Raw genomic sequence first — 200,895 nt, 5'->3', positions numbered from 1 at the left:
ATATACGAAATTTTCGTATTATGAGTAACCTTTTTTATAATGCACTACGGGTTCTTTTATTATAAAATTAATGCGCTTTTTTATCACCAAGTGCTGTGATCACGATGGTTTTGAGGATAATAACAATATCCATACTAAAACTCCAATTTCTTACATAAAAAGTATCTGCAAGAATTCTTTTTTTCATTTCAATATTCATATCGCCCTCATCGCCTCTTAGTCCATTAACCTGTGCAAGCCCTGTGATACCCGGTTTTACTGTGCTTCTTAAACTGTATCGGCTAATTTTTGGTTTGTAGTAATCATCTACCAAAAGCATATGTGGCCTAGGCCCAACCACAGACATATCGCCGAGGAAAACATTAATAAACTGCGGCATCTCATCCAGGCTGGTTTTGCGAAGGAACCGGCCCACTTTGGTAATGCGGCTGTCGTTTTTAGAAGTGGTTTTATTGGTAGATTCTTCGTTAGTTTTCATTGTACGAAACTTGATACAGTCAAAAATTTCATCGTGGAAACCATATCTTTTTTGGTAAAAAAAAACATTGCCTTTTGGATCATCCATCTTTATAAATAAAGCAATGATTGGAAATAGCCAGGAGCAGATACCAATTAATATAATACTTGAAAATACGATATCAAAAAGCCTCTTGATGGTGTAATTAGTATAAAAATCAAGTGGATTCTTAGCTTGCGAAAGAATAGGCACAGTTTCTACATAGTTAAACTCATACTCAGAAAAAGTATTCTTAATAATATCCGGAACCAGAGAAATTTTGATTTTATTCTGTTCAGCATTCCGGAACAGTTCATTTTCGAACTTTTTTTCTAAAGCAATTTCAGAAGGTAAAAAAACAGTGTGGATGCCATTACGTTTCCAAAAAGTGGTTAATTCTTCAAAATTATAATGAACTCGGCTATAGTCAAAAACTTTATAGCCATAGTCTTTTCTTTGGCTAATAATATCCCTCAAAACATTGGTGGAAGGGCTCTCTCCAATGAACATAATGTTCCGGTGATTGATCCCAACAGAGCGCAGATACTTTAGCAAGAAAAATATTAATGACTTTATGGGCAGAATAACCACTAAAATTGCCAGAGCCAGATAAAACCGCTCGGTCTTCAAAAAATTATTGTTACTCACTTTCCCTAATAAGATAACACCAAGCAAAAAGAAAAATACATGAATAAGAATCCGCTCAAGGTATATGGTGTAAGTGACATGTCTTGGGACATAATATAGTCTGGTTCTGCCACTTAACAGGATCCAAAAAAAGCATAACAATAAAATTGATAACACATTCTGCTCCAACGATTCAGAATCATATTTTACTTCGAAATTTCTCCAATAGCACAATATAAACACAGATGATACCAGAATCATGTCCAGTAAAATCACAAATGCCTTAAAGTATCTAGAATATCGAAGTCGTTGCATCAGAAATCAAATTTAAGGGATATTAAGATACTTATGCGTTTGGATAGAAGACCTCCATCTTGGGTGTTCCAGGATAAAATCCGTTATTTTTGGATACATCGCATCGCGTCTGCTCCATTCGCTCTGAAGGTAAAGTTCGCAAGCTTCTGATACTTTTGCGGCTTGTTCCTGAGCAAATTTAAAATCATTATTGTTAAAGATAATCACCTTCAGCTCACTGGCCTTTTGATAAATATCATCCAAAGGAAGACCTGTTTTTTTTGGGGAAAGGGTAATCCAGTCCAAGTGTCCACTCATGGGATAAGCACCAGACGTTTCGATATGGATGGTGCAGCCTAATTCCTTTAATTTGGAAGTCAGGATTTCCAAGTTCCACATGAGCGGTTCCCCTCCGGTCAGAACGATCGTTTTGCAATATTTTGCAGCCGTTTCTGCAATTTCTACAGCATTCATCAGCGGATGCAGCTTGGGATCCCAACTTTCCTTTACATCACACCAGTGGCAGCCAACATCGCAGCCACCCAAACGGATAAAATAAGCCGCTTTCCCGGCGTGGAATCCCTCGCCCTGAATGGTGTAAAAATGCTCCATCACCGGGAGCATTTTTCCTTCTTTTAATAATTGATTTTCTTGTTCTTTAGTCATTATTCTGTCCTAAATTCCGCTTCAAAAGGAGAAGGGTTTTTAGTAAATTTAATTTGTGATTTAGTCGTTATAGACAGACGTTTTGTAAGCAATAATGGTATTTTTCATCAGCATAGCGCGGGTCATTGGGCCTACGCCTCCCGGCACAGGCGTTATCCAGCTTGCCTTCTCGGCACAGCTGTCAAAATCGACATCCCCTGCCAAATGATAACCTTTCTCAGAATTATCATCTACCCTTGTGATGCCAACATCTACAATCACAGCACCGTCTTTTATCATTTCGGCTTTCAGGAAGTGTGGGTCGCCAAGGGCTGTTATCACAATGTCTGCCTGTTTTGTATATTCTTCTATATGCTCTGTGTAAGAGTGCGTTAGCGTTACGGTAGAATTCCCCGGGAAATCTTTTCTTCCCATCAGGATGCTCATTGGTTTCCCAACAATACGGCTTCTGCCGATGATAACGCAGTTTTTTCCTTTGGTCTCAATATTATAACGCTCCAGCAAAGTTAAAATCCCGAAAGGCGTTGCCGGTAAAAAAGTGTCCATTTCCAGGGCCATTTTCCCAAAATTTTCCGGGTGGAAACCGTCTACATCTTTTCTTGGGTCAATTGCCATAATAATTTTTTCCTGGTCAATCTGTTTTGGCAAAGGCAGTTGTACGATGAATCCGTCCACATCTTTGGATTTGTTGAGCTCATCAATCTTTTCCAACAATTCCGCTTCCGAAACCGTGCTTGGAAATTTGATTAATGATGAGCTGAAACCCACTTCTTCACAATCCTTCACTTTGCTGTTTACATAAGCCTTGCTGGCGCCATTGTTTCCAACGAGAATCGCTACCAGATGTGGAGCGCGCCTTTTGTTGGACTGGATTTTCTGAACTTCATCTTTAATTTCAGCCTTTACTTCTTTTGAGACCTTCAGTCCGTCTAAGATTTGTGCCATTTTTCTTTCTTTTTACTTTTTAGATTTATTATTAAGGATACTTTTCAGGGTTTTGATTGGTATTGAAAACGGAAAGTATATAGATTGTTTTTATTTCCTCATCGACTTCATATAAAACAATGAATGGAAATTTTTTCAATGTCAAAAAACGAACATCTCCATATTTCCTTTGAAAAAATGGATTGATTGAGATTTTTAATAATGCCTCATCCAATCTTTTATTAAAGCTTTTTAAAACTCTTACTGAAATGTTTGCGTAATAATCTGTAGCATTCTCGATATCTAATTCTGCCGAAAGCAAAAATTTCATATCATAATCCATACTTTGCTCGGATTTTTCTTAAAGATTCTCCTGCATCAACGGCTTTACTTTTATCTTCTTTCAATCGCTCATCAATCACTCTTTTCATCTCATCCGTCAATTCAAAATCATCCTCTTCGTTCTTTTCAAAACGGATTTTCATCTTTTTGAGGAAGGTTTCTACAAATGTTTGCTCTTCTTTATCTTTCAGTTGGATGGTAATCTGTGTCATCGCATTTAAGTTTTAATCAAAATTAATGAAAAAATCCTATCTGTTTGATTTATAATAATTAATAAGGCCATTGGTAGAACTGTCGTGGGTCTCCACCTTACCTTCGGATTCCAATTCCGGAAGTATGGCGCCGGCCAAAACTTTTCCTAATTCTACACCAAACTGGTCAAAACTGAAAATATTCCAGATCACGCCTTGCACAAATATTTTATGCTCATAAAGCGCAATTAGTTGCCCTAATGAAAACGGTGTCAGTTCTTTAAATAGAAGTGAATTGGTTGGCGTATCTCCGGCGAAAATTTTATAACTGATAAGTTTTTCAATTTCTTCTTCGGATTTGCCTGTGGACATCAGCTCTGCAAACACTTCTTCTTTTGTTTTTCCGAAGGCCAATGCTTCGGTCTGCGCAAAAAAGTTCGCCAATAACTTATCTTGATGGTCAGAAACTGCATTGTTGGATTTGGCATAGGCAATAAAATCTGCCGGTATCAATTCCGTGCCTTGGTGGATCAATTGATAAAATGCGTGCTGCCCGTTGGTGCCAGGTTCTCCCCAGATTATCGGTCCTGTTTCGTATTCTACAAATTCACCATTCCTGTCCACAGATTTCCCGTTACTTTCCATATCGCCCTGTTGCAAGTAAGCCGCAAAACGATCCAAATACTGAGAGTATGGTAAGATAGCATAAGTTCCTGCCGCATAAAAATTGCGGTACCAGATTCCCAATAACGCCATCAAAACTGGAACATTTTCCTTAAAATCCTTGGTTTGGAAATGGACATCTGTATCATAAGCACCTTTTAATAATTGTTCAAAATTCTCATAGCCAACAGCCAAGACAATGCTTAATCCAATGGCACTCCACAGCGAGTAACGGCCACCAACCCAATCCCAGAATTCGAAAATGTTTTCTTCTGCAATCCCAAAAGCTTTAACGGCTTCTATATTGGTCGACAAAGCCACAAAGTGTTTCGCAACATCTTCATTGTTAGCACCAGATTTCAAAAACCAGTCTTTTGCCGAATTGGCATTGGTCATCGTTTCCTGAGTGGTAAAAGTCTTGGAAGCTACGATGAACAAAGTGGTTTCAGGATCCAGATTTTTGACGACTTCTGCGATATGATTGCCATCCACATTAGAGACAAAATGCACATTAAGCCTTGTTTTGAAATGCTTGAGGGCAGAGCAGACCATCACCGGTCCAAGATCAGATCCCCCAATTCCTATATTGACAACATCGGTAATTTCTTTCCCTGTAAAACCTTTGTGCGAACCGGAAATAACAGACTCCGAAAATGCTTTCATATGATCCATCACTTTCTTGATCCCGGGTTTGATGTTTTCGCCATCTACAAAAATTTCTTTATCAGAAAAATCCCTCAAAGCGGTATGTAAAACAGCCCTTCCTTCGGTTTCGTTGATTTTATCACCGGAAAACATTTTTCCAATGGCTTCCTTCAGCTGCGTTTCCTCTGCCAGATTTAGCAGTAATTCCATGGTTTTGGCATCCACAAGATTCTTCGAATAATCAAAAAGATAAGAATCATTCTGGATAGAAAACTCCTGAAAACGATTGGGATTGTACTGGAACAAAGTCCTCAATTCGAAATTATTATTGGCAAAATGTTGGTCAAGGGCCTTCCAGGATGCAGTTTGTATAGGATTTATTTTTGGTAACATTCGTTAGGTTTTAATGAAATTAATCTTACAGAAAGAATCTATAAGACCAGCAAATTTAAGAAAAATCAACGATTTGATTTCAATTAGTTTTTGGGATACAAACGTTCTTTTAATGTTACTAGATGTTTTTTTTGAGTTTAAAACCCTAACTTTACGATCAAAATTGAGATTATGGATGATTTCCTAGCGGCCCGGTCTCAGATGGCAATGTCTTTGGGCTTCCACATTATATTTTCCTGTGTTGGGATGGTGATGCCTTTTCTGATGGCTTTTTCCCATTACAAGTACCTAACAACTAGAGACGAAGTTTACAAAGGCGTTACAAAAGCCTGGAGCAAGGGTGTGGCAATTCTTTTTGCAACTGGAGCCGTTTCCGGGACAATGCTTTCCTTTGAACTGGGCCTACTTTGGCCAAAATTTATGGAACACGCCGGACCAATTTTCGGAATGCCGTTTTCATTGGAGGGAACCGCATTTTTTATAGAAGCTATTGCGATTGGCTTTTTCCTCTATGGATGGGAAAGGTTTAACAAATGGTTCCATTGGTTTTGTGGTGTTGTAGTGGGTGTCAGCGGATTAGCTTCGGGGATTCTTGTGGTAGCAGCCAATGCGTGGATGAACAGCCCGGCAGGTTTTGATTACATCAATGGAAAATACGTCAACATAGATCCTATAAAAGCAATGTTCAACGAAGCTTGGTTTCCGCAATCATTTCATATGACGGTGGCCGCATTTGCAGCAACGGGTTTTGCGGTAGCAGGCGTTCATGCCTTTATGATCATGAAGAAAAAGAATGTCAGTTTCCATACAAAAGCTTTCAGGATTTCTGCTGGCTTTGCTGTTATAGGGGCTTTGCTAGCTCCCATAAGCGGCGATGTGGCGGCAAAATCCGTAGCCGAAAGGCAGCCCATAAAACTGGCCGCTATGGAAGCACATTTTGAAACGGAGAAAGAAGCAAGTTTTGTGATTGGTGGTGTTCCTGACGAGCAGAATGAGCAAATAAAATATGCGATAAAAGTCCCGAAAGTTCTCAGTTTTCTGGCTTTTGGTGATTTTGATGCGGAGGTAAAAGGACTTAAGGATTTTCCTAAGGATCATTGGCCTCCGGTAGCGGTTGTCCATTATGCTTTTCAGATCATGATTTTCTTTGGCGTTGTGATGATGATTATTGGGATCCTTTTCTTAATAGCCAATTTTTGGAAAAAAGAATGGCTTGGTAAACACTGGTTTCTCAAGATGTTTGTGATTGCTATTCCATTCGGGTATATTGCCCTGGAGGCTGGCTGGACAGTGACCGAAGTTGGCCGGCAACCGTGGATTATTTACGGGATTATGAAAACGGTGGATGCGGTAACGCCAATGCCTGGGATCCAATATTCGTTTTACTTTTTCACATTGGTATTCATTTCATTATCATTAATTATCATATTCTTATTGCTGCGCCAAATCAAAATGGTTCCGAAATTATATGATCCTACCGATCCCAATTTTAATCCTAAAAACAAGAAATTATGATTTACGTTGTTATTGCATTTCTTTGGGTCTCCATCTGCCTTTATGTCATAATGGGTGGTGCAGATTTTGGTGTTGGGATTGTAGAACTGTTTTCCAGAAAGTCTTACCGGAGCAAAACCGAGAAAATTATGTCGAAATCTATTGCTCCAATTTGGGAAGCTAACCATATGTGGCTGATTATTGCTGTGGTGATTCTTTTTGTAGGTTTCCCCACCATCTATACTACCGTTTCCACTTATCTTCATATTCCGCTGGTCCTAATGCTGATTGGGATTATTGCTAGAGGAACCGCATTTACATTCCGCAATTATGACGCTGTAGATGACAGTTGGCAAAAAATCTACGCCAGGATTTTTTACTATTCCAGCCTGTTTACACCGTTTTTCTTGGGGATTTTGGCCGCAGCCACCATTTCGCGAGCCATTGATACAGAAGCCAAGGATTTCCTGAGTCTGTATATTTTCAGTTGGTTTAATCTTTTTGGAGTTTGCGTGGGGCTTTTTACAGTTGCCTTGTGCGCATATCTGGCCTCTTTGTTTTCTCTTTACGAAGCGCGCATGAGCGATGCTTTACCCATTATGATCCGCAAAGCAAGGCAAACTGCAGTTTATGTAGTACTTACCGGAATTTTGGTTTTTCTGAGTGCTTATTATTCCAGTATTCCCTTAATGCATTGGGTTTTTTCCAAAGCGTTAGGAATCATTGTAATTACAGTGGCAACCATCAGTCTTTTGTTTACAAACGAAGCAATCAAGAAGAAAAATTTCCTTTTGGTTCGTTTTTTAGGAGGTTTCCAGGTGGTGATGATTTTGGTGGCTGCTACTTATCAGCACAATCCAGATATTATATTGTTTGCAGATGGATCATCCCTCTCTCTCTTTGACGAGAGTGCAGCACCAAAAGCTATTGCGTCTTTAGCTTGGGCATTGTTGTTGGGAAGCATTTTTATTTTACCGTTTCTTTTTTATCTGCTGTTTTCCTTTGGAGATCAGAGTAAAAAAACGTCAAATCAAAATCTATAAGCCTGTTTTCTCCTATTGGTGTTCTCTTGGTCTTATTTTTGATACTGAGTTTTTCATACGAATAAAATAAACTTATCTTTTATGAAAAAACTATTATTAACAATCGGGCTTTTTGCCGGCGTTTTGTCTTATGCACAGGCATGGACAGGTAAAGGTGACCAAAAACTTCAGGTAGGTCTTAATGCTTGGGGAAATGGTACGGGAATTACAGGAACCTATGATTATGGTTTATCAAAAATTGTATCACTAGGTGGTGGTGCCAATATTTATTTCAGCGGTTACAAAGACGATAATAAGGATAATAATTTTTTCATCTTTGGTCGTGTGAATTTCCACTTGCAAGATCCTTTGAATTTACCTAGCCAATGGGATATTTATCCAGGTGTGGATCTAGGTGTATTGGGTAGAGATTTTGGTCTTGGCGTTCACTTAGGTGTAAGATACTTCTTCAACGATAATATCGGTGCTTATATCGAGGCTGGGAACAACGGTAGTATCGGGGTTTCTTTCAACTTCTAGTTTCTGCACCATATCACAACATACAAAAGCATCCCTAATTTTCAGGGATGCTTTTTTTTTCTTGCTTTTGATATGATATCAATTCTGTCATAAAGGAGTTATTTAAATTAGATTTCAACTGCATTACTGTAGTGCGCAAGCTTTACTTTTTCCTCGGCTTCCAATTCTTTCAACTTTTTCATCAAGTCTGCGTCTTTTTCATCAAACATTTGCATCATCTGCCCCATTGGATTATTACGATATTGATAACGTTTTTTTTCAAAAACTTCTTTACTTATTTTCTTTGCCTCTCCCATTTGAGCTTCAAGATAGTTCAGTTTATTGATGTCAATGTTTTGGTTAATTTTTTTGTTTCCATCCAATATCCAACTATAGTTTTGTCCATCATCTTCAATTTTGACAATCAATCCTGGCAAGCCAGAAAACTTATACGGTCCATCCTGAATCGGAATTTCTGATGTAAACCAAGCGGTCCATTTTCTGCCTCCAAATTCTGTGGTCGCTCTTTGGGATTGATAAATTCCTATTTTTTCTTTCTCGGGAGTAATGTTCCACTTTAGAGCAGGTTTCTCCTCATAGAAATAATATTCTGACTGACCGATATAATCCTTGTATTGAAGTGTTCCATTTTTCAACTTACTGATTCTGTAACTCAAAACTGGTGGTTTCCTTGTCATCAGCGTTTCGTCAACATTTGCTCCAAATTCTCGTGCTTTCGTAATTGCGGCTGTCAAAGTAGAATCATAATCCAATTGTTTGTAAGGCATAAAAAGCGATTCATCTTTCCCAACGTCCAGAAGCATAATTTCTTTTTCGGTTTTTGCCGAGTCTTTAGTAGGTTTATAGGTTAATTCATAATAGAATCTGTGAACTTGGGAATTGGCTAATGTCAATATGAATACCAGGTTAAAAGCAATTAGTTTTTTCATTCCTTCAATTTCAGGTTTTTATTCTGTGGCGGAAGCGGAACATATCCGTCATCATTTTTTACTTTTGGAAACTCGTGGTTCGCCCATTTGGTTTTGGCCTCTTCGATGGTTTTTGTTTCTGATGAAACAAAATTCCAGTAGATGTGCCTTGGCTCCGGAAAAGCTTCTCCGCCGAAGATATAAACGGTGGAATTTGGCTTGAGTGTAAAATGACACAACTTGGTGTCTTTTGCAATCAGGATATGTTTGGGATTGTAAAGGTTGCCTTTACTTTCGATGTTGCCTTCTAGAATATAAAGCGACGATTCTCCGAAAAGATAATCTCCCAAAATGATTTCTTTATCTTCTTGCAGTATATTCTTAACCTCGAGAAAGTACAATGGCGAATAGACCGGCACCGGCGATTTTCGGCCAAGGATTTCGCCTGCAATCAATTTATAATCGATACCATTATCTTTCCAGCTTGGGATATCTTCTTTATTAATATGGAAAAATTCAGGTTCCATATCTTCCAATTCCTTGGGCAGAGCGACCCAAATCTGCAACCCATGAAGGCTTTTATCTGTGGTTCTAAGGTATTCCGGCGTTCTCTCTGAGTGTGCTACGCCTTTACCAGCAGTCATCCAGTTCACGGCACCTTCTTGGATTTCGATCTCGTTTCCTAGAGAATCTCGGTGCATAATGCTTCCTTCGAACAGGAAAGTGAGTGTGGACAGGCCAATGTGGGGATGAGGTGGCACATCCAGGTTTTCAAAATCTCTAAGCGCGGCAGGTCCCATGTGGTCTATGAATACAAACGGCCCCACACTTCTCTTCTGCGAGAACGGTAATAGCCTACCAACTAGAAAGTTTCCAATATCGGCAGCGCGCTCTTCTATAATCATCTGAATATTTGACATAATCCCAATTATTTTGACATAAAAATAATGAATAATAAGTTAACGACAAGCCTTAATAAGTGGACTTGTATTGTGGGAGTAACAATTAATAAGATTAATGTTGTTCTACCGCCCCAACTGCAGCCCGACCTGAACGGAGCTCTTTTTGCGAGGAGGCAAGACGACCAAAAAAGCGGGAGTGGAGGGCGGAAATAGCTGCCCAAATCATTGCGCTTTATGAAGGGACTAATGACTTTTTGACAAAGATTCTGCAATGGTATAGTTTCTGAGTAAATGACTACCTTTGCATACCTTTAATATTAACATTAATCAATGACACTTACACAATTATTTCAATTTATATTAAGTATCTCTATACTTGTAACTTTACACGAGATTGGCCACTTTTTACCGGCCAGATGGTTCAAGACCAAAGTAGACAAATTCTTTCTGTTTTTCGATCCTTATTTTTCCATTTTCTCTATGAAGAAAATCAATGGGAAATGGCAATACAAATTCTTTTCGCCCAACCAGCCTACCGAAGAAGAGGTTGTGGTAGATGGTAAAAAAGTAAGCCAACCGATTGATATTAGCCAGCTGCCAGACAACGACTGGAGGAAACATGACGGCGTGAAGTACGGTATTGGCTGGTTGCCATTTGGTGGTTATGTGAAAATTGCCGGAATGGTAGACGAAAGTATGGATACCGAGCAGCTTAAAAAACCGGCTCAACCATGGGAGTTCCGAGCAAAACCGGCTTGGCAGAGACTGATTATAATGATGGGCGGCGTAACGGTTAATTTCTTTTTGGCGTGGCTGATCTACTCAAGTTTGTCTTATTTTAAAGGGGAAACGTTTCATGATAATTCAAAATTCCAAGATGGTATTTCGGTTTCCGATGCGGGTCAAAAAATGGGATTGAAAACCGGAGATAAAATTTTGAAAATTGATGGCAAACCAGCGGAAAGAATGGAAACATCTACCGTTAATATGCTATTTGCGGATAATGTAACGGTTCTAAGAGATGGTAAAGAAGTAACGTTCCCCGTGAATGAAGACGGTGTGGCAGAAGTTTTACATGCCAATCAGGCCAAATTATATTTCATGAACCGCTTTCCAACAGTCGTAGATAGTTTGTTAGCTAACCAACCTGCGATAAAAGCAGGATTGAAGAAAGGTGATGAAATAGTGGGCGTAAATGGTAAAACAACACCTTATTTCGACCAAGTGAGTGATATTTTGAAGCAGAATAAAGGCAAATCGGTAGAGTTGTCTATCATTAGAAATCAGCAACCACAGACGGTTTCTGTACAAGTTAATGATGAAGGAAAGTTAGGGTTTGCTTTTGATAGTAAGATTGCTCAAAAATACCTTGACAATAGCCAGACTACAAAAAATTACAGCTTTTTGGAAGCTATTCCCAGAGGTTTTACGAGAACCATTGATGTCTTGACGATGCAGATTAAGCAGTTCAAGATTATTTTTAACAACAAAACCAAGGGTTATAAAAAAGTGGGTGGCCCTATCGCTATTATCAAACAAATGCCGGAAACCATCAACTGGGAGTTTTTCTGGGGTTTTACCGCGATGTTTTCTGTTTGGTTGGCTTTCCTTAACCTGATCCCAATCCCAGGATTGGACGGTGGTCATGTTCTGTTTACCCTATGGGAAATTGTTACTGGCAAGCCGGTTCCGCAAAAAGTTTTGGAAAATGCACAGATGATAGGCGTTATTTTTCTTTTAGGCCTTATGGTGTTAATATTTGGAAATGACATCGTTAAGTGGATTACCGGAAAATTCTAAAGAAAAAATTGAAAAAACTTCCTGAAAAAGTTTTGGAAGAATAAAAAAAGTTTCTATATTTGCACACGCTTAAAGCAAAAAGAAACATTCCTCCTTAGCTCAGTTGGTTAGAGCATCTGACTGTTAATCAGAGGGTCGCTGGTTCGAGCCCAGCAGGAGGAGCAAACCATCACAGAAATGTGGTGGTTTTTTTGTTGTAGGGTTTTGGGAATGTTTAAGGACAAGACTGAATTGTCAACATAATATGTATTTATGATTTCCAGGCTTAATTTTCGGTTCTTATTTAAATTGATGACTAAGTTTTTTAAATTGTGGGAAAAACAAATACATCAAGATCACATACATGACATTTATCCAAAATTCCCATATTAATTAGAGTTGCCGTATATTCGCAAAATCGAACAAGTGTTTGATTTTCGATTGGAATCATTCATAATATCTTTTAAAAATTATTTATAGTTATTCCAAATAATCCCATCTTTGTAAATGATCTGATCTTATCAGTAAGTTTTTAAAGTTTGAAATAAATTACGATCCAAATGAACATTGAGCAAATATATACCGGATGCCTAGCCCAAGGTGCTTACTACATCGTTTCAGAAAACGAAGCGGCTATAATTGATCCTCTGAGAGAAATTAAACCTTATCTTGATAGGCTGGAAAAAGATCACGTAAAGCTCAAATATATTTTTGAAACCCATTTTCATGCAGATTTTGTTTCGGGACACCTGGATCTTTCTGCTAAGACAGGTGCTCCAATCGTTTATGGGCCTACCGCTCAGCCGGACTTTAAGGCTGTTATAGCAGAAGACGGGCAGGTTTTTGTGATAGGGAAAATAAAAATCAAAGTTCTTCACACGCCAGGCCATACGCTGGAAAGTTCTACGTTTCTTCTAATTGACGAGGATGGCAGAGAGAAGGCTATATTTTCTGGTGATACCTTGTTTTTGGGAGATGTAGGCCGACCGGATTTGGCACAAAAAGCAGGAGAAATTGGTGAGAAAGATCTTGCGGGAATGCTTTATGACAGTTTAATGAATAAGATTATGCCTTTGGATGATTCGGTGATTGTTTATCCGGCACATGGCGCTGGATCTGCTTGTGGAAAGAATATGCAAAAGGAAACGGTAGATACACTAGGCAATCAGAAAAAGACTAATTATGCGCTTAATCAGCCGGATAAAGCATCTTTTATTAAAGAAGTTTTAGACGGATTGACGGCTCCTCCAAAATATTTTGGGATGAATGTTGCCATGAACAAATTTGGTTACGAAAGTTTTGACCAGGTTCTCAAAAAGGGAAAGCAACCATTGTCTATAGATGATTTTGAAACCGTTGCAGAAGAAACTGGCGCGTTAATTTTAGATACTAGATCAGCTGCCGATTTTCACAAAGGTTTTGTTCCTAATTCTATAAACATTGGTATAAAAGGCGATTTTGCCCCTTGGGTAGGTGCCATGATTGTGGATGTAAAACATCCTATTTTGTTAATTACCGAAAATGGAATGGAGGAAGAGGCTATTACAAGACTCAGCCGTGTGGGTTTTGACAATGTTGTCGGTTATCTCGACGGAGGTTATGATGCTTGGAGAAATTCTGGGAAGGAGAGTGATGCCATACAACGGATCTCTGCGGATGAATTTGCTAAACAATATAATCATCAGGCAAAAGTGATCGATGTTAGAAAAGAGTCAGAATACGAATCGGAGCACATCAACGATGCCTATAGCAAACCGTTGTCTTATATCAATGATTGGGCAAAAACGTTGGATCATGCAGAGCACTTCTATATTCATTGCGCGGGTGGTTACCGAAGCATGATTGCGGCAAGCATTTTGCAGTCCAGAGGTTACAGGAATTTTACGGAAATTGATGGTGGTTTCAATGCTATCAAAAAGACCGAAATAGTACCGCTCAGCAATTTTGTTTGCCAAAGTAAAACTCTTTAGAATTTGTAAAGGCTTCGAGAACCTCGTTCTGACAGTGGCTTAATTATCAGTATTATAAATGTCATTCTGAGATTTTTCGGAGAGTTTATTTTCTAAACTTAATATTTAATTTCCATTATCATGTCACAGAAATTTCAGGAATTGATACAGTCCGAACGTCCGGTTTTAATCGATTTTTTCGCCACTTGGTGCCAGCCTTGTAAAGTGCAGTCTTCCGTTCTCACAAGTGTGAAAGAACAGGTGGGCGATAAAGCTAGAATTGTTAAAATCGACATCGATCAGTTTCCATCCATTGCTAATGAATATAGCGTGAGAGGCGTTCCTACGCTAGCAATTTTTAAGAATGGCCAGATGCTGTGGAAGGAAAGCGGCGTGCATGATGTTAACTCGCTGGTTGGGCTTCTTAATCAGTATTCCAATTAATCAATTATTTCAGTTCAAAATCATCATGCTCTTTCAAAAAAGGAAATTTTGTGCGAAATTCCTTTAATTCATCAAGATTCCATTCTGTGATGATGATGTAGTTTTGTCTTTTAGATAATTCTCGCCCGTCGGGGAAATAGACCTGTGAACTTTCTTCATAATCAAGATTATAGCCATCAGTTCCAATTCTGTTAAGACCAAAAAGGAAAGCTTGGTTCTCAATCGAACGTGCTTTTAAAAGAGTTTTCCAGGCATCAACCCTAGATTTTGGCCAGTTGGCAACATACAGCACGGCGTCATAATCATCCTGATTTCTAGAAAAAACCGGGAAACGCAAGTCAAAACAAACCTGAAGCAGAATCCGGAAACCCTTATAGTCAACAATTTTTCTTTCGGTTCCGGCATTGTAAATCTTATCTTCTCCAGAGTAGGAGAATAGATGCTTTTTGTCGTAATATTCAAAACTTCCGTCTGGCAAAACAAAGTAAAAACGGTTATAGAATTTCCCATTATCTTCTACGGACGCGCTTCCTGCAACTGCTGAGTTTTTATGATTTGCAAAGGATTTCATCCATGTGAGAGATTCCTGCTTTCTGTCTGCCACTTCGGCTGCTTCCATGCAAAAGCCTGTTGAGAACATTTCGGGCAAGAGAAAAAGGTCTGCTTCTGTGGAGGCAAATTCGGATTCAATAATTTTGAAATTGTCTGTCTTATTTTTCCAAACAATATCCAGATTTAAACCGGCAATTTTAAGTGTTGACATTCTCAAAAAAAGTTTAATGCAATTTATCACTTTAAAATTCGTTTTCATTACAAGTTCTTAATAAAAATCATGTTCAATAATTCTTTTAAAGTTAAAGTGTGCTAAAAAAAAGTTAAAAAAAAGAGTTATAACAATCTGAAAATGATTTATATATACTTTTGCCTGACTAAAATAAAAACTTAATATTATTAATTAATGAAGAAATTCCCATTATTGTTAGGCTTGGTTTATTTGGTTACAACATCTTTTTATCTTGCAAAAATTGAATTCAAGAACGAAGAGAAAAAGACGGTTGCCAAAGAAGTTAAACTAAGTCCCAAAAAGAATTTCTCATCAATGAGCTCTGCAGAACAATTGTACAATGAGATTCAGTTTACGGATGAAAAATTGAATTTTGAAGTCTTCGAAAAAGCGTTTCTAGGATTCCAAAATTTAAAAAAATCTGGTAAATTGGATGCTTCGGCACATTTGCTGTCTGTTTGCGATTTCAGTTTGTCTTCTTGCAAAAAGAGGCTTTGGGTGTTTGACCTTGATGAGAAAAAAGTATTGTTTAATTCGCTTGTAGCCCATGGTAAAGGGACTGGCGATGAGTATGCAACCAGTTTTTCCAATACAGAGGATTCTCACCAGTCAAGCCTTGGCTTTTACATTACGGAGCAGACCTATAATGGTGATAATGGCTATTCCCTCAGATTATTTGGTATGGATAAAGGTTATAATGATGCTGCATTGGAACGGTGTATTGTGATGCATGGTGCCAATTATGTGAGCGAAGATTTTATCAAATCTGAAAAAAGATTGGGCAGAAGCTGGGGTTGCCCTGCGGTTCCGCGAGAACTGGCAAAGCCTATTATTGATAAAATAAAAGACCGCACATGTCTGTTTATCTATTATCCGGATCAGAACTATATGGCCAGCTCAGAATGGCTGAAAAACGCAGAGGTTAAAGACCAAATCCTGAATAATGCCGCAGCCAAAATGGCCACCAACTAAGCTTAATTATAAAAACCCATTCAAATCATGAATGGGTTTTTATTTTTGTCAATCTTAAGGATTTTTGACCAAAAGTCTGAAGCCTTCTCCGTGAACATTGATGATTTCTAAACCATCGTCGTCTTTCAAAAGTTTTCTCAATTTGGCGATATAAACGTCCATACTTCTCGCCGTGAAATAATTTTCTTTTTTCCAGATTTTTCTAAGTGCCAGATCTCTCGGCATAAAGTCGTTTCTGTGCAAGCATAGCAATTTAAGAAGTTCGTTTTCTTTTGGTGAAAGTTTGTATTCGTTCTCGCCAACTCTTAGCTGTCTCAGCATAGAATCAAAGAAAATATTGCTGATTTTGAACTGCTCCTGATCTTCGTTTTCCAAAACGGCACTTCTCTGTAAAATAGCTTTAATTTTATATAAAAGAAGTTCGGTATCAAATGGTTTTGTAATGTAATCGTCTGCGCCAATCTGATAACCTTTCAGGATGTCTTCGCGCATGTTTCTCGCAGTCAGGAAGATGATTGGCGTATTTTTATCGATTTTTTTTACGTCCTCTGCTAGAGAAAAACCGTCTTTTTTCGGCATCATCACATCAAAAATGCAGATGTCAAATTCTTTTTCTGTAAACTCCTTCAGTCCCATTTCTCCGTCGGTAGCCAATGTCACCTCGAAGTTATTAATGGTTAGGTAATCTTTGAGAACGGCTCCAAAACTTTGGTCGTCTTCTACTAATAATATTCTGTTGCTCATAGCTTTATAATTGATGGTTGATATTTATAATTGATTAATTGTTGTATACTTATTTACTTTAATTTTTTGTTTACGGCAAGGGATTAATTAGTTAATTGATTATCATTCGTCAGCGATGGTTTTTATTACACCATGGGGAGTTTGATGGTAAACGTGCTGCCCTTTCCTTTGTGCGAATCTACATGAATCTGGCCTTTATGAATTTCCACTATTTTCTTAACATAAGACAATCCTAGCCCTTGCCCTTTTACATTGTGGATGTTTCCTGTTTCCTCGCGGAAGAATTTTTCAAATATTTTATTTTTATTCACCGCATCCATTCCCATGCCTTTATCAGATATTTCGATGACATACCAATTGCCTTCATTCCTAGTTGTCAATTTGATTTCGGGTGTTTCGGGTGAATATTTATTGGCATTGTCCAAAAGGTTGATTAATGCATTGGAAATATGAAACTCATCAATCCTGAAGTTGTATTTGGTAGCGTCAAACTGCGTGGTCAAACTGCCTTTGCGTTCGTCCACAATCAGTCGGAAGGATTCAGCAATTTTTTTAATAAGTTCCCGTACATTGGTTTCTTTCAGGTATAGAGGCATTTCGTTCCGTTCCAGTTTAGACATATTAAGGACCGTCTCTACTTGTTTTTTCATTCTCAGGTTTTCCTGCTTTATCAAACCCGAATAATACTTCACCTTGTCGGGATCTGTAGCAATTTTATCGTTGGCTAAAGAATCCGTTGCTACGGAAATGGTTGCCAGTGGTGTCTTGAATTCATGCGACATATTATTGATAAAGTCGGTCTTAATCTCTGCAATTTTTTTCTGACGCATCATATAGTTAATTGAAATAATATAGATGCCCAATATAGTAAGCAACGATATAAAAGTGCCCAGAAGCATAGGCAAATTATGCTTGACAAGGGAATAATCTTTCCTTGGGAAAACCAGAGCTAATGTGTAAAGCGTAGCATCTTTACTATCTGTAAAAATAGGATAGGTGTAATTAGTCTTATCCTTTTGATCCAGATAGATATTGTTAGCAATCGGTGTAAGCTTGTTGTGTTTATCTATAATACCAAAACCAAATTTTGTATCAATACCTTTTAATTTAAGTTCTTTGGTAATTACAGAGTCCAGCATTTTGTTGTTCGTTCTTTTGTTAATGGGCAAATTGGACGCATTAAGACGAACAAAAGCCTTCATCTGGTAACTGTTGTTATCCAAATCTTTGCTGAGAACTGTCGTTAAAGGTTCTGGCGTTGCTCTTTTGACATTCAATTGGCCTTCGTCTTTGTAAAGTGTGGTTACGTTGAGCGAATCGCCTTTTGATGAAATGGGTAGACTCTGTTTTTCAACAATACTTGTCTGAAACAGGATGTTGGACTTTTTACCAGACTCCGTATTTTGTTGTATGTAAGTCTTATTGGGCTGTTTGCTGTTTGCTGCAATCTCTTTACCCAAATTTTTATAATTCTCATTCCAGAATTTGTTAGCTTCCAGCGTATTGATTTTTTCGGTAGAGGTTTCCAAAGCGGTATAAACTTTATTAGAAAAATCCTGTTGCAATGCGCTGTATAATTCCTTTATCCAGTATAACTGAAGTGAGACGAAAACTACCAGAGAGATCGTCATAAAAATTGAGATAATAGGAATGAATTTATTATTCATTTTAAATTTTAGTTTTGAAAAGTTAAAATTACTCTTTTTAAGAATATAACAATAAAAATAACCCTTTGTAATTATTAAATATTTCTTAAAACAAACTTTTTTAACATTTTATTGTGAATATCAAAAATGTTGCCATAGGAATATTTGGTGTGATTTTTATTATTAATTTTATAATGCACTTGATTAAAATTATCTTCAGTTCAGACTCTTTATAATTTTGGGACAAACTCAATCAGATGCAGTTAATCTAGCTCATTGTAATTGGAAGGATGTTTTTTTGAAAAAATAGGTCATTAATCACAAATCTATAGGAACTATATAAAATTGAATGGTATGAATTCAGAAATTACATTTAACAAGGATTCAGAAAACGGAATTTTTGTTATGAAAGTTTATAAAGCCGATGTCTCAACACTTTGGGATTATTTTACAAAATCCGAGCTATTAGACCAATGGTGGGCACCGAAACCATGGCAGTGCGAAACCGATAAAATGGATTTTCGGGAAAACGGAACCTGGCTGTATGCGATGAAAGGACCAACTGGGGAAAAACATTTTGGTGTTGTAGGTTATGGCGAAATAACGCCTCACCGCAGCATTGCATCTACCGATGCTTTTGCAGATGACAAAGGTATGGTCCGCACAGATCTACCACAAACATCCTGGCTGATTGGGTTTACCGGAATTGATGAAGGCACCAAAATGACCTTTAACCTCAGTTTTAATTCTGCCGAAGAGATGAAGCGGATTATCGAAATGGGTTTTGAAGAAGGTTTCAAAATGGGACTTAACCAGCTTGAAGATCTCGTACAAGAGAAATAACTAATTAAGGTTAATTTCCTCATCTTCAAAATATTGGATGATTGCTTTTTTCATTAGAAGCGACTGCTCGTTGGGTTTTAGTTCGGGCAAATCTTCCAGTTTTTCAAACTCCGGCCAGCCTTCGTTATAATGGCTGAATTTATAATAACCAAAAGGCTCTAGCAGTCGGCAAACCGCGATATGAATGAGGTTAACTTTGTCATCCTTAGTAAATTTTTGCTGACCACTTCCTAATTCTTGAATGCCAATTAAAAACAAAATCGTTTCGATGGGCGGATTCTTCTCCGTTTGGAAGTTGTCCTCAAAAAAGAGTTCTATTTTTTTCCAGATTTCTGCTTCGCTCATAGTTTTAGATAGTAATTGATAGATGATGAATGATAAGAAAGTTCTACTTTCTCATTATCCATTCATCAAGCAATCATTTAATTTCATTATTTTTTTACTCGTTTTGTTCTTTGCCAGATTATCCATCCGTTTCCCTCAGATTTATTGTTAATCTCCTATGATTGACTATCTATTTTCAAAAGAAAAGCATACTCCAAAGCGATTTCTTTCAGGCTTTCAAATCTTCCGCTTGCACCTCCGTGACCAGAACTCATATCCGTTTTGAAAATCAGGATGTTGTTGTCCGTTTTCAAATCTCTCAGTTTTGCAGTCCATTTTGCTGGCTCCCAATATTGTACCTGAGAATCATGGAACCCTGTCGTAATCAATGTATTTGGATAATCTTTAGCTTCGATATTATCATAAGGCGAATAGGATTTCATATACTCATAATATGCCTTATCATTAGGGTTTCCCCATTCGTCATATTCCCCGGTTGTCAAAGGAATGGTCTCATCCAGCATTGTAGTAACCACATCTACAAAAGGAACCTGTGCCACAATACCGTGGAAGAGTTCGGGATTATAATTCATCACCGCGCCCATCAACAAACCTCCTGCACTGCCGCCCATGGCGTATAGGTGTTTTGGGGATGTGTAATTGATTGAAATCAAATGTTTTGCTGCATCTATAAAATCAAAAAATGTATTCTTTTTTTGCAACATTTTTCCATCTTCATACCATTCTCTGCCAAGATATTCTCCACCACGGATGTGGGCAATGGCATAGATAAAACCTCTGTCTAAAAGAGATAACCTTACGCTTGAAAAACTCGCATCCACGGTGTGACCATAACTTCCGTAACCGTAAAGTAAAAGGGGGGTGTCTGCGGATTTTTTGGTGTCTTTATGATAAACCAAAGAAATAGCCACGTGTTGTCCGTCTCTTGCAGTGGCCCAGATTCTTTCGGAGGTATAATTTTCGGGGAAAAAGTGTCCACCCAAGACTTCCTGTTGTTTGAGAAGTGTTGTGGTTTTTTCCTTCATATTATACTCATATGTAGAAGATGGTTTGGTTAAAGAGGTGTATCCAAATCGCAAGATACTGGTGTCAAACTCCATATTAATACCAATATATGCTGTGTAAGTCGGGTCGGAGAATGGAAGGTAATAAGAGATATTGTTCTGATTATCAATGATATTAATTTGTAAAAGACCTTTTTCGCGCTCTTCGGTTACAAAATGATTTTTGAAGATTTCAAAACCCTCCAGCAATACATTTTCCCTGTGTGGGATAAAATCCACCCAGTTTTCCAAAGAAGGATTTTGGACTTTGGTTTTCACAATTTTGAAATTGGTGGCGCCGTCAGCATTGGTAATGATGTACAAATCCTCCCCGTAATGTTCTACAGAATATTCCAAGTCTTCAGTTCTTGGCTGCACAATTGTCCACTCGGCAAAAACATCATTGGAAGGGATAAACCGCATTTCGTCTTCGTTTGTAGATGATGTAGCAATGAAAATGTATTCTAATGATTTGGTTTTGAATAAACTAACATCAAATGTTTCATCTTCTTCGTGAAAGATCAAAACATCATCTTTGGGGTCGGTTCCCAGTTGGTGCCTGTAAATCTGGAACGCCCGCAAACTTTCATCTTTTCTAATATAGAAAACGTGTTGGTTGTCATTGGCCCAAACGGCTTTCCCTGTCGTATTCTCTATAAAATCTGGATAGATCTCCCCAGTTTTGATATTCTTAAAATAGATATTGTAAATCCTTCTGCCCACATTGTCTGTAGAATAGGCGAGAAGGTCATTCTTCACGCTTACAGAGATGCTGCCGGTGTCAAAAAAAGATTCGCCCTCTGCCAGTTGGTTCACATCCAACAGCATCTCTTCCTCACTTTCCAAAGATTGAAATTTCCTTGAAAATATGGGATATTCTTTCCCCGATTCGTAGCGAACGATGTACCAATATCCATTAAAGAAATACGGCAAAGATTCATCATCTTTTTTATAACGAGCCTTCATTTCTTCGTAAAGTTCATTTTGAAGATCTTCGGTATCCTTCATTACAAAATCGGCGTAGGCGTTTTCTTCTTCCAGATATTGAACGACCTCGGGTTTGTCCCGCTCGTTCATCCAGAAATAAGGATCGATTCTTTTGTCGCCGTGATTATCAAGGATCTTTTCTATTTTTTTTGCTTGTGGAGCATTCATTATTTCAATCAAAATATTATTCTGAAGTTATTTCAGATTAAACAAATGTAAACAAAAAACCATCTTCTGCAGGAGAAGACGGTTTAGGAGGATGTCAACAATTAATTACTTATTAACTGTTTTGATATATTTTTCTATAGCCATCGTCATAGATGGGTTTTCCTTTGTAGGTGCCATTACATTGACTTTTAATCCGGCTTCTTCTGCCGCGGCTTGTGTTGTGGTTCCAAAAACTGCAATTTTTGTATCACCTTGTTTAAAATCAGGGAAATTAACGCCCAAAGATTTGATGCCTGGGTGGCTAAAGAATACAAGCATATCGTACTCTTTGATATCAATATCGGTCAAATCACTAGAAACTGTTTTGTACATTATGGCTCTTGTCCAGTCTATGTTGGCTGCATCCAGAACTTTTGGGATCTCGGGACTTAAAATATCAGAAGATGGCAAAAGATATTTTTCGGTGGGATGTTTTTTAAACAATGGAGTCAAATCTGAAAAATGTTTCTCCCCAAAACTGATTTTCCTTTTCCTGTAAACAATATGTTTCTGCAGGTAGTTGGCGATAGCTTCGGACTGGCAAATGTACCTCATGGTATCTGGCACTGTGAAACGCATCTCTTCTGCAAGTCGGAAATAATGATCTATGGCATTTTTGCTGGTGAAAATGATACCTGTGAACTGTGATAGGTCTATTTTTTGAGTCCTTAAGTCTTTGGCATCTACGCCTTCTACCTGTATAAATGGCCGGAAATCAATTTTGATTTTCTCTTTTTTGGCCAATTCCAGATATGGAGAAGACTCATTAGGCGCGGGCTGTGAAACTAAAATAGATTTGATTTTCATCTTAAAATGAGACTATTACATTTAAAAAAACAGAAACTTCCAGAGTACTAAAACGGGTACTATTTGGAGCGTGCAAATATACAAAAATTTATAATACCATTTTTCCGGCAATACAGGCTGATTGTGAAACAGGTATATCAGATTTTTTAGGACAAATGATCCCAGAATAGTCAAAATAATGATATAGAAGTAACTCACAAGATCTATCGGGTAATAAAATAAAACAAAGCCTCCTACAAAAAATCCGATCGATTCTAAAAAATAATACTTACTAGAAACCAAAGTAAGACCTTTAAGGTTTTTGGCACTTCCTGTGCCAGCATAAAAGAGATAAGTCAAGATATTACGGATAAGGTCAAATATTAAAAGCGCAAGAAAGGTAAAACCAAATTTGTTGAGCTGTAAGTCTGCCACCTGTATGTCAGAAAATATCTTGGGAACAATAGGGACAAACTGTGAAAGCAACAAGGCAAGCACGATGTTTCTGACGATGGATATCAGTAACCAAGATGGCAAGAGATTGCTGGAGTCATCCACCTTCTGCGTAAGAAAATCCTTGATATTAGCGTCGCGCTGAAAAACAGACATCAGGATAATGTATGCAAAAATACTTCCCACGATACAGTATATCACCCAATCATTATGTTCAGCAATCCGAATCAACTTTTATATTTTTTGCAAAAATAAGAATAACACTTGTCTTTATAGTTAAATAATACGTTAAAATCTTTGGGTTAAAAATAGTTAATTTCCAAACACACAAAAAAAAATTAAAGGTTAAAAGATTATCTTTGCGAATTATTTGCCGAATGAAGAAACTTGTCATCATCCCAACGTATAACGAAAAAGAAAACATCGAGAGAATTATTTCGGCAGTTTTTGCTTTGCAGCAGGATTTTCATGTGTTGGTTGTGGACGATTCTTCTCCAGACGGAACCGCTGATATTGTGAAAAACCTCCGGGAAAGATATCCAGTTCAGCTTCATCTGACGGTAAGGAAGGTTAAAGATGGTCTCGGCAAAGCCTATATCCACGGTTTCCAGTGGGCGATTGCGAACGGATATGATTATATTTTTGAGATGGATGCGGATTTTTCCCACAATCCCAAAGATTTGATAAAATTATTTGAAGCCTGTAAAAATGCAGACATGTCTGTAGGATCCAGATACTCGCAGGGTGTAAATGTGGTTAACTGGCCTATGGGACGTGTTTTGTTATCTTACTTTGCGTCCAAATATGTGAGGTTTGTTTTAGGATTACCAATCCACGATACTACGGCAGGATTTGTATGTTTTAAAAAAGAAACGCTGGTTGCCATTGGCTTGGATAAAATTAAACTGAAAGGATACGGTTTCCAAGTGGAGATGAAATACCGTGCATTTTGTAAAAATCTAAAGATTGTAGAAGTGCCAATTATTTTTACCGACAGGACAGAAGGTGTAAGTAAAATGAATGGTGGGATTATTAAAGAAGCCGTTTTTGGTGTTTTAAATTTGAAATGGAAAAACCTGATTGGTCAACTTTAACATGAAGAATTTTATACTTTCATTAATCCTAATTCCTCTTGCTTTATCCTGTGGTAAAGCCATTGCAAAACCAGATCATCTGCTGGACAAAGATAAGATGGCCGCCATGATTGCTGATTTTGCAATTAACGAGCAGAGTTATACTATAGGAGCCAATATAAATGCAGAAAATGCCACACGGTTTATTCTCAAAAAATATAATGTAAAAGCAGAACTTTTTACAGAAAGTTATCAATATTATATGAGCAAGCCTGCCGTGATGCAGGATATTTTTAATGATGCAGAAGATATTATTAAATCAAAAGATCCGAAGGCAGAATCATATATTAATAAAAAACTGAAAGAGTCGGGTAATATACCACCTCAAGTAAGACAATAATAAAATAATAAGATCAGTTTATGACATGCGGTTGTAGACAGAAATCATATAGACGAATGAATTTTTTTGAAATCGAAAAGACGACGGAATCCAAAGCCAGAGCCGGCGTTATAACGACCGATCACGGGCAGATACAAACCCCAATTTTTATGCCGGTGGGCACAGTAGCCTCAGTTAAAACAGTTCATCAGCGTGAGTTGAGGGATGACATAAAGGCACAGATAATCTTGGGGAACACCTATCACCTGATGTTGCGACCTACCATGGATGTCATGCAGCAGGCCGGCGGGCTTCATAAGTTCATGAACTGGGAAAAGCCAATTCTTACAGATTCTGGCGGTTATCAGGTTTTCTCATTGGCAAAAAGCAGAAAAATTACTGAAGAAGGTGTAAAATTCAAGTCGCATATTGATGGAAGTTTGCGCTTTATGTCGCCAGAAGTTTCTATGCAGATCCAAAGACAAATTGGTGCCGATATTTTTATGGCTTTTGATGAATGCATTGCTTATCCTAGTGATTATAATGCAGTGAAAACATCAATGGAATTGACGCATCGTTGGTTAAAAAGATGTATCGATTGGACTGGGCAAAATAAAGAATTATATAGTCACAAACAACGATTGTTCCCTATCGTTCAAGGTTCTTGTTTTTCAGATCTAAGGAAAATCTCAGCAGAAGTTATTTCGGAAGCGGGCGCTGAAGGGAATGCCATTGGTGGTCTTTCTGTGGGCGAGCCCGAAGATGAAATGTATCGCATCACCGATGAAGTTACCGATATTTTACCCAAAGAAAAACCTCGTTACCTGATGGGTGTTGGTACGCCTTGGAACATCCTTGAAAGTATAGGGTTTGGCATCGATATGATGGATTGTGTAATGCCAACCAGGAATGCCAGAAATGCCATGCTCTTCACTTGGCAAGGCATCATGAATATGAAAAACGAAAAGTGGAAAACCGATTTTTCACCATTGGATGAGTTTGGGACAAGTTTTGTGGATCAGGAGTACAGCAAGGCTTATGTGAGGCATCTTTTCGTAGCCAAAGAATATCTGGCTAAACAGATTGCATCTATTCATAATCTTGCTTTTTATTTGGATCTGGTAAAAGTAGCGAGAGAGCATATTGTGGCTGGAGATTTTTACCAATGGAAAGATCAAATTGTTCCTCAGTTGAAAAAGAGATTGTAAAAGAAATTAACGATATTACATTGGCTCAAAAAAAATAGTCAGATCCAGATGATGAAAATAATAGACCTTTATGTTCTTAAAAAATACCTCGGAACCCTCATATTTATGTTGGCTTTGTTGTCTATTATTGTATTGGTGGTAGATGTCCAGTCCAAAACGCCCAGAATAGAAAGTAATGGTTTTACAGTTGGATATTTTTTACTTAATTTTTATCCCTTCTGGATTCTCAATCTTATATTGACTTTTATGTCGATTTTGGTTTTCATTACGGTTATATTTTTTACTTCCAAGATGGCCAATAATACCGAGATTGTCGCAATTATAAGTAGTGGAGCCAGTTTTCATCGGTTTGCACGCCCTTATCTTACTACATCTCTACTGATTGCGATTGCCACTTTGGCGCTTAATCATTTTATTCTGCCTTGGGCCAATATTAAGAAGAACGTGCTGGAGCCCTACACTTATAACTCTATTAATAGGGAGAAGTTGCTTGGGAATGTTACCATAGCGTCTAATCTTAATCCCAGCGAATATATTTTTGTCAACAGTTATAACAAGAAAGATAATCGGGGCTCTGGTTATATGTATCAGAAATTTGATAACAACAAGAAATTAATACATCAGATTACGGCCTCGGATATCCAATGGGATCAGAAAAAAAAAGTTTTTAATCTCAATAATTATTCTGAGAGAAGGGCCGGTAAAAATGATACTGAGATTCTTTCCAACGGATCTACCAAAACACAGGATTTCAAATTGCCACCTTCAGAACTTTTCCCCGATGTATTGGTTGCTCAAAATAAAACAACACCCGAACTTCTTGAACTAATAAGGCGTGAAAAGATAAAAGGAAACACCAACGTAACGTCTTTTTATAACGAGCTCTACCAGCGCACATCAATGCCATTTTCCATTATTATTTTGACATTCTTGGGATTGTCTTTGTCATCACAGAAAAAGCGCGGCGGCCTCGGTCTTAACCTCGCATTGGGAATTGCACTAGCGTTTTTGTTTGTGTTCTCTTTTCAGGTGCTTAATGTGGTATCCGAGAACAAGACATTGCCACCATTGTTAGCCATGTGGCTGCCAAATATCGTGTTTGCCCCTGTGGCTGCTTACCTCTACTTCAAACGTGCCAACGAGTAATCGCAAGGGTTAGTAGAGCATTTCTATTTCTTTGTGAAAGAATTTTTTAAGGCCTTCATTTTCCAAGTCAATCCAAAGAAAGCCATTTGCATCAGCTTTTTTAATAATGCCATTTTGTCTTATTTTTTCTTTATAAAATACAGAGATTTGGTCTTTGTGAAAGAGAAACTTATTATAAGTCTCCAGGATAAAATCTTCAGAAATGTTTTGGATAATTTGTGAGCTAAAATATTTATGGAACTGCTCTGCAAAAATTGGGAGATCCATTAATTGTCCTGTTGTCGTATAGATGGAGCCTGCTTTGGGTAAGTTCGAGAAATCTTTCTGCAATACATTAATGCCAATGCCAATGATAAAAAACTCTGCATCCACGACCTTCTTTTTCTCAATGAGGATACCGCAGACCTTTTTTCCATTCATAATAATATCATTGGGCCATTTTATTTTAACCTCTGCTTTGGTCATATTGGCCAGAAAATCCCGAATAACTATTGCGGTATAATAGTTGAGCAGCGTATTGGGAATACTGATATTTGTGCAGTTGACAGCAATGGAGTAGGCTAGGTTTTGATTGGTGTTGGCATCCCATACATTCCCATACTGCCCACGACCTCTGGTCTGATTAAAGGTAAATACGGCAGTTGATTCGTCTTTATGAGTGTGAATTAGTATTTCGTCATTTGTAGAGAAACATTTTTCCAGATATAGCAGCGGGGTCATTTATGAAAACTTTATGAGATTATCGGTGAGGAAACAAAAGATAAATAGATAAAAATCAATAAATTTGCAATTACACAATTTTTTTGAATGAGTAAAAGTACAGAAAAACAATTATTAATAGACAAAATCATAGAGTCTATACAGGATACAAAAGGAGAAGATATTCAGATTTTTGATCTTTCGGGCATAGAAAATTCGGTAGCAGAGACATTTATCATCTGCAGCGGAAACTCCAATACGCAGGTTTCTGCTATTGCCGGCAATATAGAAAAAAAAGTGAGAAACGATCTTAAGGAAAGACCTTGGCATGTAGAAGGTACAGAAAATGCCATGTGGGTTTTGGTAGATTACGTTTCTGTAGTGGTGCATGTTTTCCAAAAACAGATCCGCGAATATTACGATATAGAGGAACTGTGGGGCGATGCGAAGATCACATCCGTAGAAAGCTAAAAGATGCCAATTCTGCATCATAATAATTTTAAAAAGTAAGAATGAATAATAAAGGATTCAATTGGTTTATCCCCGTTTTGTTAGGGATTATTTTACTCATATTTCTGCCAGGTCTTCTGGGAGATTCTATGGTGAAAAATATTGACGAAAAAGAATTTTACAGTCTTGTACAGCAAGGTAAAGTGAGCGAAGTAATGGTCTACAGAGACAATTACAAAGCAGATGTTTACCTAACCAAAGAAGCGAAAACGCAGCTGGCTGGCAACGAAAAGAAAAACGATCCGCTGTCTATGATCAATATCAAGCCAAGCCCGGATTTTGTGCTCACTTACGGTGACCTGAGATATTTCCAAGAAAAGTTTGACGAGATCAACTCTCTTCAGGCCAAACAGGCCAGGATGGAGTTTGGGAAAAGCCAAGGGTTTTTCTCAGACCTGCTATTTACAGCACTTTTCTGGATTGGGATCATGGCTTTGTTCTATTTTGTTCTATTCAGAAAAATGGGCGGTGGTGCCGGAGGCCCTGGCGGACAGATTTTCAGTATTGGGAAATCCAGAGCCAAGCTGTTTGACGAAAAGGATAAAATCCAGGTGACTTTCAAAGATGTAGCTGGATTAGAAGGTGCTAAAGAAGAAGTTCAGGAGGTGGTAGATTTCCTGAAAAATTCAGACAAATATACCAAACTGGGTGGTAAAATTCCTAAAGGTGTTCTTTTGGTAGGGCCTCCAGGAACAGGGAAGACTCTTTTAGCCAAGGCAGTTGCCGGTGAAGCAAAAGTTCCTTTCTTCTCTTTGTCCGGGTCGGATTTTGTAGAGATGTTTGTAGGTGTGGGTGCCTCTAGGGTGAGAGATCTTTTTGCTCAGGCCAAGGCAAAATCTCCTGCCATTATCTTCATCGATGAAATTGATGCTATTGGTAGGGCAAGAGGAAAAGGCGGTTTTCAAGGAGGAAATGATGAGCGTGAAAATACACTCAATCAATTACTGACAGAGATGGACGGTTTTGGAACCGATACCAATGTTATAGTAATGGCTGCCACCAACCGTGCTGATATTCTTGATAAAGCTCTGATGAGAGCCGGTCGTTTTGACAGGTCAATCTACGTGGATCTTCCGGAATTGCATGAGAGACAACAGATTTTTGATGTCCATTTGAAAAAAATCAAATTGGATGATTCTATAGACCGTGAATTTTTAGCTAAGCAAACGCCAGGTTTTAGTGGGGCAGATATTGCCAATGTTTGTAACGAAGCGGCACTTATTGCTGCAAGAAATGCGCATGAAGCGGTTAACAAGCAGGACTTTTTGGATGCTGTAGATAGGATTATTGGAGGTCTCGAGAAGAAAAATAAAGCGATCAAACCATCTGAGAAAAAAAGAGTGGCTTTTCACGAAGCTGGTCATGCCACTATTTCTTGGTTGGTAGAGCATGCTGCGCCATTGCTAAAGGTAACGATTGTTCCTAGAGGACGTTCACTTGGTGCTGCATGGTATTTGCCGGAAGAGCGGCAGTTGACCACTACAGAACAGATGTTGGACGAGATTTGTGCAACATTAGGCGGTAGGGCTGCAGAACAGGTCACTTTTGGCAATATTTCAACAGGAGCTTTATCGGATCTAGAAAGGGTTACAAAACAAGCGCAAGCCATGGTTACCATCTACGGTCTTAATGACAAAGTAGGTAATATCTCTTATTATGACAGCTCTGGCCAATCTGAATACAGTTTCGGAAAACCTTATTCTGAGGAAACAGCCAAGTTAATTGATGAAGAGATTTCCAAACTGGTGGAGACCCAATATCAGCGAGCAATTACGATACTGTCACAAAATAGTGATAAATTGCAAGCCTTGGCCCATAAATTGTTGGAGAAAGAAGTGATCTTCCGCGAAGATTTGGAAGAAATATTCGGAAAACGCGCTTGGGATCCGGAACTTACGGAGCAACCAGTCTCTAGCGTAGATAATCCTGCAGATGCTGGAAATGTCTTAAATACAGAGAGTTAAAACCAGTAAGTGAAAACAAATAATAAAAATCCTAAATTTTATTTAGGATTTTTTTATTAAAATAAAGTTTTGGTTTTTAGAGTATTATAATATTCTTTACATTTGTACTAATTAACAAAAAATACACAGAAATTGAGTCTGTTCAAGAGAATCGTAAATAAAATAATGAATCAGCCAGAAGAAGAGCAGCCGGATGTTACCAAACTGGCAGATCAGCTTCGGGATGCTGATCTTGATTATAAATTTGCACAGCTTTTTACGCACTCAGGTGGTTTTTTTAATTATTGTGCCGATGAGTCGGAGGCTTTGCAGACGCTTAACCAGATTATCAAGATAGAGCATATCCACGATGTGTTCTGCTATGATCCGGATCTCAAAAACTTTTTGGATGTTATCAAAACGCCTTACACAGAGCAATTGACAGAGAATAACGACGCGGCCTTTATCACCTGCGAATATCTTATTGCTTTTGACGGGCGCATTATGTTGTCCCACAATAATATCCTGCATTACCATTCCTCACGGCTGCCTTCAAAAATTATCATAATGGCCAATGTTTCGCAAATTGCAAGCAACCTGAACGAGGCTATGATGAAGGTAAAACGTGCCGGCAATCTCAAAAACCTCACTTCAATAAGTGGCAGCCATTCCAAATTGGACACGCCTAATAAGGATAATACCAAACTTTTCTTACTTTTGCTGGAAGATTAAAATTCGGTTTTGGATAAAAATTTCATTCAGCGTTCTTTGTCGGGGCTCGTTTATGTCCTGATTATCACAGTTTGTACAACGCCATTGGGCGAATATCTTTTCAGCAGTTTTCTGCCGGAGGTTAAGCAGCAATACCTTTTTTATGGATTGATCACATTTCTTTTGGCGGTTGGCCTTTATGAATGCATCCGTGTGATGAAGTTTGACAACAGCTTTTACAAATGGCTGGTTTTCCCCATTGCTGCGATTGTTTACTATAGGTTTAGCAAACGTTTTTTCTACCACGGCTTCTTCTTCGATGTCAATTTTAGTGAGTTGATGGCTTTGGCCCTAATTCCCATTGCCGTCATTACGCTTTTCAAATATCCGCGCGAACTTTATTTCGAAAACGGAAAATTGATTTTTACCGTTGCTTATCTTGCGCTTCCTTTTGGATTTGCGCTGGGATTGCCAAAATTCAGTACGCTAGATCCTGACAAGCCTTTTACGCTGGAGGTGTTTATGCTGTTTGTTCTCATCTGGAGCAGTGACACCTTTGCATATCTTACCGGGAAATTCTTTGGTAAGCATAAAATGGCACCCAAAATTTCACCTAAAAAAACATGGGAAGGTTTTGCAGGCGGTGTTGTTTTAACATTGATACTGGGTTTTTTTGTAGAACAATATTTCCCGGATTTACGAGGGAACTGGATGATTGTGGGACTTTTGACGTCTATCTTTGCGCCATTGGGTGATTTGGTAGAAAGTCAGTTAAAACGTAGTTTTGCAGTCAAAGACAGTGGGAATATTATTCCAGGGCATGGTGGCGTTTTAGACAGGCTGGACAGCTTTATCATCTGCGCACCGGTAATTTACCTGTATTTTATTTTAGAAAAATTATTTTAGACTGTATATATGAAACTTCATAAAGAATCGAAGGGAACATTAGTAGTTGCCATCCTGTTTATAGCATTTATTGCTGCCATCTCTATTTATTATTTGGGGATTGGGTCATTGCTTATTCTATTGCCGCTATTGGTAATGTTAGGATTGATATTTTGGTTTTTCAGGGTTCCCAAAAGAGCCATCCTGGATCATACCGAAAATGTTGTGGCTCCCGTAGATGGAAAAGTGGTGATGATCAAAGAGGTTTTTGAAGATGAATTTCTAAAAGAAAAATGCATCCAGGTTTCAATTTTTATGTCACCGCTTAACGTGCATATCTGTCGGTATCCGGTAAGTGGCGATGTTATTTATAAAAAGTACCATCCCGGCAAATATCTTGTGGCTTGGCATGAGAAATCTTCCACAGAAAATGAGAGAACTACCGTAGCTGTGAAAAGTATGACCAACCATAATGTGGTGTTCCGCCAGATTGCGGGTTATGTTGCCAGAAGGATCGTTTTCTACTGTAATATAGAGGACAAAGCCAAAGCAGGACATGAGTTTGGATTTATCAAGTTCGGTTCCCGAATGGATGTTTTTCTGCCTCTGGATACGGAGATCCTTTGTAAGATTGGAGACAAAACAAAAGGCGGTATTGATGTAATTGCCAGACTAAAAGATTAATGATTGAGAGAACTTTTTGGGTTCTCTTTTTAATTAAGGCTAATTCAGAAATAATATCTAAGATGTTTTTACTTTTAGCTTCCGCCAGATTTTTTGGCCAAAAATGATCACGGCAATCAGCAGTACAATTGCGATCAAAAATGCAATAACGGGTAAAAATAAAGACAATGCCGACATTACCCCAGCTCCTGCCGTTTCTGTTGTGGTAATGACATTGTTGCCGATGCCCGCCGTAGAGGCAGAAGACGCTGCCCTGGTTCCTGCAAATCCCGTGGCAATAGTGGCCGCAGTTCCGCCGCCGGCGATTAAAGCCAAAGCCCATTGCGAAAAGCTTCCCAATTCTATAAACTGGCTTGCAAACAATACAGATCCGGCAATGGTTGCCAAAGGGATTGCGAGGCTGTCCAGTATATTGTCCACAAAAGGGATGTAGTAAGCCAATATTTCTATAACCGTAGCAACTCCGGTTGTGATAAGTGCCAGCAATCCGGAAAGCCATTCAAATTGATCGGAGATTGGGATCCAGCCGAGATAGGATGCAAGGCTTACAAAAAAGAAAGGTAAAAACACCCGGAATCCCGAAGCTGCTGCCAGGCCAATGCCAATAAAACCACTGATCAGATAGGGTAGGAAATCGCTCATTTGTAATGTTTTAAGAACTAAAGTTACAAATTAACTGCTGATGATGGATTTTTTTTTGAACAAAGTTTAACAAACTGATTTTCCACAACAGAAAAATTTTCGGGCAAATCTTTGGAAACCCAAAATAACATCGCCAGCGATTTTTCACCAAAAGCATCTTTATACAGCTGTTTATTCAGCCGGTAAGATTCCCGCAAAAGGCGTTTGATACGGTTTCTGTCAACCGCCCGTTTAAAATATTTTTTAGAAACCGACACGCCTATTTTCTGAGTTTCAGTTTCTGGAATGTTGAGGTGGATAATCCTGATTTGATCCACAGAAATCCATTTGCCTTTTTTAAATAAAAGATCAATATCCGCCTTTTTTTTCAGCTTTTCTGCGGTAGGATAACTGTTTGTTTTGGGCATTATTTTCTTCCGGTTAGGTAATTGATAACTTCGGCGGCAGCGTACAGACCAAATAATGCCGGGATAAAACTGATGGTGCCATAGAAAGACCGTTTAAAATTCTTTCCATCAGTCATTTTCAGGCTGTTTTCGTCCTGCAGTTCGGTAGAAAATACACAACGGAAACCCTTGTTGATTTTCTCTTTTTTCAAACGTTTTCTTACCTGTCTTGCCAATAGGCAGTTGTTGGTTTTGCTGATGTCGCGTACCATAACTTTGCTGGGATCTGTTTTGCCACCGGCACCCATAGAAGATACCAGTTTTATTTTGTGTCTTCTGCAGGTTCTTATAAGAGCCAATTTTGGCGTTAGAGAATCGATACAATCCAAGACGTAATCAAACTTCTCAGATTTGATTAGGGCTTCCATCCTTTCGGGTTCCAAAAATTCATTGATTTTCAAAAGCTGAAGATCTGGATTGATATCCAATAATCTCTGGCCTACCAGTTCTACTTTATGTTGCCCAATGGTAGAATGCAGCGCAGGAAGTTGCCGATTGATATTGGTAATGTCCACGGTATCGCCATCTACAATAATCATGTGGCCTACGCCGGCTCTGGCCAAAAACTCTGCCGCAAAAGATCCTACACCGCCAAGTCCTATAACCAGAATCTTAGCATTTTTCAACGTTTCTATTCCATCGTCTTTTATCAGCAGCTCGGTGCGCTCTAACCAAAATTTATCCATAATTAGTTACCGTTTCCAGATTTTCCCACATTTGATTTTTCAAATCTTCGATGCCAATCGATTTGATGGCCGAAACTTTTTCATATAGTTGCGCGATGTCAAAATCTGCATCATCGGTTTCAAGAAACATTTTCTCGATGGGAAATCCTTCAATCAATTTTTGCAAAGATACATGTTCTAACACTGCTTTTCCAAAACTCAGGTAAAAGCCGGTGTCCAGAAGTTCTTCGGCAATATTGGATTTTTTGTTAAATCCATGAATGATTTTAGGAATCGGCTTGTTCTTGTAATGTAAAAGTTGCGAAAACCGGCGTACACAGTGAATGATTACTGGTTTATTGATTTCCTCTGCCCAGGAAAGATGCTGAGAGAAAACCGTATTCTGAATTTTTTCATCAATGTCGATTAAGCCATCCAGCCCACATTCGCCTATGGCAATGCAACTGGGAAACAGGGAAATTTCTTTAATCATTTCAAGATCAGATTCCCAATCGTCTGAAATATCTTTGGGATGCAATCCTGCGGAAAATGGGACATCAGGTGCTTTTTCTCCATAATTAAGGTTATAAATGCCTTTTTTTGATGGTGAGTGGTGATGAAAATCCAGAAAATCCATTGGATAAATATAATTAATTCTTGTCGATAATGGTGAATGTATTTAGAATTAATTTGGGTTAAAACCGAGTTCAGATTAATAATGCCACACATGTTTTATACGTCAAAATCTGTTGGAGTTGTTGAAAAATAATTATAATTTTACATGAAATCTTTGAAAAGAGGATGAGGAAAAAATTTACAGAAAAACAAACGAAAATCTTGGATGTTGCAGAGGAACTTATTGCTAAAAAAGGCTATGACGGAACATCCGTAAGGGATATTTGCACCAAAGCCAATATCAATGTGGCAATGATTTCTTACTACTTTGGGTCCAAAGAAAAAATGATGTCGTATCTCTATCAATACCGCGTACAGCGCACGAAGGAGAGTTTTTCTGAATTTGCCCAAACCATCAAAGAGGGCAAACCCGAGATGCAGATGAAGGAGATTATCAATTATATCATTTCTTTGCTTTACAAATACAGCTATTTTCACGGGTTTGTAACCCAGGAAATGAGGACGCTGGATAATGTAAAAGATGACCTTTTGGAATTTTACCAGACTTGTGTGGCAAGACTGGATGAGATTATCAAAAGAGGGATTATTTCCGGGGTTTTTCATAATGCGCCCAAGTCCGAAGATATACTGACCATGATTATTGGGTCAACATTATTTGTCTTGAGGAATAAAAATTTCTACGAAATCTATGTTCCTGCCCATAACGAAGCGCAATACACCAAAGAATCTGAGCAAAAGCTGAAAAACAGCACGCTGCTAAGTGTTTTCGCCTTGTTGGATTATGATGCCGATTGATTTTTATCGGCCATCTTTAAGACTTCATTGATATAAAACTCGACTTCAGTAGGCCGGTTTTTTTGGTCTTTTTTAGGATCTTCTAGGTTACCCATTCTTACAATTACGAGATCGTACTGGGGCACAACAATCACATATTGCCCATAAAGCCCGTGGAGATAATAATGTTTAACTTTAGTATCATTATTAATCCAAAGCCCCATGCCGTAAGTCCCATTAGAATGTTCTGCAGGTGTAATCATTTGGCTGATAAAAGACGCGCTGATGATTGGGATCTCATCTACTTTACCATCATTAAGTAAAAGTTGCCCAATTTTTCCCCAATCTCTGGCATTGGATTGTATACAGCAAAAACTCTTCTCTATAGAAAGGTTATCGGTAGTCCACTGCGCATTTTGCTCCATACCCAAAGGCTTCCACAACTTTGAAGAAGCGTAGGATGCAAGCGGTTCGCCAAGACTTTTCCCAATTGCAAAACCCAATAATTGTGTAGCACCGCTCTGATATTCGAAATGGGTACCAGGGTTCTCTTTTAATGAGGTACTAAAAACAACATCGGCAAGAGAAGATCCATAGTAAGCTTTAGCATTCGGGAGGAACGGGTTTTTATAATCCTCTTTCCAATCTAGCCCGGCCTCCATAGATGCCAGTTGTTGTAAAGTCAGGTTTTTCCCCCATTTTTTTTGCGTAAACTCGGGGTAAAAATCGGAAAATCGGGAGTTAATGCCAGTGATTCGACCGTCATCAATAGCTTTGCCCAACAATAGGACAGTAATCGTTTTTGCCATAGAAAAAGAATTGCTTGCGGTGCTGCGCGTATAATTTTCCCAATAATGTTCCTGAAAGATTTTCCCGTGCTGTATCGCCACAAAAGACACGGTTCCAGTTTCTTCCAAATGTTGCTGAAGCGCGGGCGATAATTTTTTCTGATTATAATCTGAAGCCAGTGGCCATGGTTTTGGATTTCCTTTTAGGATGAGGTTCGATGCAAAATATTTGCCGTCATCTATGCTGGAGCTGTTTTTTCCTCGGAGGTAAGTCAGGCGGATGCCCGTAAAAAGATAATTGTAGCCGCTGATGTAAATTGCTAAAATAATTGCAGCAATGATTAACAGAACGATATTGAATGTCTTTTTCAGCATGGCAGATCCTTTGTGTAAAAATAGATTTAATTTAGTCAATTATCAATAAATTTGTTTGGAATGATTTTCTAATTTTAATAATCATGAACGACTTACAGAAAAAAAAGCAACTCAGAAATTATAAAACACTGGCTACGGGATTATTTATCCTAATGGCAGCCATTTTTATCAGCATGACGGTTTTGCAGAAAGAGCATGATTCTCATTGGATTGGTTACATCAGGGCTTTTTCCGAGGCGGCTATGGTTGGGGCACTGGCAGATTGGTTTGCTGTGACGGCACTTTTTAATTATCCTATGGGCATCAAGATTCCGCATACCAATTTGATCCAGAATTCTAAAGATAAAATCGGGGACAATCTTGGCAATTTTGTAGTAGAGAATTTTCTGTCGCCTCAAAACATACGGCCATATATCCAAAACCTAAAAGTTTCGGTTTATGTCGGAGATTGGTTGTCAAAGGATAGAAATCAATCGATTTTGATTAACGAATTATCTTCTGTTCTCAAAGATATTCTGATAAAACTGGACGATAAAAGTGTCGAATCATTTATCACAGCCAAAGCAACGGAAATGGCTGACTCTGTTAAAATAAATGATGTGATTGCCAATGGAATTAGTTACTTGCTAAATAGGAACGACCATCAGGAAATCATTACCAACCTCAGTTCTCAGATTAAAAATTATATATTGGCGAATGAAAGCCTAGTGTCGGAAAGGGTAGAGAAGGAGAGTTTTTTCTTCATCCCAAAATCTGTGGATCATAAGATTGCAGAGAAGATTACCGAAGGCCTCAGTCATTATTTTCAGGAGGTAGAAGAGAATCCCAACCATCCACTGAGGGCTAAGATTACGGATAAAATTCTTGATTTTGCTAAAGGTTTAAAAACGGATGCCAAATGGGAAACGGAATTTAATGATATCAAAACCGAGTTCCTTAAAGCAGAGAAACTTCAAAAATATGCTGCTGACATCTGGCAGTCGCTCAAGACATCATTGTTAAAAGAGTTGACGGAAGATCATTCTAACCTGAAAATCTATATCAAAAAAAGTCTTACAGATTTTGTTCATAACCTTCAGAATGATGTAGTTTTCCAACATCGGATAGATCATTGGGTTCGTGTTACAGCTTATAAATACATTTTGAAAAACACCAAGAATTTTGGCAATCTTATCAGCAATACAGTGGGTAATTGGGAAGGCCGGGAACTCAGCAGAAAATTGGAGCTGGAAGTGGGCAAGGATCTTCAGTTTATCAGGATCAATGGGACAATTGTTGGCGGATTGGTAGGATTGCTTATCTACACAATAGCCAATTTTATCTGATTGAAATTATAAATAAAATAATGACCGACAAAATTGCCGGTCATTGCTTTTTAAAGATCTTTATTCGAAAATATTTTCTCGAGGATCTTGTGTGTAATCATATATGTTGGTTTCACTCCGGTGAGGCCTAATCCTCCAGAAGATAAAGTGCTTCCTGTTTCCAATGGGTTGTCAGATGCGTAATAAGCGTACATTACAAATAAATCCGGCGAAATGTGGTGGCGTATATTACTTGCTACTTGGATGGCTTTTTGATAATGGGCGCCTTCCATTTCCAATCCAATCGCTTTCCAAGAAGTGGTCATGAAGTAAGATAAAATATCTTTATTCTGAAGAGATGTTCCTAATACGGTAACCATTGGTCCTTCGTAAGCTTTTATCTCGTCATCTACAAAGTCTGTTGCTTTCAACGCATTATCAAAAACGTAGTTATCAGCAGTCCCTTCAAAGATATGAGAGGTCGGAATCATGATATCGCCTTTTTTCCCGGTTAGGATCCCGGCTTTTCCCATGATGGATATTGATTTAACCTTCATCATATAGACTTCGCCATTCACCTCGTAAGGTCTTAGCAATTCATCCATTACCTCAAACGCCTGCTCTCCAAAGGCATAATCAAATACAAGAATAATGTCGTCGCCAGAAAATTTTTGACCTGCAAAGACCGTGTTCTTAAGTTCAGTTTTTGAAAGATCTATAATCTGAACATCAATATTGCTACCGCTATTATCATCAATATAAATCATTCCCTCACTTAATGCATGGTCAAGAATTTTATTCTGCAAATCTTTTTGGTTGCTGATATCTGCAAACAATTTATAATCGACTTCCTTCGTACCTTTTTTACCAAGTGCATCGTTTGCAAAAATCATGTTCTTTACCGAGTGCATGTTGGCACTGATGATGTGTAGCGGCCGCATTTGAAGATTATTATCTACCAGCACTTTTTTGATTTTGTTGGCCCATCGTTCCCCAAAAAGGTGGTGTCCCACTCTTTCCTGTAGTATAGATGAAAAATAAATTTCTCTTTCACGGCTTTCTCTCCAATCATCCAAGCTGTTTTGACCTAGCCAATAGATGATTTTGAATAGGCGATCTGGGTTTTTATCATCACCAAAGTTGTTGTAAGAATTAAGCGTTTCATCAAAAGTCCTGCCCAGGAACGAAGAAAGATGGATTAAAGCAACCTCTTTTTCTTTGCGGCTGTATTTTTTTTCACCTTTCGCAACTTCCTCAATGATCTTCCAAACCCTTCTTGGACGGCCCTCAGATTCAAGGTCAAAACCAATATTTCTAATCTTATCTGCTTCCAGATAAAGAAAAGTAAGGTGGGTAAGGATATCATAGATTTCAGATCTTCCCAGCAAAACCTCAATGTTCATTTGGTGCTCATCAATCCGGTAACAGTTTCGGCGTCTTTTTTTAGGAACAATAGGCTCAAAGCTGCCTTTATCAAAACCTTCATCAGACGTTAGGTGGATGAATGAACATTCCTCTATTCCTTCTGGCAGACGGTCAAGAACATAAAGTAAACCATCCAGTTCTATCTTGTTGGGGATGCTCATACTGCCGTAGATCTCTGGGTTGATCACCATTAAGAGTTTTCTTAACGACGCACCCGAAACTCCCGAAGGTTTGAAGAATCCTCTGTAAAACAAATGTCTCATAGAGACGTAAAGTCTTTCGATAGCTTCTGTGGTTTCTCTTGCTCTTGAATTTGCCATATAATAAATTTTTGTAAAAGTCTGCAAAGTTACATAATTTTATTTAAATCAATTTTAATTGAACTAAGATGTTTTTTTACAGGCTGTTACGCTGGTGATGTCTTATTTTTTTTGAGATTTAAATTTAATATTTATACTTTATATTGGATAAAAAAGAATGATAATTTTATGTAACGATATTGTGAATGTAGCAAAATGTTTGTTTGGTCTGTTTTCTTTGGGGTTTATTTGTGAAATAGATATTAAATTTCATAAGCCATATTAATTTTATAGGGTCTTAATTATTTGGATGTCTATTTTTTGTAAATTTGACCTGTTTAAATATGAAACACCTATGTCAACATTAAGATTCAAGGCTCTGGCTGAGCTACCTTTTAAGAGCTACAGAAAAGACAATTTTGTAGATGTACCTGCAAAATTATCAGAATTATTCTGTCAGAATGTTTTCTCCGAAGAAACTATGAGAGAATACCTGACCAAAGAAGCATTTACATCAATACTAGATGCCATTAGAAAAGGGACCAAAATCCAGAGGCATATTGCGGATCAGGTGGCAGTTGCTATGAAGGACTGGGCAATGTCCAAAGGTGTTACCCATTATACGCACTGGTTTCAACCTTTAACGGGGGCAACAGCTGAGAAGCATGATTCTTTTTTCACGCCTATCGGTGGTGGTCGTGCCATCGAGAGGTTTAGTGGTGCTTTATTGATTCAGCAAGAACCAGATGCCTCTTCTTTCCCAAATGGTGGAATCCGTAATACATTCGAGGCTAGAGGTTATACGGCTTGGGATCCAACTTCGCCAGCTTTTATTATGGGAACTACGCTTTGTATTCCTTCAATTTTCATATCATATACCGGCGAAACACTGGATTATAAAACACCATTGTTAAGAGCGCTGAACGCTGTAGACGAGGCTGCTACAGATGTGATGAAGGCTTATTTCGACAAAAATGTCGGTAAGGTTTCAGCTACATTAGGCTGGGAGCAAGAATATTTTCTTGTAGATACCGCATTGTACCAGTCTAGGCCAGATCTTGTGATGACCGGAAAAACACTTTTAGGACATTCACCAGCAAAGGGTCAACAATTGGATGACCATTATTTTGGTTCTATCCCTACCAGGGTGATGAACTTTATGAAAGAGTTGGAAATTGAATGTATGAAACTGGGGATTCCTGTAACAACCCGTCACAACGAGGTGGCGCCTAACCAGTTTGAGTTGGCTCCTATGTTTGAAGAAGCTAACGTAGCGGTGGATCACAACTCATTATTAATGGATGTGATGGCCAGAGTGGCTCACAAGCACCATTTCCATATTTTATTTCATGAAAAACCATTTGCGGGCGTAAACGGTAGTGGTAAACATAACAACTGGTCCTTGAGTACCGACACTGGCGAAAATCTTTTGAGCCCAGGGAAAAACCCAAAGAAAAACCTACAGTTTTTGACATTCTTTGTAAATACTTTGAAGGCGGTTCATGATTATGCGGACTTATTAAGAGCGTCCATCGCATCTGCCAGCAATGACCACAGGTTAGGCGCTAATGAGGCACCACCGGCTATTATTTCTGCCTTCATCGGAAGTCAGTTGTTTGGCGTTTTGGAAGAATTGGAAAAAGTAACCGACGGTAAATTGTCACCCGAAGAAAAGACAGAGCTTAAGCTGAACGTTGTAGGTAAGATCCCTGAAATCCTTTTGGACAATACCGATAGAAACAGAACATCCCCGTTTGCCTTTACGGGTAACAAATTTGAAATTAGGGCAGTTGGTTCGTCTGCAAACTGTGCAGAGCCGATGACGGTGATGAATGTGATTATGGCTAAGCAGCTTAAAGTTTTCAAAGCAGAAGTTGATGCATTAATCGAAACTAAAGGCCTTAAGAAAGATGAGGCTATCTTCAATGTGTTGAGAGAATACATCAAAGAATCTAAAAACATTATGTTCGAAGGCGATGGTTACTCCGATGACTGGGCCAAAGAGGCTAAAAAAAGAGGTCTTCACAACTTGAAAACGACGCCGGAAGCTCTTAAAAAAGAGATGGACAAAAAGTTTGTTGATCTTTATGACGAGTTAGGAATCTATTCTCACCGCGAGTTTGAAGCCAGAAACGAAATTAAACTGGAGAAATATTCTACAGTCATTGATATTGAAGCCAGAGTGTTGGCAGATATTGCAAGGAACCACATCATTCCTGCAGCTCTTAATTATCAAAACAGATTAATAGAGAACGTAAAAGGCCTTAAAGAAATTTTTGGTGACAAGGAGTTCAAAACATTGGCAAAAGAACAGCTAAGTCTGATTGCTGATATTTCAGGTAATGTCTCCTTGATCAAGTTAGGCGTTGATGAGCTATTGGCAGCAAAAGAAAAAGCCAAAAACACGGCAGGAGGACAAAAGCAGGCAGAGGAGTATTGTAATAAGGTTAAACCTCTTTTCGACAATATTAGATCTGGTGCTGATGCGTTGGAAATGATGGTGGATGATGAGCTGTGGCCACTGACAAAATATAGAGAGATGTTGTTTACTAGATAAATATCTACAAAACGTTAAAAAATCTTAACTAAAAATTAAACCGCAAAGCCTAAAATTAAGCTTTGCGGTTTGTTTTTTTTTAACATTCCCAAAGAGATTGTTAAAATGTGTTAAAATGAAAGTCTGTTCCTTTCATCAGGAATAGCCTTTAAACTCGATTGGCTACATTTGCTATGCATTCACAAAAAACCAACTCAATTTAACACAGGTAATTAAATATATATGAAGAAAAGAGTTCTTATTTATGCTTTATTTGTGGCCACATTTTTTTCTATGCAATCTTGCGTGTCTAACTATGTGGTTTCTAACAACCAAACATACAAAACCGATGCCAAATTTGCATCGTTAGATATTAACCCAGTTTCTAATAAATCTGATGATAACAAAGGTCAAAAAGTTTTGGCGTCTATTGCCAATACCAACGAGGTTATCAAAAGATCTGCGATAGAAAATGCGATCAAGCATAGCAATACAATAGACAACATCCTATCCGAAGCTGAAAGTTATTTGGGAACGCCTTACCGTTTCGGAGGAACTTCCAGAAGTGGAATAGACTGCTCAGCATTTGTACTGTCCGTATTTGGAGCAGCCGCAGGGATGAACCTGCCAAGAGTTGCAGCAGAGCAATCTCAGGAAGGTGATTCTGTAGAACGCACACAATTGCAAAAAGGCGATCTTGTTTTCTTTTCGCACGGTGGCAGAAGAATCTCCCATGTCGGGATAGTAGAAAGTGTAACCGCTGATGGTGAGGTTAAGTTTATCCACGCAGCGACATCCAAAGGTGTTATGGTTTCCTCATTAGACGATAATTATTGGGGACCAAAATTTAAATTCGCCAAGCGAATTGTAAGAGAAGGATTGAATTTGTATTAAATAATTAGAGAGACTGAAGATATTCAGAAAAAACCTCAGAATTCATTCTGAGGTTTTTTGTTTTGTTAATATTTTATTGATTAATCAACTCCTTTATTTTATTGCTGATATCTTTATCCTGTAGTTTTTGGATAATCTTATAGAGCTCCGGAAAATCATCTCCTATAACATCCCAATCATGGCTTAGATTGACGATGTTTTGTATGCCTAATGTTAAACTGCTCAAAAAATGCGCTTTTCTTTGAATCAACCCACGGAAACCATAAGCGCCCAAAACCTGTAAAAAACGCATCATCCTGATCCAGTTAAAAGATTCGGAGAGATCAGCCTTATCCCTGCTGCTTTGCCAGAACGAAGAATAATATTGGAGCATTTCGTTTTTAAAATCCTCCGGGAAATTGGCTTTAGCCTGATAAAGAAAAGAAATAACGTCATAACTGGCTGGGCCATACATCGCCGCCTGATAATCAATAAAAAAGACATCGCCATGCTTATCAACTAAAATATTCCTGGACTGGAAATCCCTAATCATTAATGTTTTGGGTTCCAAAGACTCAATTTTAGTAGCAATTGCTTTGAATTCTTTAAGCAAAGTAGATTTGTGGTATTCGATTTCCAAAATATCTACCAAAAAATTTTTGAAATAATATAAGTCGTGTGTAATAGGCAGATCATCATAATATTCGTATTCAAAGCTTTTGCTGTAATCTACTTTTCCGGCAGTTTTCGTCTGTAATTCATACAGTTTCTCCAGACTTTTCTTAACTAAATTTTTAACACGATCCGATAATCCTTCGTCAGAAATAATTTCGGAAAGTGTTTGGCTGCCCAAGAATTCCTGAACATAAATATTTTCGGATGCATTGATTTTGAGGACAGAAGGTGTATTAAGCCCTAGTTCTGAAAATAATTTTGAAAAATAAAAGAAAGCTTCATTTTCCCGAATATTATCATTGTAAGTAATGACAAATTGTTGGTTGCCGGAGCTGCCGATATAATTGATTCTAGAAGATCCACTTTGAGGCAGCGCAATGAACTCGTCAGCCCTATGACCCAAAAAATCCTCGAAAAATTCTCTATGCATAAAACAAAGTTAAAAAATTATCAAACTAATTACGCTATTGCGTATTTTTATCACATGAAAGATTTTCTGCCAGTCCTCAAAATTCTCCTGCGCTTTGTAGTGATTTACATCATCTTGGTTTTGCTTTACCAGTTTTACCTTAATAATTATGCTAATGATGTAGTAGATCCTTTTACAAGGGTAGTGGCGGAGCAAGTGGCGTATTTGCAGAAAATCTTTGGTTTCCCTACTAAGTTAGTAGATAGCATGCCTCTTCACAGTGTATATTTTCTCACAGCAGGAAAATATACAACCAGAATGGTAGAAGGCTGCAACGTTATTTCCGTAGCGGTTCTGTTTGCGGCATTTATTTTTGCATTTTACAAAGGTGCCAAAACATTTCTGTTTGTCTTGGGCGGTCTAATTTTGCTTCATATCCTTAATGTCTTCAGGATTGCCCTTCTTAATATTATTTATCTTAAATATCCGCAGTACGAGAAAGTGGGGCACGATTACCTTTTCCCGGCTATCATCTATGGCGGCGTGGTTGTTCTTTGGCTGGTATGGATTCAGTTTTTTGCATTAAAAATTGTGAAGGATGCTTAGGTGGCTATTGGTTTTACTCGGGTTTTTGGGACTAGTTGCTGTCCGCGGATTAGAAGACCGGATTTTCTATGACCCTTTCTTGGGCTATTTTAAATCTGCAGACCATGCGGCAGTATTTCCAAATTTTGTATGGGGGAAATTGATCGTAAGTTACTTGTTCCGATTTGTTCTCAATACGTTTTTTTCACTTTTGATTATTCAGTTTTTATTTAGGAATACAACGTGGACCAAACAGGCTTTTGTCCTGATATTGCTCGTTTTTGTTATTGTTTTCCCGATTTATTTAGTCTGTATCAATGACCAGTTCCGCTTTGGTTATTTGTTTTCTTTTTATGTAAGAAGGTTTGTTATTCAGCCATTGACAGTAATCCTGATTATTCCGATTTTTTTTTACAGGAAGAAACTCTTGAGTGGAACCAAGGCTTAACAGTCAATTGATCAATTAATTCTCAATTGTATGCTTGTCCGGCTGAGAAATATTTTCGCCGTTCCATTCTACTTTTTTGATAAAGTCGTGTTGTCTAACTGGGCAATTTTCAATCTGGCATACAGCGCAGGAAGTCGGTTTGCAATCATCCATATGAAAATTAAATTCTACCTGGCGGTCTGTGTTTTTTGCAATCATTTTGATAACTTCTTCCATCTCCTGATGTGCAGATCTTAGCTCAAAGTACCAAGGCAATGTAATGTGCGCATCAATATGAAGTCTGCTACCAAATTGCTGAATCTTCATGTTGTGGATATCAATCCATTCTTTTTTGCGGTTTTTGTTGAGGAATGCAGCCAGCCTGTTGAGCATCTCAGGATCGGCCTCATCCATAATTCCGCTGAGTGAACGGCGAATAATCTTGTATCCAACCACAATTATGTAAATCCCAAACAACAGCGCCACTACCGAATCTATCCAATAAATTTTGGTAAAATAAACCAACACCAAACTGACAACAACGCCCAGAGTCGTTATGGTGTCTGACTGCAGATGTTTCCCCGAAGATACCAGCACAATAGAGTTTTCTTTCTTGCCTAGCTGGATAGAAATGTAGCCTAAAACATAATTGACAATGGCTGTAGCGGCGACAATCCATATCCCCCAATCTAGTTTGTTGAGGGTTTTTCCCATGATGAGGCTGTTGACCCCTTCATAGATAATCATTACCCCGGCAATGCTTATTAGTGAGCCTTCTATGGCTGAGGTTACAAACTCTACTTTACCGTGCCCATAAGGATGGTTCTCATCTCTTGGTTTTGCAGCCAGATAAAGCGAATAAAGGCCCAAAAATGCGCTGATAACATTCACAATACTTTCCATGGCATCAGAGAATACCGCATCGGAATTGGTAAGTTTCCAGGCTACCAGTTTTCCGACGAACAGGATGATCCCTACCGCAGCAATCCATTTTTGGAAGGCAATGTTTGAGTTTTTTACGTTGTCTGTTTTCATTAATAAAAAAATCTTCGATTTTGTTTCGAAGATTCTTTGGTATTTGTTAGTTTAAACTAAGTTGTTTTCTGTAAGATATTCTGCTATCTGAACGGCGTTGGTCGCCGCGCCTTTCCGCAGGTTGTCTGCCACAATCCAGAGATTAAGTGTCTTGGGTTGCGAAAGGTCCCGCCTGATTCTTCCCACAAAAACCTCGTCTTTCCCTTCAGAATAAAGCGGCATTGGGTATTGGTTGTTTTTGACATCATCCTGAAGAACAACACCCGGCGTTTCTGCAAGGATTTTTTTGACTTCATCGAGGTCAAATTCATTTTCGAATTCGATGTTGACGCTTTCGGAATGGCCGCCCTGTACTGGAACTCTCACCGCAGTTGCTGTTAAACTGAAAGTGTCGTCGCCCAGGATTTTTTTTGGCTCTTTCATCAGTTTGATTTCTTCTTTGGTGTAGTCATCATCGGCAAAAACATCGCAATGTGGCAGTGCATTTTTGAAGATCTGGTAAGGATACACTTTTGCAGGATCTTCACCTTTGATTTCAGAATTTAACTGGTCTACAGCTGCTTTTCCTGTTCCGGTAACGGATTGGTAAGTAGAAACTACAACACGCTTGATATCATATTTTTGATTCAGCGGATGCAGAACCATTACCAGCTGGATGGTAGAACAGTTGGGATTGGCAATAATTTTATCTTCTTTGGTTAAAACATTGGCATTAATCTCGGGAACCACCAATTTCTTGGTAGGATCCATTCTCCAGGCAGAAGAGTTGTCTATAACCACGGTTCCCACTTCTGCAAACTTAGGAGCAAATTCTAATGAAGTATCTCCACCCGCAGAGAAAATAGCAATCTCGGGTTTGGCTGCAATAGCATCGTTCATGCTCACGATCGTGAATTCCTTGTCTTTGTATTTGACCTTGTTACCAACAGATTTTTCTGATGCTACAGGAATTAACTCGGTGATGGGAAGGTTTCTCTCTTCCAAAACTTTTAGCATTACTTGTCCAACCATTCCGGTTGCGCCTACTACAGCTACTTTCATTGTTTTTGATTAGTTTAAGATTGTTAAAATTTATCCGAAAACCCTTGTCCACGGAAATGCGAATGCAAATAATGCAATGGCAACCAAGCCTAACGATACGAGGGGAATCGTCAGTTTGTCGTTAGCTTTCACCTTTTTGTTAATGATTGTCATTAGAACAGCTGCAATCAGCATAGAACATGGATGCTCTACGTAGGTGAAGCGCAGGTCTGCATTTTTCATCACTGCTGCCATGTCAAGACCTCTATTAACATTGGTTAATAGCATGATAATCCCGATAAGAAACTGGATGTGGAAAAAGATCATCGTGAACAAAGTCACTTTTCTAAAAACTTTTGAAATGTTCCCACTATAGCCGAACATTGTTACAAGCAAAAGGATAAAAAATACGGCAACTAGCAAAAGCTCTAGATAAGCAAAGCCTTTGTGCGCGTGTAAAAGAATGTTGTAAAACTCCATATTCTGATTTTATGAAAAGCAAAGATAAAAAAATCCCGACAGATTGCCGGGATTTGGTTTATAATTAAATTACTAATTATGTTAGAAATTGAAAGATAAAGTAGTTGACCATGTTCTTCCGAATCCAAAGTAAACTCTGTTGGAAGGGTCTAAACCTTTGTAAAGAGTAGATTGGTAAGCGTCATACTTCTGTTGAGCAGTAGTAGTTACACCATTTGTGGTGCTGCTGGTAAAATCCTTCAATTCTTTCGTTTTAATATTGGTGGAACCATCCTGAATGTATGTTGTATCAAATAAATTGTAAACATTTGCACCAATAGTAAAGTATTGCTTGTTGTTTAGTTTTAATTTGTAAGAAGCACCGACATTAAACAAATTGAAATTCGGCAGTTGTAAAGCGTCGTTTCCTGCTTTTAAGAAATCTGCAACGTTTAATGAAGAATAGATTCTTCCTACATATTGCCATGTTCCGTAGATCCTAAGATCTTGCACAGGGATAACAGTTGCTCCCAATGATGCTGTCGTTTGAGGAATACTGTTGTTAGTACCTCCCACTTTTACTTTATCAAGATATAATACAGAAGAATTAGATCCATTGGTAGCTACAGGAGTATTGTCATCCAAGAAGTTAGATCCTTGTGCATTTCCTTTGTATTTATAGTCGCCATAAGAAAACATACCTTCAAATTCGAAATATTTACTCAATTTATAAGTGGCTTCGAATTCTGCACCTTGGTGAAGTTGTGTAATTCCACTGATCTCTGAGTAACCTGTATTTCCATTGCCATCAATGTTAGCGATATTAGTTCTTCTAAACCATCTATCTTTCCATTCTGTTCTATAAAGGTTAACTTTTGCATTAAAGTTGGCTGATTTAAAGCCATATCCTATCTCTGTTCCAAAAATCTTTTCGTTTGTTAAAGTAGGATTCAACACTTGAAAGTTACTTGCATATACAGAGTTCATAAAAGGTTGTTTGCTATAATAACCAATGTTTCCAAATACATTGTGGTGGTTATCGATGTTATAGTTAACACCTCCTTTAACTGTATAACCGAATAGGTTTTTAAATCCAGTTTTTCTATTAACGATTTGCCCAGTTGTTGGGTTAGGCTGTCTGGTCACACCATCTACCACAAATTCATCAATTCTCTGATAGCCCTGATTTGATACAGACCCTTGTAAGAAAGCTGATAATTTGTCATTAGAATACTCCAATTGTCCAAATCCACTGTACCACAATACTTCACCATCATTACTATATGCAATTCTGTCTGAAAGAGGTGCTAAAGAACCTCCAAAAGGATTCCAAGATAGTTTTTTATAATCATAGCTATTGCTTACAACATTTGCAGCAATGTTTTTGTTTGAAGAGTCTTTGTAACCAGAAGCTCCATACAAGTCAGAAACGACCTGGTAATGATAACCGTAGTAATATCTATCATCTGTACCAACTGAGAAATTCCAGTTGTCATTAATTTTATGTTGGAAATTCGCCAAGATACCATACCAGTTATGAGAGTTGATACTTGACCTCCTGATTAGTGTGCTTCCCGCAGCTGCGCTGTTTACATTAACGGCAGCATTGGCAGCAAATATTTTATCATAGTCAAAGTGTCCATAAGCATCATAAAAAGTGCCTATTCCTTTTCCTCCAACTTTTCCAAGATCTCCGGTACCACCTCCACGTCCATTGGACATGTATGCAACTGTACTTAATGTTGATTTTTCATCGATATTCCAATCCCAATTCAACATCATTACTGGCTTGCTGTAATAATTGGTTCTATTAGCTAAAGAAACTTTTCTACCATTTTTATCTGTATAATAACCAAAATCAGAATTATACTGTCTAAATGGTGTTCCGTCATTGTCCGGATTATATTTGATATAGTTAGAAATGGTTGATGCATATGTTCTTTGATCGTGCCATTGCGGAGCAGAAGTCATCATAAACTGTAGATTATGCTTCTTATTAGGCTGAAAACCTAAAGCAAAGTAATAAGCATAAGATTCATAATCAGTATTTTCAATGTAAGTAGCTCCAGCTTGTCTTGACATCAAAAATGAAGAAGACCATCCTGTATTAGATTTTCCTGTATTATAAGCAAACGAAGTTTTCAAATAATCATTATTTCCAATGCCTAGTCTTACTACACCGCCCTGTTTCATATCGGCAGAACGAGTAAGGAAGTTCATTGTTCCTCCTACAGAGGCAATTGCCAATTTAGAAGAACCTAGACCTCTTTGAACCTGCATTGTGCTGGTAACATCTGCCAAACCTGTCCAATTGGACATATATACCGTACCACCTTCCATGTCGTTTACTGGCATACCGTTAACCATTACAGCAACGTTCCTAGATTCAAAACCACGTAATGTAATTCCCGAATCTCCAAATCCACCACCTCCTTTGGTAGCGTATACAGATGGTGTTGTGTTAAGTACTTCAACAAGTTCTTGATTTCCAACCCTCTCTATAATTTGAGCAGACTTGATTGTTGAAACTGCAACAGGGGTTTTTCTGTCTTTGGCGATATCAGTTACCCCTTTAAGAATAACTTCCTCAATTTGAGTGTCCTTCGTTAAAGTGTCCTTGCTCGACTGTGCAAAATAAAAACTTGCTGTCGACATAGTCAGCATCAATGCTAATGCCGGTTTTTTTGGAAACATTTTCATCTATTTTAGAATTATTCCGCAAAAGTGAACAAAAAATCTAAAATAACTGTTAATTAAACGTTAATTCTTTAACGCCTTGAGACTCAGGTCAATATTGTTGTAAGAATGGGTTAATGCGCCCGCTGAGATAAAATTAACGCCAGTTTTGGCCACCGAATTTAACACATCGCGTGTAATTCCGCCCGAGGCTTCGGTTTCAGTCTTTCCATTGACGAGCTTTACTGCTTTGGTCATAGTTTCCACATCCATATTGTCAAACATAATGCGGTCTGCACCGGATTTTAGTGCTTCTTCCACTTCGTCTAGGTTGCGGGTTTCCACTTCGATTTTCAGTTTCAGTTTATTTTTTTTAATGTAATCTTTGGCGGCTTTTACAGCGTTGGTAATACTACCGTTATAATCGATGTGGTTGTCTTTCAGCATAATCATATCGTACAAACCGTATCTGTGATTAGTTCCACCACCGATGGCAACTGCCCATTTTTCACAAATCCGGAAGTTGGGCGTTGTTTTTCTGGTGTCCAGCAATTTTGCCTTGGTTCCCACCAATCGGGAATCCCAATCGTGGGTCATCGTTGCAATGCCACTCATTCTTTGCATACAATTTAAAACCAATCTTTCGGTTGAAAGAATAGATCGTGCTTTTCCAGAAACTATAAAGGCTATATCTCCCTTTTTTGCCGGTTCACCGTCTTTGATGAAAATTTCGACTTTAAGATTTTTATCAAAAGTTTTGAAAATAATCTCAGCTAATTCAACACCCGCCAGAATGCAGTTTTCTTTTACGAGAAGCTGTGCTTTCTGCTCCAAGTCTTTCGGAATAGTAGAAAGTGTAGAATGGTCACCGTCTTTGATGTCTTCCTGCAGAGCGGTTTTGATGAATTCTTTTAAAACTTTATCGCTGGCATAGGATGGTCTTTTCATATTTTATTTTTTATCACTGTATTTATTAAGAATCAAAGAAAGGTTTTCATAATCTTTTCCTTGACCAAAATTCTTAGTATCAGCATTTGTACCAATTATTTTATAATCATTACAGCCAAAACAGATTTTGGCTGCTCCAATCACCTTTTCATTTTTTTTAAATACTAATATATCTCTAAATTTTGGAATACAAGCAAAATCAAGTCCTTCACGTTCTGGTTGTTCAGAAAATAGGTTCGTAATTTGTTGAAAATCTAAAGAATTGATTTTTGTTTATTTATATCCTGCCTTTGTAAGGTTATTTATAAAATATTCGTCACTAAGGTTTTCCGAAGTTTTATCGATGATTAAATTATATTTAATTGAGTCCAAGGTGGTACTTTGATTATTTAAAAGATTCGTAGCAGTATTTTCATCAATATTATTCTTATAATAATCAACAGCATCAAAATGGAAGAACGGTTTCCCAGGCTTAAGATTTTTATTGATGAAATTTTCTACTTCTTCCGAATTGTCATTAGTTTCTTTTTTCGAATAACTGCAAGAAAAAAAGTTGAGAGCTCCAATTAGAAAGATGTATTTAGTAATTTTCATTTTTCATTAATCAAAAGCGGTTTCGTTGCCAAATCTTTATTATAGAAAGCACCCTTGTTTTCCGTCATTGTTAGTGAATGTTTTATGATTAAGTAAGAAACATTGACAAGATTTCTCAGTTCAGAAAGCTGTGGCGAAAGTAGGGAATAATTATAAAGTTCCGTCACGGCTTCGTAGATTTCGCGTTGCTTTTTCTTGGCCAGTTCCAGTCGCGCATTACTTCTTACGATGGCAACCAGGTCGCTCATCATCTCTTGGAGTTGTTTTCGGAGATAAGTCACAATCACCATTTCGTCCATCATTTTCATTCCGTCTTCATTCCATTCCGGGACAGCTTTTAAATCATCGAAATTGAAATCGTTTTCTTTCAGGAGTTCAACTGTTTTCATTGCCGCATTGTGACCAAAAACCAAGCCTTCTAAAAGTGAATTCGAAGCTAGTCTATTCGCACCGTGCAATCCCGAGTTGGTACATTCTCCAACGGCGAAGAGGTTTTTGATGGAGGATTGCCCATCTTTATCAATGTCGATGCCACCCATCAGATAATGACAAGCCGGAACTACGGGAATCAGTTCTTTGAAAGGATCAATTCCTTCTTCGATACATTTTTGATAGATGTTCGGGAAATGATTGATGAATTTTTCGTGATCCATCTCTCTGCAATCCAAACCAACATAATCATCGCCGCTGATTTTCAGTTCGTTGTCAATCGCGCGGGCTACAATATCACGGGAAGCAAGTTCTTCGCGCTCATCGTACTTATACATAAAAGGTTTTCCGTTTTTGGTGCGGAGTTTGGCACCATCACCACGCACGGCTTCAGAAATCAGGAACAGCATCCCGTCTCTTTTAGAATACATCGCCGTGGGATGAAACTGATAATATTGCATATTAGAAACTTTCCCTTGAGCTCTATGAACAAAGGCAATTCCATCTCCTGTCGCAATGATTGGGTTGGTGGTATTTTTATAAACGTGACCCGCGCCGCCCGTGGCAACCAATGTTATTTTCGATGTGATTTTTTTGATTTTTTTATTCTGCTCATCCAGGATGTATGCGCCATAAGCATTGATGTTGCCCTTATCCAATTCTTTTCCGGGAACGTGGTGTTGGGTAATCAAGTCGATGACATAATGATGTGGAAGGATCTCAATATTCGGAGAGTTTCTGACGGTTTCCAAAAGCGCCCTTTCAATCTCGAAACCTGTGATGTCTTTGTGATGGACAATGCGGTTTTCGGTATGGCCACCTTCGCGCCCAAGTGCATATTTGCCTTTTTCTTGGTCAAATTTGGCACCCCATTCCACAATCTCGTTAAAACGAAGCGGTGCTTCTTCCACCACCATTTTTACAATGTCGGGGTTGTTGATATAATCTCCGGCACGCAGCGTGTCATCAATATGTTTTTGGAAATTATCTTTGGAAAAATCAGTAACAACGGCCAATCCGCCCTGCGCATATTTGGTGTTGCTCTCGTCCTCATTGGATTTGGTGACGATAATGATTTTGGTTTCCGGTAACTGTTCCGAAATTTTGATGGCATAAGACAAGCCCGAAATTCCGGAGCCAATGACGAGAACATCTGTTTTTATCATAAATAAGAATTATTGATCCTCAATTACAGAGGAAATTCAAGAGAATAAAGTTAAATGAATTTAATAAACTTATCCGCAGGTTTCCGCACTTTTTTGAAGTCCTTGAAAATATCATCTTCGGCTCGGTGTCCCAATGCAAGAACAACACTGATTTTTTCATGATTTTTATCAATGTTCAAAACATCTTCTATAATATCCTGTTTAAAGCCTTCCATCGGGCAGGTGTCCACATTTTCCTGTGCCGCCGCCATTATCATAGAACCTAGCACAATGTAGCTTTGTTTTTCTGACCAGTTTTCCAGTTCTTTCTGCGTATAGTGCTCCAAAAACTGGTTGATATTATTCCTGAAAGAAGATAGATGTTCCAATGTTACGCCACGTTCATTAATAATATGACTAAAATAATGGTCTACATAATCTTTATTAATATTGGTTTTGGACACCAGTACAATCAGGTGCGAACAGGTCGTAATCTGCGAAGGATTGTAAAATGCGGGGATTAATTTCTGAATGGTGTCATCATTTTGGACTACCAAAATATGATAGGGTTGTAATCCCAATGAGCTTACAGATAATCTCCCGGCTTCCAAAATGTTATTGAGTTCATCGGAAGAGATTTTTTTTCCGTCAAATTTTTTCACAGAATAGCGCCAGTTAAGGGCTTCTAAATAATTCATTTATAACTATTTATTGTTTTTAAAAGTCGCTGTACACCGCTTGTGGCATTTCGGTTTTTGTCCGATAGCGATTTCACATAACAAATATAGCAATTTGATTTTTGGTTTAGAATCATTTTAAATAAGAAGGTCAAAATATAAGCTATTAAAACAAAACGCCTTACCAATGGGCTTTTTGCGGTATTTTGACTTTAAAATATTTGTAATCAAACTATTAGCCTGATAGATTGGATAGTCTGAAAAGTTATAAACAATAAGTAAAAATGTGGGAGAAAGTGGTAAAATGTGGTAGAATTTTATATAAATTTGCTCCAAATGAAAAATTTCATTGGAACATACGAGTGCAAGATAGATGACAAGGGGCGCATCAAACTGCCTGCTTCGCTTACGAAGCAGATGGAACATTTTGCAGATGAGCCATTTGTGATCAAGCGGTCGGTGTTTCAGAAGTGTTTGGAGGTTTATCCAATGAAGCCTTGGGAAAAGCTGATGACAAAGATAAACAGCCTGAACCGGTTTGTGAAGAAAAATGCTGATTTTATCAGGATGTTCACGGCAGGGGTAAAAACCGTAGAGTTGGATAACGTGGGACGTTTGCAGGTGAGCAAAGACCTGACGCTATTTGCAAATCTTGAGAAGGAAATTGTGATTACCAGTGCTGGGGAACTGTTCGAGATTTGGGATAAAAATTCTTACGAACAGGTTATCGCCGTCAGCGAGTCGGATTTTGCAAGCCTTGCCGAGGATGTTATGGGGAATTTCGGTTCCGAAGAAACAAATCAATAATAAGAAACAATAATTAAGAGGTTTTGAAACCGAATTATTAAATCATTTATCAATCATCAATTATAAAACAATGTACCACAATCCTGTCTTATTAAAACAAAGTGTAGACGCTCTGGTAACCAATCCGGACGGGATCTATGTGGATTGCACTTTTGGTGGCGGTGGTCACTCAAGAGAGATTCTTAGCAAGCTTTCTGATAAAGGCAAGTTGTTTTCTTTTGACCAGGATCTGGATGCGCTGAAGAATGCGATAGATGACCCGAGATTTACTTTGGTTAATCAGAATTTTCGGTTTTTAGAAAATTCAATGTTGGCTTATGGGGTTTCTCAGGTAGATGGAATTTTGGCGGATTTGGGCGTCTCTTCTCATCAGTTTGATGAGGCGGAAAGAGGGTTTTCCACAAGAAGCAATGCGCCATTGGATATGCGGATGAATGTAATGCAAGGTTTGGATGCCAAAAAAATTATTAATGATTATGAAGAGGAAGATTTAGCCGACATCTTTTACCATTATGGCGAATTAAGGGAAGCTAGAAAGTTGGCGAGGGAAATTGTTCATCATAGAAAATCGAAGAAAATCGAAACAACTGAGGATTTGAAAAGCCTCTTCAGTTATATCCCGGCTTTTAAGCAGAATAAGTTTTTTGCGCAGGTTTTCCAAGCAATCAGGATCGAAGTGAACCAAGAGCTTGAAGTATTAAAAGAAATGCTGGTGCAGTCTTACAAAATTTTGAAACCAGGCGGCAGATTAGTGGTGATTTCTTATCATTCTTTAGAAGACAGATTGGTGAAACGCTTTCTGAAAAATGGAATGTTCGAAGGGGAACCGCAACGCGACATCTATGGTAATTATGAAAAAGCATTCGAATTGTTGCAGACCAAAGCGATAATCCCGGATAATAATGAGATAGAAGAAAACTCACGGGCACGAAGTGCGAAAATGAGAATAGGAACGAAGTTATAAATGATAGAAGATAGGGCGATAAATGATTGTCAATGATCATTCATTACTCTTATCGATTATAAAAAGTGGCAAAGCAGACAACATATAACAAACAGAAAAAGAGACTCACCTTTATGGATATCGTAAAGGGGAATTTCCTAAACCGGGATGAGGTAAAGGCTCATTACAAATATTTTCTCTTTGTATTTGGTTTGCTGCTGGTAATGATTTATTGCAACCACCTGGTGAGCAAAAAGATAGAACAGGTAAATAAATTAAAAGAAGAAACGGAAGAATACAAATCGCGTAATGCATATGCGCAGAGCCGGTTGATAAAAATAAGAATGGAATCGGAGTTAGGGAAAGAGATGGTGCAAGACTCACTGGTGAGCCTGGAGAGCCACCCGATGAAATTATTGATAAAAGTTGACAGTACAAATGATAAAGCAGCCCAATAACAACTACGAAAAAAAGCGTTCCAATGCACTCAAGTGGGGCTACCTTTTTGTGTTGGGGGCACTTGTGCTGTTTATTACTTTTTTGGCAAGGATTCTCATTCTTCAGAATACCAATGTAGAGGAGTTTGAGAATAATTACATCAGTAAAAACTACCGAGAAGCGACGCTGAAAGCTGCCCGAGGAAATCTTTTTGCATCAGACGGTTCCATCCTGGCGACAACGGTGATGCGCTACGATGTTTATGTAGATTTCAAATCTATGCGGGATACTATTTACAGTAAAAATATTGGGGCTTTAACAGATTCCCTCGGTAAAATGTTCGATAAGCCGCGTAGTTACTTCAGGGCTAAATTAGATGCTCAGAATCAGAAGAATAATCAATATTATCTTTTAGCGAGAGGTTTGGATTTCGATGAGTATGACCGCATCCGAAACTTCCCGATTTTTAACAAAGGTAAAAACAAAGGGGGCTTCATCGTAGAAAGAAATTTTCGCAGAGAATTGGCAACCACACAAATTGGTGCCGGAACCATCGGTACAGATAATGGCGATTCAAAATCCGGTTTGGAAGGTGCTTTCAGCAAGTATCTTACCGGGATAGACGGGAAACGGCTTGAGCAAAGAATTAACTCCACACAATGGAAACCTATTGATTACTGGAAAGTTCAAGAGCCTGTAGATGGTCAGGATGTTTATACAACATTGGATCTCAGGATTCAGGATATTGCCCATTCGGCATTGGAAAACCAGTTAATCAAATTCAATGCAGATCATGGTTGTGTTGTTGTAATGGAGACCGCAACAGGTAAAATCCGGGCCATGGTCAACCTGAGAAGAACAGAACCTGGGATTTATGTTGATGCTTATAACTATGTGGTTAAAGATGCTCAAGAACCTGGATCTATTATAAAAACAATGTCTATTTTGGCAGCAATGGATGATGGCTTTGTAGATGAAAATACCAAAGTCAATATTGGAAATGGGAATTGGAATTATGCAGGACAGTTAATTACCGATGGCCACGGTGGTGGAACTTACGATGTGAGTGATGTTTTGGCGAAATCAAGTAATGTAGGCGCAGCAAAAATAATTACGTCTCATTATGCTGATAAACCTGAAGTATTTTTGGACCATTGGAGAAGGTGGAAAATGTTTGATAAAATGAAAATCGAATTACCAGGAATTGCTAGACCTTTAATTCAAAATCCGAAAAGTCCAAAATGGAATAAAGCAACTCTAGCGTCTTTAGCTTATGGCTACTCTTCCAGTTTTCCGCTGTTGCAATTGGTAACTTTTTATAATGGTGTAGCCAATCGTGGAAAAATGGTAAAACCGCTTTTCATTGATAAAATAATGAAGGATGGTAAAATGCTTTATGAAGCAAAACCAGAAGTAATGGTGAATAAAATGGCCTCTGACAAGGCGATACGGATGATGACCGACGCGCTCACAAAAGCGGTGGAAAAAGGAACGGCTAAAAGTATCTATACACCTAATCTGAAAATAGCAGGTAAAACCGGTACCGCAAGATTTGAGTACTGGAAACCAGGACCAAGAAAATATCAAGCATCATTTGCCGGGTTTTATCCGGCAGATAATCCAAAATATACGTGTATTGTTATGATTAATCAGCCAGACACATCCAAAGGTTTTTATGGAGGATCAGTCTCCGCCCCCGTTTTTAAAGAGATTGCCGGAAAAACTTTTCTTAAAACACCATTGAATGTTGAGAAAGAATTTTTAGTTGAGCATAAAGTGGACCTCAATAAAATGACGGCGCCGAATGTGAAAGTGAATGTTACAAGAGATTCGATGCCAAATCTCGTTGGGATGATTGGTAAAAATGTGATCCCGCAGCTTGAGAATTTGGGTTATCGAGTCGATTATAAAGGGGTTGGTAAAATAACTGGCCAGTTCCCGGCAGAAGGGGCGACAATTGGGAAAAACCAAAAAATTTATCTCAATCTTCAAAACTAAAATTAGAGCGAAAGCTTAGCTATATGATTTTAAAAAATTTATTACAAAGAATCCAGGTTTTGGAGACTGTAGGAACTCTGGAAAGAGAAGTCCCGGAATTGGTTTTCGATAGCAGAAAAGTTGTTGAAAATTCTTTGTATGTGGCATTGCGAGGCACTGTTTCCGATGGGCATTCTTACATCGGTCAAAGCATTGAGAAGGGTGCAAAAGTGATTGTCTGTGAAGAATTACCTGCTGACTTGAATGCTGAGGTGACTTATATCAAAGTTGAAGATTCCTCAAAAGCCTTGGGGCATCTGGCTTCCAATTTTTATGGCAATCCGTCCAAAAAACTCAATTTGATTGGCGTTACAGGAACCAACGGAAAAACCACTGTAACCACACTTTTGTACGATATTTTTAGAAACCTTGGGCATCAGTCCGCATTGATTTCTACAGTAGAATACAGGATTGGGGACGAAATCATTCCGTCAACACACACCACGCCGGATGTCATCAGACTCAATCAAATGTTGGCAAAAGCGGTAGAGATCGGTTGCGAATATGCTTTTATGGAAGTGAGCTCTCACGGGATTGTGCAGAACAGGATAGAAGGTTTGCATTTTAAAATCGCTGGTTTTACGAATATCACACACGATCATCTCGATTTTCATAAGACGTTCCAGAATTATCTCTATGCCAAAAAGCGGTTTTTTGATGAGTTGGAAGATTCTGCCATTGCCATTACCAATGCCGATGACAAAAACGGAATGGTTATGCTGCAAAATACAAAAGCTAAAAAGAAAACTTTTGCTTTGAAAACAATGGCCGATTTTCACGGTAAAGTCCTGGAGCTGGATTTCAACGGGATGCTGCTGAATTTTAATAATAGAGAATTTTGGACAGCGCTGACGGGAAAATTCAATGCTTACAACTTGCTTTTAGCCTACGGTATAGCGCTGGAATTGGGAATGGACGAAACCGAAGTTCTTCAGTCAATTTCAAAACTTCACAGAGTTAACGGACGTTTTGAAACTATAAAATCCCCGAGCGGAATTTTCTTCGTGGTAGATTATTCGCACACGCCGGATGCGCTAGAAAATGTGTTGGACAGCATCAACGAAATCAGAACTAAAAACGAAAGGCTGATTTGTGTTTTCGGTTGTGGTGGTGATCGTGATAAGACCAAACGTCCCGAGATGGGCGACATAGCGACCAAAAAGTCAACCTTAGCAATCATCACTTCGGACAACCCAAGAACTGAAGATCCTCTGGAAATTATCAAGGAAATAGAGGCTGGTGTACAACCACAGAATTACAGCAAATATACCTCGATCCCAGACAGGAGAGAGGCGATAAAAATGGCTATCAAATTTGCTGAGCCAAAAGATATTGTGCTGGTAGCAGGAAAAGGCCACGAAACTTATCAGGATATTGGCGGTGTTAAGCACCATTTTGATGATAAAGAAACGATTAGGGAACTTTTACAATTAATGGGAAAATAAACAAGTATGTTATACTACCTCTACGAATATCTTACCGCTCACGGCATTCACATTCCGGGAATGAACCTGTTCAAATACATCTCATTCCGGGCAGCGATGGCGGTTTTGTTTTCGCTGATTATTGCGATGGCTTACGGGAAAAAGATTATCAAATATCTCCGAAAAAAACAAATGGGGGAACTGGTAAGGGATCTCGGTCTGGAAGGGCAAAAGCAAAAAGAAGGAACACCTACGATGGGGGGCTTAATCATTATCCTGGCCACATTAATCCCCGTTTTGCTTTTTACGAGGATTACCAATGTGTATATCGTTCTTTTGATTATCTCGGTATTGTGGATGGGCGCCATTGGTTTTTTGGATGATTATCTTAAGAAAGTTAAAAAAAATAAAGACGGGCTTAGCGGCAAATTCAAGGTTATTGGGCAGGTCGGCCTCGGATTGATTGTGGGGATCACAATGTATTTCCATCCCGATATTACAGTGAAGAGGAAATATGCAGATGCTACCATTATTAACCGGAACAATGTAGAAAAAAACTTTATGCCGGAGGAAAAAATACCGGTTTCTACAGTACCATTCACCAAGAATAATGAGTTTGATTACAGTGGCATTTTATTTTGGATGGACAACGATAAAGCGCACGAATGGGCTTGGGTCGTGTTTATCCCGATTGTGATTTTCATCGTAACAGCGGTGTCAAACGGAGCCAATATTGCCGACGGAATTGATGGTTTGGCGGCCGGCACAAGCGTGGTGATATTACTGACACTGGCGTTTTTTGCCTACGTATCGGGGAACATCATTTTTGCGGACTACCTCAATATTATGTTCCTGCCGCATATGGGTGAAACTACCATTTTTGCGCTGGCATTGGTAGGAGCCGTTATCGGTTTTTTCTGGTACAATACTTATCCGGCTCAGGTTTTTATGGGCGATACGGGAAGTCTGATGTTGGGTGGTGTGATTGCTGTTTTGGCGATTATACTTCGTAAAGAACTTTTGATTCCGGTATTGTGTGGTGTGTTTTTGATAGAACTCGTCTCTGTAATCCTTCAGGTTTGGGTATTCAAATACAGGAAAAGGAAATATGGGCTGGAATATGCCCAGAACCATAGGTTATTCAAAATGTCTCCTTTGCATCACCATTATCAGAAAGAAGGATTCCACGAGAGCAAAATTGTGAACAGGATGATCATTTTAGGCGTAATGCTGGCGATTATTTGTCTTATTACATTGAAAGTTAGATAGGAAATTGTGAAAGTATTATGTACAAAGTAAAACGTACTTAATACAAATTACATAATACATTATAAAAAAATATGAGAGTAGTAATACTTGGTGGCGGAGAGAGCGGTGTAGGCGCGGCATATTTGGCAAAAGCCAAAGGCTTTGATGTCTTTCTTTCTGATATGGGAACTATCCGTGAGAATTACAAAAAAGAATTGGACGATTTGGGTGTGGCTTATGAAGACGGACAACATTCCGAGGAAAAAATCCTGAATGCCGATTGGGTTATCAAAAGCCCGGGTATCCCGAAGAAAGCTGACATGGTTCTTAAAATTCAGGAAAAAGGAATCCGTTTGTCTTCTGAGATTGAGTTTGCTTCTGAGTTTACCAATGCAAAAATTATTGCGATTACAGGTAGTAATGGTAAAACTACCACCACGTCTTTGATCTATTACATTCTGAAAGAAGACGGTTTCAACGTTGGGTTGGGTGGTAATATAGGTAAAAGCTTTGCAAAACAGGTTGCCGAAGAAAATTTTGATTATTATGTATTGGAAGTGAGTAGCTTTCAGTTGGATGATATTCAGAACTTCCGCCCATATATTTCTTTGTTACTGAATTTGTCCAAGGATCATTTGGATCAGTACAATTACAATTACGAAGAATACGCGTTGGCAAAATTCCGGATTGCGGAAAATCAGGATGCTTATAATTTTTTCATCTATAACAAGGATGATCAAATGAGCAAATCAATCCTTGAAAAATTAGATTTAAAAGTGACCAAAGTTCCATTTTCCCTCACCGAAAAACTTGAAAAAGGAGCTTACTCCATAGACGACAATTTTGTAGTGAATATCAACGATGGATTCACAATGAAGGTGGAAGACCTCGCCTTGGTAGGGAAACATAATGTAGCCAACAGTCTGGCGGCAAGTATCGCTGGTAAATTGTTGGAAATCAGTAATGAAAGCATCAGGCATTCGTTGATGACGTTTCAGGCAGTGGAGCACAGGCTGGAACCTGTTGCGGAGATTGACGGTATAAAATTCATCAACGACAGCAAAGCTACCAATGTAAATGCCACCTATTTTGCTCTGGAAAGTATGAAGCAACCTGTAGTGTGGATTGTTGGCGGGAAAGATAAAGGAAACGACTATACCGAAATCGAAGAGCTGGTTAAGAAAAAAGTAAAAGCTATTGTTTGCTTAGGGATTGATAATAAGAAGATTATTGATTTTTTCAAAGATAAGAAAACCCAGATTTATGATACTTCCAGTATGGAAAAAGCGGTGGAAGTTTCTAAATCCATTGCCGAGAAGGGCGATGTAGTTTTGTTATCACCTTGCTGCGCAAGTTTTGACCTGTTCAATGGTTACGAAGACCGTGGGAACCAGTTTAAAAAAGAAGTATTAAAAGAATTGACAATTAAGAATTAGAATTGTACAAAGTAATAAGTAGAAAGTACACTGTACATCATACTTTTTACATCATACAAATAAAATAGATGGAAAACCAAACCACAGAAAACAAATTCGAGCTGCTGAAAGGCGATAAGGTCCTTTGGTCGGTTATCATTTTGATATCCTTCCTTTCCGTATTTCCTGTTTATTCTGCAAGTTCGAATCTGGAATATATTGTGAACAACGGGACCACAACAGGTCACGTGATTAAGCATATCATTTTCGTGCTGATAGGTTTGGGCATTATGCGTTTTGTAGGAACCATCAAGTACGAATATATCGGGAAACTCAGTTCCATCCTTTTGCTGATTACAATAGGATTGCTGTTAATCACCACATTTACAGGGCAAAAGATAGAAGGAGCCAGTGCATCACGTTGGTTGAAAATCCCGGGAACACCTATTTCCTTTCAGCCATCTTCGTTCGCTTATTTGATGTTGATTATCTATCTGTGCCGGTACCTTACCAAGAAAATCAAACGCGAGCGACTGCCTTTGGAGAATATTATCTACATCTTTGGTCCTATTCTCGTGGTTTTTGGCTTAGTTGCCAAGGATAATGGTTCAACTGCGTTGATGATACTAATGGTTTCCATTATGGTTTTGATTATCGGGCAGTTAGCGTGGCAGTATGTTGCCGGGTTCATATCTATTTCGGTGGTATTTGTGATTATGTTTTTGGTAATTGCGCTGAATACCAATATGCTGGGAGGCAACCGTGTCCATACTTGGATGAGCCGTATCGAAACCTTCACCAGTTCGAAGAAAAATGCCGATGTGGAGGACGAAAGTATTAAGGCTAAAAATTATCAGGTGATGCAGGCCAAAGCTGCTATCGTCCACGGCGGATTTAATGGTATTGGACCAGGAAAAAGTGCACTGAAGCAGACTTTGCCGCAGTCGGTATCCGATTTTATTTTTGCCATTATTGTAGAAGAATACGGCTGGATTGGCGCCTTTGTGCTCATCGGGCTTTATATGATAATGATTATCAGGATTGTGATTATTGCCAGTAAAATGCCCGCATTTTTTGGGTCGTTGCTGGTGCTGGCGATTGGGCTGATGATTTTTATACAATTATCGGTGAACATTGCAGTGGCCGTCAACCTGATTCCCGTAACTGGTCAGCCTTTGCCACTGATAAGTTACGGAGGAACATCGATGCTAGTAACCTATATTCAGTTGGGAATTATCCTGAATGTAAGTTCCAGAATTCAGGTTTTTGATGAAGAAGGTTTGGGCAAAAAACAAAGTTTGGAAGAGATCAATGATATTGCGTAAGATAAAGATATGAGCAAAAAACTTAAAATATTAATGAGCGGCGGCGGAACAGGTGGGCACATCTTTCCGGCGGTTGCGATTGCTCAGGAAATCAAGAAAAGATTTCCCGATGCTGAGTTTTTGTTCATTGGCGCCAACGGCAAAATGGAAATGGAGAAGATTCCGCAAGCCGGATTCAAAATCGAAGGATTGAATATCGCCGGATTTGACAGAGGTAATCTTCTGAAGAATATTGGGCTTCCTTTTAAAATCATTTCCAGTTTGATGAAAGCTAAAAAAATCATCAAAGATTTCCAACCGGATTTTGCGGTGGGAACGGGTGGTTTTGCAAGCGGGCCGGCTTTGTATATTGCTGCGAAAATGGAAATTCCGACTTTTATCCAAGAGCAGAATTCTTTGCCGGGAAAGACCAATATTTTCAATGCGAAAAAAGCAAGAGCGGTTTTTACGGCTTATCCGGATATGGAAAAATATTTCTCGGGAACAAAAACTTATTTCTTAGGCAATCCGATTCGTCAGAATATCATTACAGATTTGATTGATAAAGATTCAGCTAAAGAAAAATTAGGCTTAGATAAAAATAAATTAACGATTCTTTCAGTCGGTGGATCGCTTGGTTCCAGAACTCTGAACAACGGCTGGAAGGATAATTTTGATAAACTGAAAGAGAAGGATTACCAATTAATCTGGCAGACAGGAAAGACGGATTTTGCTGAAATAACTAATAGCATCCATCCTCCAAAATCCATCCAAATTAAGGAATTCATCTCTGATATGGCTTTGGCTTATTCGGCGGCGGATGTGATTGTTTCCAGAGCTGGTGCGATTGCGATTTCCGAATTGGCAGTGGCCAAAAAACCGGTTTTGTTGGTTCCGTTTCCATTTGCGGCAGAAGACCATCAAACCAAAAATGCTTTGACTTTGGTGGAGAAAAATGCCGCGAGAATGGTAAAAGATTCTGAAATGAGAGAAAAGTTTTGGAACACGCTTTCAGAAATCTGTGAAAGCGAAAATTTGAGGAAAGAAATGTCAGCCAATCTGGAGTTTTTTGCAAAGCCAAAAGCGGCGGAAGGGATTGTGGAAGAGATTTTTAAAACACTTAATATAACTATATGAAAACTAAATTATTCGGACTTTTTATTTTGATTTCCGCATCATTTTCTGCTCAAAAAGTTGATCCCAAAATGGTTGGATGTTGGAAGGGAACAGAAACAGACCAACAGGTTGAAGGAATGACAAAATATTGGATTTCTTGTCGCCAGGAAGATGGAAAAAGTATTTTATTATTCATTGCCTTGAAAGATGGAGAAGTAATTGAGCAATCTACGGAAAATGGAAAGTGGTGGACAAAGGATGGGAAATATTATGAACTTCACGATTATGATGGCATTACAGATGTTTATAATTATAAGTTGATAGGAGATAATAAAGTTGAATACAGGTCTATTGAACTATTTGGTAAGCCGGATAATTCTTATGTTTTCAGTGATGAAAGGATAATAGAAAAAACTAAAAAATAAAGTTTACAAGTTATAATGAGCATCTTAAATAAATATCAAAACTTCTATTTCATCGGCATCGGTGGGATTGGGATGAGTGCGCTGGCGCGGTATTTTCACGCCAATGGCAAAAATGTTTTGGGTTATGATAAAACACCTACAAAACTAACAGCTCAGCTTGGTTTTGAAGGTCTTGATATTACATTTGAAGATGTCATCGATGAAAAAATTGTAGCGCTGGATAAAGAATCAACATTGGTGATTTATACGCCGGCTATCAAAAAACTCGGAATTCTGGATTACTTCGCGAGCGAAGGTTTTGAAATCCTAAAGCGTGCTAAGGTTTTGGGGCTAATTACAGAACATACCGATTGTATTGCGGTGGCAGGAACGCACGGGAAGACGACAACTTCTACATTGATAGCGCATTTGTGTAAAGAAGCCAACCTTCCGTCATCTGCATTTTTAGGGGGAATTTCGGAGAATTTCAAGTCCAATTTTGATTACAACGGCAATCAGTTTTCGGTAGTTGAAGCGGATGAATACGACAGAAGTTTCCTAAACCTTTCCCCGGATTGGGCGGTTGTAACCTCCATTGATGCCGACCATTTGGATATCTATGGAGACCGGCTTCATATTGAGGAAGGTTTTCGCCAGTTTGCTGCTTTGGTTCCGGATGACAATCAATTGTTTGTGAGAAAAGGGATTGCAATTGGCAGAGCGCACAAGACGTATGCAGTGAACGAGGAAGCGGATTATTATTCGGATAACCTAAGAATGGACCACGACAAAATGTATTTTGATTTTCATACACAGGAAGGAGATACAGAAGAGTTTGTTTGGGAAATTCCGGGGATTCACAATGTTGAAAATGCAACGGCGGCATTGGCAATTCTCAGAAATCTAGGTGTAGGTTTCGATATTTTGAAAAAGGCAATCGCAAGTTTTAGAGGCATCAAAAGACGATATACTAAGCATATTTTTGACAACGGAAAAATTTATATCGACGATTATGCACATCATCCAACAGAGTTGAATGCGGTTATAGGATCGGTAAAAACATTCTATCCGAACAAAAAACTGCTAGTGGTTTTCCAGCCGCACCTGTTCAGTCGCACGAGGGATTTTGCAGAAGATTTTGCGCGCAGTTTGGAGCAAGCCGATGAATTGCTATTGTTGGATATTTATCCGGCAAGAGAACTTCAGGAGAATTTCCCCGGAATTACATCGGCATGGTTAGCGGATAAAATCAATTTGGATAACAAAGAAGTTTGCCCGCTGAATGAGGCGTTTGATAAAATTAAAGAAAAAGATTTTGATATTGTATTAACGGTTGGCGCTGGCAATATAGATACACTTTATGACCCGATTATGGAGTGGCTGCCAACTTTGGAATTAAGAATTAAAAATTAAGAAATACTTTGTATACAATACATTGTACTTTATACAAAAAAGAATGAAGAATAAGTGGAGAATATTGAAGATACTCGTAACAGTGATCCTTTTTGGGTTTCTGCTCAGTTTCTCGTTGAAGCGTTTCAACAACGCCAAGATGGAAAATGTATCTATCAATATGAACCAGACCAAAACGCCGGTTTATTTTGTGGATGAGAATGATATCAAAGATCTTGTGAAGCAGTATAATCCCACCAAAAGGATTGGCGATGTCAAAATACCGGAACTGGAAAAAAAGATTAATGCAAACCCTTTTGTTGACAGTGCCAATGTATTTATGAACCTAAACGGAAACCTGAATATTGACATCAAACAGCGCATTCCGGTTTTCCGGCTGAGCAAAAATGGGAAGGATTTTTATGTGGACGAAAAAGGTGTAGAATTCCCGATTTCGAAAAACTTTTCTTACCCGTGTATGTTGGTAATGGGCGATGTGGATGCTTCGGAATATCAGGAATTGGGAGCACTGGTTGACAAGATTGACAAAGATGATTTTTGCAAAAAGTATTTTATCGGGATCAAAAAGGAAAAAGGAGGCTACAACCTGTTGACCAGCGATGGCCATTTTAAGGTAGAATTGGGAGATCTGGAAAATATCGATTTTAAAGTAAGAGGCTTTAAAACTTTTGTGGAAAAATACTTGGTATATCAAAATCCACAGAAGTATAAAAAAGTGTCTGTTAAGTACAATAATCAGATCGTAACAACACTGAATCCTTATTTCAAAGAAAATGACAGCATGTTGCGCAATGCCCCAAAAATTGAAGTTGTAAAGACGGAAGAGAAACCATTACAACTGTTGGCAAGCACACCGGCAAAAACAGAAACTAAAAAACTGGAACCTAAGCCGGAGTCCAAAAAAGAAATAAAAAAGCCAGAGCCCAAAAAGGAAACTTCAAAACCGAAAAAAGTAGAGAAGAAACCCGAACCGAAAAAATCTCCTGAAAAGAAGAAGCAAAACACTTCCCAATCATCGTCGGAGAAAAAGAAAAAGGCAAAAGTAATAGTAGAATAAAAAAATCAAATCGAGCATATAATGGAAAATCAAGAGTATTCAGTAGGTCTGGACATTGGGACAACTAAGATTGTCGCCATTGTCGGCAGGCGTAACGCTCACGGGAAAATCGAAATCCTGGGCGTTGGGAAGGCTAAAAGTCTTGGTGTTCACAAAGGTATTGTGAACAACATTTCCCAAACTATTAATTCCATCAAAACTGCAGTGGCAGAGGCGCAGTCCAGCGCCGGAGTGCCTATCCGCAAGGTAACTGTCGGGATTGCAGGGAAACACATCCGTTCTCTCCAGCATTCGGATTACATTATGCGGGAGCACCCGGATCAATACATTACCGAGGATGATATCGAAAAACTAAAAGACCAGGTGAAGAAACTGGTGATGTTGCCTGGTGAAGAAATTATCCACGTTTTGCCTCAGGAATACAAAGTAGATTCCGAAGGCGAAATTCAGGAACCGGTTGGGATGCACGGCAAAAGGCTGGAAGCCAATTTCCACGTGGTAGTGGGACAGATGGGTTCTATCCGAAACATTGCAAGATGCGTTCGTGAGGCTGGTCTGGAGATGGAAGCTTTGACACTGGAACCTTTGGCATCATCTGAAGCGGTTTTGACCAAAGAAGAAAAAGAAGCGGGTGTTGCAATTGTTGATATTGGTGGTGGTACTACAGATATCGCTATTTTCAAAGACAACATCATCCGTCATACCTGCGTGATTCCTTACGGAGGCGGTATTATCACCGATGATATTAAGGAAGGATGTTCCATCATCGAGAAACACGCAGAACAACTGAAAGTAAAGTTCGGTTCATCTGTTCCAGAATTAGAAAAAGACAGCACGTATGTCACAATCCCAGGATTGCACGGCCGTCCGGACAAAGAGATTTCTCTTAAAATTTTGGCTCAGATTATCAATGCCAGAGTTGAGGAGATTCTTGAAATGGTCAATACTGAATTAAAAGCTTATGGTGCATTTGAGCAAAAGAAAAAACTCATCGCCGGCATCGTTTTGACGGGAGGTGGTTCCAACTTGAGAAACCTTCGTCAATTGGCGAATTACACCACCGGTTTTGATAGCAGAATTGGTTTTGCCAACGAGTATGTGGCGAACGATAAAAATCAGTATCTTAAAGGACCGGAATTTGCAACCTCCATCGGTTTGCTGATGGAAAGCCTTAAGATACGGGACAAAAAAAATCTTCCGGCAGAAGAGGAGGTGATAGAGCAGGCCGTTGCCAAAGCAGAAAAGGCAGAAAAAGCTGTTGTAGAAGCAGTGCAGACTCAGCCTGTAGAAGAAGTGGTTAAGCCAAAAGAAATTGCCAAAAGGAACAAACCAACCTTTGGGCAGTCGATTTTAGATAAAGTGAAGAAATTTTTTGAAGAAGTAGAAGAGTAACAAATTGTAAAATCGCCAAATCGGGGAATCGTAAAAGCAGGCAAAAAGACAAATTTGTAAATCAACGGTTTAACGATTTAACAAAATTGAAAAAAATAAAATACTATGGACAATATAACTAATACACAAGGATTTTCATTTGATTTACCAAAGGGCAATTCTGCTATTATTAAAGTGATTGGTGTAGGTGGCGGCGGAAACAATGCGCTGAAACACATGTACGAAAAAGGGATTTATGGTGTAGATTTCGTGATTTGTAATACCGATGCACAGACATTGGACAACAATCCGGTTTCCAATAAAGTTCAGCTGGGAATCTCCATGACCGAAGGTTTGGGCGCAGGTGCAGATCCTGAAGTGGGAGAAAAGGCAGCCATCGAAAGTATTGATGACATCAAGGCTTCTATGGGACAAAACACCAAGATGGTTTTCATTACTGCCGGAATGGGCGGTGGAACCGGGACTGGTGCCGCTCCTGTGATTGCAAAAGTGGCCAAGGAAATGGGCATCCTTACTGTGGGCATCGTAACCGTACCTTTTAGTTTTGAAGGAAAAAGAAGATTGGACCAGGCCGAATTAGGGTTGGAAAAATTAAGAAATAATGTTGACTCTCTCATCGTCATTAATAATGATAAATTGAGGCAGCAATTCGGAAACCTTGGGTTCAAACAAGGGTTCTCAAAAGCCGATGAAGTATTGACCAATGCTGCAAAAGGAATGGCAGAGGTAATTACCGGTTATTTCGATGTTAATATTGACTTCCGTGATGCCAAGTCCGTTCTTCAAAATTCCGGGACTGCATTGATGTCAACTGGTGTGGCAAGCGGCGAAAACAAAGCGGAAGAGGCGGTTAAAAAAGCCCTCGATTCCCCATTGTTGAATGATAACAAAATCACGGGTGCCAAAAATGTTCTATTGCTCATCAGAAGCGGTGTTACCGAAGTTACAATGGATGAGATCGGCGTTATTATGGACCACATCCAGAAAGAAGCTGGCAATACAGCAGACATTATCTTTGGTGTAGGTTCTGATGAAGAATTGGGCGAGGCGGTTAGCGTTTTGGTGATTGCAACAGGCTTTTCAAACGATGACAGAAAGAATGTGGGCATTACAGAAACCATCAAATATTCTCTAGATGACAGACCGGATCCGGTTTCAAAACACAGGGAGTCGCCGTTCAAAACAAGGGCTCAGAGTGATGCCAAACCAGAAATCCAAAGTGGGAAAAATTTTTTCCGTCTGGATGATGACGAGGATTTTGGAAACTCAGGGTTTCCTAAAAATTCTGCCGCCGAAAGCCTTGTAGAAGAAGCAGAAACCAAAATTGAAATTATAGAGCAGGAAGAGATCCGTGATTTTTCCGATGACCGCGAGAGTCAAAAAGCTCAAGAATATAATTTGTTCAATTTTGATGAGGATATCTATGAAGAAGTTGACCTAGAGGCTCAGTCTTTCAGTTTCGAGGTAGAGGACAAACCAACGTTTTCATCCAATATTGATGAAGACAAACCGGTAGAAGTTACTTTTACGATTAACGAGCCCGAAACTGAAGAAGAATTTCCCGTGATCGAGAAACAGGTGATCGCCGAAGTTCCTCAGGAAAAACCTGAAGAAATTATCGAAAACAAACCCGAAGAGAAACAGGCCGGTGGATTTTCGTTCGCCGCTGCAGCAAAAGAAGTGGTAAGAGAAGAGCCGAAAGCCGAACCTGTGCAGGAATCTCATAAGGAGTTTACCTTTTTCAATAAAACACCAGATGCTTCAAAAGCTGTTGAAAGACGTAACAAACTGAAAGAATTCAACTCCCGTTACCAGCAATTGGACAATGATAATGTTTTTGAGACAGTGCCGGCTTTCAAAAGGAAGAATATCAATATTGACGGCAGCAATGCGTCGGATCAGAACATCAATACTTATTTGTCTGATAACAACGGCAGCATGCAGCTTAGGGAAAACCGTTTCCTGAATAAAGATGTAGATTAATCTGCGTGAGGCAGTTGGCAAATGGTTTTTAACATTCCAATTATGAAAGCCATTAGCCAAAAGCTAATCGCAAAAAGCAAAATAAAATGAGTTTAGAAAACACAATTAGCGAAGCGATTAAAACCGCCATGAGAGAAAAAGACAGAGTAGCTCTGGACTCTCTGAGAGCGGTAAAATCACAAATCCTTTTGCTTAAAACCGAGGCAAAAGGTGCAGAAGTTTCTGCAGAGCAGGAGATTGCCATTTTGCAAAGAATGATCAAACAAAGAAAAGACTCTTTTGAACAGTTCACAGCGCAGGGTAGGGAAGATCTTGCTGAGGTGGAAGAAGCTCAGATGAAAGTCATAGAGCAATTTTTGCCAAAACAGCTTTCTGCCGAAGAATTGGAATCTGAGATCAAAACAATCATCTCCGAAACCAAGGCAGAAACCATCAAGGATCTTGGAAAAGTAATGGGCGTTGCCTCTAAGGCATTAGCCGGAAAATCAGACGGGAAGAGCATTTCCGAAATGGTGAAAAAGTTACTTTCTTAAGATCATTGAGAGTTGATAAGCACTAAGTGATAATCATTTATCATTTATATTTTATCAATTAAAAAAAAGGATATACTCCATTTGCATATCGATTTGATTAAGGCTCCGGATCTTGGGATTCGGAGCTTTTTTTATGATCTTGCCTCATAGATTTTTGGAATGATTTTAATAGAATGATTTGCAACCGAAAACAAATTTTATTTGATTAAATTTGCCAAATAATTTCAAATATCTAATCTCAAATTTTAAATAATAAAAATATGTATCCAGCAGATTTAGTATTGCCAATGAAGGCAGAACTTACAGATAAAGGCTTCGAAGATCTTACAACACCGGCACAGGTGGATGAAGCTCTTAAACAAAATGGCACAACATTATTAGTAATCAATTCCGTTTGCGGGTGCGCCGCAGGAGCTGCAAGGCCAGGCGTAGTGTACTCTTTGACAGGAGATAAGAAACCGGATCATCTGGTGACGGCTTTCGCTGGTTTCGATACCGATGCCGTAGCAGAAGCAAGAAGATTGTTGGCACCATTCCCGCCAAGCTCACCATGTGTGGCACTTTTCAAGGACGGAGAATTGGTTCACATGCTAGAGAGACACCATATAGAAGGTAACCCGGCTGGTGCCATCGCTGCAAACCTACAAGCCGCTTATGACGAATACTGTTAATAACAGATGAAAACCAAAATATATTTATTTTGGTTTTTTTTTATTTATAAACCTGAAAATCAATTTTCAGATTTTTCATTATTTTTTAAATTTGCAAAAAAGTAAAAATGTCAGATCAAGCAAGTTATTTGTTTTCTACCAGAACCAGCCACGAGTTGGCCGAGAAAATTGCCAAGCATTATGGGCAGCCATTAGGTAAGATTAATTTCCAACACTTCAGCGACGGTGAGTTTGAACCCGTTTTGGAACAGTCGGTAAGAGGTGCCAGGGTTTTCCTGATTGCTTCCACTTTTCCGCCGGCGGACAACCTTTTGGAGCTTCTCCTCATGATTGATGCGGCCAAAAGAGCATCTGCCAAAAATATTACTGTGGTTATCCCTTACTACGGATTAGCAAGACAGGACAGAAAGGATAAACCGAGAGCGCCAATAGGAGCCAAATTGGTTGCCAACCTTCTTACTGCGGCTGGCGCTACTAGGATTATGACTATGGATTTGCACGCAGATCAGATTCAGGGCTTCTTCGAGATTCCTGTGGATCACCTTTATGCGTCTTCTATTTTTATAGACTATATCCGCTCATTACATCTGGACAACCTAACCATTGCTTCCCCGGATATGGGAGGAGCCAAAAGGGCAAAGAATTATGCAGGGCATTTGGGAGCCGATGTTGTAATTGCTTATAAAGAAAGGAAAAAAGCCAATGTTGTAGAGGAAATGTTCCTTATTGGTGATGTGAAAGACAAAAATGTGATCTTAATCGATGACATGATCGATACGGCAGGAACGCTTTGCAAAGCTGCAGATATCCTGATGGAGAAAGGTGCTAAGTCTGTAAGAGCCATGGCTACGCACGGTGTACTGTCAGGCAAGGCTTATGAGAACATAGAAAATTCCCAGCTTTTGGAAGTCATCGTTACAGATTCTATCCCTGTAAAAGAAGGATTATCTTCTAAAATTAAAGTATTGTCTTGTGCCAAACTCTTTTCTGATGTGATGAAGATGGTACACGAGCACAAATCTATCAGCGAGAAGTTTATTATTTAAAAAAAATTAATATCTTTGCAGCCTCAAATTTATATTTTATAATAAAATGAAATCTATTACAATTCAAGGTACAAAAAGAGAAAACGTGGGCAAAAAGTCTACAAAAGCTTTACGTGATGCTGAATTAGTTCCTTGTGTTGTTTACGGAGGTACAGAACCATTGAATTTTTCTACTGAAGAAAAATCTTTCAAAGGTTTGGTATATACTCCTGAAGCACACACGGTATCTATTGAGGTTGACGGACAAACCATTCCTGCTGTTCTTCAGGATATCCAATTCCACCCAATTACAGACAGGATCCTACATGTGGATTTTTACCAATTATCTGCTGATAAGCCGGTAATTATGGAAGTTCCTGTAAGAATCACGGGACGTGCAAGAGGTGTTGTTGCGGGTGGTGTTCTTAGACAATCATTCAGAAAACTGAAAGTGAAAGCAATTCCTGCAAACTTGCCGGATGAGATCGTTGTGGATGTAACGCCGTTAAGAATCGGAAACAAACTTTATGTAGAGGCTATTAAAAATGATGCTTACACATTTATGCATCCAGATAATGCTGTAGTTGCAGCTGTTAAGATGTCTAGAAATGCAATGAAAGGTGCTGCTGCGGCAGATGAGGAAGATGAAGAGTTGGCAGAAGAGGTGAAAGATCAATCACCATTGGTTCCTACTACTGAAGAGAAATCTTTTGAAGGATAAAATAATCCCTTTATTAAAATAATGAGCCGTAGAAATTTTCTGCGGCTTTTTTATTGATTGTAAATGTGTGATAAGTTTGCCATTTACTTAAGTAAAAAAGTTTCATGAGTCTTTACGCCATTTGCATATGCAAAAATTATTATATTTGTGATGCATGGCAACAAAAGCACTCTTCAATACAGTCGTCAATTGGTTCATTCGCCAAAGGATTGATCAGATCGAACATTTTATAAAGTATCCTGTAGAGACTCAGGAAGGACTTTTGTTTTCTCAGCTCTTTCATGCCGAAGAAACAGAATATGGGCAGAAATACGGCTTCAGTTCGATTTCCAATTACCGCGATTTTCAAAAGAAAATCCCCATTGTCTGTTACGAGGATTTTGAACCCTACATAGAAAAAGCCAGACAAGGACAAAAGGATGTTTTTTGGCCTGGCGTTATCAAACAATTTGCAAAGTCTTCCGGGACTACCAATGCTAAAAGTAAATTTATCCCTATCAGTGCGGAGAGTTTGGAAGATTGCCATTATAAAGCCGGAAAAGATATGGTTTCTATCTATGTCAACAATCATCCGGAGAGTGAGCTCTTTCAGCATAAAAATCTGAGATTGGGCGGCAGTGCTGAGATGTATCAGGACTTTAATACCAAGTTTGGTGATCTTTCCGCAATTTTGATAGAAAATTTACCATTTTGGGTAGAGATCATCAATACTCCCAGCAAAAAAATATCGCTGATGTCTGAGTGGGAAAGTAAAATGAAAGCGATTATAACCGAGGTAAGAAATGATGATGTAGGTAGTCTTACAGGTGTTCCCAGCTGGATGATGGTGCTTTTGCAAAGGACGCTGCATGAAACTGGCAAAGCTAATATTGCAGAACTTTGGCCTAACCTTGAAGTGTTTTTCCATGGCGGGATTAGCTTCAAACCTTATAAAAACCAATACAAAGAACTTATCGGTAAAAACATTCGTTATTACGAGATTTATAACGCCTCCGAAGGGTTTTTTGGCATTCAGGATCAGTCTGGTAGTGATGAGATGCTGCTCATGCTGGATTACGGTATTTTCTACGAATTTATCCCCATGGATAAGTTCTTTAACGGATGCCGAGAAGCCATTCCTATCTCCGAGGTGGAGCTGGATAAAAATTATGCCGTTGTCATCACTACAAATGGTGGCTTATGGCGCTATCTTGTTGGCGACACAGTGAAATTTACGTCCATCAATCCTTTCAGGATCAAGGTAACGGGCAGAACCAAACATTACATCAATGCTTTTGGAGAAGAGCTGATGATCGATAATGTGGAGACCGCACTTAAACAGACCTGTGAAAAACTGGATGCGAGTATCTCGGACTATACCGGCGCGCCTGTTTTTATGACCAGTGATAAAAAGGGCTGTCACGAGTGGATTTTTGAATTTACAAGAAAACCATCCAATTTGGATGAATTTACAGATGCATTTGACAACACGCTCAAATGCCTTAATTCAGATTACGAGGCAAAACGGTACAATGATATTACGCTGCGGCGGCCGGTGGTGCATGCTGCAAAGCCAAATTTGTTTTACGAATGGATGGCAAGACGCGGAAAACTCGGTGGACAAAACAAAGTTCCTCGACTAAGTAATGATCGCCAATATATTGATCCTTTACTTGAACTTAATAAAAATTAAACTTAATTACCCAAATATTGATAATGAAAAAAATCCTTCCTGCGCTGTTCCTTTTGTTTTCAGCATTGTCTTTTTCCCAAGGAATTACCTTCGAAAATTCTGATTTTAAAACGATTCTTGCCAAAGCAAAAGCTGAAAAAAAAATGATTTTTCTAGATGCTTTTACTTCTTGGTGTGGGCCATGTAAATTGATGGCTAAAAATATTTTTACCAAACCTGCCGTTGGCGAATTTTATAACAGTCACTTTATCAACGCGAAAATTGATATGGAGAAGGGTGAAGGTATAGAACTTGCTAAGAAATGGAATGTGAAAGTTTACCCTACTTACCTGTTTATTGACGACAATGGGGAAGTAGTCCACAGGACAATTGGTTATGTAGAAGAAAAAGATTTCCTTCAGTTTGCAAAGGATGCAGAAGATCCAAACAGAAGATTGGGAGCTCTCAAGAAACAATTTGAAGACGGAGAAAAGAACCCCGATTTTCTGAAAAACCTGGCAACCCTTACTGTTTACACGGAGCCTGATTACGCAGCCCGCATTTTGGATCGTTATTTTACAGGTAAAACGGCTTTGGATAGGGAAGATGTAGGGTTATTATTACAATCACTTAAAAATTCTGATTCGCCTCTGTATCCGGTTTTTGTTAATAAGAAAAATGATATTGCTGCAGTGGTAACAGAAGCCAGCTATGAGAAAATCGGTAAAGGGCTAAAGCTGAATAGTATTGCTGCTAAGGCTTATAACAAGGATACCAAAACATATAATGATAATTATTTTCTTACCGAAGCCGAAAAAGTTTTAGGTAAGGAAGAAGCACAGAAATACCTTCTTTCACAAAAAGTTAGTGCCGCGTTCAAGAGTAAGGATATGGCGACTTATGAGAAATTGATGTTGCAACTTTATAAAGATTATCAGTCTGCATCATCTAACAGTCTCAATTCCGCGGCATGGAACTTCTTCGAAAATGTCAACACAAAATCTTCTTTGGAAACGGCTGCACTTTGGGCACAGGAATCTGTGAAAAAGGACGAAAGTTATGCTAATACCGATACATTGGCCAATCTTTATAATAAGTTGGGGAAGAAGAGTGAAGCTAAATTGTGGGCACAAAAATCAATCGAACTGGCTAAAAAATCCGGGGAAGATTATGAAGATACCCAGAAACTGCTTAACAGCCTGAAGTAATATAAAGGTTTTAAAGATTAATAGAAACGGGCTTTAGCCCGTTTTTTATTTGAAGTTGTCAGAATAACAACAGGTTATCCAATCAATTCCTTTGCCTGCGAAATGGCGGCATCTGTAATTTTAGAGCCGGAAATCAACTGGGCAATTTCGTTGAGCTTTTCAGATTCAGACAATTGTACAATTGTGGTTTTTGTAACGGCATTTTCGTCGTATTTCACCACTTTGTAATTGTCGTTGCCTTTGGCTGCAACCTGTGCCAGATGTGTGATAACAATCAATTGCAGGTCGTGTGACATCTCCTGCATCAGTTTACCCATTTCTTCGGCTATCCTGCCCGATACACCAGTGTCGATCTCATCAAGAATCAGCGTTGGCAAAGCATTATTCTCCGCCATTATTTTTTTGATGGCCAGCATAACGCGCGATCTTTCACCTCCAGATACGGCACTCTGGATTGGCTTGAGCGGAAACCCGGAATTGGCCTGAAAAAGAATCTGAATATGGTTTTTTCCAAAAGTATTATAAGACGAGGAGTCCGATAGGTCAATTTTAAGAATGGCTTTTTCCAATCCCAGTTTCTGAAAAATTTCTTGGGCTTTGCTTTCCAGATTTTCAGAAAATTGCGATCGGCTTTTTGTCAGTTTTTCGCTGTTGATTTTCAGTTCAGACTCCAGAGTGGTCACCTGTTTTTCTTTGTCTGCTATCTGATTTTCTATATCTTCTAAAGAATGTTGGCTTGCAGATAATTCATCCCGTATTGCAATCAAAGAAGAGACATCGTCTGCCTGATGTTTCAGGAATAATGCATTGATCCGGTTGACCGTTGTTAACAATTGTTGAAGTAAAGCCGGGTTGATCTCTATATTTTCAGATTTCGCTTCCAGGTCTGTGCTGATGTCTTTGATCTCCAGATAAGCAGTTTCCAGCCGGGTGCTGAGTTCTTCATACTCCGGGGAAAGTTCTTTTAAACGGGCTATTTTACTTTTAATATCCGTTAAATTGGTTAGGATCCCAAAGTCCTCTGCTGATAATTTTGAAAGCGATTGGGATAATAGTTCACTGATTTGGTCCGCGTTCTCCTGCGTTTGAAGCTGCTGCTGCAGGTTTTCGAAATCGACATAATCCAGATCAGCTTCTTCCAGCTCGGCTAGTAAAAAATTCTTGTAATCAGCTTCCCTGTTAACCTCCAAAAGCGCATTATGCAGCTCTGCAATTTCTTTTTTGGTCCGCTGATAATCTGCAAAAGTAGTCTGATAGTTTTTGAGGATGTTGTTGTTGTTGGCCATGCCATCCAAAATGCCAAACTGAAATTCCTCAGTAAAAAGGTTAGACGTTTCAAATTGGGAATGGATATCAATCAGCTGAGATGATAATTGCTTAAGGATATCCAGTGTTACCGGCACATCATTGATAAAAGCCCGTGATTTCCCACCAGGAAGTATCTCGCGCCGGATGATGGTTTGTGTTTCAAAATCCAGATCATTGTCGTCAAAAAAGGGACGGAGGCTCTCATTGATGGTAAACTCACTTTCTACAACGCTTTTTGCTTCTGTCTTGGCAAAAGATTTAGAATCTGCCCGCTCACCCATAATCAGACGCAAAGCTCCCAAAATGATAGATTTTCCGGCTCCGGTTTCTCCGGTAATCACCTGAAGTCCATTTTTGAGATCGATTTCCAGTTTATCGATAAGGGCAAAATTCTGTATAAATATTCTTGAAAGCATAGAGGGTTACGAAGCAAATATTTTTTTAAGTAAAAACGGTTTAAACTTTGGTTTACAGTATTTTATGAACATTTTTTAAGGCTTGGCATTATTTCCATTTATCCCACTTGGTATCAATGTCTTTTGGCGAAAAGATGCTCATCATGCTTTTAAGATCACTGATGTTAACCGAAGCATTATTTCCAGTGTTAAAAATATTGAAGATCTCGTTACTTTTGGTCTCGATAAAAACATTGAAAGGGTAATTCATCTGGAAATTATTTTCATAGAATTTCAGCTGTAGCAGAGATTCTGCGATGATTTTCTTGGCCGGGTTCTGATCCTGTTTTGAGAGGTTATCCAGCCCGGATCTGTGGTAGCTGTAATAGACATTACGCAGTGTGGATGCATTTTCGTTTTGAAGACCATTAATCAATGCGCCTCTGTTTCTTTGACTTTCTATCTGGTTCCAGCCGCTGTAATTTTGGTTTTGGGCATTCTGGGCAATTTTAAGAGCCTTATCAAACCATGGCTGGCCGCCACGCAACTGGAAACTGTCACCATCATAACCCAAAATCACATAGATATAAAAACTGATAACGTCAATCAGGTTTTTGCCGGAAAACTGTCGCTCGTTGAATACAAGATTCTCATTTTCATTATATTCGAAGGAGAAACTGGTGTCATTAATATTCATGAGAGGCGACTCGTATTGTGAGTTGAAAACAGGTCTTGTGGCCTGAACAACCAGAGTTCCTTTGAAACTGTTATTGCTGCTACGCTCCGAAATGACGATCGCGAAATTGGATTTAATTTTTTCAAAATTCTGCAATTTTTTGCCTGTCCAGCTGGTGTTATTGATGAAATCCCTTAGCGATTTCTCCAGCGTACGAAAGACCTGGTTGTTACTTCCGGCAATCTGCTGGCTGTTGATCTGCACATTGGCCAATAACTCCTGTGCAAGAACTGCCTGGCTAAAAAATACGGCGCAGATGATATAGAGTAGTTTTTTCATTAGCATAAATAAGGGCTGTAAAATTAGTTAAACCGAACTGCCAACAACATCTTTATGACTGCCAACAGGTAGTTTTTAAACGTAAAAATCAAAGATTTGTTACAATTTTTCCGCTATAAAATTAAGAATATCTTTGGCAACTTCCTCTTTTGATTTCAGAGAAAAGGACAGTTCCTCGGTTGGGGTAAAGATTTTGACTTTATTGGTGTCGTTGGCAAAGCCGGCACCTTCGTCCCGGAGGGAATTGAGGATGATCATATCCAGATTTTTCTTTTTGAGTTTTAGCTTGGCATTTTCCTCCTCATTCTGGGTTTCCAGGGCAAAACCAACTAGGAACTGGTGGGTTTTCTTTTCACCCATTGTTCTCAGGATGTCTTTATTTTTTACCAACTCAATCACCAGCTCGTTGTCGTTTTTCTTTATTTTTTCAGTCGCTTTCACCTTTGGTGTGTAGTCTGCGACGGCGGCACTCATAATGGCGATGTCAGTCTTGTCATAATGTTTGAAAACTTCATCGTACATTTCCTGAGCAGAACTTACCCGGAAAACCCGAATGCTGTTATCATTAACCTGTTGCGATGACGGCCCAGAAATCAAAATCACTTCTGCCCCTCTTTTTGCAGCCTCCTTTGCAAGATCAAACCCCATTTTCCCAGAAGAATGGTTACCGATAAACCTTACAGGATCAATATTTTCATAAGTTGGGCCTGCGGTGATTAGAATTTTTTTTCCGGCAAATTCTTGATTAGCATCAGATAGTTTTTCTGTTAATACTTTGAAGATTGTTTCCGGCTCTGCCAATCTGCCTTGGCCAATCAGTCCGCTGGCCAGTTCTCCTGATTCTGCAGGGATGATGTGATGACCAAAGTCTGCGATGGTTTTTAGATTTCTTACAACCGCGGGATGTTGGTACATATCTAGATCCATTGCTGGCGCAATAACAACGGGGCATTTTGACGACATATAAACGGCCATCAGGAAGTTGTCACAGATGCCGTTGGCGATTTTTGCGAGCGTGTTAGCTGTGCAAGGCGCTACCAGGATGAGATCTGCCCAAAGTGCCAACTCCACGTGGTTGTTCCATGATTTTTGATCATCAGAAAAATAGGTAAAGACTGGGTTTTTGGAGAGAACGGAAAAGGTGAGGGGCGATACAAAATCTTCTGCGGCCTTTGTAAGAATCACTTTCACTTCAGCCCCAGATTTTACAAGATCTCGCACGAGATAGTTGATTTTATATGCAGCAATTCCACCGGTAACCGCAATGATTAACTTTTTGCCTTGCAAGCTCATTTATTATGGTTTTTTATCAACTAAAGTATTAATAATTTCAGGAATAAAAAAACCGTCTCAGTGGTAACATGAGACGGTTGTATATTTTACAAACCAAAGATTAGTTTCTGTCTTCTGTTTTTCTAAAATAGATTTCATCATCCAGCCATTCGCGCAATGCAATAGAGGTTGGCTTAGGAAGTTTCTCATAATGCTTGGAGATCTCGATCTGTTCTCTGTTCTCAAAAACTTCTTCTAAAGTAGAGTTGTGAACGGCAAATTCATCCAGCTTGCCATGCAGCTCAGAGCGTATCTCAGCGTTAATTTGCTCAGCCCTTTTACCAATGATGACAATGGCTTCGTAGATGCTGGCTACTTTGTCCTCGATTTTATCTTTGTCGTAAGTAATTGTACTTACTTCTGCTTTTGTATCTTTAACACTCATTGCGTGAAATTTATTTGAGAATGCAAATATAGGAATTATCTTTTAAACTTGAAAGTTGCCTGAGGCTCTGGCGAATTGATCTTGGCGCTGTCGCGTTTGGTCTGCTCTGCGGCATTTTGGAGATTCAACTGGTTTTTCTCCTGTATAATTTCTTTTTTCTCGTTTTCTTTAGCTTCGGCATTTTTAACTTTGGCTTCGTACTCAGCCTTTCTCTTCTCTACTTCTGCCTGAACTTTAGCAAATTTAATTTTATCTTCTTCCAACTTAGCATATAGGTCATCGGCGGTTTTAGATAATGCCGTGTTGGGCATTTCTCCAGACACACGTTTGGCGTATGCTGCCGCAGCGTCTAACCTTTCTTTTTTCAAATCATAAATAGAGTTGACAGCCAATTCATACTTAGATTTAAGAATTATGTCGTAGATCTGAGGTTTAAGTTTTGTCGCAGGGAAATCTTCTAAGACATTTTCGAAAGCTACAGAAGCGGCTTTGTATTCGCCCATTTTATAATACTGCTTAGCATTTTCAAAGGCTTTAAATTCCAGCTTATAACTCAACTCATCAATAAGTTGGGTGATGTTTTTTGATCTTTCCGAATTGGGGTAATCATTTAAGAAGTTTTGTAGCTCTGTTATCGCGGATTGTGTATTGCTTTGATCCAGGTTATAATCCAAAGAACCTTCGTAGAAACACAGTGCAGAAAGATATGCCGCCTCTTCTTTTCTTGGGTCTTGAGGGAAACTTACTGCAAAATTTCTGAACTGATTAGCTGCCAAACGGTAGTTTTTGTCGTAATAATTGGAGTAAGCCGAATTGAAAACAACATTGGGGGCATCATCTGTCCCGGCAACCAGATTGGGCAACCTGTCATATAGCGCTAATGCATCACTCCACTTCTTATTGGCAAATTTTTCATTAGCCACTTTCAGGATAAAATCCTTGTCCGCACTCTTCATTGCTCTGTCCATCTCTGTTTTGCAGGAAAGTAAAACAACGGACAGCATTAGCAAACTGATATATTTCTTCATAACGGTTGTCAGAAAAATTCTGATTATTATTAATAATTTGCAAAAATAAAACTTTTTTACTCAATCTGTTACTTTTATGAAAGATTAACGTTTTGAAAACTATTATATAATGATAATTGGTAATTGGGCTATCAATTTTTCAATCCAAAATAGCCAGCAACAATCTTCAATAATCAAAAGCCTAAATTGAAGCTCTTGATTACAACTTCTGACAAAAAAATGTATTTTTGCAAATTACAAGAATTATCAATGAAGAATATCAGGAATTTCTGCATCATTGCCCATATCGATCACGGTAAGAGTACATTGGCAGATCGTCTTTTAGAATATACAAACACCGTTACACAAAGGGAACTCCAATCTCAGACGCTGGATGATATGGACCTTGAGAAAGAACGGGGGATTACCATCAAATCTCATGCGATCCAAATGGATTACGAGTACCAAGGAGAAAAATTTGTACTTAACCTTATCGATACACCGGGACACGTGGATTTTTCTTACGAAGTTTCCCGTTCCATCGCCGCTTGCGAAGGGGCATTGCTAATTGTAGATGCGGCACAAAGCATTCAGGCACAGACAATTTCTAACCTGTATCTGGCTTTGGAAAATGATTTAACGATTATTCCTATTCTTAACAAGATAGACCTACCTTCTGCCAATCCGGAAGAAGTAACCGATGAAATTATGAATCTCATCGGTTGCGAATACGAAGATGTTCTAAGAGTTTCAGGAAAAACTGGTGAAGGCGTTCATCATCTGTTGGAGCAAATTGTGGAAAGAATTCCAGCTCCTGTTGGAGATCCTAATGCGCCGCTTCAAGCATTGATTTTTGATTCGGTTTACAATCCTTTCAGAGGAATTGAAGCATATTTTAAAGTCGTGAACGGGAGTATTTCAAAAAATGAGAAAATTAAATTCTTCGCGACCGGAAAAGAGTATGGTGCCGATGAAGTAGGAACTTTGAAACTAAAACAAGTTCCGAAAACCACCATTAATTGTGGCGATGTTGGGTATTTGATTTCGGGGATCAAAGATGCACGAGAAGTCAAAGTAGGGGATACGATTACTTCTTTTGAGAGACCGGCTGCAGCACCTATCGAGGGGTTTGAAGAAGTAAAGCCAATGGTTTTTGCAGGTATTTATCCTATTGAATCCGAGGATTTTGAAGAGTTGAGGTTTTCTTTGGAAAAACTGAGACTGAATGACGCTTCCCTGGTTTTTGAACCGGAAAGTTCTGCTGCTCTTGGTTTCGGTTTCCGTTGCGGATTCCTTGGGATGCTGCATATGGAAATCGTTCAAGAACGTCTGGACCGGGAATTCAATATGAATGTGATTACCACAGTTCCCAACGTGTCTTACCACGGATTTACCAAAAAAGAGCCGGAAACAGCCATTTTGATCAATAATCCGTCAGAGATGATGGATCCCACCACAATGGATCGCGTGGAGGAACCTTTTATCAAGGCTTCTATCATTACAAAATCTGATTTTGTGGGAGCGGTGATGACGCTTTGTATCGAGAAGCGTGGCGAGATTGTCAACCAAAGTTACCTGACATCCGAGAGGGTGGAATTGATCTTCAATATGCCTTTGGCAGAAGTGGTTTTCGATTTCTATGACAGGCTGAAATCCATTTCTAAAGGTTATGCGTCTTTTGACTATCACCCAATTGGTTTCAGGGCTTCTAAGTTGGTAAAAATGGATATTTTGATCAATGGCGATATGGTAGATGCTTTATCTTCATTGATCCACGATTCCAACGCTTATTATATTGGTAAGAAGATGTGTGAAAAACTCCGCGAACTTATCCCAAGACAACAGTTTGATATTGCAGTTCAGGCCGCATTGGGAACCAAAGTTATCGCGAGAGAAACCATCAAAGCCTTGAGAAAAGACGTTACCGCAAAATGTTACGGTGGTGATATTTCCAGAAAACGTAAACTTTTGGAGAAACAGAAAGAAGGTAAGAAAAAGATGAAACAAATTGGTAGGGTAGAAGTCCCTCAATCCGCTTTTATGGCTGTTTTGAAGTTGAATGACTAATTATCATTAATTCAATTTAGAAATATAATCCACAGAATTTTCTGTGGATTTTTTTATTTATTAACTTCGTTCAAATATTCTTTAGAATGAAAAACCTCTCCATCCTTTTCCTCCTCATTTCCATCTTCGGTTATTCCCAAATCCTAACACCTTACGAAAAGGGTAATGGCAACCAAACTACAACATTCGCCGAGATGCGAAAATTCTATCAGGATTTATCAAAGCAATATCCATCCATCAGTTATGAAACAAAAGGCGAAGACGATAATGGCGCCCCGATTGATGTGGTAATTTTTAACCCATCAGGAAAAAGTTTTGATGAAGCAAGAAAAGGAAAGTCGGTTTTGTTGGTTAATAACGGAATTCATCCCGGTGAGCCGGACGGTATTGATGCGACCATGATGCTGATGCGGGATTTAGCAGCAGGAAAAGTCAAAGCGCCTAAAAATGTTATTTTTGCAGCCATTGCAAGTTACAACGTTAGTGGAATGCTGAACCGGGAAAGTTTTTCCAGAGCCAATCAAAATGGTCCGGAAGAATACGGTTTCCGAGGAAATGCTCGGAATTATGATTTGAACCGGGATTTTATCAAGACAGATTCCAAGAATTCCAGAAGTTTCCAGCAGATTTTTCAGTGGCTTAAACCAGATGTTTTTATTGATAATCACGTCAGCAATGGTGCAGATTATCAATACACATTCACTTATATTTCAACTAACAAAGAACGATTGGGAACTGTTCTCGGTAATTATTTCAGTGACGGAATGCAGAGAACGCTTCTCAAGGACATGGAAAAAAAAGGCGTGATTTCGGTGCCTTATGTCAACATTCACGGCGATGTTCCGGATGGCGGTTTTCCTGCTTTTGTAGATTCGCCAAGATATGCCACGGGCTACACGACGTTGTTCAATACCATCGGGACGGTTGTGGAAACGCATATGCTGAAACCTTACAAAGACCGAGTGAAAGTGACGTATGATTATATGGTTGATAACCTGAATTATATCGATGACCATTACAAAACGATTCAGCAAAGGCGAGCTGAAAACCTGAAACAATATAAAGTCGGGAACCGATATGCTCTCGCTTGGAAACTCGATTCTACAAAATATGAAATGATTGATTTCAAAGGTTATGAAGCCAAATATAAACCAAGCGATGTTTCGGGGAAAACAAGACTTTGGTACGACAGAAATTCCAAGTTTTCAAAACCTGTGAAATTTTATAATACTTATGCCCCAGCCAAAGAAATCACTATTCCGAAATATTACGTTATTCCACAATCCGAATGGAAAATCATCGATTTGCTGAAACTCAACCAAATCAAAATGACACCGATAAAACAGGATTCTACAATTGTGGTGGAACAATACCGGATCAAAGATTTCAAAACGGTTCCCAATCCTTACGAAGGTCATTATCTACATTACGACACATTTGTAACCAAAGAATCAGGGAAAATCAAATTTAGAGCTGGTGATTTTCTTGTTCCATTGAATCAAGATGGTGTTAAATTTTTGTTAGAAACTTTGGAACCCGAAGCTGTTGATTCTTACTTCAACTGGAATTTCTTTGATGCAATTCTCGGTCAGAAAGAATATTATTCGACTTATGTTTTCGAAGATACAGCGACCAAACTTCTGAGAGACAACAAAGCGCTGAAAACCGCTTTAGAAATGGAAAAAGCCATCCATCCAAAATTTGCAGAAGACGGACAGGCGCAGTTGGATTGGGTTTACAAACATTCCGATTACTACGAAAAAACGCATCGTCTTTATCCGGTTTTCAGGGTTAATTAATTTATTGATTTAAATGAATAATATCAATTATGATTTGATTTCGAAATGGCTGACTGCTTGGTCAATATCACGAAAATTGCCTTTGCCGGTAAAATATACATCGGGATTCAAAGTTGATGTTGGTTATGAAAAGCAATTAGCTCGTTATGTTTTTCCTAAGCTTAATGAGGATTTTGTTCATTTATCTCAGATTATAAAAGAACCTTGGGTTTTTCTCAAGGTCTGTGCTTCTCCGAATGAAATTAAGAAATTCATTTCTGGTAAGTGGACGTTTCAACCACAAGGTTATATGATGTATTGCGACAACCCAATGGAATTTAGTAATGACAAACAATTAAGTAATAACTACAAATTAGAATTTGAAAATTATGATTCAACTTATATTGTGCGAATTATTGATCGTGATAATGAACTGGCGGCAATCGGACATTTGATTATTGTGAAGGATACTGCTGTTTATGACAGAATCGTTACAGAACCAAATCACAGAAGAAAAGGACTTGCAAGCATTGTGATTAAAGAGCTCGAAAAAATTGCAATTTCAAAAGAGATCACTAATAATTTTTTAGTAGCAACAGAAGAAGGCAAAAAGCTATATGAATCGGTTGGTTGGAAGCTTTATTGTCTTTATACTTCAATAGTTATTATGGATTGATAATGATTTGCAATTCAACAAAAACTTAGTATTTTTGGTGAAATTATTATAACAAACCTTTTAGGTTTAATCATAAATCTATGAAAAAACTGAAATTCTCTTTATTCTCAATTCTTTTTTCTATCATCTTATCTGCTCAGCAAGGTTCTTATTATCAGCAATATGCCAAGTATAAAATGGATATTGATGTGGATGCGGCCAATTTTACCTATCAGGGAAAACAGACTTTGCAATATCAAAATAATTCGCCGGACGATTTAAAGGTTGCTTATTTCCATTTGTATTGGAATGCCTTCAAAGCGGGTTCTATGATGGACCAGCGGGTGCAGTCGCAAGGCGTAAATGCAGATAGCAGGCTTTCTGTGCGAACAGGGAACACCGTAACATCCCGATTGTCAACCATTCCAAAAGATCAGGAAGGTGCGCAAAATATCCATTGGATCAAGCAGAACGGTAAGGATTTGAAATTTGAGATTCAGGGAACGGTGATGAAGGTTTTCTTGGCAGAGGCAATTAAATCAGGATCTTCCACCACTTTCACAATGGAATGGGATGCCAATATCCCAATGCAGATCCGAAGAGCCGGGAGAAACAACCGCGAAGGTGTCGATATGACAATGACGCAGTGGTACCCGAAAATTGCTGAATACGATTATGATGGTTGGGCAGCTTTCGATTATGTGGGGAGAGAATTCCATGCACCTTTTGCGGACTTTGATGTGAATATCAAAATTGATAAAGATTATGTTATAGGAGCTGGTGGAACGCTGGAAAATCCAGGTGATGTGAAAGGTTATGAAAACAATGCTACGGTAAAACCGGATATTGCCAACAAAGTAACCTGGAAATGGAGTGCCAGAAATATTCTGGATTTTGCTTGGGCGGCAGACCGTGATTATTCGGTGGAGAGTTTTCCAATTTTGGACGGTCCCAGTATTTACCTTGTTTATCAAAAGTCAGAAAAAACAAAATATTGGGCAGAACTTAAGCCTTACATTACCAAATATTATCAACTGATGAATGCCACTTTTGGACGGTACAGATGGCCGAGCTATTCATTCATCCAAGGTGGTGACGGTGGTATGGAATATGGGATGTGTACCATGGTTCTTGGGGAAGCAACTTCTTTAGCTGGCCTTTGTGGGTTGATGTTCCATGAGGGAGCACACTCGTGGTTTCAGCAGATGATGGCAACCAACGAGAGCGTAAGACCTTGGATGGATGAGGGTTTTACACAGTATGCGGAAGATTTTGTTTCGTTTAGATTGTTTCCACCGGCCAACGCCCAGCCCAACCCTTTTGTTGATGCACTAAAGGCATATATTAATTTCACAAAATCGGGCAAAGAAGAACCAGCAGTTTGGTTAGGGGATCATCATGATAATGGGACAGCTTACACCTATGCGAGTTATATCAAAGGTGAATTGTTTTTGGTGGAGCTGGGTTATATTGTAGGTGAAGAGAATCTGAGCAAAATTATGCTGAAGTATTATGATGAATGGGCTATGAAACATCCTACAGAGCGAGATTTTATTCACATTGCACAATTGGTTTCTGGTATGGATCTTAAGTGGTTCCAGCATTATTGGATTAATACAACCAAGACAATAGATTATGGTATCAAAACAGTTAAATATGATCCACAATCTACTACTGTAACTTTGGTGAACAAAGGCGGAGTACCGATGCCTATTGATTTCAGTGTTTTGACAAAAGATAAGAAGGTTGTCAATTATAATATTCCCCTTAATCTTACTAGGGTTTGGAAGAAGAAAGATGTTTATGGAAACTTTCAGACTTTGCCGTATTGGCCTTGGACTCAGCAGGAATATAGCTTTACGATTCCTTATACCAAGTCTCAATTAGCAGCGATGGGAATCGATTTTAGCAAGAGGTTGGCTGATGTTAATCCAGAAGATAATTATCTGGAAGTAAAATAACAATGTGGCAATCTAACAGTTTATCAATCTAACAATAAATTTAAAAAAGTTGTAAAAATTGGTAAACTAATAAATTAAATAACGAATGAATTCCATCGTAATCAATATAGGAAATACCAACATCCGTTTTGGGTTGTTCGATGATGACAATTGTGACCTCTCTTGGGTTATCAACACAAAACCTTACAAGACTACAGATGAGCTGTATGTACAGTTTCTGATGCTCTATCAAACTTACAAGATAGACCCTGCAAAAATTGAAAAGGTGATTGTAGGATCTGTTGTCCCGCAATTAACAAAGGTGGTAAGCAGTGCGATCAAGAAAATTCATCATAGCAGCCCAATTATCGTTGATCGCAATACACCATCGGGCGTGATCCCCAAATCGAAACAAATGGGAACCGATATCTACGCCAACCTGGTGGCTGCCCATAATCTGTATCCTGGGAAGAAGAAAATTATCCTGGATTTTGGTACTGCGTTGACGGCAAGCTGCCTTTCAGAACAAGGGGAAACGCTTGGAGTTATCATTGCACCAGGCATAATTACTTCGTTAAACAGTTTGATACAAGGGACAGCACAACTTCCCGAAATAGAATTGGTAAAACCAAAATCTGTCCTTGGGCTGGACACTATTTCCTGCATGCAAAGCGGCATGGTTTATGGTTTTCTAGGAATGGTGGAAGGTTTTATTGACCGGATTAATGATGAGGTTAATGACAGCTGTTTTGTTATTGCCACTGGCGGCGTGAGCCATGTCTACAAACCTTTGACGGATAAGATTAATATCGGGGACAGACTCCACACTTTAAAGGGTTTGTATTTTTTAGGAAAAGACTTATAATCAACGTTTTAATTGGAAAAACGATTTTACGATTTCGGAACATTCATTTGCCATAACTCCAGTAATAATTTCGGTTTTGGGATGAAGTTTCAACGCTTTGTTGATGAAACCACGATGTTCATCTCTGGCACCAATCACTACTTTTGAAATTTGTGACCAAGCCAATGCACCAGCACACATTACACAAGGTTCCAGCGTTACATACAACGTACAGTTTTGAAGATATTTACCACCAAGGAAGCCGGCTGCAGCTGTAATAGCCTGCATCTCTGCATGAGCGGTAACATCGGTAAGGGTTTCTGTAAGATTGTGAGATTTTGCAATAATGCGATCGTTACAGACAATAATGCAGCCAACAGGAACTTCGTCTTTTTCAAAAGCCAGTTCTGCTTGTTGTAAGGCTATTCTCATGTAATATTCATCTGTAAACATAAAAGCAAAAAAGTTTAGCACAAAACTAAACTTTTATTTTAAATTGGAAATTTTTCAGATTTTGTCATGTCAGCAATACTTGTATCGAGAAGGGGCAACATCTGATCCCGCACAGAGATAAGAAGTTTTCTTATGCTGCATGTTGCTTCGTCAATACAATCATCACATTTTTCGTAGAAATTGAGGGATGCACAAGGTAGCATGGCTACAGGGCCGTCAACAATCCTAATGACATCAAGTATTTTTATGTCCGAAGGGTTTTTCATAAAAGTATATCCGCCTTCTGCGCCACGTTCGCTTTTCAGGATTTTGTTTTGTTTCAGTTCACGCAGGATTTGTTCCAGAAACTTAAGTGGAATACGTTCGTTCTCCGAGATCTTTTTTGCGGAGAAGAGAGAAGCATTATCGTTTCTGTTGAGAAACAATAAGGTTTTGATGGCGTATTTGACTCTTTTAGAAAGCATTGTTTAATCTTAGAATTGTAAAAATAGTCAAAAAATTAGATTTCAGACATAATATTTATCCCAAATAAAACCGCCCCCTTATTACTAAGGGGGCGGCTATATCATTGGTTCTAATTCTTAATTACGGGAAAGTAACACCTGTGTAAGAGTTAGGACTTACCATTGGTAAATTAGACTTGTATTTTGCATTGATAGCCTTTAAAAATTCATTGGCAACAATAGCATATCCACGTCCTGTTAAATGCACACCATCTAGTGAAAATGCACCGCCAGTAACAAATTTTGCAGTGTATCTTACGCCGTCCCATTGTATGCCGGACGCTGAATTAAGTTCTTTTAACTTGGTATTAGCATCTACGTAAGCTAATCCTTTAGCATCTGCCAAAGATTTAATAATAGCATTAAAGCTTGCTACTGCAGCAGTACATTCTTCAACCTCGCCATCGACACCCGCAAATTTCCCTCTCAACACATGTTTATCTTCTAGAGGATAAGTAACACCATATTTATTAAGTGGATCAACAGCTAAAGGTGATGATGGAGCTGTTCCAATCACAGAACTCGTTGTCAAAAGAACAAGATCTGCAGTAGTAGCGTGCCTTGCCTGTCCAAAAACTTGCCCCAGCACATATGCTTGTGTTGGATTAACACCCGCCGCTGTCAAAGCCGCTGCAAGTTGTGATGCGTAATTTACTAGAGATTCATCTTTTATCAGTAAAGGGTTATTACCTGTTGCGGATAGTAACTGAATCCTGCTCCCTTGCCCATAAGCCGTCAATACCTTTTTGATAGGTCCAAATAGACTGGTGTTAAGTGTGTTGACAACAGCCGCTCCGCCCAATGCTGTTGGAGTTACAGGATTGTAAGGCACCGTTGTAAGGTTCGGGATAGAAGTTACGTCGGGTAAATTTGCCACAACGCCCTTGGCTCCGTTGGCTGTTAATCCATTGATTAAAGCGGTATATGCTTGAGTGAAAAGTGTTTTGTCTGTAATAGGATTAGTTCCGTCGCCGCCGGTTGTCGCATACCCAAGAACATCATTATTGCCAATCCATAATGAGAAAAATGTAGGTTTCTGAGCAACCGCATCTTGAAGGACAGAAGTGTTAGGGGCAGAAGCAAATCTTACAAAGTAAGGATTAGCTGTTAGATTATTAGGGTCTAGACCTGCCGGATTACCATAACCTGGAGCAACCAGATGAAAAACTTTGGCACCTGGAACACCCATATTCTGATATGGTCCTTGGCTGTAGATGTTTGCTAATGTTGTTGTTCCGGTACCATCCATAACATCAGGAGTCAAAGCCCCATTTTTGACTTTCAAAATAAGTCGGTTCGGAAATTTTACCGAAGGCATCCCTCCCAGATTGTCAGCCATCAGGGGTTGTTTGAACTCACCGCCGCCTGCTAATTTCATTTGTTTAGCCAGCATGTTAGGGTAAGATTCATTTTGCCCATCGATGTAAAGGGCACCATCCCGCATTCCTGAGGTCAAGGAGTTTCCTAAAGCAACATATTTGGAGAAGTTGGCATCACCGGATGTTACCACTACATCTGCCGTGCTGTTTTCAAAATCATTTTGACAACTTACCGCAAATAGTAAAGAAGCCGATATTGTTGATATATATAATTTTTTCATAATTGATTCAATTTTTAAAATGCGTTATAAGATAATCCAAGTCCAAAGTAGAAGGCTTTCGCTTTTGCCTGTCCATAGAAGTTATAATAAGCATTGTTTACGCTTCTGCTTTGCGGCATGGCGTATGCTCCTGCAAGATCTACCCCCAGTTTGTTAAATTTGAAACCGAGACCTGCTGTCACTACGTAAGAATCAAACGAAGGTGTTTCTGGGATGAAATTTTCATCAGAATACGGTGATTCATCATAATACCAACCCAATCTTGCTGCAATCATATCGGTAAAAGCGTACTGTGTTCCCAAACGGAAGGTTTTGGTGTTTTTGAAGTTTTTTGGTGTTATCGATACCGTTGGGTCATTTGCTTGGTTTCCGGCAGCTACTTTATCAAAGTCCAATGTCAACTTGTTGTATCGTTCCCAGCCGTGGTAATTGAAGTCTGCTGAGATTAACCATTTTGGTGTAACCTTATACGTTGCGCCCAAGGTGTACTCATCCACAAGTGGCAGTGTCGCCTTAAAGTTGTCTGTTCCATTATTAAAATTAGGCAATAATGAAGATGGTACTTTGAAGCTGGCTTTACCTTTCTCTGCCTTCATGTCCACAGGAGATCGGTAAGCGATGCTGATATCCAAATTGCTGTCTGGTCTCATATAGAATCCGAATCCGAAACCATGTCCAGTAGCAGTGTCATCCAAAAGATTGATGTGACCGTTGTACTGTGTCATTGCTTTTGTCCAGTCTACTTTGCCTTTTGCATAAATATAGCTTGCTCCAAAAGATGCCCACGGCGCTAGTTTTACAGATAACATAGGCTGGAAGAAGTAGCTTTTAAGCTCTAGTCTCTGCACCATTTCTGCACCTTCCCAGCCAGTTGGCCATTCTATTGTGCTTCCAAAAGGGGTAGAAAAGCTAAAACCTACAGATAAGTTATCAATAATTTTATATGCTACCGCAGCATAGATGGGGGTACCCATTGGGTTATCTGTTTTAGTTTCCTGCAGTGTGTTGGTATTCTGAAACGTTACTTTGTTCATTGCGCCAAATCCTCCTGCAGCCACACTTAATTTTGCCGGGATAAAGGAGATACCTGCTGGGTTGTAGAAAGCAACACTTGCATCCTCTGCATGAGCACTGGTATGTGCCATTGCCAACTGCTTAACACCCTGAAGCGATACCCGGAATCCCCCTGCGTAAGATATTACACCGGCGGCCAAAGCCATGGTAACAAAAATTTTTCTCATAATGATTATTATTAATGTTCCAAATTTATAATTATTTTAATAACAATTATAGAAAATCCCAAAAAAAGTTAAACATTGCTATTCTTAGAATAGTTGTTTAGTGATAGTTTCGATTTAATTATTTGTATAATAGAGACTTGTGTTTTGATGTTAGCTTTAGTTTAGTTTTAAACAATATAATGTAAACCATAATAAAACCGCAGTAAACTTTTGTTTAATGTTTATAAAAATGCGGTTTTTATGTATAAATTATCAATATTAACGCAATATTATCTAAAAATTAATAAAATTAACTTTTTAAAAATTTTATTACTCAAGCTGAAACAAAAATTGTATTAACTTTGCAAACAGTATAAAAAATTAAAATATGAGTTGTGGATGCAAAACATCCGGCGATTCTTCCCATTCTTGTGGTACAAAAAGTGCCAATGGGTGCAGTAGTGTAGATACCTGTGGCAATAGTTATAAATTAAGTGTTTTTGACTGGCTTTCTGATATTGATCCAGCAAAGTCAAAGAGTTCTGATTTTGTTGAGGTTCGTTTTAAGAACGACCGCAAATTATATTATAGAAACGTCAACAACCTTCCTTTACATATAGGTAGCATTATTGCGGTAGAATCTAGTCCTGGACATGATATAGGGGTGGTAAGCTTGGCCGGTGAACTGGTGAAAATCCAGATGAAGAAGAAAAACGCGCTTACAGATACTCCTCTTAAGGTTTATCGCCTTGCCAATCAAAAAGATATAGAGACTTGGCAAGAGCTGAGAAAAAAGGAAAATAATATCAAGATAGAGGCACGTAAGATTGCATACGGCTTGAAACTGGATATGAAAATTACTGATGTAGAATATCAGGGAGATGGTTCCAAGATTACCTTCTATTATACCGCGGACAGCCGGGTAGATTTTCGCCAGTTGATTAAAGAGTATGCCGGGGCTTTCCGTACAAAGATTGATATGAAGCAGATTGGTTTCCGCCAAGAATCTGCCAAAGTCGGAGGAATAGGATCTTGTGGGCGAGAGTTGTGTTGCTCTACATGGCTTACAGACTTCCGCTCTGTGAACACCAATGCCGCTAGGTACCAGCAGTTGAGTATTAATCCGCAAAAATTAGCAGGCCAATGTGGTAAACTGAAATGTTGCCTCAATTATGAGCTGGACAGCTACCTGGATGTTTTGAAGGATTTTCCGTCATCTAATACGGTACTTTTTACCGAGAAAGGGAAAGCTTTTTGTATCAAGATTGATGTTTTTAAGAAGAAAATGTGGTTTGCTTATGTAGAAAACTCGATGGCTTGGTATGATCTTGATATTACAGAAGTTAAGAGGCTGATGGCTATCAACAAAAAAGGTGACAAAGCACCTGCTTTGGAAGAATTGAAGGTGGTAGAGAACCCTCTGGTGACCTCGGATTTGATCCAGGAAAACAGCGTAGACCGTTTCGAAAAGAAAAATAGAAAACCAAGGTCTAATAACAACAGAGACAGATCTCCGAGAAATCAGGATAACAAAAATCCAAACCAAAGGGATAACAGACCGCGGAATGCTGAGCAAAAAGCGCCAGACAATAGAAAGGCTGCTCCTGCTCCTAAAAATAAAGCGGATAATCCAATTCAGAATCAAAGTCAGCCGCAGGAAAATAAAAATTATAAAAAGCCGTTCAAAAAACCTAAAAAGAAAATGCCGCCTAAAAATGAGGGTAATGCTTAGAATATTGTCATTGTTGGCTTTTGCCGTCATCATGGTATCTTGTAATAATCCAGATGAAAATGTGGTGATGCAAAATGTTAATAACAGATGGAACAAGAGAGTCAGTCATAATTTTGACATTAATATTAATGACTTTCAAAAGCAAAAAAATATTATTTTTATTGTCAGAAATAATAATAATTACCCCTACAGCAATATCAGATTGATTGCAACACTAGAACATGATAAAAAAGCAGTGTCTGTAGATACGTTAAATTATGTATTGGCAAAGCCTAATGGAGAATGGTTAGGTACCGGATTTGGCGAGGCTAAGGAGGCTTTATTTCAGTATAAACTGAATTATAATTTCCCTCAAAATGGAAAATACAAACTGAAAGTGGTGCAGGCCATGCGTAGAAATATTTTACCAGGTATAGAAGATATCGGGATAAAAATTCAAAACGAAAAGGCTAATTAATATAACAGATTCATATTAATGGAAAATAAGAAACCTGAACAAAATACTTTTCCCCTGCCGGAAAAGAAAAAAACCAAAAATAACATCAATAAATGGATTAAGATTGTATGGGTCGGCTTCATTGTTGTTGTATTGGGGATTTCGGCGTTATTCTTTGCAGTCTCGCAAGGATTTTTAGGAGATATGCCCGATGTTAAAGAGTTGGAGAATCCCGATATTTTTGTAGCATCCGAAATCTACTCGTCAGACAATGTACTGTTGGGAAAATTTGAAAAAGAGAAAACACTCCCTGTTACTTATAAGCAATTGCCGCCCTATCTTGTTTACGCCTTGCAGGCAAAAGAAGATGAGCGTTTTAAGGAACACTCGGGGATAGATCTTAAATCAATCGCGCGTGCCATATTTTTTAGAGGAGAGCGTGGTGGAGGTTCTACCATTACCCAGCAATTGGCAAAATTACTTTTTACAGGTAATGCATCTCAAAATAAAATTGAACGTGCACTTCAAAAACTAAAAGAATGGTGTGTAGCTGTAAGTCTTGAGAAACGCTATACCAAGGAAGAAATTGTAGCGCTCTATTTTAACAAAATGGATTTCCTGTTCAATGCAAAAGGAATTGAGATGGCATCCAGAGTCTATTTTAACAAAACCACAAGCCAATTGACGTTGCCGGAAGCTGCTACATTTGTTGCGATGCTCGAGGCTCCAAGACGAAATAACCCTTATCGTAATCCCGAAAAATCAAAGCAAAGAAGGGACGTCGTGCTTAAACAAATGTTGGATACCGGCTATATCGATAATTCAACTTATGAGAAGGCTGTTAGCACACCTGTCGCTGTAGACTACCACGAGGTGAAAACGGTAGAGGAAGGTTATTCTGCCTATTACAAATTTTATTTAAGAAAGGAGATTCAGCAGTATCTGGATTCTTATGAGAAAGAAACTGGGAAGCAACTCAATCTTTATAAAAATGGATTGAAAATTTATGTGACGCTCAATTCAAAAATGCAAAAATATGCAGAGGAGGCTATTAAGGAGCACCTAACTAATTTGCAGAGGAATTTTGATGCAGAGATGAAGCGCAATCCCAATCGCCCTTATTATAAACTTAACAAAACCCAAATTAACAGTCTGATGATGTCGTCTGTTAAAAGAACCGGAAGATACAAACAGTTGAAAGCTGAGGGTATGCCGGAGGATTCAATCATGATGGATTTCCATCAGCCGGTAAAAATGACAAGATTTACTTGGCAGGGTGAGGAAGAAGTGGAAATGTCGCCTTGGGACTCTATCCGCTATCACAAGCAGATTGCACAAGCGGGATTGATGTCTATGGAGCCAGCGACTGGTGATATCAAGGCTTGGGTAGGTGGTATCAACTGGCAGCATTTCCAGTACGACCACGTAAAACAAGGTAAGCGTCAGGTCGGATCTACATTCAAACCATTTGTGTATGCTACCGCCATCATGCATCTTGGGATGACGCCATGCTCAACCGTTTCTAATGCCAGTTTTGATAAAGGGAATTACCATGTGCCTGGCCGTGGTGGAATGCTAACGCTGAAAAATGCCTTGGCACAATCACAAAACCCTGTTGCACTTAGGTTGGCAGAGATGGCTGGAACCAAAAATGTGATACAAACTGCACGAGATTTAGGGGTTACCGATGATATTTCAACCAGTTTGCCGATGGCTCTGGGAACATCAGATATTACAATCTATGAGATGTTGGGGGCTTACAGTACATTTGCCAATTTTGGAAATTATACCAAGCCAGAAATGATATGGAGGATAGAAGACGCCAACGGCCGTGTTATCAAAGAGGTTAAACCTGTGGTTAAAGAAGTGATGAACGAAATGTATGCCTATACCATGATAGACCTTATGAAAGGTGTTGCGGAGTTTGGTACGGCATCTGGGGAGCTAAGAAGGCAGGGCATAGGTGCTGATGTTGAAATTGCTGGTAAAACCGGTACCACACAGAACAACTCTGATGGTTGGTTCATGGGAATTGTACCGAAATTAGCAACTGGTGTATGGGTAGGCTGGGAAGATCGTGCCACCCACTTTTGGAGTACCGGCGAAGGGCAGGGTGCTAAGATGGGATTGCCAATTTGGGCCATTTATATGAAGAAGGTTTTTGCTGATAAATCACTTAACGTAAGCACTGGTGATAAGTTTATAAAACCCGCGAACTGGACTGGCGGATGCTCTGATCTTAATAACCTGCGGAATGGTTATGGAGACGAAGGTGGGCTCAGGACCATCGATGAACTTAAAAACCCTCGGCAGGAAGTGCCTGATAAACCAGCAAGAAAAGATGACCACTCCAACGAAGCTATTAACTCTTCTGAGGATATAGATTTTAACAAATAGAACTTTTCCCGCATCCTTTGATGCGGGATTTTTATAATGAATCTTACAAGTATTACAAATCATTTTATACAATTGTTTCCCGGGGATTTTTCGGGAAACACGATGCAGCGGCAGACACCAGATGTATTGTATTGTACAGTAAAACCGGCAGATTTTGGTACTACCAAATTGATCGATTTTAATGAAAAACTTTCATTGGAAATAGGACTGGGAGAATTAGGTAACAATGCAAGTTTTTTGGCTGCCCAGAACCTTCCTGATCATTTGAAAACCTATGCTACTGTTTACGCGGGTCATCAGTTTGGCAATTGGGCGGGGCAGTTGGGAGATGGCCGAGCCATTTATGCAGGAGAAATCATCAATGGTAAAACCCAAACCGAAATCCAGTGGAAAGGTGCAGGTGCTACGCCATATTCCAGGCATGCTGACGGAAGGGCGGTTTTGCGGTCCTCGATTCGGGAATATCTCATGAGCGAAGCCATGCACCATCTTGGCGTTCCTACAACAAGGGCTTTGAGTCTTTCTCTGACAGGCGAATCCGTGGTTCGTGATATTCAATATTCTGGGAATCCACAAAAGGAGCAGGGTGCAGTAGTTGTGAGGACAGCGGAGTCGTTCCTGCGCTTTGGCCATTTTGAGTTATTATCTGCCAGAAATCAGACAGATCTGCTGAAACAATTAGCCGATTACACTATTCATAATTTTTACCCAGAAATTAATACAGATAATAATCCTCGTCAATATATAGACTGGTTTCAGGCAGTTTGCGACAGGACTTTGAAAATGATTATCGAATGGTACCGTGTTGGTTTTGTGCACGGTGTAATGAATACTGATAATATGTCGATTCTTGGGTTGACGATTGATTATGGACCTTTTTCTATGATGGATGGCTATGATCTTGATTTTACACCTAACACCACAGATCTGCCGGGCAAACGTTATGCTTTCGGTAAACAGGGGCAAGTTTCACATTGGAATCTGGCGACCTTGGCTAATGCTGTTTTTCCATTGATTAATGATTCTGAAGTTCTGGAAAAAATACTTGATAACTATGGACAGAAATTTTGGGTGGAACACGACAAGATGTTAGCTCAAAAATTTGGGTTGGATGAGGTGTTGACTGGTGATGATCAGTTTTTCACAGCTTGGCAGCAATTGATGCAGGATCTTAATTTGGATTATACACTGTTTTTTGAAAGTCTTGAAAAGCCTATTTCAGAAATAAAAGTGGGGGATTTTTCTAATTCTTTTTATAGAAATCTTAACGATAATGAATTGGAACGACTTTCAGATTTTATCGAAAAATATCAACAAAGAAAACTTAAAAATAAAATCTCAGAAACCGAGTCGCTTGAGATCATGAGTCATGCAAATCCTAAATTTATTCTCAGGAATTACCTTTTGTTTGAAGCCATTCAAGAAGCTGAAGATGGCAATTATGAGATGTTTTTTAAACTGAAAGAAGCATTACAAAATCCTTATGAAAACCGTTTTCCGGAACTGAATCAAAAAAGACCATCCAAATATGATGATCAGGCTGGTTGCAGTCAATTGTCTTGCAGTTCTTAATAGGTGATTAATTAATCTCAACTAATTCTGATAGTTTTGTAAGCATTGATACACTAAAAAAAAGCCTTTCATAGTTCCAAACAATGAAGGGCTTTTTTCTTTACTTTTGCACAAATATCAAAACTTGAAACTTCTCAACAAATTTTTATCGTTCCTCAAGATTGTTTTCCCAGCTAACAGAACCGAACTTTTGATCTTCTTGTTTTTTGTGATTCTTTATGGTGCTAATGCGTGGTTTGTAGCAGAGCATTTCAGGATTGTTTATGACGATAGGATTCCTTGGGATGGCTATTTCAGTTTTGATAACCGAGCCATCATCCAAACCGGTGGTGGATTTGAGCGGCATCCTCTGTCCAATTATTTTTTCAACCTGATCCGGGATTTTGCTTTATGGATTTCGGGGAACCGCTACAATTCGGTTTTCAGACTGGTTTTGGCATTGTTTTCTACACTGACTGTTGCGCTGGCAAATATTCAGGTTTTTAAATATCTCAACAATGTTATTCGGCTTCCGCTGAAGATTAGTCTTCTTATTTTGGCATTTTATGGCTTGTTTGTAACCAATTATTTACTTTCGTTCACACCGGAAACTTACACTTATACGCTTTTGGTTTTATCGTTGTTTAATTATTATGTTGCCGGAAAGGTACAGTCAGAAAAACCACTATCTTTTGGAGCAACTATTATGGGTTCAGTCTTAGTTGGAGGTTTAACGATTACTAACATCGTGAAGGTCTATATCCCTTTCTTATTTGAGAAAAATCTGTTTTGGAACTGGAAAAAATTAGGAATTGCCATTGCAAAAATTGTTGCGTCAGTCGTGTTTTTTATGTTTCTATTTTTGCTAAGACTCGACTTTAATTTTCAAAATTTTATCAACAAAAGTGGGGAGCAGTATGAAAAGTTTTCACAGCCCAAAGTGACGCCGTTGTGGGATATGATTGTGTCATGGTTTTTTGGTGGTAATGTTCTTTTTCCGGGATTTGTCATCCGAGATTATCACAGTAAAGCTGGTTTTTTCTACAAAGCAATTTTTATGGATGTTTACACGTCTCCACTTTCTTATGGATTTGTTGTTTTCCTTCTGCTGTTGATTCTCTACAGTATTATTAAGAATTACAAGAATAAACTGGTTTGGATACTTGTAATTTCATTTTTTGTGGATGTAGTGATCCATTGTGTTCTTAAGTTTGGTCTACACACATCCTATATTTACGGTGGCCATTTTGTTTTTGTTTATCCTTTGTTGTTGGGTTGGTTGTTTTTTTCGATTCGCCAAAAAGAAGTTTTATCCACTTTACTATATGGTGTTCTTTTGTTGATGACAATCTACCTCGGTTTTAACAACCTCTACAGATTGACCGAGTTTTACCAGTTTTTGTACAGTTATTATCAATAAAAAAAATCTGCAACATAGTGCAGATTAGGTTGTATAGCAAAAGAAAATTTTACTTAGCTTCTACGCAAAATACAGCGTAAGGAATGATGGTTGCCGATGGATAAACTCTTCGGATATTTCGAAGATCTTCCGCAGCGCCCTGTTTGCTAAAATAACTGCCGGCTAATATTTTATAATTAGGTCTTAATGAAGCGTCTGTTTCTACTTTTAAATTTCTGAAATTGTTGCGAAACTCAGTGGCTGTTTTCCTGGCATCATCATTATTTTTAACAATTACTACCTGAATTTTGAATCCCATAATTTTGGGGTTCTTGCGGCATATTTCTGCATTTGTAAGTTCCCTGTTTGGTATCAAAATTTTGGTAGGAGCTTTTGGGGTTGATACAGATGTGCGGTTGCAATTGTTCTCAATTTTTTCTAAGGCATCGTTGATTCTTTCATCCAAAGCGAAAGAAAGTTCGGTCCCGGATAACGTATCTTTTTTTACAATATATTGTGCATCAGCTTGATAAGCAAAAAAAAGCGTACAGATGATGAAAAACTTCAGAAGATTATTCATTTAATTTGATTTTATGCAAATTTAAAATAAAAAGAAAGAAACGCAAACCCTGTTATTTAGAACTGTTACAAATTAAATAGATTTGACAAAAACCATGGGCTAAGGTCTTCTTAATTTTTGTTAATGTGCTATTTTTGCGGAACTGAAAGTAAACTCAAGAAATTTTACTAACCCAAGATTATATAAATGATTAGTTGGAGAAAGCATTACAAAAAGGGTCTGATAGCAATTAGTCTATTGTTGTCAACCGGCGCTTCTGTTTATGCACAAGGCGATCCCAAGAAAGGGCAGGACTTGTTTAAGGCAAATTGTACCGCTTGTCACGCATTGGACAAAAAGGTTGTTGGTCCGGCTTTAGGCGGCATCGTCGATAAGCTGAAAAAGGAACAGAATCTAGATACAGATTGGCTGCATAAGTGGATTATTAACAATGATAAGCTAAGAGCTTCTGGAGATAAGTATGCCAACCAGGTCTACGAAGAGAATGGTAAAGTGGCTATGCAGGTCTTTGAAGGTAAGCTTACCGAGGCGGATGTAGATGATATCCTGGCGTATACAACCAATCCTCCAAAAGAGGAGCCGGCTGCTGATAAGGCAGGCGCTGCTGCAACCAACGATCTTCAATCTGTGCAAGCAGATAAAGCCAATCAACTTAATTCTAAAATTATGGTTGCTGCGTTTATTGCTATTGCCGGATTATTGTTTTGGTTATTGCTGAAAATCCGTCAGTTGGTAAAACTACAGCAATCGCCAGAGCTTTCTGAACTTAACTCAACAAGGATTTCATCATTCTCGCAATTGTACGATAAGTACAGCTATGTGGGCAAGGCTCTTGTCGCTCTATTGGCGATATTTGCATTGTATGGCGTTTGGAACTGGCTAATGTGGGTGGGTGTTTACAAAGGCTACAAGCCCGAGCAGCCTATCTATTTTTCTCACAAGATCCACGCTGGTGAAAATAAAATCGATTGTCAGCTTTGTCACTCCGGTGCTAAATATGGTAAAGTTTCAGAGATTCCTTCTCTTAACGTTTGTATGAACTGTCACCGTTCTATTTCTGAATACAAAGGAAAATATTTGGAACCAGGAAAAGACAGAGAGTTCTACACTAGTCAAATCAAAACATTATACTCGCATGTTGGTTGGGATGAGTCTAAGCAGGCTTATACCGGTAAAACAGAACCTGTTGAGTGGACTAGAATCCACAATATGCCAGATTTTGTTTACTTCAATCACTCTCAGCACGTTGTTGCAGGTGAGCAGGCTATCATCAATTCATTTAATGCAAAACAGAAAGATCCTGCTAATAAAATTGATGTGGTATGTAAAGCTTGTCACGGTAAAATTGATACCATGAATGTGGTGCAGATGGCCAATAACTTTACAATGGGATGGTGTATAGACTGTCACAGGACTACAGAAGTTGATATGAGCAACGGTTATAATAAAGAGTACTTCAAAAATCTACATGATAAGTTGAAAAAACAATATGGTGAGGGTAGCAAAATCACTGTAGATGCTATTGGAGGTCTTGAGTGTGGTAAATGTCATTATTAATAACAAAAATTAGAAGTATAAATGGCTTCAAATAAAATACAATTCAGAAGTATTCACGAACTAAAAGATCCGACTTTAACTGGAAAGTTGGCTCAGAAAGAATTTCAGAATGAGATTCCGGTGGATGAATTCTTAAGCGATGAAAGTGCTGGTTCTGCCAATACATCCAGAAGAGATTTTCTTAAGTTATTAGGATTTTCTACTGCTGCTGTAACTTTGGCTGCCTGCGAAGCTCCGGTTATCAAGACAATTCCTTATGTGGTGAAACCGCACGACATCATTCCCGGTGTTCCTAATTTTTATGCATCAACCTATTTTGACGGGTTTGATTTTGCCAGTGTTCTGGTAAAGACTAGAGAAGGAAGACCTATTAAGATTGAACCCAATCCTGCAGCGGGTTCTTTGGGAACTACCAATGCAAGAGCTCAGGCCAGCGTACTTTCTCTTTATGATAATGATAAAGTAAAGAAGCCGGCTCTAAATGGGGATGATCAGGAGAACTTTAGTAAGTTAGATGATTTTGTACTGAAAGGCTTGGCTGAATCTCAGGCGTCAGGAAAGAAAATTGTAGTCTTGTCACACTCTTTCCCAAGTCCAACTTTCAAAAAGTTGTTTGGAGATTTTAAAACTAAATATCCTTCTGCGGAATTAGTGACTTACGATGCGTATCCTTATGCTGCCGCTTTAGATGCTGCTCAGGAAGTTTTTGGTCAAAGAGCATTACCTGTGTATGATCTTAAAGATGCACAGTTGGTTGTTTCTTTCAACGCGGATTTCTTAGGAGATTATAACGCGTCTAGCCTTGAGGTTTCTTATGCTGCTGCCAGAAAACCTGGTAAAAACATGTTAAGACATATTCAGGTAGAATCAAATATGAGCTTGACTGGTGCCAATTCTGACTCAAGATATAAACTTAAACCAAGTGCTGTTTTTAAAACATTGGTAGAAGTTTACAACGGTCTTAACGGAGGTACATCAGACAAGTTAGCTTCTGAAATTGTAAAAGAACTTCAGGCAAAGGGCAGCAATGCTGTAGTGTTTGCAGATGGTTCAAAAGCCGCTTATGTATTAGCGCACCTTATCAATCAAAAATTAGCCTCTAAAGCGTTTACTGGGAAGGCAAACTTCCTTAAAGAATACGATAATTCCAAGTTCAACGCATTGTTATCTTGGTTAAATGCAGGTCAAGTAGGCGTTTTGATTTCCAATAATGTTAATCCTATTTACTCTCATGCAAAAGGAGCCTCTTTGAAGTCTGCTTTTGCAAAAGTTCCTTATTTCGTAGTTATTACAGATAAGAAAAATGAGATGTATAAGGCAGCGAAAGCTGTTATCCCTTACGCTCACTGGTTGGAGTCGTGGGGTGATATTTCGCCAGAAACAGGTGCATACTCATTGATGCAGCCTACGATCCAGAGAATTTACAATTCTAGACAAGTAGAGGAATCTCTATTGGTTTGGATTAACGGTAAAAACAGCCCGGCTAATAACTATTACAATTATCTTAAGGCTAATGCTTTAACGCTTAATGGCGGCCTTTCTTTTAATAAAAACCTGTATAATGGTTTTGCTAATGGTGGACTTTCAACAGGTCTTAGCTACGCTGGCGGAAACGCTGCGCAGGCTGTAGCAGAACTTAATGGTTTCAAAAAAGGGGAGTTTGAGCTTCAGCTATATACCAAGTCTGCCATAGGTGACGGTACACAATCCAATAACCCTTGGTTGATGGAGTTGCCAGACCCAATCTCCAGAATGTCTTGGGACAACTACTTAACGATCTCTCCAAAAGATGCAAAAACACTTGATATTGAGAACAGTCTTAATGCAAGAATGCAGTTGGATGGGGATAAAGTTAACCTTACAGTTAATGGTGTTACGATAAAAGATATCCCTGTATTTATACAACCTGGTCAGGCAGAAGGTTCATTAGGACTAGCATTGGGTTATGGTAAAACAGATTCGGGGAAAGTAGCGGAGACTGGTATCAATGCCTATCCTTTGTTTGATGGTTACAATACTGTTGTAGCAAATGTAAAGATTGAAAAGACAGGCGACACGCATGAGTTTGCTGGTATGCAGCTTCAAAATACTTTGATGGGACGTTATGAGATTGCGAAAGAGGTTTCTCTGGATGATTTTGTTAACAAACCTGTTGATGAGTGGAACAAGCCTTTGGAAATGCACACATTAGGAGGTGAACTTCCGATAGGAAAAGTTGACCTTTGGGATTCTTTTGATGATACAGACGGTCACCACTTCAACCTTTCTGTAGATCTTAATTCTTGTACAGGCTGTGGCGCATGTGTTATAGCTTGTCAGGCAGAGAATAACGTGGCAGTAGTAGGTAAAGACGAAGTAAGGATGTCCAGGGATATGTACTGGTTAAGAATAGACCGTTATTATTCTACAGAGCAAAAAGTTGAAGTTTACGAAGGTCTTAAAGAGGGAATGGCTGTTCCTGAATTATACGGCAGCAAGCTTTTGGGTATTGAAGGAGCGTTGGAAAATGCAGCAGATAACCCAGATGTTATCTTCCAGCCGGTGATGTGTCAGCACTGTAACCACGCACCTTGTGAAACAGTATGTCCGGTGGCTGCAACTTCCCATGGTAAGCAAGGCCAAAACCAAATGGCTTATAACAGATGTATCGGTACTAGATATTGTGCCAACAACTGTCCTTATAAAGTGCGTCGATTCAATTGGTTCAACTATGCGCTTAATGATAAGTTTGATTTCAATATGAATAATGACTTAGGCAGAATGGTGCTTAATCCTGATGTTGTTACAAGAACACGTGGGGTGATGGAAAAATGCTCAATGTGTATTCAGATGACTCAAAATGTGATCCTCGAAGCTAAAAAAGACGGTCGCAAAGTTAATGATGGCGAGTTCAAAACTGCTTGTTCAAGTGCTTGTTCTACAGGAGCAATGAAGTTTGGTGATATGAATGACATCAACTCCGAAGTAAGATCGCTTTACACTGGTAACAGAAAATATGTTTTGCTTGAAGAAGTTGGTACAAAACCAAACGTCTTCTACCATGCAAAAATCAGAAACAGAAAAGAAAACAACGTTTAAATAATAAATAGGTAAAAAATGTCAGGACATTACGAAGCTCCGATAAGGGAACCTTTAATTATTGGTCATAAGACTTATCACGATATTACAGAAGATATCGCAAGACCTATCGAAGAACGTGCAGGTAAACTATGGTGGGTGTCTTTGTACGCTGCCTTAGTGCTGTTCGTTTACGGATTTGGTTGTATTGCTTACACCATCGGAACCGGTATCGGCGCATGGGGACTTAACAGAACAATCAACTGGGGTTGGGATATCACCAACTTCGTATGGTGGGTAGGTATCGGCCACGCCGGAACATTGATCTCTGCCGTACTATTATTATTTAGACAAAGATGGAGAATGTCGGTCAACCGTTCTGCAGAGGCGATGACCATCTTCGCTGTTTGTCAGGCAGCTATATTCCCGGTGATTCACATGGGTAGAGTTTGGGTTGGATACTGGGTTTTCCCTTTGCCAAACCAGTTTGGTTCTCTTTGGGTGAACTTTAACTCACCACTGCTCTGGGACGTTTTTGCAATCTCAACCTATTTCTCGGTATCAGTAGTATTCTGGTTTATGGGATTGATTCCTGACTTTGCAATGATTAGAGACCGTGCAAAAACACCATTCAACAAAAAGATTTATACAATCCTAGCTTTTGGTTGGGGAGGTAAGGCAAAACACTGGCAAAGGTTTGAAGAGCTATCTTTGGTTTTGGCAGGTTTGGCAACACCACTTGTATTCTCGGTACACACCACAGTATCCTTTGACTTTGCCACGTCGGTAATCAAAGGTTGGCACTCCACTATCTATCCGCCATATTTTGTGGCAGGGGCGATTTTCTCTGGTTTTGCCATGGTACAGACTTTATTGCTTATCGCTAGAAAAGTTTGTCACTTAGAAGATTATATCACCATGTACCATATCGAGATTATGAATATCGTAATCGTCGTAACAGGTGGTATGGTAACTGTAGCTTACGCAACAGAATATTTCATCGGTTGGTATTCCGGGTCAAGGTTTGAAGATTTTACTTACCTTTCTCCAGGTGCTGCTGTTGGACCATATTGGTGGGCATTTTGGGCCTTGATTATCTGTAACCTTGTGGTGCCTGCTGCATTCTGGTTTAAGAAAGTAAGAACCAATATCTTCTGGACATTCATCATTGCATTGATTATCAACATCGGTATGTGGTTTGAACGTTTTGATATTATTGTTATCAACTTATCAAGAGATTACCTTCCATCATCATGGACGATGTTTAAACCAACGATTATAGACGTAGGTGTATATCTTGGAACAATAGGATTCTTCTCTGTATTATTCCTGTTGTATGCCAGAACATTCCCTGTCATTGCACAGGCCGAATTGAAGAGTATTTTGAAAATTTCCGGTGAAACTTATAAAGCAAAAGAAGGAGATGAGCACCACTAAGATTATATATGGCCTTTATGGCGACGACGATGATTTGATGCACGGCGTAAAAGCCTTTACAGATAAAGGAATATCTATAAACGAAGTTTATACGCCATTCCCTGTTCACGGATTAGATAAAGCACTTGGATTAAAGAAAACCAGAATTTCTGATGCCGCTTTTATTTATGCACTCTATGGTGTATGTATAGGCGTAACAGTTACGTGGTATATTATGAATCATGACTGGCCTCAGAATATTGGTGGTAAACCTTCGTTTGACTGGGCGCACAACATGCCTGCATTTGTAGATCCGATGTTTGAATTGATGGTATTCTGCTCTGCCCACTTGATGTCATTAACGTTTCTTTTCAGAAATAAAATGTATCCTGGAGCAAAACCTCAGAATCCTGATCCAAGAACTACGGATGATAAATTTATGATCGAGTTTATCTCAGATGATATTGATACAATCAAACAGGTTTTGATTGATACAGGTGTTGAAGAAATAACCGTAAAAGATGCTTAAAATGAAGAATAATATTTTAAAAATTACAGCAATCTTTGGTTTGACTAGTGTTTTACTAAATTCTTGTGGACCTAAAGACAATCCGCCATTGGTATACTTTCCTGATATGTACTTTCCGGTAGCTTATGATCCTTTAATGAAAGCTAAAGACGCTTATTCTGATCATGAGAACGAGATCCCTGCCTTTGTAGCACATAATGGTGCAACAGGTCTTTCTCCGGTGGAAGGTACGGTTCCTCAGAACAAGGATGGTATCGTAAGCGAAGAAACTTTGCCAAAAAAAGTTGATGAATACAATGCTGGCTACGATGCTTCGAAAACCGTTACTGTTTCCCCTTTGAATCCTAAAAATCTTGAAAAAGATTTGGCTAGAGGTAAAGTTCTTTTTGACCATACCTGTGCGGCATGTCATGGTACGGGCGGTGACGGGCAAGGGCCAATCGTGCAGAGCGGGGCTTATGCAGGGGTACCAAACTATGCAGACAGAGATATCACCATTGGATCTATCCATTATGTCTTAACTAATGGTAGAAATGCGATGGGATCTTATGCTGGACAACTGAATGTTGGTGACAGATGGAGAGTGGCATTGTATGTTTATAACACATTCAAAGCACCTACGCTTGCCAAGGCAGATGCTGCCGCAGCAACTCCGGCTGCTGCTACCGATGAAAAAACCAATGCTAATAAAAAATAAAGAAAAAAATGTATAGTTTTTCCCCTAAATTAAGATTATATTCAATTATACTCATTGTTGTAGGCGTTGTTTTATTCGGTATTGGTTATGCACTTAACCATGGTTTGGATGATGCTACAATCACACATTGGATGGAGTCTGCTCATTCAAAAGGGCACCATGCTCCTTCTCACTCCAGTGAGTTGGTAGGTCCGCAGGATCAAAATGCCCATCTTGAGCATGCTGAACTTCAGGTTCATAATCAGCCTTTGGCAGCCATCCACACATTTGCTGTATTTTTCTTCGGAATCAGCTGCTGTGCATTGTTCTTTTACAGTATTCAGCATGCTGCTCACGCGGGATGGTCTATTATCGTGACTAGAGTGATGGAGGCTATTGCTTCTTTTATCCCATACGGTGGTGCATTATTGGTGATTATTATGATCCTAAATATTACCCATCAGGGACATCTTTTCCACTGGATGGATCCTAATCTGACAGATCCGAATTCACCAGAATTCGATGTGATTTTATTTGAGAAGAAAAGATTCCTTAATATCCCGTTTTATGCGATCAGAACAATCATCTATGTTGTAGGTGCATCTTTCTTCGCATGGAAACTGAAAAGCCTTTCCAAAAAGGTGGATGAAAACAAAGGTAACAGAAAAATCTATGCAAGTTTGTATAGCTGGAATGTGGGTTACATCGCGTTCTTTGGATTTGCTTCCGCAGCTTGGGCTTGGGATTGGTTGATGTCAATAGATCCTCACTGGTATTCTACTTTGTACATTTGGTATTCTATGGTTAGCTGCCTTTCAACTTCCATAGCTATCATGATCATCATTAGTGTTTATCTTAAAAAGAAAGGGGTTTATCCTCAGTTTAACAATAATCACCTGCATGATTTGGGTAAATTCTTATTTGCGACAAGTATGCTATGGTCTTACCTTTGGTTCTGTCAGTTCATGCTATATTGGTATGCAGACGTACCGGAAGAGGTTAACTATTTCCTTGGCCGTTTTGAGTATTACGGACCAACATTCTTACCAATGCTGATTGTTAACTTCCTTGCACCATTATTGGTTTTGGTAAGCAGCAGCATCAAGAGAAATTACAAAGTGGTTACTTTTATGGCTTGCATCGTAATTTTTGGTCACGCTGTAGATTACTTCAATATGGTAATGCCTGGAACGGTAGGACCTTACTGGAACAACCTTCCAATGGCCCTATTGGTAATTGGATCATTTGTTTTCGTTGTGGGAATATTTGTATTCACCGTAATGACAGCATTGGCAAAACTTAAATTAATGCCAACAGGTAATCCTTACTACCATGAATCAGAGATTTATGAGTATCCGTTCTAATGACATTTAGAATTAATCATATAAACCCAACAGCAATGTTGGGTTTTTTTATTATTTTTAATCAAAGATTGAAATCATGATTCATAAGATACCTATAGAAAATGTTCTTTTTCTGGATATAGAAACGGTTCCTCAGATTGATCAATGGCAGAATCTTGACACAACCAGCCAGTATCTCTGGGATAAGAAGACCTGGTTACAGAGGAAAGAGGAAATCGAAGCGTCTGATTTCTATGAGCAGCGAGCTGGAATAATGGCCGAATTTGGCAAGATTATCTGCATTTCTGTGGGAATGATAGACAACAACTCTGGGAGGCTGAAAATAGCAACTTTTTCAGGTGAGGAGAAAGATCTTTTATTGGATTTCTGCGAGGTTTTTAACAGCCCAAGGATGGCCAATGTTATTTTATGCGCCCATAACGGGAAAGAGTTCGATTTTCCTTACATCGCAAGACGGCTTTTGATTAATGGCATCCAGCCGCCGCTGCCTTTCCAGATGTTTGGGAAAAAACCTTGGGAGATTCCGCATATCGATACCATGGAACTTTGGAAATTTGGTGATTGGAAAAGCTATGTTTCCTTGGAATTATTAGCCCATATTTTCGGAATCCCTACCCCAAAGGACGATATAGACGGCAGTATGGTGGCTGAGATATTTTATAAGGAAGGCGATATAGACAGAATCATTCATTATTGTGAAAAAGATGTCTTAACTTTGGCTAATGTTTTTCGCCGGATGCGGCAAGAAGATTTATTAAAAAGATTAGACTAAAATGAAATATACAGACGATCAAATTGCTGATATTGGGGAAGAGATAATTAAAGAGCTGAAAACGGTTTTTGACCCCGAGATTCCCGTTGATATTTATGAATTGGGCTTGGTGTACGATGTTCAGATTTCAGAGGAAGGAGAAGTTTTGGTTATTATGACATTAACCTCTCCCAACTGCCCAGTGGCAGAAACGTTGCCAATGGAAGTTGAAGAAAAAGTAAAAGGGGTAGAAGGTGTAAAATCTGCCAAGATAGAATTGACTTTTGAGCCAACATGGACACGCGAAATGATGAGCGAAGAAGCCAAGTTTGAGCTTGGTATGTTATAAAAAAAGGAGATTGTTTGGCAATCTCCTTTGTACTTTTATGCGATTCCTTCTTCCTCGCCTTTCAGTTTCTCGGCGTTTTCAGCCATAATTACGGCATCCATCATTTCTTGGATATCGCCATTCATATAAGCATCAAGATTGTAGATAGACTTATTGATCCTGTGATCTGTCACACGCCCTTGCGGATAATTATACGTTTTAATTTTTGCAGAACGGTCACCCGTAGAAACCATTGTTTTTCTTTGTGCCGCTATATCACCTACCACTTCCTGCAGTTTGATATCATACAATTTAGCCCTCAGCATTTCCATAGCCAGTTCTCTGTTAGCCAGCTGAGACCGCGCCTGCTGACAAACCACGACCAATCCCGATGGTTTGTGCGTTAGCTGAACCTTGGTTTCCACCTTGTTAACGTTTTGCCCACCGGCACCGCCCGAACGGGAAGTTTGCATCTCGATATCGGCAGGATTGATTTCCACATCAACTTCTTCTGCTTCCGGCAAAACGGCTATGGTAATAGCCGAAGTATGAACCCTCCCTTGAGATTCGGTTTCAGGGACACGTTGCACCCGGTGAACACCAGACTCAAATTTCATAATGCCGTAAACGCTTTCGCCTTCCACTTTCATGATGAGTTCTTTGTAACCTTTGGATGCTTCGCTGGCATCGGTAATTTCGTGTTTCCAGCCTTTTGTTTTAAAATACATCGAGTACATCCTGTACATATCCTCCACAAAAATAGCCGCTTCATCGCCACCAGTACCAGAACGCATTTCCAGGATGATGTTCTTGTCATCAGCAGGATCTTTGGGAATCAAAAGGTATTTCAGTTCTTCTTCAAAAGCGGGCAATTTATCCTGAGCTTCGTACTTTTCTTGTTTTGCCATTTCCACAAATTCTTTGTCAGAACCGTCCGCAATGATTTCGTCAGATTCGGCAATAGTATCCAATGCGCCCTTGTATTCATCAAAAACTCTGACGATTTTTCCAAGGTCACTGTATTCTTTGTTAAGAGTGGAATATCTTTTTTGGTCTGTAATCACTTCAGGTTGGATGATGAGATCAGCTACCTCATTATATCGTTGTTTTATCGCTTCCAGTTTCGGAATTAATGACTTAGACATGCTTTAATTTTAGTTGGCAAAGATACGGAAATAAGAATCAAGAAAAAAGAGAAGAGTTTGGTCTACAAAATCCTCATAAAACGAAAAATCCATTCTCAGAAAGAATGGATTTCATATATATTGTTTCGCTTTGAGTGCAATCTCTTACGAAAAGATAACTGCCAGATTAATGATGGCCGTGGTTTGCCGGTTTTTCGCCAGCAGGTCTTTGGTACAACACTTCTACACCTTCCTGCTCATACAGTTTTTTGTATCTTACTTGTTCTGGGTCAAAGTTTTTGTTAATTTTCCCAAAATATTCTGCAACACCTTCTGTTAACCAAAGAGGAACGATGAATGTGGCAAACATAAAAATACACCAGAACCCACAAAGGAACATTGTGAAAAAGTAAACAGTCCAAAGGAATTGGTAAAACGGCCAGAATGCTGATAACATCATAATGATCTATATTTTGAGCAAAAATAACGGATTTTATTTTATCAGGCAAAATTTAATGATTGATTTTTTTCATTTTGCTAAATTTTCAGTTTTTTAGTAAATTCGTAAGGTAATTTCATTCGGAAATTGGGATAAAAAGCTAGAGATTTATATCTCAGTTTCGAATAGGGAAATTGCTCAACAAAAGTAATTAATCAATAAAAAAGTATATAATGGATTTCAGAATCGAAAAAGACACAATGGGCGAAGTAAAAGTGCCTGCAGATAAATTTTGGGGCGCACAGACAGAACGTTCCCGAAACAACTTTAAAATTGGTCCAGAAGGTAGTATGCCTCACGAGATTATCAACGCCTTTGCTTTTCTTAAAAAGGCAGCAGCATATACCAATGCAGAATTGGGCGTACTTTCTCCTGAAAAGAGAGATATGATTGCCAAGGTTTGTGATGAAATATTAGCAGGAGAGCTGTATGCGCAATTTCCGCTTGTTATTTGGCAGACCGGTTCGGGTACACAGTCGAACATGAATGTGAACGAAGTAATTGCCAACAAATCCCATGTGAATAACGGCGGTAAACTAGGCGAAAAGACAGATGTGCATCCTAATGATGATGTTAACAAGTCGCAATCTTCTAATGATACTTATCCAACGGCTATGCACATTGCGGCATACACGAAAGTGGTTACTGAAACTTTGCCGGCATTGGAAAAATTAAGAAATACGCTGGATGCTAAATCCAAAAGTTTCCAAACTGTGGTGAAGATCGGAAGGACTCACCTGATGGATGCTACTCCGTTGACTTTGGGACAGGAATTTTCCGGATATGTAGCGCAGTTAGATTATGCAAAAAAAGCGATTGAAAATACACTCGAGCACCTAAAACAGTTGGCTCTAGGAGGAACGGCAGTTGGGACAGGCCTTAATACACCAAAAGGTTACGACGTTCTCGTGGCGAAATATATTGCCGATTTTACAGGATTACCATTTGTAACAGCGCCTAATAAGTTTGAGGCTTTGGCAGCACATGATGGTATTGTAGAAACACATGGCGCACTAAAACAGTTGGCGGTTTCCTTGTATAAAATAGCCCAGGACATCAGATTGCTAGCATCAGGACCAAGGTCGGGGATTGGCGAAATCCATATTCCTGAAAACGAACCAGGTTCTTCTATTATGCCGGGCAAAGTAAACCCAACACAGAATGAAGCTTTAACTATGGTTTGCGCGCAGGTTTTGGGTAACGATACCACGATTTCTTTTGCCGGAACGCAGGGGAATTATGAGCTGAATGTTTTTAAACCGGTAATGGCTTTCAACTTTTTGCAGTCTGCGCAATTGTTAGCAGATGCGATGCTTTCTTTCAATGAGCATTGTGCTGTAGGCATCGAACCTAATTTGCCAAGAATTAAAGAATTGGTTGATAAATCATTGATGCTTGTAACCGCTCTTAACACGCATATTGGTTATGAAAATGCCGCCAAAATTGCCAAAACGGCTCACAAGAACGGCACCACGCTGAAAGAAGAAGCTGTTAACCTAGGTCTTCTTACTGCCGAACAGTTTGACGAATGGGTAAAACCTGAAGATATGGTTGGAAGTCTAAAATAAGATTTTCTCTGATTTAAATTAATAAAGACCGCTTCTTGAAGGCGGTCTTTTTTTTTGATGATCTCATTGTAACAGTTCAGTAAAGGTTTTCACCCATTCGGTTGTATTTTTTTTGAATTGTTTTGGCGTCAGTCTAATTTTGGGGTATTAAAACAATTAAAACATATGAAAACTTCAATCTTTATCAGCATCTTTTTAATTTTAGTATCGGTTTTTTCAAAAGCGCAAATGGATGACAAATTCTATCAGCCTAAAAAAGAAATGAAACCTCTGGACTTTAAAAATATCGAACATGTAAGCCTTCCTGTAAACCATGATACTATCACCGCTGTTATTTTAAAACCGGAAGCAAAATCAATCAAAAAAACAATTCTGTTTTTTCATGGTGCAGGAGGGAATATTTCAACGTACCAGTTTATGACAAAACCATTGGTAGATGCCGGTTTTCAAGTGGTAATGGTAGATATGAGAGGTTACGGAAAATCAAGCGGGACGCCTACACATCTTAATGTGGCGGAAGATGGGCAGAAATTTTTTGATAATATGTTAAGCAGAAAAGACATCAGCAATACTAAAATTTACCTTTATGGTGCGTCATTAGGATCACAAGTTGCAACGCATCTGGCGAAAGATAACCAATCGAAAATTTCTGGTTTGATCTTAGATGGTGGCATGTCTTCTTTCACGGATATTGCCATCAAATTTAAACCAGAAATGAAGGAAATTATTGAGCGTTATGTCACATCACCTTATTCCGCAAAAGAAGATATTATGGCTTTAACAGGGCTTCCAAAACTATTCATTTACAGCAAAGGTGATTCTACGGTCCCTTTTGAACAAGGCCAATTAATTTACAATAATGCGCCGGAACCCAAACAGTTTTTAGAATTTTCCGGCGAGCATTTGCAGGGGATGGTTACTTCTGATAAAGGTAGGATTGTAAAAGCAATTGAAAACTTATAATTTAGAAAGGAAGGTCTTGTGATCTTCCTTTTTTAACTGATCAGACTTTTATATTTTCCACGATTGTCATAGATGATCCATAAGTTGATAAGGGCAAGGATGCTTACGATGGTCATTCCTTCTGTCGTAGGTAATTTGGTGAAATTATGGATTACAATACCAACTAAAACTGGTAGGATAACAATGGCCCCCAAAGCTCTGGTTTTTGGGAATATGAATAATAATCCACCAATGATTTCCACCGCACCAACCAAAGGCATTAGCCATGAGATTTCGGAAAAGGCGGCAAATAATTTTTTCTGCTCTTCGGTAAGTGCAGGCATTGGCATATAGTGTAGAAACTTGTCCAATCCCGCATTGATAAACATAATCCCGAATAAAAGACACAAAATAAATTTAAAGTATTTCATAATTATAAAATTTGTGATGATTATTCGAAATTAGTTAAAATTTTGATTTAAAAATTAAATACGGTTCAACTTTTAATAAAAAATCCGTTTCTCTACAATTAAAGAAACGGATTCTGGTAAAATTGATTTGGAATCTATTTTAATGCAATATCAACCACCTCGCTCATATTGGTAACGTAGTTGACTTTTAGGTTTTTTAGGTAATCTTTTTTGATTTCTTCCACATCTTTTCGGTTGGCTTCGCAAAGGATCACTTCTTTAATTCCGGCTCTTGTTGCGGCCAAGAGTTTTTCCTTAATTCCGCCTACAGGAAGCACTTTTCCACGAAGGGTGATCTCTCCTGTCATAGCCAAATGTGGTTTTACTTTTTTGTTTTTATAACTGGACACCATCGAGGTCAGCATCGCAATCCCGGCAGAAGGGCCGTCTTTGGGCGTAGCTCCTTCCGGTACGTGGACGTGGATATTTTTTTTCTCGATATCCTCTTCAGAAATGCCCAAGTCTTCATAATGAGCTTTGATGTATTCTAAGGCTATCGTAGCAGATTCTTTCATCACAGTCCCAAGGTTTCCCGTCATTGTAAGGCCGCCTTTTCCTTTGGACAGGATACTTTCTATAAAAAGAATATCACCGCCAACACTGGTCCACGCCAATCCGGTTACCACACCTGGGACATCGGTAATCTCAGACAGCGTTTTCGGTCTTGGGACACCAAGGATTTCGTCTACTTTTTCAAAAGAAATTTTGGGATCATAATCCTTTTCCATCGCAATTTGAAGCGCAACCCAGCGCGCTATGGCAGCAATTCTTTTCTCAAGCGTTCTTACGCCACTTTCCGAAGTGTGCGCATCTATTATATGTTTCAGTTCAGGATTTCCGAGTTTTAAGGCTTTCGCATCAAGGCCGTTTTCCTGAAGTTGTTTTTTGATCAGATGCCGTTTGGCAATCTCAATTTTTTCTTCCAGTGTATATCCGGCTATGCTGATAATTTCCATCCTGTCCAGCAATGGCCTTTGGATGGTAGAAAGTGAATTGGCTGTTGCAATGAACATCACTTTGGACAGATCATATCCCAGCTCTAAGAAATTATCATAGAAATTATTGTTCTGTTCCGGGTCTAGGACTTCCAGCAGGGCAGAACTCGGGTCGCCGTGCGCACCTTGACCTATTTTATCAATCTCGTCCAGGACAATCACAGGATTAGACGTTCCAGATTTTTTGATGGACTGCAGAATCCTTCCTGCCATTGCGCCAATGTAGGTTTTCCGGTGTCCGCGGATTTCGCTTTCGTCGTGCAGGCCGCCAAGGGAAACCCTGAGGTATTTTCTGCCCAAAGAATCCGCAATGGACTTACCAAGCGATGTTTTACCAACTCCCGGAGGACCAACCAAACAAAGGATGGGCGACTTCATATCGTTCTTCAGTTTCAGAACCGCCATGTGCTCTAGGATTCTTTTCTTGATGTCTTCTAAACCAAAATGCTCTTTCTCCAAAAGTCTTTCTGCCTTTTTGAGGTCAAAATGATCCTTAGAAAATTTTTCCCAAGGCAAATCTGTGAAGAAATCCAAGTAATTTCTCTGGACGTTATAATCCGGAGAGTTCGGATGCTGGCGTTGCAGCCGTTGTAATTCTTTTTGGAAATGATTTTCTACATCATCGCTCCACTTAATTTTTTCCGCTTTTTTCTTAAACTCATCCACATCGGATTCTGCACCGCCACCTAATTCTTCCTGGATGGTTTTAATCTGCTGATTCAGAAAATATTCACGCTGTTGTTTGTCTAGGTCTTTGCTTGTTTTCTGATGAATCTGATTTTTCAGTTCCAGATGGCGGTAATCATCATGCATCATTTGGTACAAAGCTTTGGCGCGTCCCAGCAAAGTTTTCTCATCCAGTAAAAGCTGTTTTTTATCGGCAGAAAAATTCCCGTTGGCTGAAACAAAGTTGAGCATATCCTCCTCGCCGTCGATGTTTTTAATGGCAAACTGTGCGGCATTTGGGATATTGGGATCTATGTTGATGATTTTCTCAGCAAGATCCCGTATATTATCGATTAATGCGGAAAACTCTTCTTTATCTTTGGGCTGAGAATCTTTTTGTTTGGTGATTTCCGCCAAGAAATAAGGTTCCGAAGTCAGCATTTTTTTGATCTTGAACCTTTGCACACCCCGTGTGATGGCCGTGATGTTGCCTTCGGGTAGGCGGATGATTTTCAAAATCTTGGCCAATGTGCCAATGGCATAGAGATCTTTTTCTGTCGGGTTTTCCTCGTTGGGGTTTTTCTGGCTGATAATCCCAATGAATCTGTTTTCCTTCTGCGCTTCTTCCAATAGTTTTTTGGATTTCTCGCGGCCAGCTGTAATGGGGATGATCACTTTTGGGAACATCACCATATTTCTTACCGGCAGGATAGGGAATTCTGTTTGCAATTCGTCGGTTTCCTTGTTGTCGAAGTCTGATAAGTTGATTTCCTGGCTCAGGATACCAATCCCTTCATCAATAATCTCGTCAAAATTTATATTTTCAAATTCTGTCATAGTGTAGCAGATGACATAATGTCATTAATCAAAATTAATACAGATAGTTATCTCCTGCCGAATTGCAGAAAATACTATTGTTACAAATGGGTTTATAATTTCGCAAGCGCTGTGCCATCGATAAAAGACTAGCAATTTGGCAGATAATAGAAAACCCTTCCATTGTTTTAATTGATGAAAGGGTTTTGAGCTTTTATTTGGAATCAATCTATACCAACATTCTCTGTGCTTTTTTTACGCCTTCTGCTAAAATATCAACTTCTTCCAACGTGTTGTAAACTGCAAAACTCGCGCGAACAGTTCCTGCAATATTGAAGAAATCCATAATTGGTTGGGTACAGTGATGGCCGGTTCTCACCGCAATTCCCATTTTGTCGAGAATCATACCGGTGTCCGAGGCAATTCCCACACCATCTAGGTTAAAAGAAATAACGCCTGTTCTGTGCGCTTTCTCACCATAGATTTTGATGCCGTCTAGTTCCAGAAGTTTTTTCTGGGCATAATTCAAAAGCTCATTTTCGTGGATTTGCAGGTTATCGTGCCCGATTTGATTGATAAAATCTACGGCAGCACCCAATGCGATATTGCCGCCAACATTTGGCGTTCCAGCCTCGAATTTAAATGGCAAACCGGCGTAAGTAGTACCATCAAAACTACATTTGTCAATCATCTCGCCGCCACCGTGGAAAGGGTGAAGGTTTTCTAAAACCGATTCTTTACCGTAAAGAATGCCGGTTCCCATGGGTGCATACATTTTGTGACCTGAGAAAACAAAAAAATCACAGTCCAGCTTTTGGACATCGATTTTGAAATGCGGAGCTGATTGTGCGCCGTCAATCAAGATGTAAGCATTAGAAAGTTTTCTGGTTTTTTCAATAATCTGTTCGATAGGATTAACGATGCCCAAGGCGTTAGAAACCTGATTAACCGCCACAACTTTAGTTTTTTCTCCCAACCAGGAATCCAAAACATCGATTTGAAGAATCCCATTTTCGTCCATAGGAATAACGCGTAGCTTGGCGCCAGTTCTTTCACAAAGCATTTGCCACGGAACGATGTTGGAATGGTGTTCTAAATATGAAATGATAATTTCATCATCTTTTTTGATTTGATTCGTCAAGGCATAAGCCACGAGGTTGATTCCTTCGGTTGTTCCTTTTGTAAAAATAACTTCGTAATCGTGTTTGGCATTGATGAATCTCTGGATCTTTTGACGGGAAAGTTCCATTTCTTCGGTGGCCAGTTGGCTCAGCGTATGGATCCCACGATGCACATTGGCATTGATGGTTTCGTAATAATTTTCCCAGGATTTGATCACAGACAATGGTTTTTGCGACGTAGCTGCATTGTCCAGATAAACCAAAGGTTTTCCGTTGACTTCTTGATTTAAAATGGGGAATTGCGATCTGATATGATGGATGTCGAGCATTTTTTATAATGATTTTTATTTTTGCTAAACCTCACAGGTTTTTAAAACCTGTGAGGTTTACTGTATATATTGAATTATAAACGTACAATATTGCAGCCCGACTTGAGCGGAAATCCTTTTTTGCTTTTTCTTCGAGTTCTTTTTAAAGTGAAAACTTCGTGCAAAAAAGATTGGGAGCGGAAGGCGGAATAGCTGCCCAAATAATTAAATATGTATCAATAATTATTTAGAATGGGTCAAAGTTACGTCAAAAATTATTAAAAATATCGATGTTAAATATTTATAAAAAAATGAGGATTTTTGCCGGATGGAATAATAATTGAGTATTTTTGAACCATTCATTTATTATTAACCAATAAATAGTAAAACTATGGCATTCGAATTACCAAAACTAGGTTATGCATACGATGCGTTGGAACCAACGATTGATGCAAAAACAATGGAAATCCACTATACAAAACACCATCAGGCGTATGTGGACAATCTTAACAAAGCAATTGAAGGGACAGATCTTGAAGGAAAATCTCTTGAAGACATACAAAAAACAGGAACAGATAAACCAGCGGTGAGAAACAACGGTGGCGGGCATTATAACCACTCGCTTTTCTGGGAACTTTTGACTCCTGGCGGAAGCAAAGAGCCAGTGGGTAACGTAAAAGCTGAAATAGAGAAAATTGGAGGTTTTGAAAAATTTAAAGAGGATTTTTCTAATGCTGCCAAAACAAGATTTGGTTCTGGTTGGGCTTGGTTGGTGAAAAATGCAGATGGATCTGTTATAGTATCATCTACACCAAACCAGGATAATCCATTGATGCCGGTTGCAGATGTTCAGGGAACTCCAATCTTAGGCATTGACGTTTGGGAACACGCATATTACCTTAAATACCAAAACAAAAGACCTGATTATGTTGCAGCATTTTTTGATGTGATTAATTGGGACAAAGTAGAAGAATTCTATAACAAATAGATTGATCTACTGCAAAAGATTATAAAAGCCATCAGGATTTCTTGGTGGCTTTTTATATTTTAGTTGCTGGCTTCCTGAGGAGTGGTTGATTCTGTTTTTTCCGGTTTGACTTCTTTTTTCTCCTCTTTGGCTTTTTGGGCTTCTTTCTGAGCCTTCTCTTTGTCGAGCTTTTCTTGCTCTACCTTCGCAATGGCTGCAAGGCTGTCTTTTTCCCTCTTGATGGCTACTGCGTTGATTTTCGACATCACGCTTGCTGATGTTGCACCAGGCCCAAAAGAATCTATGGCAATGGTGTCAAATGTCACAGAAGGCGCAGCATCCAACATGTCAGAATTGTTCTGAATCTTTTCTTTTTGAGTGCAGGAGAGTGCCGTTGCCACAAGGATTGTCGTACAGAATTTAGATTTCATAGGGCAAAAATCGTAAAATTATTTGATATTAAATGTGGCTATTATGGGAAAATGATCTGAAATACTGACACTTCTGTCCACTTTATAACTAATTGGGTCAATGGATGGCGAAGCAAAAACGTGATCAATTTTTAAAGGGAATTTAAAGTCATGAAAACTGGTTCCGCTTCCTTTTCCAGTCTTTAGAAAGACATCCTGAAGACCTTCTGAAACTTTGTAATATTCATAAGAATTGGGAACCGAATTGAAATCGCCGGCAACAATTACAGGATAGGGCGACGCATCTATAAAATCCTTGATCTGGTTAATTTCTGTCTCATGTTTTTTAAACGTTGGGATCAGCATGTGGAGGATTTTCCTGGCTTTCTCCTCGTTCCTGTTCATATCGCCTGTAGGCCTTACCATTTTCTTTTCTAGGAAGAAAGGCTCCATATAAATATTGACAAACCGGATGGTTTTCCCATTGATCTTGATATCGGCAAAAATGGATAAGCCATTGTTAACATCGGTTTTTATAAGGCCCGTTTCTGAGATGGGAAATTTAGAAAATATTTTGATATAGGCGTAGTTTTCCCCGGCGTAATTGAAGCCTTCAGGTTTTTTGTTATTGTCAAATTCCTGAAAAAAGACAACATCAGGATTTTCTTTGTGGATGTAGCTGTAGATCTCATCGTTCCCCATTTTCCCAAATTTTCCATTGAGCGAAATCAATTTAAGATTCGGTTTTTCTTTTTTTTCTGAAGTATAATTAACCCATCGCCTTGTTGGGGTAATGAAACATAAGGACAGCAAAAGGAAAATTACAGAACGTTTTCTCCAAGTTATTATCCAGAAAATCAGCAAGATTAAATCAGCAATAATCAATATCGGAAACGCCAATGAAAGCAAGTTCAGAAACCCAAAAACCCGCGGCGGAATGTAAGCATTCAGAATTGTTCCAAACAATAAGGCGATAACCAGCAAATGCAGTGCTGTTAAAAGAAAACGTATAATGGCCATTTATTGGATTCGGTCTCGGTTTTTCTTCCAGCTCAAGATATATAGGAAACCAACCAATGCGCCTCCCAAGTGTGCGAAATGCGCAATATTGTCGCCATCGCTTTGCCTGAATCCTAAAAACAAAGAAACTACAATAATAACCGGCGTCAGATATTTGGCTTTGATAGGAAATGGGATAAATAGGAACATTAGCTTGGCATCAGGGAAAAGTGTTGAAAATGCAGCAATTACACCAAAAATTGCACCTGATGCGCCAACCATTGGAGTGGTTAACATGCCAAACAATTTTTTGGCTTGGTCAATTACTTCCGGGTTATTGGAATTGATAGGCCGCTCTCCGCTGTAAGAAAAATCAGCATATTTATATATTTCATGAATGTCAAAACCCTGTGAAGTCAGGAAGTTGGTGATCTGGCTGACTTCGTAATAATTCCAAAGATTGTAAAGGGCAAAACCTCCCAATCCCGATGCAAAATAAAGGATCAGGAATTTCTTTTCGCCCAAAACCTGCTCCAGCACTGGGCCAAAACTCCACAATGTCATCATGTTAAATGCGATGTGAAGAATGCTGCCATGCATAAACATATGCGTAACCACCTGCCAGGAATGGAAATTGGGAGATAACGGAAAATAGCCTGCAAGAAGGCCAGTAGCGTTGATATTATAATTTTCCAACAGGAATGTCGCAATGAATACAACGACATTGATGATGATAATATTTTTGGTGACAGGTGTGAGTTGCGAAAACATAGTTTAAAATTTATTTTTAAAATCATCAAATGGAACTTCCAGCCAGCATTTTTTGCCGTTAACAGTGTATTGCGGAAACCCTAGATCGATAAAGTCTTTTACCAGCTGTTCTACTTCGGTTTTGTAGATGAAATCAAATTTGGATTTGGTTTTTAGCTTAACCCATTGGTATTCAAAATATTTGTAGAAATCTTCTTCGGTTCGGTATTCCAAAATTTCAAAGATTTTTTCCAGAAATTTGATAACCTGAGATTCTTTCAAAGCTTCGGGTACGGCTTCTATTCTCAGCACGTTTTCCTGAGCCAGCGTCATTTCAAAACCAAAGTCCGGTAGGTATTTTTTGATGGACTTGTATTTGTTTTTTTCGATTTCGTTCAGATGGTATTCCAAAGAAAATAGGAGGCTTTGTCCTGCTTTTTTAGTCGGCAGGTTCTCCTGATGAGAAGACATCAGCACGCGGTGCATCCTTCCCAGATCCAACATATAAGTTTGCCCGTCTTTGTTAAGCAGCCAATAGCCGTTAGGTAGCCGGAAAAGATCTTCGTCAAGATCATCATCTTCAAAAAGGTTGATCTTAGACGGCGCAGCATCTGCCGTTGCCTGATAAAGCTCTGCCAGATTGATTTTTTCCTCACTGGAAATCTTTACTGTCAAAAAGGGATTAAAGTCCCTGTCCACATTAATGGCAGAAGGCGTGGGTGCGCCACCGTTAGCTCTGCTGGGTGTTGGCGCAAAAAAAGCTTCCATCTTTGGATCTCTTTCAAAATCAAGGCTTGGTGCAATATTGTAAATCCCCAAAGAGCGCTTGATGGTAGACCGCATCAATGCAAAAATCAACGCTTCATCTTCAAATTTTACTTCGGTTTTCTGAGGATGGATATTCACATCGATTTTCTCCGGATCCAATTCCAGGTAAAGAAAGAATGTCGGAACATAACCGGGTTGCAAAAGGCCTTCAAAAGCTTCCTGAACCGCCTTGCTCAGATATGGACTTTTAAAATACCGCCCGTTGACAAAGAAAAACTGTTCGCCTCGTACTTTTTTGGCACCTTCGGGTTTTGCTACATAGCCTTGCAGGTTGACCCAGCCAAGATCTTCCTTAATTGGGATCAAAAGGGGCTGCAGCTTTCTCCCAAAAACATCCACAATACGTTGCATTTGGCCAGCTTTCCTCAGCCGGAAAACGGGTTCGTCATTATGAAATAATTCAAATTCGATATGATCGTGGGCGAGTGCTACTCTTTGGAATTCATCAATGATGTGACGAAATTCTACATTGTCGTTTTTAAGGAATTTCCGCCTCGCCGGAACATTGTAAAACAAATTCTTGACAGAAAAATTAGAACCTTCAACAGTTTGTACAGGCTCCTGAAACTGGAACTGTCCGCCTTCTATATAGATATTAGTGCCTACAGGCGCGTCCTTTTGTTTGGTTTTTAACTCCACCTGAGCCACTGCCGCAATAGAGGCCAAAGCTTCACCACGGAAACCTTTGGTTGCAATCTTGAAAATATCCTCAGTAGAACGTATTTTGGAAGTCGCGTGGCGCTCAAAAGCCAGTCTGGCATCGGTTTTGGACATCCCGATTCCGTTGTCAACTACCTGAATCAGATTTTTACCCGCATCGCGTACAATCAGCTGGATTTTGTCCGCTTTTGCATCCACGGCATTCTCCAGCAACTCTTTAACAATAGAAGCCGGTCTCTGCACCACTTCTCCTGCAGCAATCTGATTAGCAACGTGATCCGGTAAAAGCTGAATTATATCTGACATTTTTACAATTGAACTTTCAAAAATAAGGATAAGAATCGAGTGGTAAAAGTTAAATAATTATAAAGAACTTGGGAAATTTATGATATTTTTGAATTTCAGTATATTAAATACTAAACACTAAGGCACAAGGAATTTGGTATTCGATCATTCTGTTTTAAGGCACAAAGATTTAACATTGTTAAATTTAAAATCTTCGATTTTCTTGTGTCTTAAAACATTATCAAGTAAATAAAAATTGTGTCTTTGTGTTTAACTTGAATTTAAAACATCATCGATGAAAAGAGACCTCTACATAGATTTTGCCAAGGGTGCGGCAACTATTTCCATCATATTTATACACACGGCATTCTGGAGTGGCCAGTTTTACCTGCCTACCGAGGTTCGGGTTTTTTCGCTCGTTTTTGATGTGGCTTTGTTTTATGCTTTGAGTGGCATTACGTCCGGGAATAATCTTGAGAAAACGCTTTACCGCCTGCTGAAGCTGCAGATTACGTATATGATTTTCGTGACGTTCTTATTCTTTTTGGATTATTTTTTCAAGGTTTTTGGGCTGGCATTTTTCTCTGTGGATTGGTTGAAGGACTTTTATTCCACTTTTGGCAGCAAGTATGTGCCTTCCAGCATTTCGGCAGAGCCGCAATGGCAGATTTTGGGAAATTGGTACCTGCACGAGTATTCTAACTGTGATACTTTTCCTGTGGTAATGGGCAGTTTCTGGTATCTGAAAGTCTATTATATACTGACGGTTTTTGGTGTTTTGATACTCCGGTTTTTTCCAAAACATATTAATTGGTTTATTGGAATTTGTATTGGCTTGACACTGATTTTTAATATATTTCCTCAATTTTATCCAAGCGGGCAAGTTGGTTATGTCGCGTTTTATATGGTGGTTTTTCTTGTGGGGCATAAGATGCGGGGCAAGACAATCCCAACCAAATGGATTCCGGTTTCATACGCATTGGTTGCTGTGGCTTTGGTGTGGCTGTTTTGGTACTTTGGAGGCGAGATATTTTATAAGCTCAACAAACAGAAGTTCCCGCCTAAGATGCCTTACATCATCTGGACTTTATTTTCATTAGTCACGTTATTCGTTTTCTATAATCGTTTGAAAATTGAAAAACCGAACTTCTTGACCAATGTAGGGCAAAATGCCATTTTCTTTTATTTTGCGCAGGGTATGAGTTCGTCTTTGGTTTATTTTCTCGTTGTTCCGTTGAAGGATTCTCTACCCTGGTATTTATTGGTTTTGATTATTTATCCAATCAATATTTTATTGGCTGTCATTATTGCAAAAGGCCTCCAAAAAGTGGATGATTGGGGTTGGAAAATTTTGCAGTATTTGAGGGAAAAAACATCATCGGTAAATTGATTTAATTCTTAATTTTACAAAAAATATAAAATGTTCCGTCTCAAACTTCCTACAGATCCGCGTTGGGCCAATATTGCAGAAGATAATCTGGAAGAGATTCTTACAGACCACGCCTGGTGCGAGCAAAAAGCAGCAACTAACGCCATTGGGCTTATCACCATGGTACCCGAATACCCGGAAATGGTTATCGAATTGCTGGCGATTGCCCAAGAAGAGCTTGATCATTTTGACCAGGTGCATCAGATTATTAGAAAAAGAGGTGGTGTTTTGGGAAGGACAAGGAAGGATGACTATGTTAATGACTTGGTAAAATTCATTGTGAAAGGTGGTGACAGGCGAGATCTTTTGGTGGACAAAATGCTTTTTGCCGCGATGATAGAAGCCCGAAGTTGCGAGAGGTTCAAAGTTTTGACCGAAAATATCAAAGATGCGGAACTTAAAAAATTCTATAATGACCTGATGATCTCCGAAGCCAATCATTACACAACTTTTATAGGATTTGCAAGGCAAATCGGTGATCCGGACAAAGTGAATCAACGTTGGGAAGAATGGCTGGAATATGAGGCCAAAATCATCCAGTCTTACGGTAACAAAGAAACCATCCACGGCTAGATGAACAGAAATTTTAACGATTATCTGCGTCTTTTTCTAAGGTCCTTTTTGCAAGGCGTCATTATCATTGGCCCGTTTGCGCTTACAGTTTGGATCATCTGGTATATTGTGTCCAGTATCGATAACCTAGTGCCATCTGTGTCCGGGAGGTTCCCGGGAGTGATTTTTTTGATTGTTATTTTCGGGACATCATTTATTGGTTTTTTTGGTAACAAATTTATTATCGGGCGCCTTATTGTAGATGGGGTAGATTATGTGCTGGAGCATATTCCCGGGATCAAATTTATCTATTCTTCCCTTAAGGATGTGATGGGTTCTTTTGTAGGGGATAAAAAGAAATTCAATGTGCCTGTTTGGGTTAAAACCAATGAAAACCCCGAGATCTGGAGGATTGGGTTTTTGACACAGTCGGATATGTCGGCGGTCAATCTCGATCAGATGGTAGCCGTTTACCTGCCTCATTCTTACGCCGTTTCTGGCTGGGTGATTATCACCAAATTCAATAACATAAAAGAAGTGGACGGGATGAGTTCTGCCGAAGCCATGAAGTTTGCTGTGAGCGGCGGCGTTGCCGGATTCCATTCAGATGAAAGTGTTTTCAAAGCACCGGAATAGTTTCATGATGATAATTGATAACTGATAATCGATTGCTTACGGTGATCCTTTGTCATAAGAAATAGAGATCGTATTGAATTTTTTAATGGGATTGATTTTTCTATCAATTATCAATATAAAAGATCATTCATCATTTATTAATTATCATTTATATTTACTATGAAACTTCCTTACGCAGAACCATTTAGAATCAAAATGGTTGAAGAAATATACCAATCTACCAAAGAAGAACGCGAAGAATGGCTGAAAAAAGCCAATTATAACCTATTTAGTCTCAGAAGTTCCCATGTTTTCATCGATTTGCTGACAGACAGCGGAACAGGAGCCATGAGCGACAAACAATGGGGCGCACTGATGATTGGTGACGAGAGTTACGCTGGTTCCAGATCTTTTGAGGTGTTGCAACAAACGGTGGAAAAAATCACTGGATTTCCTTATTTATTACCAACACATCAGGGTCGTGCTGCAGAAAATGTGCTGTTTTCCGTCATGGTAAAAGAAGGGGATTTGGTTCCGGGAAATTCACATTTCGATACTACAAAAGGGCATATCGAATTCAGAAAAGCACACGCTGTTGACTGTACGATTGATGAAGCTTTCGACATTAATAATCTTCATCCGTTCAAAGGAAATCTTGATTTGGAGAAACTGGAAGCTGTTTATAGATCCCATCTAAAAGAACAAATCCCATTTTGTCTAATCACAGTTACTTGTAACTCTTCCGGCGGGCAACCTGTGTCTTTGGAAAATATCAAAGCCGTCAAAGCGTTGTCTGATCAATATGGGATTCCAGTTTTGTTTGATTCGGCACGGTTTGCAGAAAATGCTTATTTCATCAAGAAAAGGGAAGAAGGGCAACAACATAAAACAATCAAAGAAATCTGCCGGGAAATGTTTTCTTACGGAGACGGGATGACCATGAGCTCCAAAAAAGACGGATTGGTAAATATTGGTGGTTTTATAGCACTGAAGGATAAAGCCATTTTTGAAAAAGCGTCAAACTTTACAATCATTTATGAAGGTTTTATCACTTATGGCGGTATGGCCGGCAGGGATATGTCTGCTCTAGCCGCTGGGCTTGACGAGGCTACCGAATTCCCTTATCTCGAAAGCCGCATTTTGCAGGTAGAGTACCTGGGTAATCAACTAATGGCTGCCGGAATACCGGTTCAAAAACCAATTGGCGGACACGCGGTTTTTATTGATGCGCTTAACTTTTTACCGAATATCAAAAGAGAAGAATTTCCCGCTCAAACTTTGGCAATCGAGCTTTACAAAGAAGCCGGAATCCGCGGGGTAGAAATTGGAACTTTGCTGGCAGACCGGGATCCGGAAACGAGAGAAAACCGCTATCCCAAACTGGAGCTGGTAAGGCTTGCCATCCCGCGGCGAACATATACCAATAATCATATGGATTATGTAGCGGCCGCTGTAATCAATGTTTTTGAAAGACGAAATGATATTACCAAAGGCTATAAAATCAAACATGAGCCGGAAATACTGAGGCATTTTACAGTGCAGTTAGATAAAGCATAAAAAAGGATTTTGATCCTGTCAGTTTCTGCAAACTAAGTATTGGTCGTAATTAATTTTTTTATAAATGCACCTAATAATTTGATAGGTTTGTTACAGTTGTTAATATGTCTTCTAGAAATTTAACATTTAATAGAGTGTGTTCTGAAGCAAGGTAAATATTATCAATTAATTGGATCATTTACTTATCGACTTCGTTACAAGAAATCAAACCTTTTAAATCGAGATCTGTGTGGTGGCCTTTATACTAAAAATTAAACATTACCCGAGTAAAGACTTGACGTCCTGCAAATCCCATTTGTACAGGATCAAAAATACCGCCCGACTCTGTATTGCCTTCTGAAACAGAACTTAACTGCTTGGTTGGGTAACGGTTGAAAATGTTTTTTCCTCCCAATATCCAGGTAAAATGCTTGTTAAACTCATATCCGAAAGATAAATCTGTGGTGGTTTTTGGATTGTAAATTTGATAGTCATCATCACCATTATACCCAATCAACGTGACTTTGTCAAACCTTACCAATTGTAAGTTTGCATTGAATTTTTGAACCTTGTAGTTAAGACTTAGATTGATTTTAGTCTTAGGTGCAGACGCAAGAATGAATGCTCTTTCTCTTGCGCTGAGATAGGTACTTTCTAAACCGGCTAACTTCTCTGATGTATGAACGTTTAGGATTTTCATTTCGTTATAGTTGGCAGCTAGGGTAGCTGTAAGCTTGCCTGGTCCAACACTTTCATTGTAACTCAATATCAGGTCAAGACCTTTCGATTCTGTATCTGCGGCATTGGAAAAGAACTGCGCTTGATTGATGGAAGGATCTAGATTACCACCTGTTGCATTCAGTAGGATATCTCTGCTGAATGTCCCGGTTAAAACAATTCTGTTTTTTACTTTGATATAATACCCATCAACAGTCGCCGTAAATTTCTTTGAGTTAAAAGTGAACCCCGCACTTGCGTTATTAGAAGTTTCTTGTTTTAGCTGAGGAATACCAACTGCCGTCGCCAAATTACTGTCATTAGACGCTAGTAATATGGTTACCAATTGTCCTCCTTGGAAATTCGTAAATTGTAAACTATAATATTTCTGAACTAAAGAAGGAGCCCGGAATCCTGTAGAAACCGATCCTCGGAATGCAAACTCCGGCGTTATGGCGTATCTGGTAGAGAATTTGCCATTAAGTGTTCCTCCGAAGTCGCTGTAGTTTTCGTAACGTCCTGCCGCGCTTACCATCCATTTTTTGGTGATATCCAGCTCTGTGTCCACATAGCCTGCAATATTATTTCGGCTTTTATCTACACTCAAAGAATATCCTGGAAATCCTTGCGATCCTCCCGGTCTTATATTACCTGAAAGTGGATTGGTCACCAGTTGCATAAGTGGTGTACTGGCTGTCACTATATTCCCTGCAATGTCATACATAGCAAAGGAGGCTTCTTCGCCCTTTACTATTTTAAAATTCTCATAACGGAACTCGGATCCGAAGGCTACATTAAGACCTTGTAGCACATCAAATGATTTGGTTGCATTGAAACCGGTCGTGTTTTGCAATAGAGAATGTCCTCCTGCATTGAAACTTAAAGGCGAACTGGTTCCCAAAGTAGCATTGATGGTATTATCTACCTGATACATAAACCGGTTACTGCCCAATGCATTATAGAAATCTACATTCCATTCATCCACTTTAAATTTTAGCCCATTATCAAATGTATAATCACTAATTTTCGTATTTTCGATAGGGTTAAAGCCGGTCGGGTAAACGTCCGGAATGTTGCCATCGGCGTCGGCAGATCTTGTCCAAGCGTAGGCGTGGGTGTTTCGATAAGAATAGCCAGGTTGAGAATAAAACTTTACATTGTCCGAGATTGGAACTTCAATATTTCCAAAAAAATAAAAATTATTGGATTTTGCATCTCCAAAGCGCTGTCTGGGTGCTGTATACAAATCGGGGTTGGCATTACGGATGGCATAATCTTTATTAATAAATGCCATGGTAAAATTTCCAAACCCTCCTTTGGTTCCTATTTTGGTTCCATAATTTCCACTAAAATCCAGCGTATTACCATCTAATTTTTTATCAGAAACAACATCATTGTTTTTACCGGGACTTCCAAAAACATTCACACCGTAAAAAGCATTGCCTTCAAAACCGTGGTCGCGGTCGTTAAGAACTACGTTGATTACTCCTGCAATAGCATCAGATCCATATTGTGCTGCCGCGCCATCTCTTAGGATTTCTACACGTTTAATCGCTGCTGTGGGGATTGTGTTAAGGTCTGATCCTGTATTGCCTCTTCCCCGTGTCCCAAAGACATTGATCAATGATGATTGATGATAACGTTTACCGTTTAGCAAAAGTAATGTCTGATCAGGTCCCAATCCCCGAAGCGTTGCGGGATCTACAGCATCAGCGCCATCAGAACCAGATTGTTTATTAGAGTTAAACGAAGGTGCTGTAAATTGCAGTAATTGATTGACTTCCACCTGCCCAGTTGCAGCGCTCGCCTGTTTTACATCAATCACATCTACAGGAACAGGCGTATCTACAACGGTCCTTTTTTTATTTCTGGATCCTGTGATGACCACTTGGTCTATAGAATTTTCTTTTGTTAATGTATCTTTTTGCTGTGCGATCAACAAGCTGCCAGCTCCCAAAAAAAAGAGCGCGCTAATATTTTTAATTCTCATTTTTCTTCATATTTCAATCAAATTTATAAATTTTATCAATTAAGTTGTTGAAAAATATATAGATTTTCAAAAAAATATGAATTTTATTGAATTCGGGTTTCTTTTTGAGGGGGTGCTTTCGGGATTTTTGATTAATTCCAGATTATCTAAATGAAGTCATGAAAATAAATGTGTTGTAACTTACATTTGATAAGGTCTAATTCTTTTTAACACGGTCGGATTTTTTAACACCTTGAAAATCTTTAAGATAAAAAGGTTCAAAGTAAGCGACATCGTCAAAATCTTGTTGAATGAATTTCTCCACAGATTTTTTAATCAATCCTTTTGCTGAAGGATAAATATCCGATTTAAATTCTGCATTTGGAAGGTTCAAAATTTCCTGAGCTTTCTTTGCACCATCACCAATGAAAAGAATTTTTTTAACAGTCAGTTCCGAAAAAGAATTTTCATCCAAGATTTTAGCTTCGGTTTCGGAGATCATGTCGCCGGATTTGCCATCAAATATTGCCGTATAAACCTCCATCCTTCGAGCGTCAATCAAAGGAATAATCAATTCAAAACCTTGATTAACAATTTCTTCAACCATCGCATCAAGAGAGTTGATTGCTATTAAAGGAATTTTCAGTCCGTAACAGAAGCCTTTGGCAGAAGCCGCGCCAATCCTAAGTCCGGTATAAGAGCCGGGGCCTTTCCCAAGAGAAACGGCATCCAGATCCTTCAGAGAAATCTCGGCACCTTCCAAAGCCCATTCTACAAAGTTGTGAAGACTCTCGGACTGTTTATAATTCTCGGAAACTTCTTCGCAAAGACAAAGTAAATTTTCACCATCAGAAATGGCAACAGAACAGTTTTTGGACGAAGTTTCTATGTGGAGGATTTTCATTTTGCAAATGTAAGGATTAACCAAGAATTATTTTAAACCAACACCTTGCCTGCTCCACAATTTCCAGATTCCTTTTTCCCGAATCCAAAATTCGAGAACAGACAATTTCATTTCGAAGTCATCATTATTGTAGCGTCCTTTTACAGCGATAATTCTTCTGATACTGGCGAATTTATTTTTCACTTTCAATTCTTTCAGTTCGGTTTGTTTAACGGATTGGTACTTGACCTTTCCCGATCCGAAATCTTTTTTGAAATCATCATAATTCTGAACCCAACCGTTAGAATGCCCAAAAGAAACATCATCAGACAACAGATCGAGAATCTTAAGATTATTATCTTCCATTAAAGAATCCAGTTTTGAAACCTGACCCAATAATGCTTTTTCATTTTTGGAAAAAGACTGAGAAAATCCAAGAACACAACAGAAGAAAAGGAGTGATGTTAAAAACTTAACCATCAGATTTTTCTGTAGATCGTCCTAGGCTCGGCCTGTGCTTTTGGGAAAATCGTCAAATTAGAAACCGAAACACGTTCCGGAACATTGATGCAATAAGCAATGGCATCTGCAATATCCTCTGCAATTAGCGGTTCATAACCTGCATAGACAGTGGCAGCTTTCTCTTCATCACCTTTAAATCTCACTTTGGAAAAATCTGTTTCTACAGCTCCGGGCTGGATGTTTGTAACACGGATTCCAAATTCAGTTAACTCCAGTCGCATTCCTTCGGAGATGACATCCACGGCTTTTTTGGTGGCGCAATATACCACGCCATTAGCATAAGTTTGGCGCGCAGCTACCGAACTGATATTGATGATTTGCCCATCTTTTTTCTCTTTCATCAGTTTGATAATCGGTTGGGAAACATATAGCAGACCTTTGACATTGCCATCTATCATAGCATCCCAATCGCTGATGTTCCCGTCAGAAAGAGGGTCGAGTCCGTGCGCATTACCAGCATTGTTGATGAGGACGTCAATATTTTTCCAATGTTCAGGAAGAGAATCAATGGCGGAAAAAACGGCCTCCGAATTTCTGACATCAAAACTCAGTGTAAAAACGTCGGTTTCTTTGGATAATTCTGTTTTGAGTTCTTCCAACACAGATTGGTTTCTTCCACAAAGGATCAGTCTGTTTTTTTGTTGTGCCAACAGGATTGCAGTAGCTTTCCCAATTCCGGAAGTAGCTCCGGTGATGAATATTGTTTTCAATTTATGTTGATTTAGTCTTACAAATTTAAGCTATATCAAAGAAAAATCCCGAATGATTCGGGATTGATTTACTTCTGATCTCTCTGAAAATCCAAACTAACAGAGTTCATACAAAAACGAGTTCCGGTAGGAGCCGGGCCATCATTAAAAACGTGTCCCAAATGCGATTCGCAGCGTTTACAAAGCACTTCTATACGTTCCATTCCGTGGGAAGAATCCCTTTTGTAAATAACGCCGTCTTTATCCGCTTCGAAGAAACTTGGCCATCCACAAGTACTCGCAAATTTGGAACTTGAACGGAACAGATGATTACCGCAAACAGCACAATAATATTCGCCAACTTCGTCAAAATCATTGTATTTACCAGTGAAAGGATATTCTGTATTGGCTTCCCTTGCTATCGCATAAACTTCCTGCGGAAGGATTTTTTTCCATTCGGCATTAGAAACATTCAGTTTGGTTTTGTCGGTTCGCGAGTAGTAAGGATTGTTAGCGTGTGTGTTATCTTCCATTTTTGTTGGTTGTTGAGATTGGGTTAAGTCAATTTTCTTTTGCGAGCAGGCTTGCAAAGAAAACATCGATATTAATATTGAAAATAAGAATTTTTCCATTGATGTAAATTTACGAAATCTGATATTAGATTCCGTTATCTTATCATAGTTAAACAAAAGCACTCATTCCCGTAATCGAACGGCCGACAATCAAAGAGTTGATTTCTTTGGTTCCTTCGTAAGAATAGATGGCTTCTGCATCGGCAACAAAGCGGGCAACGTCGTGTTCCAGAAGAATTCCGTTTCCGCCCATTACTTCCCTTGCCTGTGCCACAACATCACGGGTTCTGAGGCTGCAAAACACTTTGGCCAATGAGGCGTGCTCGTCTTTTAAAATACCCGCGTCTTGCATTTCTGACAATCTGAAAACTAAAGTTTGCATTGCTGTTAAATTTGATAACATTTCCACCAAATGTCCCTGGACTAATTGGAAGGAAGCAATCGGTTTTCCAAATTGTTTACGTTTTCTGGTGTAATCCAAAGCACTTTCATAAGCACCTCTTGCGCAGCCAGTCGCCATCCACGCAACGCCCGCTCTTGTCATTTGCAGAACTTTCGCCGTGTCTTTGAAACTGTTGGCATGTTCCATTTTTTGGGAATCGGCAACAAAACAGTCTTTCATTGTGATGAGTCCGTTTTGGACAATTCTGAGCGCCATTTTTCCTTTAATTTTTTCGACTTCAAATCCCGGTGTATCTTTTTCAACAATGAAACCTTTTACCTGATTATCATCGAGATCTCTTGCCCAAATAATAATCACATCGGCAAAAGTGGCGTTCCCGATCCATTTTTTCTGGCCATTAAGAACCCAGCCGCCTTCTACTTTTTTGCAGGTTGTCGTTAATCCGCCGGCTGCTCCGGAACCGACTTCCGGCTCGGTTAATCCAAATGCGCCAATCAAATCAAATTGCTGCATCCCGGGAAGGTATTTTTGTTTCTGCTCTTCCGATCCGCAGATGTAAATAGAACCCATTGACAAGCCGGACTGAACACCGAAAAATGTTGCCAATGAAGCATCTACTCTGGCAATTTCCATTGCGATAACACCTTCCATCAGAAATGGTAAATTCGGGCATCCATAACCCTCGTAAGTCACACCGCAGAGATTGAGCTTTTTGAATTTTGGGATGAGTTCGTGTGGGAAATCGTCTGTCAGCCAATATCTGTTGACCAAAGGTTTGGCTTCTTTCTCCATAAACTCCCGAACCTGTAACTGGATGGCTCTTTGTTCATCCGTCAGTTTCAAATGCAATTCATAAAAATCACCGTTGATGGGCGGTAATTCCTTTTTCTTGCCGGAAGAATCGAGCATTTTCGTTAAACCTTTAATTTGATTTTCGTCCAATTTTGAGAACTGATTCATCAGTTTTGGAAGGTCAACTTTTTGGGAGATTTTGGAGATTTGATCTATATCGATATGTTTCAGGAGGTTAAAAATCCCTTTGATTTTGGAAATAGTACTGTTCATAGATTTTTTTAATGCATATAAAGCAAAGAATATTCCTAAAATACTTGTACAAAATGTCAATAATAGACTGTTGTTCTGAAAATTATTTTTACAAATTACTATTAATCAACAAGTTGAAATGTATTGTCAGGTTTACAAATAATTTCGGATTGATTTACAAAACAACAAACATTCAAATAGCCAATTTTGACCTATCAACCTCAAAAAATATTTGAAATGAAAACTAAAATCTTATCAATCAGTTTTGTAGCGTTAATTCTAATTGGATGCAAAAAGGGAGAATACGAGTCCAGTGCAGGCCATGAAACGGCAGCAACAGCTGACAGTGTATCTATGGCGGCAACTCAGACCGTAGAAGGCAAACAATTTGTAAAAACGGCGGAAGTAGATATGGAAGTGAAGGATGTTTATGATGCGACCATCTCAATTGAGAAGCAGCTGCAGTCGCTTGGCGGATTTGTGACCAAAAGCAGAATGGAAGCGCAAACTTTGTCCGAAGAGACCTACAACACATCTGATACATCGGCGATGCTGATTCGGAAATTTCAGAATCATAACAGGATGCAAGTGCGAGTTCCGACTCAGAAATTAGGCGAGTTTCTTGATTTTATTAATGACAAAAAAGTGTTCCTCAATTCCAGAATTATTTCGGCAGAAGATGTTACCGCCAACATCAAATTATCCAAGCTGGAAGCTGAAAGACAAGCTAAAACACAATCCAATATTTCTCAGCTAAAAACCGGAAAAGACAAAGTAAATCTGGATGACAACAATATGTCCAAGGCTAATATTCAGAAATATTCTGATGAGATTCTTGCCGACCAATTGAAGTTCTCAACTGTTGACATCTTCATCAAAGAACCAAAAACGAGCGTGGCGAAAATCCCGATTATTAACACCAAAAATATTGATAACGAGTACAAGTACAATTTCTTGTATGATGTGAAAAATGCTTTTGTAGAAGGATTTTATTTGATTCAGCAGATTTTTGTTTTTCTGATTTCTATCTGGCCGATTGTTTTGATTGGCGGATTGGTATTTTACTTTTTGAGAAGAAGAAAAACATTATTGAAAACTAATATTGAGAAGTAATTTTTTGAACCACAAAAGTTACAAAAAATGTTAAAAAGCTTTTGTGACTTTTGTGGTTTATTACCTTTCATTTTTATTTCTTAGTTTTGCAAAGTGATGCTCAGAAAATTGCAATTGATATTCATGATTTTTTGTTTGGGGATTTTTGTATTTCCAAATCAGAACTTTAATGTCGAATTGGCAAAGAATTCTTGTTGCGAAGCACAGACTCAAAGTTCTGACTGTTGCAAAAAGGATAAGAAAAAATCAGATGCCTGTCATCACGATTCCAAAAAAGAAAATGATTGTAAAGACAATTGCACGACTTGCAAAACCTGCAGTTCCGGATTTGTTTTTTCTGTTGTTCTGAATAACTTCGAGAACAAACTGAAAACACCGATTTTTACAATCAACAATCAATTTTCTTATAATTCTCAATCGCCTCTTGCGCGCACTTTCAATATTTGGCAGCCGCCAAAGCTTGGTTAAAATCCCCCAGCCCCAAAAGGGAGTTATTTTTCAATCTTATTTTCATTCATTTTTATATTTAAAAGTGAATCATAATTTTCAATAACTATAATTTAACCAAAATGAATACAATAATAAAATCAGGAATTTTATTCCTTTCCATATTTCTATTCTCAAATTTTTCTGCTCAAACCAAATCGTTCAAAGCCAAAGTAGAAGGTAACTGTGGAATGTGTAAAGAACGCATAGAATCGGCTGCTAAAGCTGACAAAAACGTAAAATCGGCAGTTTGGAATAACGGCACAAAAGTCTTAACCGTGAGCTATGACGCATCAAAAACTGACAAAAAATCAGTTCTGAAAAGTGTTGCGGAAGTTGGCCACGACAACGAAATGTTCCGTGCTTCTGACAAAACGTACGATGATTTAGATGCCTGCTGCCAGTACGATCGTCCGGACAACGACAAAAAATTGGCGAAAAATGCCGATACAAAACAAGTCTGCGAGCTTAAGTAATTAATTTAAATTTTTGACGATGAATTATTTAAGTAGAAAACTTATGTTTTCTGTGCTGCTCCTGTGTTCCGTATTTTCGTTGGCACAAACCGTTACAGAACAGTTTTTGGTAAAAGGAAATTGCGGGCAATGTAAAGCGAGAATTGAAAAAGCAGCCTTGAAAGCCGGCGCACAGACCGCCAATTGGACTGCCAATAATCAGACTTTGACGATGACGCTTGACGAATCTAAAGTGAAATGTGATGACATCCTGAAACAAATCGCTGAAGTTGGCCACGATAACGAGAAATATAAAGCACCGGAAGAGGCGTACAAAAACCTGCCGGCGTGCTGTTTATACACAAGAGGTTCTGATTTTGAAAAACCGAATGATACACTTGAACATCAGTCAGATTCTGATACAAGGCAAATTGAAGGTGTTAAACTGACGAGAGAAAAAGAAGCAACCGCTATCAGCAAAAAAGAAGCGGGTTTGATTTTCAACATCAGTTCCAAAGAATTGCTGAAAGCCGCTTGTTGCAATCTTTCCGAAAGTTTTGAGACCAATGCGACTGTGGATGTTTCGTTCAGTAATGCGGTGACTGGAACTAAACAACTGAAAATGCTTGGGCTGGATCAGAAATATACGCTTCTCACCAAAGAACAATTGCCAGAAATCCGTGGATTGGCTGCACCTTATGGACTGAATTTTATTCCCGGAAAATGGATTGGCGGCATCCAATTGACAAAAGGCGGAAGTACGGTTGTTAATGGTTATGAAAGCATCACGGGACAAATCAATACCGAACTTTTGAAAACGCACGATGACGATAAAAAAACAGAAACGGAAATCAATTTGTTTTCTGACAACAATGGTCGTGTTGAAGCTAATGTAACGAGTACTTCGCCCATTTCGGATAAATGGAATCAAAGTGTTTTGCTCCACGGTAACGGGACTTTTGGCGATACGGATATGAACGATGACGGTTTTCTTGACAGACCAAAAGGTAGTCAACTTAATGTAGCTTATTTGTTGAATTACAATGATTTGGAGAACTCTGGTTTTGCTTCGCATTTCGGGATTAATTATCTGAAAGACGAAAGAACCGCGGGACAAATTGGATTTAACAAAAGAATTCCACAAAAAGACCAATCTCTCTATGGCGTTGGGATTGATATTTCCAGATTTCAGGTTTGGAATAAAACAGGTTATGTTTTCAAAGGGAAACCTTACCAGAGTCTCGGCTGGATGAATCAATTGACTTATCATCAGCAAGATAGCTTTTTCGGATTTAGAAATTATTTTGGAAAAGAAACGTCTTATTACTCTAATTTGATTTTTGAAAGTATTATCGGAAATACGAACAACAAGTATAAAGTTGGGGCGAGTTTTCTTTATGACAAATACCATGAGGATTATCTTATGGACAATTACAAAAGGACCGAAACCGTCCCGGGATTGTTTGCAGAATATACTTTGACAGGAACTAAATTCACTTTGGTAACGGGTGCTCGTGTTGATTTTCACAATTTGGCAGGAACGCAATTTACGCCGAGAATGAATTTCAAATATGATTTGACTCCGAAAACCATTTTCAGAGTTTCCGCTGGAAGAGGTTTCCGAACTGCGAATATCTTTGCAGAAAACCAGTCTTATTTTGCATCGAACCGTCAAATCCAAATCATCAATAATGGTGGCGAAATCTATGGTTTGAAACCGGAAATTGCGTGGAATTACGGAGTAAGTTTGCAGCAGGAATTCAAATTGTTTGGGAAAAAATCAACCATTTTAGCAGATTTTTTCAGAACAGATTTCCAAAATCAGGTGGTGACCGATTTGGATGAGTCTGCTCAGAAAATTTTGTTTTACAATCTTGAAGGAAAATCGTTTGCTAATAGTTTCCAGACACAATGGGATTTTCAGCCTGTGAAAAACCTAGATTTCCGATTGGCTTACAAATATTACGATGTCGCTTTGGATTATTTGAGCGGATTGAAAAAGGTACCGTTTATGGCGAAACATCGTGGGTTTGCGAACTTGGCTTATTCAACAAATAAAACTGAAAAAGGCAGATTTTGGAGTTTTGACACAACTTTAAATTTGGTTGGAAAGCAGAGACTTCCAAACACCAAATCCAATCCAGCAGAATTTCAATTAGCAGATTATTCGCCAAGTTATGCGACTTTGAATGCTCAGATTTCCAAAAATTTTTCCGATAAAATCAGGGTTTATTTGGGTGGCGAGAATTTAACAGGTTATCAGCAAAAAGTGGCGATTCTGGATGCCGCCAATCCGTTCGGGAATTACTTTGACGGTGGAATGGTTTATGCGCCGATTATGAAACAGAATTTCTACGTTGGTTTGGATTTTAAGTTTTAAATCTTAAAAAAATAATTATAAAAACCTCGTCGAACTGACGAGGTTTTGTTTTTATTGATTGTCCTTATTATAAAATTCGTTCATCAATTTATTAGCTTTTTCGAAGTCGTTTTCTGCAACTTTTAGTTGAACGCCACCGCTTGTTGTATTGAACAGATTATAAGTATTCGCTAGAATATTCCCGAAAACATAAGTTTCAATTCCATTGGTTTCCAGGAAAACTTTCAGCATTTCCGCTTATATTTCTGTATTGAAAATCTTGAGTGTAATGAGTTCCATAGTTCATTGATTATAACCTGTTCGAGGTTTCGTTGACCGCATTTTCTTTGTAATTGGACTTTTTCAATTTACCAAAGTTATATTTTGCCGCAAAAGATATCGTTGGTGTATTTCCAAAAAAAGTGCCAGTTGAATTGATTCGGTTGTATGACATTTTCTGGATATAATTCATCTGATTGAAAACATCGTTGTAACGAACCGTAAAATCAAAATCGGAAATAGAAGAGGTCATCCCAAGATTGACCAGACACATTGCATTATTTTCATACAAACCTTCCACTCGTTTTGTGATGTAAGAACCATCCAACAGAATTGACAAATACTTCCAAACATTCACCGTATTGTTCGTAGAAAAATAAACATAAGGTGTAGATTTCTTTAGAACGGCTAAAGAATCTTCGATTTTATCATAATTGACAGAAAGACTGTTCTGAGAAGTCCATTTCTTTCCTTGAAAAAGAGAATCAATGCCTAAAGAAACGCCCATTTCTTTATCAAAATTAACCGGTTGAAATTTGGAAATATTTCTTGCCTCGTCATAAACCAAGGTGTAACCCAAAGGATTTCTGCTGTTGTAAGCGGATGCATTGAGAGAGATTTTTTTCAGATTGGTAGTGAAAGTAATGGTGTTAGTGTACGTTGGAGCCAAGTCCGGATTGCCTTGATACTCAATATACGGACTTCCATATAAACCGCCTGAAGCCAGATTTCCGTAATTGGGACGTGAGATGCTTTTTCTGAAATTCAAAGCATAGTTATAATTATCATTTTGCTTAAAACTGATTTCTGCATTCGGGAACCAATCGAGATAATCTCTTTTGATTTTAGTGGTGTTCTCAATCACGTCAAAACCTTCCGCATTCGTTGTTTCCGCTCTCAAACCTGCATTGATATTCCATTTGTTAGCATTAATGGCGAGATTGGTATATCCTGCAACATTTGACTCTTTGAATTGGTATTGATAAAATTCTGGATTTTGATTGTTTGGATAAGTCGTTTTATTATTCGTACTGGTTTCGGCTTTCGTGTAGCTTCCACCTAATTCCAGATTGTAATTGTCACTCAATTTTTTCTCTATGTCAATTCTTCCAGAATAAACGTTCCCCGAGTATAACTGATGACGAAATTGATTGAACTCGTAACCAGAATTATTGGTATCATTATAAAAACTATAATCCACATTATCGCTCTCTCTTTTGAATTGAAATCCGGTCAAAATCTCAGTATCCCAATCCGTTATTTTCTTTTTATAATTAAAGATAGAATTAATGGTCGCCCGATTTCTATCCTGCTGATTCAGGGTTTTAACAAAAGTAGAATTGCCGTTTTCTGAATAAAAAGTCTTGGTATTGTTATCGCCTTTGTCAGGTCTGAAATTCGTATTAAAACTCAAAGTGATATAATCGCCGTCGTCATTCAGCTCCTGATACAAACTTGCTCCAAAAATAGTTTGCGGACGTTTTGTGATGGATTTGATGATGTAATCTGAAGCAATATTTTTACTCGGAACTTGATAATCAAAACCGTTACTTTCCCAATGATTGATTTGGTTGTAGGAAGCGTTCAGTTTCCATTCGGTTTTATTTTTCTTTTGCTGAAAATTGGCTGAAAGATAATTACTAAAGCGTTTTTGGAAAGTCGCCGTTTCCGAAATACTTAATTGCGAACCATCTTTTCGGCTCTTTTTAAGATTGACCTTGATGACCGCTTTGCCTTCCGATTCATATTTCACAGACGGATTTCTGATGATTTCTACCGACTTGATATCATCGACTGAAATGGCGGATAACGTAGCAAAATCTACCCGCTGATTGTCCACATAAAGCAAAGGCGTTCCTTTTCCGACAAACGATAATCCTTCGCCGTTTGCGTCCATCATTACAAAAGGTAACTTTGATAATAAGTCAGAAGATGTCGGCAATTTATTCAATGCAGAGTTGGCAACATCCAACGTTATATTGCCATTTTCTACCTTGAATTTTTTATTCGCAGTAATCCTTACTTCCTCAATTTTTTGGCTTTTCGTTTCAAAAGCGATGGTAAGCTCCATATTTTTTTCCAGATAAAATGGTTTTTCATCCTGAATGGTTTCGTCTGATGACAATTGAAGATGGTAATTCCCCGACTTCAATTGGTCAAATTCAAACTTCGAATCCTGAGCAATTGTAGATTTAAGTAATTGATTATCATTATCCAAAAGATAAACTACAATAGGAGTTTTATCAGAATTAATGATTTTACCATTAATTTTTAGATTCTGCTGAGCAGAAAAAGCGGCTGAGATTAGGATTAGAAAAAATAGAATTTCTTTTTTCATAGCAAAGAAGTTTTTAAAACGTTACTTTTATATAAAACAACTATCAGGCTTGTTTTATTACATCAAAGTAAAAAAACCTTTCAAGGTGTCGGCCTCTGAAAGGTTATTGTTTTATATATAAACTCAAGATTTTACTTAAAAATTAATCGTATAAGTACCTTGCGATGGGTTTTGCGATTTCTTTGCCTTTACATATTGTTTCATCCAGATCACGGCAGCTGTTATGTTGCAAGCGTCTTTGATACCGCTGCTGCGACCTGTGCCGGTGACGTTTCCGGCCTTGTCAACCGTGTAAAACATAACGAGCTGGCCCTTTGTTTTACAGTTGTGTTTTGGTAATTTCCCGGCTTTCCCCATCGTCCCGGGGATGTAAGCAACCAAAGCGCGGTCTTTGCCCATTTTGGTAACTTTATCGGACTTAGGATCTGTTGGTTTTTTTTCTTCCTCCTTTTGTTTGGTTTTAGAATCAGCCAGTTTTTCTTTTTTGGATGGTTCTGCTGGCTTTTCTTTTTCCTTAAGGTCTTCATTTATACGATCATCAGTAGATGCAACGGGTGGCAACACTTCAGCGTCGGGAATATAGATTTCCGGTTTGGCTAAGCTGTCAGGTTCAGCTGGTGTTTCCTCGATAGTTTGGGGAATGGCTTCGGCAATAACCTGTGGTTTTTCATCAGGTTTGTAATAAATGGAATTAAAAGAAAAAAGAAGGACAAAAAATAACAGCACAACCACGTAAAACGCAATTGGTAAGCCAGATAATTTTTTTGTTTTTCTACGGAAGTCCATTTTTATTATAAAAAGTTGAGTGAGTTATAATTTTAGGAATAACGTCTATTAGAAAAAAGTTTCATTAAGTAAATTAATATAATTTTCCTTAATCAATTTTTTTTCATTGAGATAGTGTGCTAATTGTTTATTTATTTTCCTCATTTCATAATCATAATTTCTTTGAAAATTTACTTTTATAACTTCGCCGGAATTTAGTATGATTGTCAATGTATTATCAACTCCCATAGAAAACATTCCGTTCGGGAAATTATAAAGAATTATTCTGTCCAAATAATCATATCCCTCAATTTTAATTAATCTGATTTCATTGAGCAGATATGTTTTTTGTTCGATTTGAATATTATCATCACTAAAAATTATAATACCTGTTAATTTCCCTTTTAATTCTTCTCGAAAAAAAATGTTTATTATTCCCGATAAAAAGGATAAAATCATTAAAGCTCCGACAGTTTTGTTTACTAAATTATCTTCAATGTTTTTAAGTGATAAATTTTCGATTCCAAAAATTAATAATGTGAAAATCAATACATATAAAATTATTCTACCTCTGGTCCAAACAAAATTCTTTGATTTTTCATAAATTCTGAATTTTTCCACGTTACGAAGGTTTGTTGATAATGTCCAGAAATTCATTGGTGTGATACTGGATTTTCATCAGCATATAATCAATTTTACTAACGAGGATATTGTGGAAAATATAAGATAAAAACCCCACAATAAGACCAACGGCAGCTGGAGCCAAAGCTTTGTAAAAGTCTGTAGCCAAAGCATTTTGTGCAACCAATGTTGTAGATTTGGACAAACCTCCAAAAGTGGAAACCAAAATCAAAATGCCTCCCAACAGGCCTAGCATAGGTGCCGCGCCAGAAAGAGTAGCCAGGAAACTCACATTTTTTTCTGCGTTATTCAGTTCTATTTGAGCCTGTGTTTCCATAGCATTGGCAATTTCGTTTACGGGGCGCCCAAGTCGGGAAAGACCTTTTTCTACACTGCGGGACTCCGGTGAGTTGTCCCTTCTGCAAAAATCCACAGCAGATTGGATCCTGCCGTCATTCAGCAAATCATTCACGTTTTTTAGCAGATAAGGGTCAACTTGGTTTTCCCGGTTGAGAGAATAAAGTTTTTGAGCGAAAAAAACAATGGCTGCAATCCCAGCAAAGATCAGAATCATAATAAGGGAGACGCTTAGTAAGCCTCCGCTAAATAAAAATTCCCAGATAGAAATACTCTGTTTTGCCATAGTTTTAATTTTGTATTTAACCTTTCAAATTTAAGCATTAACTAATGACTTTTCCGAATGGATCCGCCAATATTTTAAGAAAAGTAGCATTTGCAAGTTTTAGAAAACGATTCTGTAAGTACCTTTAGAAGATACATTGGCAGGCTCTGCCTTTACATATTGTTTTACCCAGCCTGTTGCGGTGTTGATGACACAGGGATCCGAATTGCCACTTTGCCGCCTTGCCGAGATAACTTTACCTGATCTATCTACGGTGTAGGAGATAGTGATACTTCCGCTGGCAGAGCAGTTTTGGCTTGGTTGTGCGCCACCGCGCCCCATCGTTCCGGGGATAAAGCCAGTCAGTTTTCGATCGATGCCAATAAGGCTGTTCCCATCGCCGTCGCCGCCCAGTGGATCGCCATAATTTCCGGGCCCTGAACCATTTCCCTGAGATCCAGATTTGGTGCCGCGCCCCTTCAGCAGGTTGCCGATGGCAGCGTTTCCGCGCCCGTCACCAGATGCGTTTTCTTTTTTGATCTCACCTTTTGCATTGGTATTTCCTTTCACATTTTTGGAAGAATTGGCAATGGCCGGTGCATTGGCTTTATCGTTGGATTCTTTACTGGCAATCGGCGGATTTTTTGTCCTGGTAGGCGTTGGGACAACATTATCCGGGATGTTTTTGTCCGTAAGGTCTTTAGAGGTTTTCGCCACCTCTGCCACTACTTCTTTTTCCTGTTTTTTCTCAATGAGTGGAGCCGGACTGCCTTCTTCGGCTTTTGGCTCTTCTGCGCCTTTACCATTACGGTTGTCACCATAATTGATGCGCATTTCGGTAAGGTCTACAGGGATAATCTTCTCGCTGTTCAGTGCTGTTTTTTTATGGGTTTTGATTAATAATCCTGGGATGAAAAATAGTATAGAGAATAAAAGAATACCCGCCACCACAGCTTTGGTGAGGGTAAAGTCATAATGCTTGCGAAACGCATAAGCGCCGTAAGCCTTGTGACGGTCTTCGAAAACAATATCATCCAGATCCTGATACATCAATCAATAGTCATTTTATCGTTACAATAGGATTATAACGATTTGTAAATATAAATATTATTTTTTGGAAAGGATTACTCGTCTACCTCGATATCGTCCTGACGGAAATTACACTTCAATTTGAATGGGATGGGTTCATCTGCGCCGGTGTAGAAATCTGTGATGTTGCCAGTCCAGCACAGCTGCAGTTCTCCATCTTTATCTTCAAAATTAAGATTGTTATCAAAAAGAAAAGCTTCTTCATCGTCAAAAAGATCAACTTCTGTATAAGTGTCATCATCCGTATCTTCTATATGAAAATTTTGCCCGGCCAGCTCTGACACGGTAATTGGGTAATCGAACACATTAAGAGAAAGCTGTGGAAAATTGTACTGTAGCGAGTCATCTTCTACATGATCCAAAGAATCATCGGTTAAAATTTCTACTTCTAAAAAATTCTGGGTATTGCTGTAAACCGATTTGCAGTAAGTACTCTTAATGTAATACTTGAGTGTCTCCTCTGGATGGTAGATCTTTAATATTCCTTTCATTATAAGGATAATAAGTTGTAAATAATTGTTTTATTAGTGCATAACAAAGATAAAAAATAGAATGATTGGGAAAAATTTTTGATTATTATTTTTATGAGTTGTTCTGTTGCGGGGAGGATAAAATAAAATAATACCTATATTTACAGTACAAATTTTCTGTTTTTACAATGAATTCCTTTTTTAAATTTTTTCTCGCATTAATCATATTTTCTTTCATATTTTCTTGCAAAAAAGAAGATTCTCCAATGCTTACTGCAGGCAATATTATCAAGTCTCCGGATCTAGACTCGATCGCAGCCAATTACTACGAAGGTTATCTCAAGTTTTATCCGCTGGAAGCCACGTCACAAGGCGATAACATATATAATGACCAGTTGCCCAACAATATCAGTCAAGCCTTTATAAAAAAGGAAATTGCATTTTACAATTCTGTACAGAACCAGTTGAAATTGGTAGATTACAACGGTCTTAGTGATGATAAAAAAGTAGTGTATGACGTGCTGGAATATACCATTATTGACAAACAAGAACGTTACGCCTATCATCCCGAGTATATACCATTCACCCAATTTTCGGGCTTGCCGCTAGATTTTCCCATGTTGGGCAGCGGTTCTGGCATTCAGCCTTTTAAAACAGAGAAAGATTATCAAAATTGGCTGAGCAGGATAGACCAATTCCCTGTTTGGATGGATACGGCGATATCCAATTTTCGTGCAGGGATTGTCAACAACGTGGTTTTGCCAAAGTCTTTGGTTCTGAAAATGATTCCGCAGTTGAGAGCCGAGGAAATCACAACGGACAATTTTGATAAAAATATTTTTTACGGACCGGTTAAAAACCTTCCGAAAGATTTTACGCCAGTCATCGCCAACAAATATTCTAAGCTTTATCAGGATGCCATCAAGAACAAGCTGATTCCTGCCTATCTTAAAATGGCTGATTTTCTGGAGAATGAATATCTGCCAAAAGCAAGAACCACTGATGGATACAACGCGCTTCCCAATGGTGCCAATATCTACAGTTATTATGTAAAAAGCTGGACAACAACGGATAAAACACCGGAAGAAATCCACAAAACCGGCTTAGCAGAAGTAGAAAGACTGAGGAACGAAATGGAAAAAGTAAAAACGCAGCTTCATTATAAAGGATCGCTGGAGGAATTCCTAAATTTTGTAAAAACAGATCCCAAGGCCATGCCTTACAAGAACTCTGCGGAAGTGCTGGCTGGGTTTCAGTCGATTTTGGATAAGATTACGCCCAAGTTGGAGACGATGTTTAATGTAACACCCAAAACACCTTTTGAGATTAGGCAGACCGAGAAATATAGAGAAGCTAGTGCCAGTGCGGAGTATATCCAAGGTAGTCCGGATGGCAGCCGTCCAGGGATTTTCTACATTCCAATTCCCGATCCTAGGAAATTCAATGTAGCATCAGGCATGGAGTCTTTGTTTCTGCATGAGGCGATACCAGGTCATCATTATCAGATCTCTTTGCAGCAGGAGAATACCAAACTGCCAAAATTTATGAGGTTTGGATGGATTGGCGCTTATGGCGAGGGCTGGGCGCTCTATTGCGAATCTCTGGGTCCGGAATTTGGCCTTTACACCGATCCTTACCAAAAAATGGGATCCTTGAGCGATGAGATGTTACGGGCAGTACGCCTAGTTGTAGACACCGGTTTGCACACTGGTCAAATGACACGCGAGCAGGCAATAGAATACTTTCTAAGTAATGTGGCTTATGACGAAGCCGGGGCTACCGCTGAGGTAGAGCGTTATATGGCAATGCCGGGGCAGGCACTCAGCTACAAAACCGGCGCGATGAAAATCCGCGAACTGAGAAACAAATTCCAGAAACAGCTGGGAAGGAGGTTTAACCTTGCCGCATTTCATGATGAAGTCCTCAGCCAAGGATGCCTTCCTTTGGAAATCCTGGAAAGGAAAATGGATCTCTGGGCTAAACATATAGTAAAACCGGCTAAAAAAAATTAACTGAAACTAATTACTTTTCAAAAAGCATTTTTGTTAAAAAGTCGTTTTCTCTGTTTCCGCGGGCAGGAGAATATTCACGGCCGTAGAAAATAATCTGAAGGTGTAGTTTGTTCCAGACCGCTTTTGGGAAAAGGTTTTTTGCATCTTTTTCTGTCTCAGTCACGTTTTTTCCGGAGGTTAATTTCCATTGCGTCATCAGCCTGTGGATGTGGGTATCTACAGGAAATGCAGGAAAACCAAAGCCTTGGCTCATAACAACCGATGCTGTTTTGTGACCAACGCCGGGCAGCTCTTCCAGCTCTTCATAAGTCTGTGGCACAACAGAATGGTGTTTTGCGACCAGCAATTCAGCCATTCCTTTCAGGTTTTTAGCCTTAGAATTAGAAAGCCCGATTTCTTTGATCAGATTTTTAATCTGCTCCACACTCAGCTTGGCCATTTTCTCGGGTGTATCCGCCACAGCAAAAAGTGCAGGCGTTATCTGGTTGACTTTTTTATCGGTGGTTTGAGCAGAGAGCGCTACCGCAACCATCAGGGTATAAGGGTCTTTGTGATCCAACGGAATGGGGACTTCTGGATAAAGTTTTTCCAGTTCTTCCTGTACGGTTTTTGCCCTTTGCTTTTTTGTCATTTTGATGCTACATTTGTGGTACAAAAATATAAATTATGTTACAGGTTGGCGATACACTTCCTCAGTTTGTTGGGGTTAATCAGGATGGGAAAACCGTGAATTCTGATGATTTTAAAGGTAAAAAACTCATCATCTATTTTTATCCGAAGGCCAGCACGCCCGGCTGTACAGCAGAAGCTTGTAACCTGAGGGACAATTATTCTCTGCTAGAAAAGGACGGTTATCGGCTTTTGGGGGTGAGTGCAGATTCGGTGAAACGGCAGAAAAATTTCAGTGAGAAAAACTCTTTGCCATTTGATGTCATTGCGGATGAAAACCATAATATTATCAACCAATTTGGGGTTTGGCAGCTGAAAAAATTCATGGGCAGGGAATTTATGGGAATTGTGAGAACTACCTTTGTTTTTGACGAAAGAGGAATCTGTACCAAGGTGATCGACAAAGTGAAAACCAAGGATCATGCAGTACAGATTCTGGCATAATCACTTCACAGGGATCCAAATCTCTTCTTCGGCAGAGTCACTAGTTGGGTTATAATCATCGCCAAAGATTTCAAAATGGGGCCTGTCATCAATTTCGATATGATGCTCCGGAATGAATGTTTGGAAAATATACCTGAACAATTCCGGACCACTATCGGCTTTGCCTTTGTACTGGAAAACCAAGTATTTCCCACCATTCAATTCAAATGATTCAAACTCTTGAGGAACATGGTCAAAATCAGAAACTACAGTCAAAGCATATTTTTTGAACTTCTGATCCGGCGTAAATTGATTAGGATAGATTTGCAGCGAGAATAATTGCTGGGAAATCTGGTTGGGGATTTCGTTTCTTCTCATCATAAATTTTTTCCAGATAACAGGTGTTTTGTCATCATTAAAAGAAGTTGTGATGCTGAATCCAATCAATTTCTTAGATCCAATAATCTCAATGCGGTAAGGTAGTTCCATTATGACGCACTTAGTTTTCGTAATACATTAGCTCCGCATCATCTTCCGGGATTTTCACCATTTTAATATACTTGAGGCCTAAGCGTTCTATTAATTTTTGAGAAGAAAAATTGTCTTTGGTTGTAATGGCAGAGATTTTATCTATGCCGAACTCTTCAGCAGCTGCTTGTTTTAACTTGGATGCAGATTCGTAAGCGTAACCTTGGCCTATATAATTATGAAGAAAGGAAAAACCAATATCCACAACATCCAAGCCTTCTCTTTCAAAAATGCCAACAGCGCCAATTTTAGCTTGATTTTCTTTGAGAATGACCACATAATTTCCAAATCCTAATTTCTGGAATTGTGGCAGAAACCTGTTGGTAATATATTTTTCTGCATCTTCCTTGGTCCTGAGTTTACGGTCTCCGATATATTTTATGAAGGAAGGCATATTGTAGAGTTCCAGAAAAAAGTTGGCGTCCGTAACTTCTGCAGGTTTCAGGATAAGGCGGTCTGTTTCAAAAGTTTTCATTGATTTTTATTTAAGGAACGATAACAGTAAAGATGTAAGCAAAGAGATTCACCAAGAGAACTACACCATAAAGAACGTTGGTCTTCCCGCGGTTGAGTGAGAGCATCACAGTGAATAATGACAAGGCAAGCAGAATCATAGACTTGATGTCTAAGCCTAAAACCAACGGTAAATCAAAAATAATACAAACAACCGCAACACAAGGGATTGTAAGGCCAATACTGGCCAATGCAGAACCCAATGCAAGATTAAGGCTGGTCTGGAACTGGTTTCTTCGGGCTGCCTTGATGGCAGCAAGGCCTTCCGGAAGCAGAACGACCGCAGCAATTATAACCCCAACCAACGATTTTGGAGCGCCAAAACTGTGTACCATGTCTTCTATCTTTGGAGATAAAGCTTTTGCCAGAAATACAACTACGCCAAGGCAGATGATCAGAAAAATTAAACTCGTAATGCTTGCGGACTTCGTTGGAGGATCTGCATGAGGTTCATTATCATTTTCCGGTAAAAAATAGTTGCGGTGCCTCACGGTTTGCACCATTAGAAAAGTACTGTATATTACTAGGCACGCAACAGAAAAAAATACCAACTGCACTTTGCTGAAAGTTGCTGAGGACTCGGTGGTGGTATAATTAGGAAGAATCAAAACCATGACGACAATGGCTACCAAACTAATGAGTGCCATGTTGCCGGATGTTCTTGCAAAAAACTGCTCTTTGAATTTGATACCGCCCACCAAAAGACACGCTCCCATGATCCCATTAAGGATTAACATGATAGCTGCAAATACTGTATCTCGGGCCAAAGTATCCGTTTCTTTTCCGCCGGCAATCATTAATGAGATAATTAATCCAACTTCCAAAATTGTAATGGCAATAGCAAGAATGATGGTGCCAAATGGTTCTCCCACTTTGTGTGCCACAACTTCTGCATGGTGCACAGCTCCCAGAACAGAGCTGATTAGAAAAACGCCGCCTAACGCCGCCAATAAAGGACTGTCATCTGTAACCCCCAGTAAATAATAGATTACTGATAGAACTGGGAAAATGTAAGACCAGTGAAATAAAGACCGTAAACTCATAAAATTGATTTCTCTAATGTACAAAAATTTAACTTGTGCTACCACAACAAAAAATCCACCAATTAATGGTGGATTATGTAAAAATAGTGTGATTGGTCTTATTTTACCAAAGTCAACTCGCTGATAATTCTTGTAGCACCGGCATATTTGTCGATCACCCAAAGCACGTAACGAACATCCACATTGATGGTTCTTTGCAAGTTTGGTTCAAAAACAATGTCACCGCTTAAAGCCTCACTGTTACCATCAAAGGCCAGACCAAGAAGGTTTCCGTTTCCGTCGATAATTGGCGATCCAGAGTTACCGCCTGTAATATCATTATTGGACAGGAAGTTGATTGGCATAAAACCTTTCTTATCGGCATATTGCCCATAATCCTTTTTCTTGGCAAGATCCAAAACTTTTTGAGGAAGGTCAAACTCTTCGTCGCCCTTTTTATATTTGGCAATCATCCCATTGATATCGGTGTAGTAATTTTCTTTGATGCCTTTGTAGTTTCTGTCATCTCTTTTTGGTAAAGTTTCTACTGTACCATAAGTTAGCCTCATTGTAGAATTGGCATCCGGATAGAATTTTCTTTCTGGTTGTGCTTTTCTAAGACCGTCTAGGAATAATCTGCTGTTTTTAGCAAAATTCTCATCAATTTTAGCATATTTTTCCAAGCCTAATTTTTGATCTTCAACAATGCCGTTGGCAAATTGTCTCAGCTTATCTGAATCAATTTTTAAACGGTCGGGGTTTTCCACAAAGAGAAGTGCCGACTTTTTATTGGCAAAAATAGATTCGTAAGCCAATGTTGATAATGTGCTGACATCTGCTGCGGCAATCGTTGGAGAAGCTACATCTTTAGCTACTTTTGATTTGTAAAGTCCAGCCAGGGAATTCAGCATTTCGCCTTCTACATTATCATGGAAGCCATCATAAGATTTCTCTACCGCGTCCAATACCTTTTGCTTCATGGCTGCCTTTCCGGCATCATCCTGATTAGCGTAGGTTTTGAACAAACTTCCCAACTGATAAGCAATACCAATATAATGTGCATTTCTTTGCATGATAGAACCATAGTTGCGCTCTACGTTTCTTGCAGAGATCTGCTGATAATAAGTCTTGATGTCTGGCAATACGTTGGAGTAAGTACTTTCATTAGCAGATTGTGCTGCCCATTGATTGTAAATTTCTTCGGTTTTCTGTTTTTCACCTACAGTTCCGTTTTTCTTAACGGCATCTATAGTCCCGGCTCTGTTTTTCCAATAGTTGGCAACGCTGGCGTACTGGGATGCATAATCCAATTGAGTCGCTTTATCTTTGTCCATGTACTTTTTCATCACATCCATGGCTACTTTAGATGCTTCTACCCAAGCCGGATAATCTTTGTTTACCATCTGCTCTATACCATAGGACGTTAGGTAACGGTTCGTTCTTCCTGGGTAGCCTAGGATCATCGTAAAATCACCAGGTTTATAACCTTTTAAGGAAACAGGTAAGAAATGCTTAGGTTTTAGCGGTTGGTTGGTTTCAGAATATTCTGCAGGATTATTATTGGCATCTGCATAAACGCGGAACACCGTGAAATCTGCCGTGTGTCTTGGCCACTCCCAGTTGTCGGTATCTCCACCAAATTTACCCAATGATGATGGTGGTGCACCTACAAGACGGATATCTTTGTAATCTTGATAAACAAAATAGTAGAACTCATTCCCGTTAAAGAAATCCTTTACTACAACAGTGTATTTTCCGTTTTCGGAATTTTCTGTCTGAATCGCTTTATATTCAGCGTCTATAACAGCTTTTCTGTCGGCTGCAGACATATTGTTGTTCAGTTTGGCGTTGATTCTGGCAGATACGTCATCCATTCTAACCAAGAATCTTACATAAAGATCTTTCGCATTGAACTCTTCATTGGGTTTCATAGCCCAGAAACCATTTTTCAGGTAATCTTTCTCTGGCGTAGACGCAGCGGCAACAGCATCAAAACCACAATGGTGATTGGTAAAAATCAAACCTTGGTTGGAGACAATTTCACCTGTACAAAAACCGCCAAAACTTACGATGGCATCTTTTAGGCTGGAATGATTTACAGAATAGATTTCTTCTGGTGTAAGGTGCAAACCTTCTTTTTGCATATCTACACCATTCAGTCGTTTTACAAGCATTAGAAGCCACATGCCTTCGTCAGCTCTCATTTGTGCATAACCCATGATCAGGGTCAATACCAAAAATATTTTTTTCATTGAGAATATTATTTTGTCGCTAATTTACTGATAATTTTAAATCTAATGGTACGGATTTGGTTAAGACATTGGCTAAATCACACTTTATGAAAGTTTTAAAATCAATTGGGAATTTGTCATTAATCCTGTTTTTTGCAGTCTCTTGCAAGACATCTAATAAAGATAATAAAGGAATAATGGAGAATATCAACAGAAAATGGATGTTGGTTGAATATAAAGATTTTACCAAAGAAGAGCTTACCAAGCTGGGAGCTAACATGGATTTGACAACAATGAAAGATTCCCCCAACCGTTACACAGCAAAAATGGGCTGCAACGGGATGTTTTTTAACGCAGAATTTAATAAAGGGAAAGCTAAATTTTCCGGCGTAGGCTCTACAATGATGTATTGCGAGGGTAGGATGAAGCTGGAAGAGCAGTTTGGGAAAGATTTACCTAACATGAGCCAATACAAGATAGAAGGTCATTTTCTTAACCTGTCAGGAGGTGATGTTACCATGAAGTTTGTTGCTGCAGACTGGGATTAATGTTAATCAAATCATTATTAGTAAAGATCAAAATCAATTAAAAAATATATTATGAAAAGAAGTGCAAAAGCTGTGTGGAAAGGCACAGTAAAAGAAGGTAACGGAGTTCTTTCAACACAAAGTACAGTATTGGACAACACCCAATATTCTTACAAAAGCAGGTTCGAAGATGGTGTAGGAACCAACCCAGAAGAGTTACTGGCTGCAGCCCACGCCGGATGTTTTACAATGATGACGTCAGCCTTGTTAACAGAAGCCGGATATACCCCCGAAAAACTGGAAACAGACTGTAAAATCAGCTTTGTTGATGGAAAAGTAACCTTGTCTGAATTAACACTTACGGCTAAAGTGCCGGGTATATCAGAAGATGATTTTCAGAAAATTGCCAAAGATGCTAAGGAAAAATGTCCCATCAGCATTGCTTTCAGTTTTGAAAAGACATTGACGGCAACTCTTGAAAATTAAATTGCTGTAACCTGTTTTAATTAACATTCTACAATGGTAGGAGATGTTATTATTTAGCGTCTTCATATTAGTTAAATCAGAATCCCGAATTGAAAACCAAAGATTTCCTTTGGTTTTTTTTATGGAAAATAGTATCTTGTCAAAATCAGAAAACAATAGATTTTAATGTTAGAAAAGAAAGAACATCAGTATGAGACTGCGGTTTTGGTAGGCCTTGTCACCCAACACCAAGATGAAGATAAACTGAAAGAATATATGGACGAGCTAGAGTTTCTGGCGTATACAGCCGGAGCTACTGTAGACAAAAGATTTACGCAAAAGCTTACACAGCCAGATTCCAAGACATTCGTAGGAAGCGGAAAGGCTTTGGAAATCAAAGAATATGTTAAAGAAAATGGGATAGGTACCGTTATTTTTGATGATGAGCTGTCTCCTTCGCAGCTTAAAAACCTGGAGCGCGAGATGGAAGTTAAAATCTTGGATCGTACCAACCTTATCCTTGATATTTTTGCCCAAAGGGCGCAGACTTCTTACGCCAGGACGCAGGTAGAATTAGCGCAATACCAATACCTTTTGCCAAGGTTGACCAGAATGTGGACCCACCTCGAGAGGCAGAAAGGCGGTATCGGGATGCGTGGTCCCGGTGAAACGGAAATTGAGACCGATAGAAGGATCATCCGTGACAGAATTACTCTGTTAAAGGATAAGTTGAAAACCATCGACAAACAGATGGCGACACAGCGTAATAACCGTGGGAAAATGGTGCGCGTTTCCCTGGTGGGTTACACCAATGTTGGCAAATCTACGCTCATGAATGCTCTCTCAAAATCTGAAGTTTTTGCAGAGAATAAGCTTTTTGCAACGCTGGATACAACGGTACGGAAAGTCGTGATTGGTAACCTTCCGTTTTTGCTGACCGATACAGTTGGATTTATAAGAAAGCTACCTACTCAGCTTGTGGAGTCCTTCAAATCGACTTTGGACGAGGTACGCGAAGCGGATCTTTTGATCCACGTGGTTGATATTTCGCATGAGAGTTTTGAGGATCATATTGCATCGGTAAACCAGATTCTTCAGGAGATTGATGCGCATCAAAAGCCTATGATTATGGTCTTTAACAAGATTGATGCATTTGCTTATGAGAAAAAGGACGAAGATGACCTTACGCCGTCATCTAGGAAAAATATTTCTTTAGATGAATGGAAAAAAACCTGGATGGCCAAATCAAAATATCCAACAGTTTTTATCTCGGCTTTAACCAAAGAAAATTTCCCTGAGATGAAGAAAATGATCTATGATGAGGTTCACAATATTCATATTTCCCGTTTCCCATACAATGATTTCCTCTTCGAATATTTTGATGACGAGGAAGTTTAATTAAAAAAGAAAAGACCACTATCTAATAAAATCAAATGGAATTATACTATTCATTTTCTGTTCTTATTGTTCTGGCCTCATTATTTGCTTATATCAATTACAGGGTTCTCAAGCTTCCCAGCACAATTGGGATTATGGTGATTGCCATTATTGTCTCGGTCACTTTGGTTGTTTCCGGAGATAATTTTTTACCCAAGACAACCAGCCACTTAACCAAACTTATCAACAGTTTTGATTTTACAGAAATACTGATGGGCGCTATGCTTAATTTTCTGCTTTTTGCTGGCGGTATTCATGTGAATATCAAGGATTTGAAAGAGCAGTTTGGCCCGGTTGTTATTTTTTCTACTGTAGGTGTTATTATTTCCACGTTTGCCGTTGGGTTTGGGACTTATTATCTTTTGCCGTTAGTTGGTGTCAATATTCCGTTGATATACTGTATTGTTTTTGGTGCATTGATTTCCCCTACAGATCCAGTGGCTGTTCTAAGTATCCTGAAACAGGCCAACGTGACCAAATCCCTCGAAACCAAGGTTGCGGGAGAATCGTTGTTTAACGACGGTATGGCGGTTGTTGTATTCACTGTGGTGTTGCAGATTGCCATAGGAAAAGAATTTGACCTTAATGTAGAAAATGTGGGATTACTTCTGCTTCGCGAAGCGGGTGGCGGTTTGCTGCTGGGTGTATTATTAGGGTTTTCGGCTTCCAGAGCCATGCGGATGGTAGATGATTATATTATATCTGTTTTAGTAACCTTGTCGGTGGTAATGGGCGGTTATCTGGTAGCGCGAGAAATGCATATCTCCGCACCTTTGGCAATGGTAGCAGCCGGGCTTTTCATGGGGAATTTTAATGTCCGGTTCAAGATGAAGTCCGAAACTCAGGATTATCTGATCAAATTTTGGGAACTGATTGATGAGATAATGAATGCAGTTCTTTTCTTGTTCATCGGATTCGAGCTGTTGCTAATCAAAGATCTGAATGAATACCTTGTCGCAGGTGGCATTTGTATTTTAATTGTACTAATAGCGCGTTGGATCGCCATTTTTGTTCCTACCAAGTTTATGGCTTTTAAGTATCGGTTCAGTCCGCAAACGGTGAAAGTCTTGGTTTGGGGAGGTATCCGTGGCGGTGTTTCTATTGCCTTGGCTTTATCAATCCCGGTGAATGAATACAGCCAAATCATCATCAGTATTACGTATTGTGTTGTTGTTTTTTCTATTGTCGTTCAGGGGCTTACCATTGCCAAAGTGGCTAATCCCAAGAAGATCGCCAAAGAAGAAAAAATTATGGAAGCCACGGAATGATTTAATTTATAAATTCAGTTATACCCCAAGATTAAGGGAGTAAATTATCACAAGGAGAGAGAGTGGCTTCAAGTTTTTGATCAATGATGTTTTTAAAGTTTAGATGATGGATTATTTTTGGGTAAGGACCATTTTGCATTATTCCATGCATCTGGTTGTTCCGTTGGGTTTGGCGTATCTCTTCTTTCCGACAAATTGGAAAAAAGCCTACTTCATCATGTTGGCAACCATGTTGGTAGATGCAGATCATTTGTTGAGTACACCCATGTTTTCATCCCATCGGTCAAGTATCAATTTTCATCCGCTGCATACCTACTGGGCAATGGGAATTTATGTCTTGCTTTTATTTTTCCGAGGTGTGCCCAGGATGTTGGGAATTGGACTTTTATTTCATATGTTTACAGATTGGTTAGACGCGCTATGGCTTTAGAAAATTAAGCTTTTTTTAAGCCTAAATTAAGTTTGTTTTTATACCAATTTCAGAAAATTTGCATATAAAATAAAAGTTGAAAAATAGAAGTGGAAAAATCAAGACAGATATTTCAGACCGATAACAAAAAACGCTGGCGCAATGTAAAATGGAGCAGCCGGCTGATCATTTTTGTCATATTATTACTCATCGCATCATTGGTGTTGATGATGAACTTGGATCGTAATCCGCAACTTCCTTTTCATGAGGATTACAAAGCTATCATCACAGCTACAAAACCCTATTTGCAGGAGAATAAAATCTCTAAGGAGTACCGCGGTTTTCGGAGTTTTATCCATTCCAAAAAAATGGAAACCAATGTGGAAAAAATTGAGCGGGCCAGGGCGCAGCGTCTTAAAAATCAAACCAAAGACTGGAATCTTTTTCCTGGTGGGATAAGATCAGCATTTTATGTGGCATGGGATCCCCAATCCCTCATGTCATTACGCCGGAATATCAAGAATCTAAATTTGGTTTTTCCAGAATGGTTTTTTATAGATCCCAAAACCGGTGACGTTAAAAACAACGTAGATCCCGAGGGTTACAAAGTGATCAAGAGAACCGGTGTTGCGGTAATGCCAATCCTGAGTAACAACTACAATCAGGAATTCCATTCCGAGGGGATAGGTAAAATTTTGGGAGATCCAGTCAAACGCAAAGCTTTGATTAATAAAGTGGCTGCACAGTGTCTCAAATATCATTTCAAAGGAATCAATATTGACTTTGAAGATCTTAACCTAAGTTCTGACCAGATTCTTATCGATTTTATGGCTGATCTTTCAGCGGTCTTCAAGCAGAATAATTTGCTGGTTTCTATGGATGTAATGACGGATAATGATGACTATAATATCAAAAAACTAGATCCCTATGTAGATTATTTTGTACTGATGGCCTATGACGAGTATTCTGCAGACAGTGATTCGGGCCCTATTTCTTCCCAGAAATGGATAGAGCAGCAAACCGATAAAATGGTGAGCAAAACAAGTCCTTCAAAAATAATTTTGGGTCTTGGGGCATACGGTTATGATTGGAGCAGTAATAAAGATCAAAATACCTCTGTTACCTACATGCAGGCGATAACCAAAGCCAATGCCAGTAAATCTGTAATTAATTTTGATGACAATACCTTTAATCTTAATTATTCGTATAAAGATAACAATCAAAATACGCATACTGTCTTTTTCAATGATGCAGCTTCTATCTTCAATACCATGCGTTTCTCGTCAGAATATCCGTTGGCAGGAACGGCACTTTGGCGTTTAGGTAGTGAGGACAGCCGGGTGTGGACTTTCTATAACAAAGATATGACGACCGCCGGTCTCTCAAAAATCAACCTGAAAAGTCTTGGCAATGTCAAGGGTCAAACAATGGTAGATTACATTGGCGAGGGAGAGGTTTTGGATGTTCTTAATACGCCGCATGATGGTAAGATTGCAGTAGAAATCGATCCTAACGAGAAGATTATTACCGATGAAAATTATCTGTCCTACCCAAGTTCTTATGAAGTAAGAAAATACGGTGCGGCACCACAAAAGGAATTGGTTCTCACCTTTGATGATGGTCCCGATGAGACTTACACGCCACAAATCCTGGACATCCTATCAAAATATCATGTTCCTGCGACTTTCTTCTTGGTTGGTATCAATGCAGAGAAAAATCTTCCACTTGTAAAGAGGATTTTTAAAGAAGGTCACCTGATTGGCAACCATACCTTTACCCATGAAAATGTTGCTAAAGTAGATCCTAAAAGAGCTTTGCTGGAGCTTAAACTTACGCGTCTTCTAATAGAATGTGTAACCGGGCACAGTACAATACTCTTTCGGGCGCCTTACAATGCGGATTCTGAACCAACCACGCCGGAGGAGATTATTCCTGTTGCATTGGCGCGCCAGCAAAACTATCTGGATATTGGTGAAAATATTGACCCCGAAGACTGGCAACCTGGCGTAAAAGCTAATCAGATCATTTCTAGGGTTTTGGATGGGATAAAACACGAGCGAGGCAACATTATTCTACTGCATGATGCCGGTGGAGATACAAGAGCAGAGACCGTAAAAGCCTTGAAAGTGTTAATTCCTATGTTGCAAAAACAAGGTTATCATTTTACGGATCTTACCAGTATTCTGCACAAAAACAGGCAGGAGCTCATGCCAGCCATTCCTAAGACCAAGGCTTACTATGTGATGCAGCTTAACCTATTGTTAGCTACCGTAATCTATTGGATCAGCCACTTCTTAGGTGCATTATTTTTGATATTCATCGCTTTGGGCTTTTTGCGCCTTTTGATTATGATTTATTGGGCAGTAAGTGAGCATAGGAAAGAAGAAAAATTGAATAAGCTTCCTATGATGGATTCTTATCCCAAAGTGTCCATTATTGTACCTGCTTATAACGAGGAAGTCAATATTGTATCGTCACTCAAAAATCTTTTGCATCAGACTTACCCCAACTGTGATATTGTTTTTGTGGATGATGGCAGTAAAGATCAAACTTTGGAAAGGGTTAACGAGCACTTTTCTTCGGAAAAACGTTTAACGATACTCAGTAAAAGCAATGGCGGTAAGGCTAGTGCACTTAATTATGGGATTGCAAGAACCGATGCCGAATATGTTGTCTGTATTGATGCCGATACCAAACTGGAAAAAGATGCGGTAAAATACTTGATTGCCAGATTTTTGAATGCAGGCTCTGATGAGAATATTGCGGCTGTAGCGGGGAATGTAAAAGTTGGTAACCGTGTGAACTGGCTTACAAGATGGCAGGCGATAGAATATACAACCAGCCAAAATTTTGACCGTTTGGCATATGCTAATATCAATGCGGTTACGGTAATTCCCGGTGCTATTGGAGCATTTAGAAAGGCGGTGATACAGGAAGTGGGTGGCTACTCCGGCGACACATTAGCTGAAGATTGTGATTTAACCGTCAAGATTCTGAAAAAAGGGTACAAAGTAGCCAACGAAAACCGTGCAATAGCGGTTACAGAAGCACCAGAATCTGTAAAACAGTTCCTGAAACAGCGCTTCCGATGGACTTATGGTATTATGCAAATGTTTTGGAAACAACGGGAAACCTTCCTCAACCCTAAGTATAAAGGGCTAGGGCTTTGGGCGATGCCTAATATTCTTATCTTCCAGTACATTATCCCCATGTTTTCACCATTGGCAGACTTAATTATGTTCTTTGGGATTTTGTCGGGTAACGGCAGCAAAATTTTTGTTTACTATCTCATTTTCTTGCTGGTAGACGCATCGTTGGCTTTATTAGCCTTTATCATGCAAAAACAAAAGTGGACCGATTTGTTTTACATTATCCCACAAAGATTTGGGTACAGATGGCTGATGTACATTGTCCTTTTCCGCAGTTTGCGCCATGCCCTGCGTGGTGAGATGCAATCCTGGGGATTTCTGAAAAGGACAGGTAACGTAAAGGAACTAACAGACTAGGATCTTGCAGATTTCATTTTATGATGCATAATGCGGGCAATGTTCAAAGCTCTTGCGATGGCGTTTTCCGCATTTTCACCTTCAAAATTGTCATGTACGGTTTTTTCCCAAACCTGTAGCCATCTGTTGAAGTGTTTCTCTTCCATGGCAGCTACCTCATTTATTGGGAAATGTTTAGCCATCGGCTGACCATCGTAAACAGGATTTCCCAAGAGGATACTTTCCCAGAAATTGTACATTTTTGGAAGGTGTTTCGCGAGATCAATTTTAGCAACATCTGTAAAAAAGAATCCAATAAGATGGTCTTGTACAATGCGGTCATAGAATTCTTTAACCAAAAATTCTACATCTTCACGTTTTGTAATATCATTCATAAGCCGATATTTTTGTCAATCAAAGTTATTGCTTTTTGCATCAGCGCAAAATAAGATTAATGTCAGTTTTTAACGGGAAACCTTTAATTTTGCAAAATGGATCTTGATTTCTATAAAAAGCAGGCTTTGCAAAAACAGAAAGAACACCGCAAATTTTTGGATGGACTCAAAAAGAAACCACCTAACAATCTGGATTATTTAGTCTTAGAAAAACACGAGGAAACTTTCGAAGAAATTGATTGCCTCAGTTGTGCCAATTGCTGCAAAACCACCGGCCCGCTTTATACAGAGAAAGATATCGAGCGAATATCAAAGCACCTCAGGATGAAAGCGGCGGATTTTGAAGCTAAATTTTTGAGGATAGATGAGGACAATGACAAAGTTTTACAAAACCTCCCTTGCTTTTTTCTGAATGAAGACAACACCTGTTCAATTTACGATGTCCGTCCAAAAGCCTGTAGGGAATATCCACATACCGACCGAAAGAAGATCTACCAGATCAATAACCTGACATTAAAAAACACGTTGATTTGCCCCGCCACTTACGTTTTTGTAGAAAAATTGAGAAAAGTTCTTGAGAATAATCATTCCCAAATTTCTCCCAAAAATCTTAGAAGATCTTAATTTTAACATAATCTGGTTTGGTGTTTGAGATTATTCTTTAAAAAATCAGATATTATGAAAAAGTTAATAGTAACAGGGTCGTTGCTTATGTTTGGAACTTTTCTGATGAAAGCCCAGACAACCAAACAGGATAACCTGAGATCAGCAGCAGAAAAAAACCTGAAGTCTACAGAGTTTAAAATGGATACATTCTCACAAAATAGAGAGTTATTGAGAAAAACAGACACTGCCTCTTTTAATCAAAATCAAAAACTACAAAGGGATCTTAGAAATGATGTAGAGAAACCTAAAGATGGCCCTAATAATGAAGCTGTAAAGCCCACGCAACCTGCGCCTGGGCGAATGGAATAAAAAAAGGAGCATTTACTTTGCTCCTTTTGCTTTATGCTTTCCAGTCAACCACTGCTTTGATAAAAGCTTCGGCATTTTCAACAGGAATATTCGGTAAAATCCCGTGTCCCAGGTTGACGATGTACTGGTCTTTCCCAAAACGGTCAATCATCTCATGCACCATTTTCCTGATGGTTTCCGGGGTTGAGTGTAATCTTGACGGATCAAAATTCCCCTGCAAAGTCACCGCATTATTTGTAAATTTTCTTGCATTTTCAGGCGTGATGGTCCAATCAACACCTACTGCAGAAGCTTTCGACTTTGACATCTCATCAAGCGCAAACCAACAGCCTTTCCCAAAAACCACAACGTGTGTTAGCGGTGCTAAAGCTTCTACAATCTGATTGATGTATTGCCAAGAAAATTCTTGATAATCTGCCGGGGAAAGCATCCCGCCCCAAGAATCAAAAACCTGAACCGCAGAAACGCCTTTTTCCACTTTTCTTTTCAGGTAAGCAATCGTGGTATCCGTTATTTTCTGTAATAATTTATGCGCCGCTTCGGGCTGTAGAAAACAAAATGATTTGGCAATGTTAAAATCCTTGGAACCTCTACCTTCTATACAATAGCAGAAAATCGTCCAGGGCGAACCGGCAAAGCCAATCAACGGAATCTCATTGTCGAGTTTTTCCAAGGTCATTTCTATAGCATCAAAAACGTAGCCCAACGTGTCATTCACATCAGGAACAATCACGTTATCCACCTGTTCTGCCGTTCTAATAGGTTCATCCAGCCATGGTCCCACAGATTCTTTCATTTTGAAATCGATGCCCATTGCCTGCGGCACTACCAAAATGTCGGAGAACAAAATGGCTGCATCCAGAGGAAATCTCCTTATCGGCTGCACCGTAATTTCCGATGCCAGTTCCGGGGTTTGGCATCTTGTGAAAAAATCGTATTGGTCTCGCAGTGCGATGAATTCCGGCAGGTATCTTCCGGCTTGCCGCATCATCCAAACTGGCGGTCTTTCCACGGTTTCCCCGCGAAGTGCTTTTAAATATAGGTCGTTTTTAATCATTTTTATTAATTATTTGACTTGCGTCGAACCACTTTGTTAGGTTTTGGCGCCTTTATCCGCCTTCCACTCCCGCTTTTTTCTTTTTTTTCAAAAAAGAAAAAGAGCTCCGTTCAAGTCGGGGCGCGCTTCGCAAAATACAAGTTTAGCCTTTCAAATCACATCAAAATTGTCATACTGGATCTGTCGAACAATCTCTTAAAATCAAATTCAACAGATCCGATAATGTGTTTTTATGACTTGTAATTACTTTATTATCAGTTAGTTTTTTTAATTCCGAAGTCGTTGTGTTTCCAATAGAAAATATCTTATAGTCATCTAATGGATTGAACTTCGCAAAACTACGAACTCCGCTCGGACTAAAAAAAACGACGGCCTGATATTTCTCATCGATTTTTGGATAAAGGAGTTGAGTCTGATAAACAGGAATTTTTTTGTAACGGATATTTTGCAACGGCAACTGGTCATCCAAAACGTCTAACGCCAAATCGCCACAAAAATGCAGGAATTTCTCATTCGCAGAGTTGCCTGTAATAAATTCTGAAAGTTCGTGAGCGTTTTTGCAGAGTTTGTAAGCACCAAATCCGTTTTTCCTTAGCTCTTTTTTCGTTTGCGATCCCACTACATAAATTTTGTTATATGTTTTAGGAGTTGCAAAATTTTCATTCGGTAAAAAACCGTTAGAAAAAAAAGCCTTCACGCCATTCACACTGGTAAAAATTAAAGAATTATTATCTAAACCGAAAGGTTTCGTTTTGATGATTTCTGTGCCAATCACTTTTACAAAACCGAAGGACAATCCGGAAACCGTTCCCAGCTTCTCATCGATTTTTTCTTTTCTGATTGGTTTTGTAAAAAGGATTTTCATACTTTTAAGATGGCTTTGGCAACTTCGCACTGATAACACTACAATGAAAAAAATATTTTGACATTCTGCAATAATCTCAGCAACTATTTTTCCTGCGGAATAACAGATTGAATGTTGAAAAACTTTTTATAAAGATTTTTTGATTTCGTCCATCAATTCCCTGCCTCCGTTTTTAAGGATTTTTTTGGCTAGCTTTTCACCAAAGTGTTCGGAATCGTTCCAGTCAAAGATTTCATCCGTTTCGATGCAATCCTTGCCGTTCAAAGAGCATAGGGCACCCAAAAAACGGATTTGGCCATCCAGCATTTCTGCTTTTGCGCCAATTGGCGCGGTACATCCGCCCTCTAGTGTTCTCAGGAATTCGCGCTCGATGGCGGTACAGATCTCTGTTTCTTTGTGCGAAATGGATTTCAAGACCTGATTCAAATCAATATTGCTGGATAAACTCGCAATGGCAACAACGCCTTGTGACGGAGCTTGTAGTAAAAAAGGGATTGGCTCATATTTCACATCAAGATTCATCCTTTTTATTCCGGCCAAAGAAAAAATGGTAGCGTCTGCAATGCCGTCATCCAACTTCTTTAATCGTGTCTGCACATTCCCGCGGATATCTGTAAACTCGGTTTCGGGAAATTCTTTAAGCCAAAAGGCTCGCCTGCGCAGGCTGCTGGTCGCAATTTTCAGGACTTCCAAATCCAGTGGTTCCGCATCCTGATTCCTAACCAATACATCTTCGGAAAAGTCCCGTTCCAAAACGGCAGAGATCTGAATGTTGTGAGGCAATTCTGTAGGTACATCCTTTAAAGAATGCACGGCAACATCTATCTCGCTATTGAGAAGTGCAAGATCTAGGTCGCGTGTAAAAACGCCTGTGATGCCCAATGCGTAAAGTGGCTGATGAAGATTTTTGTCCCCCGAACTTACAATAGGAACAATCTCTGTTTCAAAACCCACGTGTTGTAATTTTGCTGCAACCTCGTGTGCTTGCCATAGGGCAAGTGGGCTATTTCTGGTTCCTATTTTGATTGTGTCCATCGTTGTCTTGTTTATGAATGTCAAGAATCTCTTCCATCAATTTTGTGATTTCTGTGGCGCGTAGCGGATTTTCAAGGATATATTTAGCGAACCGGTTGGTAATTTTCTGTACAAGATTGTTAGAAAGCTCCATGTCCTCAATTTTGGCATAATGAAACTTTTTATGAATATTATGCAATTCATTCTCCTCAATCTGTTTCAGAGAGTTTTTGAAATGGTTGATGTTGGGTGCCAGTTTGCGTTTTTTTTCCCATTCTGCAAATTCCTTTGCCATATCTCTAATGATGGCTTCTGCTTTTGGGATTTCCTTTTTGCGTTGCTCCATCGTTTCTTTGATCGTTTGTGAAAGCTGATCCACATCAATCAATGTTGTGCTGTCCCATTTGCCAATTTCTTTCTGGACATTATTTGGTATCGATAGATCGATGACCAACATCTCCTTATCTTTCGGAAAATTGCTTTCGTCAATAATATATTTTTGGGCGCCGGTGGCCACAATCAATACATCGGTCTGCTTCAGTTCTTCTGGGAAAATATTAAAGTCGATTTGCGGGATTTTATATTTATCGGCAATTTTTTCGGCTTTTTCAAAAGAGCGGTTGGCAATTTTGATTTTTGGCTGATAAATGTGCTTTACCAGATTTTCAATCGTGTTTTGGCCAATCTCGCCTACACCCAATAGAAGAATGTTTTTTTCGTGTATGCGCCTGGTGTTGTTCAATATATAGTGGACGGCTGCGTAAGAAACCGACGCTGATCCTGTGCTGATCCCTGTTTCGTTTTTGATTCTTTTCGATATTTGGATGGCTGAATTGATGGCCCGCTCCAGATAAGGGTTAGAAAAATCTTTGTATTTCTTGAAACGGTTATAGGCGTTTTTAATCTGGGAAACAATCTCAAAATCACCAATAATCTGGCTCTCTAATCCGGCTGCCACACGGAAAAGATGAAAAAGGGCATCCTCTCTTTGCAGTACATTAACATATTGCAAAAATTCTGAAAGACTTACACCAACCGTGTTGCAGTATAATTCGGCAATGTGCAGATAGTTTTTTGTAGTGGAGTAGATTTCTGTCCTGTTGCAGGTAGACACTACAAATGCATCGCCGTAGCTCTGCTCGTGGATTTGGTTAACAAAAGCCTTGATGTGTTCATCAAAAAAGGCAAAACGGCCGCGCGTCTCAGCGTCGGCTTTTTCGTAACTGATACTTAGAACCGCGAAATCAGAAGTTTGGTGAAATTTATTACTATTAGTCATTTTGCAACTGCAAATTTACAATTTTTTAATACAAGAATTCTAAACAAAAATTTTTGCCGATAAAAGGCTTAAGAACATTGGTTTCTTTTGCTGGATTTTTAAATATTATTTTGATATTTAAGATGATTTTGAGTTGTTACAACCATCAATAATTTTTAATTTTTTACAAAAAAGCATGATAAATTTTAATAAAATTTTAACCAAATTATTTTCAATTCAACAAACAGAGTCATCCTAAATTTATATCTTTGTAAACTTAACAATTATCGAAGGAAATGGGTTTATTGGATATGTTCACGCAAGAGATTGCGATTGACTTAGGAACAGCGAACACGCTTATTATACATAATAACAAAATAGTTGTGGATCAGCCATCTATCGTTGCGATAGAGCGTTCATCGGGCAAGCCGATTGCGGTTGGTGAGCAGGCCAAACATATGCAGGGTAAAACCCACGAAGATATAAAAACAATCCGACCCCTAAAAGATGGGGTGATTGCAGATTTTCACGCTTCCGAGCATATGATTAAGGAATTCATCAAACAAATTCCTGGGATCAAAGGAAAGCTGTTCCAGCCGGCGCTTAGGATTGTGATTTGTATACCATCCGGCATTACCGAGGTTGAGAAAAGAGCCGTTAGAGATTCTGCTCAAAAAGTAAATGCTAAAGAAGTCCGTTTGATTTATGAACCAATGGCGGCCGCTATAGGTGTTGGGATTGATGTTCAGAAGCCGGAAGGTAATATGATTATCGATATAGGTGGTGGAACAACCGAGATCGCAGTGGTTGCACTTGGTGGTATTGTTTGTGATAAATCTGTGAAAATTGCAGGGGATGTTTTCACCAATGATATTGCTTATTACTTAAGAACACACCATAACTTGTACATCGGAGAAAGAACGGCGGAAAGGATTAAGTTAGAAGTTGGTTCTGCGGTAGAGGAGTTGGATGTTCCTATTGATGATATTCCCGTTCAGGGTCGTGATTTGATCACTGGTAAACCAAAAGAAATCATGGTTAATTATAAAGAAATTGCCAAAGCTCTTGATAAATCAATCATCAGAATTGAGGATGCAGTAATGGAAACACTTTCCCTTACGCCACCGGAATTGTCTGCGGACATCTACAAAACCGGAATTTATCTTGCTGGTGGTGGCGCCTTACTAAGAGGTTTGGCAGATCGTCTTCACAGGAAAACTGGGTTGCCAGTTTTTGTAGCAGAAGATCCGTTGAGAGCGGTTGTAAGAGGAACTGGTATAGCGCTCAAAAATATGGACAAATTCAATTTCTTAATCAAATAAATTATTTTCAAAATTGATGGGGCTTAAATGATGGTTGCTATAGTACGATCATTTACAATTCATCACTTATCATTTATAACTTAGATGGGTGCTTTGCTGAGATTTTTTTCTAAGAATGCATTGTTTGTGTTCTTTATATTCTTACAACTGGTTTCAGTTGTCCTTATTTTCAGCAAAAATGCCATGCAGCAAAGTTTTTTGGCAGCCAACACGGCGGCCTTCAATTCATGGGTTTCGGGCTACATTGATGAAGGGACCTCTTATTTGAAATTGAAGCAAATTAATGAAGATCTCGTTGGCCAAAACAAGGCTCTTATGAAACAGCTTTACGGTAAAGAAAAGCTGGATAAACCAATGTTCCGTAGAGTTTATGATACAATCGGAGGTGGCCAGATCTATACCTTTGTGGATGGGGAAGTTGTGTTTAACAGCATCAACAGGAAGGACAATTATTTCACAATCAACCGAGGTCGTTTGCAGGGCGTAGGATCCAAAATGGGTGTGATTGCGCCTAAAGGCATTGCCGGAATTGTTATTAATACAACCGATAATTATTCACTGGTGCAGTCTATTTTGAGTATGAATAAAATCAAAATCAGTGCAGCGCTTAAAAAATCCGGCTACTTTGGTACACTATCCTGGAAAGGTGATGACTCTAGAACGATGTCTTTGTCTGATATTCCCAAATATGTACCTCTTAAAGTTGGCGATACCGTTGTGACGGATGGCAAATCTTCCATTTTCCCTGCCGGTATAATGGTGGGTACTGTAGCCGGATATCAGGTAGACAGCAAAACTGGTTTTTGGGATGTTTCTGTAGAACTGAGTGAAAAAGTAGGCAAACTGAGCACGGTGTATGTGGTAAGGAATCTAAAAAAAGCCGAGGTACAGAAAATTGATGACACGTTAAAAGCACAGATTAAAAAAGATGGTCAGTAGAAATATATTTTCCGATTTACTTTTGATTGCACTGCTAACGGCAATACAGATTTTTGTGCTGAACAGGATTGCATTGTTTGGGCAATATATTCCGGTACTTTATCCTGTGTTTGTAATGTTCTATCCGTTTTTCCGTAATCAATTTCAGTTTTTGGCCTTGAGTTTTATATTGGGATTGTGTGTAGATGCATTTTTGGGAACTTGGGGCATCAATGCTTTTGCAACTACGGTTATTGCTTACTTCCGAACTCTAATTTTTAGAACATCTACCGATACCACCACCGATTTTTTCTCTTTCCAAAGCATTCAGTGGACTCAGTTTTTATTTTTTATATTAACTAGTATTTTTATTCATCAGTTCTTGGTGCAATACGTAGAATTCTTTAAATTCAACAGAGTTTTTGATATTTTGCTGAATGTGGTAATTACCAGCCTTATTTCGTTCGTATTTATACTGGCTTATACATTAGCATTTAAAATTAAACAAAAGGTTTAATCCATTTTTACCATATAAAGGAGTTTGAGTTCGCTCCCAAAAGATTCAAACACAGATGAAGTCACAGTATCTAAAAATTATTCTTGCACTGTCCCTTATTGCAGTAATTTTTATTGCAAGGCTCTCGTACTTACAATTATTTACGGACAGATATGCGTTGAATGCGGCGAACACATCCATCAAAACCGAGTATATCATTCCACCAAGAGGTGTGATTTTTGACCGTAATGGCAAAATATTAGTTGGCAATCAGCCCGCTTTTGAAATTTCTTACACCGCGGCGCTTCTAAAACCTGATTTTGATACATTAGGCTTTTGTAAGTTAGTTAATATCTCCAAGCCAGTTTTTATCCAAACCGTTAAAAACATTGAGCAGGAAAAGTATTATTCCCGCTTAACTCCAATGACTTTTATGAAGAACCTGAGCCGCGAAGATATGGCCAGGATTCAGGAGCTGATTTTTAAATATCCGGCATTCAGTATTGTTCCCAGGCCACAACGTCAGTATGAGATCAATACATCTGGCAATCTTTTGGGTTATACCAATCAGGTGAATGACAATGATATCAAAAAAGATTCGCTCTACTACCTTCCGGGTGATATAGCAGGAAAAAGTGGGATTGAAAAAGCTTACGAAAAGGAATTGCGTGGTGAAAAAGGCATGAAATATATCCAGAAGGATATCCGCCAGAGAAACATCGGTTCTTATAAAAACGGAGAACTGGATAAGGAGGTGGTCACGGGCAAAGATTTGACCTTGACCATTGACTATGACCTTCAAAAAATGGCAGAAGAAATGCTGGTGAATAAACATGGAGCTATTGTTGCGATTGATCCTAATAATGGCGAAATCCTCACTATGGCAACAGGGCCGGATATCGATCCCAATCTTTTTACAGGCCCTCAAAAATCTCATAACCTTTACAAACTGGCGAACGATACCATTTATGAAAACAAACCCACGTTTGACAGGTCTGTTCAGGCAGCTTATCCACCAGGTTCCACCTTCAAACTGTTGACAGCTTTGGCCGCTATGCAGATGGGCGTGATGACGGATAAGACTGTTTTCCCATGTGGTGGTGGTTTTAATTACAGAGGCCTCAGGATCAAGGGTCATGGTGGCGCAGATCCGCTTATCCCTTCTATTCAGGTTTCCAGCAACTGTTATTTCACTTATGCCTACCTTAATATCCTGAATAAATATCCGGGAAATCCATCTAAGGGTGTGGATGAATGGAAAAAAATCCTAAACAGCTTTGGTGTCGGCGAATTTTTAAATAATGATTTGGCTGTGGGTGCTAAGGGGAGAATCCCATCGGGGGAGTTTTATGAAAAAAGGATGGCCTCGATTTACAAAGCCAATGGCTCTAAAAAGGATCCGAAAAACTGGGATCCCTTGGCTACAGGAGCCGTCTTCAATGGTATGGGGCAAGGTGATGTGATGCTGACACCCTTGCAAATGGCTAATGCAGTAGCGGCTATCGCAAACAAAGGTTGGTATTTTACGCCACATATTGTCAAGTCGATTGACGGTAAGCCTAACCCAGATCCTAGATTTAAGAAAAAGCATTTTACAGCAGTGCAGAATCCGGAGTTCTATAAGGTAGTTCTTCAGGGTATGGAGGCTGTTATGCTAAGGGGAACCGGGCGGGGACTTTTGTCCAAAGACTTCACACAATTAGCCAAAACAGGAACTGCCCAGGTGCCTCAGGGTAAAGATAATTCCATTTTTGTGTTGATTGCGCCAGCAGATAAACCCAAGATTGTTGTGGCTGCAGTTATGGAGCATGCCGGATTTGGTGCTACATGGGCAGGACCAGCGTGTACAACTATTGCTGAAAAATATGTGACCGGAGAATTGAAAAGAGAAAATCTTTATAAAAAAATGATCACCTCCAGCTTTATGCCCGAGTACAAGCGCCAGTATGTGGCAGACATGAAAAGAAAAGGGTGGTACAAAGAGCCTGCTGTGGACACCGTAAAGTTGAAAAGAATCAAAGATAGCCTTAAAGCCATTGAAGATAGAAAGCTTAAATTGGATAAAAGTGTAAATCATGTTAAACCTGTAAAATCCGACGCAAGATGAAATGGGCAGAAGGTATAGATAAGTTAGGCATCACATTATATATCTTATTGTGTGTTTTCGCCATAACCAATATTTACAGTGTAAAGGCAGAACTAGGGGAGAAGCAGCTTATATTCTTTGGACTTTCACTTGTCGTTGGCTTTATTATATTCTTAATGCGGACAAAGTTTTTTGAGAATATGTCAGCCATAATTTATGTAGGTGGCGTTTTGTTGCTCGTAGGGCTTTTTCCTTTTGGAACAGAGATTTTGGGGCAAAAAAACTGGTACAAATTTGGAGGCTTTACTATGCAGCCCGTAGAATTTGCTAAAATTGGGACGGCCTTGATGCTGGCTAATTATGTGTCCAATCCCGACTTTAATATTAAGAATAAAAGATCCCTCTACACTGCGATGGCCATTATCGCGATCCCCGGTGTAGTGGTGCTGATGATTCCTGATGTGGGATCCCTACTTGTATTTTTTGCATTTCTTATGGCCTTGTATAGGGAAGGTCTTTCCGGATGGTTGTTTGGGACTATATTTGTTTTTGCAGCAATTTTTTTAATTTCTATTGCCGTAAGCCCAATTTATATAGTATTAGCAATATTGGTTATTGCAGCAATCCTTATCTTTCTTAATTTTTACAGAATCAGCTGGAATATCATAAGTATCATTTCTATAGTCGCGACGATCGTAACCTTTTGCGCGCTATCATTTGCATCTCCTTTTATCCTTACAAAATTACCGAAACACCAACGTGAACGATTAGAGGTGCTTTATAAGGGCGAGAAGGCATTCCGCGATACTTCGGGATATAACCTGCTGTATTCAAAAACAGCGATTGGCTCTGGTGGGCTTATGGGTAAAGGCTACAAACAGGGCTCGGTAACCCAGGGTAAATTTGTACCGGAACAGGAAACAGACTACATCTTTTGCACCGTAGGTGAGGAGTGGGGTTTTGTAGGTAGTGTCACTCTAATTATCTGTTATGCGGTTTTTATTGGACGTATCTATTACCTAGCTGAAAGGCAGAAATCGACATTTAACCGCGTATTTGGGTACAGCTTTGCATCCATCTTATTAATTCACTTTTCGATTAATCTTGGGATGGTAATGGGGCTCTTTCCTACAGTAGGTATTCCTTTACCGTTTTTCAGTTATGGAGGTAGCTCGCTGTTGGCTTTTTCCATTATGACATTCATATTTTTCAAACTGAATTATGCCGATAAAAACAGTCTCGTTTAATCAATGATCATCATCAACAATAAAAAAACGCATCTGAAAAGATGCGTTTTTTATTTCTAATTGTCTCTTCTAGAATTCCATTTGGACTTCCAGTTTTTCTGCCAAGAGCTGAGATATTTTATTTTTCAAAGCTAATATGTCAATATTCTGCATTGCATCATTCGCAAAAGCATACAATAGAAGTGCTTGCGCTTCTTTCTTAGAAATCCCTCTGGCTCTCAGATAAAACATGGCATCTTCGTTCAACTGTCCTACCGTACAACCGTGGGAACATTTAACGTCATCTGCAAAAATCTCCAACTGAGGTTTTGTATCAATAGAAGCCCCTTCATCCAGTAGAATGTTGTTGTTTTGCTGATATGCATTGGTTTTCTGCGCCACTTGATCTACAAATACCTTTCCGTTAAAAACACCGTGCGATTGGTCTTTATAAATGCCCTTATAGTTTTGATAAGATTCGCAATTCGGTTGTTTGTGATGAACGGCAGTATGGTGATCTACAGTTTGGTTTTTCCCGATAATCGTAATCCCGTTCATAAAAGAGTTGATATTCTCTCCGTTATGAATAAAATCGAGGTTATTTCGCACCAATTTTCCACCAAAGGAGAACGTATTCACCGTTGTAAGAGAATCTCTTTCCTGCTTTGCAAATGTGTGGTCAACAAGGTAAGAAGTGTCACTGTCATTTTGCAGTTTGTGCCAGTCTGCTTTTGCATTTTTACCTGCAAAAATCTCGGTCACCGAATTGGTAAACACAAACGATTGATCAAAGTTATGATGGCTTTCTATGATTTCCACCTTGGATCCTTCTTCGGCAATCAGTAGATTCCTGGTATTGTAAAATGTATTTTCAGTTTGGTTTTGAGATAAGTAAAAAACGTGAATTGGTTTTTCAATCGATGCGTTTTTTGGCACGTTTAAGAAAAATCCTTCTGTAAAATATGCCAGATTCAGATTGGTAAAGGCCAATTCAGGATTAGCAATCGTGTTGAAATACTGATTAAAAACTTCCCCATTTGCTTCATCATTTAAAGCATTTTGGATTGAAAGCAACTCCACATTCTGAATCGAAATTTTCGAAAGTTCTTTGTGAAGTTTGCCGTTGATAAAAACAATCCAGTCGAAGTTTTCTTCACCCAAATGTAACTCATCCAACTGCTCCTTGGTAATTTGATGTGCTTCCGAAGGGCTGAAATTATAGTTTTTCTCAGTAATTTCCTTCAGATTGGTATACTTATATTCTTCGTCTTTTTTAGTTGGAAATCCTTCATCTTCAAATTTATGAAGTGCATTTTTTCTCACATCATTCAAAGAAGATTGCGGAAGCGATTCCAAAAAAGAAGTATGTTGATCTAAAATTTGTTCAAATAAAGCCATTGTAATGGTTTGATTTTGCATCTTTCGATTTGTTTTTGTCATTCCTCTTCAATCATTTTCGATGGGGAAGACAATCATTTTTATTAATTCAAAAGCCAGTCGTATCCTTTTTCTTCCAGCTCCAGGGCAAGGGATTTATCACCTGTTTTGATGATTTTTCCGTCTGCCAAAACATGGACAAAATCTGGTTGGATGTAGTTCAAAAGCCTTTGGTAATGCGTGATGAGAAGAACCGCGTTGCCTTGGTTTTTAAAATGGTTTACACCTTCGGAAACTATTCTCAATGCGTCGATATCCAAACCTGAATCGGTTTCGTCTAGGATTGCCAATTTAGGATTTAACATCAGCATCTGGAAAATTTCATTTCTTTTTTTCTCACCTCCCGAAAATCCTTCGTTAAGTGATCTGGAAAGAAAATCTTTCTTAATGCCCAATAATTCTGACTTTTCGCGGATCTCCGCAAGCATTTCTTTCGCCGACATATCTTCCAAACCATTTGCTTTTCGGTTTTCGTTAACTGCAGCTTTGATAAAGTTGGTAACCGAAACACCCGGAATCTCTACCGGGTATTGGAACGAAAGAAAAATCCCTTTGTGAGCACGCTCTTCGGGAGCATCTTCTATGATATTTGCACCTTCAAAAAAGATGTCGCCGTCCGTCACTTCATAATCTTCTTTTCCTGCAATAACAGAAGAAAGTGTAGATTTTCCGGCACCATTGGGTCCCATAATGGCGTGAACTTCGCCTGGTTTTATTTCAAGATTAATTCCTTTTAAAATTTCTGCGCCATCTTCTATTTTGGCGTGTAAGTTTTTGATATTTAACATTTTAATTATATAAATTACCGCAAGGCTAAACAAGTTTAAATTTAATTGCGCTTATGTTTTTAAGTTATACAAAGGCGTTTCACTTAGTTTTGAAATACAACATTAGTCTAAGCCATTTGCAATTCTTCTGACTCCATTTTTAAATAATTGAGAATTGAAATTCAACAACATTCCCAATTTATAATGTCCCAATCTCAAATAATTTTTCAATTGAGCTGCGTGAAAGTTATTCAAACTTTCCACAGATTTTATTTCCAAGACTACTTTATCTTCGACAAGTAAATCCATTTTAAAAGCTCTAGGTAAGGTTAATTCATCATAAACAATATCTAAGAACTTTTGTTTTTCAACTTTCAAACCTGACTTCTGAAGTTCGTAAAATAAACAATCTTCATAAATACTTTCAAATAATCCGATTCCTAATTTTCTGTGAACTCTTAATCCACTTTCAAATACAATTTTTGAAACTTCATTTTCATTCATTTGTCTTGTTTTTCACAAAGATAAATGAATTATCTTTTATAATTTCTTTCAACGCAAGGCGAGACAAAGAATTTATTTTAAATGTTGATTAAGATAAACAAAGGCATAAAACTTAATGAAGTAATACTAAAATTAATAGTCTTACTTCGATAAGCAAAGCGGCTTTGTTTCTCCTTAAAATATTTTCAAGCAAAAAAGAAAAACTTTGTTTCGCTTTGCGTGAAAATATTACCCAACTGAACCTTCCAAAGAAATTTCCAATAATTTTTGAGCTTCGATTGCAAATTCCATTGGAAGTTTATTCAAAACTTCTTTACTGAAACCATTCACGATGAGAGCAATTGCTCTTTCCGTATCGATTCCTCTTTGGTTGCAGTAGAAAATCTGATCTTCCCCGATTTTTGAAGTTGTAGCTTCGTGCTCCAATTGTGCTGTCGGATCTTTGATTTCAATATAAGGGAAAGTGTGCGCGCCACAATTATTGCCCATTAGTAAGGAGTCGCATTGGGAAAAGTTTCTCGCTCCCTTCGCTGTAGGCATTACTTTTACCAAACCTCGGTAAGAGTTTTGAGATTTCCCGGCAGAGATTCCTTTAGAAATAATGGTTGATTTGGTATTTTTCCCAATGTGAATCATCTTGGTACCAGTGTCGGCATATTGATGCATATTGGTAACCGCAATGGAATAAAATTCACCCACCGAATTATCACCTTTCAAAATGCAACTTGGATATTTCCACGTTACGGCAGAACCTGTTTCCACCTGAGTCCAGGAGATTTTGGCGTTTTTCTCGCAAAGTCCTCTTTTAGTCACGAAATTGAAAACACCACCTTTTCCTTCTTCATCACCTGGATACCAGTTTTGAACCGTAGAATATTTGATTTCCGCATTATCCATCGCAATCAGTTCCACAACAGCGGCGTGCAACTGGTTTTCATCTCTTGACGGTGCTGTACAACCTTCTAAGTAAGAGACGTAGCTGCCTTCGTCTGCAATCAGCAAAGTTCTTTCAAACTGGCCGGTTCCGGATTGGTTAATTCGGAAATAGGTTGACAGTTCCATCGGGCATCTAACGCCTTTTGGAATGTAGCAGAAACTGCCGTCCGAAAATACTGCAGAGTTTAAGGCGGCATAAAAATTATCACCCCTTGGAACCACTTTTCCTATATATTTTCTAACTAAATCCGAGTGGTTTTTAATCGCTTCGGAAATTGAACAAAAAATAATCCCTTTTTCTGCAAGTGTCTCCTGGAAAGTAGTTTTCACAGATACAGAATCCATTACAATATCAACAGCAACACCAGAAAGCCTTTTTTGCTCCTCGATGTTGATGCCCAATTTTGCAAAAGTGGCCAACAATTCTGGGTCAACTTCATCTAAACTTGCCAGTTCTGGTTTTACTTTAGGTGCTGCATAATAGCGTATCGCCTGGAAATCGGGTTTTACATATTTGATATTGGCCCAATGTGGTTCTGTCATCTTCTGCCAGATGCGGAAAGACTCCAAGCGCCATTCGGTCATCCATTCGGGCTCTTCTTTTTTTGCAGAAATGGCACGAATGACATCTTCGTTTAACCCGATCGGAAAATCTTCGTAATCGATTTTCGTTTCCCAGCCAAACTCATATTTTTTATTTTCTAAATCGACCCTTAAGTCGTCTTCTGTGTACTTTGACATTAATTAAATAATTAAAAATTAAATGATTAAAAAATTAATTTCTCTTCCTTATGTCTGTTTTTGACAGATAATCAATAAATTTTGATAATTGTATCGAAACCATTTTAGAATCATTAATCAAATTTTCTGTATCCTCTTCAAATAAAATATGACAAAGATTCAACATATTTCTAACCTCTGCGCAGCTTCCTTTTGAATATTTCAAAAATCTTATAAACTGAGCATTGTTATTGTACTCGCTGCCTTCCGCAATATTGTTTGATATTGAAAGTACAGCTCTCTTTAACTGATTGCAAAGTTCAAACTCTTTTCTAAATTTTTCTCTGTTTAAGAGTTCATAAATATTTTTTGTGAGATTAATCGTTAACTCATAAACTTCAAATTTTTCAAATTCTCTAGTCACTCACTAATTTTTTAATCTTTTAATAAATAATCTGCTAATACTTAAAGAGAAAAACTTTCCCCGCAGCCACAAGTTCTTGCAGCATTTGGATTGTTAAAGATAAAACCTTTGCCATTCAGTCCTCCGGAATATTCCAAAGTAGTTCCTGCCAGGTAAAGAATGGATTTTTTATCCACAACAATCTTTACACCGTTATCTTCAAAAAGCTGATCGGTTTCGTTTTTAACATTATCAAACTTAAGAACGTATTCCAAACCGGAGCAACCTCCGCTTTTCACGCCCACTCTTATATAATCTGTTTCAGGATTAAAGCCCTCCTCACTCATCAGCTGAGCTGCTTTTGCTTTTGCCTGATCGCTAACTTTAATCATTGTTTTTATTTAGACTGATTTTAGTCTGCAAAAATACAACATAAAATCCGCAATCTCAAATCGACGGCATCTATTTTAATGATTTTGAATATTATCGTCATCTCTAATTTGTAATTGATAATCAGTATTTTAATAGATTAACACCAAGTTTTATCAACAAATATTAATTCCGCTAATACTAATAATTAACTTTGCCGATATAAGTTAATCTAACAATCTGACTATGACGAAGATTATTGCACTAATGATGATTATGGTTTTTGGTATATATTTTGGCCAAACCGAACGTTATATCTATCAAACTGAAGCCAATCCTGACACGATCAACCTTGTGGATATGAAGGTGGAAAGGACTTTTTTGGATGTTAGCAAAACAAACTCAATGTTTACAAGCGAGAGCAAGCTGTTGCGAGATTCGTTAAGAAGCGTATTAAAATTACAGGAGAAATCCGATTTAAAAAGGTCTAAAAAAGATAAATCGGACTTTCCTAAACTGGCCAATGGAAAAGTAATCCAACCTACTTTTTTTGATTATTTTATTTTAAAAGACCTCAATAATAATACTGTTAATCTGGTGGAGAATGTTGGCCCAAAACAAATATATTATCAGGAAGACCGCAAGATAAATTGGCAAATTTTACCTGATACATCCGATTTTAAAGGTCACAAAATTCAGAAAGCAGTCGTAAGTTTTGGAGGTAGGCAGTGGACCGCTTGGTTTGCGCCAGATATCAAAATATCAGATGGGCCTTACAAATTTTGTGGGTTGCCGGGCTTAATATTAAAACTGGAAGATGACCGAGGCGATTATAGGTTTAGTTTTGTGCAGAAAATTATAATCCCAAATGCTTTTCAAGAGGAAATTGCGGCAGATGCCAGAAAATCGAGTCGCATCAATTTTAATGGTGATAAAGCGTCTGTAAAAATGGAATTTTCTAAGAGCAAAGACTCAGAGATTAATTTTGACAATTTTAATCCTGGCGGAGGGCGTGGCATGCATCAGCGACATGATATGATGAATGGCGGAAATCGTGGGATGTCGAATGGAGAGATGGGAAGTGCACATAATATAAGCGGAATGCAGAGAGGCTCCTCAAATCAAAATGTTAACTCAATCAATATTGGTAATACAAACCCAATTGAAATAAATAATAAGTAACTATATGAAAATTTTAAAATTGTTAGGCATCATTGCTATGCCTCTGTTAATGGCACAGCAGAACACACGCTTCGTATATCAGGTGACAACCACGCCGGATTCTACCAATGCAGATAGTAAAAAAACCGAACTGGCTTATCTGGACACCAATGGAAAACAATCTTATTTTTATGCAGAAAACACTTTGAAAAGAGACTCTGTAATGGAGCGTATGCGTGCCACAAGAAATTTTGATCGTTCCCAGATGGAAAACTTAAGAAGCAATCTGCAATTTTCTGTAGACAAAGATCTTGGGAAACAAATTATTACTTATAAGTCAAGGATAGGTCGGGATCAATATTCTTATAACGAAACGCCATCTTTCCAGTGGAAAATTTTGCCTGAAACGGTAAAAATTGGAGAGTATGAAACTCAGAAGGCAGAGGTTAATTATGGCGGTAGAACCTGGTATGCGTGGTTTACACCGCAGATTCCTTTGCAGGATGGTCCTTACAAGTTTTCTGGGCTTCCGGGGCTTATTGTAAAAGCTCAGGATGCAAAAGGCTATTATTCGTTTGATCTCATGCAGACCAAAAAAATTGCCGAATTGCAGCAGCCACAGACCAGAGGGCAGTACATAAATATTGCAAAAAATAAGTATAATGATTTAGAGAAAAAATTTCAGAAAGACCCGATCAGCTTTTTTAATTCCCAAAGAGGAGGCGGAGGCTTTGGACCCGGCGGGAGAGGTCCTTCATTCGACCCAAAACAAATGCAGGATATGCAAAAAAGGATGGAAAATGAAATTAAAAGCCGAAATAATCCCATCGAATTAAAATAAAAGAAAATTTATAAATCACCCATGCCCTCTTGTTACAAACTAGGTGATTTATATTGTTGATGAAATCAGTTTTAAATTTTATTTGAGTTGTAAAGAAAGCTAAGGTTGAGAGATCATTAATGTAAAATAAATCCCATATAACAATACAATGGCGACCTTTTTGGTCGCCATTTTAGTTATCTTGAATTTTTTCTCTGTTGTTGTATCGGTGTTGAATCAGGATTTATAGGGTTATCATCGCCGCCAGGCCTTTCGGGACCAGATACTGTAGGAGATGCTGGTTCTATGTTTTGAGTAGTAGTCTGTGGGTTTTCTTTTGCGTGTTCCTGCTGAATAGGATTTTGCGAAACATTATTCCCATTCTCATCGGTAAATTCCATTTTGACATCAGTCTTCAGGTATTTGAGGAGTTCTTTAGCCTTTTTACCTTCCGGAGTTTTATCATAATTCAGGGCGATCTGTTCCAGCTGCAGTATCATAATCTCTTTACCTGCTGTTTTACCTGCGTTGTAAGCATTAAGAAGATAGAATTTAGGGATCAGAGCATCTTTTGGATTATCTGCAATCGCTTTTTCTATAATGGCAGATGACTCTGCGTATTTTTCGGTAACGTAGAGCTTGTAAGCCTCATCATACAGTTTTTCAACGTTTTCCGATGACTTATTAAGGTCTTTACTTTTAGGATTTTTTACAAATTCTGCATAGGATGTGTATGGGTATTTTTGAAGAATAATCTGCTTTGCTTTTTCTGCTTCCGCAGGATTTTTTTCATAATTAAATACAAAAATATTGTATAGAGCCTGTTGATCTGTTTCTTCGTCAGGTTTACTTTCAACCAGATTAAAAAGTGTTTTGGTGGCCAGTTTGGTATTGCCAAAGAAGTTCTCATACATTCTTCCCATTCCTAGGCTGGCTGTGTCTCGGTCTTTTTTCAGCTTGTCGAGATCGGTTTTTGCAGTAGGGATTTTCTCAATATAAAATTCAGGCTCCAATCTTCTTGGATCCGGAGTGGTTGCCACACCAAGAGCTTCATTTTTCAGATCCTTAATCGTGGCAGATTTGGCAGAGTAACGCCAGTTATCAGACAAAGTTCGGCTTCCCCACGTTTGTTTAAAGGCCACTTCACCTCTTGGGATATTATTGGTATTGGCAAAGTAGAATGTAGATCCACTGGTGTTAATTCCAAAATTCTGAAAACTATTGGCATCAGAAGAATTATTTGCAAAAATCGAATTAGCGCTGTAGTCACCGTTATCAAAGCCTTTCCTGTGCTCGGCTCTCTTTTTCTCTAACTCTTCAGCGGCTTCTTTTTCTTTGATCTTATCAATGTATTTGGTGAAATAAGCCCGTTTTTCATCTGGACTCATCTTAGCCAATGCTAGGATGCTGTCATTTTTTTTGACAATGTAATAATTCTTTGACAGTTTTTTGATGTTAGATGTCAGCTCTGTTAGTCGGTCTCTTTCGGGTTTGTAAGTCATTACTGCCAATGCGCTGTCATAATAGACACCCGCTGTAAGATAATCATCCTTAGCAAAATATTTTTTAGCCAATTCCGAGTAAGTTAAGCCTCGGATCTGTGGATCGGATTGTTTTTCTTTCAAAGCTTTTCTGAAATAAGAATCAGCTATAGAATCCTTTGCTGCTGAGGTGGCAATAAGTCCTGTGGCGTAATATAATTCATTTTTACGGGATGCGTAGGTGCCTTTTTTGGCAATTTTGTCCAGATAGGCCACGGCGTCTTCATAACTGTCTGCTTTACCATCAAATGTTTTGGCTATTTCTATCTGAGATTTTACCTCAAACTCGTAGCTGTTGGCATATTTATAAGCGGTTGCAAAAGATTCCCTAGCTTCGGCTTTTTTACCAAGACTGGCAAGGATTTGTCCTCTTAGAAAAGCAATGCGGCTGCGTGTTTTCCTGTTTTTGTTAAAAGTAAAAGCTTCATCCAGCACTTCGGCCGCCAATTCTTTTTTGCCCCATTTTAGAAAGTTGTCAGCCTGATAAACTTTTAGGATAGCCTTGTTCTCCTTTGTCAGTTTAATTTTGGGGTCATCTTCTAGTCCGCGGAACACTTCGTCTGCACGGTAATACTCTTTGAGTTTGCTGTAATTGACGGCCTGATAAATTCTTGCCAAAGGCAGTCGCTTATCCTTACTCATGGTATTGAAAACATAGCCAAGAGCATCAAGGGATTCCAGATATTTGCCCTGATACATTTTGGCTTTGGCCAATAGGATGTATGCGTCAAAAATTTTCTTATTTTTTTCCACACCATTTACCATTACCGAATATTTGGAAATAGCCTTTTGTGCCTTGGCTTCTGCAATTTGTAGTATAGATGCGCCTTTGCTTCCTGCCTGGCTGCGGGTGTTAGCACCACCATTAGCTCCAAAAGCGTTTTCACTAGCTCCCCGCATTCCACGTGGACCCATCTCTGTGTCAGAAAAATTGCTTGCCGCCGCCGGTAAGTTTTGTAAATCGGCAGTGTTGTCATCTGTTGTGTAAACAGAGATAAAAGGATCGTAGAAGTTGTCTGTGTGGGTTTTGTCGCGGGTTTGCAACTCCGCATTCAGTGCTTCTTTGCTATTGAATAAGGTGTTATAATAAGTCATGAACCGGTTTACAGGTCCACTTTTGGTTTTCTTTTTTTTTGTTCGTGGGTTGCAAGCCACTACGCTTAAAACAGCGATTATGATTAGTAAATATTTTCTCATCTAGTTTAATTCAAATCACTACGGAAGGTTGATTTGTAAAAATAACGAAATTTTGTACGGAAAATTATCTAAAGAGGGTGGTTTTGATTAATTATAGGAAAACAACCCATTTCTTTGAGCTCTTTATAAACAAGATCTGTAGGCAATCCCATCACCGAATAGAATGACCCATTGATATTTTTAATCTTTGCCATACCCAACCATTCTTGGACGCCATAGGAACCTGCTTTGTCAAACGGTTGATAATGATCAATATAAAAATTGATTTCGTTTTCGCTCATTTTATCCAACTCAACGTCGGTTTTGCTGGTTTTGCTGACTTCGGAATTATTGGTTTTGATGGTAAAAGCGGAATAAACCTGATGCGTTTTCCCGGAGAGATTTTTAAGCATTACAAAAGCCTCTTCACGAGATTTTGGTTTAAGGAGGATCTCTTGCCCCATAGCGACAATTGTATCGGCGGTCAAGAGGATTTCATCTTCTCCAATAACCTGAGCGTTAGCTTTCTTGGCAGAAATATACTCGGCGATATATTGTGTTTCCAGGTCTTTTGGGTAAGATTCGTCTATGTCTATTTTTATGGTTTCGAATTGATACCCCAATTGGGACAGCAATTCTTTCCGCCTGGGAGAGCTGGAGGCTAATAACAGTTTCATGGTCTGTACTAATGATTTTATCGAAAGAAGTGAAAAGGTTTTTAATATTTTATGCTGATTTTGTTTCTTCGTCAAGATTCCATTTTCCCTGAACTTTCATGACTTGTTCTATTACATCGCGCACAGCACCTTTACCTCCAAAAACTGGTGAAATGTAGTCTGAAATAACTTTCACTTCCGGGACGGCATTGGCGGGACATGCGGAGATGGCCGCTAGTTTCATAATCCCAATGTCCGGGATATCGTCGCCCATCATCAGGACTGCAGAATCATCCAGCTGGTATTTATTTTTAAATTCCCGATAATCTGATACTTTATGTGATGACTTAGCGTAATAATCTTTGATGCCAAGATATTCCATACGGTTTTTTACCATCGGGTCGTTACCTCCAGTGATGATACCGATAATATAACCTTGTTTGATAGCCTGTACCACAGCATAACCGTCTAGCACGCTCATAACGCGTGACATATTTTTGTCCGGCAGCAAATAGACGCTGCCATCTGTAAAAACGCCGTCCACATCAAAAACGAAGGCTTTAATATCTTTAAGTCTTGGTAAGTAACTCATCCTGATTTATTTAATGATTTTGCATAAAAAAGTCCCCAAATTTGAGGACTATAAAAATAGGTATTTATACAGAAACTACGGGTAAAGTGTTGGCTCTATTTTGTTGTTGTCATTTTTAATCTGCTCTTTCTGGCTTTTTTCCATAGAGCGCAGCATTTCAGAATTATCGGTAATTGCCTTACCATTCATATTCATACTAAATTTAACATTGCCCTGCGAAAGCATCTGTTTCATCTCCTTTACAGGATCATTTTTATATTCTTTCCATTGTTTTTTGAATTGCTCCTCGGTCACTTCAAGTTCTTTTCCACCTAAACCAACAGATTTCACAGTTAGGCCACCTTTGTTACTTCCCAAATCATTTTTACCCACTTTTTCCACTTCATCAAATTTTTTGCTGCCCACAAATTTGAACTGATGGGTTCCCGTAGCATCTTCCATTTCCAGAATCAGTCCGGGAAGCCCATGAAACTTATAGGGGCCATCCTGAAACGGGAAATCCTGAGAAAACCAGGCTGTCCAAGACCTTCCTCCAAAATCGAGAGTGGCTTTTTGCACCTCAAATTGATCAATCTTCTTTTTGTCCGGCAGTATTTTCCATGGCATGGGGCTTTCAGTTTTTATGGCATACTTAGACATACCTGTGGCAGTGTGAAGAGTGGTAACAAAATCGGGGTAGGTCTTGTCCACTGTGTAGGCCACTTTACCTTCTTTGCCTCCATTGTAGCTAAAATTGCGTGATCCCATGGATATTTGTTTGTCAAAATAGGCTTGCCTTGTAGAATCACTCACAAATTTTTGACGGCTGTAGAACTTGCTGCCATCTTTTTTGATGTCCAGATACATGAGTTCTGTATCGGCAGAATCTTTTTTGTTGAGATTGGGGACAAACCTGTAGTCATACATGATTCTTGTTCCTTGTGCGAATGAAAAAACGCTGAAGAAAATCGAGAAAATAAATAATGTTTTTTTCATACCTAATAATTTAGTGATTTAAAATTAATGAAAATAAAAGGCAGCCAACCAGGTGAACTGCCTTTTTATAAAAAAATAGTGTGTTATTTGAAGTTAAATTTAACAGTGAACATAAACTGACTAGGTCGGATATTATAAATATTACGAGTAATCGAGTTGTTGTTGGTATTCACAGAAACAGTTTCGTAAACCTTTTTGTTGCCAATATTCAACCAGCGGAATTCGAAATCTATTTTTCTCTTTACCCAAGTGTATTGATAAGATACGTCATAGAAAGAGTTTCTGTAGCTTTCGCTGGCCAAAGTTGTGGTAACATCGTCCCAGTTAAACCCAAATGTATGGTTTTCTGATGGGTAGATGTAAGTGGCAAGGTTGTGATTCCATCCGCCGTTTTTGTTTATACGGTTATAGTAGCTGTCTTTACTTTTTCTCCAGTTCATAGAGAGATTGTAATCTACACTCAGCCAACTGAAGAAAGTATTGTTAAACTTAAGTCCCAAAGCCTGAGATTCATTTTTAGTGGCAAAAAAGTCGTCATTCACTTTGCTGTAATTTGTGCTATTACTATTGTTAAAACTTACAGAGAAATTAGTTTTGAATTTTGGAAAATATTTACCAATCTCTGCACGCTCTCCGGAGGATTTAGAAGTGTTGTCTAGCTCTTCTATATTAATAGTTGTATTTCCTGTGTTTGGATCAATAATCTGATGAGAGATGAGGTTGGATGTATTGTTGCCTAGCCTGTAACTTACATTGAAGAACAAATTGTTAAGTGGATTTCTGTATTCCAGTCTTGTGCTCGCATTTCTGGATACGTTATTGGGGATTGGGCTGTTTTTCAATTGAATGAATGAAGGGTTGGTAAGGATATTCCCCTCGTAAACGTCACCAAAACTACCAAAGCTGTTGTTAATATTACCAAAAGCCCATAGTTTAAAAAACGAGGCAAAGTCATAGCTCGCAAACAAGTTGGGTTCAAAACGTGTTTTGCTGATAGTTTTCCCTGTACCTCTCAGGTTATCATTATAATCAATGGCATAAAAATTAACAGGCAATGTAACGTTTAGGCTCAGATTTTGGGATTTATAATTAAGTCCCACTTGCGTATAAGGTTGTACCACATTCCATTCCATATTATTTTGATAATTGTTCCCCAGTGATGTCATATTGTTGCCATTAATGCCACTCAGATTAGACTTCATAGAATTAAAATTAACATTGATACCTGCTTCTGGTGTAACAGTCCATTTTCTGTAAGAGAATCCTACGGAAGCAGAGTGTGAAGTGTTAACACTTCTAATGGACATATATTGCTGCAAAGCATTATAAAGGCTGGTGTTATTGCCTAGTGAATAAGATGCAGGCGTAGAGAAAAGGGTTTGTTTGTCATTTTGTACGCTGATGTAACTCATCACATTAAACAATTTATCTTTCCACGGCAAAATGGTACTTAGTGAGTTCGTAAAATTGAATGTTGGGGCATTCAGGTTTTCTGCTGCATTAACCGATGTTAAGGAGTTATACACATTGGCATTGTTGTCATTCCACATACCTGTCCAGGTGGTAACGTTTTTGAAAAACCCTTTCTTAGCATTTTTTGTAAAGATGAGTTCTCCCTTGGCTTTGTTGGAGTAGAAGTTGTTCAGCATAGTTCTTATCACGCTGGTTCCGCTGGCGAATGTTTGATTGCTGTACGATTCTCTTTCTATGGCATTGTTGGTGTAGTTAGCATTCGCTTTCAGTTCCCACTCCTTGTTTTTGAAAGGGCTTGTTAAAAGGTTGGCCGAGAAAAAATGAACATTATTTAGCAGATACCTTTTTTCTGGAACATCTGGTGTACCTGCGGTTTCCACATTCACCCAACTGTTTTGCGAAGCCTGCGTTCTTCTGCCTTCCCATCGGTTCCCGAATGCTAAAAGATTGCCTTCGTTTTCTACACTTTCACCGTTGTTATTGGCTTTGTAGTTCACTACCCACTGGTTTTTTTTGCTAAAAAACATGGGAGTCAATTTAACATTCCAAAGCAATGGGCTGAAACCCGCACCTATCTCGCCACGGCCAGTCATCGTAACCGATTTTTTCAGTTTAATATTAATGGCAGCTTGCTGAGAAGGTACTTTATCCCTCAATATACTTACAGGTTGGTGGTTTTCCAAAACTTGAACTTTGGAAACCGCGTCTTTTGGTAACGAATTGTTTATGGTTCCGTATCCGCCTTCCATCAGGTCTTTACCTTCTACATAAAATTTATTGATGGCCTCGCCCTGATAAAGAACAGTCCCATCTTTGTTTACCTCTATCCCTGGGATCTTTTTAAGAACATCAGCAAGCGTTCTGTCATTTTTATTTTCAAAGGACTTGAGGTCATAGGCAATTGTGTCGCCTTTTTTGGTAATTAGTTTTGTCTTTAGCCGTACTTCTTGGATTTCTGTTGCTTCAGAACTCATTGTGAAGTTTTGCTTTTGATCTTCGTTCTTTATAGATTGTGATATAGGTTTTTGATTAAAAGCTTTAATCTTTAAGTTCAAATTGCTCTCAGCAGAGGAAAAACTCACCTTGTATTCTCCCTTTGTATTGGAAATGGCATAAGCCAAAATTGAGTTTTTACCAGGCTCTTCTATAGTCACGCTGGCGCTAGGGAGGGCTTTTCCATCAGAATCTGTTATTGTACCACTAATGGTCTTCTGGGCGAGTGCAGTCACAGAAAAAATCAAGATAAACAACAGAGGTAAAAGTTTTTTCATAGTTATTAAACGTTATTTTTAAATTTGAAATTATAATTCTTATTAAGCCAATTCTTCTACAATTTTCAGTGGTAAAATCATATCACTAAATTGTTAGTAAAACATTTTGACATTTTGTTACAACTAATGTAAATTGGAGTGAAAACATTGGCAATAGTTAAACTGTTCTTTGTCATGTTTCATGTGGTTCGGAAATTATAAAAAGAATAGAGGATAAATCATTTCATTTTTAATTATACTTTTAAAATGCTGATTTTAAGTTTGTTGAATGATTTTAGTTGAATTAATCCAAGGTTAGTCTGCTATTAAAATAATAGATATCGCGAAGCTTATTTATAATTAATATAAATAATAATATTGTTTTTTATGAATGTGAATTCAAAAATTAATAAATTTGTAGCTTAATATTACATTAACATGGGAGTTATTCTAAAACCTATAGACATTGTAGATGATATCAGCAAAGAAGAATTCTTTGAAAAATACCTAAAACCACGCAAACCTGTGGTTATAAAAAATATGGCCAGAAAATGGCCGGCTTATCAAAAGTGGACCATGGATTACCTTAAAGAGGTTGTGGGTGAGGTAACCGTTCCTCTATATGACAGCTCTAAGGCAGACCCTGCAGCACCAATCAATGCACCTACTGCGGAAATGAAATTTGCCGATTATATTGATCTAATACAACGGGAGCCTACCGATCTGCGTATCTTCTTTTTTGATCCTATCAAGCATGCTCCCAAAATTCTTAAAGATTATATTTCACCTACCAGCCTTATGGGTGGTTTTCTGGATAAATATCCAAGTATGTTTTTTGGTGGCAAAGGCTCTGTGACTTTTCTTCATTATGATATAGATATGGCTCATATTTTCCATACGCATTTCAATGGCCGCAAGCATATTCTTTTGTTTGATTATAAATGGAAAGATAGACTTTACCAAATCCCGTATGCGACTTATGCCTTGGAAGATTATGATATAGAAAATCCAGATTTTACCAAATTTCCTGCGCTGGACGGGGTGGAAGGCATCGAGTGTTTTCTAGAGCATGGTGATACGCTGTTTATGCCAACAGGCTGGTGGCACTGGATGAAGTACCTTGACGGTAGTTTCTCGATCTCCCTGCGCGCTTGGGACAAAAGCTGGGCTGTGAAAGCACACTCTTTGTGGAACCTTGCCGTGCAAAGAAACTTCGATAATTTTATGAAGAAGAATTTCAAAGCCAGATACATGAACTGGAAAGAGAAAAAAGCCATAGAAAGAGCCAATTATGCCCTCAAGAGAGGTTTGCCAAAATAATTTTTTCCTAAGACTTAATTAACAAAAAGCAGCTCACAATGAGCTGCTTTTTATTTTATAGTAAATTCAGTAATTCTTCGATTGTGTCCAAGCCTCTGTTTTTGGCGTAGTATGTCTGTAATTCTACATAGAATTTTTCTTTTGGGAAATTATCAGGATCTGCTTTTTGTTTGTCCAAAAGTTCTTTACCATGCTGCGGCCGCGGTCCCCAATGCGCTACTTCCTTAAAATTATCATCCAAAAAAAGGACGATTGGGATAGATTTGCCACCATTGGTCAGATAGCTGTCAATCAAGGATGGTTCCTGATCCCTGTAAGTAATTCTTACTTCATATTGCTCAAAAAACTTTACAACAACTGGTATTACTTGACTTGCGTCACCACACCAAGGTTCAGAAATAATCAAGATTTTTCCTTCGAATTTCTTTTTTGCCAATCTTTCGACCTGGTCAGCATTTGGGATATATTTTTCCCACATCCTGTTCATTCTCTGTATTCCGAGTCTGTAATACTCTGCAAAATCAGCTTCCTGTGTGTTCTTAGGGTTTCCGAGTCTTTCCCCTGCATCACTCAGATATTCGGTATAAGACACGGCGTTGTCCCAATATGATTTTATATCCATTATATTTATTTTGAGTTATTAAAGTACATTTCCCATAATACATAGGTATTAGGACAATATTCACTTAATTTATTATTAATTAGATTGGTAATGTATTTTTTATAATCTTTATGCTCATCGTAAGACTCATCAAAATGTTTTTCATAATACCAAAATAGAGATTTTGGATTCGATAGGTCTAGTTGGAAACGTCCCTTTTTGCAGTAAGGATTGTCGATTTCTCCCTTATAATATTTATAATTCTTATTTTTAGAAAAGTAGATGTTAGATAACATTTTTGAATCAGGATAATTGGCTTTGTTGATTCCAATATTTGATTCGTCAAATTTCACATGCTTTTCATTTAGTACAATTGCGCCATTTGTTGCCTTGATAAATTTTTGTGCATTGATTTTAAATCCGAAAGCAACATTTAAATCATCCGATAATTTGATTTTACTGTTTCTCAATTTTTCTAAGATCCAATTGAGTGAATTTGTTATCAATTGAAAATACGAATCTTTATCTCGGTGTTTTTGAGTGCTATATTGCATTGCAAATGGTATAGTATCAATAAGTAAAAATCCCTTTTCAGCTAAATTTTTATAATATAATTCTATATCAGTTGGTTTTTTTATGTTGTGAAAAAATGTATTCCAAATGATAGTGTTGAATTTTTGGTCTATATCATTATAAAAATATTTTGGAACCAAAGTTTCGCTGTATGGTGGAGCTTCACATAAAAGAATATATCTAATTTCAGAATTTTCAAAATATTCAAGATTTCTAAGCCAGCTTTCTTCTGTATTCTTATAAATAAATTTTAATCTATTAAGTTTTTGCAAAACTTCTTCTTTGCCAAATAGTTTTTCTAGTAAATGTAGATTATCATCAAATACCTTGAAATCTGCCACAATTTATATTTTTCTGGTTTTATTAATAAGGTACATATCCGCTAGGACAAATGCAGCTAGGCTTTCTACAATAGGTACGGCTCTTGGGACCACGCACGGGTCATGTCTGCCTTTGCCTTCTACAACAACAGTTTCACCATCTTTATCAATGCTTTCTTGCGGACGGAGAATTGTCGCAACAGGCTTGAATGCTACTCGAAAATAAATATCCATCCCATTGGAAATGCCACCCTGAATGCCTCCGGAAAGGTTGGATTGTGTAGTTCCATCTTGGTTAAAAAGATCGTTGTGATCCTTCCCGGTCATTTTTGCGCCGCAGAATCCACTGCCATATTCAAAACCTTTGCAGGCGTTGATGTTTAGCATGGCTTTTCCCAGCTCCGCATGTAGTTTGTTAAAAATCGGCTCACCCAATCCTACGGGCACATTCCTTATAACACAGGTTACCGTGCCTCCAATCGTATTTCCTTCTTTTTTGATCTCTTTGATTCTATCGATCATTTTATCGGCAGTTTCCTGATCCGGACAACGGACAATATTGCTTTCAGTTTTAGAAAAGTCGAGATCTTGGTAGGGCTTCTCACAAAATATCTCCCCGACCGATGATACATAAGCACTAATTTCTATCTCTGGAAGAAGCTGTTTGGCCAATGCACCAGCTACAACCCAGTTTAACGTTTCGCGGGCAGAAGATTTTCCACCACCTCGGTAGTCACGGATCCCAAATTTCTGGTCGTAAGTATAATCGGCGTGGCTCGGGCGATAAGCTTGGGCAATATGATCGTAATCTTTGGAGCGTTGATTTTCATTTTCCACGATAAAACCAATAGGTGTTCCTGTTGTTTTGCCGTCAAAAATCCCTGAAAGAAATCTCACAGTGTCGCTTTCTTTTCTCTGGGTGACTATTGAGGATTGTCCTGGTTTTCTGCGGTCCAGTTCCAACTGAACTTTTTCCAGATCTATGGGGAGACCTGCCGGAAAATTAGTAATAACGCCGCCATAAGCTTCGCCATGGCTCTCTCCAAAAGAAGATAGCGTGAGAAAGTTTCCTAAAACATTGTACATAAAAAGAAATTTGAGATTAGAAATTAGGTTTTTTGAAATCATTTTATTGTAACCTGATTTCTTAATACTTACAAATTTATGGATTTTAATGTCTACCGCACTCTAAAATATGGATTCTAATATTTATTTTTACACGATGGATGTTTATAAAACAGTTCTTATACTCGGCGCAAATTCTGATGTGGCTAAAGAGTGCCTTAAGCTTTATATAAAAAAGGGATATTATGTGATTGCTGCCTCCAGAAATCTGACGTCTCTGAAAAAGTTTGTAGAGGACAATCGTCTTGATAAATCCAAAATTGTAATGACATATTTTGATGCGAATGATTTTGCATCTCATCAGAACTTCTATAATACTTTATCTGCGAAGCCCAACATTGTGGTATATGCCGCAGGTTTCCTGGTAGAAAATCAAACAGCATTGCATGATTTTGACGCCAGTTTTAAAATGATGAAAACCAACTATATTGGCGCGGTTTCTATCCTTAATATTATTGCAGCAGACCAATCTAATCGCAGCCTTGAGAGGATTATTGGATTATCATCACTTTCCGGTGTTCGGGGGCGCAAATCAAATTTTGTTTATGGAAGTACTAAATCTGCTTTTACACAATACTTGGCTGGATTAAGACAAGAATTATATCCAAGAAAAATTACTGTTAATGTATTGGTTATTGGCTATATCAACACCAAAATTAATGCAGGGTTAGACCTTAATAAACATCTAATTATGCAACCAGATTATGTTGCGAAATTTATTGTGAATGCCGGAAACTCATTTACCATTGTTCCCAACTTGAAATGGAAAATTATCTATTGGATTCTTAAACTGTCGCCGGAATTTTTTGTTGCGAAACTGCCCTAATAAAAAAGCGAGAAAATATTTTCTCGCTTTTAATTTATGATTTTAAATCTAATTTCAATTCCAGTTCCGTTAGTTGCTCCTGATGAATTGGCGCTGGTGCGTCAATCATCACATCTCTTCCCGAATTATTTTTAGGAAATGCAATATAATCTCTGATGACTTCGTTTCCGTCAAGAATAGCCACCAGTCTGTCAAATCCAAAAGCTAAACCACCATGCGGCGGCGCTCCGTATTTAAAAGCATTCATCAGGAATCCAAACTGTGCTTCTGCATCTTCTTTGGTAAAACCAAGCAGATCAAACATTTTAGATTGCAGGTTTTTATCAAAAATACGGATAGATCCACCACCAATTTCGTTTCCGTTAAGAACCAAATCATAAGCATTAGCTCGGGCTTTTCCCGGATCGGTTTCCAGTAAACTAAAGTCTTCGGTTTTCGGCGAAGTGAATGGGTGGTGCATTGCGTGGTACCTGCCACTTTCCTCGTCCCATTCCAATAATGGGAAATCCACAACCCAAAGTGGTGCAAATTCATTACCTTTTCTAAGTCCAAGACGATTTCCTAATTCCATTCTCAAAGCAGAAAGTTGAGGTCTTATTTTATCAGCATTTCCAGACATTACAAATATCAGGTCTCCGGCTTTTGCGCCAAATTTCTCAGCAATTTTCTTAAGATCTTCTTCAGAATAAAATTTATTTACGGATGAAGTGATCATACCATCATTTTGGAATTTGATCCAAACCATTCCTGTGGCACCGATTTGCGGACGTTTTACCCAGTCGATCAATTCATCGATTTGTTTTCTTGTATAATCTGCAATGCCTTTAACATTGATCCCAACAACCAGTTCTGCCTCATCAAATATTTTGAAATCTTTTCCTTTGACCAAGTCATTCAGTTCCACGAATTCCATCCCGAAACGGATGTCCGGCTTGTCGTTTCCATATTTTTGCATGGCATCGGCAAAGGTCATTCTTGGGAAGTCACCAAATTCTTTTCCGGTGATGTCTTTAAGAAGTGATTTTGTCATGCCTTCGAAAACATTCATAATATCTTCCTGCTCTACAAAAGACATTTCGCAATCGATTTGGGTAAATTCCGGCTGTCTGTCGGCACGCAAATCCTCATCACGGAAACATTTCACAATCTGGAAATACCGATCCATTCCGCCAATCATCAAAAGTTGCTTAAACGTTTGCGGCGATTGTGGTAAGGCATAAAACTGACCCGGATTCATCCTGCTTGGCACCACAAAATCCCTTGCACCTTCGGGAGTAGATTTAATCAAAACAGGCGTTTCCACTTCTATGAAACCCTCGTTTGATAAGTAGTTCCTCACTTTTTGCGCCATCTTGTGGCGGAAGATCAGTTTGTCTTTTACGGGATTTCTGCGGATGTCCAGATAACGGTATTTCATTCTTAGTTCCTCGCCGCCGTCGGTTTCATCTTCGATGGTGAAAGGTGGCAGTTGAGATTCGTTGAGGATGCTTAATTTTTCTACCAAGATTTCGATTTCCCCTGTTGGTATTTTTGGATTTTTGGAAGCCCGTTCTATAACAGTACCTTCTGCCTGAACCACAAATTCGCGGCCTAGTTTTTTAGCAGATTCCAAGAGTTCTTTCGAAGTCCTTTCTTCGTCTAAAACCAACTGTGTAATGCCGTAGCGGTCTCGCAAATCAATCCAAATTACAAAACCTTTGTCCCGGATGGTTTGCACCCAGCCGGAAAGTGTTACTTTTTGATTTAGATTAGCCAGCGTCAGTTCGCCGTTTGTGTGTGTACGGAACATTTTTCTAGATGTTAGTTGTTAGACTTTAGAGATTAGATTTTTAGGATCTAATTTGAGACAGCAAAGATAAGATTTTGTGAGGAATAATGTTATCTTAACCTGTAAGGTTTTTTGATTGTGAAAGCGAGAAAGTGGCGCAGCGCGTAAGGGATGGTAGTGGTTATCCTTTTGTTTTTTCTGCATACGGAGTTTCGGAAACCGAAAAGTTACAAAAACAAAAGATAAGAACGGACAGCCCGACCCGAGTTGCTGCCCTTCGAGAGCCTCAGGATGACAAGCGTTGGCGAGGGATACGCCCAAATCTTGTAGGGTTAAAAATATTTTGTAAATTCGTATTAATCAAATACTTAATTATTATGGGAAAAGGTGACCAAAAATCAACCAAAGGAAAAAGGGTACGCGGAAGCTACGGCAAAACAAGACCCAGAAAATCGTCTAAACCTGTAGCCATCGTAGAAAAACCAGCGAAACCTGCCGCAGAGCCAAAAGCCAAGGTAACCAAGCCAAAAGCGGAAAAACCTAGCGTAACCGAAGAGAAACCCAAAGTAAAACGCACAAAAAAAGCCGAAGAATAATCTTCGGCTTTGCTATTTGTATTTGATTTATTTTCCAAAAATGCTTCCCAAAAGGCCACCAATGCCGCCCTGTTGCTGAGATTGCTGTTGATTGCTGCCACTGCCGAGAACACTGCCTATGATGTCGCCCAAGCCACCGCCGGATTGTTGTGCGCCACCAAGTACACTCCCAAGAATGTTGCTCAATGGATTGTCTGAAGCCTGTGCCTGTTGAGAGGAGCTGCCCAAGATGCCGCCTAAAAGATCTCCCAATCCGCCACCTGAGGTAACATTGTTTGCCTGCTTCTGCTGACCGATGTAGCCCATGATGACAGGAGCTAAAGTGGCGAGGATTGGACCAATTTTATCCATAGAGATGCCTGTGTTTGCGGATAGTTGGTTTTCTACATTGGTTTTGTTGCTGCCAAAAATATGATCCAAGATAGAATTGCCTTCCTGCTCTCTGTTGAGTGCCTGCGAAGGGTCATTCAGGATGCTGCCGTTGTGGTCTTTGTCCAGTGCGGCGTTAAGCTTTTCTGCTTCGTCTGCGTTTTCTGATTTCTTTTTCAGGTAACTGATCACCAGTGGCGCCGCTACAACCAGCAAAGCGATAATCTGATTTTTGCTGATCCCGAATTTGTTTTCTGCCTGCTCAGCCACCTGATTTCCGCTGCTGCCAGTGATTAGGTCTAATAAACTCATAATTTATGTTTTAAATTAATATCAAATATGGAAAAAATTGTTAATACCTAAGAATAAAATTTTCTATTTTTTTATAATTTTCTGATTTCTTCTAAAGGTTGATGTTTTTTTCTCAATTTTATAAATTCGGTAGACTGGTTTTTCAAAACATCAACTTTGTCATTGGATTGTACGTTATCCAAAGTAAATTCTATACAGCCAATATTATTATTAAGCCAAGGTAGCATATAATATCGCAATCCATCTTTATACAGTTTTTCCTGATGGAATTTTTTCCCGGAAGGAGTGGATAAAATAATGTAAAAACTCAAAATATAGAATAATGGAGTAAATAGCGGTATAAATCTTAATTTTTTGAGGTTGTATTTTAAGCTTAAAGCCTTGATGCCGGCTGCTATAAATAAAGTAATTATTAAATAGGAGGAGATAAAAAATACATAATTATCTGTTACAGCATAAAAAGTTGCAAATCCAAATGTGAAAAGAGCCGCAATAAAAAGAAACAGGGACTTGTTATTTTCATTTTTATACAGATAAATAATACCGCTGATAGAGGCAATGATGAAAAAATTAAAATTATAGATCAAATAAGCTATAGATTTTAATACATCAATCAGTAATTGGGAGAAGCTTTGTTTGAAAGTATCCTGAACCCAATTTCCTTTATTGGATAAAAAAGTATATTTTAAATCTATGTTATTCAAATGATTTACAAAAAATAACAAAGAAATAATAGTCAAAAAACACCCCAATGACAATAGGATTTTTTGATAATGTGTTTTAAGAAGATAAAGCAAAAATATATACGCAGGAATGAGCATAATATTCTGGATGTGAACCCAAAAACTCACAGACAAAAAAATACCAGACAAAATAATATGCAAAAAAGAAGGACTTCTAATTGCCCTGACAGAAGTAATCAAAAAAAGAATGATAAAGAGAGCATTAAAGGTATAAACCTCAACAGTCTCGGCACTCCGCCAGAATGTAAAACTTAACCCAAAAACAAATGATCCTGTTATTGCAATCCAATTTTCTTTGATAAATTCTTTAACAAAAATATATACCAAACTCACTGTTAACGCTCCGGGTATAACGGACATAAGACGCATGACAACAACACTATCAATATTCAAATATTTTGAAAAAAATACGGCAGTATTAATGTATAAAAAATGTGAAAGAGGAGTGGCAGAGAGGATAAAATCGCGCTTTTCAACTTCCAAAACAAAGCCGATACAGTCACCAAAAGAAATTTTTGAAAAACTGCCAATATAATAAACTAAAAAAAAGATAAGAAAGATGAAAAAAGCAATCGTTTTTTTATTCACAAAATTAATTTTTAAAAATTGGCACATTACTACAAGCCTCACCAAACATCAGGGATTTTACCAGTGGTTTTAGCTGCTCCACAAGTTCCACATAAGCATTGTTGGGGATCAGTTCATCGCTGCAACCTTTTACCAGAACACGTTTGTCGCGCATCTCAGAAAAATCAAAAGTCTGTATCGCGTTATGCATCAGTAGAATTTCGAGATCCTCGCGGTTGCCGAATACCACCTTTTTTGCCACGTCGGTAATCTGCGCTGTAATGAGGAAATAGGCCCAAAGTGGGATAATGACATCTTCTGAGCAATAGATATAGACGTAGGCACCTTCGTAAAGTGTAACGTCCAGATTTTTGATTTTTTCCCGAAAATCTTTTTCCTTTAAAATCATGCCTTGCCACAAAAAATCTTTGATATCAATTCCCACCCGTTTTCCTTTGGGAACCAAGTCGGAAATGTCAAAATTAATTAATCCGCTGCTGGCAACTTTATTTACAATCTCTTCCATTTAATAATTTTTTTTTAGGAGCTGATTCCCGCTATCCGCTCTATCTTTTTTGCTCGGCAAGGCCTCTCGCAAAAAAGGATGCCGCTGCTGTCGGGGCTAAGGGTTTGGCAGGACGTTATATTTAATGAACAACATAACTTTCCCCATCCCAATCAACCAAAATGACTTATTTTTGTTCAAAGTTAATCTTTTCGGGAAGAATACTTAATTTTAAAATTCTATTACGTCATCTCTAAATATCAAAAATACAGCATTGAAATATTACATTATAGCAGGCGAAGCTTCCGGAGACTTGCACGCATCCAACCTGATGAAAGCTATCAAACAAAAAGACCAAGCAGCAGAATTCCGCTTTTGGGGTGGTGACCTGATGCAGAACCAGGGTGGGACACTGGTAAAACATTACCGGGATTTGGCGTTTATGGGTTTTTTGGAAGTTGTACAAAATCTGAAAACGATTCTTGGCAATATCAAATTTTGTAAAAATGATATCCGGGAACATAAGCCAGATGTTTTAATTTTGGTAGATTATCCGGGCTTCAACCTGAGGATTGCAAAATTTGCCAAAGAATTGGGAATCAAAGTGGTTTATTACATATCGCCGCAGCTCTGGGCATGGAAAGAAGGCCGTGTGGAGACCATCAAAAAATATGTGGATGAGATGCTGGTAATTCTCCCTTTTGAAGAAAATTTTTACAAAAAACATCAGGTAGCAGCGCATTTCGTAGGGCATCCTTTGTTGGATGCGATAGAAGGTTTGCCACCGATTGACATTCAGGAATTCAAAAAAGAGAATCAGCTGAATAATAAAGACATTATTGCGCTGTTGCCTGGTTCCAGAAAGCAAGAAGTTTCTAAAATGTTGGAAACAATGTTGTCTGTAAGGGATCAATTTCAGGATTATCAGTTTGTGATTGCCGGAGCGCCAAGCCTTGCTAAGGATTTTTACGAACAGTTTGTGGATGCTGACGTGCATTTTGTTTCCAACAGGACTTATGACTTGTTGAGGTGTTCCAGAGCGGCGTTAGTCACTTCGGGGACGGCCACTTTGGAAACCGCTTTGCTGAATATTCCGGAAGTGGTTTGCTACAAAGGCAGCAGAATTTCTTACGAAATCGGGAAAAGATTGATCAAGAATATCAAATATATTTCGTTGGTCAACTTAATTATGGATAAAGAAGTTGTAACAGAGCTCATCCAGCATGATCTGACTACGCAAAACCTGGTGGCAGAACTACAAAAAGTCCTTAATGGACCGAAGCGGCAAGAAATCTTGAAACAATACGACATCTTAAGAAAAAAACTTGGTGGAAGTGGTGCCAGCCAACATGCCGCTGATATTATTACCAAACTGTGATTATGACAATAAAACAGCAATTAGCAAGGATAGAAGCTCTTCTTCCCAACATTGGAATATCGGACGAAAATATTTCCAAAGCTTCTATCGGATGGCATCTGGAGCATTCACTTCTGATCCTCAACAGCAGCCTGAAAGGTTTAACCATGACCAATCCATCGGATTACAATCCAAAATTCAGTATTAAGAAATTTATTTTTCTAGGATTTGGGATCATTCCCCGCGGTAAAATTAAAGCACCTAAACAGTTTGTTCCGTTGGAACAGACCACCGAGGAAACGGTTAAAAAGCTTTTGGATTCGGCAAAAGAACGATTGAAAGCCGTGAGTAGTTTGCCAGGAAAAGCCTACATCACGCATCCTTTTCTAGGAGATTTTGATAAAAAAACAACTTTGAAATTTCTGAAAATCCATACCAATCATCACCTGAAAATTGTTGATGATATTCTTAAGAAAAAGTAATGGAATTTTTATTACTTTTATAACTAATTAACTGATAATGAACTTTTATCTGATGAAGTGAGATTTTGATAAGTGGTAGTTTGAGGTTGTATTATCGGGTTCTGAACGCTGTGACTCATTATATAACCATGATTGCTATGAAAAAACAGCCCCTTTTAATATTGCTGCTCTGTTTCATTACAGGAATTTTGGCGCAAGAGTACTTCGTAATGAATCAGAAGGTCATCTTTCTGCTTGTTATCGTTTCGGGGATCTCGCTTTTTTCTATACTGATTAAGAGTGGTTTTTTGCAAAAGATCAAATATTGCTTATTAGGTTTTTTCTTTTTTTCTGTTGGATTGTTCACGCATTTTCAGAATTCTCAACAATCCAAACTTCCGGTTCTTAAAGAAAAAGAAACCATCGTTTTTCAGCTCGATAAAAAACTCAATTCTAATGAGAAAAACAGGAAATATTATGTTGAGGTTCTGGATGTTCCAAGATTAAAAAAGAGTGAAAATTTCCCGGTTAAAACAGTCATCAGCATTCCGAAAAATGTTGAAGCTTTAGATTTTCAGCATTATTATAAAGCCGAAGTATACATTCATCAGCCATATAAGACAAACAACGATTTCCAATTTGATTATAAAAAATACCTTGCGAGACAGGATGTTTATTTTCAGGCTTACCTCCCAAACAATCTCCTGAAAACCGAAAAAGAGTCTGTCTCTTTTGAAGATCAAATTAAACAAAAGCGTTTGGATATCTTGAATGAAATCAATTATTCTGCGCTGTCTCCAAAGATTCAGGAATTTCTGAAAGGTATTATTTTGGCGGACAGAACAGAGATGGACGCCGAAACGGTAAGAGATTTTAACCAAACCGGGCTGGTGCATCTTTTAGCTATCTCCGGCTCGCACATGGTGATTATTTTTTGGATAACACTTTTTATTTTCAATCGGATAATTCCATTTAAGTTTAGAAAGCTTTCGCTTGTGCTAAGTGTTTTGTTGATATGGGCTTTTGCCGTTTTCATCGAATACGGCAGTTCTGTAATGCGGAGTTGCCTGATGATCACGTGTTATTATATGATGGTTTTGCTACAACGAAAGTCAGACCTGCTGCATTCTTTGGCATTGTCTGCTTTTATCCTTTTGATTGCAGATTCTAATCAACTGTTTGATGTAGGTTTTCAATTGAGTTATGCGGCAGTTTTAGGAATTTGGTGGTTAATGAAACCGATTAAAAATCTATTTGGAAAACCGAAATCAAAGGTAGAAAAATTCTTTTACGACATTACTGCGATGACTTTTGCAGCACAACTAGCGACTCTACCGATTTCTATATATTACTTTCATCAGTTCTCTTTGGTGTCCATTATTGCTAATCTAGTAATTATTCCGCTGTCAGAACTAATCATTATTTCTTCTTTGTTAGTCGTTGTTTTGATTGCTTTTGGATTTAGTAATATTCCGTTTTTATATCAGGAGTTTGATGTTGTTGTGACATTTATTTTAAAATTAATCCACTGGTTTTCCAGTTTTGGATCATTGATGACAAGAAATATTCCGCTTAATCTATCTGAAGTTCTGGTCTTATTGATTGTTATTTACTATATCGGATTTGTGTTACGAAACCGTTTTAGTCTTAAAAGTTGGTTGAGTTTAGGTTTTTCTTTTCTGTTTTTTATATTGGTTAAAATTGGGGGCGATATTCACAGTTACAACAAAAAAGAAATGCTGATAACCCCATTTTATAAAGAAAAAGTCATTAGTGTGAAAGATAGAGATCAAGTAACTTTTTGGATCAAAGATTCGAAGAATCAAAGTAAGATTATGGATTTTGTTATTAATCCTTATTTGGTCTCCAGAAGGATTAATCGGTATGATGTCCGATACATT

Annotated in this window: 187 protein-coding genes, 1 tRNA gene and 1 pseudogene (1 of these 189 cut by a window edge); 96 read left to right on the top strand and 93 right to left on the bottom strand. The window is 38.7% G+C overall.

Annotated elements, in window-relative coordinates; all coding sequences use genetic code 11:
- Positions 1–67: 67 nt before the first annotated feature.
- Genes AC00Y6_RS03050 through pgi form a run of 6 tightly spaced genes read right to left on the bottom strand, consistent with a single transcriptional unit; the run spans position 68 to position 5,241 of the window.
- Positions 68–1,438, bottom strand: a complete 1,371-nt coding sequence (locus tag AC00Y6_RS03050; RefSeq protein ID WP_474489143.1) for an exopolysaccharide biosynthesis polyprenyl glycosylphosphotransferase — start codon at positions 1,436–1,438, stop codon at positions 68–70.
- Positions 1,439–1,450: 12 nt separating this feature from the next.
- Positions 1,451–2,083 carry a 7-carboxy-7-deazaguanine synthase QueE gene (locus tag AC00Y6_RS03045; protein ID WP_474489142.1) on the bottom strand — a complete coding sequence of 211 codons (633 nt, stop codon included), beginning with the start codon at positions 2,081–2,083 and terminating at the stop codon, positions 1,451–1,453.
- Between the two features lie 60 nt (positions 2,084–2,143).
- Positions 2,144–3,028 carry a bifunctional 5,10-methylenetetrahydrofolate dehydrogenase/5,10-methenyltetrahydrofolate cyclohydrolase gene (locus tag AC00Y6_RS03040; protein WP_474489141.1) on the bottom strand — a complete coding sequence of 295 codons (885 nt, stop codon included), beginning with the start codon at positions 3,026–3,028 and terminating at the stop codon, positions 2,144–2,146.
- A gap of 31 nt (positions 3,029–3,059) precedes the next feature.
- On the bottom strand, positions 3,060–3,350 hold the full coding sequence (locus tag AC00Y6_RS03035; RefSeq protein WP_474489140.1) for a type II toxin-antitoxin system RelE/ParE family toxin: 291 nt from the start codon (positions 3,348–3,350) through the stop codon (positions 3,060–3,062).
- Positions 3,340–3,561, bottom strand: a complete 222-nt coding sequence (locus tag AC00Y6_RS03030) for a hypothetical protein (RefSeq protein ID WP_474489139.1) — start codon at positions 3,559–3,561, stop codon at positions 3,340–3,342. Before AC00Y6_RS03030 ends, AC00Y6_RS03035 begins: the two co-directional genes overlap by 11 nt.
- A gap of 36 nt (positions 3,562–3,597) precedes the next feature.
- Positions 3,598–5,241 (bottom strand): glucose-6-phosphate isomerase, encoded by a 1,644-nt coding sequence (pgi, locus tag AC00Y6_RS03025; protein ID WP_474489138.1) that lies wholly within the window; start codon positions 5,239–5,241, stop codon positions 3,598–3,600.
- Between the two features lie 171 nt (positions 5,242–5,412).
- Between pgi and AC00Y6_RS03020 the strand changes: the two genes are divergently transcribed.
- From AC00Y6_RS03020 to AC00Y6_RS03010, 3 genes are all read left to right on the top strand, one after another.
- Complete coding sequence (locus AC00Y6_RS03020) at positions 5,413–6,756, top strand: cytochrome ubiquinol oxidase subunit I (protein ID WP_474489137.1); 1,344 nt, start codon at positions 5,413–5,415, stop codon at positions 6,754–6,756.
- Entirely contained in the window at positions 6,753–7,778 is a 1,026-nt protein-coding gene (locus AC00Y6_RS03015) for a cytochrome d ubiquinol oxidase subunit II (protein WP_474489136.1), read from the top strand. The genes AC00Y6_RS03020 and AC00Y6_RS03015 overlap by 4 nt, the downstream gene beginning before the upstream one ends.
- A gap of 81 nt (positions 7,779–7,859) precedes the next feature.
- Positions 7,860–8,297, top strand: coding sequence for a DUF6646 family protein (locus AC00Y6_RS03010; protein ID WP_474489135.1), 438 nt, complete (start codon positions 7,860–7,862; stop codon positions 8,295–8,297).
- Between the two features lie 107 nt (positions 8,298–8,404).
- Here the strand turns inward: AC00Y6_RS03010 and AC00Y6_RS03005 are convergent, their stop codons facing one another.
- Positions 8,405–9,226 (bottom strand): GLPGLI family protein, encoded by an 822-nt coding sequence (locus tag AC00Y6_RS03005; protein ID WP_474489134.1) that lies wholly within the window; start codon positions 9,224–9,226, stop codon positions 8,405–8,407.
- Complete coding sequence (locus AC00Y6_RS03000) at positions 9,223–10,125, bottom strand: pirin family protein (protein WP_474489133.1); 903 nt, start codon at positions 10,123–10,125, stop codon at positions 9,223–9,225. Before AC00Y6_RS03000 ends, AC00Y6_RS03005 begins: the two co-directional genes overlap by 4 nt.
- Before the next feature lie 27 nt (positions 10,126–10,152).
- Between AC00Y6_RS03000 and AC00Y6_RS02995 the strand changes: the two genes are divergently transcribed.
- The 5 genes from AC00Y6_RS02995 (at position 10,153) to AC00Y6_RS02975 (ending at position 14,279) form a co-directional block, all read left to right on the top strand.
- Complete coding sequence (locus AC00Y6_RS02995) at positions 10,153–10,320, top strand: hypothetical protein (protein WP_474489132.1); 168 nt, start codon at positions 10,153–10,155, stop codon at positions 10,318–10,320.
- A gap of 117 nt (positions 10,321–10,437) precedes the next feature.
- On the top strand, positions 10,438–11,907 hold the full coding sequence (rseP, locus tag AC00Y6_RS02990; protein WP_474489131.1) for an RIP metalloprotease RseP: 1,470 nt from the start codon (positions 10,438–10,440) through the stop codon (positions 11,905–11,907).
- Between the two features lie 88 nt (positions 11,908–11,995).
- A tRNA-Asn gene (locus AC00Y6_RS02985) sits at positions 11,996–12,069 on the top strand.
- A 377-nt stretch (positions 12,070–12,446) separates the two neighbouring features.
- Positions 12,447–13,856, top strand: a complete 1,410-nt coding sequence (locus AC00Y6_RS02980; protein ID WP_474489130.1) for an MBL fold metallo-hydrolase — start codon at positions 12,447–12,449, stop codon at positions 13,854–13,856.
- Between the two features lie 120 nt (positions 13,857–13,976).
- The gene (locus tag AC00Y6_RS02975; RefSeq protein WP_474489129.1) at positions 13,977–14,279 is read left to right on the top strand and encodes a thioredoxin family protein; all 303 of its coding nucleotides are present in this window, start codon (positions 13,977–13,979) and stop codon (positions 14,277–14,279) included.
- A gap of 4 nt (positions 14,280–14,283) precedes the next feature.
- On the opposite strand, the gene AC00Y6_RS02970 is transcribed toward AC00Y6_RS02975, so the two are convergent.
- Positions 14,284–15,042: an amidohydrolase gene (locus tag AC00Y6_RS02970; protein WP_474489128.1), complete on the bottom strand. Its 759-nt coding sequence runs from the start codon at positions 15,040–15,042 to the stop codon at positions 14,284–14,286.
- A 195-nt stretch (positions 15,043–15,237) separates the two neighbouring features.
- On the opposite strand from AC00Y6_RS02970, the gene AC00Y6_RS02965 reads away from it, so the two are divergent.
- Positions 15,238–16,035 carry a murein L,D-transpeptidase catalytic domain family protein gene (locus AC00Y6_RS02965; RefSeq protein ID WP_474489127.1) on the top strand — a complete coding sequence of 266 codons (798 nt, stop codon included), beginning with the start codon at positions 15,238–15,240 and terminating at the stop codon, positions 16,033–16,035.
- 54 nt (positions 16,036–16,089) lie between these two features.
- Here the strand turns inward: AC00Y6_RS02965 and AC00Y6_RS02960 are convergent, their stop codons facing one another.
- Together AC00Y6_RS02960 and AC00Y6_RS02955 are read right to left on the bottom strand one after the other, a co-directional pair.
- A complete protein-coding gene (locus tag AC00Y6_RS02960) occupies positions 16,090–16,779 on the bottom strand; it encodes a response regulator transcription factor (RefSeq protein ID WP_474489126.1) in 690 nt (229 codons plus the stop codon).
- 125 nt (positions 16,780–16,904) lie between these two features.
- Entirely contained in the window at positions 16,905–18,446 is a 1,542-nt protein-coding gene (locus AC00Y6_RS02955; RefSeq protein ID WP_474489125.1) for a sensor histidine kinase, read from the bottom strand.
- A gap of 333 nt (positions 18,447–18,779) precedes the next feature.
- Between AC00Y6_RS02955 and AC00Y6_RS02950 the strand changes: the two genes are divergently transcribed.
- Complete coding sequence (locus AC00Y6_RS02950; protein ID WP_474489124.1) at positions 18,780–19,268, top strand: SRPBCC family protein; 489 nt, start codon at positions 18,780–18,782, stop codon at positions 19,266–19,268.
- Here the strand turns inward: AC00Y6_RS02950 and AC00Y6_RS02945 are convergent, their stop codons facing one another.
- The 4 genes from AC00Y6_RS02945 to AC00Y6_RS02930 all read right to left on the bottom strand — a co-directional run bounded on the left by AC00Y6_RS02945 (position 19,269) and on the right by AC00Y6_RS02930 (position 23,290).
- On the bottom strand, positions 19,269–19,613 hold the full coding sequence (locus AC00Y6_RS02945) for a hypothetical protein (RefSeq protein WP_474489123.1): 345 nt from the start codon (positions 19,611–19,613) through the stop codon (positions 19,269–19,271). It lies immediately after the preceding gene.
- Positions 19,614–19,768: 155 nt separating this feature from the next.
- Positions 19,769–21,811 carry a S9 family peptidase gene (locus AC00Y6_RS02940; RefSeq protein WP_474489122.1) on the bottom strand — a complete coding sequence of 681 codons (2,043 nt, stop codon included), beginning with the start codon at positions 21,809–21,811 and terminating at the stop codon, positions 19,769–19,771.
- A 105-nt stretch (positions 21,812–21,916) separates the two neighbouring features.
- The gene (locus AC00Y6_RS02935; protein ID WP_474489121.1) at positions 21,917–22,657 is read right to left on the bottom strand and encodes a uroporphyrinogen-III synthase; all 741 of its coding nucleotides are present in this window, start codon (positions 22,655–22,657) and stop codon (positions 21,917–21,919) included.
- A gap of 21 nt (positions 22,658–22,678) precedes the next feature.
- Positions 22,679–23,290 carry a DUF4271 domain-containing protein gene (locus tag AC00Y6_RS02930; protein WP_474489120.1) on the bottom strand — a complete coding sequence of 204 codons (612 nt, stop codon included), beginning with the start codon at positions 23,288–23,290 and terminating at the stop codon, positions 22,679–22,681.
- A 176-nt stretch (positions 23,291–23,466) separates the two neighbouring features.
- Here AC00Y6_RS02930 and AC00Y6_RS02925 point away from each other — a divergent pair, with 176 nt between their 5' ends.
- From AC00Y6_RS02925 to AC00Y6_RS02910, 4 genes are read left to right on the top strand one after another with little or no spacing between them, the layout of a single operon-like run.
- Positions 23,467–24,183, top strand: coding sequence for a polyprenol monophosphomannose synthase (locus AC00Y6_RS02925; RefSeq protein WP_474489119.1), 717 nt, complete (start codon positions 23,467–23,469; stop codon positions 24,181–24,183).
- A gap of 1 nt (position 24,184) precedes the next feature.
- The gene (locus AC00Y6_RS02920) at positions 24,185–24,562 is read left to right on the top strand and encodes a DUF4296 domain-containing protein (RefSeq protein ID WP_474489118.1); all 378 of its coding nucleotides are present in this window, start codon (positions 24,185–24,187) and stop codon (positions 24,560–24,562) included.
- Between the two features lie 56 nt (positions 24,563–24,618).
- Entirely contained in the window at positions 24,619–25,749 is a 1,131-nt protein-coding gene (gene tgt / locus AC00Y6_RS02915; RefSeq protein ID WP_474489117.1) for a tRNA guanosine(34) transglycosylase Tgt, read from the top strand.
- 51 nt (positions 25,750–25,800) lie between these two features.
- Positions 25,801–26,895 carry an LptF/LptG family permease gene (locus AC00Y6_RS02910; protein ID WP_474489147.1) on the top strand — a complete coding sequence of 365 codons (1,095 nt, stop codon included), beginning with the start codon at positions 25,801–25,803 and terminating at the stop codon, positions 26,893–26,895.
- Between the two features lie 9 nt (positions 26,896–26,904).
- On the opposite strand, the gene AC00Y6_RS02905 is transcribed toward AC00Y6_RS02910, so the two are convergent.
- Positions 26,905–27,615, bottom strand: coding sequence for a biotin--[acetyl-CoA-carboxylase] ligase (locus tag AC00Y6_RS02905; protein ID WP_474489116.1), 711 nt, complete (start codon positions 27,613–27,615; stop codon positions 26,905–26,907).
- 87 nt (positions 27,616–27,702) lie between these two features.
- Between AC00Y6_RS02905 and rsfS the strand changes: the two genes are divergently transcribed.
- The 5 genes from rsfS to AC00Y6_RS02880 all read left to right on the top strand — a co-directional run bounded on the left by rsfS (position 27,703) and on the right by AC00Y6_RS02880 (position 32,327).
- Positions 27,703–28,065 (top strand): ribosome silencing factor, encoded by a 363-nt coding sequence (gene rsfS, locus AC00Y6_RS02900; RefSeq protein WP_474489115.1) that lies wholly within the window; start codon positions 27,703–27,705, stop codon positions 28,063–28,065.
- A gap of 41 nt (positions 28,066–28,106) precedes the next feature.
- Positions 28,107–30,068 carry an ATP-dependent zinc metalloprotease FtsH gene (gene ftsH, locus AC00Y6_RS02895; RefSeq protein WP_474489114.1) on the top strand — a complete coding sequence of 654 codons (1,962 nt, stop codon included), beginning with the start codon at positions 28,107–28,109 and terminating at the stop codon, positions 30,066–30,068.
- A 132-nt stretch (positions 30,069–30,200) separates the two neighbouring features.
- Complete coding sequence (locus tag AC00Y6_RS02890) at positions 30,201–30,779, top strand: LUD domain-containing protein (RefSeq protein WP_474489113.1); 579 nt, start codon at positions 30,201–30,203, stop codon at positions 30,777–30,779.
- Positions 30,780–30,788: 9 nt separating this feature from the next.
- Positions 30,789–31,664 carry a phosphatidate cytidylyltransferase gene (locus AC00Y6_RS02885; RefSeq protein ID WP_474489112.1) on the top strand — a complete coding sequence of 292 codons (876 nt, stop codon included), beginning with the start codon at positions 30,789–30,791 and terminating at the stop codon, positions 31,662–31,664.
- A gap of 9 nt (positions 31,665–31,673) precedes the next feature.
- Complete coding sequence (locus AC00Y6_RS02880; RefSeq protein WP_474489111.1) at positions 31,674–32,327, top strand: phosphatidylserine decarboxylase family protein; 654 nt, start codon at positions 31,674–31,676, stop codon at positions 32,325–32,327.
- Positions 32,328–32,384: 57 nt separating this feature from the next.
- Here the strand turns inward: AC00Y6_RS02880 and AC00Y6_RS02875 are convergent, their stop codons facing one another.
- The 4 genes from AC00Y6_RS02875 to AC00Y6_RS02860 are packed head-to-tail and all read right to left on the bottom strand — an operon-like array spanning position 32,385 to position 34,717.
- Positions 32,385–32,969, bottom strand: coding sequence for a DUF4126 domain-containing protein (locus AC00Y6_RS02875; protein ID WP_474489110.1), 585 nt, complete (start codon positions 32,967–32,969; stop codon positions 32,385–32,387).
- Between the two features lie 23 nt (positions 32,970–32,992).
- Positions 32,993–33,376, bottom strand: coding sequence for a ribonuclease P protein component (gene rnpA, locus AC00Y6_RS02870; protein WP_474489109.1), 384 nt, complete (start codon positions 33,374–33,376; stop codon positions 32,993–32,995).
- Entirely contained in the window at positions 33,376–34,101 is a 726-nt protein-coding gene (locus AC00Y6_RS02865; protein ID WP_474489108.1) for a tRNA threonylcarbamoyladenosine dehydratase, read from the bottom strand. Before AC00Y6_RS02865 ends, rnpA begins: the two co-directional genes overlap by 1 nt.
- Complete coding sequence (locus AC00Y6_RS02860) at positions 34,094–34,717, bottom strand: TatD family hydrolase (RefSeq protein WP_474489107.1); 624 nt, start codon at positions 34,715–34,717, stop codon at positions 34,094–34,096. The genes AC00Y6_RS02865 and AC00Y6_RS02860 overlap by 8 nt, the downstream gene beginning before the upstream one ends.
- Before the next feature lie 164 nt (positions 34,718–34,881).
- Here AC00Y6_RS02860 and AC00Y6_RS02855 point away from each other — a divergent pair, with 164 nt between their 5' ends.
- Entirely contained in the window at positions 34,882–35,511 is a 630-nt protein-coding gene (locus AC00Y6_RS02855; protein ID WP_474489106.1) for a TetR/AcrR family transcriptional regulator, read from the top strand.
- On the opposite strand, the gene AC00Y6_RS02850 is transcribed toward AC00Y6_RS02855, so the two are convergent.
- Positions 35,496–36,653, bottom strand: coding sequence for a serine hydrolase domain-containing protein (locus AC00Y6_RS02850; RefSeq protein WP_474489105.1), 1,158 nt, complete (start codon positions 36,651–36,653; stop codon positions 35,496–35,498). The genes AC00Y6_RS02855 and AC00Y6_RS02850 overlap by 16 nt on opposite strands.
- An 83-nt stretch (positions 36,654–36,736) precedes the next feature.
- Between AC00Y6_RS02850 and AC00Y6_RS02845 the strand changes: the two genes are divergently transcribed.
- Positions 36,737–37,978 (top strand): DUF445 domain-containing protein, encoded by a 1,242-nt coding sequence (locus tag AC00Y6_RS02845; protein WP_474489104.1) that lies wholly within the window; start codon positions 36,737–36,739, stop codon positions 37,976–37,978.
- Positions 37,979–38,028: 50 nt separating this feature from the next.
- On the opposite strand, the gene AC00Y6_RS02840 is transcribed toward AC00Y6_RS02845, so the two are convergent.
- Positions 38,029–39,702 (bottom strand): DUF6909 family protein, encoded by a 1,674-nt coding sequence (locus AC00Y6_RS02840; RefSeq protein ID WP_474489103.1) that lies wholly within the window; start codon positions 39,700–39,702, stop codon positions 38,029–38,031.
- Between the two features lie 334 nt (positions 39,703–40,036).
- Between AC00Y6_RS02840 and AC00Y6_RS02835 the strand changes: the two genes are divergently transcribed.
- The gene (locus tag AC00Y6_RS02835) at positions 40,037–42,238 is read left to right on the top strand and encodes a glutamine synthetase III family protein (protein ID WP_474489102.1); all 2,202 of its coding nucleotides are present in this window, start codon (positions 40,037–40,039) and stop codon (positions 42,236–42,238) included.
- A gap of 222 nt (positions 42,239–42,460) precedes the next feature.
- Entirely contained in the window at positions 42,461–43,111 is a 651-nt protein-coding gene (locus AC00Y6_RS02830; protein ID WP_474489101.1) for a C40 family peptidase, read from the top strand.
- Between the two features lie 73 nt (positions 43,112–43,184).
- On the opposite strand, the gene AC00Y6_RS02825 is transcribed toward AC00Y6_RS02830, so the two are convergent.
- Complete coding sequence (locus tag AC00Y6_RS02825) at positions 43,185–44,195, bottom strand: aminoglycoside phosphotransferase family protein (protein WP_474489100.1); 1,011 nt, start codon at positions 44,193–44,195, stop codon at positions 43,185–43,187.
- 54 nt (positions 44,196–44,249) lie between these two features.
- Between AC00Y6_RS02825 and xrtF the strand changes: the two genes are divergently transcribed.
- Entirely contained in the window at positions 44,250–44,780 is a 531-nt protein-coding gene (xrtF, locus tag AC00Y6_RS02820) for an exosortase family protein XrtF (protein WP_474489099.1), read from the top strand.
- Entirely contained in the window at positions 44,773–45,207 is a 435-nt protein-coding gene (locus AC00Y6_RS02815; protein ID WP_474489098.1) for an exosortase F system-associated membrane protein, read from the top strand. Before xrtF ends, AC00Y6_RS02815 begins: the two co-directional genes overlap by 8 nt.
- 15 nt (positions 45,208–45,222) lie before the next feature.
- Here AC00Y6_RS02815 and AC00Y6_RS02810 read toward each other — a convergent pair whose 3' ends face one another.
- From AC00Y6_RS02810 to AC00Y6_RS02770, 9 genes are all read right to left on the bottom strand, one after another.
- On the bottom strand, positions 45,223–46,221 hold the full coding sequence (locus tag AC00Y6_RS02810) for a cation diffusion facilitator family transporter (protein WP_474489097.1): 999 nt from the start codon (positions 46,219–46,221) through the stop codon (positions 45,223–45,225).
- A 51-nt stretch (positions 46,222–46,272) separates the two neighbouring features.
- Positions 46,273–47,262, bottom strand: coding sequence for an aspartate-semialdehyde dehydrogenase (locus tag AC00Y6_RS02805; RefSeq protein WP_474489096.1), 990 nt, complete (start codon positions 47,260–47,262; stop codon positions 46,273–46,275).
- 30 nt (positions 47,263–47,292) lie between these two features.
- Positions 47,293–47,721 carry a hypothetical protein gene (locus AC00Y6_RS02800; protein ID WP_474489095.1) on the bottom strand — a complete coding sequence of 143 codons (429 nt, stop codon included), beginning with the start codon at positions 47,719–47,721 and terminating at the stop codon, positions 47,293–47,295.
- Positions 47,722–47,802: 81 nt separating this feature from the next.
- Positions 47,803–50,400 carry a TonB-dependent receptor gene (locus AC00Y6_RS02795; protein ID WP_474489094.1) on the bottom strand — a complete coding sequence of 866 codons (2,598 nt, stop codon included), beginning with the start codon at positions 50,398–50,400 and terminating at the stop codon, positions 47,803–47,805.
- Positions 50,401–50,460: 60 nt separating this feature from the next.
- The gene (gene nadC, locus AC00Y6_RS02790) at positions 50,461–51,324 is read right to left on the bottom strand and encodes a carboxylating nicotinate-nucleotide diphosphorylase (RefSeq protein WP_474489093.1); all 864 of its coding nucleotides are present in this window, start codon (positions 51,322–51,324) and stop codon (positions 50,461–50,463) included.
- Between the two features lie 3 nt (positions 51,325–51,327).
- Positions 51,328–51,468 (bottom strand): hypothetical protein, encoded by a 141-nt coding sequence (locus AC00Y6_RS02785; protein ID WP_474489092.1) that lies wholly within the window; start codon positions 51,466–51,468, stop codon positions 51,328–51,330.
- Positions 51,469–51,597: 129 nt separating this feature from the next.
- Entirely contained in the window at positions 51,598–51,918 is a 321-nt protein-coding gene (locus tag AC00Y6_RS02780) for a hypothetical protein (protein WP_474489091.1), read from the bottom strand.
- The gene (nadB, locus tag AC00Y6_RS02775) at positions 51,915–53,513 is read right to left on the bottom strand and encodes an L-aspartate oxidase (protein WP_474489090.1); all 1,599 of its coding nucleotides are present in this window, start codon (positions 53,511–53,513) and stop codon (positions 51,915–51,917) included. Before nadB ends, AC00Y6_RS02780 begins: the two co-directional genes overlap by 4 nt.
- A 50-nt stretch (positions 53,514–53,563) precedes the next feature.
- A complete protein-coding gene (locus AC00Y6_RS02770) occupies positions 53,564–54,190 on the bottom strand; it encodes an NAD(P)H-dependent oxidoreductase (protein ID WP_474489089.1) in 627 nt (208 codons plus the stop codon).
- A 315-nt stretch (positions 54,191–54,505) separates the two neighbouring features.
- Between AC00Y6_RS02770 and mraZ the strand changes: the two genes are divergently transcribed.
- From mraZ to AC00Y6_RS02670, 20 genes are all read left to right on the top strand, one after another.
- Entirely contained in the window at positions 54,506–54,976 is a 471-nt protein-coding gene (gene mraZ / locus AC00Y6_RS02765) for a division/cell wall cluster transcriptional repressor MraZ (RefSeq protein ID WP_474489088.1), read from the top strand.
- A 70-nt stretch (positions 54,977–55,046) separates the two neighbouring features.
- The gene (gene rsmH / locus AC00Y6_RS02760; RefSeq protein ID WP_474489087.1) at positions 55,047–55,940 is read left to right on the top strand and encodes a 16S rRNA (cytosine(1402)-N(4))-methyltransferase RsmH; all 894 of its coding nucleotides are present in this window, start codon (positions 55,047–55,049) and stop codon (positions 55,938–55,940) included.
- A gap of 65 nt (positions 55,941–56,005) precedes the next feature.
- Positions 56,006–56,377: an FtsL-like putative cell division protein gene (locus tag AC00Y6_RS02755; protein ID WP_474489086.1), complete on the top strand. Its 372-nt coding sequence runs from the start codon at positions 56,006–56,008 to the stop codon at positions 56,375–56,377.
- Positions 56,358–58,355, top strand: coding sequence for a penicillin-binding transpeptidase domain-containing protein (locus AC00Y6_RS02750; RefSeq protein WP_474489085.1), 1,998 nt, complete (start codon positions 56,358–56,360; stop codon positions 58,353–58,355). The genes AC00Y6_RS02755 and AC00Y6_RS02750 overlap by 20 nt, the downstream gene beginning before the upstream one ends.
- Positions 58,356–58,378: 23 nt before the next feature.
- The gene (locus AC00Y6_RS02745) at positions 58,379–59,839 is read left to right on the top strand and encodes a UDP-N-acetylmuramoyl-L-alanyl-D-glutamate--2,6-diaminopimelate ligase (RefSeq protein WP_474489084.1); all 1,461 of its coding nucleotides are present in this window, start codon (positions 58,379–58,381) and stop codon (positions 59,837–59,839) included.
- Positions 59,840–59,845: 6 nt separating this feature from the next.
- The gene (mraY, locus tag AC00Y6_RS02740; protein WP_474489083.1) at positions 59,846–61,087 is read left to right on the top strand and encodes a phospho-N-acetylmuramoyl-pentapeptide-transferase; all 1,242 of its coding nucleotides are present in this window, start codon (positions 59,846–59,848) and stop codon (positions 61,085–61,087) included.
- Positions 61,088–61,158: 71 nt separating this feature from the next.
- The gene (murD, locus tag AC00Y6_RS02735; protein WP_474489082.1) at positions 61,159–62,502 is read left to right on the top strand and encodes a UDP-N-acetylmuramoyl-L-alanine--D-glutamate ligase; all 1,344 of its coding nucleotides are present in this window, start codon (positions 61,159–61,161) and stop codon (positions 62,500–62,502) included.
- 68 nt (positions 62,503–62,570) lie between these two features.
- Positions 62,571–63,806 carry an FtsW/RodA/SpoVE family cell cycle protein gene (locus AC00Y6_RS02730; RefSeq protein ID WP_474489081.1) on the top strand — a complete coding sequence of 412 codons (1,236 nt, stop codon included), beginning with the start codon at positions 62,571–62,573 and terminating at the stop codon, positions 63,804–63,806.
- A 9-nt stretch (positions 63,807–63,815) separates the two neighbouring features.
- On the top strand, positions 63,816–64,922 hold the full coding sequence (murG, locus tag AC00Y6_RS02725; RefSeq protein ID WP_474489080.1) for an undecaprenyldiphospho-muramoylpentapeptide beta-N-acetylglucosaminyltransferase: 1,107 nt from the start codon (positions 63,816–63,818) through the stop codon (positions 64,920–64,922).
- Positions 64,919–65,326: a hypothetical protein gene (locus AC00Y6_RS02720; RefSeq protein WP_474489079.1), complete on the top strand. Its 408-nt coding sequence runs from the start codon at positions 64,919–64,921 to the stop codon at positions 65,324–65,326. Before murG ends, AC00Y6_RS02720 begins: the two co-directional genes overlap by 4 nt.
- Positions 65,327–65,341: 15 nt before the next feature.
- On the top strand, positions 65,342–66,718 hold the full coding sequence (murC, locus tag AC00Y6_RS02715) for a UDP-N-acetylmuramate--L-alanine ligase (RefSeq protein ID WP_474489078.1): 1,377 nt from the start codon (positions 65,342–65,344) through the stop codon (positions 66,716–66,718).
- A gap of 43 nt (positions 66,719–66,761) precedes the next feature.
- Positions 66,762–67,775 carry a cell division protein FtsQ/DivIB gene (locus AC00Y6_RS02710; protein WP_474489077.1) on the top strand — a complete coding sequence of 338 codons (1,014 nt, stop codon included), beginning with the start codon at positions 66,762–66,764 and terminating at the stop codon, positions 67,773–67,775.
- 21 nt (positions 67,776–67,796) lie between these two features.
- Positions 67,797–69,167 carry a cell division protein FtsA gene (gene ftsA / locus AC00Y6_RS02705; RefSeq protein ID WP_474489076.1) on the top strand — a complete coding sequence of 457 codons (1,371 nt, stop codon included), beginning with the start codon at positions 67,797–67,799 and terminating at the stop codon, positions 69,165–69,167.
- Between the two features lie 105 nt (positions 69,168–69,272).
- Positions 69,273–71,150, top strand: a complete 1,878-nt coding sequence (gene ftsZ, locus AC00Y6_RS02700; protein ID WP_474489075.1) for a cell division protein FtsZ — start codon at positions 69,273–69,275, stop codon at positions 71,148–71,150.
- A gap of 86 nt (positions 71,151–71,236) precedes the next feature.
- Positions 71,237–71,683 (top strand): GatB/YqeY domain-containing protein, encoded by a 447-nt coding sequence (locus AC00Y6_RS02695; RefSeq protein ID WP_474489074.1) that lies wholly within the window; start codon positions 71,237–71,239, stop codon positions 71,681–71,683.
- Positions 71,684–71,943: 260 nt separating this feature from the next.
- Positions 71,944–72,354, top strand: coding sequence for a BrxA/BrxB family bacilliredoxin (locus tag AC00Y6_RS02690; protein WP_474489073.1), 411 nt, complete (start codon positions 71,944–71,946; stop codon positions 72,352–72,354).
- 107 nt (positions 72,355–72,461) lie between these two features.
- Entirely contained in the window at positions 72,462–73,400 is a 939-nt protein-coding gene (locus AC00Y6_RS02685) for a ribose-phosphate pyrophosphokinase (RefSeq protein WP_474489072.1), read from the top strand.
- A 46-nt stretch (positions 73,401–73,446) separates the two neighbouring features.
- A complete protein-coding gene (locus AC00Y6_RS02680; protein ID WP_474489071.1) occupies positions 73,447–74,100 on the top strand; it encodes a 50S ribosomal protein L25/general stress protein Ctc in 654 nt (217 codons plus the stop codon).
- Between the two features lie 154 nt (positions 74,101–74,254).
- On the top strand, positions 74,255–75,772 hold the full coding sequence (locus AC00Y6_RS02675) for a GH3 auxin-responsive promoter family protein (RefSeq protein ID WP_474489070.1): 1,518 nt from the start codon (positions 74,255–74,257) through the stop codon (positions 75,770–75,772).
- A 23-nt stretch (positions 75,773–75,795) separates the two neighbouring features.
- The gene (locus AC00Y6_RS02670; protein WP_474489069.1) at positions 75,796–76,959 is read left to right on the top strand and encodes a thioredoxin family protein; all 1,164 of its coding nucleotides are present in this window, start codon (positions 75,796–75,798) and stop codon (positions 76,957–76,959) included.
- A gap of 74 nt (positions 76,960–77,033) precedes the next feature.
- Here the strand turns inward: AC00Y6_RS02670 and recN are convergent, their stop codons facing one another.
- The 5 genes from recN to AC00Y6_RS02645 all read right to left on the bottom strand — a co-directional run bounded on the left by recN (position 77,034) and on the right by AC00Y6_RS02645 (position 82,422).
- Positions 77,034–78,683 carry a DNA repair protein RecN gene (gene recN, locus AC00Y6_RS02665; protein WP_474489068.1) on the bottom strand — a complete coding sequence of 550 codons (1,650 nt, stop codon included), beginning with the start codon at positions 78,681–78,683 and terminating at the stop codon, positions 77,034–77,036.
- 88 nt (positions 78,684–78,771) lie between these two features.
- Entirely contained in the window at positions 78,772–79,677 is a 906-nt protein-coding gene (gene porD, locus AC00Y6_RS02660) for a type IX secretion system protein PorD (RefSeq protein ID WP_474489067.1), read from the bottom strand.
- A gap of 99 nt (positions 79,678–79,776) precedes the next feature.
- On the bottom strand, positions 79,777–80,970 hold the full coding sequence (coaBC, locus tag AC00Y6_RS02655; protein WP_474489066.1) for a bifunctional phosphopantothenoylcysteine decarboxylase/phosphopantothenate--cysteine ligase CoaBC: 1,194 nt from the start codon (positions 80,968–80,970) through the stop codon (positions 79,777–79,779).
- Positions 80,971–81,070: 100 nt separating this feature from the next.
- Positions 81,071–81,394 carry a DNA-directed RNA polymerase subunit omega gene (locus AC00Y6_RS02650; protein WP_474489065.1) on the bottom strand — a complete coding sequence of 108 codons (324 nt, stop codon included), beginning with the start codon at positions 81,392–81,394 and terminating at the stop codon, positions 81,071–81,073.
- Between the two features lie 35 nt (positions 81,395–81,429).
- On the bottom strand, positions 81,430–82,422 hold the full coding sequence (locus AC00Y6_RS02645; protein ID WP_474489064.1) for an outer membrane protein assembly factor BamD: 993 nt from the start codon (positions 82,420–82,422) through the stop codon (positions 81,430–81,432).
- 249 nt (positions 82,423–82,671) lie between these two features.
- Between AC00Y6_RS02645 and lepA the strand changes: the two genes are divergently transcribed.
- The 5 genes from lepA to AC00Y6_RS02620 all read left to right on the top strand — a co-directional run bounded on the left by lepA (position 82,672) and on the right by AC00Y6_RS02620 (position 89,706).
- On the top strand, positions 82,672–84,468 hold the full coding sequence (gene lepA, locus AC00Y6_RS02640) for a translation elongation factor 4 (protein WP_474489063.1): 1,797 nt from the start codon (positions 82,672–82,674) through the stop codon (positions 84,466–84,468).
- A gap of 86 nt (positions 84,469–84,554) precedes the next feature.
- The gene (locus tag AC00Y6_RS02635) at positions 84,555–86,267 is read left to right on the top strand and encodes a M14 family zinc carboxypeptidase (RefSeq protein ID WP_474489062.1); all 1,713 of its coding nucleotides are present in this window, start codon (positions 84,555–84,557) and stop codon (positions 86,265–86,267) included.
- Between the two features lie 13 nt (positions 86,268–86,280).
- Positions 86,281–86,922, top strand: coding sequence for a GNAT family N-acetyltransferase (locus AC00Y6_RS02630; RefSeq protein ID WP_474489061.1), 642 nt, complete (start codon positions 86,281–86,283; stop codon positions 86,920–86,922).
- Between the two features lie 80 nt (positions 86,923–87,002).
- Positions 87,003–88,862: a M1 family metallopeptidase gene (locus AC00Y6_RS02625; protein ID WP_474489060.1), complete on the top strand. Its 1,860-nt coding sequence runs from the start codon at positions 87,003–87,005 to the stop codon at positions 88,860–88,862.
- Positions 88,863–88,947: 85 nt separating this feature from the next.
- Positions 88,948–89,706 (top strand): type III pantothenate kinase, encoded by a 759-nt coding sequence (locus AC00Y6_RS02620; protein WP_474489059.1) that lies wholly within the window; start codon positions 88,948–88,950, stop codon positions 89,704–89,706.
- On the opposite strand, the gene AC00Y6_RS02615 is transcribed toward AC00Y6_RS02620, so the two are convergent.
- From AC00Y6_RS02615 to AC00Y6_RS02600, 4 genes are all read right to left on the bottom strand, one after another.
- Positions 89,707–90,138: a nucleoside deaminase gene (locus tag AC00Y6_RS02615; RefSeq protein ID WP_474489146.1), complete on the bottom strand. Its 432-nt coding sequence runs from the start codon at positions 90,136–90,138 to the stop codon at positions 89,707–89,709.
- 38 nt (positions 90,139–90,176) lie between these two features.
- The gene (locus AC00Y6_RS02610) at positions 90,177–90,602 is read right to left on the bottom strand and encodes an RrF2 family transcriptional regulator (RefSeq protein ID WP_474489058.1); all 426 of its coding nucleotides are present in this window, start codon (positions 90,600–90,602) and stop codon (positions 90,177–90,179) included.
- Positions 90,603–90,723: 121 nt separating this feature from the next.
- Positions 90,724–92,241, bottom strand: coding sequence for an SGNH/GDSL hydrolase family protein (locus AC00Y6_RS02605; protein ID WP_474489057.1), 1,518 nt, complete (start codon positions 92,239–92,241; stop codon positions 90,724–90,726).
- Positions 92,242–92,255: 14 nt separating this feature from the next.
- Positions 92,256–93,482 carry an OmpP1/FadL family transporter gene (locus AC00Y6_RS02600; RefSeq protein ID WP_474489056.1) on the bottom strand — a complete coding sequence of 409 codons (1,227 nt, stop codon included), beginning with the start codon at positions 93,480–93,482 and terminating at the stop codon, positions 92,256–92,258.
- Between the two features lie 367 nt (positions 93,483–93,849).
- On the opposite strand from AC00Y6_RS02600, the gene AC00Y6_RS02595 reads away from it, so the two are divergent.
- The 5 genes from AC00Y6_RS02595 to AC00Y6_RS02575 all read left to right on the top strand — a co-directional run bounded on the left by AC00Y6_RS02595 (position 93,850) and on the right by AC00Y6_RS02575 (position 100,997).
- The gene (locus AC00Y6_RS02595; protein ID WP_474489055.1) at positions 93,850–95,193 is read left to right on the top strand and encodes a PSP1 domain-containing protein; all 1,344 of its coding nucleotides are present in this window, start codon (positions 93,850–93,852) and stop codon (positions 95,191–95,193) included.
- Positions 95,186–95,650, top strand: coding sequence for a gliding motility lipoprotein GldH (locus AC00Y6_RS02590; RefSeq protein WP_474489054.1), 465 nt, complete (start codon positions 95,186–95,188; stop codon positions 95,648–95,650). Before AC00Y6_RS02595 ends, AC00Y6_RS02590 begins: the two co-directional genes overlap by 8 nt.
- 18 nt (positions 95,651–95,668) lie before the next feature.
- Complete coding sequence (locus AC00Y6_RS02585) at positions 95,669–98,026, top strand: penicillin-binding protein 1A (protein ID WP_474489053.1); 2,358 nt, start codon at positions 95,669–95,671, stop codon at positions 98,024–98,026.
- Positions 98,027–98,062: 36 nt separating this feature from the next.
- On the top strand, positions 98,063–99,598 hold the full coding sequence (locus AC00Y6_RS02580; RefSeq protein WP_474489052.1) for a protein adenylyltransferase SelO: 1,536 nt from the start codon (positions 98,063–98,065) through the stop codon (positions 99,596–99,598).
- 124 nt (positions 99,599–99,722) lie between these two features.
- On the top strand, positions 99,723–100,997 hold the full coding sequence (locus AC00Y6_RS02575) for a DUF6080 domain-containing protein (RefSeq protein ID WP_474489051.1): 1,275 nt from the start codon (positions 99,723–99,725) through the stop codon (positions 100,995–100,997).
- Positions 100,998–101,046: 49 nt separating this feature from the next.
- Here the strand turns inward: AC00Y6_RS02575 and AC00Y6_RS02570 are convergent, their stop codons facing one another.
- On the bottom strand, positions 101,047–101,556 hold the full coding sequence (locus AC00Y6_RS02570; protein ID WP_474489050.1) for an SPOR domain-containing protein: 510 nt from the start codon (positions 101,554–101,556) through the stop codon (positions 101,047–101,049).
- A 186-nt stretch (positions 101,557–101,742) separates the two neighbouring features.
- Between AC00Y6_RS02570 and AC00Y6_RS02565 the strand changes: the two genes are divergently transcribed.
- The 8 genes from AC00Y6_RS02565 to AC00Y6_RS02530 all read left to right on the top strand — a co-directional run bounded on the left by AC00Y6_RS02565 (position 101,743) and on the right by AC00Y6_RS02530 (position 111,255).
- A complete protein-coding gene (locus AC00Y6_RS02565) occupies positions 101,743–103,113 on the top strand; it encodes a c-type cytochrome (RefSeq protein ID WP_474489049.1) in 1,371 nt (456 codons plus the stop codon).
- Between the two features lie 21 nt (positions 103,114–103,134).
- On the top strand, positions 103,135–106,191 hold the full coding sequence (locus tag AC00Y6_RS02560) for a TAT-variant-translocated molybdopterin oxidoreductase (RefSeq protein ID WP_474489048.1): 3,057 nt from the start codon (positions 103,135–103,137) through the stop codon (positions 106,189–106,191).
- Between the two features lie 18 nt (positions 106,192–106,209).
- Positions 106,210–107,607, top strand: coding sequence for an NrfD/PsrC family molybdoenzyme membrane anchor subunit (gene nrfD, locus AC00Y6_RS02555; RefSeq protein WP_474489047.1), 1,398 nt, complete (start codon positions 106,210–106,212; stop codon positions 107,605–107,607).
- On the top strand, positions 107,594–108,115 hold the full coding sequence (locus tag AC00Y6_RS02550; RefSeq protein WP_474489046.1) for a DUF3341 domain-containing protein: 522 nt from the start codon (positions 107,594–107,596) through the stop codon (positions 108,113–108,115). The genes nrfD and AC00Y6_RS02550 overlap by 14 nt, the downstream gene beginning before the upstream one ends.
- Positions 108,108–108,812, top strand: coding sequence for a c-type cytochrome (locus AC00Y6_RS02545; protein WP_474489045.1), 705 nt, complete (start codon positions 108,108–108,110; stop codon positions 108,810–108,812). The genes AC00Y6_RS02550 and AC00Y6_RS02545 overlap by 8 nt, the downstream gene beginning before the upstream one ends.
- Before the next feature lie 8 nt (positions 108,813–108,820).
- A complete protein-coding gene (locus AC00Y6_RS02540) occupies positions 108,821–110,155 on the top strand; it encodes a quinol:cytochrome C oxidoreductase (RefSeq protein WP_474489044.1) in 1,335 nt (444 codons plus the stop codon).
- 76 nt (positions 110,156–110,231) lie between these two features.
- Positions 110,232–110,927: a 3'-5' exonuclease gene (locus AC00Y6_RS02535; RefSeq protein ID WP_474489043.1), complete on the top strand. Its 696-nt coding sequence runs from the start codon at positions 110,232–110,234 to the stop codon at positions 110,925–110,927.
- Between the two features lies 1 nt (position 110,928).
- On the top strand, positions 110,929–111,255 hold the full coding sequence (locus AC00Y6_RS02530) for an SUF system Fe-S cluster assembly protein (protein WP_474489042.1): 327 nt from the start codon (positions 110,929–110,931) through the stop codon (positions 111,253–111,255).
- 35 nt (positions 111,256–111,290) lie between these two features.
- Here AC00Y6_RS02530 and prfA read toward each other — a convergent pair whose 3' ends face one another.
- Complete coding sequence (gene prfA / locus AC00Y6_RS02525; protein ID WP_474489041.1) at positions 111,291–112,379, bottom strand: peptide chain release factor 1; 1,089 nt, start codon at positions 112,377–112,379, stop codon at positions 111,291–111,293.
- Positions 112,380–112,545: 166 nt separating this feature from the next.
- Complete coding sequence (locus AC00Y6_RS02520; RefSeq protein ID WP_474489040.1) at positions 112,546–112,818, bottom strand: hypothetical protein; 273 nt, start codon at positions 112,816–112,818, stop codon at positions 112,546–112,548.
- Between the two features lie 212 nt (positions 112,819–113,030).
- Here AC00Y6_RS02520 and fumC point away from each other — a divergent pair, with 212 nt between their 5' ends.
- Together fumC and AC00Y6_RS02510 are read left to right on the top strand one after the other, a co-directional pair.
- The gene (gene fumC, locus AC00Y6_RS02515) at positions 113,031–114,425 is read left to right on the top strand and encodes a class II fumarate hydratase (RefSeq protein ID WP_474489039.1); all 1,395 of its coding nucleotides are present in this window, start codon (positions 113,031–113,033) and stop codon (positions 114,423–114,425) included.
- Positions 114,426–114,590: 165 nt separating this feature from the next.
- On the top strand, positions 114,591–115,388 hold the full coding sequence (locus AC00Y6_RS02510; RefSeq protein WP_474489038.1) for an alpha/beta hydrolase: 798 nt from the start codon (positions 114,591–114,593) through the stop codon (positions 115,386–115,388).
- Between the two features lie 32 nt (positions 115,389–115,420).
- Here the strand turns inward: AC00Y6_RS02510 and AC00Y6_RS02505 are convergent, their stop codons facing one another.
- The 3 genes from AC00Y6_RS02505 to AC00Y6_RS02495 form a co-directional block, all read right to left on the bottom strand.
- Complete coding sequence (locus AC00Y6_RS02505) at positions 115,421–115,798, bottom strand: MauE/DoxX family redox-associated membrane protein (protein ID WP_474489037.1); 378 nt, start codon at positions 115,796–115,798, stop codon at positions 115,421–115,423.
- 134 nt (positions 115,799–115,932) lie between these two features.
- Entirely contained in the window at positions 115,933–118,335 is a 2,403-nt protein-coding gene (gene lon / locus AC00Y6_RS02500; protein ID WP_474489036.1) for an endopeptidase La, read from the bottom strand.
- Between the two features lie 208 nt (positions 118,336–118,543).
- Positions 118,544–119,764 carry an aminotransferase class V-fold PLP-dependent enzyme gene (locus AC00Y6_RS02495; protein ID WP_474489035.1) on the bottom strand — a complete coding sequence of 407 codons (1,221 nt, stop codon included), beginning with the start codon at positions 119,762–119,764 and terminating at the stop codon, positions 118,544–118,546.
- 370 nt (positions 119,765–120,134) lie between these two features.
- Between AC00Y6_RS02495 and AC00Y6_RS02490 the strand changes: the two genes are divergently transcribed.
- Positions 120,135–120,731, top strand: coding sequence for a superoxide dismutase (locus AC00Y6_RS02490; protein WP_474489034.1), 597 nt, complete (start codon positions 120,135–120,137; stop codon positions 120,729–120,731).
- A gap of 59 nt (positions 120,732–120,790) precedes the next feature.
- On the opposite strand, the gene AC00Y6_RS02485 is transcribed toward AC00Y6_RS02490, so the two are convergent.
- The 4 genes from AC00Y6_RS02485 to mutL are packed head-to-tail and all read right to left on the bottom strand — an operon-like array spanning position 120,791 to position 124,663.
- Entirely contained in the window at positions 120,791–121,141 is a 351-nt protein-coding gene (locus AC00Y6_RS02485; protein ID WP_474489033.1) for a hypothetical protein, read from the bottom strand.
- Positions 121,142–121,159: 18 nt separating this feature from the next.
- Entirely contained in the window at positions 121,160–122,140 is a 981-nt protein-coding gene (locus tag AC00Y6_RS02480) for an endonuclease/exonuclease/phosphatase family protein (protein WP_474489032.1), read from the bottom strand.
- Complete coding sequence (locus tag AC00Y6_RS02475; protein WP_474489031.1) at positions 122,141–122,890, bottom strand: rhomboid family intramembrane serine protease; 750 nt, start codon at positions 122,888–122,890, stop codon at positions 122,141–122,143.
- A 3-nt stretch (positions 122,891–122,893) separates the two neighbouring features.
- Complete coding sequence (gene mutL, locus AC00Y6_RS02470) at positions 122,894–124,663, bottom strand: DNA mismatch repair endonuclease MutL (protein WP_474489030.1); 1,770 nt, start codon at positions 124,661–124,663, stop codon at positions 122,894–122,896.
- Positions 124,664–124,937: 274 nt separating this feature from the next.
- Here mutL and AC00Y6_RS02465 point away from each other — a divergent pair, with 274 nt between their 5' ends.
- The 4 genes from AC00Y6_RS02465 (at position 124,938) to AC00Y6_RS02450 (ending at position 128,795) form a co-directional block, all read left to right on the top strand.
- A complete protein-coding gene (locus tag AC00Y6_RS02465) occupies positions 124,938–126,032 on the top strand; it encodes an acyltransferase family protein (protein WP_474489029.1) in 1,095 nt (364 codons plus the stop codon).
- A gap of 30 nt (positions 126,033–126,062) precedes the next feature.
- A complete protein-coding gene (locus tag AC00Y6_RS02460; protein ID WP_474489028.1) occupies positions 126,063–126,644 on the top strand; it encodes a MiaE family protein in 582 nt (193 codons plus the stop codon).
- Entirely contained in the window at positions 126,645–127,259 is a 615-nt protein-coding gene (locus AC00Y6_RS02455) for a DUF502 domain-containing protein (protein WP_474489027.1), read from the top strand. It begins immediately after the preceding gene.
- Positions 127,260–127,418: 159 nt separating this feature from the next.
- Positions 127,419–128,795, top strand: coding sequence for a tryptophanase (locus tag AC00Y6_RS02450; protein WP_474489026.1), 1,377 nt, complete (start codon positions 127,419–127,421; stop codon positions 128,793–128,795).
- 244 nt (positions 128,796–129,039) lie between these two features.
- Here the strand turns inward: AC00Y6_RS02450 and AC00Y6_RS02445 are convergent, their stop codons facing one another.
- The 6 genes from AC00Y6_RS02445 to AC00Y6_RS02420 all read right to left on the bottom strand — a co-directional run bounded on the left by AC00Y6_RS02445 (position 129,040) and on the right by AC00Y6_RS02420 (position 135,594).
- On the bottom strand, positions 129,040–131,481 hold the full coding sequence (locus AC00Y6_RS02445; RefSeq protein ID WP_474489025.1) for a TonB-dependent receptor plug domain-containing protein: 2,442 nt from the start codon (positions 131,479–131,481) through the stop codon (positions 129,040–129,042).
- Positions 131,482–131,677: 196 nt separating this feature from the next.
- Positions 131,678–132,364 carry a tRNA (adenosine(37)-N6)-threonylcarbamoyltransferase complex dimerization subunit type 1 TsaB gene (gene tsaB / locus AC00Y6_RS02440; protein ID WP_474489024.1) on the bottom strand — a complete coding sequence of 229 codons (687 nt, stop codon included), beginning with the start codon at positions 132,362–132,364 and terminating at the stop codon, positions 131,678–131,680.
- A 27-nt stretch (positions 132,365–132,391) separates the two neighbouring features.
- Positions 132,392–132,823: a nuclear transport factor 2 family protein gene (locus AC00Y6_RS02435; RefSeq protein ID WP_474489023.1), complete on the bottom strand. Its 432-nt coding sequence runs from the start codon at positions 132,821–132,823 to the stop codon at positions 132,392–132,394.
- Positions 132,823–133,575, bottom strand: coding sequence for an SDR family NAD(P)-dependent oxidoreductase (locus tag AC00Y6_RS02430; protein ID WP_474489022.1), 753 nt, complete (start codon positions 133,573–133,575; stop codon positions 132,823–132,825). Before AC00Y6_RS02430 ends, AC00Y6_RS02435 begins: the two co-directional genes overlap by 1 nt.
- Before the next feature lie 68 nt (positions 133,576–133,643).
- On the bottom strand, positions 133,644–134,087 hold the full coding sequence (gene msrB, locus AC00Y6_RS02425) for a peptide-methionine (R)-S-oxide reductase MsrB (protein ID WP_474489021.1): 444 nt from the start codon (positions 134,085–134,087) through the stop codon (positions 133,644–133,646).
- A 148-nt stretch (positions 134,088–134,235) separates the two neighbouring features.
- Positions 134,236–135,594, bottom strand: coding sequence for an acyl-CoA dehydrogenase family protein (locus AC00Y6_RS02420; protein ID WP_474489020.1), 1,359 nt, complete (start codon positions 135,592–135,594; stop codon positions 134,236–134,238).
- A gap of 216 nt (positions 135,595–135,810) precedes the next feature.
- Between AC00Y6_RS02420 and AC00Y6_RS02415 the strand changes: the two genes are divergently transcribed.
- From AC00Y6_RS02415 to AC00Y6_RS02405, 3 genes are all read left to right on the top strand, one after another.
- Complete coding sequence (locus AC00Y6_RS02415) at positions 135,811–136,686, top strand: DUF4349 domain-containing protein (protein WP_474489019.1); 876 nt, start codon at positions 135,811–135,813, stop codon at positions 136,684–136,686.
- A gap of 569 nt (positions 136,687–137,255) precedes the next feature.
- The gene (locus tag AC00Y6_RS02410) at positions 137,256–137,648 is read left to right on the top strand and encodes a heavy-metal-associated domain-containing protein (RefSeq protein ID WP_474489018.1); all 393 of its coding nucleotides are present in this window, start codon (positions 137,256–137,258) and stop codon (positions 137,646–137,648) included.
- Positions 137,649–137,691: 43 nt separating this feature from the next.
- On the top strand, positions 137,692–140,007 hold the full coding sequence (locus tag AC00Y6_RS02405; protein WP_474489145.1) for a TonB-dependent receptor domain-containing protein: 2,316 nt from the start codon (positions 137,692–137,694) through the stop codon (positions 140,005–140,007).
- Positions 140,008–140,058: 51 nt separating this feature from the next.
- On the opposite strand, the gene AC00Y6_RS02400 is transcribed toward AC00Y6_RS02405, so the two are convergent.
- The 7 genes from AC00Y6_RS02400 to AC00Y6_RS02370 form a co-directional block, all read right to left on the bottom strand.
- Complete coding sequence (locus AC00Y6_RS02400; RefSeq protein WP_474489017.1) at positions 140,059–140,238, bottom strand: putative signal transducing protein; 180 nt, start codon at positions 140,236–140,238, stop codon at positions 140,059–140,061.
- A gap of 58 nt (positions 140,239–140,296) precedes the next feature.
- The gene (locus AC00Y6_RS02395; protein WP_474489016.1) at positions 140,297–142,603 is read right to left on the bottom strand and encodes a TonB-dependent receptor domain-containing protein; all 2,307 of its coding nucleotides are present in this window, start codon (positions 142,601–142,603) and stop codon (positions 140,297–140,299) included.
- A gap of 135 nt (positions 142,604–142,738) precedes the next feature.
- A complete protein-coding gene (locus AC00Y6_RS02390; protein ID WP_474489015.1) occupies positions 142,739–143,389 on the bottom strand; it encodes a hypothetical protein in 651 nt (216 codons plus the stop codon).
- 48 nt (positions 143,390–143,437) lie between these two features.
- Positions 143,438–143,989, bottom strand: a complete 552-nt coding sequence (locus AC00Y6_RS02385) for a hypothetical protein (RefSeq protein WP_474489014.1) — start codon at positions 143,987–143,989, stop codon at positions 143,438–143,440.
- Between the two features lies 1 nt (position 143,990).
- Entirely contained in the window at positions 143,991–144,632 is a 642-nt protein-coding gene (locus tag AC00Y6_RS02380; RefSeq protein ID WP_474489013.1) for a MotA/TolQ/ExbB proton channel family protein, read from the bottom strand.
- Between the two features lie 99 nt (positions 144,633–144,731).
- Positions 144,732–145,661 (bottom strand): ferric siderophore ABC transporter substrate-binding protein, encoded by a 930-nt coding sequence (locus tag AC00Y6_RS02375; protein ID WP_474489012.1) that lies wholly within the window; start codon positions 145,659–145,661, stop codon positions 144,732–144,734.
- Between the two features lie 74 nt (positions 145,662–145,735).
- On the bottom strand, positions 145,736–146,191 hold the full coding sequence (locus AC00Y6_RS02370) for a hypothetical protein (protein WP_474489011.1): 456 nt from the start codon (positions 146,189–146,191) through the stop codon (positions 145,736–145,738).
- 167 nt (positions 146,192–146,358) lie between these two features.
- Here AC00Y6_RS02370 and AC00Y6_RS02365 point away from each other — a divergent pair, with 167 nt between their 5' ends.
- The gene (locus AC00Y6_RS02365) at positions 146,359–148,182 is read left to right on the top strand and encodes a DUF885 domain-containing protein (protein ID WP_474489010.1); all 1,824 of its coding nucleotides are present in this window, start codon (positions 146,359–146,361) and stop codon (positions 148,180–148,182) included.
- Between the two features lie 10 nt (positions 148,183–148,192).
- Here the strand turns inward: AC00Y6_RS02365 and nth are convergent, their stop codons facing one another.
- A complete protein-coding gene (gene nth, locus AC00Y6_RS02360) occupies positions 148,193–148,813 on the bottom strand; it encodes an endonuclease III (RefSeq protein WP_474489009.1) in 621 nt (206 codons plus the stop codon).
- Between the two features lie 35 nt (positions 148,814–148,848).
- Here nth and bcp point away from each other — a divergent pair, with 35 nt between their 5' ends.
- The gene (gene bcp / locus AC00Y6_RS02355) at positions 148,849–149,295 is read left to right on the top strand and encodes a thioredoxin-dependent thiol peroxidase (protein ID WP_474489008.1); all 447 of its coding nucleotides are present in this window, start codon (positions 148,849–148,851) and stop codon (positions 149,293–149,295) included.
- Here bcp and AC00Y6_RS02350 read toward each other — a convergent pair whose 3' ends face one another.
- The 4 genes from AC00Y6_RS02350 to AC00Y6_RS02335 form a co-directional block, all read right to left on the bottom strand.
- On the bottom strand, positions 149,296–149,763 hold the full coding sequence (locus AC00Y6_RS02350; RefSeq protein WP_474489007.1) for a GyrI-like domain-containing protein: 468 nt from the start codon (positions 149,761–149,763) through the stop codon (positions 149,296–149,298).
- Positions 149,764–149,773: 10 nt separating this feature from the next.
- Entirely contained in the window at positions 149,774–150,277 is a 504-nt protein-coding gene (locus AC00Y6_RS02345) for a GNAT family N-acetyltransferase (RefSeq protein WP_474489006.1), read from the bottom strand.
- A gap of 10 nt (positions 150,278–150,287) precedes the next feature.
- Complete coding sequence (locus AC00Y6_RS02340; protein WP_474489005.1) at positions 150,288–151,358, bottom strand: calcium:cation antiporter; 1,071 nt, start codon at positions 151,356–151,358, stop codon at positions 150,288–150,290.
- A 98-nt stretch (positions 151,359–151,456) separates the two neighbouring features.
- Positions 151,457–153,589, bottom strand: coding sequence for a S46 family peptidase (locus AC00Y6_RS02335; protein ID WP_474489004.1), 2,133 nt, complete (start codon positions 153,587–153,589; stop codon positions 151,457–151,459).
- Between the two features lie 86 nt (positions 153,590–153,675).
- Between AC00Y6_RS02335 and AC00Y6_RS02330 the strand changes: the two genes are divergently transcribed.
- The 6 genes from AC00Y6_RS02330 to AC00Y6_RS02305 all read left to right on the top strand — a co-directional run bounded on the left by AC00Y6_RS02330 (position 153,676) and on the right by AC00Y6_RS02305 (position 161,180).
- Positions 153,676–154,116 (top strand): META domain-containing protein, encoded by a 441-nt coding sequence (locus tag AC00Y6_RS02330; RefSeq protein WP_474489003.1) that lies wholly within the window; start codon positions 153,676–153,678, stop codon positions 154,114–154,116.
- Between the two features lie 51 nt (positions 154,117–154,167).
- On the top strand, positions 154,168–154,581 hold the full coding sequence (locus AC00Y6_RS02325) for an OsmC family protein (RefSeq protein WP_474489002.1): 414 nt from the start codon (positions 154,168–154,170) through the stop codon (positions 154,579–154,581).
- 165 nt (positions 154,582–154,746) lie between these two features.
- Positions 154,747–155,958, top strand: coding sequence for a GTPase HflX (gene hflX, locus AC00Y6_RS02320; protein ID WP_474489001.1), 1,212 nt, complete (start codon positions 154,747–154,749; stop codon positions 155,956–155,958).
- Positions 155,959–155,993: 35 nt separating this feature from the next.
- On the top strand, positions 155,994–157,265 hold the full coding sequence (locus AC00Y6_RS02315; RefSeq protein WP_474489000.1) for a cation:proton antiporter: 1,272 nt from the start codon (positions 155,994–155,996) through the stop codon (positions 157,263–157,265).
- A gap of 103 nt (positions 157,266–157,368) precedes the next feature.
- Positions 157,369–157,695 (top strand): DUF6122 family protein, encoded by a 327-nt coding sequence (locus tag AC00Y6_RS02310; RefSeq protein ID WP_476589233.1) that lies wholly within the window; start codon positions 157,369–157,371, stop codon positions 157,693–157,695.
- Positions 157,696–157,784: 89 nt separating this feature from the next.
- Positions 157,785–161,180, top strand: a complete 3,396-nt coding sequence (locus tag AC00Y6_RS02305; RefSeq protein ID WP_474488998.1) for a trifunctional glycoside hydrolase family 18/polysaccharide deacetylase/glycosyltransferase family 2 protein — start codon at positions 157,785–157,787, stop codon at positions 161,178–161,180.
- Here AC00Y6_RS02305 and AC00Y6_RS02300 read toward each other — a convergent pair.
- Positions 161,177–161,554: a group III truncated hemoglobin gene (locus AC00Y6_RS02300; RefSeq protein WP_474488997.1), complete on the bottom strand. Its 378-nt coding sequence runs from the start codon at positions 161,552–161,554 to the stop codon at positions 161,177–161,179. The two genes, AC00Y6_RS02305 and AC00Y6_RS02300, sit on opposite strands and share 4 nt — an antisense overlap.
- 96 nt (positions 161,555–161,650) lie before the next feature.
- On the opposite strand from AC00Y6_RS02300, the gene AC00Y6_RS02295 reads away from it, so the two are divergent.
- Entirely contained in the window at positions 161,651–162,178 is a 528-nt protein-coding gene (locus AC00Y6_RS02295; protein ID WP_474488996.1) for a YkgJ family cysteine cluster protein, read from the top strand.
- Positions 162,179–162,232: 54 nt separating this feature from the next.
- Positions 162,233–162,529: a hypothetical protein gene (locus tag AC00Y6_RS02290; RefSeq protein WP_474488995.1), complete on the top strand. Its 297-nt coding sequence runs from the start codon at positions 162,233–162,235 to the stop codon at positions 162,527–162,529.
- Positions 162,530–162,560: 31 nt separating this feature from the next.
- On the opposite strand, the gene hemE is transcribed toward AC00Y6_RS02290, so the two are convergent.
- From hemE to hemA, 4 genes are all read right to left on the bottom strand, one after another.
- A complete protein-coding gene (gene hemE / locus AC00Y6_RS02285; RefSeq protein WP_474488994.1) occupies positions 162,561–163,586 on the bottom strand; it encodes a uroporphyrinogen decarboxylase in 1,026 nt (341 codons plus the stop codon).
- Between the two features lie 169 nt (positions 163,587–163,755).
- On the bottom strand, positions 163,756–164,451 hold the full coding sequence (locus tag AC00Y6_RS02280) for a uroporphyrinogen-III synthase (protein ID WP_474488993.1): 696 nt from the start codon (positions 164,449–164,451) through the stop codon (positions 163,756–163,758).
- A 126-nt stretch (positions 164,452–164,577) separates the two neighbouring features.
- Positions 164,578–165,486: a hydroxymethylbilane synthase gene (gene hemC, locus AC00Y6_RS02275; protein WP_474488992.1), complete on the bottom strand. Its 909-nt coding sequence runs from the start codon at positions 165,484–165,486 to the stop codon at positions 164,578–164,580.
- Positions 165,455–166,744, bottom strand: a complete 1,290-nt coding sequence (hemA, locus tag AC00Y6_RS02270; protein ID WP_474488991.1) for a glutamyl-tRNA reductase — start codon at positions 166,742–166,744, stop codon at positions 165,455–165,457. Before hemA ends, hemC begins: the two co-directional genes overlap by 32 nt.
- A 275-nt stretch (positions 166,745–167,019) precedes the next feature.
- On the opposite strand from hemA, the gene AC00Y6_RS02265 reads away from it, so the two are divergent.
- The 5 genes from AC00Y6_RS02265 (at position 167,020) to rodA (ending at position 172,792) form a co-directional block, all read left to right on the top strand.
- A complete protein-coding gene (locus AC00Y6_RS02265; RefSeq protein ID WP_076783084.1) occupies positions 167,020–168,045 on the top strand; it encodes a rod shape-determining protein in 1,026 nt (341 codons plus the stop codon).
- An 84-nt stretch (positions 168,046–168,129) separates the two neighbouring features.
- Positions 168,130–168,984: a rod shape-determining protein MreC gene (gene mreC / locus AC00Y6_RS02260; protein ID WP_474488990.1), complete on the top strand. Its 855-nt coding sequence runs from the start codon at positions 168,130–168,132 to the stop codon at positions 168,982–168,984.
- Complete coding sequence (locus tag AC00Y6_RS02255) at positions 168,974–169,480, top strand: rod shape-determining protein MreD (protein ID WP_474488989.1); 507 nt, start codon at positions 168,974–168,976, stop codon at positions 169,478–169,480. Before mreC ends, AC00Y6_RS02255 begins: the two co-directional genes overlap by 11 nt.
- A gap of 55 nt (positions 169,481–169,535) precedes the next feature.
- Positions 169,536–171,566, top strand: coding sequence for a peptidoglycan D,D-transpeptidase FtsI family protein (locus AC00Y6_RS02250; protein WP_474488988.1), 2,031 nt, complete (start codon positions 169,536–169,538; stop codon positions 171,564–171,566).
- Complete coding sequence (rodA, locus tag AC00Y6_RS02245) at positions 171,563–172,792, top strand: rod shape-determining protein RodA (RefSeq protein WP_474488987.1); 1,230 nt, start codon at positions 171,563–171,565, stop codon at positions 172,790–172,792. The genes AC00Y6_RS02250 and rodA overlap by 4 nt, the downstream gene beginning before the upstream one ends.
- Before the next feature lie 69 nt (positions 172,793–172,861).
- Here rodA and sufD read toward each other — a convergent pair whose 3' ends face one another.
- From sufD to AC00Y6_RS02215, 6 genes are all read right to left on the bottom strand, one after another.
- A complete protein-coding gene (gene sufD / locus AC00Y6_RS02240) occupies positions 172,862–174,169 on the bottom strand; it encodes a Fe-S cluster assembly protein SufD (protein WP_474489144.1) in 1,308 nt (435 codons plus the stop codon).
- Between the two features lie 83 nt (positions 174,170–174,252).
- Positions 174,253–174,996, bottom strand: a complete 744-nt coding sequence (gene sufC / locus AC00Y6_RS02235) for a Fe-S cluster assembly ATPase SufC (RefSeq protein ID WP_474488986.1) — start codon at positions 174,994–174,996, stop codon at positions 174,253–174,255.
- A gap of 102 nt (positions 174,997–175,098) precedes the next feature.
- Complete coding sequence (locus tag AC00Y6_RS02230) at positions 175,099–175,479, bottom strand: GxxExxY protein (RefSeq protein WP_474488985.1); 381 nt, start codon at positions 175,477–175,479, stop codon at positions 175,099–175,101.
- Positions 175,480–175,707: 228 nt separating this feature from the next.
- Positions 175,708–177,156 carry a Fe-S cluster assembly protein SufB gene (gene sufB / locus AC00Y6_RS02225; protein WP_474488984.1) on the bottom strand — a complete coding sequence of 483 codons (1,449 nt, stop codon included), beginning with the start codon at positions 177,154–177,156 and terminating at the stop codon, positions 175,708–175,710.
- A gap of 34 nt (positions 177,157–177,190) precedes the next feature.
- A complete protein-coding gene (locus AC00Y6_RS02220; protein WP_474488983.1) occupies positions 177,191–177,559 on the bottom strand; it encodes a four helix bundle protein in 369 nt (122 codons plus the stop codon).
- A gap of 41 nt (positions 177,560–177,600) precedes the next feature.
- A complete protein-coding gene (locus tag AC00Y6_RS02215) occupies positions 177,601–177,930 on the bottom strand; it encodes a HesB/IscA family protein (RefSeq protein ID WP_474488982.1) in 330 nt (109 codons plus the stop codon).
- Between the two features lie 223 nt (positions 177,931–178,153).
- Between AC00Y6_RS02215 and AC00Y6_RS02210 the strand changes: the two genes are divergently transcribed.
- A complete protein-coding gene (locus tag AC00Y6_RS02210; protein WP_474488981.1) occupies positions 178,154–179,089 on the top strand; it encodes a GLPGLI family protein in 936 nt (311 codons plus the stop codon).
- Positions 179,090–179,093: 4 nt separating this feature from the next.
- Positions 179,094–179,909 carry a GLPGLI family protein gene (locus AC00Y6_RS02205; protein ID WP_474488980.1) on the top strand — a complete coding sequence of 272 codons (816 nt, stop codon included), beginning with the start codon at positions 179,094–179,096 and terminating at the stop codon, positions 179,907–179,909.
- Positions 179,910–180,085: 176 nt separating this feature from the next.
- Here the strand turns inward: AC00Y6_RS02205 and porW are convergent, their stop codons facing one another.
- The 5 genes from porW to AC00Y6_RS02180 all read right to left on the bottom strand — a co-directional run bounded on the left by porW (position 180,086) and on the right by AC00Y6_RS02180 (position 187,572).
- A complete protein-coding gene (gene porW, locus AC00Y6_RS02200) occupies positions 180,086–182,626 on the bottom strand; it encodes a type IX secretion system periplasmic lipoprotein PorW/SprE (RefSeq protein ID WP_474488979.1) in 2,541 nt (846 codons plus the stop codon).
- 68 nt (positions 182,627–182,694) lie between these two features.
- Positions 182,695–183,282: a Maf family nucleotide pyrophosphatase gene (locus tag AC00Y6_RS02195; protein ID WP_474488978.1), complete on the bottom strand. Its 588-nt coding sequence runs from the start codon at positions 183,280–183,282 to the stop codon at positions 182,695–182,697.
- A gap of 49 nt (positions 183,283–183,331) precedes the next feature.
- The gene (locus tag AC00Y6_RS02190; RefSeq protein ID WP_474488977.1) at positions 183,332–183,853 is read right to left on the bottom strand and encodes a KdsC family phosphatase; all 522 of its coding nucleotides are present in this window, start codon (positions 183,851–183,853) and stop codon (positions 183,332–183,334) included.
- A 75-nt stretch (positions 183,854–183,928) separates the two neighbouring features.
- Positions 183,929–184,828, bottom strand: coding sequence for a GLPGLI family protein (locus AC00Y6_RS02185; protein ID WP_474488976.1), 900 nt, complete (start codon positions 184,826–184,828; stop codon positions 183,929–183,931).
- A gap of 83 nt (positions 184,829–184,911) precedes the next feature.
- Positions 184,912–187,572 (bottom strand): hypothetical protein, encoded by a 2,661-nt coding sequence (locus AC00Y6_RS02180; RefSeq protein ID WP_474488975.1) that lies wholly within the window; start codon positions 187,570–187,572, stop codon positions 184,912–184,914.
- A 417-nt stretch (positions 187,573–187,989) separates the two neighbouring features.
- Here AC00Y6_RS02180 and AC00Y6_RS02175 point away from each other — a divergent pair, with 417 nt between their 5' ends.
- Complete coding sequence (locus AC00Y6_RS02175; protein WP_474488974.1) at positions 187,990–188,871, top strand: cupin-like domain-containing protein; 882 nt, start codon at positions 187,990–187,992, stop codon at positions 188,869–188,871.
- 55 nt (positions 188,872–188,926) lie between these two features.
- Here AC00Y6_RS02175 and AC00Y6_RS02170 read toward each other — a convergent pair whose 3' ends face one another.
- The 3 genes from AC00Y6_RS02170 to aroC are packed head-to-tail and all read right to left on the bottom strand — an operon-like array spanning position 188,927 to position 191,451.
- On the bottom strand, positions 188,927–189,493 hold the full coding sequence (locus AC00Y6_RS02170) for a thioredoxin family protein (protein WP_474488973.1): 567 nt from the start codon (positions 189,491–189,493) through the stop codon (positions 188,927–188,929).
- 5 nt (positions 189,494–189,498) lie between these two features.
- Positions 189,499–190,386 (bottom strand): hypothetical protein, encoded by an 888-nt coding sequence (locus AC00Y6_RS02165; protein ID WP_474488972.1) that lies wholly within the window; start codon positions 190,384–190,386, stop codon positions 189,499–189,501.
- A 3-nt stretch (positions 190,387–190,389) separates the two neighbouring features.
- Positions 190,390–191,451, bottom strand: coding sequence for a chorismate synthase (gene aroC, locus AC00Y6_RS02160; RefSeq protein ID WP_474488971.1), 1,062 nt, complete (start codon positions 191,449–191,451; stop codon positions 190,390–190,392).
- A gap of 109 nt (positions 191,452–191,560) precedes the next feature.
- On the opposite strand from aroC, the gene AC00Y6_RS02155 reads away from it, so the two are divergent.
- On the top strand, positions 191,561–192,316 hold the full coding sequence (locus AC00Y6_RS02155; RefSeq protein ID WP_474488970.1) for an SDR family NAD(P)-dependent oxidoreductase: 756 nt from the start codon (positions 191,561–191,563) through the stop codon (positions 192,314–192,316).
- 34 nt (positions 192,317–192,350) lie between these two features.
- On the opposite strand, the gene aspS is transcribed toward AC00Y6_RS02155, so the two are convergent.
- Positions 192,351–194,105, bottom strand: coding sequence for an aspartate--tRNA ligase (gene aspS, locus AC00Y6_RS02150; RefSeq protein ID WP_474488969.1), 1,755 nt, complete (start codon positions 194,103–194,105; stop codon positions 192,351–192,353).
- 131 nt (positions 194,106–194,236) lie between these two features.
- Between aspS and AC00Y6_RS02145 the strand changes: the two genes are divergently transcribed.
- Positions 194,237–194,680 carry a 30S ribosomal protein THX gene (locus AC00Y6_RS02145; protein WP_474488968.1) on the top strand — a complete coding sequence of 148 codons (444 nt, stop codon included), beginning with the start codon at positions 194,237–194,239 and terminating at the stop codon, positions 194,678–194,680.
- A gap of 27 nt (positions 194,681–194,707) precedes the next feature.
- On the opposite strand, the gene AC00Y6_RS02140 is transcribed toward AC00Y6_RS02145, so the two are convergent.
- From AC00Y6_RS02140 to AC00Y6_RS02125, 4 genes and pseudogenes are all read right to left on the bottom strand, one after another.
- On the bottom strand, positions 194,708–195,361 hold the full coding sequence (locus AC00Y6_RS02140; RefSeq protein ID WP_474488967.1) for a DUF937 domain-containing protein: 654 nt from the start codon (positions 195,359–195,361) through the stop codon (positions 194,708–194,710).
- A 71-nt stretch (positions 195,362–195,432) separates the two neighbouring features.
- Positions 195,433–195,948, bottom strand: a complete 516-nt coding sequence (locus AC00Y6_RS02135; RefSeq protein WP_476589234.1) for a hypothetical protein — start codon at positions 195,946–195,948, stop codon at positions 195,433–195,435.
- Between the two features lie 201 nt (positions 195,949–196,149).
- A pseudogene (locus tag AC00Y6_RS02130) lies at positions 196,150–196,719 on the bottom strand (protein O-mannosyl-transferase family); the annotation flags it as partial.
- Positions 196,697–197,197 (bottom strand): DUF2480 family protein, encoded by a 501-nt coding sequence (locus AC00Y6_RS02125; protein WP_474488966.1) that lies wholly within the window; start codon positions 197,195–197,197, stop codon positions 196,697–196,699. The gene AC00Y6_RS02125 and the pseudogene AC00Y6_RS02130, both read right to left, overlap by 23 nt.
- Positions 197,198–197,450: 253 nt before the next feature.
- Here AC00Y6_RS02125 and lpxB point away from each other — a divergent pair, with 253 nt between their 5' ends.
- From lpxB to AC00Y6_RS02110, 3 genes are all read left to right on the top strand, one after another.
- Positions 197,451–198,554 (top strand): lipid-A-disaccharide synthase, encoded by a 1,104-nt coding sequence (gene lpxB / locus AC00Y6_RS02120; RefSeq protein WP_474488965.1) that lies wholly within the window; start codon positions 197,451–197,453, stop codon positions 198,552–198,554.
- Between the two features lie 2 nt (positions 198,555–198,556).
- The gene (locus AC00Y6_RS02115; protein WP_474488964.1) at positions 198,557–199,015 is read left to right on the top strand and encodes a DUF1569 domain-containing protein; all 459 of its coding nucleotides are present in this window, start codon (positions 198,557–198,559) and stop codon (positions 199,013–199,015) included.
- A 137-nt stretch (positions 199,016–199,152) separates the two neighbouring features.
- Positions 199,153–200,895, top strand: partial view of a ComEC/Rec2 family competence protein gene (locus AC00Y6_RS02110; RefSeq protein WP_474488963.1) — the 5' portion only. The gene runs 54 nt beyond the window's last position; 1,743 of the gene's 1,797 nt are visible here — the first part of the coding sequence; its start codon is at positions 199,153–199,155; the stop codon falls past the right edge of the window.

The sequence above is a fragment of the Epilithonimonas sp. genome (assembly GCF_056329745.1).
The sequence above is the reverse complement of the archived record's forward strand: the minus strand, read 5'-3'. Positions and strand labels throughout refer to the sequence as shown.

Excerpts from the sequence above, each read along its gene's own strand:
- mreC (WP_474488990.1), top strand. The coding sequence starts at position 168,130 with ATGGGTGCTTTGCTGAGATTTTTTTCTAAGAATGCATTGTTTGTGTTC.
- murC (WP_474489078.1), top strand. The coding sequence starts at position 65,342 with ATGAGCATCTTAAATAAATATCAAAACTTCTATTTCATCGGCATCGGT.
- AC00Y6_RS02610 (WP_474489058.1), bottom strand. The coding sequence starts at position 90,602 with ATGCTTTCTAAAAGAGTCAAATACGCCATCAAAACCTTATTGTTTCTC.
- ftsZ (WP_474489075.1), top strand. The coding sequence starts at position 69,273 with ATGGACAATATAACTAATACACAAGGATTTTCATTTGATTTACCAAAG.
- sufC (WP_474488986.1), bottom strand. The coding sequence starts at position 174,996 with ATGTTAAATATCAAAAACTTACACGCCAAAATAGAAGATGGCGCAGAA.
- AC00Y6_RS02485 (WP_474489033.1), bottom strand. The coding sequence starts at position 121,141 with ATGAAATCTAAATTCTGTACGACAATCCTTGTGGCAACGGCACTCTCC.
- AC00Y6_RS02445 (WP_474489025.1), bottom strand. The coding sequence starts at position 131,481 with ATGAGAATTAAAAATATTAGCGCGCTCTTTTTTTTGGGAGCTGGCAGC.
- AC00Y6_RS02860 (WP_474489107.1), bottom strand. The coding sequence starts at position 34,717 with ATGGATTTTCTGGATTTTCATCACCACTCACCATCAAAAAAAGGCATT.
- AC00Y6_RS02295 (WP_474488996.1), top strand. The coding sequence starts at position 161,651 with ATGGATCTTGATTTCTATAAAAAGCAGGCTTTGCAAAAACAGAAAGAA.
- AC00Y6_RS02510 (WP_474489038.1), top strand. The coding sequence starts at position 114,591 with ATGAAAACTTCAATCTTTATCAGCATCTTTTTAATTTTAGTATCGGTT.
- AC00Y6_RS02325 (WP_474489002.1), top strand. The coding sequence starts at position 154,168 with ATGAAAAGAAGTGCAAAAGCTGTGTGGAAAGGCACAGTAAAAGAAGGT.
- AC00Y6_RS03040 (WP_474489141.1), bottom strand. The coding sequence starts at position 3,028 with ATGGCACAAATCTTAGACGGACTGAAGGTCTCAAAAGAAGTAAAGGCT.
- AC00Y6_RS02365 (WP_474489010.1), top strand. The coding sequence starts at position 146,359 with ATGAATTCCTTTTTTAAATTTTTTCTCGCATTAATCATATTTTCTTTC.
- mutL (WP_474489030.1), bottom strand. The coding sequence starts at position 124,663 with ATGTCAGATATAATTCAGCTTTTACCGGATCACGTTGCTAATCAGATT.
- AC00Y6_RS03020 (WP_474489137.1), top strand. The coding sequence starts at position 5,413 with ATGGATGATTTCCTAGCGGCCCGGTCTCAGATGGCAATGTCTTTGGGC.
- AC00Y6_RS02605 (WP_474489057.1), bottom strand. The coding sequence starts at position 92,241 with ATGAAAAAATTATATATATCAACAATATCGGCTTCTTTACTATTTGCG.
- AC00Y6_RS02675 (WP_474489070.1), top strand. The coding sequence starts at position 74,255 with ATGGCAACAAAAGCACTCTTCAATACAGTCGTCAATTGGTTCATTCGC.
- AC00Y6_RS02980 (WP_474489130.1), top strand. The coding sequence starts at position 12,447 with ATGAACATTGAGCAAATATATACCGGATGCCTAGCCCAAGGTGCTTAC.
- pgi (WP_474489138.1), bottom strand. The coding sequence starts at position 5,241 with ATGTTACCAAAAATAAATCCTATACAAACTGCATCCTGGAAGGCCCTT.
- xrtF (WP_474489099.1), top strand. The coding sequence starts at position 44,250 with ATGAAAGATTTTCTGCCAGTCCTCAAAATTCTCCTGCGCTTTGTAGTG.
- AC00Y6_RS02550 (WP_474489046.1), top strand. The coding sequence starts at position 107,594 with ATGAGCACCACTAAGATTATATATGGCCTTTATGGCGACGACGATGAT.
- lepA (WP_474489063.1), top strand. The coding sequence starts at position 82,672 with ATGAAGAATATCAGGAATTTCTGCATCATTGCCCATATCGATCACGGT.
- AC00Y6_RS03005 (WP_474489134.1), bottom strand. The coding sequence starts at position 9,226 with ATGAAAAAACTAATTGCTTTTAACCTGGTATTCATATTGACATTAGCC.
- AC00Y6_RS02945 (WP_474489123.1), bottom strand. The coding sequence starts at position 19,613 with ATGAGCGAAGCAGAAATCTGGAAAAAAATAGAACTCTTTTTTGAGGAC.
- lon (WP_474489036.1), bottom strand. The coding sequence starts at position 118,335 with ATGACAGAATTTGAAAATATAAATTTTGACGAGATTATTGATGAAGGG.
- AC00Y6_RS02540 (WP_474489044.1), top strand. The coding sequence starts at position 108,821 with ATGTATAGTTTTTCCCCTAAATTAAGATTATATTCAATTATACTCATT.
- AC00Y6_RS02560 (WP_474489048.1), top strand. The coding sequence starts at position 103,135 with ATGGCTTCAAATAAAATACAATTCAGAAGTATTCACGAACTAAAAGAT.
- AC00Y6_RS02230 (WP_474488985.1), bottom strand. The coding sequence starts at position 175,479 with ATGAATGAAAATGAAGTTTCAAAAATTGTATTTGAAAGTGGATTAAGA.
- AC00Y6_RS02595 (WP_474489055.1), top strand. The coding sequence starts at position 93,850 with ATGAGTTGTGGATGCAAAACATCCGGCGATTCTTCCCATTCTTGTGGT.
- murG (WP_474489080.1), top strand. The coding sequence starts at position 63,816 with ATGAGCAAAAAACTTAAAATATTAATGAGCGGCGGCGGAACAGGTGGG.
- ftsA (WP_474489076.1), top strand. The coding sequence starts at position 67,797 with ATGGAAAATCAAGAGTATTCAGTAGGTCTGGACATTGGGACAACTAAG.
- aroC (WP_474488971.1), bottom strand. The coding sequence starts at position 191,451 with ATGTACAATGTTTTAGGAAACTTTCTCACGCTATCTTCTTTTGGAGAG.
- AC00Y6_RS02645 (WP_474489064.1), bottom strand. The coding sequence starts at position 82,422 with ATGAAGAAATATATCAGTTTGCTAATGCTGTCCGTTGTTTTACTTTCC.
- AC00Y6_RS02335 (WP_474489004.1), bottom strand. The coding sequence starts at position 153,589 with ATGAAAAAAATATTTTTGGTATTGACCCTGATCATGGGTTATGCACAA.
- nadB (WP_474489090.1), bottom strand. The coding sequence starts at position 53,513 with ATGATAAAAACAGATGTTCTCGTCATTGGCTCCGGAATTTCGGGCTTG.
- AC00Y6_RS02170 (WP_474488973.1), bottom strand. The coding sequence starts at position 189,493 with ATGGATATAAAATCATATTGGGACAACGCCGTGTCTTATACCGAATAT.
- mraZ (WP_474489088.1), top strand. The coding sequence starts at position 54,506 with ATGAAAAATTTCATTGGAACATACGAGTGCAAGATAGATGACAAGGGG.
- bcp (WP_474489008.1), top strand. The coding sequence starts at position 148,849 with ATGTTACAGGTTGGCGATACACTTCCTCAGTTTGTTGGGGTTAATCAG.
- AC00Y6_RS02475 (WP_474489031.1), bottom strand. The coding sequence starts at position 122,890 with ATGTTTTCGCAACTCACACCTGTCACCAAAAATATTATCATCATCAAT.
- AC00Y6_RS02250 (WP_474488988.1), top strand. The coding sequence starts at position 169,536 with ATGAAGTCACAGTATCTAAAAATTATTCTTGCACTGTCCCTTATTGCA.
- AC00Y6_RS02265 (WP_076783084.1), top strand. The coding sequence starts at position 167,020 with ATGGGTTTATTGGATATGTTCACGCAAGAGATTGCGATTGACTTAGGA.
- AC00Y6_RS02935 (WP_474489121.1), bottom strand. The coding sequence starts at position 22,657 with ATGAAAATCAAATCTATTTTAGTTTCACAGCCCGCGCCTAATGAGTCT.
- AC00Y6_RS02395 (WP_474489016.1), bottom strand. The coding sequence starts at position 142,603 with ATGAAAAAAGAAATTCTATTTTTTCTAATCCTAATCTCAGCCGCTTTT.
- AC00Y6_RS02185 (WP_474488976.1), bottom strand. The coding sequence starts at position 184,828 with ATGAAAAAAACATTATTTATTTTCTCGATTTTCTTCAGCGTTTTTTCA.
- AC00Y6_RS02210 (WP_474488981.1), top strand. The coding sequence starts at position 178,154 with ATGACGAAGATTATTGCACTAATGATGATTATGGTTTTTGGTATATAT.
- AC00Y6_RS02580 (WP_474489052.1), top strand. The coding sequence starts at position 98,063 with ATGAATCTTACAAGTATTACAAATCATTTTATACAATTGTTTCCCGGG.
- AC00Y6_RS02375 (WP_474489012.1), bottom strand. The coding sequence starts at position 145,661 with ATGTATCAGGATCTGGATGATATTGTTTTCGAAGACCGTCACAAGGCT.
- AC00Y6_RS02405 (WP_474489145.1), top strand. The coding sequence starts at position 137,692 with ATGTTTTCTGTGCTGCTCCTGTGTTCCGTATTTTCGTTGGCACAAACC.
- AC00Y6_RS02410 (WP_474489018.1), top strand. The coding sequence starts at position 137,256 with ATGAATACAATAATAAAATCAGGAATTTTATTCCTTTCCATATTTCTA.
- AC00Y6_RS02975 (WP_474489129.1), top strand. The coding sequence starts at position 13,977 with ATGTCACAGAAATTTCAGGAATTGATACAGTCCGAACGTCCGGTTTTA.
- AC00Y6_RS02175 (WP_474488974.1), top strand. The coding sequence starts at position 187,990 with ATGGGAGTTATTCTAAAACCTATAGACATTGTAGATGATATCAGCAAA.
- AC00Y6_RS02155 (WP_474488970.1), top strand. The coding sequence starts at position 191,561 with ATGGATTCTAATATTTATTTTTACACGATGGATGTTTATAAAACAGTT.
- AC00Y6_RS03035 (WP_474489140.1), bottom strand. The coding sequence starts at position 3,350 with ATGGATTATGATATGAAATTTTTGCTTTCGGCAGAATTAGATATCGAG.
- AC00Y6_RS02180 (WP_474488975.1), bottom strand. The coding sequence starts at position 187,572 with ATGAAAAAACTTTTACCTCTGTTGTTTATCTTGATTTTTTCTGTGACT.
- AC00Y6_RS02400 (WP_474489017.1), bottom strand. The coding sequence starts at position 140,238 with ATGCTGAAAGTTTTCCTGGAAACCAATGGAATTGAAACTTATGTTTTC.
- AC00Y6_RS02585 (WP_474489053.1), top strand. The coding sequence starts at position 95,669 with ATGGAAAATAAGAAACCTGAACAAAATACTTTTCCCCTGCCGGAAAAG.
- AC00Y6_RS02215 (WP_474488982.1), bottom strand. The coding sequence starts at position 177,930 with ATGATTAAAGTTAGCGATCAGGCAAAAGCAAAAGCAGCTCAGCTGATG.
- AC00Y6_RS02345 (WP_474489006.1), bottom strand. The coding sequence starts at position 150,277 with ATGAAAACTTTTGAAACAGACCGCCTTATCCTGAAACCTGCAGAAGTT.
- AC00Y6_RS02370 (WP_474489011.1), bottom strand. The coding sequence starts at position 146,191 with ATGAAAGGAATATTAAAGATCTACCATCCAGAGGAGACACTCAAGTAT.
- AC00Y6_RS03030 (WP_474489139.1), bottom strand. The coding sequence starts at position 3,561 with ATGACACAGATTACCATCCAACTGAAAGATAAAGAAGAGCAAACATTT.
- AC00Y6_RS02615 (WP_474489146.1), bottom strand. The coding sequence starts at position 90,138 with ATGTTTACAGATGAATATTACATGAGAATAGCCTTACAACAAGCAGAA.
- AC00Y6_RS02865 (WP_474489108.1), bottom strand. The coding sequence starts at position 34,101 with ATGGATAAATTTTGGTTAGAGCGCACCGAGCTGCTGATAAAAGACGAT.
- AC00Y6_RS02115 (WP_474488964.1), top strand. The coding sequence starts at position 198,557 with ATGACAATAAAACAGCAATTAGCAAGGATAGAAGCTCTTCTTCCCAAC.
- AC00Y6_RS02780 (WP_474489091.1), bottom strand. The coding sequence starts at position 51,918 with ATGAAAATTACTAAATACATCTTTCTAATTGGAGCTCTCAACTTTTTT.
- AC00Y6_RS02950 (WP_474489124.1), top strand. The coding sequence starts at position 18,780 with ATGAATTCAGAAATTACATTTAACAAGGATTCAGAAAACGGAATTTTT.
- AC00Y6_RS02855 (WP_474489106.1), top strand. The coding sequence starts at position 34,882 with ATGAGGAAAAAATTTACAGAAAAACAAACGAAAATCTTGGATGTTGCA.
- AC00Y6_RS02535 (WP_474489043.1), top strand. The coding sequence starts at position 110,232 with ATGATTCATAAGATACCTATAGAAAATGTTCTTTTTCTGGATATAGAA.
- AC00Y6_RS02670 (WP_474489069.1), top strand. The coding sequence starts at position 75,796 with ATGAAAAAAATCCTTCCTGCGCTGTTCCTTTTGTTTTCAGCATTGTCT.
- hflX (WP_474489001.1), top strand. The coding sequence starts at position 154,747 with ATGTTAGAAAAGAAAGAACATCAGTATGAGACTGCGGTTTTGGTAGGC.
- AC00Y6_RS02910 (WP_474489147.1), top strand. The coding sequence starts at position 25,801 with ATGAAAATAATAGACCTTTATGTTCTTAAAAAATACCTCGGAACCCTC.
- AC00Y6_RS02635 (WP_474489062.1), top strand. The coding sequence starts at position 84,555 with ATGAAAAACCTCTCCATCCTTTTCCTCCTCATTTCCATCTTCGGTTAT.
- AC00Y6_RS02140 (WP_474488967.1), bottom strand. The coding sequence starts at position 195,361 with ATGAGTTTATTAGACCTAATCACTGGCAGCAGCGGAAATCAGGTGGCT.
- AC00Y6_RS02380 (WP_474489013.1), bottom strand. The coding sequence starts at position 144,632 with ATGGCAAAACAGAGTATTTCTATCTGGGAATTTTTATTTAGCGGAGGC.
- mraY (WP_474489083.1), top strand. The coding sequence starts at position 59,846 with ATGTTATACTACCTCTACGAATATCTTACCGCTCACGGCATTCACATT.
- AC00Y6_RS02800 (WP_474489095.1), bottom strand. The coding sequence starts at position 47,721 with ATGGAGTTTTACAACATTCTTTTACACGCGCACAAAGGCTTTGCTTAT.
- AC00Y6_RS02840 (WP_474489103.1), bottom strand. The coding sequence starts at position 39,702 with ATGGCAAATTCAAGAGCAAGAGAAACCACAGAAGCTATCGAAAGACTT.
- nadC (WP_474489093.1), bottom strand. The coding sequence starts at position 51,324 with ATGAAAAGACCATCCTATGCCAGCGATAAAGTTTTAAAAGAATTCATC.
- AC00Y6_RS02695 (WP_474489074.1), top strand. The coding sequence starts at position 71,237 with ATGAGTTTAGAAAACACAATTAGCGAAGCGATTAAAACCGCCATGAGA.
- AC00Y6_RS02805 (WP_474489096.1), bottom strand. The coding sequence starts at position 47,262 with ATGAAAGTAGCTGTAGTAGGCGCAACCGGAATGGTTGGACAAGTAATG.
- AC00Y6_RS02330 (WP_474489003.1), top strand. The coding sequence starts at position 153,676 with ATGAAAGTTTTAAAATCAATTGGGAATTTGTCATTAATCCTGTTTTTT.
- AC00Y6_RS02600 (WP_474489056.1), bottom strand. The coding sequence starts at position 93,482 with ATGAGAAAAATTTTTGTTACCATGGCTTTGGCCGCCGGTGTAATATCT.
- rseP (WP_474489131.1), top strand. The coding sequence starts at position 10,438 with ATGACACTTACACAATTATTTCAATTTATATTAAGTATCTCTATACTT.
- AC00Y6_RS02455 (WP_474489027.1), top strand. The coding sequence starts at position 126,645 with ATGAACAGAAATTTTAACGATTATCTGCGTCTTTTTCTAAGGTCCTTT.
- AC00Y6_RS02955 (WP_474489125.1), bottom strand. The coding sequence starts at position 18,446 with ATGAATAATAAATTCATTCCTATTATCTCAATTTTTATGACGATCTCT.
- AC00Y6_RS03050 (WP_474489143.1), bottom strand. The coding sequence starts at position 1,438 with ATGCAACGACTTCGATATTCTAGATACTTTAAGGCATTTGTGATTTTA.
- AC00Y6_RS02520 (WP_474489040.1), bottom strand. The coding sequence starts at position 112,818 with ATGATGTTATCAGCATTCTGGCCGTTTTACCAATTCCTTTGGACTGTT.
- AC00Y6_RS02680 (WP_474489071.1), top strand. The coding sequence starts at position 73,447 with ATGAAATCTATTACAATTCAAGGTACAAAAAGAGAAAACGTGGGCAAA.
- recN (WP_474489068.1), bottom strand. The coding sequence starts at position 78,683 with ATGCTTTCAAGAATATTTATACAGAATTTTGCCCTTATCGATAAACTG.
- AC00Y6_RS02495 (WP_474489035.1), bottom strand. The coding sequence starts at position 119,764 with ATGCTCGACATCCATCATATCAGATCGCAATTCCCCATTTTAAATCAA.
- AC00Y6_RS02940 (WP_474489122.1), bottom strand. The coding sequence starts at position 21,811 with ATGAATGCTCCACAAGCAAAAAAAATAGAAAAGATCCTTGATAATCAC.
- AC00Y6_RS02280 (WP_474488993.1), bottom strand. The coding sequence starts at position 164,451 with ATGAAAATCCTTTTTACAAAACCAATCAGAAAAGAAAAAATCGATGAG.
- AC00Y6_RS02545 (WP_474489045.1), top strand. The coding sequence starts at position 108,108 with ATGCTTAAAATGAAGAATAATATTTTAAAAATTACAGCAATCTTTGGT.
- AC00Y6_RS02435 (WP_474489023.1), bottom strand. The coding sequence starts at position 132,823 with ATGGTTAAGTTTTTAACATCACTCCTTTTCTTCTGTTGTGTTCTTGGA.
- AC00Y6_RS02825 (WP_474489100.1), bottom strand. The coding sequence starts at position 44,195 with ATGCATAGAGAATTTTTCGAGGATTTTTTGGGTCATAGGGCTGACGAG.
- hemC (WP_474488992.1), bottom strand. The coding sequence starts at position 165,486 with ATGGACACAATCAAAATAGGAACCAGAAATAGCCCACTTGCCCTATGG.
- AC00Y6_RS02460 (WP_474489028.1), top strand. The coding sequence starts at position 126,063 with ATGTTCCGTCTCAAACTTCCTACAGATCCGCGTTGGGCCAATATTGCA.
- AC00Y6_RS02810 (WP_474489097.1), bottom strand. The coding sequence starts at position 46,221 with ATGAAAACAGACAACGTAAAAAACTCAAACATTGCCTTCCAAAAATGG.
- AC00Y6_RS02905 (WP_474489116.1), bottom strand. The coding sequence starts at position 27,615 with ATGACCCCGCTGCTATATCTGGAAAAATGTTTCTCTACAAATGACGAA.
- msrB (WP_474489021.1), bottom strand. The coding sequence starts at position 134,087 with ATGGAAGATAACACACACGCTAACAATCCTTACTACTCGCGAACCGAC.
- prfA (WP_474489041.1), bottom strand. The coding sequence starts at position 112,379 with ATGTCTAAGTCATTAATTCCGAAACTGGAAGCGATAAAACAACGATAT.
- AC00Y6_RS02505 (WP_474489037.1), bottom strand. The coding sequence starts at position 115,798 with ATGAAATACTTTAAATTTATTTTGTGTCTTTTATTCGGGATTATGTTT.
- tsaB (WP_474489024.1), bottom strand. The coding sequence starts at position 132,364 with ATGAAAATCCTCCACATAGAAACTTCGTCCAAAAACTGTTCTGTTGCC.
- AC00Y6_RS02350 (WP_474489007.1), bottom strand. The coding sequence starts at position 149,763 with ATGGAACTACCTTACCGCATTGAGATTATTGGATCTAAGAAATTGATT.
- AC00Y6_RS02845 (WP_474489104.1), top strand. The coding sequence starts at position 36,737 with ATGAACGACTTACAGAAAAAAAAGCAACTCAGAAATTATAAAACACTG.
- AC00Y6_RS02565 (WP_474489049.1), top strand. The coding sequence starts at position 101,743 with ATGATTAGTTGGAGAAAGCATTACAAAAAGGGTCTGATAGCAATTAGT.
- fumC (WP_474489039.1), top strand. The coding sequence starts at position 113,031 with ATGGATTTCAGAATCGAAAAAGACACAATGGGCGAAGTAAAAGTGCCT.
- AC00Y6_RS02420 (WP_474489020.1), bottom strand. The coding sequence starts at position 135,594 with ATGAACAGTACTATTTCCAAAATCAAAGGGATTTTTAACCTCCTGAAA.
- AC00Y6_RS02690 (WP_474489073.1), top strand. The coding sequence starts at position 71,944 with ATGTATCCAGCAGATTTAGTATTGCCAATGAAGGCAGAACTTACAGAT.
- AC00Y6_RS02850 (WP_474489105.1), bottom strand. The coding sequence starts at position 36,653 with ATGCTGAAAAAGACATTCAATATCGTTCTGTTAATCATTGCTGCAATT.
- AC00Y6_RS02875 (WP_474489110.1), bottom strand. The coding sequence starts at position 32,969 with ATGAGCGATTTCCTACCCTATCTGATCAGTGGTTTTATTGGCATTGGC.
- murD (WP_474489082.1), top strand. The coding sequence starts at position 61,159 with ATGAGAGTAGTAATACTTGGTGGCGGAGAGAGCGGTGTAGGCGCGGCA.
- AC00Y6_RS02310 (WP_476589233.1), top strand. The coding sequence starts at position 157,369 with ATGATGGATTATTTTTGGGTAAGGACCATTTTGCATTATTCCATGCAT.
- AC00Y6_RS02390 (WP_474489015.1), bottom strand. The coding sequence starts at position 143,389 with ATGGACTTCCGTAGAAAAACAAAAAAATTATCTGGCTTACCAATTGCG.
- AC00Y6_RS02745 (WP_474489084.1), top strand. The coding sequence starts at position 58,379 with ATGATTTTAAAAAATTTATTACAAAGAATCCAGGTTTTGGAGACTGTA.
- AC00Y6_RS02465 (WP_474489029.1), top strand. The coding sequence starts at position 124,938 with ATGAAAAGAGACCTCTACATAGATTTTGCCAAGGGTGCGGCAACTATT.
- AC00Y6_RS02480 (WP_474489032.1), bottom strand. The coding sequence starts at position 122,140 with ATGGCCATTATACGTTTTCTTTTAACAGCACTGCATTTGCTGGTTATC.
- AC00Y6_RS02995 (WP_474489132.1), top strand. The coding sequence starts at position 10,153 with ATGAATAATAAGTTAACGACAAGCCTTAATAAGTGGACTTGTATTGTG.
- nrfD (WP_474489047.1), top strand. The coding sequence starts at position 106,210 with ATGTCAGGACATTACGAAGCTCCGATAAGGGAACCTTTAATTATTGGT.
- AC00Y6_RS02920 (WP_474489118.1), top strand. The coding sequence starts at position 24,185 with ATGAAGAATTTTATACTTTCATTAATCCTAATTCCTCTTGCTTTATCC.
- AC00Y6_RS02710 (WP_474489077.1), top strand. The coding sequence starts at position 66,762 with ATGAAGAATAAGTGGAGAATATTGAAGATACTCGTAACAGTGATCCTT.
- AC00Y6_RS02205 (WP_474488980.1), top strand. The coding sequence starts at position 179,094 with ATGAAAATTTTAAAATTGTTAGGCATCATTGCTATGCCTCTGTTAATG.
- sufD (WP_474489144.1), bottom strand. The coding sequence starts at position 174,169 with ATGGCTTTATTTGAACAAATTTTAGATCAACATACTTCTTTTTTGGAA.
- AC00Y6_RS02125 (WP_474488966.1), bottom strand. The coding sequence starts at position 197,197 with ATGGAAGAGATTGTAAATAAAGTTGCCAGCAGCGGATTAATTAATTTT.
- AC00Y6_RS02315 (WP_474489000.1), top strand. The coding sequence starts at position 155,994 with ATGGAATTATACTATTCATTTTCTGTTCTTATTGTTCTGGCCTCATTA.
- sufB (WP_474488984.1), bottom strand. The coding sequence starts at position 177,156 with ATGTCAAAGTACACAGAAGACGACTTAAGGGTCGATTTAGAAAATAAA.
- AC00Y6_RS02925 (WP_474489119.1), top strand. The coding sequence starts at position 23,467 with ATGAAGAAACTTGTCATCATCCCAACGTATAACGAAAAAGAAAACATC.
- AC00Y6_RS02815 (WP_474489098.1), top strand. The coding sequence starts at position 44,773 with ATGCTTAGGTGGCTATTGGTTTTACTCGGGTTTTTGGGACTAGTTGCT.
- AC00Y6_RS02770 (WP_474489089.1), bottom strand. The coding sequence starts at position 54,190 with ATGAATTATTTAGAAGCCCTTAACTGGCGCTATTCTGTGAAAAAATTT.
- AC00Y6_RS02340 (WP_474489005.1), bottom strand. The coding sequence starts at position 151,358 with ATGAGTTTACGGTCTTTATTTCACTGGTCTTACATTTTCCCAGTTCTA.
- AC00Y6_RS02415 (WP_474489019.1), top strand. The coding sequence starts at position 135,811 with ATGAAAACTAAAATCTTATCAATCAGTTTTGTAGCGTTAATTCTAATT.
- AC00Y6_RS02570 (WP_474489050.1), bottom strand. The coding sequence starts at position 101,556 with ATGAATAATCTTCTGAAGTTTTTCATCATCTGTACGCTTTTTTTTGCT.
- porW (WP_474488979.1), bottom strand. The coding sequence starts at position 182,626 with ATGAGAAAATATTTACTAATCATAATCGCTGTTTTAAGCGTAGTGGCT.
- rnpA (WP_474489109.1), bottom strand. The coding sequence starts at position 33,376 with ATGCCCAAAACAAACAGTTATCCTACCGCAGAAAAGCTGAAAAAAAAG.
- AC00Y6_RS02835 (WP_474489102.1), top strand. The coding sequence starts at position 40,037 with ATGTCAACATTAAGATTCAAGGCTCTGGCTGAGCTACCTTTTAAGAGC.
- AC00Y6_RS02650 (WP_474489065.1), bottom strand. The coding sequence starts at position 81,394 with ATGAGTGTTAAAGATACAAAAGCAGAAGTAAGTACAATTACTTACGAC.
- AC00Y6_RS03045 (WP_474489142.1), bottom strand. The coding sequence starts at position 2,083 with ATGACTAAAGAACAAGAAAATCAATTATTAAAAGAAGGAAAAATGCTC.
- AC00Y6_RS02255 (WP_474488989.1), top strand. The coding sequence starts at position 168,974 with ATGGTCAGTAGAAATATATTTTCCGATTTACTTTTGATTGCACTGCTA.
- AC00Y6_RS03000 (WP_474489133.1), bottom strand. The coding sequence starts at position 10,125 with ATGTCAAATATTCAGATGATTATAGAAGAGCGCGCTGCCGATATTGGA.
- AC00Y6_RS02290 (WP_474488995.1), top strand. The coding sequence starts at position 162,233 with ATGAAAAAGTTAATAGTAACAGGGTCGTTGCTTATGTTTGGAACTTTT.
- AC00Y6_RS02795 (WP_474489094.1), bottom strand. The coding sequence starts at position 50,400 with ATGAAAATGTTTCCAAAAAAACCGGCATTAGCATTGATGCTGACTATG.
- tgt (WP_474489117.1), top strand. The coding sequence starts at position 24,619 with ATGAATTTTTTTGAAATCGAAAAGACGACGGAATCCAAAGCCAGAGCC.
- AC00Y6_RS02730 (WP_474489081.1), top strand. The coding sequence starts at position 62,571 with ATGGAAAACCAAACCACAGAAAACAAATTCGAGCTGCTGAAAGGCGAT.
- AC00Y6_RS02750 (WP_474489085.1), top strand. The coding sequence starts at position 56,358 with ATGATAAAGCAGCCCAATAACAACTACGAAAAAAAGCGTTCCAATGCA.
- AC00Y6_RS02530 (WP_474489042.1), top strand. The coding sequence starts at position 110,929 with ATGAAATATACAGACGATCAAATTGCTGATATTGGGGAAGAGATAATT.
- hemE (WP_474488994.1), bottom strand. The coding sequence starts at position 163,586 with ATGATTAAAAACGACCTATATTTAAAAGCACTTCGCGGGGAAACCGTG.
- AC00Y6_RS02195 (WP_474488978.1), bottom strand. The coding sequence starts at position 183,282 with ATGAAACTGTTATTAGCCTCCAGCTCTCCCAGGCGGAAAGAATTGCTG.
- rsfS (WP_474489115.1), top strand. The coding sequence starts at position 27,703 with ATGAGTAAAAGTACAGAAAAACAATTATTAATAGACAAAATCATAGAG.
- hemA (WP_474488991.1), bottom strand. The coding sequence starts at position 166,744 with ATGACTAATAGTAATAAATTTCACCAAACTTCTGATTTCGCGGTTCTA.
- AC00Y6_RS02630 (WP_474489061.1), top strand. The coding sequence starts at position 86,281 with ATGAATAATATCAATTATGATTTGATTTCGAAATGGCTGACTGCTTGG.
- AC00Y6_RS02625 (WP_474489060.1), top strand. The coding sequence starts at position 87,003 with ATGAAAAAACTGAAATTCTCTTTATTCTCAATTCTTTTTTCTATCATC.
- AC00Y6_RS03015 (WP_474489136.1), top strand. The coding sequence starts at position 6,753 with ATGATTTACGTTGTTATTGCATTTCTTTGGGTCTCCATCTGCCTTTAT.
- AC00Y6_RS03010 (WP_474489135.1), top strand. The coding sequence starts at position 7,860 with ATGAAAAAACTATTATTAACAATCGGGCTTTTTGCCGGCGTTTTGTCT.
- coaBC (WP_474489066.1), bottom strand. The coding sequence starts at position 80,970 with ATGAGCTTGCAAGGCAAAAAGTTAATCATTGCGGTTACCGGTGGAATT.
- porD (WP_474489067.1), bottom strand. The coding sequence starts at position 79,677 with ATGAAAAAACTACTCTATATCATCTGCGCCGTATTTTTTAGCCAGGCA.
- rodA (WP_474488987.1), top strand. The coding sequence starts at position 171,563 with ATGAAATGGGCAGAAGGTATAGATAAGTTAGGCATCACATTATATATC.
- AC00Y6_RS02590 (WP_474489054.1), top strand. The coding sequence starts at position 95,186 with ATGCTTAGAATATTGTCATTGTTGGCTTTTGCCGTCATCATGGTATCT.
- AC00Y6_RS02960 (WP_474489126.1), bottom strand. The coding sequence starts at position 16,779 with ATGAGCAACAGAATATTATTAGTAGAAGACGACCAAAGTTTTGGAGCC.
- AC00Y6_RS02450 (WP_474489026.1), top strand. The coding sequence starts at position 127,419 with ATGAAACTTCCTTACGCAGAACCATTTAGAATCAAAATGGTTGAAGAA.
- AC00Y6_RS02970 (WP_474489128.1), bottom strand. The coding sequence starts at position 15,042 with ATGTCAACACTTAAAATTGCCGGTTTAAATCTGGATATTGTTTGGAAA.
- AC00Y6_RS02490 (WP_474489034.1), top strand. The coding sequence starts at position 120,135 with ATGGCATTCGAATTACCAAAACTAGGTTATGCATACGATGCGTTGGAA.
- AC00Y6_RS02620 (WP_474489059.1), top strand. The coding sequence starts at position 88,948 with ATGAATTCCATCGTAATCAATATAGGAAATACCAACATCCGTTTTGGG.
- AC00Y6_RS02685 (WP_474489072.1), top strand. The coding sequence starts at position 72,462 with ATGTCAGATCAAGCAAGTTATTTGTTTTCTACCAGAACCAGCCACGAG.
- AC00Y6_RS02830 (WP_474489101.1), top strand. The coding sequence starts at position 42,461 with ATGAAGAAAAGAGTTCTTATTTATGCTTTATTTGTGGCCACATTTTTT.
- AC00Y6_RS02190 (WP_474488977.1), bottom strand. The coding sequence starts at position 183,853 with ATGAGTTACTTACCAAGACTTAAAGATATTAAAGCCTTCGTTTTTGAT.
- nth (WP_474489009.1), bottom strand. The coding sequence starts at position 148,813 with ATGACAAAAAAGCAAAGGGCAAAAACCGTACAGGAAGAACTGGAAAAA.
- aspS (WP_474488969.1), bottom strand. The coding sequence starts at position 194,105 with ATGTTCCGTACACACACAAACGGCGAACTGACGCTGGCTAATCTAAAT.
- AC00Y6_RS02965 (WP_474489127.1), top strand. The coding sequence starts at position 15,238 with ATGAAGAAATTCCCATTATTGTTAGGCTTGGTTTATTTGGTTACAACA.
- ftsH (WP_474489114.1), top strand. The coding sequence starts at position 28,107 with ATGAATAATAAAGGATTCAATTGGTTTATCCCCGTTTTGTTAGGGATT.
- rsmH (WP_474489087.1), top strand. The coding sequence starts at position 55,047 with ATGTACCACAATCCTGTCTTATTAAAACAAAGTGTAGACGCTCTGGTA.
- AC00Y6_RS02300 (WP_474488997.1), bottom strand. The coding sequence starts at position 161,554 with ATGAATGATATTACAAAACGTGAAGATGTAGAATTTTTGGTTAAAGAA.
- AC00Y6_RS02880 (WP_474489111.1), top strand. The coding sequence starts at position 31,674 with ATGAAACTTCATAAAGAATCGAAGGGAACATTAGTAGTTGCCATCCTG.
- AC00Y6_RS02720 (WP_474489079.1), top strand. The coding sequence starts at position 64,919 with ATGAAAACTAAATTATTCGGACTTTTTATTTTGATTTCCGCATCATTT.